Genomic DNA, 223,718 nt, shown 5'->3' with positions numbered 1-223,718 from the left:
GCAGCCGGATCCCCTCCCCCTCCTCCCCGTCGACCACCGGCAGCGGCAGCCCGGGCCCGCGCAGCTGCTCCGCGAAGAGCTCGCCGACCTGCCGCACCTCCTGCGGGGAACCCGGGCCGGTACGGATCACCGTGCCCGCGCCGATGGCGTACCCGGCACCGCCCGAAGGCCGCGCGGAGGCCGGCGCGGGCAGGAGCCGTTCGTAGGGGGCGAGGGCGGCGGGGCGGCCGGCGCCGGGTCTGGCCTCGTCGCCCCGGGCCGCGGTGCAGGAGACGGCGGCGCAGAGGACCAGGAGGGCGGCGAGCGTGCGACACGGGGCTCTCATGCGCCCAGGTATAGGCCAAACGGCCCCCTCTGGGGCCCCACATCGCGGTGGGAGAATCACCGGATGGCGGAAATCATCCAGAAGGACGGTACTTGGACCTTCGACGGGGACACGGTGCGCATCGTGCCGGGCCGCGACAAGGGGGTGGGGCTGCTCCGGCAGCACCTGGGCGAGGTGGTCGTGCCGCTGCGCGCGATCGGGGGGATCAGCCACGAGCCGGGGCGCAAGGCGGGCCGGCTGCGGCTGCGGCTGCGGGACGGGGCGGACCCGCTGGTGCAGGTGACGGGCGGGCGGCTGCCGGAGGCTTCGGACCCGTACCGGCTGTCGGTGGAGTCGGACCGCAGCGGCGTCGCGGAGTACTTCGTGGACGAGGTGCGCAACGCCCTGCTGCTGGACCAGGTGGATCCGGGGCCGTGCGACGCGTACCTGATGCCGGGGCCGCCGGTGCCGCTCTCGTTCGGCGCGGGCGACGGCACGGCGTCCTTCGACGGCGACCGGGTGGTGCTGGACTGGAACTGGACCACCGAGGAGGCCAAGCGCTCGGGGGGTCCGTGCGAGTTCCGGGTCGCCGACGTGCGGGCGGTGGACTGGTCCCCGTCGAAGGGCCTGGACAACGGCTGGCTGCGCTTCACGCTGGAGGGCGCCCCGCCGGCGTCCGCGCCCAAGTACGACCGCTGCGCGGTGGAGCTCTTCGGCTTCAAGAAGGACCCGCTGATGGCGCTGGTCGCGGCGGCCGTGGCGGTGCGGATGCCCCATCCGGCGGCTCCCGCGCCCGAGCCGGAACGGCCGGTGCCGCTGCCGCTCGCGGATTCGGCCCCGGCGCTGGCGGGCGAGGCCGCGGACCACGACACCCTGCTGCGGCGGCTGCGCGAGGTGGGCGAGCTGCACCAGTCGGGGATCCTCACCGCCGATGAGTTCTCGGCGGCGAAGGCGGCGATTTTGGGTCGATTCTGACCAAGGAGTACCGGAATCCACCCTTCCCTGGTCCAGACCAGCGAGATCCTGCCCGATATCGGGCAGGATCTTTGCGTTTCACTCCTTGGACAGTCAATATCTACTGGTGCTCGACCGCCGCCCGTCGCATGACGACCTCGTCGACCACCTGGTGCGCAGCACCGCGCTGCAGCGCGGGGAAGCCGCCCGGGTGGTGCTGGACGTGCTCGCGTACTTCAACGAGACGACGGAGGAGTTCGTCCGCCGCCGCCACCGGGAGCTGCAATCCGGGGGAGCGGTCAACGCGGAGATCTTCGAGCGGATCGCGGCCGAGCTGCCGCACCGCGCCGTGGCGCCCCCGGAGCTCTCGCTCCGGCAACTGCGCCGCATCGTCTACGGCTGACAGGGGCCGGACCGCCGGGCGCGGACGAGCAGGACACCGAACTTCAGGAGGGGCAAGACCGTATGTGCGGAATCGTCGGTTACATCGGCAAGCGTGACGTGGCACCGCTGCTGCTCGAAGGGCTGGCACGGCTGGAATACCGCGGGTACGACTCCGCGGGCATCGTCGTCAACAGCCCGAAGGCCGCCGCGCTGAAGATGGTCAAGGCGAAGGGCCGCGTCCGCGACCTGGAGGCCCGCGTCCCCAAGCGCTTCGCCGGCACCACCGGCATCGCCCACACCCGCTGGGCCACGCACGGCGCCCCGAGCGACACCAACTCGCACCCGCACCTGGACCCCGAGAACAAGGTCGCGGTCGTCCACAACGGCATCGTCGACAACGCCGCCGAGCTGCGCGTCAAGCTGGAGGCCGAGGGCGTCGTCTTCGCGTCCGAGACCGACACCGAGGTGATCACCCACCTGATCGCCCGCTCCCAGGCCGACAGCCTGGAGGAGAAGGTCCGCGAGGCGCTCAAGGTCATCGAGGGCACCTACGGCATCGCCGTGATGCACGCCGACTTCGCCGACCGCATCGTCGTCGCCCGCAACGGCTCCCCGGTCATCCTCGGCATCGGCGAGAAGGAGATGCTCGTCGCCTCCGACGTGGCCGCCCTGATCGCGCACACCCGCCAGGTCGTCACCCTCAACGACGGCGAGATGGCCACCCTCAAGGCCGACGACTTCCGCACCTACACCACCAGCGGTACGACGACGACCGCCACCCCGGAGACCGTGGAGTGGGAGGCCGCCTCCTATGACATGGGCGGCCACGACACCTACATGCACAAGGAGATCTCCGAGCAGCCCGACGCGGTCGACCGCGTGCTGCGCGGCCGGATCGACGACCGCTTCAACACCGTCCACCTGGGCGGCCTGAACCTGGACCCGCGCGAGGCCCGCGGCATCCGCCGGGTCAAGATCCTGGGCTGCGGCACCTCGTACCACGCGGGCCTGATCGGCGCCGGGCTGATCGAGAGCCTGGCCCGGATCCCCGCCGACGCCGAGCCGGCCTCCGAGTTCCGCTACCGCAACCCGGTCGTGGACCCCGACACCCTCTACATCGCCGTCTCCCAGTCGGGTGAGACGTACGACGTCCTCGCGGCCGTCCAGGAGCTCAAGCGCAAGGGCGCCCGCGTCCTCGGCGTGGTCAACGTGGTCGGCTCCGCGATCGCCCGCGAGGCCGACGGCGGCGTGTACGTGCACGCCGGCCCCGAGGTCTGCGTCGTCTCCACCAAGTGCTTCACCAACACGGTGGTCGCCTTCGCGCTGCTCGCCGTGCACCTGGGCCGGATCCGGGACCTGTCGGTCACCGACGGCAAGCGGATCATCGAGGGCCTGCGCAAGCTCCCGGCGCAGATCGAGGAGATCCTCAAGGGCGAGGAGGACATCAAGCGCCTCGCCGCCGAGTACGCCGACGCCAAGTCGATGATGTTCATCGGCCGCGTCCGCGGCTACCCGGTCGCCCTGGAGGCCTCCCTCAAGCTGAAGGAGATCTCCTACATCCACGCCGAGGCCTACCCGGCCTCCGAGCTGAAGCACGGCCCGCTCGCCCTCATCGAGCCGGCGATGCCGACGGTCGCGATCGTCCCGGACGACGACCTGCTGGAGAAGAACCGCGCGGCGCTGGAGGAGATCAAGGCCCGCAGCGGCCGGATCCTGGCCGTCGCCCACCGGGAGCAGGAGAAGGCCGACCACACCCTCCTCGTGCCCAAGAACGAGGACGAGCTGGACCCGATCCTGATGGGCATCCCGCTCCAGCTGCTGGCGTACCACACCGCCCTGGCCCTGGGCCGGGACATCGACAAGCCGCGCAACCTGGCGAAGTCCGTCACGGTCGAGTAGTCACCACCGCGCGCGAACGCGCCGCACGCGAGCGCACCGCACGCGGAAGGGGTGCCACCGGAACTCCGGTGGCACCCCTTCGCGTTGCCCCGCGATCCGGGCCCGTCAGCCCGCGGCGACCGCCCGTCCGGAGGTCCTGCCCAGCGCCATCGGCCAGTTGGCCAGCGCGGCCGTGGCCCCGTACCAGGCCAGCAGCCCGGACACGGCCGCGACCCAGCCGCCCGCCTTCGCCAGACCGGCGCTGTCCGCGAAGGCGGCTACGGCCAGCAGGAGGAGGGCGAGGGTCAGCAGGGCGTAGACGCCCTGGCCGAAGAGCCCGCTCGACGCGGCGAGCGTCAGGGTCAGCGCGAGCATCGCGAAGAGGACCAGAAACGTTCCGGCTGCCTCGTCGGAGACCGAGGCCCCCGCGCCCTTGGCCCAGGTGAACCAGAAGATGCCGAGGCCCGCGAAGGCGGTGCCGTTGAATCCGTTGCCGCCGCGGTATTCGAGGAGGCCGAGGAGGAAGAGGGCCGCGCCGCCGACGTACATCGCGAGCGACACGGAGTTGGCGGCGGTCACACCGGAGAGGACACCCGTGTGGCCGATACCGAACGCGAGAAGGGTGAGACCCAGGGCGATGTTCCCCAGGGTCGAAGTCGAGGCCGTGCTTCCCGCAGAGACACCATTGTCCACGGCGGGCTCCCTTCGATCTGCAGTTGTTTGCTGCGTCCCAGCAGCATTTATCTACCCTTTACAAGGGGGTTCACAACCGCACAACCGGCGCACAACGGGTTACGGAATGACAACAACGGGTCGCTGCGCCCGCTTCGCCAGCCGCCCCGCGACCGAGCCGAAGATCCGGCCGACGATCCCGTGAGTGGAACCCACCACGATGGCGTCCGCCGAGTACTCCCGGCCGACCTCCTCCAGTTCGTGGCAGATGTCACCCCCGCGCTCGACGAGGATCCACGGCACCTCGGACAGGTAGTCCGCGCAGGCCAGCTCCAGGCCCAGCACCTCGGTGCGGTGATCGGGCACGTCCACGAAGACGGGCGGCTCGCAGCCGGCCCACACCGTGGTGGGCAGCCGGTTCGCCACGTGGACGATGATCAGACCGGAACCGGAGCGCCGGGCCATGCCGATCGCGTAGGCCAGGGCGCGCTCACTGGACGTGGAGCCGTCGAAGCCCACCACCACGCCGTGGCGGAAGGCCGGGTCGCAGGGGTGACGTGTCTGTTCCACCGCGCGCAGGTCGCTCGATACGGAATCGGCGAGGTGCTTGCGCTTGCGGTCCGCGGGTTCGGAGAATTCGTGACCGGCCATGGATGTCTCGGGGAAGAGTCCTCGGGGGAAGCGACAGGGACGGTTTCGGCGACTCGGATCTTCTGACGACGGGGACCCTGGCCGCGAGCGTTTTCGACGACGCAGCGTGACCGGGCTCTGTCCTGGAAGCATCTTTCCAAGCCCTTACCCACCAGGGTACGGCGACACTCCTGTCCTGCACAGGGCATGCCGCCCTTGGAGAGCGTCCCAGGGAGCATGCCGGAGCGCGAGCGCCTTGGCAATGGCAGCTGCCCCCTACAGCCAGTGACGAGAGACCCTTGCGCCACCCGTGCGCGCAGTGACCGAGGCCCGTACCGGGGCGTTGGACAAGGGTCCGACCGTCCAGGAAGAGCCCGCAGGGAGTACGCCGTGCCCGGTCATCCGGTTCACCCCGTCCAGCCCGTCCAGCCCGCTCCGATGACGCGGTCCGCCCGGTCCGCCCGCTCCGCGCCGTCCTCCGGGCGCGCTCCGCTTCACCCGTCCGTGCAGTCCGCCGGACGGGTCCACGACGACCCGGCGGGTGACGTGGTGCGCTGGGCCGCCTTCAGCTGCCTGCTCGTACCCGTGGTCCTGGTGGTCTACGGGACCTCGTACGGCGGGGCCGCCGTGGCGACCCTGGGGCTGGCCGCCGTCACGGCCGCCTGCCGGGTGCTGCTGCGGTACTCGGAGAAGACGGAGCGGGCCGCGGCCCGCGTGCTGTCGGAGGATCCGCTTCCGTCCGGCCACCGCGGCCGGCACTCCCGTACCGGGGCCGGTTCGCACCGCGGCTGCCACGGTTCCGGCGGCACGTCCCCTCACGACTGACCGATTCGCACGTACACACCCGGCTGTTTTCAGCCAACTTCCGGACGCTGTGCTTCCCTTGCCGGAATGTCCCCCCGTCCCCCCCACCACCAGCGACTACGGGCGACAGGGGACGATTCGACCCCATGAGTACTGGCCACGGCCGGATCGCGGGGTTCCCCGTCGGGTAGCGGAGTGGAACGCTTCCTGATCGAATGCTTTTCGCCAAGTTGCCAAGTCGACATAGCGCTGCGTGCTGAACTTGTCACGCCGACACCACGGGACGCAGTAGATTCGATCATGTATTTACGGCGGGGGATCCACGTGCAAGGCCGAGGGGAAACGTGCAGGTGCGACCAGACCAAGGAGTCGCGACACCCAAGGGGGGCTTAGCGCCATGAGCCAGGATTCCACCGCCGCTGTCGTCGCAGACGCGGGCCGGAAGCTCGCGGGGCGTCGCCGCAGGGAGATCGTCGCCGTGCTGCTGTTCAGCGGCGGGCCGATCTTCGAGAGCTCAATTCCGCTGTCCGTGTTCGGAATCGACCGGCAGGACGCGGGAGTTCCACGCTACCGACTGCTCGTGTGCGCCGGGGAGGACGGTCCGCTGCGGACCACCGGCGGACTCGAACTGACCGCGCCGTACGGGTTGGAGGCGATCGCCCGGGCAGGCACGGTCGTCGTGCCCGCCTGGCGCTCCATCACCTCTCCTCCGCCGCCGGAAGCGCTCGACGCGCTGCGCCTGGCGCACGAGGAGGGCGCCCGGATCGTCGGCCTGTGCACGGGAGCCTTCGTGCTCGCCGCCGCCGGGCTGCTGGACGGCCGGCCCGCGACGACGCACTGGATGTACGCGCCGACGCTGGCCAAGCGCTACCCGTCCGTCCACGTCGACCCGCGCGAGCTGTTCGTCGACGACGGCGACGTGCTGACGTCCGCGGGCACCGCGGCCGGAATCGACCTGTGCCTGCACATCGTGCGGACGGACCACGGCAGCGAGGCGGCCGGGGCACTGGCCCGCCGGCTCGTCGTCCCGCCGCGCCGCACCGGGGGCCAGGAGCGCTACCTCGACCGGTCGCTGCCCGAGGAGATCGGCGCCGACCCGCTCGCCGAGGTCGTCGCCTGGGCACTGGAACACCTCCACGAGCAGTTCGACGTGGAGACGCTGGCCGCCCGCGCCTACATGAGCAGGCGCACCTTCGACCGGCGGTTCCGCTCGCTCACCGGCAGCGCGCCGCTCCAGTGGCTGATCACCCAGCGGGTGCTCCAGGCACAGCGGCTCCTGGAGACCTCCGACTACTCGGTCGACGAGGTCGCCGGACGCTGCGGCTTCCGCTCGCCGGTCGCCCTGCGCGGCCACTTCCGGCGGCAGCTGGGGTCCTCCCCGGCCGCCTACCGCTCCGCATACCGCGCGCGCCGGCCGCAGACCGACGTGACGCCGGTCTCGGAGATGCAGGGCTCGCCGGTGCCGCACCAGCGCACCCCGCAGCCCCAGCGGGCCGCGGCGGCCCTGGCCGCCTCCGGTCCGAGCGTGACCGAGCTGTACGCCCCGAGCCGGGTGCTGCGCGAGCACGCGTAGCCTTCCCCGCACGAGCGAAGAGGTCCCCCGCACCGGTAGAGCACCGGTGCGGGGGGACCTTCGGCATAAGGTGGGGCGCATGAACGATCGCATGGTGTGGATCGACTGCGAGATGACCGGGCTCTCGCTGACGGACGACGCACTTATCGAGGTGGCCGCACTGGTCACCGACTCGGAGCTCAACGTGCTCGGCGAAGGCGTGGACATCGTGATCCGCCCGCCGGACGCGGCCCTGGAGACCATGCCGGACGTGGTGCGCGAGATGCACACCGCCTCCGGCCTGCTCGACGAGCTGGCCGCCGGCACGACCCTCGCCGACGCCGAGGCGCAGGTCCTGGCGTACGTGCGGGAACACGTGAAGGAGCCGCGCAAGGCCCCGCTGTGCGGAAACTCGGTCGGCACCGACCGCGGGTTCCTCTCGCGTGACATGCCCGCGCTGGAGGGCCACCTGCACTACCGGATCGTGGACGTGTCCTCGGTGAAGGAGCTGGCGCGCCGCTGGTACCCGCGCGCCTACTTCAACAGCCCGCCGAAGAACGGCAACCACCGGGCGCTCGCGGACATCAAGGAGTCCATCGCCGAGCTGCGCTACTACCGGGAGGCGGTCTTCGTGCCGCAGCCCGGACCCGACTCCGACACCGCCCGCACCATCGCCGCCAAGCACGTGGTGGCCGGCGAGTAGACCCTCCGGAGGGGGGCGCGGGGAAAAGGTGGAGCGAGCACCCTCCAAAACCCTGTACCCTTTTCTTCGGCCGGTCGTTCTGCGACCGGACATGGTGGGTGTAGCTCAGCTGGTAGAGCACCTGGTTGTGGTCCAGGTGGCCGCGGGTTCAAGTCCCGTCACTCACCCTGTGGGAAGGCCCCGGTACGCGAAAGCGGACCGGGGCCTTCCGCGTTCCCGCGGTCCGCCCGCGGCTTCCACGGTGCTACGTCGACCCGCGGACGATCAGCTCCGTCGGCAGGACGACCTCCTCCCGCTCGCGGGAGCCGCCACCCGAGATCCGGGCCAGCAGCAGCCGCGCCATGGTCCGGCCCAGCTCCTCCGCCGGCGGCCGCACGCTGGTCAGCGGCGGGTCCAGGTGGCGGGCCAGCGCCGAGTCCCCGAAGCCCACCAGCGCCACGTCCTGAGGCACCCGCCGCCCGGCCGCGCGCAGCTCCCGCCGGGCGCCCGCCGCCAGCAGGTCGGAAGCGGCGAAGACGGCGTCCAGGGCGGGCCGGCGCTCCAGCAGCTCGCGCATGGCCCGCCGGCCCCCTTCCTCGCCGGGGCCCCCGGCCGCGACGAGCCGTTCGTCCGGGGGGTGCCCGGCGGCGGCCAGGGCCCGCCGGTAGCCCTCCAGGCGGCGCCGGGCCCCCTCGTCCCCGGGCGGGCCCGCGATGGCGGCTATCGTCCGCCGGCCCCGCCCCAGCAGGTGGCGCACCGCCTCGGCGGCGCCCCCCAGGTGGTCGCAGTCCACGCTCGGCAGCGTCCCGGCACCCGGCCCGCGTCCACCGACCACCGCCGGGATCCCCGGCGGCGGCTCCGCCTCGGCCGCGGCCGGCAGCAGCAGCCCGTCGACCCGGTGCCCGGCCAGCGCCGGCGCACCGCCCCCGAGGGCGAGGACCAGCTCCACCCCGGCCCCGGCCAGCGCCTCGGCGGCCCCGCGCAGCATCCCCGCGAAGCAGGGCTCCGTCAGGAAGGGCGACTGCGGCCCGGGCAGCACCAGGGCGACGGCTCCGGCCCGGTCGGCGGCCAGTGCCCGGGCCGCGCGGTCGGGGACGTACCCGAGCTCGGCGACGGCGGCCTCGACGGCCGCCCGGGTGCGCTCACTGACCCCCGGCGAGCCGTTGACCACCCGGGAGACGGTGCCGCGCCCGACGCCGGCCCGCAGGGCGACCTCTTCCAGGGTCGGCCGTCCCCGCCCGCGCCCGTGACCGTTCATGGCTGCCTCCCGCTGCGAATCTACCGCTTGGGAGGGCCCGGGCGGCCGGGTGCGGGGGCCGGAACAGGGCCGGGAGCGCTCCCGTTCCCGGGGGCTTCCGAAGCGGGCGTTCCACGGCTAGCGTCCGCCGGACGGGCAACGGCGCGCGCCGGAGAAACGGGAGGGTCGGCGTGCGGCTGGAGGTTGCCCCGTGTCCCGTTCCACCGCGTCCCGGCCCACGGCCGGGACGGCCCCCGCAGGGTTCCGCGGGGTGTTCGCCCTCGGCGGCCGCGCCCTGCCCGTCCACGCGTTCCTGGCGCGGCTGCCCGCCGCGCTCTGCCCCATCGGAACGCTGCTGCTCATCAACGACCGCGACGGCATCGGTGACGCCGGCACCGTCGCCGCCGCGCTCTGGCTGGGCCAGGCCCTCGGCGGCCCGGTCATCGGGAGGCTGGCCGACCGGCGCGGCCACCGCCCGGTGCTGCTCGTCGCCTGCGCCGCGAACGCCGCCGTGCTGGGCGCCCTGGTCGCCGCCGTCCTGGCCGGGCTGCCGCTGGGCGCCCGGGTGGCGCTGGCCGTCGCGGCCGGGCTGACCGTCCCGCAGGTCGGCCCGCTGGCGCGGGCCCGCTGGGCGCGGCTGGCCGGGGAGGACCGGGCCCTGCTGGGCTCCGCGCTGTCCTTCGACACCACCCTCGACGAGGTCGGCTTCGTGGTGGGGCCCGCGCTGGCCGGGATCCTCGCCGTGACCGTGCACCCGGCGTCGGCACTGGTGCTGGCGGCGCTCCTGATCCTGGTGTCGGGGACGCTGTTCGCCCTGCACCCGAGCGCGCCCGGGCCGGTCGCGGCGGCGGGCGCGCGGGCCGGCGTACGGCTGTGGTCGCCGGCGCTGGCCCTGCTGATCGCGATGGCCATGCTCCAGGGGGCCGCGTTCAGCGGGGCCAACACGGGCGTCAACGCGCTGGCGGGCTCGCTCGGCGAGGGCGGCGCGGCCGGGCTGGTGTGGGCCGGCATGGCGGTGACCAGTTCCGTCGCCGGGCTGGTGACCGTGGCCCGGCCCGGGAGCGCGGACCTGCCGGTGCGGCTGCGGTGGACGGTCGGGGTCCAGGCGCTGCTCACCCTGCCGCTGCTCGCGGTGTCGGGGCTGTGGGGTGCGGCGGCGGCCGTCGCCGGGATCGGGCTGGCCGTGGCCCCGCACCTGATCGCGCTGTTCGGGCTGGTCGAGCGGACCGGCCCGGCGGAGCGGATGGGCGAGGCCATGACCGTGCTGGGCAGCGGCCTGATCGTCGGTCAGGCCCTCGCCGCGGCGGCTTCCGGGCCGCTGGCCGCCGCGTACGGGTACCGGGCCGCGTTCGCCGTGTCGTGCGGAGCGGTGGCCGCGTCGGCCGTGCTGGGGCTGGCGGCCGCGGGGCGGGTCCGGTTCGGGCCGGCCGGTGCGGCGGCGACCGCCGTCACGAGGACCGCAACGCCCCCAGCGCCTTCGCCAGGTCCTCCGCGGTCATGACCGGGCCGACCTCGATCTCGGCGTTGAAGTCGTGGAACAGGTCCCAGGTCAGCGCCGGCATCTGCGTGCTGTCCTGGAGGTCGAAGACGATCCAGCAGGAGCGCACGCCCTCGTGGAGGCCGAAATAGGCCGCCTCCGGCTTGACCTTGTCCATCAGCTTCTTGACCGCCTGGGGCAGGCCCCCCGTCGTGATGCCCTCGTTGGTGGCGGCCGTGTCCATGTGGGCCCTGAGCATGACTCTCATGCGTGGCTCCTTCCGTCACGGCCACCCTCCGTGCGGTGCGGGGGCGCGGCAACATTTGCGCCCCCGTCCGGCGGATCCGGGACTCGCTCAGGCGGAGGGGCCGTCGGCCGCCCGGATGTGGAAGTCGAACTCCGAGTGCCCCGGGGCGCCCATCACGCGCAGCCGCACGGGCAGCAGCGTCTCGGTGCCGCGCGCGGTCTCGGGGAAGCCCACGAGGCCGACCGCCGGGTGGGCCGCCTGCCATTCGGCGTACTCGGCGCGGGCGAGGGTGGCCCCGGGGTCGCGGGTGCCGCTGACGACGTCGTGGCCCAGGGAGAGCAGCCGGGCCGCCACCGTACGGCCGACGACACCGGTGCCGAGAACCGCGTAACGCATGCGGATGTCCCATCGGGAACGGTTCTGCACGTGTGCCGGGCGCGGGGTGCGGCCGCACGGGAACCGGCGTGTACCGGCCCCCAACTGGCCCGATCCGTGCGGTATTCCACGGCTCGGCGGAGCGTCTCGGCTCGTGTCAGGCGCCGCGGCGCTTGCGGCGGCCGCGCCGGCCGCGCGCGCCGCGCTCGCCGCCCCGGGCCCGGTCGTCCAGCGCGATCCACACCCGCACCTCGGTGCCGCCGAGCACCGAGCGGCCGATCCGCACGTCGCCGCCGGTGGACTCGGCGACCCGCCGCACGATGTCCAGGCCCAGCCCGGTCGAGCCGTCCCGGGCGCCGTCGTTGCCGCGCCGCAGGGCGGCGTCCGGGTCGGCGATGCCGGGGCCCCCGTCCGAGACGAGGACGATGACGGCGCCCCCGGCGTCGTGCACGTCCACCGCGAAGGGGGTGGCCTCCGGGGTGTGCCGGAAGACGTTGCCGAGCATGGCGTCGAGCGCGGCCGCCAGCTCGGGGCGGGCCACCGGGATGCGCACGGTGCGGTCCACGCCCGCGAGCCGGACCTCGCGGCCCTCGTCCTCGGCCAGCGCCGACCAGAAGGCCATCCGGTCGCGGATGACCTCGGAGGCGTCGCAGCCCGCGGTGGCCGTGCTGGCGGGCGGGCGCTGCTCTCGGGCGGTACGGATGATCGTGTCGACCTCCCGTTCCAGCTGCTCGACCGCCGTCCGGGTGTGCTCGGCGGCCGGACCGTCCCCGAGGGAGGCCGCGTTGAGCCGCAGCACGGTCAGGGGCGTGCGCAGCCGGTGGGAGAGGTCGGCTGCGAGCTCCCGCTCGTTGGCGAGGAGTTCCACGACCTGGTCCGCCATCGAGTTGAACGCGACGGCCGCCGAGCGGAGTTCCTTGGGGCCGTCCTCCGGCACCCGCGCCCCGAGCTTGCCCTCCCCCAGCTGGTGCGCGGCGTCCGCGAGCCGTTCGGCGGGGCGCACCAGGCGGGCGCCGAGCCGGTCCGCGACGGCCACCGAGCCGATGACGAGGGCGAGTCCGACGCCGCCGAGGACCAGCCAGGCGGTGGTGACCCCGTTGCTGACCTCGCTCTCCGGGACGTAGATCTCGATGACCGCGATGTCCCCGGAGCCGAGGGCGATGGGCTGGAGCAGTGCCGAACCCCCGCCGGGGACGCGGGCGGTGGTGGCCCGCCCCAGGGAGCGGGTCTCGGCGACCGCGTGGGCCCCGGCACGGCCGTCGCCGATGTCCACGGCGGCGGCGCCGCCGATCGCGGGGACGTGCACGGCCATCCGTCCGGCGGCGCCCATCTCGGTGGACTCCACGGCCCGGTGCAGCTGCGCGGGGTCGGTGGTGATGGACAGGGTCGGCCCCATGGTGGCGGCCTGCCGCTCGGCGTTGGAGAAGGCCCGGTCGCTGGCCATCTCCCGCACCACCATCGCCAGCGGCACCGCGAAGGCCAGGACCACCATGGTCGTGACCGCGAGGCACACCTTGACCAGCGCCCATCTCACAGCGGCGGCTCCAGCTTCACGCCGACTCCGCGCAGGGTGTGCAGGTAGCGGGGCCGGGCGGCGGTCTCGCCGAGTTTGCGGCGCAGCCAGGACAGGTGCACGTCTATGGTCTGGTCGTCGCCGTAGGACTGCTGCCAGACCTCGGCGAGCAGCTCCCGCCGGGCCACGACCACCCCGGGCCGGCCGGCGAGGAAGGCCAGCAGGTCGAATTCCCGCCGGGTGAGGTCGAGTACGGCGCCGTCGAGCTCGGCCTGGCGGCGCAGCGGGTCGATGGCCAGCCCTCCGACGCGCAGGACGCGGGAGGGCGGTTCGGCGCCGGCGGCGGCGCGGGCGCGGCGCAGGACGGCGGCCATCCGCGCGGAGAGGTGCTCGACGGAGAAAGGTTTGGTCAGGTAGTCGTCGGCACCGTCGTTGAGCAGCCGGACGATCTCGGCCTCGTCGTCGCGGGCGGTGGCGATGATGACCGGTACGTCGGTGATGCCGCGCAGCATCTTGAGGGCCTCGGAGCCGTCCAGGTCGGGCAGGCCGAGGTCGAGGATGACCACGTCGAAGCGGTTGTGGGCGACTTCGCGCAGGGCCTCCAGGGCCGTGCCGACGCTCCGCACGGTGTGGGAGGCCTCGGTCAGGTGCCGGATGAGGGCGGAACGTACGAACTGGTCGTCCTCGACCACGAGCACACTAGCCATGGGCGCACCGTAGTCCATCCGGGGGACCCGGGGAGGGGCCGGGACGACCTTGTGGCGTGTGGTGCAGTATGTGCCCTGATGCGACGAGGACCTGTACATGCCATGGCCTGGGTGCTGGCGACCGCTGCCGCCGTGACCCTGACGTGGTGGGGTGTGCACACCGTCATGTCCGGGACGGCCTACGATCCCCCGCGCGCGGTTCCCTTGACGGCCAGGGCGCCGGACGCCGCGCCGCCGCCCTCCTCCACCCGGGGGCCGGATCCGACGCCGACGCCCTCGGACTCCCCGTCCGCCCCGTCGTCCGCGTCCCCGTCGGCGTCCGGGGCGGCCGGTGCCGCCGCGTCCCCGCCGGCGAAGCCGAAGCAGGCGGCGCCGCCCGGCCGGCGCCCGTACCCGGAGGGCGGCCAGGACGGCGGGTCCGGCACCGTGAAGAGCTACTCGGTGTCGGGCGGCCGGGTCGTCTTCGACCTCGGGACCTCCTCGGCCGGGCTGGTCTCGGCGACCCCCGAGGCGGGCTGGCGGATGCAGGTGTGGAAGCAGGACTTCTGGATCCGGGTCACCTTCACCCAGGGCAGCCGCGAGGTGTCGGTGTTCTGCACCTGGCACGACCACCCGCCGGTGGTGGAGACCGTCGACCCGTGAGGCCCTGACCGGCTCAGCGGAAGACGGAGGGCGGCGGCTGCGGGGAGGCCACGGCGGTGGCGTCCGCCACCGGGGCGGCGCCGCCGGTGAAGTCGGCCAGGGCCCGGCCGTGTTCGACCCGGCCGGGGTGCGGGTCGCTCGCCACGCGGCGCGTGAACTCCGCGACGGGCAGCTCCCGGTCGGAGGCGACGAGCACCGCATTGCCGAAACGTTTCCCCCGCCAGACGACGGGATCCGCCGCCAGCGCCAGCTCCGCGAAGCGCGAGGCGGCGGTGGCGACCTGGCCCCGCAGGTGCGCCAGCGGCGGGCCGTCCGCCAGGTTGGCCACGTACCAGCCGGTGGGCGCGAGCGCCCGGCGCACCTCGTCCAGGAACTCCGCGCTGGTCAGGTGGGCCGGGGTGCGCGCCCCGCTGAACACGTCCGCTATGACCAGGTCCGCCCAGCCGTCCGGCACCTTGGCGAGACCCGCCCGCGCGTCCACGGCCCGTACACGGATCCGCGCCTGCGGGTCCAGCGGCAGGTGTTCCCGTACGAAGGCCACCAGGGCCCCGTCCACCTCCACCACCTGCTGCGTGGAGCGGGGGCGCGCGGCGGCCGTGTAGCGGGCCAGGGTGAAGGCGCCGCCGCCCAGGTGCACCACGTTCAGGGGCTGCCGGGCGGGCGCCATCAGGTCGATCAGGTGGCCGATCCGGCGCTGGTAGGCGAAGTCCAGGTACCCGGGGTCGTCCAGGTCCACGTGGGACTGCGGGGCGCCTTCGATCAGCAGGGTCCAGGCGCGCGAACGCTCGCGGTCCGGCGCCAGCTCCGCCAGACCGCCGCCCACCTGCCCGGCGACCGGTCCGGCGGCCGGTATCGCGCCGCCCCTGCTGCCCTTGCCCTTGCCCTTGCCTGCCACGCCCCCATTATCGCTGGCCAGGGCATCACCGACAGTTGTCGGCCGCCTCGATCAGCCGGGCCGCCTCGCCCAGCGCGGCGCGCAGCACCTCGGGGTCGGTGACCGGCCCCACCGCCTCGGGGGGCAGCAGCCAGCCCGTACCGCCCGCGGTGGGCGAGACCGCGTCGCCGAAGCGCACGCCGCGCCCGTTGGTCTGCGTACAGGCACTGCCGGGCAGGTCCCAGGCGTCGGCGGTGCCGGGCGGGACGAGGAAGCCGAGGGTGTCGCCGGAGCCGTCGTGCAGGACCGGGCCGACGCCGGGGGCGGCCCGGCCCGCCGAGCGGCGGATGATGTCCACCGCCTCCAGGCCCTGCCGGGTGGGCACGGTCACCAGGTCCGGGGCGGGGGAGGTCGCGCCGGCTCCGGGCGCGGTGTTCGTTCCGATGCTGTCCATGCCGGCCTCCGCCAAGGGGAACCCCTCCTCGATCCGTATCCGCATGGGTTCAACGCGCGGAAGCGTCAACGGGTGCGGCGGCAAGACGCCGCAAAGGATGGCAGTTCATGGCGGATCGCGGGTGAGATATCCGTTTTGTAGCCAAACACCGCATGAAGCACCCGCCGCTGGCGGTACGTTCATGCGCGCCGGAGCCCTGACTCCGGAGCGAGATCGACAGGGATCGTCAGGGGTCCTGCGGGGCACCTGGGATCGTCCAGAGAGGCACACGTCCATGGCGGCGTCCCCCCACTCACCCAACTCCTCCTTCCGCCGGCTGCGCGGACAGCACTCCCCCGCCGAATTCGCGGCCATGGTCCGCCGCGCGGCCCGGGAGATCGGCGAAACGGTTTCCTGCGACGCCCGCTACATCGGCCGGGTCGAGTCGGGCGAGATCCGCTGCCCCAACTACGCCTACGAGCGGGTCTTCCTCCAGATGTTCCCCGGCCGCACCCTGGCCGACCTCGGCTTCTCCCCGCGCGAGGCGGTGCGCGGCCGGGGGGCGCAGCGCGCGCTGCCGACGCCGCCGGTCTTCACCCGCCTCGTCCGGCGTTCCAAGGAGAGCGACGTGCTGCGTCGCGCGTTCATGACCGGCGGTTCCGCGACCGTGGCGGCCGCGACGCTCAGCCTCACCCTCCTCGGCGACGGCCGCCGGATCCCCTCCCGCGCCGGGGAGGCCGAGGCCGCCGCGGTCGAGGACGCGGTGCGCCAGATCCGGCTGCTGGACGACCGGCACGGCGCCGACGCCCTCTACCGGCGGGCGGCGCAGCCCCTGAAGACGGCGTACGCGCTGCTCGACGCGGGGGCCACCCGGCAGTCCACCGAGGACCGGCTGCACGCGGGGGCCGGGGAGCTGGCCGTCTCGGTGGGCTGGCTGGCGCACGACTCGGGCCGTTTCGAGGACGCCCGCTCGCACTACGCGGAGGCACTGGCCACCGCCCGGGTCTCGGGCAACGCCGCGCTGGAGGCGCACGCCTTCAGCAACATGGCCTTCCTGGCCCGGGACCGCGGCCGCCACCGCGAGTCGGTACGGGCGGCCCAGGCGGGCCGGCGCGCGGCCCGCTCGCTGGGCTCGCCCCGGCTGCTGGCGCTGCTGGCACTGCGGGAGGCGGGCGGCTGGGCGGGGCTCGGGGACCGCCGGGCGTGCGAGGAGTCCCTGGCCCGGGCGCACGCGGACTTCGCGCGGGGCGCGTCGGCCGACGACCCGGAGTGGATGTCCTTCTTCGGCGAGGCGGAGCTGGAGTCGCTGGAGTCCCGCTGCTGGGCCGCCCTCGGGGAGCACGCCCGCGCGGCCCGCCACGCCCGTCGCGCGGCCGACCTCCAGGACCCGCACTTCGCGCGGAACGTCGCCCTCTACACGGCGGAGCTCGCCGACTACCTGGCCCGGGCGGGCGCGCCCGACGAGGCGGCCTGGGCGGGCGGCCGGGTGCTGGACCTGCTGGCCGAGGTGCGCTCGACCCGGATCCGGTCGATGCTGGCCGGCACGGCCCGCACCCTGGTCCCGCACCAGCGCTCCCCGCGCGTCGGCGCCTTCCTGGGCCGGCACGCGGAAGCCTAGCGCTCCGCGCGTGGGCCGGATCGCCGTGCGGGCCGGGCGCACCGGCCGGCACGGCCGGGGCGCTCCGCGGGAGGCGCTGGTCCTTCGGCTGCGGGCCGGCCGTGGCCGGTCGCGCGGTTCCCCGCGCCCCTGGCGGGGCGGGGCCCGGGCGGCGTGCGGACCCCGGCGGGGCGGGTCCCGGTGAGGGGCCGACGTACTCGAAGACCCCGCCGTCCGGGTGGCGCAGTACGGCACGGCGCCCGTCGGGGGTGCCGACGGGCGCGGCGATCACCTCGGCCCCGGCCCCGGCAGCCTTCGCCACCGCGGCGTCCAGGTCGGCCACGGCCAGCGTGGCCGCCACGGCGGCGAGCCGCCCGGCGGGCTCGTCGGGTCCGCTGACCAGCAGGACGGCCCGGTGCTCGCCGGCTCCAGGCCGGCGAAGGCGAACCGGGCGACCGGCTCGCCCGTGAGCTTCGCGTGGAAGCCCACGGCGTCTTCGAGGTCCGTCACGCGCCGCCGCAGCACCACGGATGAGACCGTCATACCGGCATCATCCCAACTTGGCCCGACATCCCAACCTGGCCCGACCGCAACGGAGTTGGGTTCAGCCTTCCAGGTGGCCCGTGTCGTTCCAGCGTTCCAGGGCCGGGGCTCCGTAGGCCCAGCCGAGGACCGACAGGGAGGTGGGGTCCAGGCGGACGCGGGCGCCGAAGGAGGCCTCGAAGCCGAGCCAGCGGGCGGCCAGGGTGCGCAGGACGTGGCCGTGGGCGAACACGAGGACGTCGCGCTCCGCCGAGCGGGCCCAGGCCACGACCTCGTCGGCGCGCGCCGCGACGTCCGCGACGGACTCACCGCCGGGAACCCCGTCGCGCCAGATCAGCCAGCCCGGCCGGACCGCCTGGATCTCGGCCGGGGTCATGCCCTCGTAGTCGCCGTAGTCCCACTCCATGAGGGTGTCCCAGGGGTCGGCCTGGGCACCGAAGCCGGCCAGGTCGCAGCTCTCGCTCGCGCGGACCAGCGGGCTGGTGCGCACCTCCAGGCCGCGCAGGCTCGCCCAGGGTTCGCGGGCCAGGCGCTCGCCGAGCCGCTTCGCCCCCAGCCTGCCCTCCTCCAGCAGCGGCACATCCGTGCGGCCCGTGTGCTTGCCGAGCAGGGACCATGCCGTCTGGCCGTGGCGGGCCAGCAGGATGCGGGGGGCCATCTGTGTTTCTCCCGGTCCGTGGGGGTTCACCGTCCGTCCATCATCGCCGACGCGGCAGGAAGGGGGGACCGGACCGTTTCCGCCGTATGACCACGATTGTCAGTGGCGGATGGGACACTTCCGCCCGTGAGCTCCTACCCGCCCGACGGCCCGCCCCAGACGACACTGCGGCAGCGGCTCGCCGACCTGCGCGGCCCCGCCGTGCCGCCCCGCCCGCTCGACGCGCGGGCGCTCGCCGCCCTCGCCGCCAACCCCGGCTGCGGCAGACGGGCCCTGCTCGACGGCGCCGGGGTGGACAAGACCGCGCTCGCGGCCGCCCTGGGCTCCCCCGCCGCCTTCGGGCAGTCGCAGTTCGCGATCGTCCGCGGCAACTCCTTCGAGGCCCGGGTCAAGGGCGACGGCGGAGCGGAACTGCTGCGACTGACGCACGCCCGGCTGGGCGGCGGGGCCGAACCGCCCGGGCCGGACTCCCGGGTGCCGGACCTCACCGCCGCCGGGCCCGAGGGGCGTGCCGCGCGGACGGCGCTGGCCCTGCGGGAGGCCACCGCCGCGCGGACGTGGACGCTGCTGGACCATCCGATGCTGGCCCTGGAGGTGGCGGGGACCCCCGCGTACCTGGAGCCCGACGCCGTCGTGGTGCACCCCGACGGCCGCTGGACCGTGGTGGAGATCAAGTCGTTCCCGATGATCGACGGGGCCGCCGACGCCGCGAAGGTGGGGGCCGCCGCACGGCAGGCCGCCGTGTACGTGCTGGCCCTGGAGCAGACCGCCGGCAAGCTGGAGGGCGCCGAGGTCGGCCACCAGGTACTGCTCGTCTGCCCGAAGGACTTCTCCAACCTGCCCGCCGCCGCGCTCGTGGACGTACGCCGGGAGCGGTCGGTGACCCGCCGCCAGCTGGAGCGGCTGACCCGGGTGGAGGAGCTGGCCGAGGGGCTCCCGCAGGGGCTGTGCTTCGACCCCGCCCGGCCCTCCGCCGAGCTGACCGAGGCCGTCTCCGCGGTCTCCGCCGCCTACGCCCCCGAGTGCCTCGCCGCCTGCGAGCTGGCCTTCCACTGCCGGGAGCGGGCCCGCGACGCCGGGGAGCCGGCCGCGCTGGGCCGTTCCGTACGGGGGGAGCTGGGCGGCCTGAGCACCGTCGAGGCCGCCCTCGCCGCGGCCGCCGGAGCCGGAGCCGGCCCCGACGGATCGGACGGCTCCGGCGACGACCCCACCGCGGCCGCGCTGCGCCAGGCCGCCCGGCTGCGCGCCGAGGCGCTGGCGCTGGCCGCCGACCGACCCCCGTACCAGGCCCCGGAGACCCCCGAATGCCCCTGCTGAGCACCCTGGCCCGGCTGGAGGCGGTCCGCGCGGGCCGCGCCCAGCCCCTCGCGACCGTGCGGCACCGCCACCTGGGCGCGCAGCCGCTGGTCTTCGTACCGCTGACCACAGCCGGTGAGGCGGGGGCCCCGCTCGGCGCGATGCTGGGCACCGACCGGCACGAGCCGCGGATCTTCGTCATACCGCAGCCGCGCGACCGGGACCTGCGCTGGCGGTTCCTGGCCGACCTGGCCGTGCACGTGATGGCGTACGTGGACTCGTACGCGGACGTCGTCGAGCCGGCCGAGCGCACCGAGACCGACCCCGAGACCGGCAAGAAGGTCAAGGTCGAGGCCGAACTGTGCGTGGACGCGCCGCAGATCCTCGTGCCCAGCCGGGCGGGCGTCGAGTACGTGCGCCTGCTGGGCCGGTCCATGCGGTTCCGCCGGACCGCCGAGGAGGACCCGGAGAACCCGTACCCGGCGCCCACCCAGGTGCCGCTGCTGGGCCGCTGGTTCACGCACCTCGCCGAACGCTCCCGTGTCCCCGGCTCCTCGATGCTGCTGTCCGCCACCGAGCTGCTGGGCAGGCACTGGGCCACGGGCCAGAGCAACCTGGAGGACCAGCACCTCGGAGCACTGCTCGGCTGGATCGACCCGCCGGAGGGCGTCTCGGGGGCGGAGTTCGCGCTGCGCGTGGAGCTCGCGCGGGACGCGGACGGCCAGCTGGCGGTCCCGCCGGCGGGCCCGGCCACCGACCCGGCCTTCGACAACAAGCTGCTGGCGCCGGCGATCGCGAAGTTCGACGCGGCGCGGGCGGCCGGCGAGCCGCAGGGCCGTCAGGCAGACACAGACACCGCGCGGCTCGCCGAGCGGGCGATCCGGCGCCTCGTCCTGAGCCAGATGGAGACCGCCTGGTGGCAGACCTGGGCGGCCGTCGACCTGATGCGCACCCTGCCGCCCGGTGAGCGGACCGAGGAGCGCTGGACCCGCGACCGCTGGTCCTTCACCGGCCACCGCGACCGGGTCCGCGCGGGCGAGCCTCCGCAGCCGCGCCGCGACGACGCGGTGACGGCGGCCCAGAAACTGGCCACCCGGGAGACCGAGCAGGTGCGCCTCGACGCCCAGGAGGCGCTCGACGACCCGCTCGTCATGGCCGGGCGGCGGTTCGCGGGCGAGGCCTTCGCCGGCGAGGTCACCGAGGTCCTGATGGAGTGGACGGAGGGCAAGCGCCCCCGGCCGCGCCCGCTGGTGACGGTGGCCACCGAGGACCTGCCGCAGCTGGCGGAAGGGGGCGGCGGGAAGGTGTTCCGCTCCCTCGACGGGCGCCAGCAGGCCTTCGAGTTCGTGCGGTACGAGGAGGACGGGCAGCTGGTGCTGCGCGTGCTCGACAAGATGGGCGCGGGCCGGGAGCCGGTGGCGGGCTCCGTGCCGGAGAAGGGCGACCGGGAGTGCTGGACCCTCTTCGAGCACGACGCTCGGGGCGGCCCGAAGCTGCCCGACCCGGAGCACACCCCGTGGACGCACGGCGGCCCGCCGGGCTCCGCGACCTCCCCCGCCCCCGCCCTGGACGCCGTGACCGACGAGGACCTCCTTTGACCACCGCCTTCGACCCGGGCGCGGCCGCCGACCGGGCCACCGCCGCCATCCTCCACGACACCCTGCACGGCACCGAGCGGGGCGTGGTGGTGGACTCCCCGCCGGGGGCCGGCAAGTCGACGCTCGTGGTGCGGGCGGCCCGGGAGCTGGCCGCCGCGGGGCGCCGGCTGATGGTGGTCGCGCAGACCAACGCGCAGGTGGACGACCTGGTGCTGCGGCTCGCCGAGAAGGATCCGGAGCTGAAGGTGGGCCGGCTGCACAGCAGCGACGGCGACGCCTACGACCCGGCGCTGCGCGGACTCCCCTCGGTCACCCTGTCCGCCAAGCCGGCGGACCTGGCGGAACTGCCGGTCACCATCTCCACGGCCGCGAAGTGGGCGTACGTGAAGGCCGACGCGCCCTGGGAGCACGCGATCGTCGACGAGGCGTACCAGATGCGCTCGGACGCGCTGCTGGCCGTGGCCGGGCTGTTCGAGCGGGCGCTGTTCGTGGGCGACCCGGGGCAGTTGGACCCGTTCAGCGTGGTCGGCGCGGAGCAGTGGGCCGGGCTGTCGTACGACCCTTCGGCGTCGGCGGTCTCCACCCTCCTCGCGCACAACCCGCAGCTGCCGCAGCACAGGCTGCCCGTGTCGTGGCGGCTCCCGGCGACGGCCGCGCCGCTGGTGTCGCGCGCCTTCTACCCCTACTCGCAGTTCCGCAGCGGCACCGGCCCCGGCGAGCGCCGTCTCGCCTACGGGGTCGCGGGCGACGGCTCGGGCCCGGACCGGGTGCTGGACGAGGCCGCCGCGTCGGGCTGGGGGCTGCTGGAACTGCCCGCGCGGCACACCCCGCGCACGGACCCGGAGGCGGTGGGGGCGGTGGCCCTGGTGGTGCGCCGGGCGCTGGACCGGGGAGCGGTCACGGCGGACGAACGCTCCCCGGCCCCCTCGCCCCTGTCCCCGGACCGCATCGCCGTCGGCACCGCCCACCGCGACCAGGCGGCGGCCGTCCGCGCGGCGCTGGCCGCGCTGGGCGTCACGGGGGTCACGGTGGACACGGCGAACCGGCTCCAGGGCCGCGAGTACGACCTCACGGTGGTGCTGCACCCCCTGTCGGGCCGCCCCGACGCGACGGCGTTCCACCTGGAGACGGGCCGCCTGTGCGTGCTGGCCTCCCGGCACCGGCATGCCTGCGTGGTGGTGGCCCGGGCGGGGATAGCTGAGCTGCTGGACGACCACCCGTCGACGGAGCCGGTACAGCTGGGCGTGACGGTCAAGTTCCCGGACGGTTGGGAGGCCAACCACTCGGTCCTGGCCCACCTGGCCGAACACCGCGTGCCCTGGCGGCCGTAGGGGCCGCGCACGGCCGGCGCGTGCTGCCGGCCGGCCGCTCGGGGTGGCTACTGCTCCCCGAACGCCATCCACTTGTCCGGCGTCGCGAGCGGGGCGAAGCCGGCGCGGGCGTACACGCCGTGCGCGTCGGCGGTGGCCAGCATGATGCGGCGCAGGCCGTACGGGGCCAGGTGGGTCTTCACCGCCTCGACGAGGGCGCCGCCGAGGCCCTTGCCGCGCGCGCCGGGGTCCACGTACACGTCGCAGAGCCAGGCGAAGGTCGCCAGGTCGGTGACGATCCGCGCGTAGCCGACCTGGGTGCCCGAAACGCTGTCGTACGCGCCGAAGTTCAGGGAGGACCCGACGGCCCGGTCGTGGCTCTCGCGGCTGCGGCCGAGGGCCCAGTAGGCGTCCTGGGACAGCCAGCGGTGGACCCGCTCGTCGTCGAGCCGGTCGGGGTCGGTGGAGATCTCGTAGCCGTCCATCGCGCCATCCAACAGCGTCCGCCGCGGCTGGGCCAGCGGATATGCCGGCCGGGCAGCGAGCGGGCGCCTCCTAGGGGGTGTGGTCCTTGCGGGCGATGCCGAAGTGGCGGCGGAGGGTTTCGCCCGCGTCGGCGAGGGCGTGCGGCTGCTGCGGGGTGAGGACGTCGATGGCTCGGCATGCTCCCCGCCGAGCGTTCGGTGGCCGTCCCCGGCATCAACGGGCTGCTCGGGGTCGAGGGCTTCGAGGCGCCCGAGGGACCGGCCGGCGAACTCGCGGGCGTACTGGACGGGGTCGCGGCGCTGGTGAGAGTGCCCGCGGCGGCCTGAGGCCCGCACCCTTGCGCGACGCTGGACAATGGAGGGTGGCCCAGGATCCGGAGCGCAGCAGGAGGACACGCATGGCAGAGCCCGAGCGGACCGAGCGGAGGCAGCGGCCGGCGCCGCTGCTCTTCGAGCCCTCGGAGGCCGCCACGGACCCGGAGCACTTCTTCGACCTGGAGTCGATCGAGGACCCGCGGGAGCTGCTGGCCCGGGCCACCGAGCTGACGCTGGCGTTCCGGGCCGCGCAGGACCGGGCGGTGGAGTTCCAGGCCCTGGCGGCGGCCCAGCTGGCGGACCCCCGGCGCTTCGACCGGCTCCCGCCGGAGGCCATCGCGGCGATCGCGGAGTGGACCGAGGACTACGCCCGCAAGATGATCGAGTTCGGTGAGGACCTCCAGCGCGGCGCCACCCCCGACACGGTCTAGCCGCCCGGAAGCCGGGACGGGACGGGGTGGAGCGGCCTCGGGGAGCCGGCGGGGCACGGTGCGGCGCGGTGGCATATGCGCGGCGCAACATACCCCAGGACCGCCCGCCCTGTCCCGGTTTTCGGTAACTCCGCGGAACCGCTGCGCTACGCCGGGTACACCTGGCATATGACGACCCCGACGACGGCCGCCGGCTGCCCCGCCCTCGACGGCCCCGACGCACGCATCGCGCCCGCGACCCAGGTCACCCCGCAGGGCGCCGCATGGCTGGCCTCCGCTTCGGCACACCCGCACGAGGCCCTCGCCGCCTGGGAGGCGCGGCCCGCCTCGCCCGCCGCGCTGCCCTGCGGGACCGCGTTCGACGTCGTCAACGTTCCGCTCGTGCTGGGCCGCCGAATGCTCGACCTGCTCTGGGAGCGGGGGCCCGGCTCGGGGCCGGCCGCCGTCCACCGCGGCCGGATGCTGCTCTTCGCCGCGCCCGGCACCGCCCAGCGGCTCCCGGCACTGCTCGCGTGGGAGGAGTGGGGCCCGGCCGCCCCGGCCCCGCTGTGCCACGGACACGGGGACGCCGTCACGGTGCCGCCGCTGGCCGCCGTCCCGGGCCCGTCTCGGTGGCTGGTGGCCCCGGACACCCGGCTGCCCTGGCTCCCGGGGCCGGACTCCCTGCTCTGGGCGTTCCTGAACGCCGCCCGCGGCCCGGTATCGATTTTTGGTTCGGCCGAAACGCCTGCTAATGTCTACGACGTCAGCAGGCGCCGCTAGCTCAGTTGGTTAGAGCAGCTGACTCTTAATCAGCGGGTCCGGGGTTCGAGTCCCTGGCGGCGCACAGACGGGAGAAGGCCCCCGCTCTTCGGAGCGGGGGCCTTCTTCGTGTCCGGAAACCGCCCCTCAGGTCGTGATCTTCACCGTGTAGGCGCCCGACTGGGTGCGGTCCGCCACCTCGATCGTGATCCGCTCCCCCGGCACCGTGAAGGTCTCCCCGACCTCCAGCGGCGCGTCCGCCAGCGGCGGGTACACGGAGCGGTCCCAGCAGGCCTCCGTGCGGGGGTGGCCGTCGAGCACCTCGATCGGCCCGCCGCCCGAGGCCGCCTCGTTGCGGACCCGGTAGACCAGGACCCCTTCCGTGCAGGTGTCCCCGTCATTCCCGGCGGAGCCGCGCGCCTCGACCGCGACGGCGCTGCCGGGGCCCGTACGGATCACCGCGAGCCGGGTGCCGCCGGTGCCGCCCGGCGGCGGGGCCTGCGACAGCGGCTGAAGGGTGTGCAGCGAGGTGCCGGACCGTACGCAGTCCACCTGGGCGGGGTCCAGCCAGCCCAGCTTCCACTTGTGCCAGGCGAACAGGTCCGGGGACATCCCGAACTGGCTGCCCATGACGTCCCAGTCGCCGACGTAGGTGTCCCAGTCGCCCTTGCCGTCCGTCGGGCGGTGGTAGAGGTCGGGCAGGTCGAAGACGTGCCCGGTCTCGTGCGCCAGCACGTTGCGGTCGGGCGGGTGCTGCTCGAAGACGGTCACGATCCGCCGCAGCTCGGCGCCGTCCGCCACGATCGGGCGGTCGAAGTTGACGACCTTGGTGGCGTCGGAGTCCACGCCGGGGGCACCCGGGTCGGCGACGAAGTACACGACGTCGTACGCGCTGAAGTCCACCAGCGGATCGGCGGCCGCGACCGCGTCCCGCAGGTAGGCCGCGCGGTCCTCGGGGGCCCAGTCGCGCTGTATCCCGTACGCCGTCGCCGGGCGGGGCATCCGGATCCACCGCTCCTGCGGGTGCGGGACCAGCCGGAACCGCCCGTAGGAGGCCCGCTCGAAGAAGTCGCTGGTCGCCGGGAAGTAGTCGGCCGTCAGCTCCCGGGGCGTCACGGCAGCGCGGTGGCCGGGGAAGGAGAGGAAGACCATGACGGCGTGGAGGCTGCGCTCGGGCTTGGGGTAGGCGCCGTTCCAGGTGTCCACCCCGAGGGAGTGGTGGGCGGCCGTCCGCGTCAGCGCACAGGGTCCCGCGGTGGCGGTGTCGGCCACCGCCGGCCCCGCGACGAGCGACATGGCGGCGAGCGCCGTCATCGAGGTGAGGGCGGCGGCCGTACTGCGCATGCGGGAGCGGTCCACTCCCCCGGGTGTCTGCTCTCGCCGCACGTCGACCTCCCGGTGGTGGATTCGTCCCGTCCCATCCACCTTGAGGCGATTGTCTGACTAATGTCCTGTTCCGGTGCCCCACATGAGTGAGCGATACGGCAAGCCGGTGACCCCCGGGGTTCACGCCCGACGCTACGGAACGTCACGATCGATCACGTGAGGACAGTCACCGTCACCAGGCGTTCACAGGTGTGCGCAAACGGTCGCCCGACCGCTGCCCGACACCCCGTCAGCACCTCCCCCCGGAAGCGTCAGCATGGCGACGGACCGGGCCCCGCACGGCGACGCCGCTGGATAGGGCCTCCCGGCAGCCTCTATGATCGGCACACTTTCCTGCGCGGACACTCACGAACACAGCGGGAGCGAACGGTGAGCGGAACCTCAGAGGAGACCGGTTCGGCGGCCGAGAGCATCCGACCGACCCTTACGGAGCGTCACCCGGCAGTGCCTGCCGTGCCCGAACCCCGCGACTACCGCGCCGCCTTCGACGCGGCGCACCTCGCCATGGCCGTCGTCGGCCGGAGCGGCGAGGTGGTCGCCGCCAACCGGGCCCTGGCCGCCCTCCTGGGCGCGGAGCCGCACGCCCTCGCCGGGCAGTGCGCCGCCGACCTGGTGGACCTGGCGGCGGAGGCCCGTACCTGGCAGGCCTACCAGGAGGTGCTGCGCGGCCGGCAGGCCCGGCTGCGGTGCACCCGCCGCCTCAAGCACCCCGACGGGCACTCGCTGTGGACCGAGGTCACCCTGGGCCCGGTGGCCGGCACCCAGGACGTCCTGCTGTCCGTCGCCGACATCAGCGACCGGCGCGACCTCCAGGCCCGGCTGCGGCACCTCCAGATGCACGACCCGGTCACCCGGCTGCCCAACCGGGCGCTGTTCTTCGAGCGGCTCTCGGCCGCCCTGGAGGCCTCCGCCTACGGCACGGGCGGCACCGGCCGGATCGGCCTGTGCTACCTGGACCTCGACGGCTTCAAGGCGGTCAACGACACCCTGGGCCACCGGGTCGGCGACCGGCTGCTGACCGCCGTGGCGGCCCGGCTCACCCAGTGCGCCGACCAGTCCGGCTACGGCCGCTCGGGCGGGCACCTCGTCGCCCGGCTCGGCGGCGACGAGTTCGCGCTGCTGGTCGAGGACTCCACCGGCACCGAGCAGCTCGCGGACCTGGCGCGCAGCGTACTGGCCGCCGTACAGGAGCCCTTCGACCTGGCCGGGCAGCGGCTGTCGGTGTCCGCGTCGATCGGCGTGGTCGAGCGGGACGCGGCCGGCACTTCGGCGACGGGGCTGATGCAGGCCGCGGACACCACGCTGTACTGGGCGAAGGCGGACGGCAAGGCGCGCTGGACCCTCTTCGACCCCGAGCGCAACGCGCACCGGATGACCCGGCAGTCGCTCTCGTCCAGCCTGCGCCCGGCCGTGGAGCGCGGGGAGTTCGAGCTGGAGTACCAGCCGCTGGTGGATCTGGAGAGCGGGGTGGTGCGCGGGGTGGAGGCCCTGGTCCGCTGGAACCACCCCCAGTTCGGGATGCTGACGCCGAATCGGTTCATCGGCATCGCCGAGGAGGACGGCTCGATCGTGCAGCTGGGGCAGTGGGTGCTGCGCACGGCGTGCCGGCAGGCGCGGCGCTGGCAGATCGAACAGCCCAGCGACTCGCCGGTGTTCGTCTCGGTGAACGTGGCGGTGCGCCAGGTGTGGGACTCGGACCTGGTGGGGGACGTCGCGGAGATCCTCGCCGAGACCGGTCTCGCCCCGCAGCTGCTCCAGCTGGAGCTGACGGAGTCCGCGGTGATGGGGTCGGCGGGCCGGCCGCTGCAGGCCCTCCAGGCGCTCAGCGACATGGGCGTGCGGATCGCCATCGACGACTTCGGGACCGGCTACTCGAACCTGGCCTACCTGAGCCGGCTGCCCGTGTCGGTGCTGAAGCTGGACGGCTCCTTCGTGCGCGGCTTCCGCTACGAGGAGGGCACCCACCCGAACCCGGCCGACGAGACCATCGTGGAGGCCTTGGTGCAGCTCGCGCACCGGCTCGGCCTGACCGTCACCGCCGAGTGCGTGGAGACGGCGGGGCAGGCGGCCCGGCTGCGGCGGGTCGGTTGCGACACCGGGCAGGGCTGGCTGTACTCCCGTGCGGTGGCCCCGGAGCTGATCGCGGAGATGATCGCCCCGCCGCCGGGGGCCCGGTTCGCCACGGGGACTCCGGAGGCCTGAGGCCTGTCCGGCCCTGATCCGCCGGACAGGTCCTGAGCGCGGCGCGGGAACCGGGACCGCCCCGCCCCTCGGGAGGAGGGGCGGGGCGGTCCGGCGCTCGGCGCGGGGTGGGGGGAGATCAGCAGGCGCCGAGGTCCTTCCAGACACCCCATTCACCGGTGGTGCCGGGCACCTCGTTCTGCGTCCACCACTGGGCCTTGTACTTGCGGCCGTTGTGCGACACCTCGTTGCCGGCGGTGTAGACCGTGCCCTGGACGTAGGCCGGGACGTTGCCGCAGCCGGTGGTCGGGGGCGTCGTCGGCGGGGTCGTCGGCGGCGTGGTCGGCGGCGTGGTCGGCGGGGTGGTCGGCGGGGTGGTCGGCGGGGTGGTCGGCGGCACCGTGGTCCCGCCGAGGGCGTCCGAGATCTGGTTCAGCAGCGTGGTGTTGTTGTCCAGGCCGAGCAGGGAGTACATCATCGCGCCGGCCAGGCCGCGCTGCTTGCCGTAGTCGACCCGGGCCTGGATCGACTTCTGGTTCAGGCCGGTGAAGAACTCGCCGTCCTTGTAGAAGTAGGAGGCCTTGGCCTGGTCGTCCCAGTAGGTCGTCGCCGGGTTGTCGACGATCCCGCCGAGCTCCTTGTAGTTGGCGATGCCGGCCTGCTGGCTGGTGGGCCGGGCGCCGGAGGCGCCGGTGGCGGGCTGGGCGAGGCCGCCGGCCGCGCCGGCCGGGACGCCCTTCCAGCCGCGGTAGTAGAACTCGTAGCCCAGGGTCAGCTTGCTGGCGGGGAAGCCGCCGGTGATGCCGTAGGCCGGGTTGCCGTCGATCCAGGAGTCGATGGCGTTGTCGATGCTGTACTTCTGGGCGCCCGGGGCGATCGGGTCGGTCGGGTCGTTGGTGCCGGAGTACAGCGGGGACTGGTGGTACGTCGGCCCGTCGCCGTCCCAGGCGCCGTGCATGTCGTACGTCATGATGTTCGCGTAGTCGAGGTACGCGCCGATCTTGTCCGTCTCGATGTACTTGATCTTGTCCTGGCCGGCCGGGAGGGCCGAGGTCAGCAGGTACTTCTTGCCGCCGTTGGCCTGGCCGTAGGCGTCGAGCTGCTCGCGGAACTCCTTGAGCAGGAGGGTGAAGTTCTGCTTGTCCTCGGGGGCGTAGTGGTTGCCGAGGTGGCCGCCGGACGAGCCCGGGTACTCCCAGTCGATGTCGATGCCGTCGAAGATCCCGGCCGCCGTGCCGGGGCCGCCGTAGCCGTCGGCCTTGGGCAGGTTGCCCTTGATGTACTGGTCGATGCAGGAGGAGACGAGCTTCTTGCGGGAGGCGTCGGTCTTGGCCGCGTCGCTGAAGTACTTCGAGTACGTCCAGCCGCCCAGCGAAATGTTGATCTTCAGGTGGGGGTACTTGGCCTTCAGCTGCTTGAACTGGTTGAAGACGCCCACGATCGGCTGGTCCCACTTGTCCGCGACGCCGCTGACGCTGTCGGCCGCGCTGAAGGACTTCTGGTAGTCGGCGTACGAGTCGCCCGCGCCGTCACCGGCGTTGGGGTTGTTGTCGTCGCCCGCCGCCTTGTTCGCCTCGAAACAGGTGAGGTCGGTGGGGTGGATGTTGCCGAACGAGTAGTTGATGACGTCCAGCTTCCCCGCTATGCCCCGGGTGTCGAGGTGCTTGGGGTAGAACGCGTTGCCGTAGACGCTCCACTGGTCGTAATAGGCGATCCGCACGCCGCCGGCCGCGGCGGTGCCGGAGGCGTCCGCGGCCTGTGCGGTGCCGAGTCCCGCGAAGGTGGCCAGCGCTCCGGCTGCAAGCGCGGCCGTGGCGGCGGCCGCGATGAGGGGTTTACGGATGTGCATGAACTGCCTCCGTGGGGGTGGGAGGGGAGGGCATCAGCTGTAGGTGAGAGAAGTGATAGCGATCACCCGCCGCCCCAGTCAATGGTTTGGACCAAAGAAGGACTAGACCACTGAACACCCAAACGCCCTCGTCAGAGACCTGAGCGCACATCAAAAACCGCCCGCCACCCCGGGTGACGAGCGGTTTAAGGCTCCCTTAGGCCATGCTCCGGCAAGCTTTCGGCAACAAACCAGCCAAATGCCGTTCTTCCCCGCCCCGGCCCCGGTCAGTTCACCGTCAAGGGCTCCACGGGCATCCCGTACGCATTGGCAACGAGCCCGTACGAGCGGATCCGGGCGGCTCCGCCGTGGGCGTTGGCGGTCAGCATCAGCTCGTCCGCGCCCGTCCGCGCGACCAGGGCGTCGAGCCCGGCGCGGACCTCGTCGGCGGTGCCGTGGACGACGTTGGAGAGCCAGCCGTCCACGAACTCCCGCTCCAGCGGCGAGAAGCCGTACGCCGCCGCCTCCTCGGGCGTCGGCACCAGCCCGGGCCGCCCGCTGCGCAGCCGGAGCATCGACAGCGCGCCGGTGAGCACCTGCGCGCGGGCCTCCGCGGCGGTGTCGGCGGCCAGCGCCGAGACCCCGATGAGGGCGTACGGGGCGTCCAGCACCGCCGAGGGGCGGAAGCTCTCGCGGTACAGCTCCAGCGCGGGCAGGGTGCCGGCGGCGGAGAAGTGGTGGGCGTACGCGAAGGGCAGGCCCAGCTCCCCCGCGAGCCGGGCGCTGAAGCCGGAGGAACCCAGCAGCCAGAGCGGCGGGCGCCCGGCGGGCCCCTGCACCGGCCCGGGCACGGCGTGCACCCGGGCGTACGGGTGCCCGTCGGGGAAGTCGTCGTCGAGGAACCGGGTCAGCTCCGCGAGCCGCCGGGGGAACTCGTCCGCCGCCTCGTCCAGCCGCCCGGGCCCGCGCAGCGCGGCCGCCGTACGGGGGTCGGTGCCCGGCGCCCGGCCGAGCCCGAGGTCGATCCGGCCCGGGGCCAGCGCCTCCAGGGTGCCGAACTGCTCGGCCACGGCCAGCGGGGCGTGGTTGGGCAGCATGACCCCGCCCGACCCGAGGCGGATGCCGGAGGTGTGGGCGGCGAGGTGGGCCAGGATCACGGCCGGGGAGGAGCTGGCGACCCCGGGCATGGAGTGGTGCTCGGCGACCCAGTGGCGGTGGTAGCCGCGGGACTCGGCCTGCCGGGCGATCTTCACGCTGGTGCGCAGGGACTCGTGGGCGGTGGAGCCGCTGCCGACGGTGACCAGGTCGAGCACCGACAGCGGCACGGGCGCCTCGCCGCGGGCGGTCCCGCGGATCGGGTCCCGGGCCGGACCCCCTTGCGGAGGGGCACCTTCCGGCTGCGCATCCGTGTGTCGGCCCGCGTCCCCGGTGTCGCTCATCGTCGCTCCCGTCCCGTCCCGCTCGTGCGCCCGAGGCGCCCCGTACGCCTCGTACGGCGTTCGTACGAAGAAGTCGAACGGGAAGTGCTCGCCGGGCATTCCCGGCAGACCGGGGCATGCACGTGCCTGTGGCATATGCCATTCGAGTAGGCCCAGGCAGGGGGGCTTGATTAAGCCATCAATCTCATCAACAGACGCTCCACGTGGGCCTCTTGATGGCTATCGTGGTAGAGCAAGCGGTAACAACCTGGTAGGGGGAAACCGTGGCGCTGAAGCCCGAGCCGACCGCGCCGTTCCACTCGGTGCAGTACGCCCTGCGCGTACTCGAAACGATCTCGCGGCACACCGGCGGTGTGACCGACGTGCAGATCGCGCGCGAGACCGGCCTGCCCGCGGTCCATCTCGCCCCGATGCTCCTCATGCTGCGGCGCGAAGGGTACGTCCTCCAGGTCTCCGACGGCGCCTACGCCATAGGGGACTCCCTCGTCCTGCTCGGCTCCGGCATGGACCGGCAGCAGGCCCTCCAGGAGAAGCTCCAGGACACCCTCGACAAGCTGCGGGACTCGGTCGGCGCGGCCGTCTACATCAGCCGCTACGTGGACGGCGAGGTGCGCATCACCCAGTTCGCGGACAGCCCGCGCACGCCCAAGGTGCACGAGTGGGTCGACTTCCGCTCCGCGGCCCACGCCAGCGCGGTCGGCAAGTGCCTGCTGACCCAGCTCGACCTGAACGGGCGGCGCGACCACCTGTCCCGGCACAAGATCGCCCGGCTCACCTCCAAGACGATCGTGAACGAGCGGATCCTGTTCTCCAAGCTGGACGCCCAGCCGGCCACCGTCCCCGTCCTGGACCTCCAGGAGTACGCGGTCGGCACCGTCTGCGCGGCCGTCCCGATCACCGCCGGCGCCGCCGTGGGCTGCCTGGCCCTGTCCATGCCCGTCGAGCACGCCCACCGGCTGCGCGCCGCGGCCGACACCCTGAACCGCAAGGCCGCACCGCTGCTGCTGTCGCTCACGCTCTGAGGGCCGGGGGCCGCGCGCTCCGAGAGGCTCTGGGGACGGATCCGTCCCCGAAAACACTTCGGGCGGTTCCCGGTGAACCGGAAACCGCCCGAAGGACAGGTGCGCCGCCAGGGACTCGAACCCCGGACCCGCTGATTAAGAGTCAGCTGCTCTAACCAACTGAGCTAGCGGCGCCTGCTGACAGAGAAAATACTACCTGGTCCCCCAGGGTGCTCCAAACCCATACCCCGGGCGCCGCCCGCGGCCCCTCAGCGGTCCAGCAGCTCCCTGCGGCCCTGGGCCTCGTACGCCGACAGCAGCGCGGCCAGCCCCTCCGCGTCGAGCGGGCGGTACGCGCCCCCGGTCCGGTGCCAGACGGCGCCGGGGCCGAGGAAGCCGGCCCGGCGCAGGGCGACCCGGTGGATCTTGTTCGTGGCCGTGACGGGCAGCGCGTCGAGGATCCGTACGTAGCGCGGGGCCGTCTTCGTCCCGAGGTCCGGCTGCGCCGCCAGGAAGGCGGCGAAGGCATCCGGGTCGAAGGCGGTGTCCCCGCGCAGGGCCACCGCGGCCATCACCTGGTCCCCCGAGACCTCGTCCGGGACCGCGTACACGGCGACGGCGGCCGCCGCCTCCCAGCGGGCCAGGATGTTCTCGATCACCGCGGCGGCCAGGTTCTCGCTGTCGACCCGCAGCCGGTCGTCGGTGCGGCCGGCGAAGTAGAGGAAGCCCCCGGGGTCCCGGAAGAAGAGGTCGCCGGTCCAGTACCAGCCGTTCCGGGTGCGGGCCGCCTCGGCGTCGGGGTTGCGCCAGTAGCCCTCGAAGAGGCTGCGGCCCCGGTTGACGAGCTCGCCGATGGCCTCGTCCCCGTTGAGGAGCCTGCCCCGCGCGTCCAGGACCGCGGGCGGGCACTCGCGGCCCGTCTCCGGGTCGACCACGGCCAGGTCCTCCCCCGGCGCCGCCCGGCCCAGAGCCCCCGCCGGGGTGCCGGGGCCGCGCTGGACGGAGGCGCCGCCCTCGGTGGCCCCGTACCCCTCGACCAGCCGGACCCCGAACCGGTCGGCGAAGCGGGCCGCGTCCACCGCCCCCGCCTCGGTGCCGAAGCCGAGGCGCAGCCGGTGCTCGCGGTCGTCGGGGCGGGGCTCGGTGGCCAGCAGGTACTGGACGGCCCGGCCGACGTAGGTGAAGTACGTCGCCCCGTAGGCCCGGACGTCGTCCAGGAACGCGGAGGCCGAGAAGCGGCGGCGCAGCGCGACCGGGGCGCCCGCGGCGAGCGCGGGCAGCCAGTCCGCGATGACGGCGTTGCCGTGGAAGAGCGGCATGCAGATGTAGTGCACGTCGTCCGGGGTGACCGAGAAGTGGCGGGCGAGCGATCCCCCGGCGGCGGCGAGGCGACCCTGACTGCAGACGGCGGCCTTGGGGGCGCCGGTGGAGCCGGAGGTGAAGTAGAGCAGCAGCCGGGTGTCAGGCCGGGGCCCGCCGGGGCGGACGCGGGCCTCGCCGGGCTTCGCGGCGGCGTACGGGGCGAGCAGGGCCGCGTACTCCTCGGTGCCGGTCACCAGGAGGCGTACGCCGGGCAGGTCGAGGCCGCGCAGCAGCGGGAGGCGGGCGGGCTCGGTGACCAGGATCCGGCAGTCGGTGTGCAGGATGTCGCGGGCCAGCTCGGGGCCGCGCCGGGTGGGGTTGATCCCGGCGACGGCGGCCCCCGCGAGAGCCGCCGCGCCGAGCCAGAAGGGGAACTCGGGGGTGTTGTCGAGCAGCACCGCCACGTGCGGCTCGGCGCCCGGCGGCAGCAGGTCGGCGAGGAGCGCGGCGCGGGCGGCGGCCTCCTGGGCGGTCCGGTGGCGGCTGAGGACGGTGGGCCCGGCGCTGTCGGCCGCGCCGGCCCCGTACATCAGCCCGGGCCGGTGGTCGCCCCACTGGCGCGAGACGAGTTCCGCGACGGTCTCGGCGGCATCGGGTGCTGTCGTGGTCCGCATGCCGCCGGAGATTAGCTGACGTTCCGTCAGAATTGAACGTCGGAGCAGGCGTAGAAGGCCATCGGGGTGTCGTTGACGGTCCAGACGGCCAGGATCATGTGCCGCCCCGTCTTGCCGGCCGGCATGGAGCCGCGGTGGATGGTGGTCATGTCCGGGCGGCCGCCGTTGTAGGGGACGACGAGGAAGGGCTGGGGGTCGAGGGAGGCGCGGGTGAGGGGCTTGGCCGGGTCCCAGCCGTTCTTGGTGACGTAGTACTTGAAGTCGGTGGTGGAGTGGTTGGCGGTGAACTGCCAGCGGAAGTCGAAGGGCTGGCCGGAGTTCACCCTGGTCGCGGGCCAGTTGCCGCCGCGCGGGTCGTCGAGCTGGGCGAACTCGGAGTGCCCGCCGGCGCATATCCGCCCGTCGGCGGGACCGGCCGCGGGGAAGCCCTTGTAGCCCTCGACACTCTGCGGCTCCCACTGGATGGGTCCGCAGTCGGAGACCGTCCTGTTGGCGCAGAGCTTCTGCCGGCTGATCGGGGTGTCGGTGTAGCCGTGACCGCTGGCACTGGGGGCGCCGAGCAGGGTGGCGCCGGCGAGGAGGCCGAGACCGATCGTCGCGGCCGCGCCGACGCGCGCGGGGCGGGAGGCGCGGGAGTCGCGGAAGGGGCGCGAGGGCCATGAGGGCATGCGGAAGGGACGCATGGTGCTCCTTGGGCGTGGGGGGAGGGGACTCTGGCGGGGCGTGCGCGCGCGTGGGGATCGACCCTGGCGGATCGGTGGGGTTGCGGCTCCGGACGGCCGGTACTAGGTCTAGACCAAGTCCCACAGTATTGACGGGAGTTGGCCATGTCTATACCAATGCGCCAACGGGTGGTCCGGTCATTACCGGCCACCCGTCGGCGCGTGGAACTCCCGTGACCGCTGCTACTGGTCGGACCGCCCGGTGTAGAAGGCGACGGTGAGGTCCTTCACCAGGGCCTTGCGCTCGTAGTCGTCCAGCTCCACGATCCCGCGCGAGGTCAGCCGGTGGACCGTGTCGTCCACGGCGTCGACCACCGAGGTCAGGACCGTGTCCCGGTGCTTGGCGTCGATCGCGGCGACCCGGCGGCGGCGCATGGCCTCCGCGACCTCCGGGGCGTACTCGATCCGGGTCGGCTGGGCGGAGAACACCTCGATCCCCACCGCCTCGGTTTCGGCCGCCACCATCCGGGTCAGCGCGTCGCCGACCGCCTCGGCGTCGCGCAGGGTCGGGGCGTCCTCGTGGAAGGCGTCGGCGGGCAGCTGGGACAGCACCCGGGCCATGGCCGACTCGACCTGCTCGGCCAGGTAGTCGATGTGGTCGTCGACGGCGAGGGTGGCCCTGGCCGTGTCCTTGACCTGCCAGACGACCTGCACGACCACCTGGAGGGCCAGGCCCCCGGAGTCGACGGCGGCCATCGGCTCGCTGCGCCAGTGCCGCAGCCGTACGTCGACCCGCTGGCGCAGCAGGAGTGGGCTGATCCAGGTCAGGCCGGTACGCCGGACCGTGCCGCGGTAGCGGCCGAACAGGGTGAGCACCCAGGCGTGGCCCGCCTTGGCCCGGCCGAGGCCGCCGAGCGCGAGGAGGGTGACGATGCCGAGGAAGGCCAGCGGGGGCCAGTGCGCGGCGCGCAGCCCCTGGTAGGCGCGGGGCGAGGCCCCGAAGGCGGCGAGCACGGTGGCGGGGACCACCCCGGCCCGCCACAGCACGGCCACGCAGCCGAGGACGGCGAGGCAGCCGACGGCCACCGCGATCCAGCCGGGCAGCACGGGCCCGCGGTGCTCCCGGAGCCGGTCGTCGCCCCGGGGGACGCGGCGGCCGGCGGGCGGCTTCTTCGGGGTGCGGGCGGCAGTGGGGGCGGCGGCCGGGGCGGGGGCGGCGGGGGCCTGCGGCCGGGGGCGGAACGGGATGTGGAGCGGGACCTCCGTGACGGCGGTGCCGGTGCCGCCGCCGCTGCCGCGCGGGCCGGGGTCCTCGGTGCGCATCCCGCGCGCGACGGCCCGGGCGGCGATCTCGGCGGGCCCGGGGCCGGGCACGCCGGCCGGGGGCTCGGGGGTGGGGTGCGGGATCCCCTGGCTCCGCGCGGCGGGCACGTCACCCCGGGCGGGTTCCGGTTCGGAAGCGGCGGCCTCCGGCTCCGGCACCCGGGCGGGGGCCGGTACGGGCACGGCCGGGTCCGGGGCGTCGGCCGGGTACGCCGACCCCCCGGGCGGCGCCGGCTCCGCCGCCGGGGCCGCCGGGGCCGCCGGGGCCGCTGCGGGGGCGGCGGGGTGCGCCGGGGCGCCCACGGGGGCCGAGGTCGCGTCGGTCCGCTCGGCGGCGCGGGGGGCGGGGGCGCAGACGGCGGCGGCCGCCGGCTCCGGCCGGGCCGGGAGGGCGGCGGCGACCCCCGCCCCGAACCGGGTGGCTCCGAACGGCTGGGCCGCCGCCTCGCCGGAGCGCCCCGCCCGCACGGCGTCGGCAGGGTGCCCGGCGGGGACAGCGTCCGGTACGGGGGCCACCGCCCGGGCCGGCGGCTGCGGGTCCTGCGCCGGGTGCCCGGCGGGGACGGTCGCGCGGGCGGACTCCGGGGCCGGGGCCGGGGCCGGGGCCGGGGCGGGTCCAGGGGCCGCCACCCAGGCCGCAGCCCGCTGATCCGGCGCGGGGTGGCCGGAGGGGGCCGACTCCGGCGCCCACGCCCGACCGGACCCGGCGTCCGGTGACGCCTCCCGAACCGCAGCCGGCAGCTGCGGGTCCGGCGCGGGGTGGCCGGAGGGGGTGGTCGCGCGGGCGGGCTCGGGGGCCACCGGGGTGGCGGATGCGGCCCGGCCGGTCGGTGCGGGGGCCGGGTGCCCAGCCGCCCAGGGGGCCGCGACCGGTTCCGGGTGTGCCGCCCGGGCGGTGGGGGCCGGCTGCGCCTGCGGTCCGGAGTCGGCCGGGTGCGGGACCGGCCACGCCGGGGCGGCCGGTTCCGGAACCGCCACGCGGGCGACGTGCGGGGGCACTGCGGCCGGCCCGGGGGCATCGGCCCGCGCGTGCGCCCGCCCCCCGGCGGCCGCCGGGGCCGGAACGGGGCCGGCCGGAACCTGGGCGGCAGGACCTGGAGCCGCCGGGAGCTGGGCGGCGGCAACCGGGACGGCCGGGACCGGAGCGGCGGCAGGCGGTGCCGCCGGGACCTGGGCCGCCGGGACCGGAGCGGCGACAGGCGGGTGGGCCGGGGCCGCCGGGACCGGAGCGGCGGCCGCCGGGGCCGATACCGGAGCCGCCGGAACCGGGCCGGCCGGGGCCGAAGCGGCAGCCGGAACCGGGCCGGCCGGGCCGGCCGGGGCGGCGGCCGCCGGGGCCCACGTGCCGCGGTGTACCGCGACCGGGTCCGGGAGCGTCGCCGCAGGCGGGGAGGCGGGGAGCCGGAAGGTGCCCGTGGTGAAGGTGGTGCGGGTGGGGTACATCGTTGCCTCCGTCATGCGAACAGCCGGCGCCAGGTTTCCGGGCCCGGGTAGCCGTCGGCCGAGGCACCGCGCCAGCCCTGGGCGCGCTGGAAGGCCTCGACGTTGCGGCGGTCGGCCTCGCTCCAGCGGGGGCCCGGGCCGGACGTGTAGTACTTGCCGAAGCCCTTCTGCGCCAGCCGGCGGCCGAGGGCGAGTACGGCCGGATGGGACTGCCCCGGGCGGAAGACCCGCAGCCCGGGGTAGGCGGGCACGCCGGCGGAACCCGGCAGAGCCACCGGCGGAGCCGTCGGCGGCTTGGGCGTGCCCGGCCCCGTCCGCCCCGTCGGCGGGATGTCCTTGCCCTGGCGCTGGACCAGCAGCCGCCAGGTGTGCTCGCCGGGGATGCCGTCGGCGTCGGCGCCCGTCCAGCCCTGCGCCTGCTGGAAGGCCTGCGTGGCCTGCCGGTCGGCGTCGCTCCACTTCGAGCTCGGCCCCTTGGGGTAGAACCGCAGCGCGCCCCGCCCGATCAGCATCTTGGCCAGCTCGGTGACGTGCTCGTTGTCCGCGCCCGGCCCGAACTTCGCCGCGCCGGGGAAGACGGCCGTGCCCGCCGCCGGGGCGCCCGGCACCGGCACGTCCGGGAGGACCCCGGTGGGCACGCCGTTGTACCGGTACGGGACGTACTTCTCCGAGTTCTTCCAGTACCCGTACGGCGTGGCCAGCTTCCGCGTGTACGGGCGGGTCTGCTCGTACGCGACGTAGTGCGTGCGCGTCTCGTCGGCCCAGCCGCCGAAGATGACGACGTGCGAACCGTTGTTGGGGTCCGCCGGGTTGTGGAACAGCAGCATGTCCCCCGGCAGCAGCTCCTCCTTCGTGATCTTCGTGGCGAAGGTGTCGAGGCTGCCGGTCCACTCGTTCGTCCCGAGGTTCCAGACCATGGAGACGTACCCCGAGCAGTCCTGCCGGTAGCCGTCCGACCAGTACTCGGACATGCTGTAGGGGACCTGGGCGTCCAGCCAGATCTTCGCCCGGTTGATGATCGTGGCCCGGTCGATGGCCCGCACGGCGGGCGGCGCGCCCGGCCGGCCCGCCGCCGAGGACGGCGGACGCGGCCCCGTGGCCGGGGCCGGGCGTCCGTGCAGCGGGGCCCGGTCGCCCTGCGGGCTGCCCGGACCGTCCGAACCGTTCCGGTCGTCCAGCGCCACCGGCCCCGGGCCCGGCACCGGCCCGGCCGCGGCGAGCGCCGCCGACCCGCCGCCGCCCAGCACCACACCGGCCGCCGTCGCCAGCACCAGCGCCCGGCGGGCACCGCGCGCGGCCGGGTGTCCGCCGTCCCGCAGCGCTATGGCCCGCCCGCGTGCGAGGGTGCGGCGCCGCTGCGCGCACCCGAGGCACACGCAGTCGCCGGCGGGCTCGTACTCCTCGAAGACCGGCAACGTCATCGGCGTCGGCATCTGCACATGCACCGGAGGCTGCATCGTCATGCGGTTCCGTCCACTCCCCTGCTCGTCCACTGGTCGGCCGGGCACGCATCTGTCGGGGCGTCAGATTCGGCTCGACCAGACATATCGTGCACGATAAACCCCCTAAACATGGGTTAATCGGACAACACGGGCGCGGCTGGTCACGAGCACCGGGGCAGGTGGGGTAGAGTTTTCCCTGTCAGCAAGCGCCGCTAGCTCAGTTGGTTAGAGCAGCTGACTCTTAATCAGCGGGTCCGGGGTTCGAGTCCCTGGCGGCGCACAGACGAGAAGAAGACCCCCGCAGCGGAAGCTGCGGGGGTCTTCTTCGTTCCCGGCCTAGGCCGCCGTCGTGCCCGACCCCGCGCCGGTCAGATAGGCGGAGACCACCACGTTCGCCGAGTACTGCCCGGCCGCCTTGTCGTAGTTCCCGCCGCAGGTCACGAGCCGGAGTTCGGCCCGGCCCGCCACCCGGGGCCCGTACGCCCCGTGCGGGTCGAAGCCCGCCCGCTCGTAGACGCGTACGTCCTCCACGGTGAACTCGGCGACCGTCGCGTCCGCCCGCGCCACGCGGATCTTCTGGCCCGGCTTGAGCGAGCTCAGGCCGTAGAACACGGCCGGCTTGGACTTCGTGTCCACGTGCCCCACCATCAGCGCGGCCCCCGCGGCACCGGGCGCGGGCCCCGCCCCCCACCAGCCCACCGTGCCCGGCAGCTCGTACGGCGGCGGATCGACCGCCCCCTGCGCGTCCAGGCCGCGGGCGATCACCGGCGCCCGGACTCCCAGGGCCGGTACGTCGACCCGCGCGGGCATCGCCCCGGACAGCGGGGCCCGCGCGGCCGGGAGGGCCGGCCCCAGCTGCCCGGCCTGCCCGGCGGGCGGAGCGGGCGGAACCCCGGTGATCTCCTTGCCCCACAGCCACAGGCCCGTCACCAGCACCGTCCAGGCGGCGAAGGTCAGCAGTCGGCCGCCGGCGGAGGCCCTGGGCTCGCTCATCCGCCGTTGCGGCGGCGGCGCAGGGTGATGGCCCGGCCCGCGACCGCCAGGGTGGCGGCGGCGGCGAGGACGGCGCCGATCACGGTGTGGGGCAGCCCGGGGCCGTCGCCGCCGTGGCTCTTCTTCGCGGCCGCCGCCAACCGGGTCGTCTCGGCGACCTCGGCGGACATCGCGCCGCCGCCCGCGTGGACCGGCCAGACCGGAGAGCGGTGCGGGTCGGGGCGGTGGTGGTCGCGGTGGCGGATCTCGATGGAGCCGCGCAGGCCGTCGGCGCCCTCGCACTTGATCCGGATCTCGTGCCAGCCCGGGTCGGCGTGCGGGCGGACGGTGGCCTCGCCGTGAAGGGTCCGGCCGTCGCCGTGGCCCGAGGAGAGCCGGGCGTCCGACACGAAGACGGGGGAACGGGCCACCCCCCGGTCGCCGTCACAGCCCCGGACGCGGATCTTGACGTGCGCTCCCGGTCCGGCCGGGTTCGGTTCCGCCGAGACGCCGCCGCGGTCCCACTCGTTCGCGAGGGCGGCGGGGGCGGTCACGGCGGTGAACGCCGTCAGGGCGACGGCGGCCCCTGCGACACGGAGAGCGATCAGAGAACAGCGCATGGTGAACCTCCTCAACAAGGAGATTCACGCGCGGCGCGCCGCTCCGCATCCGGAGCGGCGCTCTCTTGGCCCGTACGTGTCAGCCGTTCGCGCTAACGCGCGCCGGACTTCCCTAGACCAGGTCGACCAGGTCCGCGATCGAGTCGACCGTCTTGGTGGGCCGGTAGGGGAACTTCTCGGTGTCCCGGGCCGTGGTCAGGCCGGTCAGCACGAGGAAGGTCTGCATGCCCGCCTCCAGGCCCGCCAGCACGTCGGTGTCCATGCGGTCGCCGATCATCGCGCTGGTCTCGGAGTGGGCGCCGATGGCGTTGAGGCCCGTGCGCATCATCAGCGGGTTGGGCTTGCCGGCGAAGTACGGCTTCTTGCCGGTCGCCTTGGTGATCAGCGCGGCGACCGCGCCGGTCGCCGGGAGCGGGCCCTCGGTCGAGGGGCCGGTCTCGTCCGGGTTGGTGCAGATGAACCGGGCACCGCCGTTGATCAGCCGGACGGCCTTGGTCATGGCCTCGAACGAGTAGGTCCGCGTCTCGCCCAGGACCACGTAGTCGGGCTCGTGGTCGGTCAGGACGTAGCCGATGTCGTGCAGGGCGGTGGTCAGGCCCGCCTCGCCGATGACGTACGCGGTGCCGCCCGGGCGCTGGTCGTCGAGGAACTTCGCGGTGGCGAGCGCCGAGGTCCAGATGTTCTCGACGGGCACGTCCAGGCCCATCCGGCTCAGCCGGGCCTGGAGGTCGCGCGGGGTGTAGATGGAGTTGTTGGTCAGCACCAGGAAGGGCTTGCCGGACTCGCGCAGCCGCTTGATGAAGGCGTCCGCGCCGGGAATCGGGGTGCCCTCGTGGATGAGGACCCCGTCCATGTCGGTGAGCCAGGATTCGATCGGCTTGCGCTCCGCCACTGACTTCTCTCCGCTCTGGTGGCCGCTGACCTGTGGGTCTGTGGTCTGTACCACCACCCTAGCGGGCGCGGGCCGTGGACGGCGGGGCCGTCCACGGCCCGGACGGCCTAGCCGAGGCGTACGTCGTCGACGGCCCAGTACCAGTTGTTGCTGCCGCTGTAGCGGAAGCGGACCTGGACGTCGGTGGCGCCCGCCGGGATCTGGAGCTGGAGGGACTCCGCCTTGGCGACGGCGTCGGCGGTGTACGTCTTGACCACCGCCGGGGCGCCGCCGTTGTACGAGACGAGGACCTGCGCGGTCTGGCCGGCCTCGTGGCGGTAGTGCGTCCGGAAGTCCAGGGTGCGCGTGGTGCCGCCGGTGACCGCCCACTCGGGGGTGATCAGGGTGGAGTCGAAGGTGCCGGTGTGGGCCTTGTCGTCCCACTCGTCGGAGTCGGCGACGGCGAACACGTCACGGGATCGGACGTTCAGCTCGCGCCACTGGTCGCGCTGCGCCTGGGTCCAGAACTCGTCGGTGGCGAAGGCCCATCCGGCCCATTCGGTGACTCCGCCGGTGCCCATCTTCGAATTGTCGACGGACCAGCCGGCGGGCGGGGTGTGCGTGAAGCCCTTGGTGGCGGCGGGGATCCCGGTCTCGTCGACGCGGGCCTGGAGGTTGGGGCGCAGGGTGTCGAAGGGGTCGCTGTCGGGGGTGTCCAGCGGTACGCCGTCCAGTGCGGCCGTGGTGACGCCGACCTGGGCGAGCGCGGTCGCGGCGACGTCGACGAGGCGTACGTCCTCGCGTACGGAGCCGGCCGGGATGCCCGCGCCCTTGGCGATGACGAAGGTGCCGCGCTCCTGGATGGTGGAGCCGCCGTGGCCGCCGCCGTCGGTGTGGCCGTGGTCGGTGGTGACCAGGATCTTCCAGTTCTCCTGGGCGTACGCGGGGCGGGCCTTGACGGCGGTGAGGAGCTGGCCGACCAGGGTGTCGACGCGGCCGATGGCGTCCAGGTACTGCCGGCTGGCGGCCCCGTAGGAGTGGCCGGCGGAGTCGACCTGGCCGAGGTAGACGAAGGCGGCGTCCGGGTTCTGGTCGCGGAGTTCGGCGGCGGCCGCGGCGGCGATCTTCGGGTCCTCGTTGCCGTAGCCGTCGCGGTCGCCCTTGAGGGAGAGCCGCTTGTCGACCTTGGCGGAGAAGATCGGGCCGTTCTGGTCGGTGGAGGTGATGGGCTCCCAGTCGGCGGCCGCGTAGGTGTTGAGGGACGGCTTGGCGTTCTCGGCGCGGGTCAGGAAGTCGGGGTGGGCGCCGTAGTTCTTGCCGGTGAAGGAGTTGTCCTTCACGCCGTGCTTGTCGGGCCAGACGCCGGTGGCGATGGTGGACCAGCCGGGGCCGGAGGAGGTGGCGGCCATCGGGTTCGCGTAGAGGGTGCTGCGGGCGGTGAGGCCTTCGGCCATCAGGCCGTTGAGGTTGGGGGCGTCGGCGGCCTTGATCCGGTCGAGGACCACGCCGTCGAGGCCGATGACGAGGACCTTGTCGGTGGTGGCCCGCGCCGTCGCGGGGGCGGAGGCGGCGGCCTTGGCGGCGGCCTCCGCCGCTGCCCTGGCCGGGTCGGTGGGGTTGGGGGCGGCGGCGGCCGTGGTGCCGAGGCCGAGGGTGGTGGCGAGCAGGGCCGTGGCGGTGGCGGCCACGGCGAGGGTGCGTCCGGACGGGACAGAGGACACGTGCTCCTCCAGGAGCGTCGGGGAAGGCGCGGCGGATCGAGCGGGGAACGTGCGGGGACGTGCGGGGACGTGCGGGGACGTGCGGCAGGCCCGGACCGGAGGGAGCGGGCACCGGTCCAGACCTGTTATCCACTGGTGACTGTCGCGGCCGTGGGTGGCCGCCGGGTTACGCCTCAGCTGCCGGTCGCGGACTTCCATGCGTCGACGTGGGCGGTGAGGTTCTCGTCGATGTCGGCCCAGTCCGGCTGGAAGACCTCGACCCCGGTCATCAGCTTGGTGAGTTCGATGGCGTTGGCGTCGGTCGGCTTGACGTCGGCGCGCGCCGGGAAGCCGCCGCCGATCTCGCTGACCTGCTTCTGGGCCTCCTCGCCGAGCATGAAGTCGAGGAGCTTCTTCCCGTTGTCGGCGTGCGGGGCCTTGGCGACCAGGCCGGCGGCGTAGGGCAGGGCGAAGGTGGTGGGCTTGCCTCCCTCCTTGGCCGGGAACCAGATGCCGAGGTTGGGCATGGACTTGGACTGGGCGAAGTTCATCTGGACGTCGCCGTTGGCGACGAGCAGCTCGCCCTTGTCGGTCTTCGGGGCGAGCTTGCTGGTGGAGGAGGAGGGGCCGACGTTGTTGGCCTGGAGCTTCTTGAGGTATTCCATCGCCGGCTCCTTGCCGCCGAAGTCGTGCATCGACTTGATGAGGACGGCCGTGCCGTCGCCCGCGACTCCGGGGGTGGAGTACTGGAGCTTGCCCTTGTACTTGGCGTCGAGGAGCTCCTCCCAGGTCCTGGGGGCCTGGCCGAGCTCCTTCTTGTTGTAGACGAAGCCGAAGTAGTTGTTGGCGACGGAGGTCCACTTGCCGTCGGCGGCCTTGTCGGCCCCGTTGACCTTGTCGGAGCCCTGCGGGGCGTAGGCCTGGAGCAGCCCCTTGCCGTCGGCCTGCTGGATGAAGGGGGGCAGCGTGATCAGTACGTCGGCCTGGGTGTTGGTCTTCTCGCGGACGGCGCGCTGCACCATCTCGCCGGAGCCGCCCTCCACGTACTCGACCTCGATGCCGGTCTTCTCGGTGAACTCGGCGAAGACCTTGTCGTACCAGCCGTCGCCCTTGTCGCTCTTGAGGCCGTCGGCGCTGTAGACGGTGACCACCTTGTCGCCGCCGCCTTCCTTGTCGTCGGCGGCCGTGGTGGAGCCGCCGCAGGCGGTGAGGGAGGCGGCGAGGGCGAGGCTGCCGGTGAGGGCGGCGGCGGTACGGAACCGGACCTTGCTGGGCATGGAACTTCCTTACGGGGAAAGGGAGTCTGCGGAGGACGGGGAGCAGTGGAGGGGGCTCAGCGGTAGGACGCGCGGGTGCGGACGCGGGAAACGGCCAGCAGCACCAGCAGGGTGGCGGCCATCAGGACCACGGCGACGGCGGAGCCCGCGAAGAGCGAACCGCGGTCGGTGGCGGTGAAGATCCGGACCGGGAGGGGCGTCCAGTCCGGGGGGTAGAGCATCATCGTGGCGCTCAGCTCGCCCATGGACAGGGCGAAGCAGAGTCCGGCCGCCGCGGTGAGGGACGGCAGCAGGAGCGGGAGGCGGACCCGCCACAGCACGTAGCCGGGACGGGCCCCGAGGGAGGCCGCGGCCTGCTCGTACGCGGGGTCGAGACGGACGATGGCGGCGGAGACCGACTGGTAGGCGAACGCGGTGACGAGCACCGTGTGCGCCAGGACGACGATGGAACCGGTGCCGTTGAGGAGGACGGGAGGCCGGCTGAAGGCGACGAGCACGGCGAGGCCGACGACCACGGACGGCACGGCGACCGGCAGCACGAACAGGGCGTCCATGCACCGCTTCCCGCGCCTGCCGAGGGACGCGGCGGCCAGCGCGGCCCAGGTGCCGACGGTCAGCGCGAGCAGGCTCGCGGCCAGGGCGGTGACCAGGGAGGTGGTCAGGGCCTGGAGGGACTCCCCGCGGACGGCGGCGGCGTAGTTCCCGGTGGTCGGGGCGGAGGGGAAGGCGCCGGACCAGTGGGTGGCGAAGGAGGCGGCCACCACCACGAGGAGGGGCAGGGCGAAGAGGGGCAGGAAGAGGACGCCGAACAGGCCCCAGGCGGCCCAGCGGCCGCCCTTGCTATGCACCAGCACGCTTGCCCACCACCCGGTAGAGGCCGAACAGGCCGACGGATATCGCGATGTTGACGACGGCGACCACGCAGGCGGCCGCGTAGTCGGATTCGAGGATCGCCTTGCCGTAGACGAGCATCGGCAGGGTCGTGACGTCCTTGGCGCCGGTGAACAGGACGATCCCGAACTCGTTGAGGCACATGACGAGAACGAGGCTGCCGCCGGCCGCCAGGGCTGGCAGGGCCTCGGGGAGGATCACCTGCCGCACGATCCGGGCGGGGCGGGCGCCGAGGCCCGCGGCGACCTCCAGCTGAGCGGTGTCCAGCTGGGAGAAGGCGGCGAGCAGCGGGCGGATCACGAAGGGGGTGAAGTACGTGATCTCCGCGAGGAGGACGCCCCAGGGAGTGGTGAGGAAGCGGAAGGGGCCGTCGGCGACGCCGAGGACGTCGGTCCAGACGCCGTTGGCCATGCCGACCGAGCCGTAGATGAAGAGCAGGGCGAGGGTGATGAGGAAGGAGGGGAAGGAGAGGAAGACGTCGATGAACTTGGCGACCGCCCTGGCTCCGGGGAACGGTACGAAGGCGATGACCAGGGCGAGGGCGAAGCCGAGGAGCAGGCAGCCGGCGGTGGCGCCGACGGCCAGCCAGACGGTGGTGCCGAGGGCCTCGCGGAAGGCGTTCGAGGCGAAGACGGCGGAGTAGGCGCCGAGGGGGCCGCCGCCGTTCTCCGGGGTGAAGGACTGCCGGACGACCAGCGCGAGGGGGTAGAGGAACACCAGCGCGAGCACCGCCACCGGGGGCAGCGCCCACACCGCGCGCGGCGGGCGCCGGGCCCCCCGCGGGATCGCGGGCCCGGGGGCGGCCGGGGCCGGGGGGTGTGCGGCCGCGCGCACCGGGGTGTCCAGGAGTGGCGGGGCCGCCTCAGGCATCGGCCACCCCCGCCGCCAGGAGCACCGCGTCACGGGGCTCGAAGTGCAGGGTCACCTCGTCGCCCAGCGCCGGGGTCTCCCTCAGCTCGGGCAGGTCCGCCTTCACGCGGCGCCCGCCCACGTCCACGTACAGCCGGTGCGTCGAGCCGCGCCACTGCACCTCGGTGATCGTGCCGCGCAGGGCGTTCGGCCCCTCGCCGAGCCGGAGCAGGTGCGGGCGTACGCACAGGGTGGCGCCGGCGCCCGGCGCCGCGCCCGCCGCGCCCGCGGCGTCCACGGCCAGCGGGCGGCCCGCGAAGACCGCGCCGCCTTCGGCCACCGTCACCGGCAGCAGGTTGGCGTTGCCGACGAAGGAGGCCGTGAACTCGGTGCGCGGCGCCCGGTACAGCTGCTGCGGGGTGCCGCAGTCCTGGAGGCGGGCCCGGTCCATGACGGCGATCCGGTCGGCCAGGGTCAGCGCCTCGACCTGGTCGTGGGTGACGTACAGGATGGAGACCTCGGGCAGTTCGCGGTGCAGCCGGGCCAGTTCCGCCAGCATCCCGGAGCGCAGCTGGGCGTCGAGGGCGGAGAGGGGCTCGTCCAGGAGGAGGACGCCGGGGCGGATGGCGAGCGCCCGGGCGATGGCCACGCGCTGCTGCTGGCCGCCCGACAGTTCGCGGGGGTAGCGGCGGGCGTAGGCGGCCATCCCCGTCATCTCCAGCGCCTCGGCGACGCGGGCGGGGACCTCGGCCTTGGGGGCCTTCCGAGCCCTGAGCCCGAAGGCGACGTTGTCCTCGACGCGCATGTGCGGGAAGAGGGCGTACTGCTGGACGACCATCCCGATGCCGCGCTTGTGCGGCGGGAGCGCGGTGACGTCCCGGCCGCCGATCAGCACCCGCCCGGAGGCGGGCCGGACGAAGCCGGCGACCGCGCGCAGCGCCGTGGTCTTGCCGGAGCCGGAGGGGCCCAGCAGGGCCATGACCTCGCCGGGTTCGACGGTCAGGTCGAGGCGGTCCAGGACGGTGGTGCCGTGGTAGGCGACCGAGACGGAGTCGAAGCGGATGCCGCTCACGACGACCCCGCGAGGAGGGAGGGGAGTTCGGCGACGGAGCCGAGGACGTGGGTCGCGCCGTGGCCGGTCAGCGTGGCGCGGTCGTGGGCGCCGGTGAGGACCCCGGCGACGGTGCCGGCGCCGGCGCGGCGGCCGCTGAGCATGTCGTACGCGGTGTCTCCGGCGACGACCGTCTCGCGTACGTCGGCCACGGCGCCGGTGCGCAGGAACGCCGCCAGCACCATGTCCGGGTAGGGGCGGCCGCGGCCGCCCGCGTCGGCGGGGCACAGGGTGAGGTCGGCGAGGTCCCGCCAGCCGAGGGCGTCGAGGATGGCGTCCTGGGTGACGCGGGCGAAGCCGGTGGTCAGGGCGACGGTGTGGCCGGCGGCGCGGAGCTCCTCGATGGCGGCGCGGGCTCCGGGGAGCGGGGCGACGAGGCCGCCGTCGACGAGTTCCGCGTACGCCTCCTCGAAGGCGGAGTTGGCGAGCCGGGCGCGGTCCTCCGTGCGGAAGAGGTGGCGGAAGACGGAGATCTTCGACTCGCCCATGGTGTCGCGGACGTACTGGAGCTTCTCGGCGTGGGCGGGGCTGCCCGGTTCGACGCCGAGGCGTGCGGCGGCGTGCTCGAAGGCGCGCTCGACGAGGCCGCCGTCGGCGACGGTGGTGCCGGCCATGTCGAGGACGACCAGCCTGCGGTCCGTGCGGGTGGGGGTGTTCGCCGTGGTGGCGTTCGTGTCGGCGGGGGTTTCGGTCATGCGGCTCACCAGCCCAGTTCGTTCGCGGTGGTCTCGGCTATGGCGGGCGAGCAGGTCATGCCGCGGCCGCCGGGTCCGGTCACCAGCCAGACGCCGTCGGCCACCTGCTGGCGGTGGACGACGCGGGTGGTGTCGGTGCACTGCGCGTACACGCCCGCCCAGCGGTGCCTGATCTTCGGCAGGGGGCGGCCCAGGAAGGACTCGACGACCTGGGTGAGGTGGTCGTAGGGGTCTTCGAGGGTGTCGAACGCGAAGGGGTGCTCGTACTCGTGGGTGTCGCCGATGGTCAGTCCGCCGTCCTGGCGCTGGACCATCAGCAGCTGCATCTTGTGCGCGGCGGCGACGGGGCCCTGTGCCTGGGCGGCGTTCAGCTCGTCCAGGGCGGCGCTCGCGTAGGCGGGGTAGTAGCGGAAGCTGTCGGCGTCGGCGACGGAGGTGGTGAGCGGCTCGCCGAGCGGGGCGGTCTGCATCATCTGGAGCCTGACGCGGCGTACGGGCAGTCCGGGGGCGAGTTCACGGACCAGGCCGGACAGCCAGGCGCCGGTGGCGAGGACGACGGCGTCGCCGCGGTGGACGTCGCCGTGGTCGTCGCGGACGGCGCCGGGGCCGGCCAGGTCGCGGACCTCGCGTCCGGGGACGAAGGTGTAGCGGCCGGAGGCGCGGAGGGCCTCGCGGAGGTGGAGCTGGGCGGTGCGCGGTTCGACGGCCGCGTCGCGCTCGCACCACAGGGCGGCCTCGAAGGCGCCGCGCAGGGCCGGGTTGAGCTTGCGGGCCCGGGCGGCGGTGACCAGTTCGTAGCCGCGGGCGGCGGCGTCGGGGCGGGCGGCGGCCGCCTCGGCGACCGCGTACTCGCGGGCGTTGCGTAGGGGGGTGAGGGAGCCGATGGCGCGGAAGCCCAGGCCGGGCACCTCCGCGCCGATCCGCTCCCAGAGCTCGCGGGCGCGCAGGGCGGTGTCGAGCTCCTCGCCCCCGGCCCGGCCGCTGACCCAGATCTGGCCGAAATTGCGCAGTGAGGCACCGCGCGCCTCGGCCTCGCGCTCGATCTGGACGACCTCGTGGCCGCGTTGAACTGCTTGCCAGGCGTGCATGGTGCCGACCACGCCGCCTCCGACGACTATGACTCTCACGGCGTCCACGGTCGGCGCGGTCCGTGACCCGGAGGGATCGCGGGGGCGACGGGGCAGTGAACAGCCCCCGACTCTTGGACTAGACCCGTTACCCTACTGTGATCCGAGTGGGTTCCGGTCTGCCCCTTTGGCGGTGTTTCGACCGGAAGTCCTGGGGACTATTCGGGCCGCAGGTGAGTCGTGAAGCTGAACCGGTCTCCACGGTAGAGCGAACGCACCCGTTCGAGCGGCCGACCGTCCCGGTCCCGCGAGAAACGGTGGATGAGCAGCATCGGAAGCGCGGGCGGGGTGCCGATCAGCAGGGCCTCGCGGGGGGTGGCGAGGACGGTCTCCAGCTTCTCGTCCGCGTCCCCGAAGGAGATGCCGAGGCTGTCGTGGAGGTAGCCGTAGAAGGAGGAGTCCGGCTGGAAATCGACGTCGAGGCGAGGGACCCGGGCCACCCGGATGTACGTGCTCTCCAGCCCGACGCGCTCGTCGTCGGCGAGCAGCACCCGCTCCAGGTGCCAGACGGGCTCGCCGGCCTCGGCGCCGATGCCGGGCGCGAGGTCGGGCGGGCAGGGGAAGCGCTCCAGGCCGATGAGGTTGCGGCCGGGGCGGCGGCCCTGACGGCGCACCCCCTCGGTGTAGCTGGCGAGGGAGAGGGGCTGCTCCAGCTTGGGGCCGGCGACCACGGTGCCGCGTCCGGAGCGGCGCAGCCGGCCTTCGAGCAACAGCTCGCGCAGGGCTTGGCGCACGGTCTCGCGGGCCACCCCGTACCGCTCGGCGAGATCCCGCTCGGTGGGCAGCAGGCCGCCTTCGCCGAGCTCGTCGAGGAGGTCGGCGATGCGGGCCTTGACGGCGTAGTACTTGGGGATGCGGCCGTGCTCGGGGATACCGGAGCGGACGGGCGAGCCGGGGCGGTGGGGCGGCTGCGGGTTCTGGTCTTCCACGCTCGGACTGTACGCGGGGCAGGTGTACGGGCTACGCGGACGCCCGGACCCTGCGGGCTCCGAGCAGCAGGCCGCCCCCGGCGGCGAGGGCGGCGACGGCCCCGCCGCCGTAGGCCCACTCGCGGGGGCCGGTGTGCGCGAGCGAGCCCGCCTCGGCCGGGTCCTGCGGCCCCTGCACCGAGAAGCGGTAGCCGCCGGCCTCGCCGACCCACTCCCCGTCGTCGGCCTTGCGCTGGACCAGCGCGGCATCGGCGACGACCTCGCCGAGGGGGGCGTCGGGGGCGAAGGCCAGCCGCACCTTGACGGTGGCCGAACCCCCGGCCGGGACGGAGAAGCCGGAGAACCGGCTCCCGCCGTCGAACACGGCGATGATCTCGTCGCGGTCGGAGCGCTCCAGGGTGACGGGGTAGGGGCCGCCCGGCGCCTCGAACTCCATCCGGAGGTGGGCCGGGCGCAGGGCCCGGGCGGCGTCGGTGAGGACGACCACGGGGTGGATGGCCGTACACGTGCCGCTCGTGGTGTTGGTCAGGTCCAGCAGCCACGTCTGCGGCCCGGCGCCGGCCCGGTAGACCGCCGGCCCGCCCCGGATCCGCGCCCCGATGGGGAACGCGGTGGCCTTGCCGTCACCGCAGGTGGCGTGCGCGCGGGAGGGCAGCGCGGGGGCGGGGCGGGCGCCGCCGCCGTTGCCGATGTCGGCGGTGGCGGTGACGGCGGTGGTGGCGCCGAGGGCGAGCAGGAGGGCGGTGAGGGCGAGGGCGTTGCGGGCGTTGCGCAGTCGCATGGAAGACCCTTTGCTGCTCGCCGGACGGAACGATGTACGAGGCGATGATCGGACGAGGCGACAATCACCCCGCCGCCCCGTGCCCGCACCCTGCCACGACCCCCCACCCCCGGGCCCGCACCCCACGCCCGAGCCCTGCCGGTTTACGCCCAAACGGCGGCCGGGGTCAAACCGGGGTGGTCAGGGCTTCAGGGCATCGGGCCGGTCCGCGATCTCCATGGCCCAGGCCCGGAAGGCCGCCCGCTCCTGCGGCCGTGCGCGCAGCGCCTCGGGTACGAGACCCCCAACCCCGCCGCACCGCGCCGGCCCGCGCCCCGGCACCCCACCGGCCCCGCCCCGCCCAGCCCCGCAGCCCCGGTCCCGGCCCCGGCCCCGGAAGGGGAACCCCGCCCAAACCCACCCCGCCCGGCCAGGGCAAAGTCACGCCCAGCCGAACACCCGCCCCCGCACCAGCGCCGCCGCCCCCTCCGCGACCCCGGCCGGGGAGCGTGTGACCGACGGCGGGCGCTCCAGCAGGACGCGGGACGCCAGCGCCGAGCGGACCCCGGCCACGAAGGGCTCCGGGTCCGCGTCCACCACCCGCCCACCGAGCAGGATCCGGTCCACGTCCAGCAGCGCGGCCAGGTTCGCCGCCCCCTCCCCCAGGATCCGCGCCGCCTCCGCCAGGTCACCCCGGGCCACCGCCGCCAGGCAGAGCACCTCCAGGCAGCCGTGCCCCCCGCACCGGCACGCCGGGCCGTCCAGCCGGAGCACCTGGTGGCCGAACTCCCCCGCCGCCGAGCGCGCCCCCCGGTGCACCGCCCCGTCGAGCCGCAGCCCGGCCCCGAGTCCGGTGCCGACGTGGAGGTACACCGTGGTGCCCGAGCCGGGCCCGCCCGGAGCCCCCGCCGCGACCCCGGCGTTGGTGTCCTTGTCCAGCACCACCGGCAACCCCAGCCGCCCCGCCAGCACCTCCCGCAACGGGTACCCCGCCCAGTCCGGGAACCCCGTCACCCTCCCGAGCACCCCGCTGCGCCAGTCCAGCGGGCCCGGCGCGGCGGCGCCCACCCCGAGCAGCGGCGCCCCCGCCCCCGCTTCGGCGGACACCCGCGCGACCGCTCGTACAACCGACTCCACCACCGGTTCGGGGCCGGCCCCGAAGTCCAGCGGCCCGCTCCACCGCGCGACCACGCCGCCCGCCAGGTCGACGCGGACGGCGCTCAGCTCGTCGCGGTCCAGGTGCACCCCGACCGCGTGCCGGGCCCCGGGCACCAGCCGCAGCAGCGTGCGCGGCTTGCCGCCGGTGGAGGCGCCGCGGCCGGCCTCGGCCACCAGGCCCTCCGCCGCCAGCCTGGCGGTGATCTTGCTGACGGCCTGCGGGGTGAGCCCCGTACGGGCGGCGAGTTCCGCGCGCCCCAGCCCCGGCGCGCCCGCGGCGCGCAGCAGGTCCAGCAGCAGCGCCTCGTTGTGGCCGCGCAGCGCCGGCAGGTTCACCCCGCCGCGCCCGCCCCGCCCGCCGCCGCCCTCGCCGTCCCCGTTGCCCCTGTTCACCAGCCCATTGTCCACCCTCCTTGCACTTACGCAACGCTGTTGCCAAAGTGGTCTCATGAACGCCTCCCCCGCCACCGCCGCCCCCCTGCGCGTCGCCCTCATCGGCTACGGACTCGCCGGCTCCGTCTTCCACGCCCCGCTCGTGTCCGCCACCGAGGGCCTCGTCCTCGACACCGTGGTCACCTCCGACCCCGGCCGGCAGGCCCAGGCCCGCGAGGCGTACCCCGACGTCCGCGTCGCCGCCTCCGCCGACGAGCTGTGGCAGCGGCCGGACGCCCCCGACCTGGTCGTCGTCGCCTCCCCCAACAAGACCCACGTCCCCTTCGCCACCGCCGCCCTCACCGCCGGCGTCCCCGTGGTCGTGGACAAGCCGCTGGCCGCCACCGCCGCCGAGGCGCACGGACTGGCCGCGCTCGCCGAGCGCACCGGGACCTTCCTCTCCGTCTTCCAGAACCGCCGCTGGGACAACGACTTCCTCACCCTGCGCCGCCTCCTCTCCGACGGCGAGCTCGGCGAGGTGCAGCGCTTCGAGTCCCGCTACGAGCGCTGGCGTCCGCAGCTCAAGGGCGGCTGGCGGGAGTCCGGAGCCCCGGAGGAGATCGGCGGCCTGCTCTACGACCTCGGCAGCCACGTCGTGGACCAGGCGCTGGTGCTCTTCGGCCCGGCGGTGCGCGTCTACGCGGAGACCGACGTACGCCGTCCGGCCGCCGAGGCCGACGACGACACGTTCATCGCGATCACGCATGCGAACGGTGTCCGCTCCCACCTCTACGTCAGCGCGACCGCGGCCCAGCTCGGCCCGCGGTTCCGTGTGCTCGGCTCGCGCGCCGGCTACGTCAAGTACGGCCTGGACCCCCAGGAGGCCGCCCTGCGCGAGGGCCTGCGCCCGGGCGGTCCCGACGGCCAGCCGTGGGGCGAGGAGCCCGAGCACCTGTGGGGCCGGCTGGGCTCCGGCGAATCCCCGCTGACGGGCGGCGGCATTCCGGTACCCACGGCCCCCGGCGACTACCCCGCGTACTACGCCGCCGTCGCGGAGGCCCTGCGTACGGGCGGCCCCGCACCGGTCACGGCCGAGGAGGCGGCGCGCTGCCTGGCGGTGCTGGAGGCGGCCCGCAGGTCCTCCCGCGACGGGGTGGCCGTGGAGATGTGATCCGCCCGATGTGATCGCCCTTGGCGGAAAATCGATGCATTACGCACCGAATTGCGATCTATCATGCACAGGCTGCCGATCATCACACGTGTGAAGAATGGAAACCCTGCCTGTGAAGCTGCCCCGGATCGCGTCCGTCGTGGCCACCGCCGCGATCGCCCCGGCTGTCCTGCTCTCCTCGCCCGCGTTCGCGGCTGACGCCGCGCCGGCGGCCCCGTCGTCGCGGACCGCGCCCGACCAGGACCCGCAGGGCGGCGCGAAGCCCGCGGAGCCCCCGGCGAAGACCCCGGCCGAGGACCAGGCCGCCAAGGACCGGGCCGAGATCCAGCAGATCCTGAACGACCCGGCGAGCGGTCCCGGCGTCCGCGCGGCCGCCGCGAAGGCACTCACGGGAACGGCCGCCGAAATGCGTACCTTCCTGACGGTCGGGCAGGCAGTGGAGCAGCACACCGACGACTACGTCCGGATCTCGCAGATCATCAACTTCGGCGGGAAGGCCGTGAAGGCCGCGGGCAAGGAGGCCCTGCGCAAGGACACCAAGGAAGCCTTCGCCGCGTTCCTGAAGGAGGGCCAGCACGTGGCCCGCCTGGAGGACGACCGCGTCGAGATGATGCGCATGCTGAACGGCGCCGGCCGGGGCATCACCCAGCGCGTCAACGACCTGATGAGCAACGGCACGCGCGAGCAGATCCGCGAGTTCGTCGCCACCGAGCAGCACAAGATCCGCGCCACGGACGACCGGGTCGCCCTCTTCTCGATGCTGAACGGCGCCGGACCGGGTCTGAAGGAGGGGATCATCAAGCTCCTGGCGGGCAACGCGACCCCCGAGCAGCTGCGCGAGTTCATGCAGAACGGCCAGCACGTGCTGCGCGACGAAGACAACCAGGTCGACATCTCGCGGATGGTCAACGGTGCCGGCCCGGAGCTGAAGAAGGCCGCCCTCGCCGCCCTCAAGGGCACCCCCGAGGACCGCGCCGCGTTCCTGAAGACCGGCCAGCACGTGGCGCGGGCCAAGGACCAGGCCGGCGGCCGCACCGGCGGCACGGGCAACACCGCCACGGGCAACACCGGCACCGGCACCGGCAACACCGGCACCGGCACGGGCACGGGCGTGGTCCAGCCGGCCGCCGCCAAGGGCACGACCGGCAACGCCAACGTCACCCCGGCCGGCGGCTCCGGCTCCGGCCCGCTCGCCAGCACGGGCGCCGGCTCCGAGACGTGGATCGCCGGCACCGGCGCCGCCGCGCTCGCCGCGGGCGCCGGCCTGGTGGTCGCCAACCGCCGCCGCCGCGCCTCGGCCGAAGGCTGACCGGCACCGTCACGCACGGGGGGAGGGGCGGGCCGCCACCGGCAGCCCGCCCCTCCCGCACCCACGCCCTGCGCGCAGGCGCTACGCGCTCTTGAACTCCTGCCGCTGCCGGCCGAGCTTCTCGATCTCCAGCTCCACCACGTCGCCCGCCCGCAGGTACGGCTTCGGCTCCGGCTGGCCCATGGCCACACCGGCCGGGGTGCCGGTGACGATGACGTCACCCGGGTAGAGGGTCATGAACTGGCTCAGGTACCGCACGACCTCGCCGACCGGGAAGATCTGGTCGGCGGTGTTGCCGTCCTGCTTCAGCTCGCCGTTGACCCACAGCTTGACGTCCAGGACCTGCGGGTCCGGGATCTCGTCGGCCGTGACCAGCCACGGGCCGAGCGGGGTGAAGGTCTCGCAGTTCTTGCCCTTGTCCCAGGTGCCGCCGCGCTCGATCTGGAACTCGCGCTCCGATACGTCGTTGACCAGCGTGTAGCCGCCGACGTGCGCGAGGCCCTCCTCGGCGGAGCCCAGGTAGCGGGCCGTGCTGCCGATGACGACTCCGAGCTCGGCCTCCCAGTCGGTCTTCACGCTGCCGCGCGGGATGAGCACGGTGTCGTCGGGGCCCACCACGGTGTCCGCGGCCTTCAGGAACAGGATCGGCTCGGCCGGCGGCTCGGCACCGATCTCGGCCGCGTGCCCGAAGTAGTTCAGCCCGATGCCCACGACCTTGCCGATCCGGCCGACCGCGCAGCCGATCCGCAGCCCTTCGGCGTCCAGCACCGGCAGCTCGCCGCCCGCCGCGGCCTCCCGTACCCGGGACAGCACGGACTCGTCGGACAGCAGGGCGCCGTCCACATCCGTGATCAGGCCGGACAGGTCCCGCAGGGTCCCGTCCTGGTCGAGCAGCGCGGGGCGCTCCGACCCTACGGGTCCGACACGCAGCAGCTTCATGGGCATTCTCCCGTGGTCGTGGGTGGTCGGCCCATGGGCGTGCCGGTGGAACGGGCACGGCACGGGCCGGCCGATGGGTTGCGGCCATCGGAGGATTGGCTGATCCTCCAAGATGTCCGACCAATCCGCAAGACCCTGTTCACAGACTGGAACGCGCTGCTCCGTCCTTGCGGTACTGGAGCCACGCCCGCTCCCCGACCGACCAGGCGGTGGTGGTCAGCAGGTACAGCCCGGCAGCCAGCGGGACCACGGCCGCCGTGACCAGCGTTCCGAACGACAGCAGGGGCAGTACGCCGCCCACCTTGCGCATCGCCGCCACCTGCTCGGCACTCAGCGCGGGCGGAGCCCCCTTCGCGGCACCCTTGGCCGCACCCTTCGCCACACCCTTCGCCGCACCCTTCCCAGCGACCGGCACCGGCACGGGCGCGGGCACCGGCGCGGCCGCCGCCGCACGCCGCCCCCGCACCGCACTCCAGGCGGCCACCACCGCGATCGCCGCGAACAGCCCGAGGAACACCAGCCCCTGCGCCCCGAACGGGCCGCCCTCCTCCAGCGCCCCCGTCCAGCGGGCGCCGAGCGGCGCGGCGAACAGCCGGTGCCCCAGCAGCTCACCGCCCGAGGAGAAGGACTGGTACATCAGGAAGAACACCGGCAGCTGCAACAGCATGGGCAGGCAGCCGGCGGCCGGGGTCGCCGCACGGAACGCGGCACGCCCCAGCGGGTACAGCGCCAGCCGTACCAGAACGGTGAACAGCACGATCGCGGCAGCGGTCGCGGACTCGGCCAGCACCGGCTCCAGAAGCCGGCCCAGCTCGACAACAAGATCAGTGAAAACGGACACGCGGGCCCTCCAGGGGTCTCGTCGAACGTCGAAGGAAATGCGCTTCGGCGTGACGACCCGCGAGGGGCGACAACAGCGATGGATCAGCAGAAGGCAGGAGGCACTGCGCGCCCCTACGCGGCCGTCATGACCAGACGGCCGGGTGCCCTGGGCCGCGACCGGCCCGAGGCGTCGGGATCGCGCTGCGGCAGGAACGCCGTGCGCTGCTCGCGATCACGGATCGCGGTACGTATTCGGTGCGGCGGCACGGGCCGTACGAGGCACGCGGCCAGCACGGCGGCCCCGACGGCGACGGCGGCGGCCAGGACGACCACACCGGCGGCCAGCCCCGCCTCCCCGGACACCAGCCCGAGGAACCCGCCGAGCAGGAGCAGGGCGACGAGCAGCTGCGCCACCCGCACGGAAGGCCACGCACGAACGAGCCGCGACACCACCGTCCCCACCCCCTCGAACTCACCGACCCGGAGAACTGACAACTGACAATCGATACTAACGCTGCGCACTGACAACGGTCTTGAGGGTCCCCCACACCACCAGCCGGTACTTGGAGCTGTACTCGGGCGTGCACGTGGTCAACGTGATGTACGACCCCACCGCCTCGTACCCGTACCCGGGCTTCACCCCGCTCCGCGGCACCGGCGCGATGACCCCCACGTCCCCCGGGCTCGTCTCCGCCAGCACCTTCCCCACCACGTACACGTACCGCCGCCCCCGCACGTCGACGAACACCTCGTCCCCGTCCCGCAGCCGGCTCAGGTACCGGAACGGCTCCCCGTGCGTGTTCCGGTGCCCGGCGAGCGCGAAGTTCCCCTCCGCACCCGGCTGCGCGCTCCCCGGGTAGTGGCCGGCGTACCCCTTGTCCAGCACGGCCCGCTTGTCGACCCCCTCCGCGACGGGCACGGCGAGCCCGAGCCGCGGTACGCGCAGCACGGCGTACGCCTCGTCCCGCGCCGGAGCCCTCGTCGGACCGGGCTTCCGAGGGGCCGGCGAAGCCGCCCGCTCCGGCACCGGAGCACGCGGCGCCGGAGGCCCACTGGAACCCCCCTCGACAACCACCGGATCCCCACCCCCACCCGCGTCCCCGCCCACCGGGACCGCGGCCCCGCCCCCGGCCTCGGGCGGGACCGAGGCCCCGGCCCCAACCCGAACCCACCCCTCCTCCAAGGCCTGGACCTGCTCCTGCGCGGCGGCCGCGGCCTGCCGGTTGGTCCACCACACCTGGTGCACGACCAGCAGCGCCACCACCACACCCAGCGTGGTGAGCACCTCGGCGCCCACCCACAACAGCCGCGCGAAGCCCGCCCGCCCCACCGGCCGGCCGCCCCCCTGCACCACCACCCGCACGCGATCCCGCACGCCGGGCACCCTAAGACCTCCCCCCTCAACTGACCAGCAGCAGTACGGTGTGAACCATGCGCCCCGACACGCCTGCCGAGCACATCGCCGAAGCCGAGCGCCTGATCCGCACGGCGACCCGCTACCCCGAGGACCAGGAGCCCTTGCTCCTCCAGGCCGCGGCCCACCTCGAACTGGCCGACTCCCGGGAGCGCGCGAGCGCCCTCTACGACCAACTCCTCTCCGCCTCCCCCGCCAACCCCCAACTGATCAAGGCCCGCCAGGCCGCGAACCTGTGGGAGTACGGCCACGAGGCCGAGGCCCGCGCCCTGATCTCCGGCATCCGCGCGGCGGCCCCCACGGACCCGGCCCCCTGGGAAGTCATCGCAGAAGCCCTGGAAGCACACGACGAACTGGAAGCCTCACACGAGTGCTTCACCGAGGCGGCGACCCTCCTCACCTCGGAGGACACCCCCCTCACCCACGCCACCACAGCGCTCCTGACGGGCCGCCACCGCGTCCGCCGGCTCCTCGCCCTCCCCCACGACGACTGGGACATGGTGGCCGACACCCGCCACATCGGCCCGATCCCGCTGGACGAACTCCACGACCCGAAGCGCATCTGGGCCCTGGGCTCCAACGACCCGGCCGAACTCCGCGCCGAGATCGCCCGCCTGCGCGCCGAACTCGGCGACCGCCGCGCCGCCCTGTCCCGCCCCTTCCCGGTGGCGATCCTCCACTGGCCGGCCCGCGAACTGGCGGAGCTCCTCACGAGCTACCCCACCCTCTCGACGGAGTACCCCTCCCACGACGCCCACCTCAGGGCGGTGGAATCCTCCCTCCGCGCCCTGGCCGCCTCGGGCACCACGAACCTCGGCATCGTGACGGGCAGCGTCCCCTCGTACGAAGCCTTCGCGGCCTCTGAGAAGACCTCCCCGGCCTCCCCGGCCCTCCTCCCGGAATACGCCACCACCCTGGCCGCCCGAGGCAAAGCCACCCCCTGGCCCCCCACCCCCACCTCCCCCTGCTGGTGCACCTCAACGAAGCCGTACGCGGAGTGCCACGGGCTCATCGACGCCTGACTCGGCCGTCGACGATCCCGATCGTCCGTGGACCTGCCGCAGGGGACATTCGCGGATTAGGCTCGTCCTCGATTCAACGATCCCCAAGGCAGGCAATGAGCGACGACTGGCAGTTCGAAGTCCCCACCACGGGCAGCAAGCACCTCCCTCCCGACGCCCGCTACATGGAGGCGCTGAGCAGCCAGGGATACGGGTTCGAAGTGGCCATCGCCGACCTCGTCGACAATTCCATCGACGCCGGAGCACGGGACGTCGTCATCCATTTCCTGCGGGACGAGGACCGCCTCGTCAGCCTTCTCGTCATCGATGACGGCAAGGGGATGACCGAGGAGGAACTCGACGTCGCCATGACCGTCGGGGGTCGGCGCGACTACGCCTCCCAGGCCCTGGGAATGTTCGGCACCGGCTTGAAGTCCGCGTCACTGAGCCATGCGTCCGCAGTGACCGTCGTAAGCAAGACCCGCCGGACCAGGGCCGTGGGTCGCCGATGGCTCATGGAGCGGGCGGTCACCGGATACCAGTGCGACATCGTGGCTGCCGACTACGCGCAATCGCTCATCGACCGCTACGCCCAGCGCCCCATCACTTGGCAGGGCACCGTCATCCGCTGGGACGGCGTGAAGAACTTTCCCCGAAACGGCGGGGGCGGCCAGACCGACCGCTATCTGCACAGGACCATCAATCGACTCGGCCTGCAGCTCGGCCTGTATCTGCACAGGTTCCTCGCCAGGGACGACTTCAACATCACGATCGCCGTCGAGGACGTGAACACGGGAACGGAGTACATGAACTTCGGAGTCGAGCCTCTCGACCCGTTCGGATACCCGGTCCCCGGGCACGGCGAGTATCCTCGGCGCTTCACTCTGGATCTCGCCTCCGACCTCAACGTCTCCCTCGATGCCCATGTCTGGCCCGCCAAGTCGACCCTCGACGGATACAAGGCGGTCGGCTCCGTCCTCGAGCGTCAGGGTTTCTATTTCTATCGACACAATCGTCTCGTGCAGGCAGGAGGGTGGAACAATTTCCGCCAGCCCGATCAGCACCTCTCGCTTTCCCGTGTCGCGATCGACATCCCACCGAACGGAAACGACGTCTTCCGGCTGACGGTGAAGAAGGAGGGGGTGGAGGTCTCCCCCGAGTTCGTCAACGCCCTGGAGGAGGCTCGGGACACCGACGGCCGCCGTTTCGTCGACTACGTCGCGGATGCGGAGGCCGTCTATCGCGAGGCGCGCAAGCGGTCCGGAACCACTCGGAAGGCCGTCGTCGGGCCGGGCAAGGGGTTCGATCCCACCGTGCGGGAGGCGATCGAGGACGAGCTGCCCCTGCTGCCGGGCGAAGACCCCATCGCCATCCGCTGGCAGGCGCTCGACAACAGCCTGTTCTTCGACGTCGACAGGGAGAACCGCACCATCGTCCTCAACCACCACTACCGATCGGCGATCCTCGGCGGAAGGCGAGGCGGGCTGAACGACGCTCCGACACTGAAATCCCTCATGTACCTCCTGCTCCACCAAGTGTTCGAGAAGGAGTACAGCGGCAGCCGAGAAAAGGACAACCTCCAGTTGTGGCAGTCCATCCTCGTGGCTGCCGCGCGCACCGAGCTGGAACGCGTGGGCGACGATGACTGAATCCGGCGGATATCCGGAACTCCCCTGGTCCACGGTTGAGCATTATCTTGGGGAACGGCAGGCAGCCAGCTACCTGCTCTCCGCCCCGGGTGCCAACCGGGCCGTCTGGTACGAGATCGGCGACGGTGGGGAACAGATCTCACTGCAGGTGGAACTGGATCGCCACCAACAGCCACCGCGTTCGTCGCTGCCGGCCGTGACCATCGACCAGGTGCGACGCGACGGCACCCGGATGGCACGCATCCACACCTCCCACGTGGCGTTGATGCGCGATTTCCACGACCTGCTCATTGCCGTCGCGGATCGCATCGTCACCGGCGAGCGCGACCTCGAACGGGCCTTCGAGGAGACCGTCCACGCCTGGAGCCGCCTCCTGGACCAACCCCGCGGTCTCGGGGTGGAGCGTCGGATCGGCCTGCACGGCGAACTGGCGGTGTTGCGCGCTCTGGCCCGTTCCCATGGCTGGGCGCAGGCGGTCGAGGCCTGGACCGGCCCCAAAGCGGAGGAGCACGACTTCGGGCTGGCCGACTCCGACCTGGAGGTGAAGACCACCGCCTCCGACAGACGCCGCCACACCGTTCACGGAATACACCAGCTAACGGAGAGTTCCGGGCGGCCCTTGTGGTTCGCCTCGCTCCAGCTGACGCGCGGCGGCCTCGCCGGTCGTTCCCTGGGCGACTCGGTGACCTCCGTGGTCCGCGATGCCCGTGCCGCCCACCGCATCGCGTCCGTGCGCCTGGAGAGCGCTCTCGCGGCCGCCGGTTGGAGTGAGAACGATCCCGACGACGAACGTTGGGCCCTGCGCTCGGCGCCCATGCTGGTCCCGGCCGAGCAACTGCCGAGGCTGACCGAGTCGATGATTCCCCTCTCCGTTCGAGAGCACGTTTCGTCGATCGACTACCGCATGGACGTGACCCATTTGAGCTCGGCACCCGGCTCGCCGGTCGACCTCACCGACTTCCGTCTTCCGTGACCGACGAGGATCCCGAATTGACAAGCACCGAAACCCTTCGGCTCGAACTTCACAGTGCCGTGCTCTCCGATCTCGACGGCAGCAAGCCGAAGAATCTGGCCCGGGCCCTGGCCTACCAGGCCGAGGACATGGTCCCGGAGGCTGCTTCCCATGCCGACGAGGCCGACTTCCAGGCAGCGTTGAAGGGCGCCCGATCGACCCATCAGCTGGTCGAGCTCTGGCGAAGGCAACTCACGCGCTGGGACTACGCCGACCAGCCGGCCTGGACCGACACTCCTCCCCGCACGGAAGAGAGGAGGGCCGCGGTCCACGGCCTGCTGAAGCTCGAGGAGGCCACGCGCGCGCTGCTCGACGGGCTGATTCCCGTGTCGAAGGCGGCGGTCTCCGTGGTGATCAGCCCGGAGCACAAGCCCTGGTACACGCCCCAGTCCCAACTGAGCCGACCGCACTACTGGCCCGCCTATCGGAACCTGCTCGCCGCCAAGGGTTGGCCGGCCGAGGCCGTGGCCGCGTTGGACGTGGCCACGGACCAGGTGGTCGAGCGACTGGCGGACCCGACCGACTCGGAGATGTACCAATCCAAGGGTCTCGTGGTCGGCTACGTGCAGTCGGGGAAGACCGCGAACTTCACGGGTGTCATGGCCAAGGCCGTGGACGCGGGCTACCGCCTGGTGATCGTCCTCGGGGGAACGCTCAACATGCTGAGGGCCCAGACCCAGCGGCGCCTGGACATGGAACTCGTCGGCAGGGAGAACATCCTGCGTGGGGCGGACGAGTTTGAGTCGGACTACGCAGACGACCCGGCTTGGACAGCCGGAAAGTTCGTCTCCTTCGGCAGTCTGCCCTCCGCGCTCGGAGCATTCGACATCGTGCGGATGACGACACGTGACGACGACTACAAGAGTCTGCTGCAGGGGATCACAGCTCTGGAGTTCGAGAAGCGGGAGCCGGCCCTTCCGCTGTACGACCGGGAGAACCTGCACCGCTCGTCGGCGCGCCTGATGGTGGTGAAGAAGAACAAGACCGTGCTCGCCAAGCTCGTCAAGGACCTGGGGAAGATCAAGACCCCGCTGGCGGAGATCCCCGTCCTGATCATCGACGACGAATCGGACGAGGCCTCGGTCAACACCTCCAAGCCGGACGTCCAGCGCAGCGCGATCAACGAACAGATCTCGAAGCTGCTGAACATGCTGCCGCGGGCCCAGTACGTGGGCTACACGGCGACCCCCTTCGCCAACGTCTTCGTGGACCCGAGCGACACCGAGGACATCTTCCCCAAGGACTTCCTCATCTCGCTGCCCCGCCCCGAGGGATACATGGGGGCGCGGGACTTCCACGACCTCGAGACCGAAGTGGATGAGCACGAGCGAACGGTCGCCAACTCCAACGAGAAGGCGCACGTCCGCGACATCGTCGACGACGCGGAGGACGACACCTGCCTGCAGCAGGCCATGGACATGTTCGTGCTGACGGCCGCCATGAAGTTGTACCGGGAGGAGGCGGGCGGTCTCGGCGACGGCTACTTCGCTCACCACACGATGCTCATTCACGAGTCGGTGCGCACCGGGGTCCACCGGGAACTGCACGACCGGGTGCTGAGCCTGTGGCACAACGCGGGCTACACCGGCCCCCGAGGGCACGAGAGGCTGCGGAGACTCTTCGAGACGGACGTCGCGCCGGTGTCGGAGGTCCGCGCCGACGGACAGGCGGTTCCCGCCTCCTACGACGAGTTGATGCGCTATGTCGGACCGGCGAGCGTACGCATCGGCGGTGACGGCCGGCCGATCATCGTCGTGAACGGCGACAAGGACCTGGAGACGGGCGAGGCCGACTTCGACAAGCGCCCGATCTGGAAGATCCTCATCGGAGGCCAGAAGCTGGCCCGCGGATTCACCGTCGAGGGGCTGACCGTGTCGTTCTTCCGCCGTCGCGCGGGAAACGCTTCCACGCTCATGCAGATGGGGCGCTGGTTCGGGTTCCGCAAGGGATATCGCGATCTGGTTCGGCTCTACCTCGGCCGGAGGGAGACCATGGGGCGGACCGAGGTGGATCTGTACGACGCGTTCCAAGCCATCTGCCTCGACGAGGAGGCGTTCCGTTCGGAGCTTCAGCGATATTCCGTGATGGTGGACGGCCGCCCGCAGATCACCCCCGCGCAGATCCCTCCGCTGGTCTCGCAGCACCTGCCGTGGCTCAAGCCGACCAGCCCGAACAAGATGTACAACGCCAGGCTGGAACTCGTACGGTCGGCCGGGCGCTGGGAAGAGCCCACCGCCTACCCACAGAAGGGCGAAGACCTCCGGCGCAATACGGAGCTGTGGCTTCCGTACCTCGAAGCGCTCGGAACGCGCCCGAACACGTACGGGTACCACTTCTCGGACAAGGGAATCGTCCATCGCTTCGGCGCCCTGAGCGGAACCTTCCCCGCGGCGGCGGTCCTCGACACGTTCGCCAAACTGCGCTGGGAGGTTCCCGAGCAGTTCCCCCCGCACCTGCGGTACATCTCCGAAATCACCGAAGCGGGCAAGGTCGACGATTGGGTCGTGCTCGCCCCGCAGCACGCTTCGGCCTCGGCCGCCAAAACCGTCGCCCTCGGCTCGGCAGGTCGGTCCTACTCATGGTTCTCCCGGGATCGGCGAGCGGACCGCGGACCGCTCTTCGGCGCGATCAGCGACAAGAAGCACCGTGGCGTGGCCCACCGGATCGCAGGCGCCCTGGGAGCCTCGGGGGACCCTGCCACGGAGGGGCTGGTGGCCGAGCGTCGTGGCGCGATCGTCCTGTATCCGATCATCGAAACGGCCCATCAAGGTCCCGTCGACGCGGATGGACACGTCGATTCGGACAAGATCGTCATGGCGTTCACCTTCGTGGCTCCGGCCTCGGCCCACAGCGCGAACGGACAGGTCGTCCAATTCACGACGATCTCCTCCAAGCCCAATGCGATCATCGACATCGCGGAGATCGACAGGAGTTGATCTCCCGGCACGTCGACGGCGGTGGTGAGGCGGCAAATCACCTCACCCCCGCCGCGCGCACGACGACTCGGGGGAGAAATGATCACAGGCACGACGGGGCGGCTTCGATCCCTGGACATCTGCTCGGGCGCCGGCGGGCTGGCGCTGGGTCTGGAACAGTCCGGCTTCGACCCCGTCCTCCTGCTCGACAACCGCGACGTCGCGTGCCGCACTCTGCGCGCCAACCGTCCGTCCTGGAACGTCCTCGAGACGAACCTCCTCGACTTCGACCCGTCCGAGCACACCGAGACCTACGACGTGGACCTGCTGTCGGCCGGCCTGCCTCGGGTGAAGGCGACGGCCACCGTGACGCGCCGCGACAGCGCGGCCGAAATCGAACTGCTCCGGGCCACGATGCTGCTGCTCCACGGCGTACAGCCCAGGGCGCTCCTCGTCGAGAACGTACCCGACCTGGTGACGAAGCCGGATTACGAGGCGGTTCGCTCCTACGTCGCGGAAGAACTGGCACACCTGGGGTATCGGCACACCTGGTTCGTGGTGAACGCGGCGGATTTCGGAGTGCCGCAAACTCGCCGCCAGGGAATTCTGGTGGCTTTCAAGGACGACATCATCAACGCCTTCGCCCAGCCGACCCCGACGACCGATACACCCAGAACGGTCGGAGCGGCCCTGCTGGAATCGATGGCCGCGGGCGGCTGGGCCGGGGCACACGAATGGGCCGAGCAGGCCGACCAGCCCGCCCCCACCCTCGTCGGAGGTTCATGGGAGCGCGGTGGTGCGGACCTGGGGCCGACCGGGTCCAAGCGGGCCTGGGCTCGCATGGGAGTCGACGGAGGGACGGTGGCAGACGCCGTACCGGACGCCGACTTCCAGTGGAATCCGGATCTCGGTCGACCGGGGATGATGCCGCTGACCGTGGCCCAGGCCGCGCTCCTCCAGGGGTTCCCTCCCTCGTGGCGGATCGAGGGCCGCAAAACCGCGATGTACCGGCAGGTGGGCCACGCCTCACCGCCGCCGGTGGGACGCGCGCTGGGCGCGGCAATCGCCGCCGCTCTGCGGGCCTGACGGACCGGGAAGGGCGCGATGGGCCTTTGGCTCGGTGACTACACTTGACCCCCATGACCAGAAAGCAGCCTCAGCCGTCTCAACCCGAGCAGATCCGCGTGATGGATCTGTTCGCCGGGGCTGGGGGCTTCTCCTCCGGGTTCAGCCGGTACACCCCCGGCGGGGTGGCCGGCCCGTTCGCCTCGGTTGCCGCCGTCGAGTTCGACCGGGCCGCGGCGGCGACGTATGCGGCCAATTTCGGCGGTGCACACGTCTTCGCCGGTGACATCGCCAAGTTCGATCCCACCCCCTTCAAGGGCCAGGTGGACGTGATCATGGGCGGTCCGCCCTGTCAGGGCTTCTCCGGGCTCGGCAAGGAGGATCCGACGGATCCCCGGAACGAACTCTGGCAGGAGTACGTGCGGGTGGTGGCCAAGGTCCACCCCAAGCTGTTCGTCATCGAGAACGTCGACCGCTTCCTGAAGTCGCCGCAGTACTCGGAGCTCCTCACGGCTTCCGAGACCCCCGGGCACCCGCTCCACGACTACACAGTCGTGCCTGCCGTGATGAATGCGGCCGACTACGGCGTTCCTCAGGCGCGCCGGCGTGTGATCGTCATCTGCACCCACAAGGACTTCGCCGAGCCCTTGCGACACCCGGCGCCGACACACCACAAAAAGGGTTACGTGTCGGACAAAGCGCAGGACGCCCTCTTCGACTCCCTTCCCGGCGGGCAGACCCTGCCGCGCTGGGTGCCGGTTTCGAAGGTCTTCGAGGTGTCGGCCAGGCGTCCGATCCTGGAACGCATGCCCGATCCCCGTGACGACGCGAATTCAGGCGGTGCCGTTCCCGGGCACTACCTCACGACGGACCTCCATTTCGGCCGGAACCCGGAGGATCTGTCCCGTGCGCGATACATGGCGATTCCCGAGAACGGAAACCGGAAGGATCTCCGCGGGGTCAGTTACCGCCTCGACCGAGCGGGACGTATTCGCCTCTCCACGGACAAGGACTACGGCCGACTGAAGGGGCAGGAGTTCTACCTCTCCACCGAGAGCTGGGACAAGCACAATTCCGGATCTGGTGACGTCATGGGACGCATGCGGAAAAACGCTCCTTCGGTGACGATCCGAACGGAGTTCTACAAGCCGGAGAAGGGGCGCTACCTGCACCCGACGGAGCACCGCCCGATCACCCACTACGAGGCCGCTCTCATCCAGGGATTCCCCGAGACCTTCAAGTGGTACGGGACCAAGATCGAGATCGCCCGTCAGATCGGCAACGCGGTACCCGTCGGCCTCGGCAGGACCCTGGCGGAGGCCATCCACACGTTCCTGGCGCCCCACAGCTGACCCGGCAGGCGGCCCACCTCGTCAAAGACGGGCCGCCGGCTTGCTCAGGCTCACACCCGTCGGCACCCGCGGCTCGGGAACACCCTTCTTCCCCGCCGAACGGTTCCGAAGCGGAGACTCGGCCAACAGCTGCTCGAAGATCGGGACCAAGGCAGCGACCGAGGCCCGGTTCACCTCCCCGTCCTGAGGGCCTTCCGGCAGCCGGTCCCACGGCGCCGCCGGAGCGTCCTCCGCCTCGTCGATCCAGTCTTGGAGCGCGTCGGTGTCGGCAGGGCGGTCCGGCGCCAGCACGTCGTAGACCAAGGTGCTGCCGGCGGCATTCACCGCCGCGGAGAGAGAGTTGGCCTGGTCCCCGAGACGGGATCCGCCTGCGGCAAGTCGACTTTCGAGAACGTTCAGGATCGCCTGCGCGGTCGGACGGTGGTCGATCACGTCCAGGCGCATCGTCGTCTGCAATACGTCCTGCACCCGGCAGGCTGTCTCGACCGGGCCGTAGTCGGGACCGTCCCGGAACAACTCGGCGGCCCACCACAGCCGAGAGAAGGCCTGCGTGTAATGCGGTCCGCAGAAACGGGCCGCCGTCGCCACCCCCGGCCCGCCGTCCGTGTCCGAGCCCCGATGGCGCCACACCACGTAGTCCGGGGCTACGACCATGGCGAGGAAGTTCCACAGCCGCCCGTCCGCGGCTTCGGCCCTCGTCATGCGCAGGGTCGCATGCAAGCGAGGGGCGAACCAGCCGTCCGCGGCCGTACGACGGTCCTCGAACCGGCGCATCGTCTCGTCCACCAGAACGCGCACCGGTTCGGTCCGCCAACGGTGGGCGGAACCCAGCTCTTCGGCCGCCCTCCGAAGCGCCACCTGAGGCGGCCGCTCCTGCCCACTCTGCACGGCCCGCCCGATGTACTTGGCCACGGCGGCATCCGCCAGCAGGCCCAGGACCGGCGGGAGTTCCCCAACGCTCGAACGGCTCATCGCGTACCACCGACCCCTTCGAGGTTCTGGACGGAACGCACCGCATTGGTCAGGTTCCTGGTTGCCCGGCTTCGTCGCCCGGCGGCGAACTGCACGCCGGTCTGGACTTCCGCCCAGCCGTAGCCCTTGGTTCGCCGTTCCACGATCTCGTAGAGTGCATCGGTCGGTTGGCGGCCCGGCAACACGTCCGGAAGCATGGACCGCAGCACGGACTCCCGCCACCCCTTCGGGAGCATCGGAGTTCCGTCCTCGTCCGTGTCGAGATCGCTGACGGCGGTGTGGAACATCGCGGTCCAGGCATCCTGGGCGATCTGGGTGGCCGTGAGGTCACGCAGCATCCGCTCCGCCGGACTGCCTCCGGACCCACCCAGCGCCGCCATCAGGCCCTCAACGGCGCCGGTGTTGAGGTACACCGTCGGAACCTCCCCCGTGGTCTCGACGATCCAAGCAGCCTCCTTGAAGGGCCGCAGCCACTCGTGCTCGCCCTCCTTGAAATCGACCTCCACGATCTCGATCTCCTGCTGGCGCGCCGGTGTCGAGGTCTTCAGATCGACATACCAGTCCTGCGTGGCGGACCCCACGAGCCGGCCCGCAACGCCCTCCACCGTCGCCACCACCAGGACGCCCAGCGTCGCGCGGCGCAGGTACGCCACGCTGTCCAGCTCGATGGTTCCCTGCATCGTCCCGTCCCCCGCCCTGGACAGAACCGCAGTCGTACGGGCATTGGTCGCCTTCTCCGAGAGGACGGCAAGGAACAGCACGTCGGACCACGGACCCGATCGGATCTCCGCTTCCGGGAAGGTCACAGAAAGCCGAAGCCGTGCCCGCTCCCACGCGCCCCGCCCCGTCTCGTGCAGGGCAACCGCGCGGTCCGTCGAGGAGATCATCGAGTAGGGCAGTTCCCGGTTGTCCACCGAGACGGACACGACCCTCAGCTCCACGTCCCCGATGAGCGTCGGATAGGGGTAAACCGCCGTCACACCGAACCTCCACGAGCCTTCTGAACGTCCACAACCAGCCGGGCGTACTCACTGCGCACCGGGTGCGTGGCAGGATCCGTGAGACCGCGGAAGACCACCCTGCGCACGCCGGGCTCCACGACGAGATCACCGTTCTCGACTCGGCAGTCCTCCTCGGCTTCCAGGGCCTCCCATCCGACCACCGGCCGACCCCCGGAACGCACGTCGAACTTCGCCACCGGCGTCAGCCGCCACGGATCCTCGGCGAGTGGGAGCCGGAGCTCAACGGTCACGCTCCAGGCACCCGACTCCACCACACCTGCCGTCACACCCCGGACCGTGGGGAAAGACTGGGTCCGCCGTGCCGGCGCGGTGGAGGCGTCCCAGGTCAGCAGCTCACGCAGCGCCGCGGGACCACCCGCCCGCTTCGTCTCGCGCCTGCCCACCAGAGCACGCACGGCCTTGTCGACATCGCCGCGGAACTCCTTCAGACGGCTGACGGCACCACGCTCGTACAGCGAAGTGAGCTCCTCCGTCCGATCCCAGCGGTCGTGCTCGGGCGGCTCCGAGGCACGCAGGAACTCCTCGGCCAATGCCACGTCCTCGGTGTCCCTGTCGGTCGCGTAACCGGCAAGCAGCACAGCCTGGAACGGCATCGTGCCCAGGGGCAGTTCACGCGGCCGGTGCGCCGTGATGGTCATGCGATTACCACGCATGCAAACCACCTGACTGTGCCTTTCGTCCCTATCGGCGGCAGGAGTGAGCAAGAGGACCGCCAGGTGCTCACGCCCCTTGTCCCGCGCCCTGCCTCGACCTTTCAGAGGCGTCACGATCAGCGGCACCTCAGCCCGCGCCACCTGGTCCTCCGCAGTGAGGCTGTCGACCGTGTTGCCGTCGAAATAGGCCTGGAGAGCACGGCTCAAGGCCGGGTGCCGGGTGTAGGGATCGACCCGCTCCTCGGGGACGACCACCTCTCCGTCTCGGAGGGTGGAGACGCGCGCCTCCAACAGAGGGCCGGCCGCAGCACCTCCGATCATCGCCGCCCAGAAACCGTCGGCCAGGGATCGCACGAGCTTGTCGTGGAGGTCGTTCAACCCCTCGGAGTCGCCCGACGCGTCATGGGCGCCGACCACCAGGAAGGACGTACCCGGTTCGCCGGTGTGGCGCTCGAGGTGCAGGCTCCGGGCCGTCTCCTCGTCGGCCCACCACGACCTCGACACGTCCTTGTGCGCGGGATCCGTGTCCGGCTCGCCGAACCATGCCGGTCCCGCGAAGGCCTCACCGTCGACCTGACGCCACGGCAGGTCGAGCCGTCCGATGACACGCCGTTCGGTCCTGCCCTCGTGCGGTTGGGAGAGCGTGGAGTTGATGAGGACGAGGCCGAAGCGACTGGCGGCCCACAGCGTTGCCTTGCCCAGCCCGTACGAGCCGCCCGCACGGCCTCCGGACTGCTTGTGGCTGTCGAGCTGGCGCCTGACCACGGCGGCGAATCGCCCGTCCTGGTACTCCGGCCCTGTGAGGCCGTTGGCATTGAAGTCGTCCACCCGCAGCAGGACCAGGGAGTCCTTCGACTCCAGTTCGTCCAACGCCGCACGCAGGCTCCTCGACACCTTCTGCTCCGCGGAGGCCGCCCGATCGTAATGCGGGCGCAGCTCGTCCCACTGGAGCGCGGCAAGGAACGACGATAGGTGCTCGCCGGTCAGCTCGTGCAGGGTGTAGTGCACCCGGACCGGCGAGCCGGTGTCGAAGCGTTCGTCCAGCGCGTTCTGGGTGGCCTCCCTGGCCAGTACAGCCATGTCGGCGTCGAAGGCGAAAGCCGCGGCATTGCCGTATTCACGTCCCCCATCGGCATGGGCGGTGCGGTGGTGCCACCGCAGCGGTCGGTTAAGGGACACATCGCTCGTCCGGCTGTCGACCAGGTCGGGATTGGCGCCGAACACCTCGGCGAGCGCCCGCTTGGTCTCCTCCCTCGGTTCGGCCCGACCGTTCACCCAGGCGGAAACGGCCGCACGGGTCAAGCCGAGTCGGGCCGCCAGCTCGGACTGGGACAGGTCCATTCGGTTCAACTGCCGTGTGAGCCAAGGGCCGAATTCCTCACCAGGGTGCTCCACGCAACGCCCTCCGTCCGACTCGCCACGGCGTGCTTCTTGATCACCCTAACAGGGCTCATTTGACAGGGCGGATGTTGTCAAATATCCGAGAGGCGGCTCTGCGTTCGGCCCCTGGGGCGGGATTCGGATCGGCGGTTCGCGACGACGGCCAACACGCGCGCCGCCGCCTCGTCCGCCTGCTCGTGCTCCCAGACGCGCACGGCCAGCCAACCCGCCTCGGCCAGCCGGGCGTCGGTGTCGAGGTCCCTCCGCCGGTTCCCTTCGATCTTCGCGCGCCAGAATTCGGCGTTGTTCTTCGGCCACGTGGCGTGCACGGGGCAGCCGTGCCAGAAGCAACCGTCGACGAACACCGCGACACGGGTGGGACCGAACACGATGTCGGCTTCCCGCCGCACGCCCTTCACCGGCTTGCGATGGATCCGGTACCGAGCCCCCTTGGCGTGCAGTGCCTTGCGCAGGGCGACTTCGACGCCCGTGTCGCGGCTCTTCTGGCGGCTCATTCGGGTACGCACGGTCGCCGTCGTCGGCAGTTTCTCCACCCCACCATTGTGAACCGTCCGATCACCCGCCGGCCTGGAACGGAAGCGTGAGCTGCTGGTGGCCCCTGGCCAGGGCCGTCGGTGGGGTGGGGCGGGGGGTGGTCAGGGTCAGGAGGGTGCGGAGGGCGGCGATCACCTCCGTCGGGGTGTCGCGGATCATCGACGGGGTCGCGCTGACCACCAGGATGCCGTGGGACTCCAGGCGCAGGCGGCGGCGGAGGGTGGCATGCCAGGCGTCGCGCGTGTAGTGGTACTCCGCCGAGTCGACCTCCAGGGCCACGCCCTCGTCGGGCCAGTAGGCGTCCGGGCTGGCCAGGAAGGTGCCGTCCGGGGTGTAGAGGCGGGCGTTCCACAGCGGGGTCGGGAGGTCGGTGCCGGTGAGGGCGTCGCGGGCCCGGGCCTCGGCCACCGAGCGGACGCCGGCCAGGAGTTCCGCCGCCGCGGCGCGGACGGCGGGGCGGGCCAGGAGGCGGGAGGCGCGGAGTTCGGCGTGGAGGTCGTGCGGGTGGCACCAGGCGGCCTGGACGACCTGGGCCAGGACCGAGCGGATCCGGTCGGGGTGCGCCTCGGGTCCCGGACGGGCGGCGAAGTCGGCGGCGGCGCGGACCGGGCGGGCGCTGGGGACGCCCGCGACGGTGATGGTCCGCGGCCAGCGGGAGGTGGTCAGGGGCCGGACCTCCGGGGTTCCGGCGAGCCGGCGCGGGGCGCGGATCAGTACGTCGGCGGGGGCGGGCGGGGTGTCGCGGATGCCGAGGAGCGAGAGGGCCGCGGCGCCGGTGAGGGCGGCGGTCTCGCCGGAGAGCGGGTCCGCGGCCGGTTCGGCGGCGGACAGGACCGCGGCCAGGGCCCGTTGGCGGTGGTCGGGCGGCCCGGTCTGGAGGAGGTGGACGCGGGGCAGCAGGCGTTGCCAGGGGCCGCCGGGGCGGGTGCGGGAGGTGACGGTGCCGCCGGGGACCCCGGCGGTGGCGGTGAGCTGGTGGCGGGTGGCGAGGCCGAGCTGGCGGCGGGCCACTTTGGCGGTTCCGGGCGTGATCATGGCCCGGGTATGCCCGCTGCGCGTGCGGTCTAGCTGGGGCGGCCCGGGTGGTCCGGGGAGAGGAAGACGACGACGCCCGTCTGGGTGCCGGGCAGGGCCTGGACCTCGTACCAGCCCAGGCGGCGGTACGTGGCCACCGTGTCCGTGGCCAGACGGGACGTGAGGAGCCAGGCACGGCGCTGCGGGGCGTCCTCGGTGATCTCCGCGAGCAGGGCCCGGCCGGTGCCGTGGCCGCGCGCGTAGGCCCGTACGGCGAGCTCGTCGATCTCCAACGCCCCGACGAGCAGCTCCCGTACCCGGTCGGGTCCGAGCTGGGCGGCGACCTGGGGGTACGCGCGGTGCTGGGGGAAGGGCGCGGGGGTCAGCCAGGCGGTGGCGAAGCCGTCCACGCCGGCCTCGGACTGGGCGAAGGCCATACGGAACCCCGGGCGCCGAACGTCCGTCTGGAGGCGGGTGGAGAACTGGCGAATGGTTTCTTCGCATTCGTTCCAGGGCGCGGCGGAAAAGACGTCGGCGTAGGCGTCGACCAGTTCGTGCTCGAGGTCCAGGACGGTGCGTCCATAGGAGATCACTGTGTCGACTCCTGGGGTGATTGGGCTGTTTCCTGCTGGAAGACCGAATTTACGCCCACCGGGTTCCCGCACCCGGTGATGCGCAGAAGCGGCGAGTGTGCGACAAATCGCCTCCGCGTCGTCCGTGTCGCGGACCGGGGTGGGGCGTTGAGCAACCCGTGAACACGGACAGACTGCTGCGGGTGGCGGGGCGGTGCGCGCTCGCCTTCCTCCTCGTCCTCGGGGTCGTCGCGCTGTTGCCGCGCGCGGTACGGGAGGCGGTGCCGGACGCCGTGGTGGGCGGGGCGGTGCTCGTGCTCGGGGCGGTGGGGGCCCGGCGGGCGTCGAGGCGCCCGCGTTAGGTTTGACGGAGTGGGTGCGGGGCCGGCGCCGCGATCGGTGCCGGCCGTGTGCAGGGCAGTTCATCGGAAGACACGACGTGTGAGGGAGTTCGAGATGGCTCGGGTACCGAGTTCCGCGGTGGCGGCGGCAGGGCTGGTCGGCGGTTACGCCGTGGCCCGCTGGACCAAGAAGCGGCCGCTGGGCGGTGTCGTGCTCGGCGCCGCCGGGCTCGTGGCCGGGCGGGAGTGGCACAAGCGCGGCGGCGTGCCGGCGGCGGCCGGGCTGGGAGCCCTGTACCTCGCCGGCTTCGCGGGGGCGCATCCGCTGGCGAAGAAGGTCGGGGCGTGGCCGGCCGTCGTCGGGGCCGCCGGTGTCGTCGCCGCGACCGCCTGGGCCGTCGCGGACCGGTCCCGCCGGGGGTGACCGTTCCCCTGGCCGGGACCGTTCCCCTGGCCGGGACCGTTCCCCTGGCCGGGGCTGTGGGTGGGGCCGCTGCGCGGAGCTGTCCCCTACCCGCCCTTCCGCCGTTCCCCGGGCGCTGCCCGGACCCGCGCCTCAAACGCCGGCGGGGCTGAAAGACCCTGGGGGCTCCGCCCCCAGACCCCCGCGCCTCAAACGCCGGCGAGGCTGGAATTGCCGGCCGGGCGCGGCGGGTGGGCCGCCGGACGCCGAACCAGAAGAAGCGTGTAGCGGGCTGAGCACGACGAGGCCTGGGAGCGCGCGGCGATCTGCTGCGCCTGGGTGTTCCGCAGGAGCGCTGTTCGACATTTGGCGCGGGTATCAGCTCCAGGCGGGCGCCGGACGCCAAGCCGGCAGGAGCACGTAGCGATCTGACGCACCCGGGTGCTCCGCAGAGCGCACTGCTCGTCCTCTGGCGCGGGTATCAGCCCCAAGCGGGCGCCGGACGCCAACGAAAGAGAAGCGCGTAGCGATCTGACGCGCCCGGGTGCTCCGCAGAGCGCACTGCTCGTCCTCTGGTGCGGGTATCAGCCCCGGACGGGCGCCGGACGCCGAGAAAGAGGAGCGCGTAGCGATCTGACGCGCCCGGGTGCTCCGCAGGGGGCTCTGCTCAACCTCTCGTGCCGGTAGCCGCGCCCCGGCCCGGGATTTCGGCTGCTGAGGGCCCAACGGGCCGACCCCCGGCCCCTCGTCTCATCCCTGACACGGCCGCCCCTCCGGCCATGGACCGTGCCGTTCTTTTGGGGGTTTCCCGGCAGTCTTTCGGCTTTCCGGGGCGGGACGGTCGGTCAAGGGTGGAGCGAAGCGACATCGCGTAGCGACGCGACGAAGGAGCGCCCTTGAGGGACCGGCCCGAACCGGAAGGACGATGGGACTGACGGGAAACCCCCAAACCGGCTCTGAGGCCGCCCCGCCGGCACCCCGCTCCCCACCCCCCGGCCAGCCCCCAGGGAGGCGGGGGGCAGCCGCCGCCCGCCCCCCGGGGGGGCGAGGGGGAGATAGCGGGCCCGCACCCCGAACCGACGACCGCACCCCGGCCTTCACGGCCCCCCGGCCCCACGGCCATGCACGAGACCGCGTCCCGCACCGCCAGCCCGCACCCGGGCCGCAGCCGAAAGGGCGAGCCCACCCCTCCCCCTACCCCCCCAACACCCGCGACACCGTGTAGATCAGCAGCCCCGCCAGGGCGCCCACCACCGTGCCGTTGATGCGGATGAACTGGAGGTCGCGGCCGATGTGGGCCTCGATCTTGCGGGAGGTGTGTTCGGCGTCCCAGGCCGCCACCGTGTCCGTGATCAGGGAGGTGATCTCCCTGCGGTACGTGGTGACCACGTACACCACCGCGCCCTCGATCCAGCCCTCCACCTTCTCCTGAAGGCGGCCGTCCGTGGCGAGCCGGGCGCCCAGGGACATCAGCGAGGACCGGACCCGCAGCCGCAGTTCGCTCTGCTCGTCCTCCGCCGCCGAGATGATCATCGTGCGGATCGCGGACCACGCCGAGGCGATCACGTCCTGGATCTCGTCCCGCGCCAGGATCTCGGACTTCAGCCGCTCCACCCGCGCCCGCGTCTCCGTGTCCGACTGGAGGTCCGACGCGAAGTCGCGCAGGAAACGGTCCACCGCCCCGCGCGCCGGGTGGCCCGGCATGTCGCGCATCTCCGTGACGAACCGCAGCAGCTCCTTGTACACCCGGTCGCCGATCTTGCGGTCGACGAAGCGCGGGGTCCAGCCCGGGGCTCCACCCTGGACGGCGTCCATGACCGAGTCCCCGTGGGTGACCAGCCAGTCGTGGGCCTTCGCGCACACCAGGTCCACGGCGCGGTGGTGGCCCCCGTCGGCGACGACCCGCTCCAGGGTCTTGCCGATGCCCGGGGCGATCTCCGCCGCCTCGGCCCGGCGCGTGATCGCCTCGCCGACCACGGCCTGTACGTCGGAGTCCCGCAGTACGGTCAGGGCTCCGCGCAGCGCGGTGGCCAGCTCCGCCGTGACCCGGTCGGCGTGCGCGGGCTCGGCCAGCCAGGCACCGAGCCGGCCGCCGATGCCCAGGGAGTGCAGCCGTGCGCGCACCACGTCCGCCGACAGGAAGTTCTCACCGACGAACTCCCCGAGGGAGATTCCCAGCTGGTCCTTCTTCGTCGGGATGATCGCGGTGTGCGGGATGGGCAGGCCCAGCGGCCGCCGGAAGAGGGCCGTCACCGCGAACCAGTCGGCCAGTGCGCCGACCATTCCGGCCTCCGCCGCCGCGGCGACGTACCCGGCCCAGGCGCTGGCGCCCCAGGCGTTCTGCGCGCACTTGGCCAGTACGTAGACCAGCGCGACCAGGATCAGCAGCCCCGTCGCGGTCGCCTTCATCCGGCGGACGCCGCGCTGCCGCTCCTCGTCCGCCGCGTTGAAGACGAACCCTCCCCGTGGCGGGGCCGACGGGCCCCTCGTACGCTCACCCGTGCTGCTGTTCACGTGCCGCTCCTGCCCTTCCCCCGATGGCCGGTTTTGTCTGCATAGCATCCGACTCCCGGGAGGTCCGGGGAGTTCCCGGCACGCCGCGGCAGCTCTAGAGCTCCTTGCGGGGCTCGCCGCCCAGCCCGTCCGGTCCCTTGGCCCCCTTCGGCCCCTTCGGCTGCTTGACCTTGACCGCGACCCCGCCCCAGAAGGCGAGGCCGTTCACGATGACGCGCGGGGCGCCCGGCTCCGGCCGGTTGTCCTGGGACTTGCCCTGGTCGAAGGCGCCCATGATGCCGATGCCGCGCACGTCGACCTCGACGCCCGGCGGGACGGTGATCTCGATGCCGCCCATGACGGCGACGCAGGTGATGACGACCTCGCGCTCCGCGAAGTCCGCCTCGCGCAGGTCCAGCTCGCCGCCGCCCCAGATCGCCACGGCGTTGAAGCGGGCGGGCACGGTCCAGCGGCCCTTGCGCTGGAAGCCCGACATGACGGCCACGGCCGTGGCGGAGGTCCCCGTACCGCCGATCCGCTCCGGCCAGGAGGAGGAGGAGGGAGCCTGAGCAGAGGGAACGGGAGAGGGAGAGGACCCGGTCGCCGGCAGGTCGCGGGTCAGGGGTTCCAGCTCCGCGTACGTACGGGACTTGTACGCCGCATCCAGCCGCTCTTCGAACTCGTCCATGTCGAGGCGCCCCTCGGCGACGGCGTCGCGCAGCCGGTCCACGACCCGCTCGCGGTCGGCGTCCGAAGCCCTCAGCGCGGGCGGCTCGGCCGCGGCCTTCTCCAGAGAGGTCTTCTCCAAAGCGGTCTTCTCCGGCAACGGCTTCTCCGGCCGCTCGTCACTCATGTGGCCCACCCTATGCAGAGACGGCGCCCACCACCCCGGCCCCGACCCTGATTTCCCCCCTACCTCAAACCCCTACCTCAAACCGCCACCCCTCACCCCCACCCCTCACCCCCTCCCCGCGTACATCCGCGCGATCACGTCCTCGATGTCCGGGTCCCGCACCGACAGGTCCAGCAGCGGGTACCGGGCCGCCACCGCCGCCACCAGCGGCGCCGCCGACTCCCCCGCCGGGAACGCCAGCCACTGCCGCGGACCCTCCACCCGCACCACCCGGGCCCCCGCCACCTCCACCGGCGGGAGCTCCCGCTCCAGGTCGACCACCAGCGTCCGCTCGCTGCCCTCCCCCAGGGCGTGCAGTCCGCCGAGCGCCCCGTCGTACACCAGCCGGCCGTGGTCGATCACCATCACCCGCTCGCACAGCTGCTCGATGTCCTGGAGGTCGTGGGTGGTGAGCAGCACCGTCGTCCCGAGTTCCTCGTTCAACTGCCGCAGGAAGCCCCGTACCTTCGCCTTGCTCACCACGTCCAGCCCGATCGTCGGCTCGTCCAGGTAGAGCACCTCCGGATCGTGCAGCAGTGCCGCCGCGATGTCCCCGCGCATCCGCTGCCCCAGCGACAGCTGCCGTACGGGTACGTCGAGCAGCTCGCCCAGGTCCAGCCGTTCGACGCACCTCTCCAGGTTCTCCGCGAAGCGCGCGGCCGGGATCCGGTACATCCTGCGCATCAGCCAGTACGAGTCCTTCAGCGGCAGGTCCCACCACAGCGTCGTGCGCTGCCCGAACACCACCCCGATCCGGTGCGCGAGCCGCATCCGTTCCCGCGCCGGGTCGATGCCCGCGACGCGCACCCGGCCGCCGCTCGGGGTGAGGATGCCGGTCAGCATCTTGATGGTGGTGGACTTCCCGGCCCCGTTGGGCCCGATGTAGCCGACCACCTCGCCGCGCGCCACCTCGAAGCTGATCCCGTCCACGGCCCTGACCTGCCGTTTCTCCCGGCGCATCAGGCCCACCCGTCGCCGCACGTCGAAGACCTTCTCGACCCCGTCCAAAGAAATGAGCGCATCCGGCACTGTCAGCTCCCCGTACTCCGGTACGAACGCACACCCGCGCGCCACGCCAGCGACGCGGGCAGGAACACCGCGAAGGCCACCAGCGGGCTCAGGAACGCCACCCACCCCGGCAGCCCCAGCGGATCGGGCCGGCCCAGCACGTACAGCGCGGGCAGCCAGTTGACGAAGGCCAGCGGGACGACGAAGGTCACCCCGCGCAGCAGCTCCTTCGCGAACACCGTCGGCGGGTACTGGAGCATGGTGCAGCCCCCGTACGTGAAGGAGTTCTGCACCTCCGCCGCGTCGCCGGCGAGGAACTGGAAGGCCGCGCCTGCCACCAGCACCCCGCCGAAGATCCCCGCCCCGGCCACCACCATGACGGGTACCAGCAGCACCTTCCCCGGGGTCCAGTGCACGTCCAGCACCGAGACCGCCCAGCCCAGCACCCCCAGCCCCTGCGCGATCCGCCCCAGTCGGCGCAGCGCGAACCGGTCCGCGGCGACCTGGGCGAGCAGCGGTACGGGGCGCACCAGCATGGTGTCGAGGGAGCCGTCGCGGACCCGGGCGCCGACCCGGTCGGTGTTGCCGAGGAGCAGGTCGGCGAGGCCCAGGGAGGCCGAGCAGGCCCCGTACAGCAGGGCGATCTCGGGCAGGCCGAAGCCGCCCAGGGCGTCCACGTGGGAGAACATGACGGCGATCGCGACGAAGTCGAGGGCCGTGATCGCCGCGTTCCCGAAGGTGGCCAGCAGGAACGACATGCGGTACGTCATCGTCGAGCGGGTCCACATCCCCGCGATCAGCCCGTAGCCGCGCAGCCCTTCCCGGAGCCGTCCGCCGGGCCCCTCCTCCCGCGCCTCCCCCACCCCTCGCGCTTCCCGCGCATCCCACGCCTCCCGTGAACCCTCCCGCGCGTCCCCCACCGCCCGCGAACCCTCCCCCACCGCCCGCGAACCCTCCCCCACCGCCCGCGAGCCGTCCCCCGCCCCCCGGCCCGCCGTCGTCGCCTCAGCCACCCTGGACCACCACCTTCCGCGTCGCCGCCGACTGGACCAATCGCCCCGCGCCCAGCAGGGCCAGCGCCCACGCGGCCTGGAAGGCCAGCGCCCGTACGGCTCCCCCGGCCCCGGTGTGGGTGCCGAGCAGCACGTCCAGCGGGACCTGGAGCATCGCCGCCCACGGCAGCAGCCGCACCAGCTCGCCGAGGCCGCCCGGGAAGACGGTCAGCGGCAGCAGCATGCCGGAGCAGAAGACGGTCACGACGGTGGCCATCAGGTTGACGCCGGCGCCGTCCAGCAGCCAGAACGCCGCCAGCCCCAGCAGGTACCGCACCCCGAACCCGACGACCAGCCCGAGGCAGACCGACACCAGGAACAGCAGCCAGCGCAGCGGATCGGAGGGCAGCGCGAGGGTGAAGGCGCAGGCCCCGGCAACCAGGGGCAGCACCCCGCGCCCCAGCAGCTGGAAGCCCGCCCGGCCGAGGTCGGCCGCGAGCCACCACGCCTGGAGGTCGGCCGGGCGGTACAGGTCGACGGCGATGTCGCCCGTACGGATGCGCTCCTGGAGCTCCTCCTGGAAGCCTCCGCCGATGAGCGAGCCGGCGGCGAGCAGGGACTGGCTGACCCAGACGAAGGTGAGGGCCTGGGCCTGGTCGTAACCGCCGAGGTGGGGGCGCTCGTCCCACAGGGCGACGTACGTGTACGCGACGATGAAGCCGAAGACGGTGTTGGTGAACACCCCGGCGGCCGTCGCCGTCCCGTACGTCGCGTAGCGCCGGAATCCGCCGGCCGCGACGGCCATGTACAGACGCACCGCATCCCTCCGTTTCCCACGTCGTTCCCAGGTCGGCCAGGGCCATCGGGCCTACGTCGGCCAAAGCGCGCGAGCTTAGTGCGGAGGGGCGAGCCACGCGACCGTTTTATGCCCGTCCGGAGCCAAATCACCGGCCATCGGGTAGACACCATGAGGTACGGATGTGGATATTTCAGACGGCCCCGAGGAGCCCCGGCGATGAGCGACCAGTCACCACCACCGGGCTGGACCCCTCGTGACCCGGACACCCCGAACCAGCCCCCCGCCAGGACCGAGGGCGGCAAGGGCAAGGGCCCCAACGCCGGGCCCAGACCCCGGCGCACCGGGTGGCGCCGCTTCCTGCCCACCTGGCGCATGGTCGTCGGCACCCTCCTGACGGTCGCCCTGCTGATCGGCGGCGCGCTCGTCGCCGGCTACCTGCTGGTCGACATCCCGCCGGCCAACGCAGCCGCCACCGCCCAGTCCAACGTGTACCTCTACGCCGACGGCTCCCAGCTCGCCCGCGACGGCGAGGTCAACCGCGTCAACGTCCCGCTGTCGCAGGTCCCCCGGGGCGTCCAGGAAGCCGTACTGGCCGCCGAGGACCGGGACTTCTACTCCGAACGGGCGGTGGACCCCAAGGCGATGGTCCGCGCCGCCTGGAACACGGCGACCGGCAAGGGCACCCAGTCCGGTTCGACCATCACCCAGCAGTACGTCAAGAACTACTACCTGGGCCAGGAGCAGACGATCAAACGGAAGGTCAAGGAGTTCTTCATCGCGATCAAACTCGGTCGCGAGAAGTCGAAGGACTACATCCTGGAGGGGTACCTGAACACCAGTTACTTCGGCCGCAACGCCTACGGCATCCAGGCCGCCTCCCAGGCCTACTACGGCAAGGACGTCAACAAGCTGACCACCGCCGAGGGCGCCTACCTCGCCACCCTCCTCAACTCCCCCAGCGCCTTCGACGTCGTCTCCCACCCCCAGAGCCGCGACCGCGCCGTCGCCCGCTGGAACTACGTCCTCGACGGCATGGTCAAGAAGAAGTGGATGACGCCCGGGGAGCGCGCCGCCGCGCAGTTCCCCGAGCCCGGCAAGGTCCGCGCGGCCGCCGGACTGTCCGGGCAGCGCGGCTACCTCGTCGAAGCCGTCAAGGACTACATCGCCGAACACAAGATCCTCGACGACAAGACCCTCGCCGAAGGCGGCTACCGGATCACCACCACCATCGACAAGCGCCGCCAGACCGCCTTCGTCGACGCCGTCCAGAAGCAGCTGATGGACAAGCTCGACCCCCAGGCCCGCCCGGCGGACCGCGTGGTGCGGGCCGGCGGCGCCTCCATCGACCCGGCCACCGGCAAGGTCGTCGCCCTCTACGGCGGCATCGACTACACCAAGCAGTACGTCAACAACGCGACCCGGCACGACTACCAGGTCGCCTCCACCTTCAAGCCGTTCGTCTTCGCCTCCGCCGTCCAGAACGACTCCCGCACCCAGGACGGCCGCCGGATCACCCCGAACACCATCTACAACGGCGACAACAAGCGCCGCGTCGTCGGCACCCGGATCCCCTACGCCCCGGAGAACGAGGGCCAGCAGTCGTACGGGGACATCACCGTCAACACCGCCACCGACCTCTCCGTCAACACCGTCTTCGCCCAGATGGTCGTCGACGTCGGCACCGAGAAGGTCAAGCGCACCGCCGTCGACCTCGGCATCCCCGAGAACACCCCGAACTTCGTCGTCGGCCCCGCCATGGCCCTCGGCACCATGCAGGCCAGCGTCGTGGACATGACCCAGGCCTACGCCACCCTCGCCGACCACGGCCGCTACACCCCGTACACCTTCCTGGAGAAGATCTCCAAGGACGGCGACGACGTCCACCTCCCCGACCGCACCCCGCGCCAGGCCGTCCCCCGCGAGGCCGCCGACACCACCACGTCCATGCTGGTCAGCGTCGTCGACAACGGCACCGGTACCGAGGCCCTGGCCGCCGGCCACCCCGCCGCCGGCAAGACGGGCACCGCCGAACTGGACCGCGCCGCCTGGTTCGCGGCGTACACCCCCGACCTCGTCACGGTGGTCTCGGTGATGGGCCAGGACCCCGACACCGGCACCCTCCAGTCCCTGTACGGGGCGCTCGGCGAGGCCCGCCTCGGCGGCGGCGGCTACCCCGCCAGGATCTGGGCGGCCTACACGAAGACGGCCCTGGAGGCCACGGACCCGGAGGACTTCGACCTGGAACTCCAGCCCGGCGCGGCCCAGCTCCCGCCGCCCCCGCCGGTCCAGCCCACCACCCCGCAGCAGCCCGAGGGCAGCCGCCCGCCGTGGCAGCGCCCCGACCGGCCCACCCCGCCGGGACCGCCCACCCCGCCGACCCCGCCGAACGGCGGCCAGACCAACGGGGGCCAGACCGACGGGGGCGAGACGACGGGCGGCCAGACCAACGGAGGCCAGACCACGGGCGGCGAAACGAACGGCGGCCAGACCACCGGGGGCCAGACGAACGGCGGCCAGACCACCGGAGGCGAGACGACGGGCGGCCAGACCAACGGAGGCGAGACCACCGGCGGCCAGACGGACGGCGGCGCCACCCAGGGCCGCCGTCGCCCGCCGGCGCACTTCCTCGAATGACCCCGTCGATCAGTGCCCGGAGGTGGCCTTCAGCCCCACCACCGCGACCAGCAGCAGACAGATGAAGAAGATCCGGGCGGCGGTGACGGGCTCCCCCAGCACCGCCATCCCGAGCACGGCCGCCCCGGCCGCGCCGATGCCCACCCACACGCCGTACGCCGTACCGATGGGCAGGGTCTTGGCCGCGTACGACAGCAGCACCATGCTGGCGACGATGCCGGCACCGGTGAACACGGACGGCCAGAGCCGGGTGAAGCCCTCCGTGAACTTCATGCCGATCGACCAGCCGACCTCGAGCAGACCTGCGACGAGAAGAAGAACCCAGGCCATGACAGGCACCTCCGGGACGAGACGGAAACGGGGGTGCGTCGTCTTTGCGTCCTGCTACCCGGTACGGCGCGTCTCGTCGGGGGTTCCGCCCCACCGTAGCAAAGGGCACGCGGAAGGGCCGGTGACGACGGTCACCGGCCCTTCCGCGGATCCGAATCCCAGAGGTTCAGAGGTACAGCCCGGTGGAGTCCTTGGACCCCTCCAGCCGCTCCGCGGCCACGGCGTGCAGGTCCCGCTCGCGCATCAGCACGTACGTCGCCCCGCGCACCTCTACCTCGGCACGGTCCTCGGGGTCGTACAGCACGCGGTCGCCGGGCTCGACGCTGCGCACGTTCTGCCCGACCGCGACCACCTCGGCCCAGGCGAGCCGCTTGCCCACCGCGGCGGTCGCCGGGATCAGGATGCCGCCGCCGGAGCGCCGCTCTCCCTCGGGCGTGTCGGACTTCACGAGCACGCGGTCGTGGAGCATGCGGATGGGCAGCTTGTCGTGGGTGGTGTTCTCGCTCACGACCCGAACCTACCTGCCGCCGCCCGCCCTGTAAGCCGGAGGGTCGTCAAAGCCCTGGTCACCGCTTGCGGCGCGCGGAGGCCACGAGCAGCCCCACCACGCCGACCGCGAGGAGCGCGACCGGCACGATCCGCTCGAAGCGCGGGGCGCCGTCCTCGTGGCGCAGACCGTCCTTCACGTCGGTGACGAGCCGGTTCACGGCGACGAAGGCGCGGCCGGCGGTGTGGTCCACCGCCGAGGCGACCCGGGCCTTCGCGTCCCCGATGATCGTCTGCGGGTGCATGCGCACGCCGATCTCGTCGAGCGTCTCGGCGAGCTGCTCGCGGCGGCGGACGATGTCCGCCTCGATCTGTGCGGGGGTCCTGGCTTCCGGCACCGCGCTGCCTCCGTCGTCGTTTCGTCGTCTGTGGGCTTGATCCGTCATGGACAGTCTGTCAGCTAAGTCAGCTTAGGCTCATGCCGTACCGATCCCCTCCCGAGGAGAGCACTGACATGAGCGAGCGACTCCAGCCGGGCGACATCGCCCCCGCCTTCACCCTGCCCGACGCGGACGGCAACGAGGTCTCGCTGGCCGACCACAAGGGCCGCAAGGTGATCGTGTACTTCTACCCGGCGGCCCTGACGCCGGGCTGCACCAAGCAGGCCTGCGACTTCACGGACAACCTGGATGCCCTGGCCACGGCCGGCTACGACGTCATCGGCGTCTCCCCGGACAAGCCGGAGAAGCTCGCGAAGTTCCGCGAGCAGGAGCACCTGAAGGTCACCCTGGTCGGGGACCCGGAGAAGGAGACCCTGACGGCGTACGGCGCCTTCGGCGAGAAGAAGCTGTACGGCAAGACGGTCACCGGGGTCATCCGCTCCACGGTGGTCGTGGACGGGGAGGGCAAGGTCGAGCACGCCTTCTACAACGTCAAGGCCACCGGTCACGTTGCGAAGATCATCAAGGACCTGGGCATCTGACCCCGTCCGGCCCCGCACCCCTGAGAGTCCCGCACCAGAAGTGGTGCGGGACTTTCCGTTTATCGCACGTAACCTCCCGTGATGCTGATCGGTTAACCCGTACGGGGCCGCGCGGACGCGGGGCCGGAAACGGGGGGCGCGATGCCGGTCAGTCCATACACGAAGGAACGCCTGGCAGAGGCAGCGGGCGCATCGCGCACGCTGACGGAGGCGCTGGAAAGGCTGGGGGTGGACCCGAAAAGCCCGTCACGGCGCTACCTGCTGGACCGCATGCGGAAGTTGGGCGTGACCGTCTCACACTTCGAGCGAGAGGGGGTGAAGTGGACGAAGGAGGTACTCGCAGAAGCCGTCGCCGCCTCGACCACCATGTGCGAGGTCCTCCGACGTCTCGGCCTCGATGTCGTGGGCGGCCACCACACGCACATCAGCCGCAAGGTGAAGGGCTTCGGAATCGACACCTCGCACTTCAGGCTCCCTTCCCCGGCCGGCCGTCCCAAGGCCCGGCGGACTGCGGAATCGATCCTCGCCCAACAGGACGAGCCGCACGCCCGCCGCGCACAGAGCGGACACCTCAAACGCGCACTCACGTCACTGGGCGTCGAGGAGAAGTGCGGCATGTGCGGCATCGACCCGATCTGGCAGGGCTACGCACCGCCCTTGGAGGTCGATCACATCGACGGCGACTGGCGCAACAACGAGCCGGCCAACCTCCGGCTCCTCTGCCCCAACTGTCACTCCACCACGGACACCTATCGCGGTCGAGCGAAGAGCCGCCGATGAGCTCCGTCAGCCGTTACACGAGGGACGTCCTGGCAGAGGCCGCCGCGATGTGCGGGGACATGGACGAGGTCATCGCCCACCTCGGCACCAAGCCCTACGACCAACTCGATCGATACCTCTTGAAGCGGTTCCACGAGTACGGCATCGACACGGCGCACCTCAAGCGCCGACGCCGCGATTACACACGGCGCACCAAGCCCGATGCCGATGCCCTGCGCGAGGCCGTCGCCGCCTCGCGATCGCTCGCCCAGACCCTGCGCCACCTCGGTCTGCCCTCCAACGGCAGCCTGAACGCGGCCCTCAAGGAGTGGATCTGCGAAGACGGCCTGTCCACGGCGCCCTTCCTCGGGCAGGCCCACCAGCGTGGCAAGCGGGGTCGCAGCACTGCACAGCCGGCCGAGCAGGTCCTCGTCCGGCACGATGGAAAGCGACGCACCCGCACCAAGGTCTTGCGGCGCGCACTGCACGAGATCGGCGTCGAGGACCGCTGCGACATGTGCGGGACTCCTCCCGCCTGGCTGGGGAACCCCATGACCTTGGAGGTGGACCACATCAACGGTGACTGGAGCGATGACCGCCGCGAGAACCTGCGACTGTTGTGCCCGAACTGCCATGCGGTCACCAGCACCTGGTGCAGGGGCGGCCGACGCACCTCCTAGACCACCGGAAACAGCTCCCCGTACAGCGCGCTCCGCAGTAGAGTGTTCTTGGCTTGCGCCCGTACGCCATCTGGTTGAGCGGCGATCTTTAGGTGGTCGTGTATGTCGGTTCGAATCCGATCGGGCGTACCAAGCAGATGAGGCCTGACCTCCCGTCTTTCGGGAGGTCAGGCCTCTGCCGTTCAGCCCAGCAGTTCCCGCAAAACCGGGATCAGGCCGCGGAAGGCCTGGCCGCGGTGGGAGATGGCGTTCTTCTCGTCCGCCGTCAGTTCCGCGCAGGTGCGGGTCTCACCCAGGGGCTGGAGGATCGGGTCGTAGCCGAAGCCGCCGCCGCCCGCCGGGGTGTGGCGGAGGGTGCCCAGGAGGCGGCCCTCGACGACGCGTTCGGTGCCGTCCGGGAGGGCCAGGGCGGCCGCGCAGAAGAAGTGGGCGCCGCGGTGCTCGTCGGCGATGTCGCCCAGCTGGGCCAGCAGGAGGTCCAGGTTGGCACGGTCGTCGCCGTGGGCGCCGGCCCAGCGGGCGGAGAAGATGCCGGGGGCGCCGTTCAGGACGTCGACGCACAGGCCGGAGTCGTCCGCGATGGCGGGGTGGCCGGTGGCCTGCGCGAGGGCGTGGGCCTTCAGGAGGGCGTTCTCGGCGAAGGTGACGCCGGTTTCCTTGACGTCGGGGATCTCGGGGTACGCGTCCGCGCCGACCAGTTCGTGCGGCAGGCCGGCGGCGGACAGGATGGCGCGGAGCTCGGTGACTTTGCCCGCGTTGCGGGTCGCGAGGATCAGGCGGGTCATGCTCCCCATTATCCCGGGGTGCAGACCTTGGAGATCTCCGCGGCGGCGTCGGCGACCGGCTTGACGTCGGGGGTGGTGTCGCCGTTGTCGACGGCGGTGCGGACGTTCTTGACGGCCGTGCTCATGGAGTCGACGGCCTTGCCGAGGTCGGCGTTGCCCGTCGTGTCCTTGATCTTCTTGAGGTTGGTGTCGATCTGGTCGAGCGCGTTCTGGGTGTCCTGGATGCTGTTGCCCGCGTTGGACACGGCCTGCTGGAGGTCGCCCACGCTGTCCGCTATGGCGACGGCGGTGTTGGCGCAGTCCATGGCCGTGGAGATGGCGTCGCAGGCGGTCAGCGCCGGGACGGTGAGGGCGGCCGCCAGGGCCACGGCGGCGATGCGGAGTTTCGGCTTCATTCGGGTCCCCCCAAGCTCGGATGCGTGGACGGGCGCACGGTGGTGACACCGTGCGCCCGTATCCGAGTAGACGCGCGCCCGCGCCCAACGGTTGCCGGAGAGCCCTACGGGACCTGGAGGTCCAGGGCGCCGAGCTGGAGGGCTTCCAGGTCGGCGCAGCCGCCGGCGGCGAGGTCGAGGAGGGCGTTGAGTTCCTTGCGGTCGAAGGGCTCGCCCTCGGCGGTGCCCTGGACCTCGACGAAACGGCCGTCGCCGGTGCAGACGACGTTCATGTCGGTCTCCGCGCGGACGTCCTCCTCGTAGCAGAGGTCGAGGAGCGGGACGCCGTCGACGATGCCGACGCTGACGGCGGCGACGGTGCCGGTGAGGGGCTTGCGGCCGGCCTTGATGAGCTTCTTCTGCTGGCCCCAGGCGACGGCGTCGGCGAGGGCGACGTAGGCGCCGGTGATGGCGGCGGTGCGGGTGCCGCCGTCGGCCTGGAGGACGTCGCAGTCCAGGACGATGGTGTTCTCGCCGAGGGCCTTGTAGTCGATGACGGCGCGCAGCGAGCGGCCGATGAGGCGGGAGATCTCGTGGGTGCGGCCGCCGATCTTGCCGCGGACGGATTCGCGGTCGCCGCGGGTGTTGGTGGAGCGGGGCAGCATCGAGTATTCGGAGGTGACCCAGCCTTCGCCGCTGCCCTTGCGCCAGCGCGGGACGCCTTCGGTGAAGGAGGCGGTGCAGAAGACCTTGGTGTCTCCGAAGGAGATGAGGACGGAGCCCTCGGCGTGCTTGCTCCATCCGCGTTCGATGGTGACCGGGCGGAGCTGTTCGGGCGTGCGGCCGTCGATGCGAGACATGGCTGTGAGCCTAGTCGGTGCGGGGGTACGCGTGGACCCCGTCCGGTGTGCCCGGTACGGGGTCCTCGTACTGCCTGCCGAGCCCGGGGCTCAGCTCACATCATGTCTTCGATCTCGCCGGCGATCGGGTCGGCGTCGGTGCCGATGACGACCTGGATGGCGGTGCCCATCTTGACGACGCCGTGGGCGCCGGCGGCCTTGAGGGCGGCTTCGTCGACGAGGGAGGGGTCGGCGACCTCGGTGCGCAGGCGGGTGATGCAGCCCTCGACCTCTTCGATGTTGTCGATGCCGCCGAGCCCGGCGACGATCTTCTCAGCCTTGGTGGCCATGTGTTTCTCCCTGAGTGGTTCGAAGAACGGGTCTCTGCGGCCGTGCCCGGCTACCCGCTGCGTCCGCTTTGTCACGGTAGCTCACGTCGCTCACGGTTGGCCTATCTGCGCGAGCGCGAGCCCGGCCCCTGCCGAAGGATGACGATCAGCAGCAGCCTGCCCACAACTGGTCTACACCAGTGTGCCGCACGTACTGCGACTGCCAAAAACGGGCCGGCCGAGGAGGACGCGGATGAGCGCGAGCAGCGCAGCGGAGGTGCCGCGCAGGCAGTGGTGGAACGGGCTGTTCCAGGCGTTGCAGAAGATGGGGCGCAGTCTCCAGCTGCCGATCGCGGTGCTGCCGGCGGCGGGCATCCTGAACCGGCTCGGGCAGCCGGACGTGTTCGGCAAGGACGGTCTGGACTGGAGTGCGGTCGCGAAGGTGATGGCCGGCGCGGGCGGGGCGCTGCTGGACGCGGACCTCGGCCTGCCGCTGCTGTTCTGCGTGGGCGTCGCGATCGGCATGGCGAAGAAGGCGGACGGTTCGACGGCGCTGGCCGCGGTGGCGGGGTTCCTCGTGTACCGGGGGGTGCTGCACGCGTTCCCGAAGCCGTGTCCGTCGGGGACGAAGGACGTCGGGGGCGGCTGCCTGACTCCGACGGACACGTTCGCCGGGTACGCCTACCAGAACCCGGGGGTGTTCGGCGGCATCGTGATGGGGTTGCTGGCGGCGTGGTTCTGGCAGCGCTACCACCGGGTGAAGCTGGTGGACTGGCTGGGCTTCTTCAACGGGCGGCGGCTGGTGCCGATCATCATGTCGTTCGTGGCGATCGCGTTCGCGGCGCTGTGCCTGTGGGTCTGGCCCCCGGTCGGTGACGCGCTGGAGAGCTTCTCGGACTGGCTGGTGGGGCTGGGTGCCTGGGGTGCCGGCATCTTCGGCGTCGCGAACCGGGCGCTGCTGGTGATCGGTCTGCACCAGTTCCTGAACGTGCCGGTGTGGTTCCAGTTCGGCAGCTACACCAAGCCGGACGGGGTGACGGTGCACGGTGACATCAACATGTTCCTGGCGGGCGACCCGAACGCGGGACTGTTCCTCTCCGGGTTCTTCCCCATCATGATGTTCGCCCTGCCGGCGGCGGCGCTGGCGATCACGCACTGTGCGAAGCCCCAGCGGCGCAAGGAGGTGGGCGGGCTGATGCTGTCGGTGGGCCTGACCTCGTTCGTCACGGGGATCACGGAACCGCTGGAGTACTCGTTCCTCTTCGTGGCGCCGACGCTGTACGTGATCCACGCGGTGCTGACGGGCGTGTCGATGGCGGTGACGTGGGCGCTGGGGGTGCACGACGGGTTCAGTTTCTCGGCGGGTCTGATCGACTACGTCATCAACTGGGGGCTGGCGACCAAGCCGTGGCTGATCATCCCGATCGGGCTGGGGTTCGCGGTCGTCTACTACGCGGTGTTCCGTTTCGCGATCACCAGGTGGAACATCCCGACGCCGGGGCGGGAGTCGGACGAGGAGATCGCCGCGATGCAGGTGGAGAACACCAAGGCGTAGCGCCCCTTGTCGCGCAAGGTCAGGGCCTTCGGATCCAGCGATCCGGAGGCCCTTCGTCCTGTGGCGTAGGCCACACAAAATCGAAGGTTCCTTATCTAACCCCGACCGTGCTACAACTGGTCTACACCACCTAATGGTGTAGACCATGCAGCTGCCGAGCAGCCAGTGGTCCCCCTTTTCCGAGACGCCGCCACCCCCATTTTCCCATGTCCCCAGGCAGCGCCTTGTCCTCTGGAGGAACCCATGTCCACAGCGACCGCTGCGGAGAAGAAGAAGGGCGCTGGCGTGATGGCCGTCATGCAGCGCATCGGCCGGAGCCTCATGCTCCCCGTTGCCGTGCTGCCCGCCGGCGCTCTGCTCATCCGCCTCGGCCAGGACGACATGCTCGGCAAGGCGTCGCTGCCGGACTTCATCAACAAGATCGCCACCTACATGGCGGCCGGTGGTGACGCGATCATCGGCAACATGGCGCTGCTGTTCGCCGTCGGCATCGCGATCGGCTTCGCCAAGAAGTCCGACGGCTCGACGGCCCTGGCCGCCGTCACCGGTTACCTGGTCTTCCAGAAGGTGCTCGCCACCTTCACCGACCCGAGCCTGCCCAAGGTCGCCAAGGTGGTCGACGGCAAGATCGCCATGGTCGAGGCGCCCGTGGACGCCAAGGTCCTCGGCGGTGTCGTGATGGGCATCGTCGTCGCGCTGCTCTACCAGAAGTTCTACCGGACCAAGCTGCCGGACTGGGCGGGCTTCTTCGGCGGCCGCCGCCTGGTCCCGATCCTCTCCGCCTTCGCGGGTCTGTTCATCGGCATCGTCTTCGGTCTGATCTGGCCGGTGCTCGGCAAGGGCATCCACGGCTTCGGTGAGTGGCTGGTCGGCTCCGGCGCCGTCGGCGCGGGCATCTTCGGTGTCGCCAACCGCGCGCTGATCCCGGTCGGCATGCACCACCTGCTGAACTCCTTCCCGTGGTTCCAGGCGGGCGAGTACAACGGCAAGAGCGGCGACATCGGCCGCTTCCTCGCCGGCGACCCGAGCGCCGGACAGTTCATGACCGGCTTCTTCCCGATCATGATGTTCGCCCTCCCGGCGGCCTGCCTCGCGATCGTCCACTGCGCCCGCCCCGAGCGCCGCAAGGTCGTCGGCGGCATGATGTTCTCCCTCGCGCTCACCGCGTTCGTCACCGGTGTCACCGAGCCGATCGAGTTCACCTTCATGTTCATCGCCCCGGTGCTGTACGCGGTCCACGCGGTCCTGACCGGTGTGTCCATGGCCCTGACCTGGGCGCTCGGCATGAAGGACGGCTTCGGCTTCTCCGCCGGCGCGATCGACTTCTTCCTCAACCTCGGCATCGCGACCAAGCCGTGGATGCTCGTCCTGGTGGGCCTGTGCTTCGCGGCCGTCTACTACGCGATCTTCCGCTTCGCGATCATCAAGTGGAACCTCCCCACCCCGGGCCGCGAGTCCGACGAGGAGCTCGCCGAGCTGGCGAAGGCCGAGGCCAAGTAGCACCCCGCCGGTCCGCCGGCCCCGCAGTTTCGTAGGCGGCAACCACGCGACGGAGCCCCCGCTCTCCCGGAAGGGAGGGCGGGGGCTCCGTCGTCGTGCCCGAGGGAACCCGCAATGTCAGACCTCGTACACGGCTCCCGCGTGCGCGAGGTCGACCCGGCCGTCGTAGACCGCGCGGGCGTCCGCCAGGTTCTGCGCGGCGTCCGTCCACGGCGGGATGTGCGTCAGCACCAGCCGGCCGACCCGGCCGTCGCGCGCGTACTCGCCCGCCTCGCGGCCGTTGAGGTGGAGGTCCGGGATGTCCTCCTTGCCGTGCGTGAAGGAGGCCTCGCACAGGAACAGGTCGGCGCCCTCCGCCAGCATCCCCAGCTCGGGGCAGACCCCGGTGTCGCCGGAGTACGCGAGCACGCGCCCGCCGTGCTCGACGCGGATGCCGTACGACTCGACGGGGTGGCAGACCTTCTCCGTGCGGACGGTGAACGGGCCGATCTCGAACACGGCGGACTTCAGGGTCCGGAAGTCGAAGACCTCGCTCATCGAGCGCTCGTCCGGGACGTCCTCGTACGCCGTGGTCAGGCGCTGCTCGGTGCCCTCGGGACCGTAGACGGGGATGGTTCCGCAGCGGCCGCCCTCGTGCCGGTAGTAGCGGGCGACGAAGTACGCGCACATGTCGATGCAGTGGTCGGCGTGCAGGTGGCTCAGGAAGATCGCGTCGAGGTCGTAGAGACCGCAGTGGCGCTGGAGCGCACCGAGGGAGCCGTTGCCCATGTCGAGGAGCAGCCGGAAGCCGTCGGCCTCGACGAGATAGCTCGAACATGCCGAATCCGCGGCCGGGAAGGACCCCGAACAGCCGACGACGGTGAGCTTCATGGAGCGTGAACCTCCGGGGACGGTCCGTGGACGGAATGCGGGCCGTGCGTGGGTCGAGCGTAAGGCGCGAAACCTCCGGTCGCTCCTCCGCGGCGGGCCGTTGTGGGGGGAATCACCTGTGCTGTCACCCAGGGGAGCGACGGGGGGCACGGGCGTTGCCGCGCCGGGGGCCGTGTGCGCGGCTACGGTCGGAATATGGACACGTCGTGGTGGCCCGCCGTACTGGCGGCGGTCGCCGTGGCGGTGGTGGTGCTGCTCCCCCGGCGGGCCACGGCTGTGGCGGTGGCGCCCCCGCCCCACGGGTCGGCGCCGCCGCCGCGCGTGCGGCCGGGTGAGCTGTGGCGGCTGGCGGACGGCCGGACCTGCCTGGTGCTGGCGGTACGGGCGCACCGGGAGCAGCGGGCGCGGGTGGCGTGGATCGCCGGGAAGTACGACGACCGGCGGCCCGGGGTGATCCCGCTGCCGCCGGGGATGGCCGGGTGGCACGGGCGGGGCGGTTTCCTGGAGGCGGACCGGCCCGAGGAGGTGTCGCTGTGGGAGTTCCGCGCGCCGGTGGGAACACTGGACCCGGTGTTGTGGGACGAGGCCAAGGGGCTGGGAGGCGGTGCGGAGTGATCCGGCTGCGGCGTGTCTACGATCCCCCCGAGCCTGCGGCGGACGGCGTACGGGTCCTGGTGGACCGGCTGTGGCCGCGGGGGCTGTCGAAGGAGGCGGCCGCGGTGGACGAGTGGCCGCGGGCGGTGACGCCGTCGACGGAGCTGCGGAAGTGGTTCCACGCGGGCGGCTCGCCCGAGGAGTTCCGGCAGCGGTACGAGGCGGAGCTGGCGGCTCCCGGGGCGCGGGAGGACCTGGTCCGGCTGCGGGAGCTGGCGGCGGCGGGCCCGCTGACCCTGCTGACGGCGGTCAAGGACCCGGACCACAGCCATGCGGCGGTGATCGCGGAGCTGCTGGGCGGCGGCGGTTGACCCGGCCGCCCGCGCACCGCCGCGCCCGGCGGCGTACGACGGGCGCGGCGGTGCGCGGCGGCGGCCGGGGGCGCGGCGGTCAGACCACCGTCTCGGTGCGGTCGTCGGTGCACAGGGCCCAGATGATGAAGACGCCGAAGGCGATCGAGATGAGTGCCCACAGCGGCTGATAGGGCAGCCAGAGGAAGTGCGCGAGGACCGAGACGGCGGCCACGATCACGCCGGCGACGCGGCCCCAGTGGAGGCCCTTGAGGATCGCGACACCGACGAGGAAGACGATCACGCCGATGATGATGTGGATCACGCCCCACGAGGTGAGGTTGAACTTGAAGGTGTAGTCGCCGACGGGGAGGTAGACGTCGTCCTTGGCGAGGGCGGCGATGCCCTCGAGGACGCTGACGACGCCGCCGACGGCCATCAGGACGCCGGCGAAGATGACGCCCCCGCCGGCCCACGCGTTGGAGGAGCCTTGGCCCCGGCCACGTGCACCGGCAGGCGCCGAGGGGGTGTTTCCGCCCGGGGTGGTGGTCATGTCGACGACCTTCCTGCTGCTGGGGAACCGGTCGGTACCGAGCGTGCGCGCGCGGGGCGGGGCGGGCGACCCCGAGGGGGCCGAACGGGTGAACCGTCGAACGCCGACGCCGCCGGACCCGCGTGCGGCGGGTCCGGCGGCGTCCGGTGCGTTCCGTGCGTGCCGTGCGTACGGGCCTCAGGCCCAGAGCTGCCCCTGGAGGACCTCGATGGCCTCTTCGGTCGTCGCCGCCGTGTAGACGCCGGTCGACAGGTACTTCCAGCCGCCGTCGGCCACGACGAAGACGATGTCGGCGGACTCGCCGGCGGCGACCGCCTTGCGGCCCACGCCGATCGCCGCGTGCAGCGCGGCTCCGGTGGAGACGCCCGCGAAGATGCCCTCCTGCTGGAGGAGTTCACGGGTACGGGTCACCGCGTCGGCCGAGCCCACCGAGAAGCGGGTGGTGAGCACCGAGGCGTCGTACAGCTCGGGGACGAAGCCCTCGTCGAGGTTGCGCAGGCCGTAGACGAGGTCGTCGTAGCGCGGCTCGGCGGCGACGATCTTCACTCCGGGCACGTTCTCGCGGAGGTAGCGGCCGACGCCCATGAGGGTGCCGGTCGTGCCCAGGCCCGCCACGAAGTGGGTGATGGACGGGAGGTCGGCGAGGATCTCCGGGCCGGTGGTGGCGTAGTGGGCGCCGGCGTTGTCCGGGTTGCCGTACTGGTAGAGCATCACCCAGGAGGGGTTCTGCTCCGCCAGTTCCTTCGCCACCCGCACCGCGGTGTTCGAACCGCCCGCGGCCGGCGACGAGATGATCTCGGCTCCCCACATCGCGAGAAGGTCGCGGCGCTCCTGCGAGGTGTTCTCCGGCATCACGCACACGATCCGGTAGCCCTTGAGCTTCGCGGCCATCGCGAGCGAGATGCCCGTGTTGCCGGAAGTGGGCTCCAGGATGGTGCAGCCGGGGTACAGGCGGCCGTCCTTCTCCGCCTGCTCGACCATGTGGAGCGCCGGGCGGTCCTTGATCGAGCCGGTCGGGTTGCGGTCCTCCAGCTTGGCCCAGATCCGGACGTCCTCCGAGGGGGACAGCCGCGGCAGGCGCACGAGCGGGGTGTTGCCGACCGCCGCGAGCGGGGAGTCGTAGCGCATTACTTCGAGCCGCCGGCCACGGCCGGGAGGATGGTGACGCTGTCGCCGTCCTTGAGGGCGGTGGAGATGCCGTCGATGAAGCGGACGTCCTCGTCGTTGAGGTAGACGTTCACGAAGCGGCGCAGCTTGCCGTCCTCCACGATGCGCGCCTCGATGCCCTGGTGGCGGGTGTCCAGGTCCGCGAACAGCTCGGAGAGGGTGGCGCCCTCGCCGTTCACGGCCTTCTCGCCGTCGGTGTAGGTGCGGAGGATGGTCGGGATGCGGACCTCGATGGCCATGGCGGGCTCCAGTGTCGTGAAGGGGGCGGAGAAGTGTGCGGGCGCGCGTTGGTGCGGCCCCCGCGCGGAAGGGGCCCGGTGCTCAGGCGGCAGGACAGATGGCGCTGGCGAGGCGGCACAGGTCGACGTGCAGCCGCGCCACGAGCAGCAGCCTGCCGGGCGTCTCGATGCTCACGTCGTGGGAAACCATGCGGTCATGTTAACGATTCCCGGTCCCGTGTTTGGAGTGTGATCCCGCATCGTGGACGTTGGCTGCTCACATAGTGGTCAGTAGGCGGCCACGACCTGCACTTCTTCCTCCGTGATCACGCCGTCGACGATCCGGTAGGAGCGGAACTGGAACTCGCCGAGGCCGTCCTGGTCGGCCGTGGAGACGAGGACGTAGTGCGCGCCGGGCTCGTTCGCGTACGTGACGTCCGTGCGCGAGGGGTAGGCCTCGGTGGCGGTGTGCGAGTGGTAGACGATCACGGGCTCCTCGTCCCGGTCGTCGAGCTCGCGGTAGAGCTTGAGCAGATCCTTCGAGTCGAACTCGTAGAACGTGGGCGAGCGGGCCGCGTTGAGCATCGGGATGAACCGCTCGGGGCGGCCGGTGCCCGCCGGGCCGGCCACGACGCCGCACGCCTCGTCCGGGTGGTCCTTGCGGGCGTGCTCGACGATCTGGTCGTACAGGGCCTGGGTGAGGGTCAGCATGAGCCACAGGATAAGCAGACGGGCCCTCCCGTACCGAGGAGTGGTACAGGAGGGCCCGAATGGTGGACACAGCGCCCTGGGCGCGGGCCCGGGGCCGTGGTTCCCGGCCGCGGCAGGCGGCCGGGAACCGGGTTCAGCCGGTCAGCGGGTGACCTTGTTGAAGGCGGCGCCCTGCGGGTTGCGGGCCTTCAGGACCAGGTACGAGACGCCCAGGATCAGGCCCCACAGCGGGGCGCAGTACAGCGAGACGCGGGAGTCCTTGTCGACGCCCATCATCACGATGACCATGCCGATGAACAGCAGGGCGAACCAGCTGCTCCACGGGGCGCCGGGGGCGCGGAAGGCGGACTTGGGCAGCTCGCCGCGGTCGGCCTTGGCGCGGTAGCGGATCTGGCAGACCAGGATCATGATCCAGGCCCACATGCCGGAGATGGTGGCGAAGGAGACGACGTAGTCGAAGGCCTTGCCCGGGGCGACGTAGTTGATCCAGACGCCCACCAGCATCAGCGCGGCGGAGAAGGTGGTGCCGGCGAGCGGGGTGCCGTTCTTGGTGAGCTTGGTGAAGAACTTCGGGCCCTGGCCGTTGAGCGCGAGGTCGCGCAGCATGCGGCCGGTGGAGTACATGCCCGAGTTGCAGGAGGAGAGGGCGGCGGTCAGCACGACGAAGTTGACGATCGCGGCGCCGATGCCGAGGCCCATCTTCTCGAAGGCGAGGACGAAGGGGCTCTCGCCGGCCTTGAAGTTGGACCACGGGATGACCGACATGATCATGATGAGCGCGCCGACGTAGAAGACGGCGATGCGCCACGGCACGGTGTTGATGGCCTTGGGCAGGGTCTTCGCGGGGTCCTTGGACTCGCCGGCGGTGACGCCGACCAGCTCGACCGCGAGGAAGGCGAACATCACGATCTGGAGGGTCATCAGCGTCTCGCCGATGCCGTTGGGGAAGAAGCCGCGGTCGTTCCACAGGTTGGAGACGGAGGCGGTCGCGGCGGCGTCGGAGAAGCCGATGGTGAGGATGCCGGCGCAGATCAGGATCATGCCGACGATGGCGGTGACCTTGACCATGGAGAACCAGAACTCCAGCTCGCCGAAGAGCTTCACGGAGATCAGGTTGGCGGCGTAGAGGATCACGGTGAAGATCAGCGCGTACGCCCACTGCGGGAAGCTGTCGTTCGTCCAGTACGACATGTACTTCGCGGCGGCGGTGACCTCGGTGATGCCGGTGACCACCCAGAACAGCCAGTAGGTCCAGCCGGTCGCGTAACCCCAGAACGGGCCCAGGAACTCGCGGGCGTAGTCCGAGAAGGAGCCCGAGACGGGCCGGTACATGAGCAGTTCGCCCAGGGCCCGCATGATGAAGAAGATGACGAGTCCGGCGATGGCGTAGGCCAGGATCAGGCTCGGTCCGGCCTTGGAGATCGCCTTGCCGGCCCCCAGGAAGAGGCCGGTGCCGATGGCTCCGCCGATCGCGATCATCTGGATCTGGCGGGCTCCGAGCGCCCGGTGGTAACCCTCCCCGTCGCCCTCGCCCTGACCGCCCTCGCCGGGCGTCCTGTCGTGCTGCTCGACCTGCACAGAGGTCATGTTCTGGTGCGCCTTTCTCCACGCCGACCCGCGCCTCGAACGGCTGCGGATCGGGTTCCTCGATCCCCCCGGATACGGATGGAGTTGCACGCCGGCGGTCAGCCGGTTCAAGCGGGCCGGGGGACATGGGTGGCGTCCCGTCGGCGGTCGTGAAGATCTATCACGTGCTCGCGGGCGGGAGAAGGGCGGAAAAGTGGCGCAGGGCACGGCAATATCAGGACATGGCGGCGGAAATGCATCAGATCACCGCATGGCGGTGATCTGATCGTTATCCGGATTTGAGCGTCCGCTGAGCGAACACTCACCTGCCCTTGACGTCCACCGGGCGCCCCGGGGGCGCCCGCGGGGCGGACGAACCCCCTCAGAGGGTCTCGATGAGCGTCTCCTGGAGGCCGCCCAGCCACAGGTACGCCATCACCATCGGCTTGCGCGGGTCGTCGTCCGGGAGCCGGAACAGCACCGCGCTCTCGTCGTCCTCGGTGATGTCGAGCCGGGCCGCGATGGTCAGCCGGAGGTCGTTGAGCGCGCCGAGCCAGCGCAGCGGCAGCTCGCCGGTCAGCTCCAGCACGGCCGCGCCGTCGCCGGCCGGGGCGAGGGAGTCGAGGCTGCGCACGACGGCCAGCGCGTCCTCCCGCTTGCGGCTGCGCAGGTCGTTCTCGGTGAAGCGGCGGAACTCCGCCGAGCGGGCCCGCAGCTCCTCGGGGTCCTCCCCCGAGCCCGGGCCGCCGGGGGCCCCGTAGGCGTCGGGGAAGAGCCGGGCCAGCGCCGGGTCCGACGGGGGCTCGGTGGGACCGTCGGAGGCGAACAGCACGGCGAGGGGGTCGGCGTCCGCGGCGGGCTCCGGCTCGCCGGGGCCGATCAGCTCCAGCAGCTGCACGGCCAGCGAGCGCAGGATGGAGATCTCGATCTCGTCCAGGGCCACCGCGGCCCCGCCGCCCTTCAGGGGCTCGAACACGCCGCCCATCAGTTGCGGTCCTGCGAGAGGGTCGCCCAGAGCCCGTAGCCGTGCATGGCCTGCACGTCGCGCTCCATCTCCTCGCGGGTGCCGCTGGAGACGACCGCCCTGCCCTTGTTGTGGACGTCGAGCATCAGCCTGGTCGCCTTGTCCTTGGGGTATCCGAAGTACGCCTGGAACACGTACGTCACGTAGCTCATGAGGTTGACCGGGTCGTTGTGCACCAGGGTCACCCACGGGACGTCGGGTTCGGGGACCGCGTAGGTCTCCTCGGCCGATTCGGTGCGTTCGATCTCAATAGGAGCAACACTCACTCGTCCCATGCTGCCACTGCGGAGGGCCGGTCGCACAAACGGGGCCCCACATCTCGTCACTTTGACGAGATGTGCGCTAGCATCCGTGACATGAACCCTGCGGACCTGGGCCTGCCGGTGGACGTACCGTCGACGGCGCTCTTCACGGATCACTACGAGCTGACGATGCTGCAGGCCGCCCTGGCGAACGGCACCGCCGAACGCCGCTCGGTCTTCGAGGTCTTCACCCGGCGGCTGCCCGAGGGGCGGCGCTACGGGGTGGTGGCCGGTACCGGGCGCGTCCTGGACGCCGTGGAGAACTTCCGGTTCGACGGCGCGGTACTGGAGTTCCTGCGGGAGCGGGCCGTCGTCGACATGCGGACGCTGGACTGGCTGGCGTCGTACCGCTTCTCGGGTGACATCTGGGGCTACCCGGAGGGGGAGGTCTACTTCCCCGGATCGCCGGTCCTGCGGGTCGAGGGCAGCTTCGCCGAGTGCGTGCTCCTGGAGACCGTGGTCCTCTCGATCCTGAACCACGACTCCGCGATCGCGGCGGCCGCCTCCCGGATGGCCTCGGCCGCCGGCGACCGCCCGCTGATCGAGATGGGGGCGCGCCGGACGCACGAGCTGGCGGCGGTCGCGGCCTCGCGGGCCGCCTACGTGGGCGGCTTCACCTCCACCTCCGACCTCGCGGCCGGCTTCCGGTACGGGATCCCGACGGTCGGGACCAGCGCGCACGCCTTCACCCTCGTCCACGACAGCGAGCGGGACGCCTTCACCGCGCAGGTGGCCTCGCTGGGCAGCGGGACCACCCTGCTCGTGGACACGTACGACGTGGCGGAGGCCGTACGGACGGCCGTCGAGGTCGCCGGGACGGACTTGGGCGCGGTGCGCATCGACTCCGGCGACCTGCTGCTGGTCGCGCACCGGGTGCGGCAGCAGCTGGACGAGCTGGGCGCGACGGGCACCCGGATCGTGGTCACCTCCGACCTGGACGAGTACGCCATCGCCTCGCTGGCGGCTGCACCGGTGGACGCGTACGGGGTCGGCACCCAGCTGGTGACCGGCAGCGGCCACCCGACCTGCTCGATGGTCTACAAGCTGGTCGCGCGGGCGGCCTCGGCGGACCCGAAGGCGCCGCTGGTGCCGGTGGCGAAGAAGTCCTCGGGCGGCAAGACCTCCGTCGGCGGCCGCAAGTGGGCGGCGCGCCGGCTGGACTCCGAGGGGGTCGCGGAGGCCGAGGTCGTCGGCACCGGGCCGGTGCCGGCCGCGCTGGCCGACTCGCAGCTGCTGGTGCAGCTGGTGAAGGCGGGCGAGGTGGTGGCCCGCGAGCCGCTGGAGGCCGCGCGCGACCGCCACCGGGCGGCCCGGGCCGGGCTGCCCCTCTCGGCGACCCAGCTGTCCCGCGGCGAGGCCGTGCTCCCGACGGAGCTCCTCTCCTAGACGCGCCGCGCCGGACTCCGTCCGTCGGCTGCGGGGCGGGGCCGGTAGGGGGGCTCCGCCCCCGCGCCCCCGCGCCTCAGACACCGGCGGGGCCGGATACGGCGGCTGGGAGCCCCAGGTTCGGGAAGGGGCGGGGTGGGGGAAGAGCACCCGCAGGGCCCGCCGCACCGCACCGCACGACCACCCACACCGACCCGAAGGACACGCGACATGCACCGCGCACTGATCGTCGTCGACGTACAGAACGACTTCTGCGAAGGCGGCAGCCTCGCGGTCACCGGCGGGGCCGACGTCGCCGCCGCGATCACGGAGCTGATCGGGCAGACCACGCCCGGCTACCGGCACGTCGTGGCGACGCGGGACCACCACGTCGACCCGGGGTCGCACTTCGCGCGGCCCCCGGCCGAGCCGGACTACGAGACGTCCTGGCCGGTGCACTGCGTCGCCGGGACCGAGGGCGTCGGGTTCCACCCGAACTTCGCCCCCGCCGTCGCCTCCGGGGCGGTCGCCGCCGTCTTCGACAAGGGCGCCTACGAGGCCGCGTACAGCGGTTTCGAGGGCACCGACGAGAACGGCCAGGGCCTCGCCCAGTGGCTGCGCGAGCGGCACGTGAGCGAGGTCGACGTGGTGGGCATCGCCACCGACCACTGCGTGAAGGCCACCGCCGTCGACGCCGCCCGCGCCGGCTTCACCACCCGCGTGCTGCTGGACCTGACGGCCGCCGTGGCCCCCCACACCACCGAGAAGGCGCTGGAGGAGCTCCGGGCGGCCGGAGTGACCCTGGTCGGCGGCCCGAACAGGGCCTAGAGGCCCCTCAGCGGCCCAGCAGGGCGCGGATCGGGTGCCAGAGTTCCTGTTCGACGTCCGGGGCCCCGCGCCACAGGAGGCCGTCGGGGTGGTGGAGGACGGCGGTGACCTCGTCCGGGGTCGGGGGCTGTGCGTTGCCCCTCAGGTACACGGCCCGCATCCCGAGGTTCCGCAGCCTGGTCAGGGCACGGGCCCGGTTCACGGCGTGCACCAGCACGCGTACGTCGCCGCCGTCGCCGGACGGCCTCGGCAGCGTGAGCGCGACCACCACGCTGCCGCCTGGCAATCTGACGAAACCTCCACCGGGCATGATCTTCAGCTCCCCCGTCAATAAGAACAGTCGCCCCCGCATCTAAACGCGATCGGCCGCCGCCCGCTAGAGGGCGACGGCCGATCATGTTTTGACCTGCGGCTTTACCGAATTACTTGGCGGCGGGGCCGACCTCGATCGTCATCTGGAGACCGTCGTAGGTCTCCTTCGCGATCTTGATCTTGGTGTTGGTGTCAGTGACCTTCACCGAGCCGGTCGGGTTCTCGTCGTAGTAGTACTTGCCCTTGTGGTCGTCGAAGACCAGGTTCGCGGGCTTCGGCTTGACGAAGAGCGACTCGCCCTTGTTGTGCAGGGTGAACGCGTCCGTGGAGTACGCGCTGAACGTCGCGTCGTACGGCTGGATCTTGTTCCGCAGCAGGCTGCCGTCCGACCACTTCATCGGCTTGGCGTTGGCGTCGATCGGCAGGATCAGGCCCTGGCCCGGGTGCTGGCTGGTGTTGTTGTCCTTCTGGGACTTGTCCCACAGCCAGATCAGCAGGCCGTCCTGGTACGGGTAGTGCTCGACCCAGCCCGGCTTGGTGTTGGCCCAGCCGAAGTTGTACGGGCCCACCTTGAGGGTGGAGTCGTACGAGACGTAGCGGCGGTTCTCCGCGATGTAGTACTGCGCGTACTCCTTGGTGAAGCCCGCGCCGATCCGCTCGAAGCCCTTGCCGGTCCAGCCGTTGTCGCCGTTCTCGGCGCCGTCGGTGAACAGCGCGGCGCCGTCCGCGGTCAGGGTGACGGCGTCGGCCGTGAAGCCCTTGCCGCCCGCGCCGCCGTCCGTCTGGTAGCGGAAGCGGAGGTCGACCTTCTTGCCCGCGTAGGCGTCCAGCGGGAAGCTCAGGGACTTCCAGGCGCCGGAGGCACCGGTCAGCGACGGGCTGCCGGAGGCGTCGGCCGGGATGGCCGCACCGTCGGCGGTGCCGGCCAGCGCGGTCCAGGTGGCGCCGCCGTCCGTGGACACCTCGGTGTAGAGGAAGTCGTAGTCGGCCTCGATGTCCCACCAGCCCTTGAGGGAGAGGGCGGCGGACTTCTTGCCGGTCAGGTCGACCGTGCGGGTCAGGGTGTTCTTGAGGTCGTCACCCATCTGGCTCCACCACTGCGAGGAGCCCTCGGCGGGAGCGACGATGTCGGTCTTGACCTGCTTCTTCGGCAGCTCGACGACCAGCGCCTGCTTGTCCTTGGTGTTGTACTCCGAAACGCCCAGCTTGTGCGTCGACTTGGTCGCCGCCTTGGCCTGGTCGTAGTTCAGCCAGCCCAGCTGGAGCTTGTCCCAGGCGGTCATGTCGCCCGGGAGGTCGCCTATGGAGTCCTTGCCGTTGCCGAGCCAGGAGCCCGCGGACATCAGGGACCAGAAGCCGACCGAGTTCTCGCCGCCACCGGAGGTGTCGTAGAGGTCCGGCAGACCGAGGTCGTGGCCGTACTCGTGCGCGAAGACGCCGAGGCCGCCGTTCTCCGGCTGCATCGTGTAGTCGCCGACCCAGATGCCGGTGTCGCCGATCTGGGTACCGCCGGCCTTGTTGTTGGCCGGGCCGGTCTTGCCGACGTCGGTGCCGTACGCGTACCAGCGGTGCGCCCACAGCGCCGTCTTGCCCTGCACGCCGCCGCCGGCCGACTCGTCCTCGCCCGCGTGGACGATCTGGAAGTGGTCGATGTAGCCGTCGGGCTCGTTGAAGTTGCCGTCGCCGTCGAAGTCGTTGCGGTCCCACTGGTCGTACTGCGCCAGCTGGGCCTTGATCTGGGCGTCGGTCTTGCCGGCCTTCTTCTGGGCCTCCGTCCACGCGGTGACGCCGTCGCGGACGGTGTCCCACACGTTGGAGCAGTTGGTCTGGCCGCAGAAGTTCGAGCCGTAACGGGCCTCGTTGTACGGGACCTTGACCCAGTCGGCGACCTCGCCGTCGACCGAGTAGCGGCCCGAGGAGGTCTTCTCGTAGTAGGTCTTCAGCGAGTTCTTGCCCTGGCCCGTACCGAAGTACAGGTCCTGGAAGTAGTCGCGGCTGAAGTCCTTGCGCCAGGCCGTGCTGTTGTTGGTCGCGCGGTCGGGCTGCTGGATCGTGTTGTGCAGCGGACCCGGGGTGCCGCCGTACTTCGGCTCGGCCGGCTTCGGACCCTCGGGGCCGTCCGGGTCGAACATGGTCGTGCTGTCGACCTGGTCGCCGAACTCGACGAGGATCGTGAAGATCTTGTCGGTCTTCTCGCGGCCCAGCTCGACGTACTTCTTGTCGTCGAGCTTGACGACCTTCGAGGCGCCGCGCTGCTCGACGTTCTTCTTGCCCGCCAGCACCTGGTCAAGGGCAGCTTCACGCGCCTGCGCGTTCTGCTTGCTGAACGGGGTCTCCAGGTTGTGCTGGACCTGCTCCTTCGCGGGGGAGCTCGGGTCCTGCTTGTCCGCGGCCGGGGCGTTGCCCCAAGCGGTGGTGGCCTGGGCCGTGGTGAAGAAGGCGCCCGAGGCCGCGGTCGCGGCCATGGTCACGCCGACGGCGGCGGCGCGCAGCGCGCGACGCCTGGTGGAGTTTCCGGTCACTTGATGTCGTTCCCCTCCCGCGGCCGCGACGTAGGTCGGAACATCTCCGTAGGAGTGGGGGGTTCCGCGCGGCGCGCGTCTCAAGTGACGACATTTGACCGGAGAGTCTAAAGAAAAGACAGACCTTGACTTCTTCCTTACAACTGCACTATGCGGTCAGCGAGTTCCGCTATTCGGACGTTACGTCGCCATACGGGCTCATCCGGGGCGAAGGCCTCCGGTTGCCGGCTCCGTCCCGCGACCGGGCGTGCGACGTCGTGCGCCCCTCCGTGCCCCGACACCGTGGGTAAGGTCACGCTTACCTGTTGCTCCGTCCGGGCATCCCCTACGGGAGTCACTTGACGCGTGCGCGATCTGTCGATGCGACTCCCCCCTCCACGCCTTGAGGACGGAAAACGCCATGCCGCGTCCGACTGCCGCACAGCTCGCCTACGGCTCCGCCACCGTCGTCGTGTCGACCATCGCCATGCTGCTGCTCTCGCAGACGAGCACGGGGATCGGGGTCGCCGTCATCTCCGCCGCCGCGCTCGCCCTCGGGCTGCTGGTCGCGCTCACCGTGCCGATCCCGCGGCGGCGTGGCCGGCACGCGGCGCGGCGGGGCGGGGCGCAGGCGCCCGCCGTTGAGCCCGGCGGGGGTACGGGCGGGGGTTCCGCCGCGCGGGGCGGGTCGGCGGCGGGGGCGGCCGGCTCCCGGGTGCCCGAGCCCCGGACGGCCTCCGCGGACCACCCCGTCCACCACTGACGGACAGCGGCGCGGGCGGCCGACCCCCACCGGGGTCGGCCGCCCGCGCGTGCCCTCGTACGACTCCGGCTCAGGTCGAGGTGACCACCACCGTCTTGGCCACCTTGTCGTGCAGCCCCTGCCGGTACGGCTTGTCGACGAGCATCGACACGATCAGCGCGAGCGGCCACAGGCAGAAGCAGCACACCAGCGTCGGCACCCAGAGCACGGCGCCGCGGCCGAGCGCGGGGCCGGAGGGCGGCACGCTGCCGTCGTTGAGCATCGCGACGCGCAGGCCCATGGCCTTCTTGCCGACCGTCTGGCCGCTCTTCTGCGTGAACCACCAGTCGTAGCCGACGTACGCGACGATCGCGATGAGCGTCCACACCAGGCCCGTACCGCCGTACGACTTCGTGATGACCTCGGTGACGTCCTCGCCCTTGTCGGTGTCCACGACGTACCGCCGGGTGCCGAAGGGCAGTTGGATGAGGAACAGCGGTACGCCGACGATCAGCGTGTCGATCACGCGCGCGGCGAGCCGCTTGCCGAAGTCGGCGAGCGGGGGCATCCCGGCGAGCGGGTCGGGCATGCCGTAGCCGCCACCTCCGCCGTACGGGTCCCCGGGCCCGCCGCCGTACGGGGGCGGCGGCGGAGGGTAGCCGCCGCCGCCGGGGGGCGGGGGCGGCGGCGGGGGGTAGCCGCCGCCGCCGGGGGGCGGCGAGCCGTACGGCGAACCGCCCGACGGGGGCGTCGGATCGTGGGGCTTCTTGAGGAACGGGTCGTCCTCGGGGGGCTGGCCCGGCGGCGGCTGGTCGGTGCTCATGGCCCGAGTCGAACCCGGCTCCGCCCGCCCCGCAACGCGGCCGCGTCCGTCCGGGGCACGGGCCGCCGCAGCGGCGCACGCGGGCCGGCCGGGGGCCGGTCAGCGGGCCGGTCAGCGGGTCACGAAGGTCCCGGCCGCGCGGTCGTGCCAGGCCCGCCGGCGGGGGCGGTCCACCAGGCACCACAGGCTGCCCGGCAGCCCCAGGAAGGCGTACACGAGCCAGCGGCGCAGGGCCGCACCGAAGGTGGGCGGGCGCAGGGTGGCGGTGGCCAGCACGCGGACGCCGAGCAGCTTCTTGCCCGGGGTGCGGCCCCAACGGGCGGTGGGCAGTGCCTCGTAGAGGACGCCGAACAGCAGGACGGCACCGAGTACGGCACCCAGGTGCGCGGCGGTGGTCACGTCGAGCAGGTACACGGTGGTGGTGCGTCCGCTCGCCCGGGCGGCGTCGACCTTCGCCTCCAGGTGGGCCGTCACCCTGGGTACGACGGGCAGCGCCACGGCCGCGGCGACGGCGGCGTGCACGAGGGAGTCCAGCAGCCGTGCCGCCCCCCGCCGCCCGAGCCCGGCGGGCCGCACGGCCCGCTCCGCCATCCGCTCGAAGACGGCCCGGCTGTCCTCCCGGACGGCGCCCGGTACCGGTGCCGGTGCCGGTGCCTCCGGCGGGGATGCGGGGGCGGCCGCGCGGGACCGGGAGGACGCGGGTGCCTCCGGCGGGGCTGCGGGGGCGAGGTGCTCCGGCACGGGGGCCCGGCGCACCGGGTCCGGGGACCGGTGCGCCCGCTCGGCGGCCCGGCGCTCCGACCCGGGGGCCTTGCGCTCCGGGTCGGGAGTCCGGCGCTCCGGGTCGGGAGTCCGGCGCTCCGGGTCGGGAGTCCGGCGCTCCGGACCGGGAGTCCGTGCCGGCTCGGGGGCCCAGCGCTCCGGCTCCGCGGCCCGGCGCTCCGAGGCCGGGGACCGGCGTGCCGGTTCGGCGGTCCAGGGCTCCGGCTCGGGGGCCCGGCGGGCCGGCTCGGGCTGCGGCCGCCGTGGCGGGGCTTCCGGGGCGGCCTCCGGCCAGCTGGAGGTGAGGCCCGACGCGCCGGCGCCCGGGGCGTCGGGCCAGGCCGGCGGGCGGGCCGACAGGATCCCGACGCTCTCGGCGGCGGCCTGTGCCGGGAGCCGCTGCGCGGTGGCGGCGGCCGCGGGCCGGGCCAAGGAGATCCCGGCGGGCCGGGCCGGCTCGGACTCCGCCGGATCGCCCCAGGAGACCCGCGCGTCGCGGGGTCCGCCGAAGCCGGCCTGGTGGACGGGATCGACCTGCCACCCGCCCTGCCCCCGCCCCTCCTCGGCTCCCTGCCCGCCGCCCGGGCCGGCCCCGGCCGGCCGGCCACGGCCCCCGTCCCCCGCCTCGGCCCCGTGTCCGCCGTCCGGCGTGCGGCCCGCGTCCGGGCCGGGGCTCCAGTCCCCGGCCCGGCCGTAGTCCGGTTCCGGGCCGCCGGCCCCGCGCCCGGGCTCCCGGGCCGCGCCGGAGGCCCACTCCCGGGCAGGGGCGGCGCCCGCCTCCGCCCCGGAACCCCGGTCCCGGACCGGGGCGTGGTCCGGCTCCCGGCCGCCGCCCGCCCGCGGGGCGGAGCCGAACGGCGTCGGGCCCGGGTCCCGGAGGGCCTCCGTCATCGAGGTCTCGTCCAGGAACACCGGCCCCGTCTCCTCCACCCGAACGGCAGTGGGAACGGCGGGACGGCTCGTACCCGGGACCCAGGACGCGCCGTTCCAGTACCGGACGTACCCGGGAATGGACGGGTCGGGGTAGTAGCCCTCGCGGGCCGCGTGCTCTCCGTCACCAGGGGAGGCCGTCAATGTCCCCAACTCCGATCGTGGCTTGAGGCTTGTGCAGGGGAGGACCCAAGGGGAGGACCATAGCCAAGAACCCCCTCCCGGCAGGTCCGGTAACGGGAGATTCCAAGCGTTCGGGCGAACCTCGCCCCACCCCCACCCCAGCCGACGGAATCCGGTCAGCCGACAAGTTTCGGCCAACCTGACATTCGGTGCGGAAACCCGCGTCATACCCGGGCACGAGGGGGCTCTCTCCTCATACGGGGCGAGAACCGCCCCTCGTCCGCAGACGAACGCACCGAAGTGAGGCCGCGATGCACCACCCCGTCATCGAGCGCGAACTCGAACTGAAGCTGGTCCTGTCCCCCGAGCGGAGCATCCCCGTCCCCGCGAAGCTGCTGTACCTCACCGACGACCCCTACGCCGTCCACGTCACCTTCCACACCGGCTCCAGCACCCCGGTCAACTGGACCTTCGCCCGCGAGCTGCTCGTCGAGGGGGTCTTCCGCCCGTGCGGCCACGGAGACGTCCGGATCTGGCCCACGAAGATCGACAACCAGTCCGTCCTGTGCATGGCACTGAGCTCCCCCGACGGCGACGCCCTCCTGGAGGCCCCGGCCGGCTCGGTGTCGGCCTGGCTGGAGCGCACCCTGCGCGTGGTCCCGCCGGGGACGGAGGCGGACCGGCTCGGCCTGGACGACGCCCTGGCCGCGCTGCTCACGCCCACCCCCGCCGACGAGCTGTGGATGCGCGACCCGTGGCCCTCGGACGAGTCCGCGGACGGCGACCTGTGACCTGGACCGGGACCGGCGCCCCGTACGGAGGGACCTCAGAAGAGCTTGCCGGGGTTCAGCAGCCCGAGCGGGTCGAACGCCTGCTTGACGGTGCGCTGCACCTCCAGCCCGACCGGCCCGAGTTCACGGGCCAGCCACTCCTTCTTCAGCACCCCCACCCCGTGCTCCCCGGTGATCGTCCCGCCCAGGGACAGCCCCAGGGCCATGATCTCGTCGAAGGACTCCCGGGCCCGCCGCGTCTCGTCCTCGTCGGCGGGATCGAAGCAGACCACCGGGTGGGTGTTGCCGTCGCCGGCGTGCGCGCAGACGCCGATGAGGAGGTCGTACGCCTCGGCGATGGCGGCCGTCCCGTCCAGCATCTCGGCGAGCCGCGACCGCGGCACGCACACGTCGTCGATCATCGTCGCCGGGCGGAGCGCCTCCAGGGCGGTGAGGGACATCCGGCGGGCCTGGAGCAGCAGTTCCGACTCCGCCTCGTCCTCGGCGGGTACGACGGCGGCCGCCCCGGCGGCGGCGCACAGCCGGCCGACGGCCTCCAGGTCGGCGGGGGCGTCCGGGGTGTCGAAGGCGGCGAGCAGCAGTGCCTCCGTGCTCTCGGGCAGGCCCATCTTCCCGAGGGCGTTGACGGCGCGGACGGTCGTACGGTCCATCAGTTCCAGCAGCGAGGGCGTCAGGCCCGCCTCCATGACGGCGCAGACGGCCTCGCAGGCGGCCGCGACGGAGGGGAACTCGGCGGCGAGCGCCAGCTGCCGGGGCGGCGCCGGCCGCAGCGCGAGGACGGCCCCGACCACCACCCCGAGCGTGCCCTCGGAGCCGACGAACAGCCGCGTCAGGTCGTACCCGGCGACGCCCTTGGCGGTGCGCCGGCCCGTGCGCAGCAGCCGCCCGTCGGCCAGGACCACGTCCAGCCCGAGCACGTACTCGGCGGTGACCCCGTACTTCACGCAGCACAGCCCGCCGGACGCGGTGCCGATGTTGCCGCCGATGGTGCACCGCTCCCAGCTGGAGGGGTCGGGCGGGTAGGAGAGGCCCCGTTCGGCGACGGCCCGCGAGAGGACCGCGTTGACCACGCCCGGCTCGACGACGGCGATCCGGTCGACGGTGGAGACCTCCAGGATCCGGTCCATCTTGACGAGGGACAGCACTATGCAGCCGTCGGAGGCGTTGGCGGCCCCGGAGAGGCCCGTACGGGCGCCCTGCGGGACCACGGGGACCCGTAGGGCGGTCGCGGTCCGCATGACGTGCCGGACCTGCTCCACCGTCCGCGGCAGGACGACGACGGCGGGGGTGCCGGCGGCGCAGAAGCCTGCCGTGTCGCGGGCGTAGGAGGCGGTCACCTGAGGGTCGGTCAGCAGCGCCTCGGGCGGGAGTCCTTCGCCGAGTCGCACGATGAGATCGTCAGCCATGGGGCCACAGTGGCAGCCGGGGCCATCGGTGTGAACACGGCCGCGACCGGCTTCGGACACCTCGGCGGGCTCTTCATATTGACGCACAGTGAGCGCATGCACGGTTTCGACGAGCAATCCCAGCAGCCCGCGCCGCCCGTGACCTTCACCGGACGCAAGACGGTCGTGGCGGCCGCGGTCGCGGTGGTCCTGATCGCCGGGGCCCTGCTGATCCGCCCGGCCCGTACCGGCGACGACGCGCGCCCGCCGGGGCCGAGCGAACGTGCCGCGTCGGCGGTGGGCATGGGTGCCCCGGCGGCGGCGGTGGACCTGACGGCGCTGGTGGCGGACCGGGAGAAGTGGGTCGCCACGCACGCCGACGACGACGCTTCGTGGGCGGTGCTCGGCTCGGCGTATCTGGAACAGGCCCGGCGGACGGCCGATTCCGCCTGGTACCCGAAGGCGGAGAAGGCGCTCAAGCGGTCGCTGGAGGTCCGCCCCGCCGAGAAGGGCAACTTCGACGCGATGACGGGCATGGGCGCGCTGGCCGCCGCCCGGCGGGACTTCGCGACGGCCCGTAAGTGGGGCGAGCTGGTGCGGGCGCAGGCGCCGCGGCGCTGGACGGCGTACCCGGTCCTCGTGGACGCGTACACGGGCCTGGGGGACTACAAGGCCGCGCAGCGGGCGATGGACCGGCTGGTGGAGCTCCGGCCCGGCCTGCCCGCGCACCTGAGGGCGGCCCAGGTGTACCGCGACCGGGGCTGGCGCGAGGACGCGGTGGTGGCGCTGGAGGCGGCGGGCGGGGACGCGAAGTCCCCGGCGGAGAAGGCCTACGTGCTGTTCCGGCTCGGGGAGCTGGCGTGGGAGCGCGGCGACCCGGCCGAGGCGCTGCGCCAGTACGAGGCCGCGCTGCGCACCGACCCGGCGCAGGGCGAGGCGCTGGGCGGCCGGGCCAGGGCGCTGGCCGCGCTGGGGCGGGGCGGGGAGGCGGTGCGGGACTACCGGCTGGCGCTGGGCCGCACGCCGGTGCCGCGGCTGGCGCTGGAGCTGGGCGAGCTGCTGGACTCGCTGGGGCGGCCGGAGGAGGCGCGGGCGCAGTACCGGTCCCTTGCCGTACTGGCGGCGGCGGGCGGTGCGAACGGGGTCAACGAGGAGGTCGTCCTCGGCCTGTACGAGGCGGACCACGGTGATCCGGCGCAGGCGGTACGCCGCCTGTCGGCGGAGTGGACGCGGCACAAGAGCGTGCAGGTGGCCGATGCCCTGGGGTGGGCGCTGCACAGGGGCGGTGAGGACGCGCAGGCGCTGGAGTACGCGAAGAAGGCGACGGACCTCGGGCTGCGGAGCGCGGAGTTCTCCTACCACCGGGCGGTGATCGAGCGCGGGCTGGGCGACGAGGCGGCGGCCCGCCGGAGCCTGCAGACGGCGCTGCGCACGAACCCGGTGTTCTCCCCGGTGCGGGGTCCGCTGGCGAAGGAGGCCCTGGCGTCGATCGGGCAGCCTCCGGCGGGCGGCCCGGAGAACATGCAGCCGCGCACTCCGTGGGTGGCGCCGGAGCTCCCGAAGCCGAGGCCTGCGGCGCCGAAGCCGGCGGCGGCCCCGAAGCCGGTGCCTGCGGCGCCGAAGCCGAAGCCGAAGTCCCCCGCCGCCGGCACGTAGCCGGCCCGCTGCGCGGGGCCGGTCCCCTGCCCGCCCTTCACCCTCCCCCAGACTCCGTCCGGGGGGACCCCCAGCCCTCGATCGCCGGGCGCGGCTGCGGACACGGCGCTGCCGCGCCCGCGCCTCAGGCGCCGGCGGGGCCGAATTTCGGCCCCGCCGGCGCCTGAGCCGAGACCTACAGGTTGCCCCGCTTGTCCTGCTCCCGCTCGATCGCCTCGAACAGCGCCTTGAAGTTGCCCTTGCCGAAGCCCATCGACCCGTGCCGCTCGATGATCTCGAAGAACACCGTCGGACGGTCCTGCACCGGCTTGGTGAAGATCTGGAGCAGGTATCCGTCCTCGTCCCGGTCCGCGAGGATCTTCAGCTCGCGCAGCTCGTCGATCGGCACGCGCGTGTCGCCGACCCACTCGCCGAGGGTGTCGTAGTAGGCGTCCGGGACGGACAGGAACTCCACGCCCGCGGCCCGCATCGTGCGCACCGTGGCGACGATGTCGTTCGAGGCCAGCGCGATGTGCTGGACGCCGGGGCCGTTGTAGAACTCCAGGTACTCGTCGATCTGCGACTTCTTCTTCGCGATCGCCGGCTCGTTGATCGGGAACTTCACCTTCTTGGTGCCGTCCGCGACGACCTTCGACATCAGCGCCGAGTACTCGGTCGCGATGTCGTCGCCCACGAACTCCTTCATGTTCGTGAAGCCCATGACCTTGTTGTAGAACGCGACCCACTCGTTCATGCGGCCCAGCTCGACGTTGCCGACGCAGTGGTCGATCGCCTGGAAGGTGCGCTTGGCCGGCGGGGCCACCATCGGCTCGACGGCCGTGTAGCCGGGCAGGTAGGGGCCGGTGTAGTCGACGCGCTCGACGAGGGTGTGGCGGGTCTGGCCGTAGGTGGCGATCGCGGCGAGCACGACGGTGCCGTTCTCGTCCTTGACCTCGTACGGCTCGTCCAGGCCGCGCGCGCCCTGCTCGACGGCGTAGGCGTAGGCGGCGCGGACGTCCGGGACCTCGATGGCGAGGTCGATGACGCCGTCGCCGTGCTCGGCGACGTGCTCGGCGAGGAAGCGGCCGCGGTCGGTGGTCGCCTTGATGACCGAGGTCAGGACGAACCGCGCGGAGCCGTTGGTGAGGACGTAGCTGGCGGTCTCGCGGCTGCCGGTCTCCGGTCCGGAGTAGGCCACGAGCTTCATGCCGAAGGCGGTCGAGTAGTAGTGCGCGGCCTGCTTGGCGTTGCCGACGGCGAAGACGACCGCGTCCATCCCCTTCACCGGGAAGGGGTCTGCCTCACGCGCGGTCTGCGGGGTGGTGTCCAGGGTCTCAGTCATGAGCGCAGAGTCCCGCTCTTCCACAAGCTGCGCAATAGTTTCCGTTTCTGCTGTACAGAATGACCTGTGTAGCCGGACTATGACTGAGAGATCTGTGCAGTATGACCAGCAATACGGCCGGCCGGTCGGCCGAGGGAGGGTTTCCATGGGCATCGACGAACTGGACGGCCGCTTGATCGTCCTGCTGGCGCGCGAACCCCGCATAGGGGTACTGGAGGCCTCGCGCCGGCTGGGGGTGGCGCGCGGCACGGTGCAGGCGCGGCTGGACCGGCTCCAGTCGAACGGGGTCATCCGCGGGTTCGGTCCGCAGGTCGACCCGACGGCGCTCGGGTATCCGGTGATGGCGTTCGCCACGCTGGAGATCAAGCAGGGGCAGGGGGCGGACGTACGGGCCCACCTGGCGGGCGTCCCGGAGGTGCTGGAGCTGCACACGACGACCGGACACGGGGACATGCTGTGCCGGCTGGTGGCGCGGTCGAACGCCGATCTCCAGCGGGTGATCGACCGGGTGGTGGGGTTCAAGGGGATCGTGCGGGCCTCGACGGCGATCGTCATGGAGAACCCGGTCCCGCTGCGGATCATCCCGCTGGTGGAGCAGGCGGCCGCGGACGACTGACCCCGACTCCGAGTTCCAAAGAAAAGCTTGCAAAGAAATCCTTGCATAGAACTCTTTGCAAGCTTACGGTTGAGCCATGCCCGACAACGCCGAAACCCCTTCGGGGTCGCCGCAGCCCACGGTCCGGACGCTCGACGCCCGCTCCCTGCGCGGCCTCGCCCACCCCCTGCGCATGCGCATGCTCGCCGCCCTGCGCCACGACGGTCCCGCCACCGCCTCCCAGCTGGCGGAGCGGCTCGGCGAGTCCAGCGGCTCGACCAGTTACCACCTGCGCCAGCTCGCCGCGCACGGCTTCGTCGAGGACGCGCCCGGGCACGGCAAGGGCCGCGAGCGCTGGTGGAAGGCCGCCCATGACGGTACGGCCTTCGACGAGTCGCTGATGTTCGACGAGAGCGACCCGGAGACCCGCGGCGCCGCCGACGCGTTCCTCCACGAGATCGCGACGATCCACACCCAGGAGATCAACACCTGGCTGGGTGACGCCCACAACTGGCCCAAGGAGTGGCGGGGTTCGTCGGACCTCAGCGACTTCACGCTGCGCCTGACGCCCACCCAGAGCCACGAGCTGATCCACAAGGTGCACGAGCTGGTCAACAGCTACCGCGACCTGCCGCGGGCCGAGGACGCCCAGACGGTCCGCTTCCACACGCACGCCTTCCCGCGCCGCGGCAACGCCTGACCCCCACCCCTCGCGTTCACCCAGAAGGAGTCCTGCCATGCACGCCTTCACCCACGCCCGGATCCACGCCGCCCGCACCGCCGAACTCGCCGCCGAGGCCGCCGCCCGGCAACTCGCCCAGGAGGCGGCCGGCACCACCCCCACCCTGCGCAACCGGCTCGGCGAGACCCTGGTCGCCGCCGGCACCCGACTGCTCCAGCCCGCCCCCGCCCATGCCCGCGTCCGGCACCACGCCGCATGAGCCGGCGCCCCTTCACCGCGGTCCTCGCGGCCAACACCATTTCCATAGCGGGGAGTTCGCTCACCCTCATCGGCGTCCCGTGGTTCGTGCTCCATACCACGGGGAGCGCCGGCCGGGCGGGGGTCGTCGCCTTCTGCGCCACGCTCCCGGTCGTCGTCGCGGCCCTGGTCGGCGGCCCGGTCATCGACCGGATCGGCCGCCGCCGGGTCTCCGCCGCCTCCGACGTGATCTGCGGCCTGGCGGTCGGCGCGATCCCCCTCCTCCACCACGCGGGGCTCCTCGACTTCTGGATGCTGTGCGCCCTGATGGCCGTCGGCGGTCTCGTGCACACCCCGGGCCTCACCGCCCGCTACGTCCTGCTGCCCAGCCTCGCCGAGCACGCCGGCACCACCGTCGCCCGGGCGGCGAGCCTGTACGACGCCGTCTCGCGCGGGGCCCGGATGGTCGGGGCCGCGGTGGCGGGCGTACTGGTCACGCTCTTCGGCGCCGAGACCGTCCTCCTCCTGGACGCGGCCACCTTCGCCGCGTCCGCCCTCCTGGTCTCCGCCTTCCTGCGCGGGGTCCCCGCCGCGGAACCCCAACGCACCGCGGAGAAGCCGTCGTTGGCCGCGTACCGCACCCAACTGGGCGAAGGCTGGCGGTTCCTGACCCGGTCCCGGCTCCTGCTGGGCATCACCCTCATGGTGATGGTGACCAACGGCCTGGACCAGGGCTGGTCCTCCGTGCTCCTCCCGGTCCACGGCCGCGAGGACCTCGGCGGCGCCACCACCCTCGGCCTGATGATCTCCCTCTTCGGCGGCTTCGCCCTCCTCGGGGCGCTGCTCTACGGGGCCTGGGGCGAGCGCTTCCCCCGCCGGGCGGTCTTCGCGGGCGCCTTCCTCGCCTCGGGGGCCACCCGCTACGTGGTCGCCGCCGTCACCGACACCCCGCTGCCCCTCGCGGTGACCATGGCCCTGGCCGGCCTGGGCGCGGGCGTCCTCAACCCGATCCTGACCACCGTCATCTCCGAGCTCGTACCGGAGGACCTGCGCAGCCGGGTCTCCAGCGTGAGCATGGCGGGCAGCGAGCTGGCCATGCCGATGGGCGGCCTCGCGGCGGGCCTGCTGGTCGACGGCTTCGGCGTGACCCGGGCCCTCCTCGCCTTCGCCGCCGTCTACCTCCTGGCGACGCTGATCCCGCTGGTCTTCCCGTCCTGGCGCGGCCTGGACGGGAAGCCCTCCCTCAGCAGGACGGAACGTCCTCGTTCCGGTTCAGCGCCCGCAGGGAGTTCACCGCGTCCGTCAGCGAAGTGACGGGGACCAGCCGGAGTCCCTCGGGGAGGTCGGACTTCGCGTCCGAGCACTCCGCCTTCGGCACGAGGAACACGGTCGCCCCGTCGCGGCGCGCGGCCTGCGTCTTCAGGCCCACTCCGCCGACCGCGCCGACCGCTCCGTCGGCGCTGATGGTTCCGGTGCCGGCGATGCTGCGGCCGCCGGTGAGTTCGCCGCCGCTGCCGTCGCCGTCGATCTTGTCGACGATGCCGAGGGTGAAGAGGAGTCCGGCGCTCGGGCCGCCGACGTCGGCGAGGTTGAGCCGGACCTTGATGTCCTTCGGGTCCTTCTTGAGGTAGCCGAGGGCGGCGGCCGCGGCGGCCGACTGCGACTGGGCCATTTCCTCCAGGTTGTGCTCCTCGATCTGCTTGTCGCTCCCGCCCGAGGGATACACCGACTCCCGGGGCATGACCGCCTGGTCGGTCTTGAACCAGTGGCCGATCAGCTCGGACAGCTTCATCGTCGAGGAGGGCCCGGTCGCCCGGATGGTGGTCATGCGGAGCTGGCCCTTGGTGTCCCGCACCGGGGCGCCGGTGACGGTGATCACCGGCTTGCCCTGGTCGGAGCCCAGTACGTCGGCCGTGGGACCCGGCACGGCCACCACGAAGGGCAGCGGTGCGAGGGCCGCGACGGCGAACAGCCCGAGGACGGGCGCGGCGCAGACGGCCAGGGCGGCGGGACGCGGCAGACGTGTGAGGCGAGAGAGCACCCGGCCAATCTACCGACCGGGCCGCCCGGCCCGCGCCGTCCGTGTCCGCGCCGCTCAGCGCAGGGCGTCGGCGACCTCGCGGGCGGCGTCGACCACGCGGGGCCCGACCCGCTCCGGCACGGCGTCGGCCAGCATCACGACGCCGACGCTGCCCTCCAGTCCGGTGATGCCGACGAGCGGTGCGGCGGCGCCGCTGGCGCCCGCCTCCAGCTCGCCGTGGGTCAGGGTGTAGCCGGGCTCGATGAGCGAGCCCTGACGGGCGGCCAGGATGGCCCGGCCGGCCGCGCCGCGGTCCAGCGGGTGGCGGAAACCGGCCCGGTAGGCGACGTGGTAGTCGGTCCAGGTGGGCTCCACGACGGCCACGGCAAGGGCCTCGGTGCCGTCGACGAGGGTCAGGTGCGCGGTGGCCCCTATGTCCTCGGCGAGGGAGCGCAGCGCGGGCAGGGCCGCCTCGCGCACGAGCGGGTGGACCTGCCGGCCCAGGCGCAGCACGCCGAGCCCGACGCGGGCCCGGCCGCCGAGGTCGCGGCGGACCAGGGCGTGCTGCTCCAGCGTGGCGAGCAGGCGGTAGACCACGGTGCGGTTGACACCGAGGCGGTTGGAGAGCTCGGTGACGGTCAGACCGTGGTCGGTGTCGGCGAGCAGCTTGAGGACTCTGAGTCCTCGGTCGAGTGTCTGGGAGGTTTCCGCGGTCACGACGCCTCTCCCTCTGTATTAGGTGGGCGGCGGTGACTCCCACGCGGTGCAGCGCTGCCGGTCCCTCGGCGACGCACGGAGAGGCCGCCGGTAGCGGCCAAGGCACCGGCTGCGCTCCCGCGGCGGCGCTGCCACGGGGCGTTCGATGCGGGGACAGTAGCGAGCGAGTCCGCTGAGCGAAAGGCCTCGTCCAGAATCCGGGCGCCTACTGCCGGTTTAAGCCCTTTTCTGAACGGGACTGTATCGATTCGTAATGTTCCGTGGCCGAAAATCGGTTTACACGGCCATTACTCTGATCGTGTTCAAAAAGATGTTGGGGGGGCGGGGCGCAACGTGCCCCGGACGCATACCAAGGGGAGAGAAGCAACAGTGAAGCTGAAGCGCATGGCCGTCGTGGCCGCCGCCGCTGTCGTCGGTCCGACGGTCCTCATGGCCACGCCCGCCATGGCGGACGAGGCCCAGACCCCGGCCGTCACGACGCCGGACGCGGCTCCGAAGGACGACGCCGCGCCCGCCGCCGAGACCCCGGCGAAGGACGCGCAGCCGGCCGCCGAGACCCCGGCGAAGGTGGCTCCGGCCCCGGCTCCGGCCCCGGCCAAGCCCGCCGCCGAGACCGCGGCCAAGCCGGCCCCGGCCCCCGCGCCGCAGGTCGAGGACGAGGACGAGGACCTGGTCGCCACCGGTCCGGTCCTCGGCGTCAACGGTGTCCCGAGCGCCTTCAAGGCGGGCGGTGACTGGACCAACCTGACCTACACCGTCGACAACTCGAAGGGCAAGGCGCAGGAGAGCTACGTGCTCGTCCTGGCCGTCGCCGACCAGGCCGGCGCGCTGGACGCCTCCAACGTCAAGGTCCAGGTCTTCTTCCAGGGCGCCTGGCACGACGTGGACGTCATCGGCGAGGACGGCGCCGCCGTCGCGCTGCTGACCGACGACATCGCGCTCTCGGCCAAGAAGACGAGCCTCCAGGTCCGCGTCAAGTTCACCGCGGGTGCCCCGGCCGGCGAGATCGTCGTCATCGCCGCGGGCGGCAGCAACGTGGACGAGGACGTCTTCTCCGACACGGCCTTCGTCGAGTCGAAGATCGTCAAGGGTTCCTCCAACGGTGGCAACACCGGCGGGAACAGCGGCCACAACAACGGTGGCAACACCGGCGGCAACAACAACACCAAGCCGAACGGCGGCGGCACCACCACGCCGATCGTCGACACCAACACCGGCTCCGGCAACACCGGCGGCGGCACCAACACCGGCGGCGAGCTCGCCGAGACCGGTACCGACGCCGCCACCAGCTGGGCGCTCGGCGCCGGCGGTGTGGCGCTCGCCATGGGTGCGGCCCTGGTCGCCGGCACCGGCAAGCGTCGCCGCCAGACCGTCTGAGCGGTAAGGCACCACGAGAACGGGGTCCGTGCGCACCGCGCACGGACCCCGTTCCGCTTCCACGCTCGGCAGCGGCGGCTCACCGCATCCGGGTGGCCCACTCCTGCACCTTCTTGATCCGCTCCTTCAGCTGCCCCGCCGTCGCCTCCGCGCTCGGCGGCCCGCCGCACACCCGGCGCAGCTCCGTGTGGATCACCCCGTGCGGCTTCCCGCTCTGGTGGACGTACGCGCCCACCATCGTGTTCAGCGACTTCCGCAGCTCCAGCAGCTCCTTGTGCGAGACCACCGGCCGCCGGTCGGCCGGCAGCTCCAGCAGGTCCGCCTCGGAGTCGGGCTTGCGGCGGCTGTGCGCGATCTGCCGCGACTGCCGCTTCTGCAGCAGCAGCTGCACCTGGTCCGGCTCCAGCAGCCCCGGGATGCCGAGGTAGTCCTGTTCCTCCTCGCTGCCCGGGTGCGCCTGCATGCCGAACTCGGCGCCGTCGTACAGCACCCGGTCGAAGACGGCGTCGGATTCGAGGGCCTCGAAGGACATCTGCTCGTCCTCGCCGGTGTCCTCGTCCTCCTGCCGGTTCGCCTCCTCCATCTCCTTCTCGGACTCGGCGTACGGGTCGTCGTCCTCGCCCGCCTTCTTCGGCCGGTCGAGGACGTGGTCGCGCTCGACCTCCATCTCGTTCGCGAAGCCGAGGAGGTAGGGGATCGTCGGAAGGAACACGGACGCCGTCTCGCCGCGCCTGCGCGATCGCACGAAGCGGCCGACGGCCTGCGCGAAGAACAGCGGGGTCGAGATCGTCGTCGCGTACACGCCCACCGCGAGGCGCGGTACGTCGACGCCCTCGGACACCATGCGGACCGCGACCATCCAGCGGTCGTCGTTCGCGCTGAACGTGTCGATGTTCTTCGAGGCGCCGGTGTCGTCGGACAGCACGACCGTCGGCTTGGTCCCGGTGATCTCCCGGATCAGCTTCGCGTACGCGCGCGCCGCGTCCTGATCGGCGGCGATGACGAGCCCGCCGGCGTCCGGGATGCCCTTCCGGACCTCCGTGAGGCGCTGGTCGGCCGCGCGCAGCACGTTCGGCATCCAGTCGCCGCGCGGGTCCAGGGCCGTGCGCCAGGCCTGCGAGATGGCGTCCTTGGTCATCGGCTCGCCGAGGCGGGCCTCGATCTCGTCGCCGGCCTTGGTGCGCCAGCGCATGTTGCCGCTGTAGGACAGGAAGATCACGGGCCGGACGACGCCGTCGCCGAGGGCGTTGCCGTAGCCGTAGGTGTAGTCGGCGGAGGACCGCCGGATCCCGTCGTTCCCCTCCTCGTACGTGACGAAGGGGATCGGGTTGGTGTCGGACCGGAAGGGCGTACCGGTCAGGGCCAGCCGGCGGGTCGCCGGGTCGAAGGCCTCCAGGCAGGCCTCGCCCCAGGACTTCGAGTCGCCGGCGTGGTGGATCTCGTCGAGGATCACCAGGGTCTTGCGCTGCTCGCAGCGGTTGCGGTGCAGCATCGGGCGTACGCCGACGCCCGCGTAGGTGACGGCGACCCCGTGGTAGTCCTTGCTCAGCGGTCCGGCCGAATACTCCGGGTCGAGCCGGATGCCTATCCGGGCGGCCGCTTCGGCCCACTGCTTCTTCAGGTGCTCGGTCGGCGCGACCACGGTCACCTGCTGGACCACGTGGTGGTGCAGCAGCCAGGAGGCGAGGGTGAGCGCGAAGGTGGTCTTGCCGGCGCCGGGGGTGGCGACCGCGAGGAAGTCCCGCGGCTGGGTCTGGACGTACTTGTCGAGCGCCCCCTGCTGCCAGGCTCGCAGCTTGCTGGCGGTACCCCAGGGGGCACGGCCGGGGAAGGCGGGTGAGAGGTGGTGGGAGGCGGTAGTAGTCACGGTCTCCGGTTCGTTGCTCTCGGCGGTCGTGGCAGTCGTGGCCGTCCTCGCCGACGTGGTCGTAGGTAGGACAACCGGGCCACCTTACCGGCGCGGGCCCGCCCCTCGCGGAGGGACAGGCCCGTGACCTCGGCGGGTGCGGCGAGCGTCACACCGCGAGCAACTCCCGCAGCCCGTCGGCGATCACCGGGACCTCGGTCTCGGCCCCGGAGGCCACGGCGACGACCAGGTCGTACGCGGCGTCCTGGTCCACGGCCGCGGGATCGATCCCGTTCACGGCGAGGAAGGTCGCCGCGGCGAGCCAGGCCGTGCGCTTGTTCCCGTCGACGAGGGGATGGTTCGTCGCGATGCCGTGCAGCAGCGCCGCGGCCTGCTCGTACGGGTCCTCGTAGGCCGGCGTCCCGAACATGCGGGCCCTCGGCCTGTGCACCGCCGACTCCAGCAGCCCGGGGGCGCGCAGCTCCACGGGCTGGTCCTGGGCCAGGCAGGCGTGCCGGGCGAGGTCGAGGACCTCGGCGAGGGTCAGGTGCCGGACCCGGGCTCCGGCGCTCACTGCCCGAGCCGCTTCAGCAGTCCGGCGTGCCGCTCCGCCAGCCGTGCGGCCTCCGCCCCGACGCGCTCGCGCTCCCGGCGCAGGTGCGCCCGTACGGCTTCCAGCGCGTGGGCCTCGGGGGTGGAGCCGGTGGCGTCGGCGAGGTCGGCCAGCTCGGCGCGCTCGGCGTCGGGGATCCGCAGGGTCAGCTCGTTCGTGGTCGCGTTCACGAGCGGAGCGTAGCCAGCGGGGGCGGTCCGCCCACACCCTTTTCCGGCCCCTCCGGGTCCCCGGGCCCTCCCGGCCCCCGGTGCGGCCTCAGGCCCCGGCGGGCTCGGCCTGCTCCGGCACCGGGTCCGGCACCGGGTCCAGCCGGGTCGCCACCCACGCCCCCACGAGGGCCACGCAGGCCATCGGCAGGAACACCACCAGGAACGCCGCCGGGTGCGAGGCGGCCCCGTCCGCCGAGGCGGCCGCGTGCCCCGCGCCCACCGCGCCCCCGCCCAGCGCGGCGAACGCCGCGCCCCCGGCCGCGAGCAGCACCACGTTCGCCAGGGCGTCCGAGATCTGCAGCGCGGCGGAGTTCGCGCCCGCCTCCTCCGGCGCGGACAGCTTCAGCAGCAGCACGCTGGTCGAGCCGATCACCAGCCCCATCCCGAGCGAGCCCACCGCCCAGGCCAGCGCCAGCGTCCACACGGGCACCTCCTCGACCAGCACCGCCGGCGCCGCCGCGATGGCCACGGCCACCATCACCATCCCGGCGACCATCAGCCGCTCCCGGTAGGGCGCCGTCCGACCCTGGGACTGCACCCAGGACCCCAGGGCCCACGTCACCCCGCCCAGGGCCAGCGAGAAGCCGGCCCACGTCGGGCTCAGGCCGCGCTGGGTCACCAGCATCAGCGGCACGAAGCTCTCCGCCCCGATGAACGCCCCCGCCGCCACCCCGCGCAGCAGCACCACCGACGGCAGCCCGCGCCGCGCCCGGTACGTCCCGCGCGGCAGCAACCCCAGCACCGCCGGCACCAGCAGGGCCACGCCCGCGACACCGGGCAGCAGCGACAGCCACCGCAGGTCCTGGGCGGCGTACTGGAGCAGCCCGGCGCCCAGCGAGATCCCCAGGGCCAGCCGGATCCGCCGCCGGTCGAACGCGACGGGCGAGGCGGGGTCCACCGGCCCGGAGGCGGTGCGCCGGATCGCGGGCAGCGCCACCATGAGCGGTACGACGACCAGCGCGGGGATCCCGAGGAACACCCACCGCCAGCCCAGGTGCTCGGTCACCGTTCCCGCGGCCAGCGGGCCCACGATCGACGGCACCACCCAGCTCGCGGCGAAGGCGGCCATGATCGCGGGCCTCAGCCGCTCCTCGTAGGCCCGGCTGACCACCACGTACAGGGCGACGATCACCAGTCCGCCCCCGAACCCCTGCACCGCCCGCCCGAGGACGAACACTCCCATCAGCTGCGCGGTCCCGGAACACACCAGCCCGGCGGCGAAGGCCCCGATCCCCACCGTCAGCGGCCTCAGCGGCCCCTGCCGGTCGGCCCACTGGCCGGACAGCACCATGGCGAAGAGGCTGGTGGTGAAGTACGCGGAGAACCCGAAGGCGTAGAGCCCGATCCCGTCCAGCTCCCGCGCGGCGACGGGCATGGCCGTCCCGACGGCGGTGGCCTCGAAGGCGATCAGGAAGATCACGGAGATGATCCCGACGCTGAGCGTCCGGTACACCGGCCCGAGAATGCCGCCCTGCGGAGGCGGGGCGGCAGCGGTGGTCTCGGTTATCCCGGGTTCAAGGGCGCTCATCGCCCCAGAGTAAGGCCCATAGCCCACTCTCGCCCCTGTCATTTCGACCGATCCCGCCTGGGCCGCGCGACCTAGGTCCGCCGGCCCTTGTGAACGCGGCATGGCAGTCGCGTTGCAGCCCCGCCGCGCCCCTTCCCGACCCCCGCGGACCCCCGTACGTTCGTACTCGTCACCACAACCCAGCCGTGTGCCCGAGTGGTTGAGGGACTCGCCTGCAAAGCGGGTTACGCCGGTTCGATTCCGGTCACGGCTTCTACCTGCCCCGACCAGGCAGAACGACAGGGCGGCACCCCTCCGGGGCTGCCGCCCTTTTCGCTGCCCGTCTCAGTTCCCGTCTCAGTTGGCCCGTACGAGGGCGCCAGCCGGTCCGTCGTCGTCATCGGGCCGGTCCGTCTCGGCCTTCCAGATCAGACCGTCCACCTGCCTCGCGATGTCCGTCCGGACCGCGTCCACCATGTGCTGGTACCGGGCGGCCATGGCGGTGGTCGACCACCCCATGAGCCCCATGACGGCGCGCTCGGGAACCCCGAGGATCAACAGCACCGTGGCGGCCGTGTGCCGGGCGTCGTGCAGGCGGCCGTCCCGGACCTTCGCCTCAGCCAGCAGATCCTTCCACTCGGCCCAGTCCCGGCGGTGCGACGGACTGCGACCGTGCTCGTCGGGGAACACCAGCCGGTTCTCCTGCCACCGCTTGGCCGCCGCCTGCTCCTTCTCCTGCGCCTTCAGGTGGTCACGGAGCAGGTCGACAAGCTGGTCGGGCAGACCAACGGCGCGGCGGCCCGCGCGGGACTTCGTGGTGGACAGCTCCGGGTTCGTGCGCCGCCGCTGCGGGCAGTAGCCGGCCGCCTTCCGCCCGCACGGCTCGGCGCACCCGTGGGCGTACTGCGGCCGATGGCGGCTGCGGCGGACGACGAGGAACCCGCCCTCCAGGTCGACGTCCTCCCATGTCAGTCCCAGCACTTCCCCCTGCCGCAGCCCGAGGGCGAGTGCGACCGCCCACCGCGCCGAGTTGCGCTGCCTCTCAGCGGCGCCCAGCAGCCGCTGCACTTCCTGCACGGTGTAGGGCTCCACCTCGTAGTCCCCCGTCTTCGGAGCCTTGGCCAACTGAACCGGGTTCTGGCCGAGATGACCGCGCCGTACGGCTTCGTTGAGGGCGGTGCGGAAGGTCCGGTGCACCTGGTGCGCGGTGGCCGACTTGCTGCCGTTGGCCTGCATCTTGGCGTAGAAGATCTCGATGTGTTCGGGCTTGAGCCGGTCGAGCCGGTGGGCCCCCAGGCCGGGGATCAGGTGCTTTCGCACAGCGACGCGGTACCCGACCATCGTGTTGTCGTTGACCGCCAGGGGCGCCACGTTCTCCACCCAGTGCGTCAGCCACGTCCTGACCGTCCAGGCCTTTCCCGGCTTGCGGACCGTCTTCGCGTCGCGCTGCTTCTCCAGCTCCCGGACAGCAGCAGTCACCTCGGCGCGGGTCTTGCGCTCGACGTGGCGCCGGTCCGGCGTGCCGTCGTCACGGATGCCGACGGTTACCCGGCCGTGCCATTTGCCGTCGCTGCCCTGGTAGATGGAACTGCGGCCGTTGGGCTGTCGAGTGCGCTTCTTCTCCTCCGCCACAGGCGGACTCCTTCGGTTCGGGAGGGGTGGAAACGGCCGGTGCGCTGCCCGTAGTGGGCAGCGCACCGGTGGTGGATGGGTCAGACGGCCTGCCGCTCAGCGCGGCGACGGGCGAGGTATGCGGCCGGCGCATCGGCGGGAACCCGCCTCAGCCCGCCGACCAACAGGGACTCCAGCTCTCCACTGCCGATGAGGGCGAAGCAGGTGGTCCGCCCGATCCGGAGGCAGCGTGCGGCCTCTTCGACGGTCAGGAGAACCGGGGCGGGGTCGTTGCCCCGGGCGGTTCTGGCGTCGTCCAGGTGAGTGATGCTCATGTAGGCACTCCTGTGGGGCAGTCCTTCGGGCCTGTACCGGGGATGCGCGTGTGTCCGAGGCTGGGATTTCTGCGTCACCGCGTCGCCTGTGTCACTTACCGGTCTGACCTGCGGTTTTCGGTGACACAGCGGGATGGCGTGTGTCACCGGCCTGTGTCACCCGCGTCATCGGGTGACGTGGACTGGTGACGCGGGTGACGTGTGGTGACGCAGCCGTTGGCCGTCTGCGTCACCCCTGTGTGCGCAGGTCACGAACGGTTTGTGGGCTTGCGGTGACGTGGGTGACGCAACATCTCTCTTCTTAGGAAAAAGAGAGGGGTGGTGTCTGTTGTGGTACGTGCCTTCAGGCGTGAAGAAGGAGCCGCACAGCGGCACGTCCCTTGAGCCGGCGTTCCGCCGGAAGGGCAAGAAGAGCACCCGCCTGCCCGGGGGACGGGTGCTCTTCTTGCCTGTGCCTGGCGGTCCCCGACCGGTCCGGTCAGAACATTGGGGCGGGCTGGGCTGGCGCAGGTGCGGCCGGGCGGGTCATCTCGATGTAGCGCGCGGTTTTGGTGCGGCCCCAGTCCACGAGGACGCCGCGCGCCGCCAAGGTGGGCTGAAGCCGCTTGAGACGGTCGGAGAGGACCTTGCCGGTGGTGGGCCAGCCCTTGGGCAGGGTGCGGAAGTCGTCTCCGGTGTAGAGCTGGGTGAGGGCGTGCAGCCACTCGGTCGAGGCCATCCGCACTTCCTCGCCCGGGTCGAGGCCGGCGGCATGCTTGAGGACGGTCTGGGCGAGGAGGTCGCCTTCGATGACGTCGTCGTTGAGGTCGTCGAGGCTGGCCCGGTAGGCGGTCAGCGAGCCGAGGCCGGTGGCCGCGTCGAGCTGGGCACAGAGGTGGGCGAAGTCGGCCATCCGCAGGTCGGTGGGAATGTCGGCGTCGGTGGCCCGCACCTTCACGGTGAGGTCCAGCAGTGATCCGAGGATGACGGGCAGGACCTGCGCGTACTCCGCCCACAGCTCCGCTTCCGTCCTCCGCACCCGGGGCCGCTCCAGCCGCAGCGGGAGGAGGCGTTCGGCGAGGTCGGGGCGGATGACGCCCACGTCGATGCCGGTCAGCAGGAGGGGGCGGCGGTAGCGGGAACGGTGGACGTCGCCGTCGCTGAACAGGGCGCGCTTGATGCTCTCGGCGCCGGTGACGATGCAGCACATCAGGTCGGACAGGTCCGGGGGCAGGTGGGAGAGGTTGTCCAGGGCGGTGACCCATCCGGCCGCGACGGCCGTGATCAGGTTCTCCTCATCCTTCGGCGCCCGCCGCAGGTCACCGGTCATGCCCTCGATGATCCGCACCAGCATCCGGCCGCCGGTGGACTTGCCCGCGCCCTGGGGCCCGGTGAGGAACGGAGCGGGGACGGGCACGGACGGCTCCAGGCAGCCGATCAGCCACGCGACGGCCAGGCACTCGCTCTCGGCGTTGGCGAAGTTGCACAGCCTCAGCAGCAGGTCGATGCCCTTGCCGTCGGTCTCCTTCTCGGGGAGGGGGAGTTCGCCGGTGAGCTGGGTGCGCCGCCAGCACACCTCTCGCGGGTCAGGGATGCTGATGTCCCACCCGGTGGGATGGATGCGGACCGACTTGCCGTCGTCGCGGCCCAGGTCCAGCCACGTCGCACCGTCGAATCCCGGGGCCACCCGGATGTGGGTCGCCTGCACGTCCTGGCTGAGCGCGAGCGCTTCGATCAAGTCCAACGCTTCCTTCAGCGCGGTGCCGTTGAACACGCCGAGCCCGTCGTTGAACAGGCCGACCATGAGTTCCTGCCGGTGGCTTCCGGCCGTGCCCTGGGAGCGGATCGGCCGGGCCACGGGGTGGCCGTTGCGCTGCGCGTACACGGTGCCCTCGGTCGTGCGGAAGTACCGGAAGTGCTGCTGCGCGTAGTCGGTGATGATCTCGCGGGCCGGGGTCTTCTCCTCGTCGGACATCTACAGTCCCAACTTTGTACGGGCGTTGTCCCAGGCCACCTCGCAGTGCCGGGGCGACTCCCCCTTGCCCTGGGCGGCGATGAACAGGCGGCCGATGTGCCCCTCGGTGAGGCAGCCGCACCGGCCGTGCGCGGAGAGCACGGCGAGGAACGTCCGGTACACCGTGCGGTGGATGATGCTGTCGGCGGCGGTGATGCGCTGCTCCGCCATGGCGATGCCGCGTTCCAGGTAGGCGGGCGAGCGGTGCGGGCACTCCCCGCCCCCGGCCGGCGAGGGCCCGGTGACGGTGCCCGGCACTGTGCGGGCCGGGCCGGGGTGCTTCACGACGAGCGCGCGCACGGCGTCCGGCAGCGCCGTCATCGGGCCGGTGCCGGGGCTGATCCACCGGGCGTAGACCATCGTGGACTTCACGTCGACCGCCTCGCGGACGCCGTTGGCGGACTGCATGGCGCCCCGGTAGATCCAGTGCTCGCCCCGGGTGGTCGCCACGGTCTTGGTCGCGGGGAGGTTCTGGCGGGCCCACGCGACCGCGTCCGGGCTGTCGAGGTCCACAACGGTGAGGCCCGCGCCGCCGGGGTGGTAGGCGACGGCTGCGGCCTGCCGCCAGGCCTTCGCCCAGGCCGGGGAGGCGAGGACGTCCGTGTCGTTGGTGGCGGCGGCCCAGGCGTGGCAGGGGGCGGGGCACTGGCAGGGACCGGCGGCTTTCATGTTCGGCCGGTCCCCGCACGCCGAGCGGGTGCAGGAGCGGCAGTTCCCGAAGGGGAGCTTGCCCTCCCGCAGCGGCAGCACCGGGAGGCCGATCTCCGCCAGCCAGAGCGCGGTACGCAGGTGTCCGGTCGCGGTCCTCATGCGGCTTCCCTCGTCTCATGGGTGAGGTGCTGGGTGGCGATCCAGTGGCTGTAGGCCGGGGGTACGGCCTGGCGGGCTTCGGTCTTGCTCATCCAGGTGCAGCCCATGGCGTCGGCGTAGGCACGCTCTCCCTTGTGCGCGAACGCGAGGAGTCCCTTGTGGTGCCAGCACGGGGGCAGGAGGTCTCCGCCGCCGCCCCAGGAGGTTTCGAAGGTGCGGTGCCGGCGGACGTTCAGCCCGAACTGCGACCCGCACAGCAGGTAGTCCGGCCGCAGGGGCGCTTCGGGGACGTTCTCGATGACCCAGGGGATGCCGGATTCCTGAAGCCGTTGGCGGCCGGGGGTGAGGAGGTCGGGGTGCTGTTCGCGGTCGCCGCGCCAGGCGGTGACGCGGGCGAAGTGCTGGCAGGGCCAGGAGGCGTGGATGAGGTCGTAGCCGTCGAGGGGGAAGGTGAGGGCGTCGGCCTGGTGGAAGGTGAAGGGGTAGTTGGGCTGGGGGTTGATGTCGACGCCGGTGACGTCGAACCCGGCGAGGTGGTAGCCCATGGACAGGCCGCCGGCGCCGCAGCACAGGTCCAGGACCCGCAGCCCGTTCGGACGCCGCAGCGGTAAGACCGTCGTGTTCACGCGGCCACCGCCGACGCGCCGAGCTGGGCGAGGGCCTGGGCGCCGATGTGCTGGGTGTAGGCCGGGGGGATGCACTCGCGGATCCCGTCGCGGTTCATCCACGGCACGCCCATGACCTGGCGGGCCAGGCCGACGCCGGAGAAGTTCCCGACGAACTGCCCGTACCAGCCCTCGGGGATGGGGCGGCCCATCTTGGCCTGCGGCACCGTGTGGGCGGGGTGCGGGGGCGGGGTCAGGGTGAAGCCGCCGCCGGTCTCGAAGTACCGGTGCCGGTACGTCTGGAGCCCGAACATGGCCCCACACAGCATCACGGGCTCGCGCAGCTTGTGGGCGGCCCCGCGCACGTTCTCCATGACCCACGGCCGACCGGTGGCGTTCAGGGCCTCGCGGGTGGGGGCGATGAGGTCGGGGTGGGTGTTGCCCTGGATGCGCTGGCAGTCGGTGTCGTGCTGGCAGGGCGGGGAGGCGTGGATGAAGTCGAAGCCGGCGCCGAACTTCAGGATGAAGCTGATGGCGTCGTCCTGGTGGAAGCCGAGGGGGTAGCGGGGCTGGGCGTCCTTGTCGACGCCGGTCACGTCGGCACCGGCTAGGCGGTAGCCCCACCCGGCGCCGCCCTGGCAGCAGTACGTGTCCAGGAACCGCAGCGTGCGCTCTCGCCGGATGTGGGTGGGTTGGGTCATGCTGGGTGTCTCCAGTTCTTGTGGGTTCTGGATGAAGGCGGCCCGGACTTTGGCGAGAGCGGGCCGCCTTCGTGCTGCTAGAACGGGGGTTCGTCGCTGTAGCCGTTGGCCCACAGGTCCCGGCGCGCGGAGGTCCGGCGGCGGGGCATGTGCGGGAGCGGGATGAGGACCCAGCGGCGGTCCTCGCTCCAGCAGGCGCAGGACTCCCATTCGGTGCCGGCGTACTCGCCGGTCTCGTAGTCGCCGTAGTCGTGGTTGTGGCCGCCCTCGCCCCTGCAGTCGGGGCAGTTCGGGTTCGGGGTGCCGGTCAGGATCAGGGCCCGGTGGGACCAGTTGCGGAGCTGGATTCGGTAGCGGGGCATCGGCGTCTCCTCGCTCATACGGATGGGGTGCTGGGGCGGTGCGGGAGGGAGGCCGGGGGCAGCCCGGGAGGGCCCCTCAGGGGCTTTCGAGGGGGTGTTCCGGGGCCGCCTCCCTGCCTCCCTATTCGGGTGTTTGTGCTGATCAAGGGCAGGGACGGGGGCCAGGGAGGCGGGTAGGGAGTTCTCCCTGCCTCCCTGACGGCTCCCTGCTACTCGGCGCGGCGCTCGTCGTCCTGGTCGCGCTCGGCGAGGGCGGCGGTGACACGGTCGCGGTCGACGACCATGCGGCCGCCGGTCTTGCGGGGTTCGGCCCCGGCGGCCTCCAGGACCTGCTTCAGGTCGCCGAAGGTCCACTCCCGGTACTCGCCCGGGTTGAGCGCGGCCAGGCGCCGCAGCACTTCCTGCGTGAGGACGCGCCGCTCCTCGCCGATGACGGTGGCGATGTCCGCGATGACGTCGACCGCACCGGCGGTCGGCTCGGTCGTGGTCGTGGTCTCGACCGTGCCGCGCAGCTTCTTGGCCCGGTCGGCGATCAGGGCGGCGGTGTCGGTGTCGATGTAGTGGGTTCGGACCGTGATGGAGGCCTGCCCGGCGGGAATCTTGATGCCGTCTGAGGCGACGACGACGGTCCCCTTGTCGAGGCCCTGCCGCAGCAGGTGCGGGGCCGCGCCGCCGTCGACGGCCTTGTCGCCGAGCGCCATCCGGGCCTGCGACTCAGTGCCCAGGGCCAGGGAGATGCGGGTGTGGGCGCCCTCGCGGACCAGCTTGGGAAGGTTCTGGTCGGTGGGGTCCTGCGTGCCCTCCCACAGGAGCACGTCCACGGCCCGCCCCTGGTTGTGGATCTTCCGGGCGGCCATGAAGTACCGGGAGGTGGCCTTGGATCCGCCGTAGGGCCGCTTGTCGGCGCCGACGGCCGGGCACATGAACGCGACCTGGGCTTCGTCCACGACCAGGATCAGGGGAGGAAACACGGTTCCGGGCGGGGCCTGGATCCGGCGCTCCATCTCCGCGACGCCGGCTTCGAGCATCTCGGTCGCCTCGATGACGTGCTCGTCGGTCGGCCCCTGGATCAGGGTGGTGGCCAGCCCGTCGAACATGTCCCAGTCACCGACGCCCTTCAGGTCGGCGATCCGGAACTCCACCGTCTTGTCCAGGGCCAGCCACAGGGCAAGCGCCCGCAGCGCGGCGGTCTTCCCCTGGTTGGACAGGCCCGTGATCAGCAGCATGCGCTGATACAGGCTGATCAGGGCCTTGTCGCCCCGCAGGTCCTGACCCCACGGCGCCTTGCCGGTCTTGTAGTTCGCCGTCATCGTCTGGTCGGCGGTCAGCGGGGAGGGGCCGATCGGCTCGTCGAGGGCGCCGGAGTCGGCGATCCACAGCCGCACCGTCCGCGCGGCGGTCGGCAGGGTGATGAACACCTCGTGCTCGTGCCGGGCGAGGTTCTCGGCGAGCTTGCGCCGGCGGCCCTGCACTTCGGCGGTGGAGACGCCGGAGGGCAGGGTGACATCGACCTCGACGCCGCATCCGGCGATCCGGATCGGCCCGAGCATCGCCGCGCCCGAGTCGCCCATCTCCTTGATGGCGTTCCGCAGCGGCGCGATACCCAGGTCCCGCAGGGCGGTGACCACGACCGAGGGGGTAATCGGCGCCCCGGCGTCGTCGCGCTGCTGGGCCGGGAGCATCCACTGCGGCGCGGTCTGCTGCCGCTTGCCGACACCCCACAGGGCGAGAAGCGCCAGCCACGGCCCGACCACCAGCGCGGGCCCCCACACGACGCTGGCGACGGCGACGGTCCAGCGGATCGCCTCGATCACGGCCGCGATCGGGGCAATCGTCCAGGTGATGTCCTTGTTGCCTATGGCCAGCACGATGCCCAGCGCCAGCAGCCCGCCCACCGTCAGGCCGGTGCCGTAGAGGGTGCTCTTGGCGAGGTCGGGCATCGAGCGCAGGAGTTCCATGCGCCGGTGATGGCGGCCCGTGCGGAACCGGGTGAGGCGGTCTTCCCACTCCTTGGCCTCGTCCAGATTCCCCGCGGCTTCGGCGGCCCGGATCATCCGCTCGTAGCGGGAGGCGGTCCTCCCGTCCCACGTCCGCTTGGCCGCGATGCGGGTGCCGCCGGCCACATACATGCCGTGGCGGGCCACCAGCCGCACCGCCTTTCGGGTGCGCTCGTCGGCGACCGCCCGACGGACGCCCCGGGCGGTGCGCTTCCACACCCGCGCCGGCCGCACCCGGGCGGGCGCCGGTGCAGCCTCGGGGGTGTCGCCGGGGAGGGTGTAGACGCCGCTTGTGGGGTCTTTGAACAGGGGGACGACGTTGTCGGTCATGCTGGGGGTCCTGTCTGTGCAAGCGGGCAGGGATGAGACCCGGGGGCGGCCCGATTCCTTGGCCGGGACGGCCGCCCCAGGGGCACAGCTACTTGCGGTTCTTGGCGCGCGCCTTCATCGCGGCCTTGTCGGCGGCGGCCTGCTCGGCGGCCTCGCGCTCCTCGCGCTCACGGGCACCGTCGATGATGCGGTCGATCTTGCGGGTCAGGTCGCCGATGTAGACGGTCTCGCTGGCGATACCGCGCTTGGCCGCCCGGGCCGTGTACCAGCCGATCTTCGCGATCTCGCCGGCGGTGAACTTCGGGTCCTTCGCCATCACGGGACTCCTTCCGGCGCCGGTCTGTCCGGCTCCCCTCACCACCCGGGCCCACACGGGGCCGGGCGGATTGGGCAGCCGTCAGCGGCGGGGCAGGAGCAAGAACCGGATGACGAGTGCGGTTTCGACGGCGAGGAAGGCGGTCCATCCGATCTGGTGGCCCCAGGTGCGGGACACCCACAGCAGGGCCGTCCCCAGGGCGAACCCGATGAGGACGACGAGCACGTACCGGCTGATGGTCGTGAGCATGCGAGCACTCCTCAGGGAGAGGTCGGGAGGGTCAGCCGCGCTTGCCGCGGGTGGTGGCCTTGCGCACGTTCTTGGCGGCCTGCGTGCCCTCGGGCCCGCCGATCGACTTCACGACGGTGTGGACGGTCCAGCCCAGGACCAGGGCGAGGAAGGCGAGGAACGCGATGTTCGCGGCCATGGCGGTCAGCGCGCCGATCAGCAGGGGGCCGAAGTAGACCCCGGCCGCGACCGCGCCGGCGCCGACGCCGGAGCCGAGCGCGATCCGCTGGATCGTGCGGTCGGGCGGGGCCTGGTGGATGTGCTGGTGCACGACCTGCGGCCCGGTGAACTGGGCGGGCAGCTGGTCGGCGTAGACGTGGGTCCCGTCCGGGAGCTGGACCACATGGGTCTGGCGGACGGGTTCGGGCAAGTGGTTCACGGTCGCTCCCAGGTCGTGGTGGGTCAGAGGTCCGTGAGGGCGTCGGTGGGGATCTCGTAGATGTCGGTCACCGAGTCGACGTCGCGCCAGCGGCCGGGGCCGGTGTGGACGTGGGCGACGTGGATGCTGCTGCCGTCGCGGCTGGTCGTCTGGTGGATCTGCACCACGTCGCGGCTCCGGCGGGCCCGGCGCAGGCACTGCCGGGCGGTGTCGATGCTGATCGGCTCCGGGCGCCAGCGGGCGATGGCGGGCTTGCCGGTGTACTGGACGAGGGTGGTCACCGTGGCAGGACGCATGGGTAGTACTCCTTCGAGGTCAGACGGCGAGGAAGAGCGCGGCCAGGGTCAGCGCGAGGACGTGTGCGGTCTGGTCGACGTGGGCGGCGCCGCCGTGCGCGGCCCAGCCCTGCTGCCGAGCGATCCGCATCCACGCCGCGATCGGCCAGCGGCGGTCGATGAACCCGTGGCTGACGCCGATCCACAGCAGGGCACCGGCGGCGGGCAGGAGCGGCAGGTGCCACCCCAGCGCGACCGACCCGAGGGCGAGCATCGCGGCGCAGGTGAGCAGGTGGGTAGCGGCGTGGGTGATGTTGGCGGTCCAGCCCTGGCGGCCACATCCGGCCTTGTGGGCGGCCTGGTGGTCGGTCTGGAACGGGTAGTCGGCCAGCAGGTGCCCGACGTAGAGGAGGAACGCGATCTCGGCGAACACGGGTGATTCCCTTCCGGGCAGGTCAGGCAGCGAGTTCGTTCGTGTCGGGGTAGGCGCAGGGCACGCACATGCCGAGCTGGGCCGGGATGACGTATCCGGCATCCCGGCAGCAGGCGGGGCAGGTGCGGCGGGCGGTGTTCGCCTTCGCCAGCGCGGCCGTCTTGCCCGGGGTCATCGGCCGGACGGGCAGGGCCCGGTCCACCCGGTACAGGAAGGCCGTCAGCGGGCCGCGTCGGAAGCGGGGCCGCAGGATCTGCCCGGCGATGTCCTGGCCGCCGGGGCGCAGGCCCAGGGCGCGGAGCTGTCGGCGGGTAGCCAGGCCTTCGGGGGCGAGCCGCCACGGGAAGGTCGGTATCCCGTGGCGTCCGCCGGACGGGTCGAAGCACTCCGAGTAGGTGGCGGTCATCCGGCGACCGCCTCAGCCGCCGCGTCCGCGCGCCGTTCGGTCTTCAGGGTCTCGCGCAGGACCCGGGCCTTGGCCGGGGACGTGCGCAGGGCCTTGCGGATCGCCTCACCGGTCAGGTCCTCGACCGGCCACGACTCCGTAATGCTCCGGGCCTCCGCGAGGAGCTCCTCCGGGCTGCGGACCGGCCGTGCCGATCGGGCAGCTTCCGGGACTCGACCGGTCGCCCGACGGGGCCGCGTCACGTCAGCCGCAGCGACCGGCACCCGAACCTCGACCGGGGCGGCCGGCGGCTCGATCGGATCGACCGGGGCCACCTCCAGCTCGGGCGCCGGGGCGGGCGGGGTGGTGGTCTCTTCGACCACCGGTTCGCCCAGCTCAGCACTCGACCGAATTACATCGATCCGTACCGATTCATGTGCGGTCGGGTCGATCGGGTGGTGGTGGAGAACTTTGGCGACGAGGTCGGAGCCGAAGTAGATCGACCCGACCGGGAGCGACGTCGCCAGCAGGACGAGCCCATAGTGGGCGGGATCCCAGTCGGCCAGTCGGGTCCAGTCGATCGACTCGGCGTGCAGCTGCGGCAGAAGCCCGTGCACGTAGTTCAGGACCAGCGACGCGATCGTGTACCCCGCGAGGACCTTAAGGGCGAACTTGCGGGACTCGTCGGTCAGGACGAGCGCGGCGACGAGGGCGAGAGCCATCAGCCCGTCGACCACGAACGGGTACAGCGTCGCCGCCGTCCCGTCCGCGCCGATCGCCCGCGCCACGTCCCGCAGCGCGTTCCACGACACCCTGAACGCCATCCCGACCACAACCACCAGGGCCACCACCAGGAGGACCCTGGCCGTGCGACTCACCGGTCGTCCCCGCCCGTGGCCGTGCGCACGGTGAGGGACGCGGTGAACTCGACGCCGCCGGTGAAGGCGTTGTCGCGCTCCTCCCACTCCCACTTCCCGGTGTCGGCCGGCTCGTAGCCGAGCGCGGCCAGGGCCGCCGCCCGCTCGGCCTGCGTCGGGGCCGGGGAGGTCCGACCGAACTCGTGCATCGGCCAGTCCTTCACGGGGGCGTCGGTGACGACGTACAGCTCCCACTCGCCCAGGCACGCGTTGGTCAGTCGCGCTCGGGTCGTCGTCATGCCGCACCGCCCGGCAGGGCGGCAATGGCCTGGTTGGTCAGCGCCCGCCGGGCGGCGAGCATCTTGCGGCGGGCCCGGCGGATCCGCCGCTCGTCCAGTTCGGACGGCGTCCGGTCCAGGACGCTGATCTCGACGTCGAGGAGGTCGCGCTCCGCCAGGATCAGCGGCAGCTCCCACTCGATGGCCTCCAGCTCCGCGCCCGTCGGCTCCAGGTCGACGGGAAGCGGGGTAACGAGGGTGTGACGTGCAACGATGGGCTTCATTGGGTCGTGCTCCTCTCAGACAGGAACGGGGCCCGAACGAAGCCCCCGGTGTTCGAGCACCGGGGGCTTCACTTCGTCAGGCAGATACGCCGGCGCACCAGCGGGTCAGTCGTCGTTGCCCAACTCGTCGGGGTTCACGTGGCGGTCCAGGTCGTAGTGCAGGCTGTCGGCCGCCTTCGTGATCCACTCACCGAGGAAAGCCACCCGCCGGTACTGCGCGAGCCGCAGCTCCTCGGTCAGCACCGGGGCGATCAGCTCGTCGGCGACGCCGGCCAGGTCTCGCAGGATCCGGCCCAGCTCGCCGGCGGACACGGTGCTCGCGTTGGGAAGGTCCTCCCCGTCACGGATGCTCATGGGTACTCCCACGTCAGAAGGGGTGGAGCAGGAATCCGGCTCCCCTCAACCCCGCCCGTACGACGCCGAAGCGCCGGACGGGCGGAGGAGGCAACCGGCCGCAGCACTGCGACAGATGGGGTAGTGCAATGTCTCCTTCAGGGCTGCGGCTCCCGTATGAGGTAGAGCCGCCATGCCTGGCGAAGGCGTATGGAGACGTGACCTTTCGGTCCAAGCCCTCCGGAATGACCAGGGTCCGGCGCGCCCTCGGCCCGCTCTGTCCCGGGCCCCTTGACCTCGAACGGCCCATGACTGAAGGCACATTGAGATCCCGCCCCCTCCGTCCGGCGAACCGTCCGGCGGGGACATCCCTAAGGTTCCCTAGGGTTCCCTGCGGTGTCAAGCGGTAAGCTAGGGAACCCCAGGGAAGTCGTCGCGGAGGAGCGGACAACATGGCAGGCCAGGCCGACAATCGGGCGCCTTACGCGAGGATTGCCGCCCACTACTCGGAGCTGATCACGTCCGGTCAGCTGCAGCCGGGGACCCTCTTGCCGAGCATCAAGAACATGTCGGAAGAGTGGAAAGTGAGCACGGCGACAGCGGAGAAGGCGCTGCGCAAGCTGCGCAACGAGGGGCTTGTCCGTGGCATCCACGGCATTGGGACCGAAGTGCTGGACCAGCCGGCTCCCATGTCGTCGGGGTCCCAGCGACAGGATCGGGGACGCCGTACAGGGTCCAGCTGGGGGGCAGGCGAGCGGTCCGACTCGCACCAGGCAGCCGTGGTACCTGCGCCCGAGGACGTAGCGCAAGCTCTGGACATCCAGCCCGGCTCAGACGTGGTTCGCCGTAGCCGGGTGTACCGCGACCGACACGGCATCGTGGCTCACAGCACGTCGTGGATTCCGGCTCGGTACGGGAAGCTGATCCCCCAGCTTGCAGAGAGCGCGCGACTGACAGGGGGAACGTCGCTTCAGCTCATTGCCCAGGCGACCGGCCACCCGATCAGCCACCGGATCGACACCGCTTCAGCCCGCCCGCTGACGCCGGAGTACGCAGAACTCCTGGAGCTGGACCCTGCCAATCCGCCGACGGACCCGGTGGTCGTCATGACGGCCAAGTTCGTGGACAGCGAAGGCAACATCGTTGAGTACGGTGTGGACCTCGGGGGCCCGGGTCGGACATGGCGAACGGAATCAGAGGTGACCGCGTGACGGTCTGCGTCCTAATGGCGGGCCTTCCCGGCTCTGGGAAGACAACGCTCTCCCGCACTCTCACTGCCCGAGGCTTCGTGCGGCTGTGCCCAGACGAAGAGATGTTCCGCCGGCACGGCGTATACGGCGTGGACTTCCCCCGGGGCGTCTTCCCCACCCTTGAGCGCCCCGTCCTTGAAGACGTGGCTGCCGACCTGAGGGAGCACATCAAAGCCGGACATGACGTCGTTGTGGATCACGGTTTCTGGACGCCGGCGGACCGGACGAAATGGCGCTCGATCGCCTCGGATGCCGGAGCAACATCCCTACTCGTTTACCTTGCCGCCAACCATGACGAACTGTGGGCGAGGGTCAGCAAGCGCAACGAGTTCCACGCCAACGATCCCAACTCGATCTACTTCTCTGAGAGCGATCTACAGCGGTACCGCACACGGTTCTTCCCCCCATCAGACGATGAACCACATGTGTTGTACGAGGGTGATCCCGCAGCCGTGATCGCGGCTCTGAACGACGTTCGCTCCTGAGACCAGCCGGGCTTCGGACCTACGGCGCCGTGGGGTGGCAAGCACTCGCAGCCCGCAGCAGTGGGGGAAAACCGACAAGCGCCTGACCTGTGCCGTGTGTTTCGTCAGACTTCCAGCATGGACGCAGGGTTGGCAGCGGTACTCGGGGCAGCGGTGGGCGCAGCAGGTACGGGAGGCGCAGCCGTCATTGCGGCGTTTCTGACACGTTCACAGGCGCTTCTTCAGGTCCACGCCGAGCATCAGCGGAGCATCCGAGAGCCGCGGAAGGCCACTTACGTGGCCTTCGCTGAGGCCTGGTACAAGCAGTACAGCTTGATAACTGAAGCGTGGGCCAAGCTGGAAGTCGCTAGGCGCCTGCGGGGAACGCCTGCCTACGAGGGAGCCACAGCGGCTGTCGAACGCCTCCGCGATCAGGCGGAAGAGGCGAGCGGAGAGATCCGCCATCTCGGGAGTGCAGTGCAGATCGAAGGACCTCGATGGGTCACGTTCGCTGCGCTTAAGGCTCAAGTCGAACAGTTGGAGCACCTCAGCCTTCTTGAAAATGGCATCACTACTCTCCGCTCCGGCGCCGCCCTCGACCTGCGACCGCTGGAAGCTGCCGGACTGAAGGCTGCCGCCAGCTACGAGGGCTTCCTAACCGCTGTATCTGAATCCCTAGGTGATCCCGTGGGCCGCCGTAGGCGGTGACGCAAGGTTCACCTCGACAGGGTGTGACCAGTCGCCACAGCCCGTCTCAGTTTCCGTCTCATTCAGCCCCGTCCGAAGCCGTTCACAGCGGTTCGCGTACGGGTCAGAGGCAAGGAGACGAACGAGGTTGAACGACAACGACCCGTCCGTCGGTCAGCACGGACAAACCTGCAAAGCGGGTTACGCCGGTTCGATTCCGGTCACGGCTTCCATCCGGTCCGACCAGGCCGAACGACAGGGCGGCACCCATCCCGGGGCGCCGCCCTGCCGGCCTTCCGACCGGACTCTCCCGGCTGCGTCGTGGGGTTCAGTCGACCTGCTCGCCGTCGTAGGTACCGCCCTTGCAGTAGTTGCCGTCCTCGTTGATCGCGGGCGTTCCGCCGCCCTGCCTGCACTCGGAAGGAGTGACGACTGACGGGGCGCTCTGTGCGGTGTCCATGGCGGCCGATGCGGTGGCGGCGCCTGTGAGGCCGAGTCCGGCGAGGGCTGCCGTGGCGATGACGGCGGCGGAGATTCGTCGAATGCGCATGTGGTTCCCCTTTCACGGATTGCCTCGGTCGGGGCACTGGTCAGGGTGGGGGGGTGCGGGATACGGGCGCGGTGACGCGACCCGTCGGGCAGGCCCTGCGTCGCTGGGCCTGCGCTCGCCATTCCACGCTAGCAATTCCCGCAAATGGGCGCATTCCGGCACCGGTTCCGGTCACGGCTTTCCCGTGTCGCCGTTTCCCGTGCCGTCGTTTCCCGTGCCGTCGTCGCCCTTGGGCTGCGCCTGGTGGCCCTGCTGCTGCGCGATGGCGCTGCCGCTCAGGTACCCGACGCGCATCTCCTGGATGCAGTCGTTGCGGAAGCGGCTGTTGTGCTCGACGCCGTGGCGGTCCAGGAACGCCCTCATCGGCGCCTCGGCGCTGTGCTCACCCGCCTTGAACATCGCCTTGGTGACCCCGTGCGCCTCGGCCTTGGTCTTGTCCTGGTGCTCCTCCTTGGCCTCGTCCGACCACTCGCCGATGACCTGCGAGGCCGCCTGCTCGACGGCACCGCTGCCGGTGTCCACCGCCAGCGGGACGACGACCGCCGCCGCGCCCGCCGCGGCGGCCGTGGCGGGCAGGAAGGCCACACCGGCCGCGATGGCCGCCGTGGTGCCGAACCCGACCCACGTGGACCTCTCCTCGTGCGCCTTCTCGTACTCCTCGTGCTTCAGCGCGCCGACCGCCCTGACCTGGTCCGCCCTGGACTCGTCGAGAATGCCCTGCACCTCGGCACCGGTACGGATCACCGGCCGGACCCTGCCCTCGTCGATCGAGCCGCCGGGCCCCACCTGGCCCTCCAGTACGCTCGCGGAGTAGACGCGTTCGGCGGCGGACACGGTGGCGTAGGCACCGGGGTGCTGCCCGAGGGCGGCGAGGAGATCGCGGGCCCCGTCCCGGTCGAGCACCGCGTGGGCCTGCCCGTCACCGCCGTGCGGGGCGAAGACGCTGTGCGCGCCGTTCCCTTCGAGCGCCCGGTTGACGTCGTCGACGTACCCGGCCGTCATCCGGCCCAGGCTGTCCGCGAGGACCTCCTGGTTCCTGAGCAGGGCCGCATCACCACCGTACTTCGCCGCGGCCGCCGCCATGACCCGCGCCCCGGACTCGGTCCGGTGCAGCTCCGGCGCCGGGTCGTCCCAGGCGTGGCCGAGGGTGGCCGCCTCCAGCGCGTGCCCGAGGGCGTCCGGCATGTGCCGGCGCACCTCGCCCATGTCGTCGAAGTTCGTCCCCTCCATGTCGAGGGTGTGGCGGTACCCGGTGTTGCCGAAGAAGTCGAGGTACGTGGTGACCGGCCGGCCCGTCGCGTCCTTGCCGAGGTCGGGAGCGCCGGACTTCGCCGTACCGTCGGCGCCGTAGGCGTGGGGGGAACGCGCCGGGTCGAAGAACTCGGCCGCGGCCGCCGGGCTGTGGCCCATCGCCTCCAGGAAGCCGACCACCGGGTCGTAGCCGGCACCGTTGACCCCGGAGGGGTTCAGCACGTTCCTGCCGTAGCCGGCGCCCAGCTGCCGGCCCCGGCTGAAGAAGTCCGGGTCCTTGGCGTGGATCTGCGTCGCGTGTTCGGCGATGGGCACCAGGAACCTGGGGTCGTAGTTCCCGTAACGCATGATCCCGCCGAGCAGCTGGTAGCCGAACGGCGGGTTCTGCTCGTACCGCCCGAGGGGGATCTGCTGGGTGCCGAGCCGGCGCAGCTCCTGGGCGTAGCTGTCGGGCAGGTGCGGTTCGGCCGTGGAGCGGGTGGCGGTGGCCAGGTTGAGGCCCAGGTTCTTCTGGAGCTCCTGGACGTCCGTCAGGCGCTGCTCGTCGAGCTTGCCGTACGCGTACGCGTCGGTCGCCATCTGCCCGAAGAACCGGAGCGCGCCCTTGGGGCCGAGGTTCCCGTAGAAGGCTGTCGAGAACTCCGCCTTGCCGGCGTTGTCGGCCAGCAGCTCGTTCAGCTCGACCAGCTCGGCGTGCGAGAGGTTGCGGCCCTTGCGGGCGAGGCCGGTAGCGCGGCCGGCCTGCTCGGCGGTGAGGCCGGCGTACTTGGGGGCGGCGAAGTCGTGGCCGTCGGCGACGTTCGCGCCGAGGAGGCGGGCGAGGGACCGGTCCACGTCGTCGCAGGCGTCGACGGCGGCGTCCACCTTCGCCTGCCAGCGCGGGCGGTTGACGCGGAGGGACTCCTGGTAGTCGGGGTCGTGGCGCGCCGCCTGCCGGTCGGCGTCGGTCGCCAGGGGCAACGCCTCGACCTTCCCCTTCCCGTCGACCCGGAAGCCCGCGGCGGGGGCCTCCACCTCGGCGATCTTCCTGAGCCGCTCGCGGGAGGACCTGAACGTGTCGTGGCCCTGGGCGAGGGCCCGGTGGATGCCCTTGGCCTCCTTGGCCGCGTCCTCGAACTCCTTGGCCGTCTTGCCCACGAACGGCCGCCCCACCCCGGCCGTGACCCCGCTCCATTCGGCCTTGTCGGCCTTGGCCTTCATGCCGTTGCGGGCGGCCTCGGCCAGCGCCTCCAGCTTGGCGGCCATGGCCTGCCAGTCGCGGACGGCGGTGGCGAGCTTGTCGATCGGGGCGTTCAGCACGTTCTCGTACGTCACCACGACGGCTACTTGAGGTACGTGTCGAGCTTGGAGGAGGTGAACTCCGCGTAGAGGCACTGCTCGTCCCTGCGGTGGGAGGAGAGCGAGTAGTTCAGCCCGTTGGAGATCTGCGCGCAGGCGGCGACGAGGGTCTTGACCTGGGATTCCCACCGGGCGTTCGCCGTGGCGAGCGCGGCCCCGCTGCCGAAGCCCTCGCGCGACAGCGCCGCGGCGGCCTCGGAGGACGCGGTGGCGGCGTGCCGGCCGTCGGCCTGGAGGCGGGCGTGCAGCTCGTACGCCTCGCTGCCGATGGCGCCGATGTGGTCCTGGTTGAGGGCCAGGTCCGTGCCGGTGGCTCCGCCGGCGGCCGTCGCCTGGTTGAGGCGCATCGAGATGCCGGCTACGGCGGCGGCGCGTGCGGCCGACCATTCCTCTTCGAAGGACATCTCGCGTACTCCCCAGTCCGTGTCCGCGTCAGCGCCCCGCCCGCCGTACGACGACTGCGGCGACGGCCCCGCCGATGAGGACGCAGGCCCCCAGCCCGAGGGCGATCCAGGGCGGGTCGCCACCGTCACCTTTGTCTACCGCAGGCCCGGCCTGGGCCGGGGTGCTCGGGGTGATCTTTCCCCCGGTCGAGGGAACGGGAGGCCCCGATGCTGCCGCCGTGGCCGCCGCGGCCGCCGCGAGGTCGGGCAACGGGTACACGTCCGCCGGGCCGGGATCCCCGGGGGCGGGGAGGGCGACGCGGGGGCGGACTACGCCGTAGCCGATGTGATCGTTGCGCTCGGCGCCGTCTACGGGCTTGCCGGCGGTGTTGAGGAGGACGCGGAGGATCTGGTTGTTGGTCCAGGTGGGATGGGCGGACCAGAGGAGGGCGGCGGAGGCCGAGGCTAGGGCGGTGGCGTCGCTCGTGCCGTGGCTGGTGCACAGCCCCGTCTTTCGCGCACACGCTGTAACGATGTCGATGCCAGGTGCCGACATGTCTACCTGTGTGCCATGCTCCGACTCCTGCGTGGCCTGACCTTCGGAGTCCACCGCGGCAACGCCAACCACCCCCGGCGTCGCTGCTGGGTAGTTGATCCGGTTGAGGGTATCCCCCTCATTCCCAACAGCAGCGAAGATCAATTTCCCCTTCGCCAGTGCATACTTCACCGCTTCGGCTCGCGCTCGATCATCCTCCGGCTTGCCTTCCCGGCCCTGGGAAATATTGATGATCTGGGCTTCCGAGTCCGCAGCAAATCGGATGGCTTCCACCCACGATGGAGTAGAAGCCGCCTCCAGAAGGTTGGGCACCCTGATTGGAAGGATCTTGGCTCCGGGCGCAAGGCCGTAGGCGCCATCTCCGCTCGGGTGCCTACCGGTACCGGCAATGATGGCCGCCATGCTCGTGCCGTGGCCATCGTAGTCGTCGCGTGGTTCAGTATTTCCATCGCCTGCGGGAAAAGCCTTACCCAGCAAGACCTGGCCTTCGAGCTCTGGAATTCGATCGACGCCCGTATCGATGACCGCAACCGTTACGCCTTTACCAGTGCTGATCTTCCAGATGTCATCGGCCTTCATGGCATCGAGATGCCACTGCTGCTCTCGGATGGTCTGCGCATGCGCCGGGGTCACCGCGACTCCAACCAGCAGGAGACCTACCAGGGCCGAAGTCGCCTTCCGTGTACGCATCCCGTGCAATGTCCGTTTCGCTCAGTCGATCACCGGTGGGACAACACGACGGTTGCCCTGCCAGGTTTCTTCATCCTCGGCCAAGTAGTTGGGCCGGTCGCCCACCTGGTCTCCACGTCGCCTACTCGCCGCCGGGGAAGCGGTACCACCGTGGCCAACAGCCCCAACACCCGACCCACGCACGAGGCCCACCCCGCCCTGAGTGAACGCCTGGCCGCCAGTTACAGCCTGGCGTCCACCGACAACACCTCCCGGCTCCATGGCCAGTCGACGACCAGTCGATGGGCCACCTGGAGTGCCATGCGGACCGCTGAAGCCGCCGCCCATCATTCCGGGCATTGCACGACCGCCAGCATGCGAACCATCCCCGCCAATGACCGTGCCTCGGGGGATACCCGCGCTCGGCCCGCCGGTGGCAATCGGCCGACCGCCCACGATTCCTGTGTCCCGGGGAGGCGGCATAGGAATACCGCCAACCTTCCCGCCAATGCCCACAGGAGACCGCCCAACCGGGAACGAGCCGCCGCCCAGCCCTGGTGTCCCAACCACCGAAGGTAGCGACACCGATGGTACTGGGGGACCGGGATTGCCACCGCCACCCATGCCAACCGGCCCCGTTGTTGGAGGCAGCGACATGTCCGGGAGCGTTGCAACGTGGTCGATATCGACGTTCACGTCACGGGCCGGCATGACCGGCAACGGGGATAACGTCTGCCCCTCCGCCGGAAGCGCCGGGTGAACCACCGAGGATTGGTTGGGCGATGGCTGGTCGAATCCCCGCGGCACTTCTCCCGATCCGCCGACAGAGGCATACGAAGGCCCGCCACCTACGCCGCCCGAAGCAGCTCCCGGGCGTTCGCGAACCGCCTCGCTTCCGTAGCCGGTCGGTTCAAAAGCGCCCGGCGGCGGCGGAAACGTCGGAGCCTCCGCCTTGTTCATCTGCGCCGACGACTGCTCGTACGACTGCGCCAGCTTCGTCAGTTGCTGCACCGCGTGCTGGTGGTCCGTGGTCAGTTTTGCGTGGGCGGTCCGGCCCATCTGCTGCGCGTCCGGGTCGTTGTGGAACTTGCGGGCCGACTCGAGGTTCTCCGCCGCCGCCGTGTCGTACTTCGGGGTGTTGGCCTTCACCTCGATCATCGTCTGCGCGGCCTGCGTCATCCATTCGCTGCCCGCCGCGCTGTAGTCGCCCAGCAGCAGCGTCGCGTTGCCCGTGCGGCTCACCCAGTCCTGGAAGGCGTGGGCGGCTTCGCCCTCCCAGCCCTTGACCTGGTGCTTCTTGAGGCTGCTGCCGATCTCCTTGATCGCGGCCGCCGCCTCCGCCAGCTGCGTCGCCCGCGCCTTGACCGTCTCCGGGTTGACGGACGCGATCATCGCGAGCAGCTGCTCGTGCGAGTAGCCCTCGAAGTTCGTCGTCGCCATCAGATCGTGCCCCTGCCCTGCTGCCGGGCTTCGTGTTCCTGGCGGGCCAGGGGGTCGCGGTCCGGGACGTAGGCCTCCTTCGAGGCCTTGATCAGGGCCCGCATCCGGGCCTGCGTCTCCTCGTCCACGCCGCCGTAGCCCTTGCCCGCCGTCAGGACGGCGATGCCCAGCGCCTCGATCTGGCCCGCCAGGCCCTGGGAGAGCTTCTGCAGCTCGGCGTGGACCGTCGCGTACGCCTTGAACAGGGCGTCCGCCTCCGTGAAGCCGGAGCCGAGCGTGCCCGTCGGCAGGGTGCCGTGGGCCAGCTTCCCGGCGTCCGCTTCCGAGCCGTCGAGGGTCTTCAGCAGCGCGTCGACCCGGTTCTTGTAGTCGGTCAGCGAGTCGTACTCGACTTCGAGGGCCTTCGCCTGGGCCATCACCGCGTCCGCGAGGCCGCCGGCGACGGTCACCCCCGGCATCCCCGGACCCGCGTTGTCCAACGCCACGAAGCCCTCCCCCGCTCCCCGTCCCCGTTCGCACCCGCTCTCGCGCCACTCTAACGACCGGCGCCGACAGGCCCCAAGCGGCTAGGAGTTGGGCGCCGCCGACGCCGGCGCCGCGACCGCCGCAGATGGCCGGATCGGGATCCTGTTCACGGGGCGGCCCGTCGCCGCGCGGACCGCCGAGGCCACCGCCGCCGGGGTGGTCACCACCGGGACCGCGCTCGCCGCCTTCGCGCCGAAGGGGGCCACCACGTCCCGCTCCTCCACCAGCCGGACGATCCGCACCGCCGGGGCGTCCAGGGACGTCGGCAGGGCGTAGCCCGTCAGGTCGGGGTGGCGGACCAGGCCTGCGACCGAGCGGAGGTTCTCCGTCAGGGCCGCGCCGACGCCCTGGGTGACGCCCGCTTCGATACGGGCCTCCAGCTGGCGGGGGTTGAGGACGCGGCCGACGTCCTGGGCCACGGCGAGTTCCACGACCCGGACCGAGCCCAGCTCGATGTCCACGTCGACGACCGCGCGGATCGCGCAGAAGGCCAGGCCCACGAAGGCGTCGCCCTGGCCGTGCTCGTCGAGCGGTTCGGTGGGGTGCGGGCGGCACTGGGCCGTCGCCCAGAGCTCCTTGCCCTCTATGGCCTCCGTGACCGTCATCGAGAAGGCCCCGTCGTACGACGTGATCCGGCCGTCCTGGATCTGGAGGAGCTCCGTCGACATGCCGAGCTTGTGGGCCATGGGCTGGAGGAGCTGCGTACGGACCATCTTCGCGGCCCGCTCGACGGCTCCGCCCGAGACCCAGGTGTGGCGGCCGTGGGCGGAGGGGCCGGCCGGGGGCTGGTCGGTGTCGACGGGGGCGCAGGCCACCTCGTCGATGCCGAGGACCTCCTGGACGATCTGGCGGGCGAGGGTGGCGAAGCCCTGGCCGGTGTCGACGGCCGCGCAGATGACGGTGGCCGTCCCGTTCACCACCTTGACCGTGGCGGTCGAGACCTCGTCCGCGCCCTCGGCGCCGAGCATGTGGACCATGCCCACGCCGTAGCCGACGCCGCGCCGCACCGCGCCCGGTTCGCCCGCGCCCTCGGGGCCGCCGGGCAGCAGCCACTCCTCCTCCGGGGTGTCCTTGGGGAGGGCGGGGAGGGGGAAGTCGCGTACCGAGCGGAGGAGTTCGGCGACGGGGGCCGGGCAGGTGACGGTCTGGCCGGTGGGGAGCAGGTCGCCGGTGGCCAGGACGTTGCGCATGCGCAGCTCCGCGCCGTCGATGCCGAGGGCGGCGGCGAGCTTGTCCATCTGGCCCTCGTACGCGGCGCAGACCTGCATGGCGCCCTCGCCCCGGACGTGGCCGGAGGGCGGGTTGTTCGTACGGACCGCCCAGCCCTCGACGAAGGCGTGCGGGACGACGTACGGGCCGCAGGCGAAGGCCACGGCCGCCGCGAGGGACTCGGCGGAGGCGTCGGCGTAGGCGCCGGCGTCCATCAGGATCTGCGCCTCGACCTTGACGAGCCGGCCCTCGGCATCCGCGTGGTGGCGGTAGCGCAGCAGGGTCGGGTGCCGGTGGGCGTGGCCGAGGAAGGACTCCTCGCGGGTGGCGGCCAGCTTCACCGGGCAGCCCGTGCGCAGGGCCAGCAGGCCCAGCGGGAGCTGGAAGGCGGCGTCCTCGCGGTCGGCGGTCGCGCCGGGGACACCCGTGACGACCACCCGTACCCGGTCCGGTTCCAGGCCGAAGCAGGCGGCGGCGAGGTCGCGGTCGGTGTGCGGGTCGGTGGAGGCGGTGTAGATCTCCACGCCGCCGTCGGGGCGGGGCACGGCGAGGCCGGCCTCGGCGCCGATGGGCGCGGGGTCCTGGCGGCCGATCCGGTACAGGCCCTCGACGACGACGTCGCCGGTCGCCTCGGGGTCGCCGTAGCGCAGCGGGATGTGCCGGATCAGGTTGCCGTCCGGGTGCAGCGGGGCCGCGCCGAAGGACTGCTCGGGGTCGGTGACGGCGTCGAGGAGTTCGTACTCGACGATGATGGCGGCGGCGGCGAGGCGGGCCGTGTCGGGGTGGTCGGCGGCCACGGCGGCGATGGGCTCGCCGTGGTGGCGTACGACGTCGTGGGCGAAGACCGGCCGGTCGGCGATGCGCCGGCCGTGGGTGGTCGCGCCGGGGACGTCGGCGTGGGTGATGACGGTGCGCACGCCGGGCATCTCGGCGGCGGCCGAGGTGTCGATGGAGCGGATGCGGGCGTGGGCGTGCGGGGAGCGCAGCACGGCGGCCCACAGCAGGCCCTCGGCCCAGAGGTCGGCGGCGTAGGGGAAGGTGCCCTCGGCCTTGGCGCGGGCGTCCCCGGAGGGGACGGAAACGCCGATTCCGCGCAGGGGGCGCGGCTGTTCGGTGTCGCCGTCGGTGCCGAGGCTCACCGTCGCCATGGTGGTGGTCGTGGTGGTGCCGGCCGTCGCCGTGGCCGCGTCCTGCCCGCTCACGCGATGCCTCCGTTGTGCTGGTCCCCGCCGAATCCGTTCAGACCGCCGAGTCCGTCGGGTCCGTTCGGGCCGAGTCCGTCGGGTCCGTCGGGTCCGTTCGGGCCGAGTCCGTCGGGTCCGTCGGGGCCGTTCGGGCCGGGGAGGCCGGGGAGGCCGATCGGGCCGCCCCTGCCGTCGGTTCCGTTCGAGCCCGCCTGGCCGTCGAAGCCGGGCTGGCCGTCGAAGCCCGCCTGGCCGTCGAAGCCCGCCTGGCCGTTGAAGCCCGCCTGGCCGTCGAAGCCCGGCTGGCCGCCGTCGAACACGCCGGATCCCGGGTTCGCGCCGAAGGGGTCGAAGCCGTCCGTCCCGTGTGCCGCCGGGTGGGCGGGGTGGATCCCGCCCTCACCGGGCTGCGCCTGGTGAGGGATGAGCGCCTCCGCCTCGGCCGCGCTCGCCTCGCGCTCGGCGACGACCTCGCGGACCGCCTCGATGACGCCCTTGTAGCCCGAGCAGCGGCAGAGGTTGCCGCACAGCGCCTGGCGGGTCTCCAGGTCGCTGGGGGCGTGGTTGCCCTCCAGCAGGTCATGGATGGTCATGGCCATGCCGGGCACGCAGAACCCGCACTGCACCCCTCCCGACCTGCACAACGCCTGCTGCACGTCCGAGAGTTCCCCGCCGCTCGCGAGGCCCTCGACGGTGCGCACCTCGCTGCCGGCCGCCGTCGCCGCCGGGACCAGGCACGACGCGACGAGCCGCCCGTCGACCTGGACCGCGCAGGCTCCGCACTCGCCCTGCGAGCAGCCGTCCTTGGCGCCGGCCAGGCCGAGGCGCTCGCGCAGCACGTACAGCAGGGACTCGCCGATCCACGCCCCGGTGACGGGCCGGTCGGCGCCGTTGACCCGCAGGACGTAGGACGCCGCCGGGTGCTCGTGATGGGCGACGGCGGGGACCCGCTCTTCCTCGTACGCCGTCTCCTGCACCGGGAAGGCCCCGGTGTCGCCCTCGGCCGGGGGCGTGACACCGCTGTCGGCACCGCCGTCACCCGGCACGGGCGCGGCCTCCGCTTCGGCCGGAGCCGCCGCCGGGGGCTCCGCGAAGCCGTGTCCGGCGGTCCCGGCGCCCTCCGCGCCGGCGTCGGCCTCCACCGGACGCGGCCGCTCGCCCTCGACGGGCATCTCGGCCGGGCCGTGGGAGGCCTCGATGTCCGGAGCGGCCGCGGGCACGGCCTCGGGCTCCGGCCCGGCCTGGAGGTAGCCCTCGGGCAGCGGGGTGCCCACGCCGGGGCCGCCCAGCACCCTCGGACCGCGTCCCGCCGACGGCGAGCCCGCGGGCGCGCCGGCGGCGCCGCCCGGGAGCACCCCGGAGCTCAGCAGCACCCCGGCAGCCGCCTCGGGTGCCGCGGGCGCGTCCCAGGGGGCGGAGGCCCCGCCGGACGGCACCGCCGGGGCCGCCTGGCCCCAGCCGCCGTCCAGGGCGTGGTCACCCGTGCCGCCGGGCAGCGTCCACTGCCCCGTGGCCATCGCGTCCTCCGGGCGGTGCACCGCCTCGGGGAACTGCCACTCGGCGGTCGCGCCGGGATCCGGGTCGGCGTGGGCGTCGGCGTAGGGGTCGGCGTGCGGGCCGACGTGCAGCCCGCCGCCCAGCGTCCCGTGCGGCCCGCCGCCGGGCGACTCCGCGTGCAGCGCACCGCCGTGCGAACCGCCGTGCGGCGCGCCCTGCGGTTCCGCGTGCAGGGCACCGCCCGCAAGGTCCGCGTGCGGCGCACCGCCCGACGGGTCGAAGTGCAGTCCGCCGCCCAGCGTGCCGTGCGGCCCGCCGCCGGCCGGCTCCGCGTGCGGGGCGCCGCCCTGCGGGTCGGCCTCCGCCTCCCCCGCGGGCGCCGCCGCGAAGGCGGCCGCGACCGACGCCGGGAGCGGGATCGATGCCGGGATCGGCGCGCGGGCGGCCGCCTGCGCGGCGGCCTCGGCGGCCGGGCCGGCGCCCGCCCCGGGAGCCGTCCCCGAGCCGGCGTCCGGCCACTGCACCGGCATCGTCCAGGTACCGGTGGCGGAGGGGTCCGTACTGCCCGACCCCAGCGGCAGGATCATCGGCGGCGGCACGAAGCCGTGCCCGGGCGCCGCGAGCGGCTCCCCGCGATCGAGCGCGTCCAGCATCTCCTGCGGCAGCTGCACGAAGGCCGTGGCCTCGTTGTCGTACTCGCCGCCCTGCGGGACCGGCTCCCAGCCCCAGCCGTCGCCGGCTCCGGCAGCCTGCCCCGCGTTCCCCGTAGTTCCGCTCACGTTCTCGTTCTCGCTCATGAGGTCAGCGCCCTCCCCAGGGCCCTGCGCGCCAGCACGGCCACCGTCCGCCGCAGGTGGAGTACCGCCGAGGACACCTGCTCCCCCTGGTCGGGCACGCAGGCGGCCGCGACGTACTCGCCGAACGCCTCCAGCGCCTCTGGGGCCAGGCTGCGGTCCCCGTCCCAGTCGATCAGCGAGGCCACCCACTGCTCGGCCTCCAGCGGCCGCAGCGGCATCGGGGCCACCGCGCCGATCGCACACCGCACCCCGCGGCGTGCGGGGTCCAGCACGAGCCCCACGGACGCCACCGCGCGCCCCGGGCCGGTACGGCCCGTGGCCTTCAGGAACACCTGGGGGGCGTGCAGCAGCGGCACCCGCACGAAGCCGATCAGTTCGCCCGGCCGCAGCATGTCGCGGCCGGCCAGCAGGTGGGAGACGGGGATCTCGCGCCGCGAGCTTCCCGTGTCACCGAGGCTGCCGGGGCCGACGATCACCAGCTCCGCCTCCAGCGCGGCCAGCACCGGAAGGGCGTCACCGGTCGGCGCGGCCGAGGCGATGTTGCCGCCGAGGGTGCCGGCGTTGCGGATCTGCGGCGGGCCCGCGGCCCGGGCGGCGGCGGCCAGCGCCGGGATCAGAGCGGCGAAATCCGGCCGACCCATCCGGGCGTGCGTCAGTCCGGCGCCGAGCAGCGCGTGCCCGTCCTGGTACTGCCAGCCGCGGATCTCGTTGATCCGGCCGAGGCCGACCAGGGCGGCGGGGCGCAGCAGCCCGGCGTTGACGGCGGCCATGAGGTCGGTGCCGCCCGCCACGGGCACGGCCGCGGGCATGGCGGCGAGTGCCGCGACGGCCTCGTCGAGCGAGGCCGGCAGCATCACGGACTGCGCCCGCTCCGCCTGCGGCCCGAGAGCCGAGTGCGGTGCGTGCGGCCCCTGAGCCGAATGCGGTGTGTGCGGTGCGTGCGTGGTCAACCCGGCTGCCCCTTCCCGATGTCCCGGTCCCGGCGCTCACGCCTGTCCGCCGTACGGTACGTGCTCACCGCCGGGACGTGGCAACTCTGGCACATCTTCGGGACCGCCCGGCGCGAGGGTCGCCCGCGCACCGGGTGCCGGTCCGCGCTCCGGCGGCGCCGGCGGGCGGCCGGGGCGGGGGGTGCGGGCGGGGCCGGACAGCGCCCGCGCAGGGTGCGTCCCACCTCTGCCCGAACGTCCGTTTTCCCCCGGATCGGCCTTGTTTGAGCGAGAGTTCCAAAGGTTCCCGAAGAGTTCCGCTTCCGGATGGGCGGCGCCGGAGCGCCCCCCGCGCCCCCGGGTCACACGATCGGGGGCGCGCCTTCGCGCGGGCGTCCCGACACCCCCGGCCGCCGCTGCCACGGCAACGGTCCGGCCGGTGGCCGATAGTCGACCCCGAGGGCGTCCAGGCGCGCCAGATGGGCGCTCGCGCGCCTCTCGAACCCGGCCCAGTCACGGGATTCCGGTTCCGGCAGCCGCGACCACACCGTCTCGGCGAAGGCGGCCAGCCGGGGGAACACCTGGTAGTCGACGCGGGCCTGGTTCTCCATCACCTCGGTCCACACGTTGGCCTGGGCGCCCAGTACGTGCGCGGCGGCCTCCGGCGACAGCTTCGGCGGCACGGGCTCGAAGCGGTACACGTCCTCCAGGGTGCGCACGTACCCGATGGGCATCGGCTCGTCGGGGCCATCCGCCTGACGGTGGTCCAGGTACACCTGCTGCTCGGGGCACATCACCACGTCGTGCCCGGCCTCGGCGGCGGCGACGCCGCCCGCGTAGCCGCGCCAGGAGGACACGGCGGCGCCGTCGGCGAGTCCGCCCTCCAGGATCTCGTCCCAGCCGATGAGCCGGCGGCCGCGGTCGGCGAGCCAGCCGTCGAAGTGGCGGATGAACCAGGACTGCAGCCCGTCCTCCCCGTCCACGCCCAGTTCGCGGACGCGTGCCTGCGCGGCGGGCGAGGCCCGCCACTGCTCCTTGGGGCACTCGTCGCCGCCGACGTGGACGAACGGCGAGACCTCGGCCGGGAAGAGCTCCAGCAGCTCCTCGAAGACCCCTTCGTAGAAGCGCAGTACCTCCTCGGTCGGCGCGAGGACGTTCTCGCTGATGCCCCAGTCGTCCCACACGCCCAGGGCCGCGGTGTCCACGACGTCCGTGTTGCCCAGCCGGGGATAGGCGGCGATGGCGGCCTGGGAGTGACCGGGGACGTCGATCTCGGGGACGACCCGGACGTGCCGCTCGGCGGCGTACGCGACGATCTCGCGGATGTCGTCCTGGGTGTAGAAGCCGCCGTGCGGGGTCTCGTTCCACAGCGGGGAGGCGCGGTGGCCCCACCGGCTGCGGGCCCGCCAGGCGCCCACCTCGGTGAGCCGGGGGTGGCGCCTGATCTCGATCCGCCAGCCCTGGTCGTCCGTCAGGTGCAGGTGGAGCACGTTCAGCTTGTGGGCGGCGAGCAGGTCGATGTGGCGCAGCACCCCGTCCTTGGGCGTGAAGTGCCGGGCGGTGTCGAGCATCATGCCGCGCCATCCGAAGCGCGGGCTGTCGGTGACGGCCGCGTAGGGCAGGCTCCAGGCCCGTCCGGGCCGCAGCGGCGCCCGCCGGTACGCGTCGGGGCCGAGCAGCTGACGCAGCGTCTGGGCGCCCCAGAACAGCCCGGCGGCGTCTCCGCCGGTCAGGTCGACGCCGTCGGCGCCGATGTCGAGGCGGTACGCCTCGGGCCGGAGCCCGTCCGCTCCCCCGGCCTCGATCCGCAGCCGTACGTCGCCCCGCGCGCCGGCGGGGGGCGCGGGCAGCGTCCATCCGGTGGCGGCGCCCACCTCCCGGCGCAGCCAGCGCGCGACGCCCCCGGTCCCGGGCCCGGCGTCGAGCACGGGCTCGGGCCCGAACGCGTAACGGCGTCCCTCCGGGTCGGGAACGGCACTCTCGGGTAGCGGGATCAGGTCCATGCGTCAGCCCTCCGCGGAAGCCGGCCGGTCGCCCCCGCGGAGGCGGCGGCAGCCGTCCGCGGCGTCCCGCACGGCACCCGTCCCGCGGGGCGACGCTCGTCGCGCCGACCCTAACCCGCCCCGCGCACACGGCGAAGGCCCCCGGACGCGCTCACGCGCATCGGGGGCCTTCGGCGGCGGAAGTCAGGACCCTGCTACTTGTCCTTGCCGCCCTTGTCCTTGTCGCCGCCGGCGCCCATGGACTCGTAGATCTCCTTGCACATGGGGCAGACGGGGTACTTCTTCGGGTCGCGGCCCGGGACCCAGACCTTGCCGCAGAGCGCCACGACGGGGGTGCCGTCGAGCGCGCTCGCCATGATCTTGTCCTTCTGGACGTAGTGGGCGAAGCGCTCGTGGTCGCCGTCGCCGTGGGACACCTGCGGCGTCGGTTCTACGAGGGTCCCCGTACCAGTCCCGCGCTCGGGCTCAAGAGTGCTCATAAAACCAGGGTACTGAACCCCGCCGGGCTCAGTTCAGCGACGGGTCGTCCAGATAGGTGGCGACCATCGCGAGCTCGCTGCGCTGGCGGCGCAGCACCGCCCGCCACAGCCGTTCGGGGTCGGGGTGGGAGACGTCGCCGGGTTCGGAGTCGACGACGTACCAGGCGCCGCCGCCCAGCTCGTCCTCCAACTGGCCGGGGCCCCATCCGGAGTACCCGGCGAAGATGCGCAGGGCGCCCAGGGCGGCGGCGAGGAGTTCGGGCGGTGCCTCCAGGTCGACGAGGCCGATCGCCCCGTGCACCCGGCGCCAGCCGATCGGGCCCTCCTCCCCGGGTATCACCGCGACGCCCAGGGCCGAGTCCAGTGCGACGGGGCCGCCCTGGAACACCACCCCCGGATCGCCGGCCAGCGGGGCCCAGGGGAGCAGGATGTCGCGGACGTCCACGGGGGTGGGCCGGTTGAGGACCACGCCGAGCGAGCCCTGCTCGTCGTGGTCGAGCAACAGCACCACCGCGCGGTCGAAATTCGGGTCCGCGAGGGCGGGGGTGGCCACGAGCAGCCGCCCTGTGAGGGAGGACACCTCGGTCATGGGCACATGATCTCGCACAATCGCCCTTCGGGGGGAGCGGGCGGCGGTATCGGATCAAGCGCAGCTCAGGGCGCACGGCGGCAGAGAGGAGCGCGCGCCGTCCCGGGCGCCGGAACGCAACACTCCGCTACCTGGCGGACACCGAGGGTGCCGTGCCGTATTCATGACAGTCCTACGGCCCCGTCACCCATACAAACATGGGGGTGGTGGCCCTTACCCTTACGTCTGGTCCCCTGCCCATCCACTCCGGAACGCGAGATCCATGACCGGCAACGATGTCCTGCTTGTCCACGGCGGAACCCCGCTCGAGGGCGAGATCCGTGTCCGCGGTGCGAAGAACCTCGTGCCGAAGGCCATGGTGGCCGCCCTGCTCGGCAGCGAGCCGAGCCGACTGCGCAATGTTCCCGACATCCGTGACGTGCGGGTCGTGCGCGGTCTGCTCCAGCTGCACGGCGTGACCGTGCGCCCCGGCGAAGAGCCGGGCGAGCTGATCCTCGACCCGACCTACGTCGAGAGTGCGAACGTCGCCGACATCGACGCGCACGCGGGCTCCTCCCGCATCCCGATCCTCTTCTGCGGCCCGCTGCTGCACCGCCTCGGCCACGCCTTCATCCCGGGCCTGGGCGGCTGTGACATCGGCGGCCGTCCGATCGACTTCCACTTCGACGTGCTCCGCCAGTTCGGCGCGACCATCGAGAAGCGCGAGGGCGGCCAGTACCTGGAGGCCCCGCAGCGCCTCCGCGGGTGCAAGATCCGCCTGCCCTACCCCTCGGTCGGCTCGACCGAGCAGGTCCTGCTGACGGCCGTCCTGGCCGAGGGCGTGACCGAGCTCAGCAACGCCGCCGTGGAACCGGAGATCGAGGACCTCATCTGCGTACTGCAGAAGATGGGCGCGATCATCTCCGTGGACACCGACCGGACCATCCGGATCACCGGTGTCGACCGCCTGAGCGGCTACAACCACAAGGCGCTCCCGGACCGCCTGGAGGCCGCGTCCTGGGCTTCCGCGGCCCTGGCGACCGGCGGCAACATCTACGTGCGCGGCGCCCAGCAGCGCTCGATGATGACCTTCCTCAACACGTACCGGAAGGTCGGCGGCGCCTTCGAGATCGACGACGAGGGCATCCGCTTCTGGCACCCGGGCGGCCCGCTGAAGGCCATCGCGCTGGAGACGGACGTGCACCCCGGCTTCCAGACCGACTGGCAGCAGCCGCTGGTCGTCGCCCTGACGCAGGCCACGGGCCTGTCGATCGTCCACGAGACGGTGTACGAGTCCCGGCTGGGCTTCACCTCGGCGCTCAACCAGATGGGTGCTCACATCCAGCTGTACCGCGAGTGCCTGGGCGGCAGCGCCTGCCGCTTCGGCCAGCGCAACTTCCTGCACTCGGCGGTCGTCTCCGGCCCGACCAAGCTGCAGGGCGCCGACCTGGTCATCCCCGACCTGCGCGGCGGGTTCTCGTACCTGATCGCGGCGCTGGCGGCCGAGGGCACCTCGCGCGTCCACGGCATCGACCTGATCAACCGCGGCTACGAGAACTTCATGGAGAAGCTCCAGGAGCTCGGAGCCAAGGTCGAGCTGCCCAACGGCGACCTGGTCTGATCTTCCCCCCGCGGGGGCCCTCCGGGGCCCCTGCCGGGCCCCTGCGGGGCCCTGGAAAGGCCTGAGGGCGGCCACCCCCTGCGGGGTGGCCGCCCTCGGCCGTTCTACGTACCACTGCCGTCCCGAGGGCCTGTGCGGCCCTCGGCACAAGGGCGGTACTACTTGCCCTTGGCGGCTTCCTTGAGCTTGGAGCCCGCGGAGACCTTCACGCTGTAGCCGGCCGGGATCTGGATGGGGTCGCCGGTCTGCGGGTTGCGCGCGGTGCGAGCGGCACGGTGGGTGCGCTCGAAGGTCAGGAAGCCGGGGATGGTGACCTTCTCGTCGCCCTTGGCGACGATCTCGCCGACGGTCTCGGCGAGCGCGGCCAGAACGGCGTCGGCGTCCTTGCGGGTCACCTCGGCGCGCTCGGACAGAGCGGCCACCAGCTCACTGCGGTTCATGTTGTACTCCCGTGTTCAACTTGCCTTAGAGGCGTGAGATCGAAGCCGATGCTGCCAGGGCCCTAGGACAGTCCCCGGACCCGGGTCTGAACGTCAGACCCTCTCGCCCGGTTACGCATCCTGCCCCCACCAGCGGCGGGAAAGCCAATCCGGCACCCGCCAGGGTCACACGAAAAGCGCCACAGTCACGCCTCGGTGACGCTCCGTCCGCACCGGGGGCTCCGGTGGATGCGGACCGCGGGCCACGCGGGCATCCCCGCAACCCTATGGGCGCCCCGGCGGGCCCGCATCCCGCGACGCGCCGGGATCAGACCGTGGGCCCCGTCACAGCGGGGGCCTGGGCGGCCTGCGCGGCCTTGCGGACGGCACCCGCGACGGCTCCGGCGACCTTGTCGTTGAAGACGGACGGGATGATGTAGTTCGCGTTCAGCTCGTCCTGGCCGACGACGTCGGCGAGGGCGGCCGCGGCGGCCAGCATCATGTCGGTGTTCACGGTCCGCGACTGGGCGTCCAGCAGGCCGCGGAAGACGCCCGGGAAGACCAGCACGTTGTTGATCTGGTTCGGGAAGTCCGAGCGGCCGGTGGCCACGACGGCGGCCGTCTGACGCGCGACGGCCGGGTCGACCTCCGGGTCCGGGTTCGCGAGCGCGAACACGATGGCACCCTCGGCCATGGCGGCGACGTCCTCGCCGGAGAGCACGTTCGGGGCGGAGACGCCGATGAAGACGTCGGCGCCGACCACGGCCTCCTTGAGGGTGCCGGTGTAGCCCTCGGGGTTGGTGTTGTCGGCGATCCAGCGCAGCGGGGAGTCCGGCGCGGCGTCGACCAGGTCGGGGCGGCCGGCGTGCACGACACCGTGGATGTCGGCGCTGACGGCGTTCTTGACGCCCGCCGCGAGGAGCAGCTTGAGGATGGCCGTACCGGCGGCGCCGGCACCCGACATGACCACCTTGACGTCCTCAACTGCCTTGCCCACCACGCGAAGTGCGTTGGTCAGGGCGGCGAGGACGACGATGGCGGTGCCGTGCTGGTCGTCGTGGAAGACAGGGATGTCGAGGGCCTCGCGCAGGCGGGCCTCGATCTCGAAGCAGCGCGGCGCGGAGATGTCCTCCAGGTTGATGCCGGCGAAGCCCGGGGCGATGGCCTTGACGATGGCGACGATCTCGTCGGCGTCCTGGGTGTCGAGGCAGATCGGCCAGGCGTCGATGCCGGCGAAGCGCTTGAAGAGGGCCGCCTTGCCCTCCATGACGGGCAGCGCGGCCATCGGGCCGATGTTGCCGAGGCCCAGGACGGCGGAGCCGTCGGTCACGACTGCGACGGAGTTGCGCTTGATGGTGAGGCGGCGCGCGTCCTCGGGGTTCTCGGCGATGGCCATGCACACGCGGGCGACGCCCGGGGTGTAGATCATCGAGAGGTCGTCTCGGTTGCGGATGGGGTGCTTGGACGACATCTCGATCTTGCCGCCGAGGTGCATCAGGAAGGTTCGGTCGGAGACCTTGCCGAGGCTGACGCCCTCGATGCCGCGGAGCTTCTCGACGATCTCGTCGGCGTGCGCGGTGGAGGTGGCGGCGATGGTGACGTCGATGCGGAGCTTCTCGTGCCCGGAGGCGGTGACGTCGAGGCCGGTGACCGACCCTCCGGAAGACTCCACGGCGGTGGTGAGCTGGGAGACCGCGGTTCCGCTCGCGGGCACTTCCAGGCGGACCGTCATCGAATACGAGACGCTGGGCGCCGTTGCCATGGCCGTGTTTCCTCTTCTGTCCCTGGTTTCGCTGTACACGGATCCGGCCCGACTCCGTCCGGCGATGGGCGGGTGGGCAGGACCTGTTGTCCGATCGTCCCACCTACCAGCCGGTACAAGGTAACCAGCTACAAATTTCGGAAAGACTCTTCCACCATACGAGAGAACTGTGACGCCCGGAATGGTGGGTTAATACAAAACAGGTCCGCGCCCCCCACTCGGTGGAGGGCGCGGACCTGGTGTCAGGACTAAAGACACCGACCCGCCATGCTCGCCTCGCGGCAAGTGGTCGCTCTAAGCGACGAAGGTTGGGCCCGGGGGCTTGGATCGAGCCGGTGTCGTACCCAGGCTAACAAAGGATCGCCGGAAGCGATCCCCCCTCCCGCGAGTTGGACACACCGGATCACGCGCCTGGCCGCGGGCCGTCCGGGGACGGCCCGCGGCAGTCCTGGCGGGCGTCACGCACGGTCAGGGGCCCGGCGCGGCGACGGCGTGCCGGGGCGGCCCCGGCGGAACTCCGCCACGGCTCCGGCGGAGCTGTGGCGGCCGCCTACGGGGCGGGCGGTCCCCCTGCCGGGGCTATGCCGGCCGCTGCCGGGGCGGACGGGCCCCCGGCCGGGGCGGGCCGGTCACGGCCGGGGCGGACGGGCCCCCGGCCGGGGCGGGCCGGTCACGGCCGGGGCGGACGGGCCCCCGGCCGGGGCGGGCCGGTCACGGCCGGGGCGGGCCGGTCACGGCCGGGGCGGGCGCCGGTCACGGCCGGGCGGGCCGGTCACGGCCGCAGCAGCTCCGGGACCCCGTCCGCGCCCGGCCTGTCGCCCTCCGCCGAGACCACCGTCAGCTGCTGCGTCGCGCGCGTCAGCGCCACGTACAGCACCCGCAGGCCCGCCGGGGACTCCTGCGCGATCTCCGCCGGGGAGACCACCACCGTGGCGTCGTACTCCAGGCCCTTGGCCTCCAGGCTGCCCAGCGCCACCGCCCGCTCGCCCAGGTCCGCCAACCAGCCCGCCGCCTGCGCGCGCCGGTCCATGGCCACGACCACGCCGACCGTGCCGTCCACCTGCTCCAGCAACCGCCGGGTCTCCTCCCGCACCGAGGCGCCCAGGTCCTCCCCGGCCGCCGTGAAGCGGGGCTCCAGGCCCGTCGAACGCACCGCCGTCGGCGGCTCCATGCCCGGCATCGCCAGCTCCAGCACCCGCGCGGCCACCTCCGCGACCTCGGCCGGGTTGCGGTAGTTCACGGTCAGCGTGAACCGCCTGCGCGGCCGGGAGCCGAGCGCCTCGTCCCGCGCGGCAGCCGCCTCGTCCGGGTCCGTCCACGAGGACTGCGCCGGGTCCCCGACGACCGTCCAGGTACCCGTACGGCCCCGCCGGCCCACCATCCGCCACTGCATCGGCGTCAGGTCCTGCGCCTCGTCCACGATCACGTGCGCGTACTCGGTCCGCTCGGCCGCGATCCGCTCCGCCCGCTCCCACTGGGTCTCCTCGCGGGTCGGCATCAGCTCCTCCAGCCCGCTGAGCTGGTCCAGCGGATCCAGCTCCCGCTTCCGCTTCGGGCGGGCCGGCGCGCCGAGGAGCTGGCCCAGCTCGTCCAGCAGCGCCACGTCGTGCACCGAGAGCGGGCCGGAGCCGTCCGCGCCGACCCGGCGCAGCGAACGCGCCAGCTGCCGGGTCTCGCGCGGGTTCAGGTCCCGGCGCGACCAGCGGCCCAGGCGGCGCTCGTCGGCCATCGCGGCCAGCACCCGGCGCGGGGTCAGCTCCGGCCACCAGGCGTTCAGGAAGCCGAGGAAGTCGTCCTCGGTGGAGATGTCCTCGTCGAACGCGCTGCGCAGCTCGGCGGCCAGCTCCGGATCACTGTGCCGGCCGGACGCGCCCGTCTTCGCGTACAGGGCGTCCAGGAGGAGCTTGCGGGCGCGCGGGCGCAGCAGGTTCACGGGGGCGGTGCCGCCGAGCACGTTCTGCCGGATCCGGTTCAGCTCCGGCGCCTCCAGCTCCACGCGGCGGCCGAAGGCCACCACGCGCAGCCGCTCGGGCGCGTCGCCCAGCTCCAAGGCGCCCCGGACGGCCTTCCGGAGCACCTTCAGCATCCGCGAGGAGCCCTTGATCCGGGCGACGGGCGGCTCGTCGTACGTGCTCGCCTCGGCCCCGTCGACGAGCGAGCCGAGCGCCCGGATGGCGACCTGGCCCTCCTCGCCGAGCGAGGGCAGCACGCCCTCGGTGTACGCGACGAGGAGGGGGGTCGGGGAGACGATCAGGATGCCGCCGGAGTAGCGGCGGCGGTCCTGGTAGAGGAGGTACGCGGCACGGTGCAGGGCGACGGCCGTCTTCCCGGTGCCCGGCCCGCCGGCCACCTCCGCGACGGAGGCGGCGGGGGCCCGGATGACCATGTCCTGCTCGGCCTGGATGGAGGAGACGATGTCCCGCATGGTGTGCGTACGGGCCCGCCCGAGTGCGGCCATCAGCGCGCCGTCCCCGATGGCGGGCAGCTCCCGGCCGTCGAGGGAGGCGGTGACCTCCGGGCGCATCAGGTCGTCCTCGACGCCGAGCACCTTGCGGCCCTTGGAGCGGATCACGCGGCGGCGGATGACCCGGCCGGGGTCCTTGGGGGTCGAGCGGTAGAACGGCGCGGCCGCGGGGGCGCGCCAGTCGATCACGAGGGGCGAGTAGTCGGAGTCGAGCACGCCGATGCGGCCGATGTGCAGGGTCTCCGCGATGTCGGCGGTGAGGTCGGCGCGGATCGCGTCGTCGGCGGGCTGGATGGAGGTGTAGGCCCCGTCCGGGCCGCGCTCCCCGTCCTTGCCGAGGACGAGGTCGATCCGGCCGAAGAGGAAGTCCTCGAACTCGTTGTTGAGCCGGTTGAGGTGGATCCCGGCGCGGAACACCTGCGCGTCCCGCTCGGCGAGCGCCCCGGGCGTGCCGACCTGGCCGCGCTGGGCGGCGTCGTTCATGAGGAACTCGGCCTCGTGGATCTTCTCCTCAAGGCGTCGGTACACCTGATCGAGATGCGTCTGCTCGACCGCGATCTCCCGATCGCGGACGGAATCCGCCGTGCTGTCGACAGCGGCATTCTGCGCGGCCACCAAGGCCCCCTTCTGACGTGCATGGGCGACCGTCAACCGTACGCGAATCCAGGCCGTCTCCGCACGCCGGTCTTGGGGGGCGGGCGGTTTGAGGGTACGTGGGGGGTGGGTCGGTGGGGGCGGGGGTCGGCTGGGCGGTGTCAGGGCTGGTTTGGGGGTTTCCCGTCAGTCCCATCGTCCTTCCGTGTCGTCCCGGTCCCTCAAGGGCGCTCACTGCGTTCGCGTCGCTACGCGATGGCCTTCGGCCACCCTTGACCGACCGACCCGCCCCGGAAAGCCGAAAGACTGCCGGGAAACCCCCAAAAGAACGGTCACCGGGCAGGAGGAGGGGAGCGGCCGCGTCAGCGATGAGGCGAGGGGCCGGGGCTCGCCCTGCCGGGCATCCGGGCCCTCAACAGTCGCGATTCCGGGCGAGGGCGCGGCTACCCGCACGAGAGGTTGACCAGAGCGGCCTACGGAGCACCCGGGCGCACCGGATCGCTACGCGCTCCTGTCGGCTCGGCGTCCGGCGACCGTCCGGGGCTGATACCCGCACCAGAGGTTGATCAGAGCGCTGTCGGGCGTCGCAGGCTCCCCTGGTCGGGTGGGGAGCCTGCGGACCGGTCAGGCCTTGAGGGCGCCGACGAGGTGGGCGCGCTCGCGGAGGTCTCGTACTGCCCGGACGGTGCCGTGGGGGCGGAGGCGGAGCTTCATCACCTCGAAGTGTTCGTCGCCCCGGGCGGAGGACAGGGCCTCGTACTCGTCCAGGAAGCGCCCCCACGATTCGCACGCGGCCTCGACGTGGCCGATGGACAGCTGGCGCTGGGCGAGGACCCCGTACGCGTGCAGGCGGCCCTGCCGCTCGTTGGCGGGCTGCAGCCGGATCGATTCGCGCAGGGTCCGTACCGAGCCCGGTACGTCCTTCGTCTCGTTCAGGACGTGGGCGACGTGGAAGAGGTAGGCGGTCCGGTCGTAGCCGCCGATCGACTCCCGCCGGTCGTCCGCCCGGGCGAGCGCCTCCTCGGCTTCCCGCAGCCGGACGAAGGCCCTGCCGCCTGTCGCCGACCATGGCCGCGCCGTGCGCCTGCTGCCCGCGCAGGAACGCCACCAGGCGCGGACCGGCGGAGGGTGCCGCTTCCGCCGCCGAGTCGGCGAGTTCGAGGGCGCGCCTGCCGTAGCCGAGGTTGGAGGCCTGGAGCGACATGCCGCGCAGGGTCCGGCAGTAGGTGACGTGCTCCTCCGCCTCCCCGGCCAGCTTCAGCGCGGACACGTAGTAGTCCTGCCGCGATCACGCGGCGTCGGGACGGATCCATGTCGGCCCTTCCGAGGTCTACGAGTTCCCGCACAGTGTCCGCCTCCGCCGCCCCGCCGGGGGGCGTGAGCCCTGCCTCGGCGTAGGTGACCGGCCGTGCCAGTTTCCGTTCGAACGCCTCGATGATCAGCGCCCTGACCTGCGGCCTCGGCTGGTGTCCCGCCACCCACTGGGACACGGCGGGCTGACCGTACTTGAGCAGGAGCCCGGCCTCCGCGCCGATGCGGTTCACGATCGAGGCGAACTGGCTTCTTGACCATCCGGCCTGCTCAAGGAGCGTCGACAGACCGGTGTTGGGTGTGCGTGAGCGTCGCGCCATGAGCAACTCCCCACAGGTGCATGGCTTGCATGCTTCTCCGACGCTCCAACGGTACTCGCGCGGGGGCTCCGCGCGGTTGCCTCGTCACACCGACCGGTGACCCCTGAAGCAAGGAGCGACCCATGAGCCAGGAGTACGTCCCCCACCGGCTTCTCCGTCAGCACGTGCGCGACATCGCCTCCGGCGCCGAGGGCGTGCTGATGGCCGTGGTCAAGGAGAACGTCTCGGACACCGGCATCGAGCACTGGATGGAACTGGCCTACATCCGTGGTGCGTCCGGCCGCGAGTTCACCACCGCGATCGCCAACGTCGAACCCGCGACGTGATCAGACCAGACGGCGGGCCAGGACCTGCCCCGGCCATTCGCCGGACAGGAAGCTGTCGGTGGAGGTGAAGCCGTTGCGCTCGTAGAAGGCGACCAGCTCGCCCCCGCCGCCCGCCCAGCAGTCCACGCGCAGGAGCTCCAGGCCGGCCCGGCGCGTCTCGTCGGCGGCGTGCGCCAGCAGGGCCGCGCCGATGCCCAGACCCTGCCGCGCCCGGTCGGAGACGAGCAGCCGCACGTACAGCTCAGGCTCCTCAGTCGGCTTGATCGGCATCTGGGGACTGGGACCGGAGTCCAACACCATGGCCCCGACCGGGACACCGTCCAGCTCGGCGATCCACGGCGTGTTCTCGGTCAGGTACCGCTCGACCCGCTCCACCCCGCCGGGCTTCTGCGAGTACGGGGTGGTGCCCCACTGATCGGTGTTGCCACGGGAGTTCATCCACGCGACCGCGCCGTCGAGCATGTCGAGCACGGCCGGAGCGTCCGCGAGGACACCGGGTCGGATACGTATGCCAGCTGTCGTGTCGTTCACCCTTGAAGCCTAGCCAGCGCCTGTCCGACCAATCTCGCGACCGTCTTCCGACGGCTGGAACGCGGGGAAGCAGGCCCGTTCTGACCCGAACAGGTGGAGCCGGGGTGACGCGCCAGAACGGGTGATCCAGCGGATCGATTCATCACCTGACACCTCTCCTATGGTCGGGCTCGCACCTCCCCTTCGTGCGCTTTCGATCACTTCCGGAAGGGATTTCCCTCTGATGAAGCTCCGCAGCACCCTCGGCGCCTGTCTCGGCGCCCTCACGCTTGTCCTGTCGATGTCCGGCTCGGCCCAGGCCGCCCAGGGCAACTTCCACTACAAGTACGTGGACGGCCACGGCCAGGAGCAGTACGCCACGCTGCACGACCCGCACAGTGGCAAGTGCATCAACCTCTACCCTGTCGGCGACGACGACGAGCTGCCCGCCTACGGCCCGCACAACCAGACCGACACCGCCGTGACCGTCTACCTCAACGCGAGCTGCGAAGGCTCTCAGTGGCGGCTGCGGGCCAATGGCGCGCCGGCCAAGGACACCCTGGAGGTCCGCTCCGTCCGCTTCGACGCCCCGTAGGACGGGGAATACCCGAAGGTGCAGGCCGTCCACGCGGCCCGCATCGGGAGTGCACACCAGGCCGTCCGGTCGTGCTCGTCGATGCCTCTCGGTCCGTCGTCCACAACCACAACTGCGGCACCAGCCTCAGACGGTCGTCCGACGCCGAAATCCGCGAAGTCGCGTGGGGATCTGACGCGCCCACCGGCTCCTGGGCCGCTCTGGTCGGCATGTGGTCCGGGTATCAGCCCCGGACGGTCGCCGGACGCCGAGCCGACAGGAGCGCGTAGCGATCTGGTGCGTCTGAGGGTCCCGTGGGCCGCTCTGATCGACCTCTCGTGCGGGTAGTCGCGCCCCTGGTCCGGAATCGTGACTGTTGAGGGCCCGGATGCCCGGTCGGCCATGGCCCGGTCCCGTCGCCTCATCGCTGACGGACCCGTCCCTTCCCTCTCGACCGTGCCGTTCTTTTGGGGGTTTCCCGGCAGTCTTTCGGCTTTCCGGGGCGGGACGGTCGGTCAAGGGTGGCCGAAGGCCATCGCGAAGCGACGCGACGAAGGAGCGCCCTTGAGGGACCGGCACGAACCGGAAGGACGATGGGACTGACGGGAAACCCCCAAACCGACTGCGACACCGCCCCAGGGACTACCGCTCCCCACCCCACCGGCCCGCATCCAGGGAGGCGGGTGGGCAACCACCGCCCGACCCCAGGGGGTCGAGGGGGAGATAGCCCGCCCGCGCGACAAACCACGTACCCCGCTACCCCTCCACCCCCGCCACCTCCCGCACCCGCCGCCGGTGGCGGGCCACGCGTTCCCTGTTGCCGCACAGTTCGCTCGAGCACCACCGCCGGCGGTGGCCGCGGGAGGTGTCCAGGTAGAGGCGGGCGCAGCCGTCGCCCTCGCAGGACCGGGTCAGGGCCAGGTCGCCGGGGTCGGTGAGGAGCTCCACCGCGTCCCGGGCCACCGCGGCCAGCATTCCGGCGCACTCCACCCCGCCGCAGAGTTCCCGGACGAGGTGGCCCTCCTGGTCCCGTACCGCGCACACGCCCGGGGGCGGTCCCGCGGCGGCCGCGTTCACCCGGGCCAGGGCGTCCTCCTCCGGGCCGGTGCCGGCGAGTTCGGCCCGTACGAGGGTGCCCACGTCGTGGCGCAGCGCGCGGAAGGCCTCCACCCAGTCGGGCCCGAGCCGTCCGAGCGGGGTCCGGTCGGGGACCAGGCCGGCGCCGACGAGCCACAGCCGCAGCTCGTCGCCGTCGCGGAGCCCCTCGGTGTCCGTGCACCCGGTGGCCAGCAGGTCCAGACAGACCCGCCCGGAGTCGAACCACATGCCCGTCCACATGCCCGTCCGCATGCCCGTCACCGCCTCGTCGCCGCCTCATCGCCGTGGGACTGGGACGCCCCCAGAGTGCCGCTGACGGCCCTGAAGCGGAAGCCCCCGCGCGGTCAGGCGCTCGGCGCTTCGTCGTGCAGCACCCGCTGGAAGAGGCGGTGGTCGCGCCAGGCTCCGTTGATGTGGAGGTACTTGGGGGCGAGTCCGATCTCGGTGAAGCCGTTCTTGGCCAGGACCCGCATGGAGGCGTAGTTGTCCACCATCGTCTGGGCCTCCACCCGGTGGAGCCCGAGCTCCTCGCGGGCAGCCCGGAGGACCTCCGCGAGCCCGGCGGTGGCCAGCCCCTTGCCGTGCCAGGCCCGGTCGATCCAGTAGCCGACGCCGCCGCCGCACAGCGGCCCGAGCGCGATGCTGCCGAGGTTCATCGCCCCGAGGACGGCGCCACTGGCCGCCTCGACGAACACGTACGGCACGAGCCGTCCCCCGTCGCGGTCGTCGAGCATCCCCTCGATGCGCTCCAGCTGTCCGGCCTCGGTGTAGAACTTCTCGGTGCGCAGGGGCTCGTACGGCCTCATGGCCTCCCGGTTGCGCGTCAGTACGTCGGCCAGCCCGGCGGCGTGTTCGACCGCCAGGCCCTTCATCTCCACCCCGTTGATGATCATGCGGGCACGTTAACGGAGACCCGCCCCCGCGCTCCAGCCCTCGCCCTCCCCCGCGTCCAGCGACAGCCGGTACCCCCGCTTGACCACCGTCTGGACCAGCCGCGGCGCCCCCAGGGCCGCCCGCAGCCGGGCCATCGCCGTCTCGACGGCGTGCTCGTCGGTGCCCGCCCCCGGCAGCGTCCTCAGCAGTTCCGCCCGGGACACCACCCAGCCGGGCCGCCGGGCGAGCGCGGCCAGCAGGGCCATCCCGGCGGGCGGGACGGGGCGCAGCCCGTCGTCGACGAGCACCGCGTGCCCCCGGATCTCCAGCCGGTGTCCGGCGACGGGCAGCACCCGCGCCCGGCCGGGGAGTTCGCGGCACAGCGTCTGCACGAGCGGCCCGAGCCGGAACCGCTCCGGCTGGACGGTCTCCACCCCTTCGGCCTGGAGCGGCAGCGCGGTGACCGGCCCCACGCACGCCGCGAGCACGGGCCCGCGCAGGGCCTCCAGCGCCGCCTCGCGCAGCCCCCGCCCGGCGGCCCGGGACAGCAGGGAGGCGGCGGCCGGCGCCGAGGTGAAGGCGACGGCGTCCACCGTCCCGACGGCGATCGCGTCCAGCAGCCGGTCCAGCGGTGCGAGGTCTTCGGGCGGCATCCACCGGTAGACCGGTACGGGCACCACCTCGGCCCCGCCCTCGCGCAGGGCCTCCACGAACCCGGGGAGGGGCTCCCCGTGCAGCTGGAGCGCGATGCGCCGCCCGGCGACGCCGCCGGCGAGCAGCCGGTCCAGCACCTCGGCCAGCGATTCCGACTGCGGGGACCAGGCCTCCACCAGCCCGGCGGCCCGTACGGCGCCCTTGACCTTGGGGCCGCGCGCCAGCAGTTCGGTGGTGCGCAGCCGTTCCAGCAGCTGTTCGCCGATGCCCCAGCCGTCGGCGGCTTCGATCCAGCCGCGGAATCCGATGGCGGTGGTGGCGACGACGGCGTCGGGCGGGTTGTCGACGAGTTCCTTGGTGGCGGCCATCAGCTCGCTGTCGTCGGCGAGCGGCACGATCCGCAGGGCGGGGGCGTGGATGACGGCGGCTCCGCGCCTGCGCAGCAGGGCGATGAGTTCGTCCGCCCTCCGGGCGGCGGTGACTCCGACGGTGAATCCGGCCAGGGGGCCGTGCGTAGCGTCGTCCATCGTGGTGACCTGCCTTGCCCTGAGGGTTTCCTGCGTCGGGGATGTTCCGAGCCTGCCAAGGCGGCGTGTCAGGCTCGGTTCCACCGTATTTCGGGCCAGTTAACCGGCCGGCAACCGGCCCGGTGACATCTCACACGGCGGTGAGCTGCGCCTTCCTGTCCCCCTGCCCGTCGGCTGCGGGGGCCGGGGCGGCGGCGGGCCGGCGAAGGTATACCGCCCAGGTGACGGCGCAGCACGCCGCGTAGAAGCCGAGGAAGGTGGTGAAGGCGGCCGTTCCGGAGCCGGATTCCAGGAACGCCGACCGGAAGACGAGGTTGATGGCGAGTCCGCCGAGTGCGCCGACGGCTCCGATGATTCCCATGGCGGCGCCGGACAGCCGCCTGCCGTGGGCCGCGGCTTCTTCGCCGTCGAGGCCGCGGGCGAGGGCCTTCGCGGCGAAGATGCCGGGGATCATCTTGTAGGTGGAGCCGTTGCCGAGCCCGCTGAGCGCGAACAGGGCCACGAATCCGACGAGGAACACCGGCAGGGACGCGCGGACGGAGGCCAGCAGGACCACTCCGGTGGCGGCGGCCATGGCGACGAAGGTGGCCAGGGTGATCCGGGCCCCGCCGAAGCGGTCGGCGAGCGCCCCGCCGACGGGCCGGACGAGCGAGCCGAGGAGCGGGCCGATGAAGGTCAGGGAGGCGGCCTGGAGCGGTGTGCGTCCGAACTGGGTCTGGAGGACGAGCCCGAAGGCGAAGCTGTAGCCGATGAAGGAACCGAAGGTGCCGATGTAGAGGAAGGCCATGATCCAGGTGTGGGCGTCCCGGGCGGCCTCGCGGACGGCGCCGCCGTCGCTGCGTACCGGCGCCAGGTTGTCCATGCGTACGAGGGCCAGTGCGGCGGCGAGGACGATCAGCGGGAGGTAGGTCCAGAGCAGCAGCCGGGGGTGTCCGGCTCCGGCGGTGCCGATGACGAGCAGGGCGACGAGCTGGACGACGGGGACGCCGATGTTGCCGCCGCCGGCGTTGAGGCCGAGCGCCCAGCCCTTCTTGCGGAGCGGGAAGAAGGCGTTGATGTTCGTCATGGAGGAGGCGAAGTTGCCGCCGCCGACGCCGGTGAGCGCGGCCACGGCGACGAAGGTGCCGTAGGAGGTTCCGGGTTCCATGACGACGAGGGCGGCGATCGTCGGCGCGAGGAGGAGCAGGGCGCTGACGACGGTCCAGTTGCGGCCGCCGAAGCGGGCGACGGCGAAGGTGTAGGGGATGCGGACGAGGGCTCCGACGACGGTGGCGGTGGCGATGAGGAAGAACTTGCCGGCCGGGTCGATGCCGTACTGGGGTCCCATGAAGAGCACCATCACGGACCACAGCGACCAGATCGAGAAGCCGATGTGCTCGGAGAGCACGGAGTAGAGGAGGTTGCGGCGGGCGATCCGCTCCCCGCCCTCCCGCCAGAACGTCTCGTCCTCGGGGTCCCACCGCTCGATCCAGCGGCCTCCCCTGCGCGGTGCGGTCGTACTTCCGGTCATCACACGCCTCCACCCTCCACAGCTGCTGTCGTGTCCGTGACGAGGAGGCTAGGAAGGGCGCGTTTCGGCCCCGGTCCCCGCCGGATGACCGGTGGGAAACCTTGCACTCACCCGCCGTCCGGGCCGGGTGTGAGCGCTGCCGGGAGCCAGCCGTCCGGTGGGACTTCCAGCCAGCCGCCGGCGTTCTGGAGTTCGGTGGCGGCGCGGTGGAGGGCGTCGAGGCCGGGGTGGTCGAAGCCCTTGCGCCACACCATCGACAGCGGCGACAGCGGTACGGGGTCGACGAGGGGGCGTTTGACGCAGCCGGGCATGTCGAGGAAGCCGACGGCGGCCAGGACGGGGTTGCGGGTCTTGGCCATGACCCTTGCGAACTCTTCCTTGCCCATCGCCACGGGGGCGGGCGGGGCGACGGCGATGCCCCGGCCGGCGAAGAGCTCGCGGGCCAGCCCGGTCCACTCCAGGGTCCGCGGGTTCCCGGCTCCGGCGTACACGGACTCCCCGGCGAGCGCGGCGAGCGGTACGCGGTCCAGGACGGCCAGCGGGTGGTCCTCGGGGAGCAGTACGGCGAGGGGTTCGTAGCGTACGGGGCGGTGGTCGAGCCGGGCGCGGAGGACGGGTTCGAGGCCGGCCGCGTAGCCGAAGGAGACGTCGAGGCGGCCGGCGGCGATCTCGGTGGCGGCGTGGGTGAGGCCGCTTTCGAAACGGGCCATCAGTTCGCAGCCGGGGGCGAGTTCACGGGCGCGTTCCAGGACCCGGCGGCCGGTGCTGGGGCCGTCGGTGTTCATGTCGACGAGCAGGGCGCGGGGCGGTCCGGCGAAGGCGGCGGCGAGTTCCTCGTGGGCGCGGAGCACGTCTCGGGCGTGGGGCAGCAGCCGTTCGCCGTCGGCGGTGAGCTCGACGGCGCGGGTGGTGCGCAGGAACAGCGGGGTGCCGAGGGCCTGTTCGAGGCGGCGGACGTCGCGGCTGAGGGCCTGCTGGGCGACGTAGAGGCGGGCGGCGGCGCGGGAGAAGTGCAGTTCCTCGGCGACCGCGAGGAAGCCGCGCAGCAGGCGGGGGTCGACGTCACGGGCGGTCATCCCCGGAGATTAACAACGGGAGCGCGTGAATGCCCCCGGAACAGGTGTTGGACCGGGCCCGGGGGTGGGCCGCAGGCTCGTGGCATGCCGCAAGAATCCCCGCTCATGGCCGTGACCGGCAGCACCCTGGTCCTGGCCGCGCCGTCCCCCGCAACGTCCCCCGCACCGTCTCCCGCGCCCGTCCCGCCCCCGCCGTCGGCCCGCGCCCTCGGCCCGTACGCCCGGCTCTTCACCCGCCCCGGCACGCGCGGGTTCACCGCCGGGAACCTGCTGGCCCGGCTCCCCATGGGCATGTTCGGGATCAGCGCGGTGATGATGATCGCCGGGCAGCGCGGCTCGTACGCCCTGGCCGGCGCGGTCACCGCCACCGGGCTCGCCGCCACCGCCCTCGTCGCGCCCTGGACGGCCCGGCTGATCGACCGCCACGGGCAGGCCCGGATCGCCGTACCGGCCACCGTGATCGCCGTCCTCGGCTCGCTCTCCCTGATCCTGTGCGTCCGTACGCAGGCCCCCGCGTGGACCCTCTTCGCCTCCTACGCGGCCACCGCGACGACCCCCAACATCGGCGGCATGTCCCGGGCCCGCTGGACCCACCTGCTGCCCCCGTCGGAGCACCACACCGCGATGTCCTTCGAACAGGCCGCGGACGAGCTGTGCTTCATGCTCGGACCGGTCCTCGCGGCGTTCCTGTGCACCGCCGCCTTCCCGGAGGCGGGCACCCTGGCCGGGGCGGCGCTGCTGCTCACCGGCATGCTGGTCTTCACCGCGCACCGGGCCACCGAGCCCCCGGCGACCGGAGCGCCGGCCGCCGCACTGGGCCCGTCGCCGCTGCGCGCCCTGCTCCCGCTGCTCGGCCTGCTCATCTCCGCCGGTGCGGTGTTCGGCTCGATGGAGGTCGCCTCCATCGCCCACCTCGCCGCCCTGGGTCTCGGCGGCACCTCGGGCCCGGTGCTGGCGCTCCAGGCGGCGGGCTCCTGCGCCGCCGGGCTGTTCTACGGCACGCGCCGCCCGCGGAGCCTGCGCACCTGCCTGGTGGTGCTGGCCGGGGCGATGGCCCTGCCCTGGGCGGCCGCCGCCACCGGCTCGCTACCGCCGCTGGCGCTTGCGCTGCTGCTGGCCGGGATGGCCACGGCGCCGGTGATGGTGGGCGCGATGGCCCTGGTGCAGCGGGCCACTCCGCCCGGCCGCCTCAACGAGGGCATGAGCCTCGCCGTCACCGCGATCATGGCCGGGATCGCCGCCGGCGCCGCCACCGCGGGCCAGGCCGTCGACCGGCTGGGCTCCACCGCGGCCTACGCCCTCCCGGCCGCCGCGGCGCTGCTCGCACTGATCCTCTCGACTGCAACATCCCGATTTATCCGTATTGTTCCGGCGGGCGAGTGACGCACCCGCGTGGTACGCACCACTCCTCCGCGCGTTGCCGCATAACTGGGGGTGCTTTCCCCCAGCGCCCTTTCCTTCGCGGAGGAACTCCCCTTGCCTGCTTCCCGCTCCGTCTCCTCGGCCCTCGTCGTCGCGGCCGTCACCGCGTCCTGCCTGGTGCCGGCCGTACCGGCCCTGGCCGACGCGTCCCAGATCCGGTTCTCCCAGCCGTACGTCCCCTCCATCGCCCCCGGCAAGACGGGCCGCGTCGTCATCGCGGCCGTGAACGGCCAGGACCCGGTACGCAGCAGCACCTTCCGGATCACCGCCCCGGAGCGGACCACCTTCCCGGAGGCCCGCTTCTACTGGAACGGCCAACGGGCGGCCGGCTCGTGCACCCGCTCGGCGAACGCACGCCTGCTGACCTGCGACGCCGGGACCCGCGCGGGCTTCGCCTTCCCGGCGGACACGCAGACGCGGCTGGCGGTGACCCTGAAGGTGGACCCGAAGGCCCCGCAGGGCACGACGCTGGACGGCGGCGAGTGGTCCAACGGCATGGACGCCCCGGCCCTGTTCGCCGTGGCCACCCCGGTGACGGGCCCGAAGGGCGACGACGGCCGCCCGGGCCACCACGGCAAGCCGGGGCTCCCGGGGCTCCCGGGCCTCAGGGGCGAGAAGGGCGACCCAGGAGAGAAGGGTGAGAAGGGCGACAAGGGCGACAAGGGCGACCGCGGCCACGACGGCAAGCCCGGCCCCCGAGGCCACGACGGCAAGAAGGGCGCGGACGGCAAGAACGGCCACCAGGGCACCCAAGGCATCCCCGGCCCCAAGGGCGATCCCGGGCCGGCCGGAGGCCCGAAGGGCGACAAGGGCGACCGCGGCCACGACGGCAAGCCCGGCCCCCGGGGCCACGACGGCAAGAAGGGCGCGGACGGCAAGAAGGGCGCCAACGGCGCCACCGGCCCGCAGGGCCCCCAGGGCATCCCCGGCCCCAAGGGCGACCCCGGGCCGGCCGGAGGCCCGAAGGGCGACAAGGGCGACAAGGGCGACCGCGGCCACGACGGCAAGCCCGGCCCCCGGGGCCACGACGGCAAGAAGGGCGCGGACGGCAAGAACGGGTCGAACGGCGCCACCGGCCCGCAGGGCCCCCAGGGCATCCCCGGCCCGAGGGGCGAGAAGGGCGAGAAGGGCGACCCCGGCAAGGACGGCAAGCCCGGCGGCACCTGCAAGAAGTGCGGCGGCCACCACGGCAAGGACGACCACCACGGCAAGGGCGGCAAGGGCGACCACAAGGCCACCCCGAAGGCCCGCATCGTCGCCTCCGGCCACGGCCTCGGCATCCGCTCCGGCCCCGGCACGGGCTACCCGAAGACCGGCAAGATCCCGACCAACACGGTCGTGGCGGTCCAGTGCAAGGTCAACGGCCAGACCGTCGGCGACAACCCGATCTGGTACAAGCTCGCCGACGGCCGCGGCTGGATCGCCGCCCGCTACGCCCTGAACCTCAACAAGGTCCCGTACTGCTGACGCGACCACCCCACCCGGCATGACGAAGGCCCCGCAGCCGACCGGCTGCGGGGCCTTCGCCCATCCTCGGTACCCGAACCCGGTACGAGAGCGGTACCGTATTCGGGTACCGGTAAGAAAGGGAGAGCAGCCATGCCCATAAGCGCCAGCGAAGCCCGCAAGACCTTGTTCCCCTTGATCGAGCGCGTCAACAACGACCACATCCCGGTGCGCATCAGCTCCAAGAACGGCGACGCCGTCCTGATGTCGGCCGAGGACTACGACTCCTGGCAGGAGACCGTCTACCTGCTGCGCTCGCCCGCGAACGCCCGCCGCCTCATGGAGGCCGTCGCGCGCGACCGTGAGGGCGGAGCCACCGTCGCGAAGAGCATGGAAGAGCTGAACGCCCTGGCGGGTGAGGAGTGAGGAGCGTCCATTTCGATCCGGACGCCTGGGAGGACTTCCTCTACTGGCTCGCCGCGGACCGGAGGATGGCCAAGCGCATCACCCGCCTGACCGGCGAGGTCCAGCGGGCGCCGTTCGAAGGCATCGGAAAGCCCGAACCGCTCAAGGGGGACCTGTCCGGTTACTGGTCCCGCCGGATCGACGACGAGCACCGGCTCGTCTACCGGGCCGACGACAAGGAAGTGAAGATCCTCAAGGCCCGGTACCACTACTCCGATTGACCGCCGGCATGACGAAGGCCCCGCAGCCGACCGGCTGCGGGGCCTTCGCCCACATGGGATGAGTGGAGATGGCGGGAATCGAACCCGCGTCCAACGGTGCAGAAGCAGGGCTTCTCCGAGCGCAGTCCGCTGCGATTTTCTCGGCCCCGGAGATCACACGGACAAGTCTCCGACGGGCTCAGTCACTGTTTGGTTTCCCTCCAACCCCCGTGACCGGGGCTAGAGGTTTAGATCCCTAGTTGACGCCAGGATCCGGACCGGGACCACTTCCGGGCTGACGCTCCTCACAGAGGCTTCAGCTCACTGTTATTAGGCAGCGAGGGTGAAGCGGGAGTTATCGCTCTTGGAGTTGGCGATTATTTTTTGCGACATGTGGTTAGCGAGATCATTGCCGCTTCCTCGGCTCGCTTCCCCTGCATCGACAGCCGCTGTCGAAACCGATCATCCCCATGTTGACCACTATTGAGTTGGATACTGCTCAAGGTGCGCCGCCCCCGAGGGGTTGGTGCTGACGCCATGGTACGCGAAGTGGACCACCGCGTGCCAGGAGATTAAACCGTGCCCCGCTGCTTGCGGCGGACCGCGGAGATCGCCCGCTGCGTCTCGCGCGTGTCCTGCTTCTCGCGCAGGGTCTGGCGCTTGTCGTACTCCTTCTTGCCCTTCGCCAGCGCGATCTCCACCTTCGCGCGGCCGTCCTTGAAGTACAGGGACAGCGGGACGACCGTGTGGCCCGACTCCTCGGCCTTGCGCTCCAGCTTGTCGATCTCCTCGCGGTGCATGAGGAGCTTGCGCTTGCGGCGGGCGCTGTGGTTGGTCCAGGTGCCCTGGCTGTACTCCGGCACGTGCACGTTGTACATCCAGACCTCGCGGCCCTCGACCGACACGAAGCCGTCCACCAGTGAGGCCCGGCCCTGGCGCAGGGACTTGACCTCGGTGCCGGTCAGGACGATCCCGCACTCGTAGGTGTCGACGATCGCGTAGTCGTGCCGCGCCTTCTTGTTCTGGGCGATCAGCTTGCGCCCTTTTTCCTTAGCCATAGTGCGGTCATTTTCGCACTACGACCCCACCCCGAGGCCACCCAATACCGTGCGCGCCCGTTCCTCCGCCCCGTCGCCGGCCGCCAGGTCCGGGGTGATGCCCCCGCCGTCGAGGCTGCGGCCCGCCGGGGTGCGGTACGTGCCCACCGTCAGCTCCGCCACCGCGCCGCCCGGGAGCTCCGTCGGCATCTGCACCGAGCCCTTGCCGAAGGTGCGGGTGCCCACCGTCACCGCGCGGCCCCGGTCCTGGAGGGCGCCGGTGACCAGCTCGGCCGCGCTCATCGTGCCGCCGTCGACCAGCGCCACCAAGGGGCGGGCGGTGTCCCCGCCCGGGTCGGCGTACAGGGCGTGCTCGGAGCCGCGTACGTCGTACGTCGCCACGAGCCCGCCGTCCAGGAACGCGGAGGCCGCGGCCACCGCCTCGGTGACCAGCCCGCCCGGGTTGCCGCGCAGGTCCAGCATCACCCCGCCGCCGGGCGGGGCCTCGCGCACGGCCGTCCTGACGCGCTCCCCCGAGCCCCGGGTGAAGGAGGCCACCTTGATCACGGTGATGCCGCCCGCGAGGCGGCGTACGGTCACCGGCTCGGTACGCAGCTGCGCGCGCCGGACGGTCACGGTGAGGTCGGCGCCGTCCCGGCTGAGGCCGAGGACCACCGGAGTGCCGGCCTCCCCGCGCAGCAGTGCCACCACGTCGGCCACCGCCAGCCCGGTCACGCCCCGGGCGTCCACGCTCAGCAGCCGGTCCCCGGCGCGCAGGCCGGCCCGGTCGGCGGGGCTGTCCGGCTGGACCCGGTCGACCTCGATGCGGCCGTCGCGGCGGCGTCCGGCCCAGAGCCCGACCCCGGTCCAGCGGCCGTCGAGTTCCTCGGCGAAGGCGGCGTACTCGCCCCGGTCGTAGACGGTGCCCCAGCGGTCGCCGCTGCGGCTGACGACCTCCTGGGCGGCCTTCTTGCCCGACTTGCCCTCGGCGACGGCCTCGGCGGCGGCCCGGGCGACGGCCTCCCGGTCGGCGGTCCCGGAGCCGGGACCAGGGGGCGGGTCCGGTTCGTTCACCCCCGCCATGAAGGCCGTACTCGTCCCGTCCGTGTCGTCCGGGGACCAGCAGCCCGTGGCCGCGGCGGTGCCCACGCAGGCCAGGAAGACCAGCGTTAAGACGGCCCCGCGACGCAGGTCGCGGGGCCGGAGAGAGAGGGCGGGCAGACCCGGCATGTCGCCGAGTCTAGGACAAGCCCCGCCGCGGCAAGCCGGGTTGACCACAGAGCGCAGGAGGCGCTCGTCATACCTTCAGGTACTTGCGCAGCGCGACGAACGCGGCCAGCGAGGGCATCAGCAGGCCGATGACCAGCACCAGCGGCAGTTTGCCGAGGACCGCGTCCCAGCCGATGAAGTTGATCAGCTGGAGCTTGTCGCGGAGCGCGATGCCGTGGTCGATCACGAAGTACTGGCCGGTGCCGAGCATCCCGCAGGCGAAGACGGCGCCGATGAGGCCGGCCACGGCCGCCTCCATGATGAACGGCACCTGGATGTAGAAGCCGGAGGCCCCCACCAGCCGCATGATGCCGGTCTCCCGCCGACGGCTGAACGCCGAGACGCGCACCGTGTTGACGATCAGCAGCAGCGCCACGATCAGCATGACCAGCATGATGCCGAGGGCCGCCCAGTTGAGGGTGCCGAGCAGGGCGAAGAGGTTGTCGAGCTCGGTGGACTGGTCGGCGACCGACTGGACGCCGTCGCGCCCGGCGAAGGCGGAGGTGATGACCTCGTACTTCTCCGGGTTCTTCAGCTTGACCCGGAAGGAGTCGGGCATCTGGTCGGGGGTGACGACGGAGGCCAGGGCCGTGTGGCCGAAGCGCTCCTTGTAGTGCTTGTAGGCCTCGTCGGAGGACTCGTACATGACGGTCTGGACGAGGTCCATCTTCTTCAGCTCGGACTCGATGCCCTGCTTCTGCTCGGGGGTGACCGCGCCCTTGGAGCAGGGCCGGCCGCTGCCCGCGGAGGCTGCCGGTGCCCCGGCGGCCGCGCCCGGGGCGGCGGCGCCGGCCGCGTCCAGGGCGTCGTTCTTCGTACAGAGGTAGACGGTCACGTTGACCTTGTCGTACCAGTACCCCTTCATGGCGCTGACCTGGTCGCGCATGAGCAGGGAGCCGCCGAACAGGGCCAGGGACAGGGCCACGGAGATGATGACCGCGAAGGTCATGGTGAGATTGCGGCGGAGGCCGACGCCGATCTCCGACATGACGAACTGGGCGCGCATGACGTCTCAGGGGCCTTTCAGTGCTGGTAGCCGTAGACGCCGCGCGACTGGTCGCGCACGAGCCGGCCCTGTTCGAGTTCGATGACGCGCTTGCGCATCTGGTCCACGATCTGCTGGTCGTGCGTGGCCATGATGACGGTGGTGCCGGTCCGGTTGATCCGGTCCAGGAGCTTCATGATGCCGACGGAGGTCTGCGGGTCGAGGTTGCCGGTCGGCTCGTCGGCGATCAGCAGGGCGGGGCGGTTGACGAAGGCGCGGGCGATGGCGACGCGCTGCTGTTCGCCGCCGGACAGCTCGCCCGGCATCCGGCCCTCCTTGCCGCCCAGGCCCACCAGCTCGAGGACCTGCGGTACGGCCTTGCGGATCTCGCCGCGCGGTTTGCCGATGACCTCCTGGGCGAAGGCGACGTTCTCGGCGACCGTCTTGTTGGGGAGCAGCCGGAAGTCCTGGAAGACGGTCCCCAGCTGGCGCCGCATGTGCGGGACCTTCCAGTTGGAGAGCTTCGCGAGGTCCTTGCCGAGGACGTGCACCTGGCCGTGGGTCGCCCGTTCCTCGCGCAGGACGAGCCGCAGGAAGGTGGACTTGCCGGAGCCGGAGGAGCCGACCAGGAAGACGAACTCGCCCTTGGCGATGTCGAGGGAGACATCTCTGAGTGCGGGCCGGTTCTGCTTCGGGTAGGACTTGGAGACGTTGTCGAATCGGATCACGGGAGCACCACGGTCGCCGGGAGTAGGTGACCGTGACCATACGCGACCGGACGCCGGGTGGGGACCCGGCAACCGGAGTTGCCCGATATATCCCCGGGTGCAGGAGGAGCCGGACCGTGATTGCCCGGACGGGCCGCGCCGAATGTCGGCGGAGCTGGCACAGTGGTAGGGGGAACGGACTGCGTCCCCGTGCCGTTGACCATGACGAGGGGACGAGAGGAGGAGCGCATGACATATGACCGGCTCGTGTGCGCGAACTGCGCCGCACCCGTCAGCCAGGGCCGCTGTCCGGTGTGCCGGGCGAACCGGGAGCGCCTCCAGCAGGAGGGCCCCTTCGCCGGGCTGAATCCGGCGACGCTCATCGCGCTTCTGGTGGTGCTGGTGGCCGCCCTGGCGCTGGTGGCAAGGACCGCGTAGGCCGCGTCGCGTCCCGATCAGCAGGCATCACCGTGTGACCGCGTGGATCACACGTAATGGGGAAGGGCCCGGACACCAGCTGGTGTCCGGGCCCTTCCTCGTGCTCACGTGCGCACGCGTTACGCGGTCTGCTCCTGCTGCTTGCGCCAGCGGATGCCGGCCTCCAGGAAGCCGTCGATCTCGCCGTCGAGGACCGCCTGCGGGTTGCCGACCTCGAACTCCGTCCGCAGGTCCTTGACCATCTGGTACGGGTGCAGGACGTAGGAGCGCATCTGGTTGCCCCAGGAGCTGCCGCCGTCCTTGAGGGCGTCCATCTTGGCCTGCTCCTCCTGGCGGCGCCGCTCCAGCAGCTTGGCCTGGAGCACGTTCATCGCGCTGGCCTTGTTCTGGATCTGCGAGCGCTCGTTCTGGCAGGAGACGACGATGCCGGTCGGGATGTGCGTGATGCGCACGGCCGAGTCGGTCGTGTTGACGCCCTGGCCGCCGGGGCCGGAGGCGCGGTACACGTCGACGCGCAGCTCGGTCTCGTCGATCTCGACGTGGTCGCTGGTCTCGACGACGGGGAGCACCTCGACACCCGCGAAGGAGGTCTGGCGGCGGCCCTGGTTGTCGAAGGGGGAGATGCGCACGAGGCGGTGGGTGCCCTGCTCGACGGAGAGGGTGCCGTAGGCGTACGGGGCCTTGACGACGAAGGTGGTCGACTTGATGCCGGCCTCTTCCGCGTACGAGGTCTCGTAGATCTCCGTCGGGTAGCCGTGGCGCTCGGCCCAGCGCAGGTACATGCGCTGGAGGCGCTCGGCGAAGTCGGAGGCGTCGACGCCGCCGGCCTCGGCGCGGATGTTGACCAGGGCCTCGCGCTCGGCGTACTCGCCGGAGAGCAGGGTCCGGACCTCCATCTCGTCCAGCGCCTTGCGCACGGACACCAGCTCGGTCTCGGCCTCGGCGAGGGTGTCCGCGTCGTCCATCTCCTGGGCGAGCTCGAACAGCACCGCGAGGTCGTCGATGCGGCCGCGCAGGGTCTCGGCCTTGCGGACCTCGGCCTGGAGGTGCGAAAGCTTGCTCGTGATCTTCTGGGCGGCGTCCGGGTCGTCCCACAGGGACGGCGCGGCGGCCTGCTCCTCGAGCACGGCGATATCTGCCCTCAGCTTGTCGAGGTCCAGGACGGCCTCGATCGACCCCATGGTCGAGGAGAGGGACTTCAGCTCTTCGGAAACATCGACGACTGCCACGGGTCAAGCCTAGCCGGTCCTCGGACGGCACTGTCCGGGCAGGCCGGATCGGACCGTACAGGGGAGCGTCGATACGGGCGTACGCTCCTCGTATGACCGTTCTACTCGTGAAGCGCCGCCATGTGGACCACATGCGTGTGACCACGACGAGCTGTCTGCCGCCGGACCAAGCACAAGCCTGATCAACCCCGATCCGACTTCGGTCCTGCACGCGGCTACGCGGTCCCGGCGCCATCCCTGCCGGCGGACCGCTCCATCCGCTCGCCCCGCCATCTCTGGGGCACAGGACCCTGTGACATCCGAAACGGAGCCGTCATGCCGTCCGCGCACCCCTCTTCCTCTTCCTCCGTCTCCACCTCCTCCGCCACGGCCGCGTCCGCGCCCGCCCTCGCCGTCATCGACCTCTCACGGGCCGACGACCCCGCCGAGCGCCCCGACTTCCTGAAGCAGCTGCACGCCGCGGCCCGGGACACCGGGTTCCTGTACCTGACCGGACACGGCATAACCGAGGCCGAGACCGCCCGCATCCTGGAACTGACCAGGGCCTTCTTCGCGCTCCCGGAGGCCGACCGGCTGTCCGTGAGCAACCTGAACTCCCCGCACTTCCGGGGCTACACCCGCATCGGCCACGAGCTGACCGGCGGGTCCTCCGACTGGCGGGACCAGCTGGATGTGGGTGCGGAGCGGCCGGCGCCGGCGCTGGGGCCGGAGGACCCCGCCTACCTGTGGCTGGAGGGCCCGAACCAGTGGCCGGCGGCGCTGCCGGAGCTGAGGGAGGCGGTCCTGGGCTGGCAGGAGCGCCTGGCGGGGGTGGCGCACCGGCTGCTCCAGGAGCTGCTGGCCTCGATCGGCGCTCCCCCGGACTTCTTCGACGCGGCCTTCGCGGACCGCCCCCACCTGCACACGAAGCTGATCCGCTACCCCGGGTCCGCGCCGTCGGGCGCCGACCAGGGCGTCGGCGCGCACAAGGACTACGGCTTCCTGACGCTGCTGCTCCAGGACTCGGTGGGCGGGCTCCAGGTCGTGCGGGACGGCGGCTACGTCGACATCGCGCCACGGCCGGGGGCGTTCGTGGTGAACCTGGGCGAGCTGCTGGAGATCGCCACCGAGGGGTACCTGCGGGCCACCGACCACCGGGTGGTCAGCCCTCCGGGGGCGGTGGAGCGGTTCTCGGTGCCGTTCTTCTACAACCCGAGGCTGGACGCGGTGGTGGAGACCGTCCCCGGGGACTACCTGCGCTCGGCGCCGGGCGTGGCGCACGACGCGTCGAACCCGCTGCACGCCGAGTACGGCCGCAACGAGCTCAAGGGCTGGGTCCGCGCCCACCCGGAGGTCGCCCGCCGCTGGCACCCGGACCTCACCGCGGTGTAGTCCGGGGCCTCCCCGGGCCCGGGGCTACCTGGGCTGGGCCGGGGCCGACTGCCTGCCCTTGCCGTCGCGCGGCGGGGGCGCCGGGTCCTCGCCGGAGACGGCGATCCAGCTGCCCAGGCCCACCGCCGCCACCAGGGCCAGTGCCGACGCGGAGAGCACGAGGCGCCGCTTGCGCACGGCCTCGGCCCGGTGCCGGGCGGAGCCGGGCCGGTACCCGCCCGCGGGGCGGGGGACGCGGGCGGTGCCCAGTGCGCCGCCCGCCAGCTCGTCCGGGCCCGGGACCCGCATGGAGGTGTGGGTGTCCCGGTTGGAGTCCGTGGCGGAGCCGGGCACCAGCGGGACCACGCCCCGCCTGCGCACCGGGTCGGCGGCGTCGGGCTCCCGCTCCGGCTCGGGCTCGGGGTCGGCGTCGTCCGGCTCGTCCACGTCGAGCGGCGGCATCCCGGCCAGCAGCGGCAGCAGGTCCCGCAGCCGGGCCGACAGCTCGGAGGCGCGCAGCCGCGAGGCGGGGGCCTTGGCCAGGCACTGGACCATCAGCTGCCACAGCTCGTCGGGGATGCCCGGCAGCGGTACCACGGTCTCGGTGACGTGCCGGCGCAGCACCGCGCCCGGGTGGCCGCCGCCGAAGGGGGTGAAGCCTGCCAGCAGCTCGTACAGCACCGTGGCCAGGGCGTATATGTCGACGGCCGCCCGCGGGGGCAGGCCCTCCACTATCTCCGGGGCCAGGTAGTCGGGGGTCCCGATGATCCGGGTCGTGGGGGCGGCGCTGCGGCCGCCGGCGGCGCGGCGCGGGGAGTCGATGAGTTTGGCGACGCCGAAGTCGGTGAGCAGCGCGGGGTGCGCGCCGCCGGGGCCGAGCGGTCCCTGCATGTCGAGCAGGACGTTCTCCGGCTTGACGTCCCGGTGGACGACGCCCGCCGCGTGGGCGGCGGCCAGCGCGTCGGCGACGTCCGCGACGATGGCCACGGCCGCCTCGGGGGCGAGCCTGCGCTCGCGGTCGAGGCGGGTGCGCAGGTCCGTACCGCGTACGAGGTCCATGACGAGGGCGAGGTCGTTGCCGTCGACGACGAGGTCGCGCACGGAGACGACGTGCGGGTGCTCCAGTCCGAGGAGCGCGCTGCGCTCCTGGACGAAGCGTCCGACCAGTTCCTGGTCGGAGGCGAGGTCCTCGCGCAGGAGTTTGACGGCGACGGGGCCGTCCGGGCCTTCGCCGAGCCACACCGTGCCCGCGCTGCCGCGGCCCAGGATCTGGTGGGCGGTGTACCGGCTGCCGATCTTCCGTGCCACGACTGCTCCCTCAGCGGCTGGCGTAACGGACCAAAGCTACGCGGCCGAATGGGGGTTGAGGTCGCCGGATCGCGGCGACCTTCACTTCTGCGGGCGAAATCACGTCCTGGATGTCGACAAATCCACAAGGTCGGCGCTACGGGAGGCTCCGGAGGGTCCTTCGGGGGACCCTCCGGCGGACGTTCAGGAGCCGCTGCCGCCGCTGCCGGCGGCGTCCCCGATGGAGCCGACGAAGTCGACGATGTCGGTGCCCCAGCTCCAGACCTGGTCCCACCAGCCCTTGCCGGTGCCGATCCACTCCTGGAGCGGGGTGAGCTCCCAGACCAGCCAGCCGCCCACGAAGAGCAGCAGGATCAGCACCAGGCAGCCCTTGAGGCAGCCGAGGCCCGGGATCCGGACCGGGTTGGCGCTGCGGCGGCGCGGCTCGCGCGGCGGCCGGGGCTCGCGCGGGGCCTGCTGCTGCGGCCGGCGCTGCTGCCGCGCGGGAGGCGGCTGCGGCGGCTGCTGCTGGGGCGGAGGCTGGGGCTGGCGGTACTGCGGCTGCTGCTGGGGCGGCTGCGGCTGCTGGTACTGCTGGGGCTGGTAGTGCTGCGGCGGCTGCTGCGCGTACTGCTGCGGCGGAGGCTGCGGCTGGTACTGCTGCTGCGGCTGGTGCTGCGGCGGCGCCTGGCGGTACTGCTGCTGCCGGGGCGGCTGCTGCGGGGGCGGCGGCACCTGCGGGGCCTGGCGCTGGGGGCGGCGGCGCAGCGGGTCCTCGGCGGGGTCGAGGTAGTGCATCTGCGTCTGCTCGTTGCGGTCGCGCGCGGCCCGCATCTGCGACTGCCAGGGGTGCGCCGCGTCGGGCTGCTGCACCGGGGGCATCACGGAGGTCGGGTCGGGCGCACCGCCGGGGGCGCCGGTCGTGGCCGGCAGCACGGTGGTGGCGTCGGCGCCGCCGACGGGCGGGAGCACGCTCGTCATGGCGTTCGGGTCGTACGCGTTCGGGTCGTACGCCTCGGCCTGCGCGGTGGCGGCGGAGCCGGGGGCGACCGGGGCGCCGGGGACCGGGGCGGGCGAGGGGTCGGGCGCGAGGAGGGCGGCGACGCCGAGGGCGGCCTCGACCTCGTCGGGCGAGGAGTGCACGCGGATGCCGGAGGCGACCACGCGCAGGCCGCGGGCCAGGGACTCGGCGCTGGGGCGCTCCCCGGGCTCCTTGCGCAGGCAGTGCTCGATGACGATCCACAGCGCCTCGGGCACGGAGGGGGGCCGCTGCGGCTCCTCGCTGAGGTGGCGGTGGAGGACTTCGAGCGCGGTGCCGCCGGCGAACGGCGGGCGGCCGGTGACCAGCTCGTAGAGGAGGATGCCGGCGCCGTAGATGTCGACGGCGGAGGTCTGCGGGCGCCCCTCGGCGGACTCGGGGGCCACGTAGGCGGGGGTGCCGACGAACTCGTGGGTGCGGGTCAGGCCCGGGGAGTCTGCCAGGCGCGCGATGCCGAAGTCGGTGAGCATCGGCTTCATCTGGCCGTTGGTCTCGTCGAGCAGCACGTTGGCGGGCTTCAGGTCGCGGTGGACCACTCCGTCGGCGTGGCTGGCGGCGAGCGCGTCCGCGATCTGGGCTGTCAGCAGGCTCGCGGCGACCGGGCTGAAGGGGCCGTTCTGCCGGATGTACTTGTGCAGGTCCGGGCCGTCGATGAGGTCCATGACCAGGGCGAGCAGGTCGCCCTCGACGACGAGGTCGCGGGTGCGCACGATGTTGGGGTGCGTCAGGCGGAGCAGGACGGAGCGCTCGCGCAGGAAGCGCATGACGATGTCCGCGTCCTGGGCCAGCTCCTCCTTGAGGACCTTGATGGCCACGGTCTCGCCGGGCTGGCCGGCGACGGCGGCCTCCGCGCCGGCGGTCTCCCGCTGGCGGGCGCGCCAGACGGTGCCCGTGGCGCCGCGTCCGAGCGGCTCCTCGAGCAGGTACTTGCTGCCGACTGGCCGCACGTCTCGCGCTCCCTGCTGTCGTCTTTCCGGCTGATTCCGCCGAGTGGGTTTCCGGCCCAACTCTAGGGGGTGTCCCGGTGGAAGACGCGGGTCGGCGGAGGTTGGTTGCCGCACATATGTGCGAAGGGTGAGTTTTGTGGGGTATGCCGGGGGCTCATTTCCCCGGTTTTCCCCCGACGGGGTGGCCGCATTCGTACCGGTGGGTGAACCGCGCCACCCGAATCCAAGATCATTTATTGGCGGGTGCCGGGCGTGTTGCGGGCGACAGGTGCGAGGATGCACCCGTACGGAACGGCCGGGACGGGAGCCCTGCCTTCCGGCAGACCTGAACGGACGAGGCGTCCGTGCCGGGCGGGGGGTCGATCGGGCGGGGCAGCTGCCGCCGTCCCCCTGCGGGCGCACGCACGCACCGCGCACTGCGCTCCGCGCAGAAGGGACCGCTGACGGCGATGCAGATCCGGCTGACCGTCCTCGGGTCGCGCAGCGGCCACCAGGCCGCCACCGCGCCCGCCGGCTGTGACGTGCTCGTCACCGCGCCCGCCGGGACCGCGCTCGCCGCGGTGGCCTCCGGACTCGCCGCGGCCGCGGGCGGCCCCGACACCGGAGGCACGGTCGTCCTGTACGCCGGTTCGCGCCGCCTCGACCCCCAGCGCGCCGTACTCGGCGAACCGCCCCTGGTGGACGGCGCGGTGCTGCACCTGCACGTCCCCGGACCGGACACCGCCGCCGTCCCGTCCGCCGACGGCCCCGGCACCCCGCAGCTGCACGTGGTGGCCGGACCCGACGCGGGCGGCGTCCACCTGCTGCACGCCGGGTCCGTGCGGATCGGGCGCTCGGCGGACGCCGACGTGCCGCTCGACGACCCGGACGTGTCACGGCTGCACTGCGCGGTGACCGTGCTGGCGGACGGCCGGGTCACCGTCGCCGACCTCGGCTCGACGAACGGCACCGTCCTGGACGGCGCCGACGTCGGCGCCGCGTCGGTCCCGCTGGCGCCGGGCGCGCTGCTGCGGATCGGCGAGTCCACGCTCCGGCTCGCCCCGGCGGGCGGCGAGCCCGCGCTGGTGGTCGTCCCGGACCTGGAGGGCCACCTCGGCCTGCCGGGCGCCTCCGGCGGCGGCGCGGGGGCCGACGGCGCCCCCGGCGGAACGCAACCGGACGCGGGCCCGCACGCCCCCGGCGGCCGTACGGGCCCGGAGGCCCCGGCCGCCCCGCGGGGTCCTTCGCCCCACCCCGCCCCGGGGCCCCGCCCCGACGCCGCCGGGCCCGAGGCCGACCCCGGTACCGACCCGGACGGCGGCGCCAGGCCGCGCCGGCGCGGCGGTATCGGCGCCTGGGCCCGCAAGTGGGTGCGCGGCGACGAGGACGCCCCCGGGCAGCCGGCCGAACCCGAGGCGCCCGCGCAGGCCGCTCCCGACGAGGACGACCCGGCGGCGGTGCTGCTGGCGGCGCTCGGGCCCACCGGGCGGCTGTGGTCGCGCGGGGCCGGGGACCCCCGGTTCCTGGAGGCGGGGCTCGGCGCGGGCAGCCGGGTGTCGTTCCCCGAGTGCGGCTCGCTCGGCGTCGCCGGGCCCCGGGCGCGGCTCACGGGGGTGGCCCGTTCGGTGGTCGCCCAGCTCGCCGGACTGCACTCGCCGGCCCGGCTGGAGATCGTCCTGCTGGCCGCCGACCGCGCCCGGCCCGTGGCGGAGCGCCGCCGCGACTGGGGCTGGCTCGGCTGGCTGCCCCACGTACGGCCGGCGCACGGCCAGGACTGCCGGCTGCTGCTCGCGTACGACCGCGACCAGGCGTCCGCCCGCACCGCCGAGCTGACCCGGCGGCTGGAGGACGGCCCGCTCGGCACCGGCTGGGCCGCCGCCGACCCCGCGGCGCTGCGGCAGGCCGCCGCCGCGTACGAGGGCCCGCGCACGCTCGTCGTCCTGGACGGCGACCCGGGCAGCGCGGCCCTGCGCGACCTCACCGGACGGCTCGCCTCGCACGGCACCGCGGCCGGCGTCCACCTCCTCGTGCTCGCGGAGACCCCGGCCGCCACCGCCGCCTCCCCGGTCGCGGCGACCTACGAGACGGCCTGCGCCGCCACCCCGGCGTTCCGCGACTGCGGCCGGTTCGCCCTGCTCAGCGGCGACGTGGCCACGGCCGTACGCAGCTTCGCGGTCAGCGGCGGCCGCCCCGCCGCGGCGGGCCGCACGGCGGTGGCCGACGGGGTCTCGGCGGCCTGGGCGGAGCGGTTCGCCCGGGCCCTGGCCCCGCTCCGCGCGGAGGGCGCCCAGCCCGGCGGCGGCGCGTCCCGCCCGGCCGCGGCCACCCTCCCGGCGGCGTCGCGGCTGCTGGACGAACTGGGCCTGGCCCGTGCCACCCCGGCCTCCCTGATGGCCCGCTGGGCGGAAGCCACCGACCAGGGGCAGGGCGTCGGCGGCCTGGCGGAGATCGTCCTCGGCACCGGCCGGCGCGGGCCGGTCGGAGCCGAGCTGGTCCACGACGGCCCGCACCTGCTCGTGGAGGGTCCGGCCGGGAGCGGCCGGACGGAGCTGCTGCGCTCCATCGCCGCCTCCCTGGCCGCCGCGGCCCGCCCCGACCGCCTCGGCCTGCTCCTCCTCGACGGCGCCGGCGGCGAGCGCGGCGACGGCCTCCTGCCGTGCACGGAACTCCCGCACGTGTCGGCCCACCTCGTGGCCTCGGACCCGCTGCGCATGCGGGAGTTCGCGCAGGCCCTCGGGGCCGAGCTCAAGCGCCGCCACGAGCTGCTGGACGGCGTCCCCTTCACCGAGTGGCACGCCCGCCGCGAGCTCTCCGACCGGATGGTCTCGCCCCGCCGGCCGGCCCCCGGCGAGCTGAACGGGGACATCGACTCGCCGCGCACCGGAACCCTGCGGCTGCGCGCGGCCGCCACCCGCACCGAGCCGGCGGCGGGGCCGACCCCGCTGCCCCGGCTGGTGCTGCTGGTCGACGACTTCGACGCGCTGGTGGCCCCGGCGCTGGGCAGCCCGGGCCGGCCGGCCGCCGGTTCGGTGGTGCGGATCCTGGAGGGGGTGGCCCGGGAGGGCACCCGGCTGGGCGTGCACCTGGTCGTGGCCAGCGCCCGCCCGGAGCGGACCGCCGAGACCGAGGCGGCCCGGCTGGCGACGCTGCGGGTGGAGCTGGACGCGCCCGACCGGCCGGGGCCGGGCCGGGGACGGCTGCTGTACGCCGACGGGCGTGCGGTGCCCTTCCAGGCGGGCCGGGTCACCGGCCGGATCCCGCGCACCGCGACCCTGAGGCCGACCGTGGTTCCGGTGGAGTGGGAGCGGATGGGCGACCCGCCGGCCCGCCGGCCGGTGCGCGAGCTGGGCAACGGGCCCACCGACCTCGCGCTGCTGGCCAGTGCCCTCGACCGGGCCTCCCACCTGGTCTCGGCGATACCGGTGCCGTTCCCCCAGGCCCCCTGACCCGCCCCGGACCGCCGCCGCGCGCTATTGCGGGGGTGCGCTGGTCGGCGTAGACCTTGTGGCACGCGGCACACCACGGGCACGACGGCATCGGGGGCGAGACCATGCGGGCACAGCACGGAACCGGCCACACGAAACGCACGGCGGCAAGAGTCTGGGCGGCACTGGCCGCGGCGGGCGCGCTCGCGCTCACCGCCTGCGGCGGCGGGGGCGGTGACGGCGGCGGTACGGGCGGGTCCACACCGTCCGGGCAGCAGAGCGCGCACACCGTCGAATTACCGAAGCTGCCCGGCGAGAAGCTGGAGGTCGCGGCGGTCTGGACGGGAGCCGAGCAGGCGAACTTCACGAAGGTGCTGAAGGAGTTCGAGAAGCGGACGGGGGCGAGCGTCACCTTCGTCCCGGCACAGGACCCGATCGTCACCTTCCTCGGCACGAAGATCGCGGGCGGTCAGCCGCCGGACGTCGCGCTGCTCCCCCAGGTCGGGGCGCTGGCGGCGGCGGTGCAGAACAAGTGGGCGCAGCCGGTGGGCCCGGAGGCGGCGGCGCAGCTGGAGAAGAACTACTCGCCGGGCTGGCGGAAGCTGGGCGCGGTGGACGGCACCCAGTACGGCGTCTACTACAAGGCGGCCAACAAGTCGCTGGTCTGGTACAACGCGAAGGCCTTCGAGGCGGCGGGCGTGAAGCCCCCGGCGACCTGGAAGGACTTCCTCTCGGTCGCCGACACGCTCTCGGCGTCGGGCACCGCGCCGGTGTCGGTGGCGGGCGCGGACGGCTGGACCCTCACGGACTGGTTCGAGAACGTCTACCTCTCGCAGGCGGGTCCGGAGAAGTACGACCGGCTGGCCCGGCACGAGATCAAGTGGACGGACGACAGCGTCAAGCAGGCGCTGACCGCCCTGGGGCAGCTGTTCGCCCGCAAGGACTTCCTGGCGGGAGGTCCGGGCGGGGCGCTGGCGACGGAGTTCCCGAAGTCGGTGACGCAGACCTTCACGGGCGGGGACCGGCCGGCGGCGGCGATGGTCTTCGAGGGTGACTTCGTGGCCGTGAACATCGCGCAGACGAAGGCGAAGGTGGGTGAGGACGCGCTGGTCTTCCCCTTCCCGGCGGTCGGTGCGAAGGCTCCGGTGGTGTCGGGCGGTGACGTGGCGGTGGCGCTGAAGCCGGGGAAGGGCGCGCAGGCGCTGCTGACGTTCCTGGCGTCGGCGGACGCGGCGGCGATCCAGGCCCGGGAGGGCGGGTTCGTCTCGCCGAACAAGGCGGTGGACTTCGCCGCGTACCCGAACGACATCCAGCGGGGCATCGCGAAGGCGCTGATCGCGGCGGGCGACGACTTCCGCTTCGACATGTCGGACCAGGCTCCGGCGACCTTCGGCGGGACGCCGGGCACCGGCGAGTGGAAGGCCCTCCAGGACTTCCTGGCGAACCCGTCGGACGTGGCGGGGACCCAGGAGAGGCTGGAGGCGGAAGCGGCCAAGGCATGGGGGCACCTCCCACCGGTAGGTGGGGGAGGGAACTAGCCGTGGCGGCGCAGGCCAGGGCCGGGGCCCGGCCCCGGGCGCACCGCAAGGACGTGACGCGCCGGCGGCTGGTCGCGGCGGCGTTCCTGCTGCCCGCCCTGGTGCTGCTGGGGGCGCTCGTGGTGCAGCCCATCGGCTACTCCCTCTACCGCAGCCTCTTCGACCGCTCCGGCGACACCTTCGTCGGGGCGGGCAACTACCGGGAGATCCTGAGCGACCCGGTGATCCGCACGGCCCTGCGGAACACGGCCGTGTGGGTGGTGTTCGCCCCGGCGACGGCGACCGCGCTGGGGCTGGTCTTCGCGGTGCTGACGGAGCGGGTGCGCTGGGGGACGGCGTTCAAGCTGCTGGTGTTCATGCCCATGGCGATCTCGATGCTGGCGGCGGGCATCATCTTCCGGCTCGTGTACGACCACGACCCGCAGCGGGGCGTGGCCAACGCGGTGTGGGTCGGGGTGCACGACACCTTCGCGGAGTCCTCCGCCTTCCCGGGGGCCCGTCCCGGCCGGGACTCCCCGCTGGAGCCCGCAGCCGGCGGCGCCCTGGTGACGCGGGGCACGGTACGGGCGGGCGAGCCGGTGCTGCTCCCGCTGGTCGGGGTGGCGCCGGAGGCCCTGCCCGCGGGGACGCGTACGGCGGGCGGCGCCGGGCCGGTGCCGGGGAAGGTGACCGGCACCGTCTGGCAGGACTTCACCCGGGGCGGCGGCGGGCTGCCGAACGTGGTCGACGCGGCGGAGTCGGGCCTGTCCGGGATGCGGGTGGAGGCGGTGAAGGACGGCCGGGTGGTGGCTTCGGCGACGGCCGGCCCGGACGGCACCTTCACGCTGCCCGGCGAGGCGGACGGGGCGCGGCTGCGGCTTCCGGCGTCGAACTTCCGGGCGGCGTACGCGGGGGTGGAGTGGCTCGGTCCGGTGCTGGTGACCCCGGCGGTGATCGGGGCGTACGTGTGGATGTGGGCCGGGTTCTCGATGGTGCTGATCGGGGCGGGGCTGGCGGCGGTGCCGCGCGAGCTGCTGGAGGCGGCGCGGGTGGACGGGGCCGGGGAGTGGCAGGTGTTCCGCCGGATCACGGTGCCGCTGCTGGCGCCGGTGCTGGTGGTGGTCCTGGTGACGCTGGTCATCAACGTGATGAAGGTGTTCGACCTGGTGTTCGTGATCGCGCCGGGCGCGGTGCAGGACGACGCGAACGTGCTCGCGCTCCAGCTGTACCGGACGTCCTTCGGGACGGACGCCGATCCGGGGCTCGGCAGCGCCATCGCGGTGCTGCTGCTGGTGCTGGTGGTGCCGGTGATGCTGCTGAACATCCGCCGGATGCGGAAGGAGGCCTCCCGATGAGCGCCCGACCGAGCACCCCGGCGGGCAGTCGGCCGAGCAGCCGGACGAGCACCGCGGCGAACGTCGTGCGGCGGCTGGCGGGGAGCGTGCTGCTGCGCGTCTTCCTCGTCCTGGCCGGGCTGTTCTGGCTGCTGCCCACGCTCGGGCTGCTGGTGTCCTCCCTCCTCTCCCCGGACGACCTGAACCGCGGCGGATGGTGGCGGGCGCTGACCGAGCCCTCGCGGCTGACCGCGTCCAACTACGCGCGCCTGCTGGAGAACGACACCATCACCGGCTCGCTGCTGAACACGGTGGCGATCGCCGTCCCGGCGACGCTGCTCGTCCTCACCCTCGGCGCGTTCGCCGGCTACGCCTTCGCGTGGCTGGAGTTCCCGGGCCGGGACTGGCTGTTCCTGGTCGTGGTGGGGCTGCTGGTGGTCCCGGTGCAGGTGGCACTGATCCCGGTGTCGGAACTCTTCGGCTCCATCGGCCTGTTCGAGACCACGGCGGGGGTGGTGCTGTTCCACACCGCGTTCGGGCTGCCGTTCGCGGTGTTCCTGCTGCGGAACTTCTTCGCGGAGATCCCGCGCGAGCTGCTGGAGGCGGCCCGGCTCGACGGGGCGGGCGAACTGCGGCTGTTCGCTCGGGTGGTGCTGCCGCTGGGCGGTCCGGCGATCGCCTCGCTCGGCATCTTCCAGTTCCTGTGGGTGTGGAACGACATGCTGGTCGCGCTGGTCTTCGCCGACTCGGCGCACCCGCCGGTCACGGTGGCGCTCCAGCAGCAGGTGCGGCAGTTCGGGAACAACATCGACGTGCTGGCGCCCGGCGCGTTCCTGTCGATGGTGGTGCCGCTGCTGGTCTTCTTCGCCTTCCAGCGGCAGTTCGCGACGGGGGTGATGGCCGGCGCCGTCAAGTAACCCACGGCCACCGGGACGGCCGCGTCCGACATGGGGTGTTGACGCTGCGTAACCCGAATGCCGCACGCAGCGTAACCCGATCGCCGCGCGCGTGGTTCCTGGGCAATATGCCCGCGCCGACCCCTGGATGTGCCGTGCCCCGGTTCAGCGTCATCGTGCCCGCGTACAAGGTTCAGGCGTACCTCCAGGAGAGCCTGGACTCGGTCCTGTCCCAGTCCTACCCGGATCTGGAACTGATCGCGGTCGACGACGCCTCCCCGGACGCCTGCGGTTCGATCATCGACGAGTACGCGGCCCGCGACCCCCGGGTCACGGCGGTGCACCTGGCGCACAACCTGGGCCTGGGCCCGGCCCGCAACGCGGGTCTGGCCCGGGCCACCGGCGACTACCTGCTCTTCCTCGACGGCGACGACACCCTCGCCCCCGGCGCCCTCCAGGCCGTCACCGACCGGCTCAAGGCCACCGGCTCCCCCGACGTCCTGGTCTACGACTACGCGCGCACCTTCTGGACCGGCGAGACCGTCCGCAACCGCCTGGCCCACCGGCTGTCCGAGGAGGGACCCGCCAGCTTCCGCCTCGCCGACCGCCCGGCCCTGCTCGGCATGCTGATGGTGGTGTGGAACAAGGCGTACCGCCGCGAGTACGTGGAGCGGGAGGGCCTGGAGTTTCCGCCCGGCTTCTACGAGGACACCCCCTGGACCTATCCGGCGCTGCTGGCCGCCGAGTCCGTGGCCGTCCTGGACCGGGTCTGCGTCCACTACCGCCAGCGCCGGACCGGTTCGATCCTGACCACCACCAGCCGGCGCCACCTCGACATCTTCGACCAGTACGACCGGGTCTTCGGCCACCTCGCCGCCCGCCCCGAGCTGGACCGCTGGCGCCCCGCGGTGCACCGGCGGATGGCCGAGCACTTCTGCGCCGTGTACGCGGACCCGCGCCGCCTCCCGCGCGCCGCCCGCGCCGAGTTCTTCGCGCGGGCCTCGGCCCTGCTGCGCCGCCACCGCGTCCCGGGCGGCCCCGCGTCCCTGCCGCTGTCGCTGTCCCGCACCGACCGGCTCCGGCACGCCCTGATGCGGCTGGGCGTCCGGCGCGCGTACGGGCTGGCCTCGGCCGTCCGCTCGGGGGCCCTGGCCGCGGGCCGCGCCGGGTCGGCGCTGTGGCGGGGGCTGCGCGAGAGCGCCCTGCGGCTGCACTACCGCGTCCAGCGGCTGCTCCCGCTGCGGCCCGAGCTGGCGGTGTTCTCCGCGTACTGGCACGGCGGCTACGCCTGCAACCCGGCGGCGATCGAGGCGAAGCTGCGCGAGCTGGCCCCGCGCATGCGCACGGCGTGGATCTGCGACCCCCGCCACGCCCCGACCCTGCCGCCCGAGACGACGCTGCTGCGGCCGGGCTCGGCCGCGTACTGGAGCGCCCTGGCGCGGGCCGGGTACCTGACCACGAACGTCAACTTCGACCGCGCCCTGGTCAAGCGGCCCGGCCAGATCCTGCTCCAGACGCAGCACGGCACCCCGCTCAAGAGGGTCGGCCTCGACCTCCAGGACCGTCCGGCGGCCGCCCCGACCACGGACTTCGAGGGGCTGCTGCGCGGCGCCGACCAGTGGGACTACCTGCTCTCCTCCAACCGCCACTCCACCCTGGTGTGGGAGAAGGCCGTGCCCGCCTCCTACACGACACTGGAGTACGGCTACCCCCGCAACGACCCCTTCCACCGGGCCGGCCAGGAGGAGGTGCTGGCCCTGCGCGAGCGCCTGGGCATCGCCCCCGGCACCACCGCGATCCTGTACGCCCCGACCCACCGCGACTACCGGCGCAGCCGGCCCGAGCACCTGGACTTCGAGCGGGTCCTGCGGGACCTGGGCCCGCGCTTCACGATCCTCACCCGCGCCCACCTGACGTACGCGGACACCCCCTCCGCCCGCGACCCGCACCCGAGGCTCCTGGACGTCTCCGCCCATCCGTCGGTGGAGGAGCTGTGCCTCGCCTCGGACGCGCTGGTCACGGACTACTCGTCCCTGATGTTCGACTACGCGGCGCTGGACCGGCCGATCGTGATCCACGCCGACGACTGGGAGGCGTACGAGGCCGCCCGCGGCACCTACTTCGACCTGCGCTCCTGTCCCCCGGGCGCGATCGCCCGCACCGAGGACGAGCTCGTGGACATCTTCGCCACCGGCCACTGGCAGGGCTCCCGCTCGGCGCAGCTGCGCGCCGCGTTCCGCTCGCGCTTCTGCTCGTACGACGACGGGCACGCGGCGGAGCGCGTGGTCCGCCGCGTCTTCCTGGGCCAGCCCGCCCCGGTCCCGGCGATCACCCCGCTGGAGGACCGCCGTCCCGCCCCCGCGGCCTCGGCCCCGGACCTGACCCCCCTGTCCGCCGGCCTCTGGCCGTAGACCCCGCGCACCGGCACCCCGACCGGCGGCCGGCCGGCTAGCCGGCCCGCAGTCCCGCCACCACCGAGCGGGCGAGCCCGTCCAGATAGCCCGCCGGCACGGCATCCCGCACGACCACCTGCCGCCAGTACAGCGGCCCGATCGCCAGGTCGAGGGCCCGCTCGGGGGACGCGGACTCCGGCAGCTCCCCCCGGGCGACGGCCTCCGACACGATGCCCTCGGCGAGCCGCCGCTGCCCCTCCAGCAACGCCCCCCGGACCGCTTCGGCGATCTCCGGGTTCCGGGCGGCCTCCACCAGCAGGTCGGGGATGACCGCCGAGGCCACGGGGTGCCGCAGCACGTGTGACATGACCTCCAGGAGGGCGCGTACGTCCCCGTAGAGGGACCCGGTCGCCGGCACCGGGATGCCGTCGGCGGCGACCGCGCCGATCAGGTCGAGCACCAGGTGCAGCTTCGACTTCCAGCGCCGGTACACGGCGGTCTTGCCGACCCCGGCGCGGCGCGCGATGCCCTCGATCGACATCCGGACGAAGCCCACGGCGGCCAGCTCCTCCACCACCGCGGCGCGGATCGCCTCGGTCACGTCCTCGCGCAGGACGGCGGCGCCGGCGGGGGCGCGGCGGGCGGCGGGAGCGGCGGCGGGGTCGTTGGTCATGCACCGAGCATAACGGCGACGACGTCACCCACCCGTCGCGACGATACGGTTGCGTTCCGACGCGGCACGCCCTACTGTCGCCGTAACGACGATACGGACCCGTCCTGTCGTCCGGCGACGCCCGGCCCCTGTCGGGGCGACCCCCGTCGAAAGCGATCCCGTGACCACCGTGACCACCGCGACCCCCGCGCCGCCCTCCCCCGCGGAGCTGGCGGCAGCCCACGGCCTCACCGTCAGCGGCGCCCGCCCCTCCCTGCCCCGCTACGTCGCGCAGCTGTGGAACCGGCGCCATTTCGTGACGGCGTACGCGACCGCCCGGATGCAGGCCACGTACAGCACGGCCAAGCTCGGCCAGGTCTGGCACCTGATGACCCCGCTGCTCAACGCGGCCGTCTACTACTTCGTCTTCGGCATCGTGATGCGCGCCAGCCACGACGTCCCCGACTACGTGCCGTTCCTGATCACCGGCGTCTTCGTCTGGGACTTCATCGGCAGCTCCGTCAACGCCGGCACCCGCGCCGTCCACGGCAACCTCGGCCTGGTCCGCGCCCTGCACTTCCCCCGCGCCAGCCTGCCCATCTCCTCCGTGGTCCAGCTCTTCCAGCAGCTGCTCGTCACCATGGCGGCCCTGGTGGTCCTGCTGCTGGCCTTCGGGCAGACCCCCTCCCCCTCCTGGCTGATCGCGGTCCCGGCGCTCTTCCTGATGGCCGTCTTCTGCGCCGGCTGCGCGATGGTCATGGCCCGCATCGGCAGCAAGAACCCGGACGTCAGCCAGCTGATGCCGTTCGTGCTCCGCACCTGGATGTACTCCTCGGGCGTGATGTGGTCCATCGACACCATGCTCAAGACGGACCACCTGCCGCAGTGGGTCTCGCTGATGCTCAAGACCAACCCGGCGGCCGTCTACATCGACCTGATGCGGTTCGCCCTCATCGACAGTTTCAAGGCGGGCTCGCTCCCGCACCACGTGTGGCCGATCGCCATCGGCTGGGCGCTGCTCGCCGGGGTCGGCGGCTTCGTCTGGTTCTGGAAGGCAGAGGAGGAGTACGGCCGTGGCTGACACCGACAACACCGGCACCCGTGTCCCGACCGTCATCGCGGACGAGGTCCACGTCGTCTACAAGGTGCACGGCGGCGGCCGCAAGGGCGGCGCCACCGCCGCTCTCAGCCGGATCTTCTCCCGCAAGCCCACCCCCGGCGTCCGCGAGGTCCACGCCGTCAAGGGCGTCAGCTTCACCGCCCACAAGGGCGAGGCGATCGGCCTGATCGGCTCCAACGGCTCGGGCAAGTCCACCCTCCTCAAGGCCATCGCCGGCCTCCAGCCGGTGGCCCGGGGCGCGGTCTACTCCCACGGCCAGCCGTCCCTCCTCGGAGTGAACGCCGCCCTGATGAACGACCTCACCGGCGAGCGCAACGTGGTCCTCGGCGGGCTGGCGATGGGCATGACCAGGCAGCAGGTCCGCGAGCGCTACCAGGACATCGTCGACTTCTCCGGCATCAACGAGAAGGGCGACTTCATCTCCCTGCCCATGCGCACGTACTCCTCCGGCATGGGCGCCCGGCTGCGGTTCTCCATCGCCGCCGCCAAGGACCACGACGTCCTGATGATCGACGAGGCCCTCGCCACCGGCGACGCCGCCTTCCAGCGCCGCAGCCAGGCCCGCATCGAGGAACTCCGCGCCCGGGCCGGCACCGTCTTCCTCGTCAGCCACTCCATCGGCACGGTCCGCGAGACCTGCGACCGGGCGATCTGGCTGGAGACGGGCGTCCTGCGCATGGACGGCCCCTCCAAGGAAGTCTGCGACGCCTACGAGGCCTTCACCTCGGGCAACCCTTAGCCCCGCCGACCCAACCAACCCGACGGCCCGACCAGCCCCGCCGGCGTTTGAGGCGCGGGGGTCCGGGGGCAGAGCCCCCGGCAACGCCGCCGCACCCGACGACGCGTACGGGCCGGGCCCGGAACCCCGAGGGGTTCCGGGCCCGGCCCGTACCAGTCACCGGTCGCGCGAGCGACTACGCGTGCGCGCGCAGCAGCGAACGCATCGTCCGCATCGCCACCGACAGGTTCGCCAGGTCGAAGTCGTCCGAACCCCGGATCTCGTCCAGGGTCGTCCGCGCCCGGCCGATGATCGCCGCGTTCTTCTCCTCCCACGCCTTGAAGCGCTCCTCGGGAGTGGAAGAGCCGTTGCCCACGGCCAGCACGTCGGCCGTCAGCGCCGCGTGCGCCGCGAACAGGTCCTCGCGGATCGACGCGCGGGCCATCGACTGCCAGCGGTCGGACCGCGGCAGCTCGATGATGCGGTCCATCAGCTGCGTGATGTCCAGGCGGTCGGCCAGGTCGTAGTACACCTCGGCGACGGACAGCGGGTCCACGCCCGTCCGGTCCGCGATGGCGACGATGTCCAGCGTCGGGAACGCCGACGAGAAGCCGGCCACCTTCGCCGCGAGCTCCTCCGGCACGCCCTCGCCGGTCAGCTCGTCCAGGATCGACTGGTACCACTCCAGGTCCGCGCCGCGCACCAGCTTCGGCAGCTCCGACCAGACCTCCGCCACCCGGGCCCCGAAGAGCTCGATGGTCTCGGTGATCTGGAGCGGCTGCGGCCGGTTGTTCAGCAGCCAGCGCGTACCGCGCTCCACCAGGCGCCGCGAGTGCAACCGCACCCGGGTCTGGACGTCGGCCGGGACCTTGTTGTCCAGCGCCTCGACCGCGTCCCACACCTCGGCCAGGCCGAAGATCTCGCGGGCTGCGAGCTGCGCCCGGACGATCTCCTCCATGGAGGCGCCGGTCTCCTCCCGCAGACGGTGCAGGAAGGTCGAACCACCGGTGTTGACGGTGTCGTTGACCAGCAGGGTGGTGATGATCTCCCGGCGCAGCGCGTGCCCGTCGATCTGCTCCGGGAACTTCGCGCGCAGGGCGCCCGGGAAGTACGCGTGCAGCAGGCGGCGCAGGTACGGGTCGTCCGGCAGCTCGGTGTGGACGAGCTCGTCCGCCACCGTGATCTTGGTGTAGGCGAAGAGGACGGCCAGCTCCGGCTGGGTCAGGCCCCTGCCGGTGTTGAGCAGCTCGCGGATCTGCCGGTCGTTGGGCAGGAACTCCAGCTGGCGGTCCAGCAGCCCGTCCCGGCCCAGGCGGCGCATGAAGCGCTGCTGGGCGTGGAGCAGGCTCGGGGCCTGGGCGGAGCCGTTGGCCAGGGCCGTGTTCTGCGCGTAGTTGTTGCGCAGCACCAGGGAGCCGACCTCGTCGGTCATCTCGGCGAGCAGCTTGTTGCGCTGCTTGACGGTCATGTCGCCGTCCGCGACCACCGCGTTCAGCAGGATCTTGATGTTCACCTCGTGGTCGGAGGTGTCCACGCCCGCGCTGTTGTCGATGGCGTCGGTGTTGACCTTGCCGCCCTCGCCGCCTGCGCCGGTACGGGCGAACTCGATGCGGCCCAGCTGGGTCAGGCCCAGGTTGCCGCCCTCGCCGATGACCTTGGCGCGGACGTCGGAGCCGTTGACGCGGATCGCGTCGTTGGCCTTGTCGCCGACGTCGGCGTGCGTCTCGGCGGTCGCCTTGACGTACGTGCCGATGCCGCCGTTCCACAGCAGGTCCACGGGGGACTGCAGGATGGCCTGCATCAGCTCGGCCGGGGTCATCTTGGTGACGCCCGCCTCGATGCCGAGGGCCGCGCGCATCTGCGCGTTGACCGGGATGCTCTTGGCGCTGCGCGGGTGGATCCCGCCGCCCGCCGACAGCAGCGCGGTGTCGTAGTCCGCCCACGAGGACCGCGGCAGCTCGAACAGGCGCCGGCGCTCCGCGTACGAGGTCGCCGCGTCCGGGGCCGGGTCGATGAAGATGTGCCGGTGGTCGAAGGCGGCGACCAGGCGGATGTGCTCGGACAGCAGCATGCCGTTGCCGAAGACGTCGCCGGACATGTCGCCGACGCCGACGACCGTGAAGTCCTGCGTCTGGGTGTCGTGGCCCAGCTCGCGGAAGTGCCGCTTGACGGACTCCCAGGCGCCGCGGGCGGTGATGCCCATGCCCTTGTGGTCGTAGCCGGCCGAGCCGCCCGACGCGAACGCGTCGCCCAGCCAGAAGCCGTACGACTCCGCGACGCCGTTGGCGATGTCGGAGAAGGTCGCGGTGCCCTTGTCGGCGGCGACGACGAGGTAGGTGTCGTCCTCGTCGTGGCGGACCACGCCCTTCGGCGGCACGACCTCGCCGCCGACCATGTTGTCGGTGATGTCGAGCAGCGCCGAGATGAAGATCTTGTACGAGGCGATGCCCTCGGCGAGCCACGCGTCACGGTCCACCGACGGGTCCGGCAGGTTCTTCGCGACGAAGCCGCCCTTGGCGCCGACCGGCACGATCACCGTGTTCTTGACCATCTGCGCCTTGACCAGGCCGAGCACCTCCGTACGGAAGTCCTCGCGCCGGTCGGACCAGCGCAGCCCGCCCCGGGCGACCTTGCCGAAGCGCAGGTGCACGCCCTCGACGCGCGGGGAGTACACCCAGATCTCGAACGCGGGGCGCGGGGCCGGCAGGTCCGGGATGGCCTGCGGGTCGAACTTCATCGACACGTACGAGTGCTGCTCGCCCGCCTCGTCGAGCTGGAAGAAGTTCGTCCGCAGGGTCGCCTTGATCAGCGTCAGGAAGGAGCGCAGGATGCGGTCCTCGTCGAGCGAGGCGACCTGGTCCAGGGCCCCGTCCAGCTCCTCCAGCATGGCGTCGATCAGCTCGGTGCCGGCGGCCTGGCGGCCCGGCGACATCCGCGCCTCGAAGAGCGAGACCAGCAGGCGCGTGGTGTGGACGTTGTTGCGGAGGGTGTCCTCCATGTAGTCCTGGCTGAAGGTGGAGCCGGCCTGGCGCATGTACTTGGCGTACGCGCGCAGCACGACGGCCTGGCGCCAGGTGAGGCCGGCGCCCAGGACGAGGGTGTTGAAGTTGTCGTTCTCGGCGTCGCCGGTCCACACGGCCGCGAAGGCCTCCTGGAACCGCTCGCGCGCGTCGTCGCCGAGGTAGGCGTCCCCGTTGCCCGTGGACAGCGGCATCCGCAGACCGAAGTCGTAGATCCAGGCGCTGACCCGGTCGCTGCGGCGCAGCTCGTACGGCCGCTCGTCGGTGACCTCGACGCCCAGGCGCTGGAGGACCGGCAGGACCGCGGAGAGGGAGACCTGCTCACCCGTGCGGTAGATCTTGAAGCGGCGCTCGCCGGGGCCCGCGCCGACGGGCTCGTACAGCGACAGCGCGAAGGGGCGCTCGCTGGCGGAGAGCTTCTCCAGGTGGCACAGGTCGGCCACGGCCGCACGCGGCGAGTGGTCGGCCTTGTAGCCCTCGGGGAAGGAGGTGCCGTACTTGCGGCTCAGCTCGGCCGCGCGCTCCTCGCCCAGCTCGGCCGTCAGCGCCTCGCCGAAGCCGTCGGCCCACGAACGGGCCGCCTCGACCAGGCGGGCCTCGACGCGCTCGACGTCGGCGTCGGTCAGCAGGGGCAGCTCGGTGCCCTGCGGGACGCGGACGACGAAGTGGATGCGGGAGAGGATCGACTCGGTGTTCCAGGCGGTGAAGTCGACGCTGGTGCCGCCGAGCTCCTCCTTCAGGATGTCCATCAGGCGCAGCCGGACACCGGTGGTGAAGCGGTCGCGCGGCAGGTACACGAGCGCCGAGTAGTAGCGGCCGTACTCGTCCTGGCGCAGGTACAGCCGCAGCCGGCGGCGCTCCTGGAGGTACAGCACGGACGTGGCGATCTCGCGGAGCTTGTCGACCGGGGTCTGGAACAGCTCGTCGCGCGGGTAGGTCTCCAGGATCTGGAGCAGGTCGCGGCCGTCGTGGCTGGACGGCGAGAAGCCGGCGCCCTCCAGGACCTCGGACACCTTGCGGCGGATCACCGGGACGCGGCGCACCGACTCGGTGTACGCGGCGGAGGAGAACAGGCCGAGGAAGCGGCGCTCGCCGACGACGTTGCCGTCGGCGTCGAACTTCTTCACGCCCACGTAGTCGAGGTACGAGGGGCGGTGCACGGTGGCGCGGCTGTTGGCCTTGGTCAGCACCAGCAGGCGGTGCTCGCGGGCCTTGGCGCGGGCGTCGGCGGGCAGCCGGTTGAAGGACGGCGAGACGGGGTGCGCGTCCTCCTGCCCGTGGTGGACCGGGTCGGAGCGCAGGATGCCGAGGCCGGTGCCGGGCACGGCGGACAGGGCGTCGCCGTCGACGAGGTCGTACTCGCGGAAGCCGAGGAAGGTGAAGTGGTCGTCGGCCAGCCAGCGCAGCAGCTCGCGGGCCTCTTCGAGCTCGTACTCGCGCAGGTCCGGCGCGGTGGGCTCGTTCAGCAGGTCGTCGGCGATGCGCAGCGCGGCGTCGCGCATCTTCTCCCAGTCCTCGACGGCCTCGCGGACGTCGGACAGGACGCGCAGCAGGTCTCCGGTGATCTGCTTGAGGTCGGCCTTGTCGGTCTCGCGGTCGATCTCGACGTGGATCCAGGACTCGACGAGGGAGTCGTGGGGGCGCGCGGTCTTGGGACCGTGGGCGTCGCAGTCGGGGCCGAGGATCTCGATCAGCTTGCCGGTGACGTCACGGCGCACGACGACCTGCGGGTGGATCACGACGTGGATGCCGCGGCCCTGGCGGGACAGCTCGTTCGTCACGGAGTCCACGAGGAACGGCATGTCGTCCGTCACGACCTCGACGACCGAGTGGCTGGAGGTCCAGCCGTTCTCCTCGACCGTGGGGGTGTGGACCCGGACGTTCGCGGTGCCCTGCGGCCGGATCTCGGCGAGCCGGTAGTGGGAGAGCGCCGCGCCGAACACGTCGACCGGGTCCCGGTCGGCGAGGTCCTCGGGGGCGGTGTGCAGGTAGTAGCGCTGGAGGTAGGAGAGCGTCGTGCCCTGATCGGGGCGCTCACCGTGCTCGGACCCAGTCGGAAGTAGCCCCCCGGCCGGGCTGTTCTCAGCTACCCGTGCCGCCCGCGCGAGCAGCTCGGCCTTTGCTTCGTCCAGCTTGGTCTGCATGTCCTCTGGCTCCTGTCGCGCGCCATTGCGTGACGTAGGTGGTGAAGGAAGGAATGACAAAGCGCCGCGATGAGGCGGGATGTCCGTCCGGATCGGTTTTCGACGCCGCGGCGTCGGGAGAGCCGCCGGGGAAGGCTTCGACCGTGATCGACAGGTCCCGGCGGCGGGGATCAGCGAAGGCCCGGCCGCGGAGACGCGCCGGGCGCGGGTCGGGGGCGTCAGTGCCCCCGATGACTATCGCGCTGATCACGGGTACAAGGCTATCTCGCCCCACCCCCCGGTCGTCATTCACTGCATCTGTACAAAACGGGGGCAAAACCTGGACAGTCTGGCCAGAGGCTTGGCCGGAACGGTCCGTTACCGGCCTATCCAGCCAGCTCACGGGCCATGGCGACGGCCTCGGTGAGGCTGTCCACGACCGGGACCCCGGCGGACTCCAGGCTGGCGCGGCTGTGCGACCCGCCCGTGTACAGAACGGCGTGTGCCCCTACGTGCCGCGCGGCCGTCGCATCGTCCACGGCGTCCCCCACCAGGACCGTACGGAGGGCGGTCACACCGGCTGCCTCCAGTGCGGCCATATGGCGTACGAGGTGCCCCGCCTTGGAGGTGTGCGAGGGCCCGGTGCGCCCGTCGACGCGCAGGAAGTGCCCCTCGATGCCGTACTCGCGGACCAGCGGCACGAGCTTGTCGTGGGGCGCGAGGGACAGCAGGGACTGGGTGAGCCCGTCCGCCTGCCAGCCCCGCAGCAGCTCCCGCGCCCCCTCGGCGAGCCCGGCGTCCTCGGCGGCGGCCCAGTAGTGGCGGTGGAAGGCCTCGTCCATCACGACCCATTCGGCGTCCGTGGGCAGGCGGCCCATCAGCCGCTCGTAGAACCTCGGCACCGGTACGACGTACAGCTCGCGGTACCGCTCCAGCGTGATCGGGTCGAGGCCCAGCTCGGCGAAGGAGGCGTTGGTCGCGGTTATGACGGCGTCGATGTCGTGGAGCAGGGTGCCGTTCCAGTCCCACACGATGTGGGCTCCACCGGTCTTCGTCCCGGTGTTCATCCCAGCAGCCCCGGGATCTCCTGGACCCCGAACCACAGCAGCTCGTGGTCGTCGGCGCCGTCCACGGTGAACTGCGCGTCGTCGTCCCCGGCGTCGGCGGCCGCGAGGGCCCCGGCGGCGGCCGCGACGTCGGCCTCGGCGTCATCGGCGTCGGCGTGCACGGCGGCGGCCACCTTCAGCCGCACGGCGGCCGCGAGGGTGACCTGCCCGAGCGTGGCCTCGTCCAGCCCGGGCACGGCGGTGGCGGCCTTGTCGTCGACGTCGACCGCGACGACGACCCGCCTGCGCGGGGCTGCCGCGTCGGCGGCCAGCAGGCGCAGCGAGGCGAGGGCGGCCCGGCTGAGGGCGGCGTACTCCAGCTCCTCGATGTCGTCCGACACGTACCACTCGCGCAGCCCGGGCGTGACGGCGTACGCAAGGAGCGGGGCGGGCCCCAACTCCCCCGCCTTGTGCACCTCGGCGAGCCCGGGAAGGGTCAGGGGGACGTACACGCGCATGGCCGGCTGCTTTCGGTAGTCGGAAACGCCCTCAGGATACGACCCGGCCCCGGAACGGGACCTACGGCCTCGGGCCCCGCACCTCCACCGCCGCGCACCGCCAGCGCCGGTCGGGGCCCTGCTCCAGCCGGAACGCCATCGCCGAGACCCGGTCCCCCGTCGCGATGCGGGCGAAGGCCTCGATCACCCCGGGGCCGGGGTGGAAACGGCCGCAGTGGCGCAGCACCGGGCGCAGCCGGTTGCGCAGCGGCCCGGTGGGGGCGAGGGTGACCAGCTGCTCGTACGCCTCCCCCACGGTGAGGCCGAGCAGCGAGTGGACGGGGCGCTGGCCGCTCAGCACCGCCAGCAGGCGCTCCGCGAACCAGTCGTGGGGGGCCGGCCGGCGCACCTGCCGCGGCGCCCCCGCCGGCCGCCGCTGGTCCCGCCGCCCGGCGGGCCGGCTCCGGCCGGCCCCGCCGGGCCTGCTGCGACTGCCCTCGCCGCCAACCGTGCCGCGCGTGGTGGTGTCCATGGCGATTCCCCCGATCAGACCGAGCCCGGCGGTACCAGGCGGTACCAGGCGGTAACTTGATGCGGGTTTTCTACGACCGCCGAACACGCTCCGCAACCGCCGCAGGCCCTCGCAGCCCACCCCGCCGAGGTTCACCTATCCGTGTGGCAACCCCCCACCCCAGAGCCCCCGAGCGCCCCCGCAACGCGCCTCAGGTGGACGCCTGGACCCCCGCCACGAAGAGCTCGATGGAGTACCTCCGAATCACCCTCCCGGCCCCACTCCGCCCCGCGTCGGCGGGGGTGCGCCGGTCACTCTCCGCAGGCGTGGCACTCGCGGTGGAGGCTCGGCGGCGGGCAGACGGGGGAGGCGGCTGCCCACCGGCCTCCCCGTCTGCGGGCCGGTGGGGTGGGGGGGGCGGTACCCCCTCGGGCGGCCTCACAGCCGGTTTGGGGGTTTCCCGTCAGTCCCATCGTCCTTCCGTGTCGTGCCGGTCCCTCAAGGGCGCTCCTTCGTCGCGTCGCTGCGCGATGTCGCTTCGCTCCACCCTTGACCGACCGACCCGCCCCGGAAAGCCGAAAGACTGACGGGAAACCCCCAAAAGAACGGCACGGTCCACGGCCGGAGGGGCGGCCGTTTCAGAGATCAGGCGAGGGGCCGGGCGTCGGCCGGCCGGGCATCCGGGCCCTCAAGAGCCGAGATTCCGGGCCGGGGCGCGACTATGCGCACGACAGGCTGATGAGAGCGACCTGCGGAGCCCCCAAGCGCATCAGATCGCTACGCGCTCCTCATATCTCAGCGTCCGCCGACCGCCCGTGGCCGATACCCGCACCAGAGGACGAACAGAACAGCCCAGGAGGCGCACGGGCGCGTCAGATCGCTACGCGCTTCTCCCGTCTCGGCGGCCGACTGCCGTCCGGGGCTGGTCGTAGGCGGGTTCGACGTTGGCGACCGCGGTGGTGAACTCACGGCCGGAGGCGCCCCGGATGTAGGCCAGCTCCATCCAGCGCTCGATGCCGGTGTCGGAGACGTTCTCGTTGATCACCGCCATCAGGACGCCTTCGACGCCGGACGCGATGTCGCGCACGCGTCGGCGGAGGAGCCGGTGCGGCACGTACTCGTAGCACTCACTCATCGGACGCCGCCTCGAAGGAGGCGAGGAAGCGTGCCCAGCCGGCCTGTGCGCGGTTGAGTAGTTCCGAGCTCGGCTCGATTGCCGCGACGGGCCTCACCGGGAGGGTGTCGTCGTCGGTGCTGGTGAGGCAGGACGCTGCCCGACGGACGGGAATCTGGCACACGATGGCCACTCCTCTAAAGAGGCTAAACTCCTCCACTCATGTACATGAGTGACATGAAGAAGAATGGCCCGACTCCTATACATGAGTCAACCCGCTGTGAAGTTCAAGTCACAGCGGGTTGTGGGCGGTGGTGGCTGTCAGTCGGTTGCCGGGATGCGGAACTCGAAAACGAACTGGTCAGCTGCCATGAGTGTGTCGCAGACCTCCACGACGCGACCTGCGTCCGTGACCGCGTTCCTCAGCAGGTGCACCACCGTGGCGCCGGGACTCAAGGCCAGCTCCGACGCCTCGGCCTTCGCGGCAGGCCGCGCCTGGAGCGTCTCCACGAACTCGGCGAAGATGTGGCCGTGTTCTTCGAGGCGGGCGTAGATGCCGCCGCCTCCGGGGTTCTCGGCGAAGAGTTCCGGGATGTCGCGCACCACGTCCCACGGCAGGTAGGACGTCGCGGTTTCCACAGGAGTGCCGTTGCGGAAGTACAAGCGGCGGCGCGCCAGCACCTGCGTTCCCACGTCCACGCCGAGACGCTCAGCGATCGTCTCCGGGGCCTCGACCGGCCCGATGTAGACGATGCTGACCTTCGCGGCGGCCCCGGACCGCTCCGACTCGGCAAGGTAGGCGGCCTTGCCGCCTTGCCGGAGCGAGCGGCGGAAACGATCCGATGACCGGTGGCGCACCGGCGGCCGGTCCTTCACGTAGGAACCCTTGCCGTGCCGGGTGTCCACGAGGCCGCTGGCGCGGATCTCCAGCATTGCCTTGCGGACGGTCCCGCCCGAGACGCCGTAACGCTCGACCATCTCGGCCTCACTGGGCACCTGGTCTCCCGGTTTCAGGACGCCGGCGCGAACCTGCCGGACGATGTCCTCGGCGACCTGCAAGTACCGGGGGACGGCCTTGCCTCCTCCTGCAGCTGCTCCCATGGTCCTTCGCTTCCTCCTATGCTCATGTACATGAGTAACAGCGTTCCGTCGGACAGGTCAACGCCACGTCATTCCGTGTCGGTTGCCGGGGTGGTGGTGCGTGATGACGGCCGACTGCTGGCCATCCGCCGAGCCGACAACGGGACGTGGGAGCCTCCGGGCGGAGTGCTGGAGCTGGCGGAAGCCCCTGAAGACGGCGTGCGGCGGGAAGTGCTGGAGGAAACCGGCATCCTCGTCGAGGTGGACCGGCTGACCGGCGTGTATAAGAACGTCACGGCGGGAGTCGTGGCATTGGTCTTCCGTTGCAAGCCTTCCGGCGGCACAGAACGCCTCTCCGGCGAAAGCACGGCAGTCCAGTGGCTCACACCCGACGAGGCGGCCGCGCGGATGTCCGAGGTCTACGCCATCCGACTCCTGGACGCCCTCGACGACAACAGCCCCCACGTGCGGAGCCATGACGGACGTCAACTGCTCACAGACCAGCCCCGGACGGCAGTCGGCCGCCGAGACGGGAGAAGCGCGTAGCGATCTGACGCGCCCGTGCGCCTCCTGGGCTGTTCTGTTCGTCCTCTGGTGCGGGTATCGGCCACGGGCGGTCGGCGGACGCTGAGATATGAGGAGCGCGTAGCGATCTGATGCGCTTGGGGGCTCCGCAGGTCGCTCTCATCAGCCTGTCGTGCGCATAGTCGCGCCCCGGCCCGGAATCTCGGCTCTTGAGGGCCCGGATGCCCGGCCGGCCGACGCCCGGCCCCTCGCCTGATCTCTGAAACGGCCGCCCCTCCGGCCGTGGACCGTGCCGTTCTTTTGGGGGTTTCCCGGCAGTCTTTCGGCTTTCCGGGGCGGGTCGGTCGGTCAAGGGTGGAGCGAAGCGACATCGCGCAGCGACGCGACGAAGGAGCGCCCTTGAGGGACCGGCACGACACCGAAGGACGATGGGACTGACGGGAAACCCCCAAACCAGCCCTGATCCCGCCCAGGGAGACACCGCCCCCGGCCCCCCGGCCCGCAGACGAGGAGGCGGGTGGGCAACCACCGACCCGCCCCGACCCGTCGAGGGGGAGATGGCGGGCCCGCGCCGCAAACCACGTACAGCAGCCGGGGCCGGACACCCCTCGGTGTCCGGCCCCGGCCGCGTGTCGCTGCGTATCGCCGCGTTACTTCTTGCGGCGCCGGCCGCCCGAGGCCTTCTGGGCCTTGCGGCGCTCCGCGCGCGTCATGCCGTCGCCGACGGCGTCGGAGTCGAAGTCGCCCTCGACAACGCCGCCCTCACCGTCGACCGTCGGGGCCGAGAAGTGCAGCCGGTCCGGGCGCTGCGGGGCGTCCAGGCCCTTGGCGCGGATCTCGGGGCGGGCCGACGGGACCGGCTCCTTCACCATGGACGGGGCCGCGTCCTGCACCGGGAGCTCCTCGACCTGCTGCTCGACCTGGACCTCCAGGTTGAACAGGTAGCCGACCGACTCCTCCTTGATGCCCTCCATCATGGCGTTGAACATGTCGAAGCCCTCGCGCTGGTACTCGACCAGCGGGTCCTTCTGGGCCATCGCCCGCAGGCCGATGCCCTCCTGGAGGTAGTCCATCTCGTAGAGGTGCTCGCGCCACTTGCGGTCCAGCACCGAGAGGACCACGCGGCGCTCCAGCTCGCGCATGACCTCGGAGCCGAGGGCCTTCTCGCGCGCCCCGTACTGCTCGTGGATGTCGTCCTTGACGGACTCGGCGATGAACTCGGCGGTGATGCCCGCGCGGTCGCCGGCGGCCTCCTCCAGCTCCTCGACCGTGACCTTGATCGGGTAGAGCTGCCGGAAGGCGCCCCACAGCCGGTCGAGGTCCCACTCCTCGGCGAAGCCCTCGACGGTCTCGGCCGAGATGTAGGCGTCGATGGTGTCGTCCATGAAGAAGCGCACCTGCTCGTGCAGGTCCTCGCCCTCCAGGACGCGGCGGCGCTCGCCGTAGATGACCTCGCGCTGGCTGTTGAGGACCTCGTCGTACTTCAGGACGTTCTTGCGGGTCTCGAAGTTCTGGGTCTCGACCTGCGACTGCGCGGACGCGATCGCGCGGGTCACCATCTTGTTCTCGATCGGGACGTCGTCCGGCACGTTGGCCATGGCCATGACGCGCTCGACCATCTGGGCCTTGAACAGGCGCATCAGGTCGTCGCCCAGCGAGAGGTAGAAGCGGGACTCGCCCGGGTCGCCCTGGCGGCCGGAGCGGCCGCGGAGCTGGTTGTCGATGCGGCGCGACTCGTGGCGCTCGGTGCCCAGCACGTACAGGCCGCCGAGCTCCTTGACCTCTTCGAACTCGGCCTTGACGGCCGCCTCGGCCCGGGCGAGCGCCTCGGGCAGGGCGTGCGCCCACTCCTCGATGTGCTCTTCGGGGTCGAGGCCGCGCTGGCGCAGCTCCGCCTCGGCGAGGTCGTCGGGGTTGCCGCCGAGCTTGATGTCGGTACCGCGGCCGGCCATGTTCGTGGCGACGGTGACGGCGCCGCGGCGGCCGGCCTGGGCGACGATCGTGGCCTCGCGCTCGTGCTGCTTGGCGTTGAGGACCTCGTGCGGGATGCCGCGCTTGGAGAGCTGCTGCGAGAGGTACTCGGACTTCTCGACCGAGGTGGTGCCGACGAGGATCGGCTGGCCCTTCTCGTGCTTCTCCGCGATGTCGTCGACGACGGCGGCGAACTTGGCGACCTCGGTCCGGTAGATGAGGTCGGCCTGGTCCTTGCGCTGCATGCCCCGGTTGGTGGGGATGGGGACGACGCCGAGCTTGTAGATCTGGTGGAACTCGGCGGCCTCGGTCATGGCCGTACCGGTCATGCCGGACAGCTTCGAGTAGAGGCGGAAGAAGTTCTGCAGGGTGATCGTGGCGAGGGTCTGGTTCTCGTCCTTGATGTCCACCCCTTCCTTCGCCTCGATCGCCTGGTGCATGCCCTCGTTGTAGCGGCGGCCGGCGAGGATACGGCCGGTGTGCTCGTCGACGATCATGACTTCGCCGTCGATGACGACGTAGTCCTTGTCGATCTTGAAGAGTTCCTTGGCCTTGATCGCGTTGTTGAGGTAGCCGACGAGCGGGGTGTTCACCGACTCGTAGAGGTTGTCGATGCCGAGCCAGTCCTCGACCTTGGCGACACCGGCCTCGTGGATGCCGACGGTGCGCTTCTTCTCGTCGACCTCGTAGTCGCCGGTCTCTTCGATGCCCTTGAGCGGGTTGCCGGCCTCGCCCTTGGTCAGGCGGGTGACCAGCTTGGCGAAGTCGGCGTACCACTTGGTCGCCTGGTCGGCCGGGCCGGAGATGATCAGCGGGGTGCGGGCCTCGTCGACGAGGATCGAGTCGACCTCGTCGACCACGGCGAAGTTGTGGCCGCGCTGCACCAGCTCGTCCTGCGACCACGCCATGTTGTCGCGCAGGTAGTCGAAGCCGAACTCGTTGTTGGTGCCGTACGTGATGTCGCAGTCGTACTGCTCGCGGCGCTGGGCCGGCGACATGTTGGCCAGGATGCAGCCGATGGACAGGCCCAGGAACTTGTGGACGCGGCCCATCATCTCGGAGTCGCGCTCGGCGAGGTAGTCGTTCACCGTGATCAGGTGGACGCCCTTGCCCGAGAGCGCGTTCAGGTACGCGGGGAGCGTGCCGACGAGGGTCTTGCCCTCACCGGTCTTCATCTCGGCGACGTAGCCGAGGTGCAGCGCGGCGCCACCCATGATCTGCACGTCGTAGTGCCGCTGGCCGAGGACGCGCTTGGCGGCCTCGCGGACGGTGGCGAAGGCCTCCGGCAGCAGGTCGTCCAGGCTCTCGCCGTCCTGGTAGCGCTGCTTGTACTCGTCCGTGAGCGCGCGCAACTCGGCGTCGGAGAGGTTGACGAAGTCCTCTTCGATGGAGTTGACCTGGTCCGCGATGCGGTGCAGTTTGCGCAGGATCTTGCCTTCGCCTGCACGCATGAGCTTGTTGAAGACGGACACTGAGGCTGGTCTCCTTGCCGGTCGGGCCTGGGCACTTTACGTACACGGGCACGGCAGGTGGGCCCCACCGCAACGGCCATCGTAAGCGAGGACGTGGTCGCGTCGGGAGGTCCGCCGTGTCCGCAGGGCACGGGCGCCCGGAATGAGAACGTACGGGGGACGGATTCGGTGCCGGTGTGGACGAAAACCCCTCGCCCGGGTTACCCGGCGCGGCAACAATCCGTTCATGGAACCCGTCACGCTGACCACCGGGCGCCTCCTGCTGCGCCCCTTCGCCCCCTCGGACGCCGAGGAGGTGTACGCCGCCTGCCAGGACCCCGAGATCCAGCGCTGGACGATGGTGCCGACCCCGTACGAGCGGGAGCACGCCGAGGCCTGGGTCACGCACGTCTCCCGGAGCGCCTGGCTGGAGGACCGCGAGTACGGCTTCGCGGTGCGGCTCGGGGCGGAGGGCGCCGAGGGGCCGCTGGTGGCCGCCGTCGGGGTGCACGTGCGCGGCCCCCAGGGCTACGAGATCGGCTACTGGGCCGCCGAGGAGCACCGGGGCAACGGCTACGTCGGCGAGGCCGTCACCGGGGTCGCCCGGTGGCTGTTCACCGAGGTCGGCGCCGGCCGGCTGGAGTGGCGCGCCGCCGTGGGCAACACGGCCTCCCGGGCCGCCGCGGAGAAGGCCGGCTTCCGGTTCGAGGGCACCCTGCGCGGCGCGCTCGACCACCGCGGCACCCTGCGCGACTGCTGGGTCGCCGGCCTGCTGCCCTCGGACCTCGGCCTGGCCTCCCGGCTGCCGTACCCGCCGGCGCGATGAAGGCACTGGCTCCGACCGGCGCACACGGTGATCATGCTGCAATGGAACCGATCACCCTGACCACCGACCGCCTGGTCCTGCGCCCGCACACCCCCGCCGACCTGGAGGAGACCTTCGCCGCCTGCCAGGACCCCGAGATCCAGCGCTGGATCTCGGTCCCGGTGCCTTACCGGCGCTCGGACGCGGAACGGTACGTCACGGAGAGCGCCCCGGCGGCCTGGCGGGAGGGCACCGGCTTCGACTTCGCGGTGCGGCTCGGCGCCGACGGCCCCCTGGTGGCCACCCTGGGCATCCACAAGAGCGGCGAGAACGCCCACGAGATCGGCTTCTGGACGGTGGCCGGCCACCGCGGCAAGGGCTACATGACCGAGGCGGTGCCGGCCGCCGCCCGCTGGGCCTTCACCGAGCTGGGCTGCGTACGGCTGATCTGGCGCGCCGGGGACGGCAACACGGGCTCCCGCATCGTGGCGAAGAAGGCGGGTTTCGTGATCGAGGGCCTCCAGCGTTCCGCCATGGAGCACCGGGGCGTCCTCCGGGACTGCTGGGTCGGCGCCCTGCTCCCCACCGACCTCGGGCTGCCGTCCCGGCTGCCGCACGAGAGCGCGGCCGTGAGCACCGGATCGGCCGGGGCCGCCGGGCGGGGGAAGCCGCTGTCAGTGCCCGGGTCTAGGGTGCGGACATGACGAGCCTGCCGCCGCCCACCGTGTCCCTCTCCGCCGACGAGGCCCGCCGACTGGCCCTGCGCGCGCAGGGGTTCCTCGGGGCGCCCGACCGCCGGGGCGGGGTCCGGGGGGTGCTGCGGCACCTGGGCGCCGTGCAGCTGGACACCATCTCGGTCCTGGCCCGCTCGCACGAGCTGATCCCGTACGCGCGTCTGGGCGCCGTGGGCCGGGAGGCGGTGGAGAGGGCGTACTGGAGCGACAGCCACGCCTTCGAGTACTGGTCGCACGCGGCGTGCATCCTGCCGATCGAGGAGTGGCCGCACTTCGCCTTCCGCCGCCGGGCCAACCGGGCGCGCGGCCACCGCTGGCACATCCTGGAGGACAAGCAGCACTCGACGCGGGCGGTCCTGGACCGGCTGAGGGCCGACGGCCCGCTGACCTCGACCGAGCTGGGCGGCGCGAAGAACGGCGGCGAGTGGTTCGAGTGGTCCGAGACCAAGATCGCGGTGGAGTGGCTGCTCGACACCGGTGAGGTGGTCTGCACGGAGCGGCGCGGCTGGAAGCGGGTCTACGACCTGGCCGAGCGGGCCGTCCCGGACGCGCTGCTCCATGACGACCTGGACGACCGCGAGTGCCTGCGCCGCCTGGTCGCGCTGGCCGGGCAGTCGCTGGGGGTCGGTACGCGCGCCGACATCGCCGACTACCACCGCCTCAAGGGCGACCAGGTCGACGCGGTGATCGCGGACTCCGGGCTGGTGCCGGTGGAGGTCGAGGGCTGGGGGAAGCCCGCCTGGGCGGACCCCGCCGCGCTGGCCGCCGTTCCGCGCGGCCGCCACCGCACGACCCTGCTGTCCCCGTTCGACTCGCTGGTCTGGGACCGGCCGCGCACGGAGCGGGTCTTCGGCTTCACGCACCGCCTGGAGGCGTACGTGCCCAAGCCGCAGCGGATACACGGGTACTTCGCGATGCCGCTGCTGGCCGGCGGGCGGCTCCGGGGGCGGGTCGACCCGGCCCGCGAGGGCCGCACGCTGGTGGCCCGCCAAGTCTCGCTGACGACGCCGAAGGCGGCGGGTGCGATGGCGGAGGCCCTGCGGGAGGCGGCGCTGTGGGTGGGCTGCGACGCGGTCCGCGTCGAGCGCGCGCAGTCGCCGGCGGAGGCGGCCGCGATCACGGCGGAGCTGGCGGCGCTGGGCGCCTGACGGCGGCGCTCAGCGGATCTCCAGGATCTTCTCCCGCATCGCGTAGACGACGGCTTCCATCCGGGAGTGCAGCTGGAGCTTCTCCAGGATGTTGCGCACGTGGTTCTTCACGGTGTTCTCGGAGATGAACAGCTGTTTGGCGATGTCCCGGTTGTTCATGCCCGTGGCCACCAGCTTGAGGACTTCGAGTTCCCGGTCCGTCAGCCTCGGTGCCGGGACCAGCCGCCGCTCGTCGGTGCGCTGGATCATCGACTTGAACTCGGTGAGGAGCTTCGACGCCATCGACGGGCTGATCTGCGACTGGCCGTCCGCGACCGCGCGGATCGCCGTCGCGACCTCGTCCGTCGAGATCTCCTTGAGGAGGTACCCGGTGGCGCCGGCCTTGATCGCGTCGTAGAGGTCCGCCTCCTCGTCGCTGATCGTCAGCATGATGATCTTCGCGGAGGGGGCCACCTCCTTGATCGAGGTGCACGCCTCGATGCCGCCGCGCCGGGGCATCCGCACGTCCATCAGCACGATGTCGGGCAGCAGGTCGGCGGCCTTGTCCACGGCCTCCGCCCCGTCCCCGGCCTCACCGACGACCTGGATGTCCTCCTCCTGGGCGAGGACGATCTCCAGTCCGCGCCGGAAGAGGGCGTGGTCGTCGACCACGAGCACCCGGATCGGCTCCCCGGCCGGGTCCTGCGCCCCATGACAGTCGGCGCCGTCGTCGTCGCGCGCCGGCCCGAAGCCGTCCGCCATCGTTCCTCCCCCTGCATGTGCTGAGCTGCTGGTCCAACCCGACGGGGTCGGCCGCCGGTTGACTGCCCGACATGATTCCATGCCCGCGCTACGGGACGGGTTTCCGGCGGAATCCATGTGGCTCATACGAGTCATACAGGTGCCCCTGCGGAACGCCGCGCGTTCCGCAGGGGCAATGGTTGAATTTCAGCCTCCGAGCGCGCCGCCCGCGCCCGCTCCCGAGGGCTCCGAGCTGGACGCCCCGTCGGGGTCCACGTGGATGACGCCGTAGTCGTAGGCGTGGCGCCGGTAGACGACGCTGGGCATCTTGGTCTCGGAGTCGACGAACAGGTAGAAGTCGTGGCCGACCAGTTCCATTTCGTACAGAGCCTGATCGAGCGACATCGGCCGGGCCGAGTGGGTCTTCTCGCGGACGATGAGCGGGCCTTCGCCCTGCACCTCCAGGGATCCGATCCGCTTGACCGGAACCCCTTCCTCCATGTCCTCGTAGACCGGCTCGCCGTTGCTGTTGAGGGTTGCGACGCCCGGCACACGGTCGGCGACCTCGGCCGCCGAGAGCCGTCCGGTGCCACGGCGGGTGAAGCGCTTGTCGTGCTGCTTGCGCAGCCGGGCCTCCAGCTTGTCCTGTGCCAGGTCGAGCGCCGCGTACGGGTCGGCGGCGGCGGCCTCGGCCCGGATCACCGGGCCCCGCGAGTGCAGGGTGATCTCCACGCGGTCGGAACGGTCGGCCTGGCGCGGGTTGTGCTCCTTGGACACCTCGACGTCCAAGCTGATCACCTTGGCGTCGAGCTTCTGGATCCGCTCCGGATTCAGCTTCTCGGCCACGTGCTTGCGGAACCGCTCTGGCACCTCGGTCTTGCGGCCCTTGACGACGATGTCCACGCAGAACTCCGTTCCCGGAGACCCCCGCCACCAACGGCGGAGCGCCTCCCTTTCGCACCAGGCTCCGGTGAACACCGGAGCCTCGGACTTGGCGACTTTCACCTCCTCCTCCCCCATCGGCAAGATCTACATCCCACCGACTTCGGAGTAGAGAGAGCCCCCCTCACAGGTACTGCACACGAAGATTCCAATAAACAGACGGACTGCTGCTCCGATACCCGGGGCCGAAGGTTCGCCAGTTCCTCACAACCGAACATATCTCTCAAAGCCGGTTGTCGGCACCCGCTACCGAAACGTACCTCCGATCGGGTGGGTCTTCCCTCTTACTACCTGCAACGATGCGCATTCCCCAGTGGTTCCAAATCTATTCACAAGATTTTTGCCCTGTCCGGGTTGCCGCCGTTCGCCGTGTCGCCGTGAAGGAACCCGCCGGAGCGGCCACCACGGCAGCAGCTTCCGCCCGCAGGCCCGCCTCGCGCAATGCCCTCGCCGCCTCCGCCAGCGTGGCTCCGGTGGTGATCACGTCGTCCACCAGCACGATCCGAGCTCCCGCCGTCAGCGCGGCCCCGCCCGGACGCACCTCCAGGGCCCCCGCGAGGTTCTCCTGCCGCTCCCGCGCCCCCAGGCCCGCCTGGTCCGCGACGGCCCGCCGCAGCCGCAGCACGGGCGCCACGCGCGCGGCCGCACCGCCCCCGCGCAGCCGCCGCGACGCGGCCAGGGCGATCCGGCGCGCCGGGTCGTGCCCGCGCGCCCGCACCGCCCGCCGCGCGGAGGGCACCGGGACCAGCACGAGCTCCGCCCCGCCCGCGGCCCCGCCGCCGCCCGCACGGGCCACCGCCGCCGCGAGGGCGACCCCGAGCGGGCCGGCCAGGGGCAGCGCCCCGCGTTCCTTGTGGGCCAGCACGACCGCCCGTACGGCCTCCTCGTACCGCGCCCCCGCGTACACCTCGGGCAGCCCCGCCGGACCCGCCCGCCGCGCCACGGGACGCACCCGGCCCGCGCCCGCGCCGCTCAGGGCGCCCCGCCACGCCCCGCACAGCACCACGCGGGCGGCCCCGCAGCCGGCACAGTCCGCCGGCAGGACCAGCCCGGCCAGCTCCCGCCACCACTCCCGCACGCATCCACCCTGCCGCGCCGGGCGCGGGCCCGCGACCCCTGTGGAAAACCGGCGCCGGGAGGGGGGCGCTCAGCCCGGGTAGACCGGCAGCCGGCCGCCCGCCGCCACCGTGCGCCACTGCGCGCCCGACGGCAGCCACACGATGCCGTCCTCGCCGAACCCCACCACCGGCTTGCCCTCGTCCTCCGAGGCCGCGATGGCGCTCAGCCCCGTCGCGCCGGGCAGGCTCGCCGCGACCATCGACCCGTCGGACAGCATGTAACGGGCCTGGTCCACGCCGCCGCTCTCCCGGCCCACCACCAGCAGCCGGCCGCGCGGCGCCCAGCTCATCGCCGTCACCTCCGCCATCTGCGGGGCCGCCGGGCGCAGCTCGCGCACCGAGATCCGGGGTGAGTCGCCCCTGCCCTCGGGCCGTTCGATCCGCCCGATGAAGAGGTTCTTGCGGCTGCCCTCCTTCTCCACGAGGAGCGCGATGCGCACCCCGTCCGAGGAGGCCTTCAGCCCGCTGATCTTCCCGCCGTCGAGCCCCGCGACGTCCACCTTCTGCGGGGTGCCGGTACCGCCGGGCACCCGCCACAGGCCCTGGGTCTGCGGGTCGAGGTCGGCGATCCACAGGTCGCCCTGCGCGTCCCAGCTGGGCGCGGTGAACTTCCCGGACTTGCTGGTCATCAGCGGCTGCTGCGGCATGGGGCCCGCCGTGGTCAGCGTCACCACGAAGAGGTTGTGCCCGTCCTCGGAGACGACCGCGGCACGCTTCTCGTCGTACGTCACGGCCGCCGAACCCACCTTGAAACCGGCGGCGGTGGCCAGCGGGCCGGGGGCCGGCTCCGGCTTGTCCTGCTGCTGCTCCTCGCTGTTGGCGTCGAGCATCATCCGGACGAGCCTGGCGTCCTTGTCCACGTAGTACTGGTGCTCGGGCGACGGCGGCCGGTTGGCGATGGCCGCCGCGGTCGAGCCGGTGACCCAGCACAGCGACGACTTGCCGTCGGGCTTCAGCAGTTCGACCCGGTCCAGCTTGGAGGTCGTCAGGTCCCGGACGGTGTAGAGGAGTTGGGTGGCCATCTTCTGGCACTGCGGCTGCGCGACGTTCACGGCGATGCCGTTGAGCGGGACGCGCAGGGTGTTCTGGCCGTCGTACGAGAGGGACTTGGTGCCCTCGCGCAGTTCGCTGCCGGTGGGGAACGCGGTGGAGGCGACCGGGCCGAGCCACTTGGACGGGCCGGCCAGCAGGGACTGCACGGTCTGCGTGGTCGGGTCCATGCGCGAGTCGGGGTCGGTGCGCTGACGCACGTAAACCGGGTCGGCGACGAGGGTGTTGCCCGCGAAGTAGTACTTGTTGACGGGCTTGTAGATGCGCTGGAAGTCGGACTCGCTCAGGACGAGGCTGCTGGGCGGGGTCGCGATCCGCCACTGCTTGTCGACCTGGACCAGCTGGAGGTACTCCTCGTAGCGGCCGCCGCCGGTCTCCGGCTGGTAGGCGCTGCGCTCGTCCACGGTCGCGAGCTTCTTGCCGTAGATCTTCCAGCGCGGTTCCTCGGCCTCCCTCTCCTTGTCGCCCGGTGCGGAGACCCGGCTGAGGCCGGCGGAGAGGACGGTGACGGCCGAGCCGGGCCGCCAGTTCTTCGCGGCGTCCTCGGTGAGGTACTTGCGGGCGGTCGCCAGCTGCGGGTCGTCGCTGGTCATCGCTTCGAGGAAGCCGTCGACGATGTCGGCCGGGCTGGCCCTGTCGGCCGGCGGCACGCCGAAGACGCGGACCTGCGAGTCGACGCCCTGCGAGGCCTCCACCCGGCGGATCTCGCCGCGGTCGGGCATGGAGGCGCAGCCGCCGACCAGCAGGCCGACGGCTCCCAGGGCCAGCGCCACCAGGGTGCCGCGGTGCCGTCCGGCCGCCCGGGTCCGTTCGCTCCGTCCGCCCCGGCCGCCTGCCGGCGCGCGGTCAGCGTCGTCCACCGGATCCATCCTCCTGTGCTGCGCTCTGGTCGGCGGGCCTGGCCACGACGCGGGAGCCGTTGCCGGGCAGCGCCGTGGGGTCGGCGGGCACCGGCTGGGCGGTGGTGACCGCCGGCCTGGGCGGTATCGGGTCGCGGTCGGGGCGCTCGGTGCGCCCGTCGGTCTGGGTGCCGGGTCCGCCGGCGGTGCCCGCGCGCCCGGCGGCCTCGGCGGCGGCCTTGGCCCGGTTGCCGCGGGAGTCCTCGGGCTCCAGCGGGATCGGGGATCCGCGCAGGGGCTCGTCGGCGGTGCGGGGCAGGGTGAGGCGGAACTGGGAGCCGCCGCCGGGCTCGCCCCAGGCCTGGAGCCAGCCGCCGTGCAGGCGGGCGTCCTCGACGGCGATGGACAGGCCGAGGCCGGTACCGCCGGTGGTGCGCGCCCGCGCGGGGTCGGCCCGCCAGAAGCGGTTGAAGACGCGGGTGGCCTCGCCGGGCTTGAGCCCGACGCCGTAGTCGCGGACGGCGACGGCGACGGCCCCGCCGGCCGAGGCGAGGCGGACCACCACGTCGCGGCCCTCGCCGTGCTCGACGGCGTTGACGACGAGGTTGCGCAGCACCCGCTCCACGCGGCGGGCGTCGGCCTCGGCTATGACGGGCTGGGTGTCGCCGAGGACCCTGATCCGGGTGCCCTTGTGCTCCGCGAGCGGTTCGGCGCCGTCGATGACGCGGCGTACGACGTCCCGCAGGTCGATGGGCTCGGCCTGGAGGTCGGCGGCGCCCGCGTCGAAGCGGCTGATCTCCAGCAGGTCGGAGAGGAGCGATTCGAAGCGGTCGAGCTGTCCGGCGAGCAGCTCGGCGGAGCGCGCGGTGACGGGGTCGAAGTCGACGCGGGCGTCGTGGATGACGTCGGCGGCCATGCGTACGGTCGTCAGCGGGGTGCGCAGCTCGTGCGAGACGTCCGAGACGAACCGGCGCTGCATCCGGGACAGGTCCTCCAGCTGCTGGATCTTGTTCTGGAGGTTCTGGGCCATCTTGTTGAACGCTTCGCCCAGGCGGGCGATGTCGTCCTCGCCGGTGACCTTCATCCGCTCCTGGAGCCGCCCGGCCGAGAGCCGCTCGGCGATCCCGGCGGCCATCCGCACGGGCGTCACGACCTGTCGTACGACGAGCCAGGCGATCGCGCCGAGCAGCACGACCACGAACACGCCCGCGGTGGCGATGGTGACCTTGATGAGGTTGAGGGACTCCTCCTCCTGCGTGAGCGGGAAGAGGTAGTACAGGTCGTACGGGTCCCCGTTGATGTCGGTGAGCCGCTTGCCGATGACCAGCGCGGGCTCCGGGGGCTTCTCCCCCGCCCCGGCGGTGTACCGGATCTGCCAGAAGGTCTTGAAGGTGCCGGTGGCGTGGTTGACGGACCGGCGCAGCGTGAGCGGGACGCTCGCGGTGGGGTCGACGTTGCCCGAGGCGCGGGCGCCCTTGACGCCCTGGGCGCCGGGGGCGGTCTGCTCGCCGGTGCCGGTGCCGGCGCCGAGGGCGACCACCTCGAAGGCGGTCTGGCCGCCGCTGGCGAGCTGCTTGACGAGCGAGTTCATCCAGGTGCTGGCGTCCCGGCCGACCTTGTTGTCGGTGGCGTCGGGGCCGTCGACGGCGAAGGGGGTGTTGGCCTTCTCCTGTGCGACCGCGAACCCTCCGGCGGCCTGGCTCTGGGCGGCCTCCTCCTTGGCGTCGAGGAGGCCCTTGGAGACCTGGGCGATCACGACGAAGCCGAGTGCGAGGACCACGGCGAGCGACATCAGCAGGGTGGCGGCGACCACCCGGAGCTGGATGTTGCGCCGCCAGATCCGGACAGCCGGAAGCAGCGGCCGGCGTACGAGGCGTACGAACAGCCGCAGGAGGGGGCCGCCGGGTGCTCCGTCCTGGAGCAGCCGGCCGCCCCGCAGGACTCCCCGCCGGGAGCCGCCCCGGGCCTTGCCGGGCTGCACGTCAGCTGGGTCCGGCCTTGTAGCCGACACCGCGCACCGTCACTACGATCTCGGGGCGCTCCGGGTCCTTCTCGACCTTGGAGCGGAGCCGCTGCACGTGCACGTTGACCAGGCGGGTGTCCGCCGCGTGCCGGTAGCCCCAGACCTGCTCCAGCAGCACCTCGCGGGTGAAGACCTGCCAGGGCTTGCGGGCGAGCGCGACCAGCAGGTCGAACTCCAGCGGGGTGAGTGCGATGGAGGCGCCGTCGCGCTTGACCGAGTGGCCGGCGACGTCGATGACCAGGTCACCGATGACGAGCTGCTCGGGTGCGGGCTCCTCCGACCGGCGCAGGCGGGCCCGGATGCGGGCCACCAGCTCCTTCGGCTTGAACGGCTTGACGATGTAGTCGTCGGCGCCGGACTCCAGGCCCACCACGACGTCCACGGTGTCACTCTTGGCGGTGAGCATGACAATAGGCACGCCCGATTCGGCGCGGATCAGCCTGCACACCTCTATGCCGTCCCGTCCGGGCAGCATGAGGTCGAGCAGCACGAGGTCCGGCTTCGCCTCCCGGAAGGCAGCCAGTGCCTTGTCACCGTCCGCTACGAACGACGGCTCAAAACCTTCTCCACGCAGCACAATGCCGAGCATCTCGGCCAGCGCGGTGTCGTCGTCGACGACGAGGACGCGTCCCTTCATGGTTGACATCATCCCATTAGCTAATCGTTACCTGGCGGTGAGCTGTCCCACAGCCAAAAGGGCTGGAAATCGCCCCTCGGACCTGCGTGGAGATCAGGACGACCAGTCTGCCCCGGATCCGCGCGACAATTGAAGGGCGAGCGGCACGGGATCCGGGGGACGGCCGGTGATCCGGGGGACGGCCCGTCCCATCCGGGCGCCCCCATGGCACGATGGCAGCCGACCAGCGCGCCCGCCACGGCAGGTGCACGTGAAGGAGCGACGATGACTGACTCTCCGGGCTGGGCCGCGCCCGGATCCCCGTCCGACGGCCAGGGCTCCGACCCCGACCGGCCGGCCGCTCAGCCGGCCGGCACCACCCCCGGCGAGGGCACCGCACCCGCGGACTCCCCGGGCGCCCCCTCCGCCGGCGGCAAGTGGTCCGCCGCCCAGCCGCCGCCCGGCCAGTGGTCCAGCCCCACCGGCGGCCAGACCCCGCAGCCCGCCGCGCAGCCCGCACAGCCTGCGCAGCAGCCGCAGGCCGCCGGCTGGGGAACCCGCCCCGGCAGCCCGTACCAGTACCCCGGCGGCTGGGGCAGCACGCCGCCCGCCGCCAAGCCCGGCGTGATCCCCCTGCGCCCCCTGGGCCTCGGCGAGATCCTCGACGGCGCCGTCGGCACCCTGCGCGGCCACTGGCGCCCCGTGCTCACCGTCAGCCTCGTCGTCGCCGCCCTCACCCAGGTCACCCTGCTCCTCCTCCAGCGCGCCTGGATCGACGGCCTCCCCGTCGCCGACGAGAACCTCAGCCGGTCCCAGGCCGTGAACGTCATGGGCAACACCGCCCTCTTCTACGCCTTCCAGTACTTCCTGGAAATCCTCGGGCTGCTCCTCGTCACCGCCCTCCTCGCACCCGTCGTCAGCCGCGCCGTCCTCGGCCAGGCATCCACCGTCGGCGGCACCCTGAAGGCCGTACGCCCCCTCGCACCGCGCATGCTCGCCCTCATCGGCATGCTGCTCGCGGGCTCCGTCGCCGCCCTCATGCTCCCGACGCTCCCCGGCATCCTCGCGGGCAGCGCCGTCCTGGCCGCCCTCGGCATCCCCTTCGGCTTCGTGCTCCTGGCCTGGTTCTACGTGACCTTCGCGCTGGCCCCGCCCGCGCTGATGCTGGAACGCGGCTCGGCCGTCGCCGCCCTCAAGCGTTCCGTGAAACTGGTCAAGGGCGCCTGGTGGCGGATCTTCGGCATCAGCCTGCTCACCTGGCTGATCCGCACCATCACCGCCATGGTGATCGTGATGCCCTTCGCGGGCCTCGCCCTCATCGCCGCCCCCGAAGGCATGACCAGCCTCTTCAACGGCTCCGCCACCCCCAGCTGGACCTTCCTGATCATCACCGCGATCGGCGGCGTCGTCGGCGCCACCGTCACCCTGCCGATGCAGACCGGCGTCACCACCCTCCTCTACATCGACCAGCGCATCCGCCGCGAAGCCCTCGACCTGGAGCTCGCCCGAGCCGCCGGCCTGGACGGCTACGGCACCCCGAGCCCCGCAGAACGGCCCGGAGGCTGACGCACCGATGAGCACGGGGGGACGCGGACTCATCACCATCGCCGACGGCGACACACCGCCGCTGACCACGGGGCGCGACGCCGCCCGCGAGGCGGCCGAACGCGAGCTGGCCAAGCCCGCCTACCACCAGGACGAGCCCGGGCTGCTCCAGCGCGCCCTGGACCGCTTCTGGGAGTGGCTCGGGGACTTCTTCGACCGCGCCTCCGGAGCCACCCCCGGCGGCTGGGCGGGCCTCCTCACCATCGCCGTACTGGTCCTCCTCGTCATCGCCGCCCTCTGGTGGCGGCTCGGCACCCCCCGCCGCACCGCCACCACCACCGGCACCCTCTTCGACGAAGGCCCCCGCAGCGCCGCCGACCACCGCGCCGCAGCCGACGCCCACGCCGCCGCGGGCCACTGGAACGAAGCCGTCCAGGAACGCATGCGCGCCGTCGTCCGCTCCCTGGAGGAACGCACCCTCCTCGACCCCCGCCCCGGCCGCACCGCCGACGAGGCAGCCGCCGAAGCCGCGCTCTCCCTCCCCGCGCACGCCGCCGCCCTCCACGCCGCCGCCCGCGCCTTCGACGACGTCACCTACGGCGGCCGCACCGCCGACCCCGACACCTACGCCCGCCTGCGCACCCTCGACCTCACCCTGGAACGCGCCAAGCCGCTCCTGACGGGACCCACCGCATGACCGGCCCCACACCGCCCGTCCAGAGCGCCCCCGGGCCGACCTCCACCGCCCCCAGCGGCGCCCAGCGCTGGGCCCGGGCCCGCGGACTCCTCCTCGCACTCGGCATCCTCCTCGCCACCGCCGTCACCCTCGCCGGACTCCAGTCCGGAGACCACCACGGCCGCCTCGACCCCCGCTCCGCCGACCGCGACGGCAGCCGCGCCATCGCCCAGCTCCTCAAGGAACGCGGCGTCACCACCCGCGTGGTCACCAGCGCCGAGGAAGCCGCCTCCGCGGCCGGCCCCCGCACCACCCTCCTCGTCACCGACCCCGACCTGCTCGGCGAACCCCAGCGACGCGCCCTCCGCTCCGCCATCGACCTCTCCGGCGGCCGCACCGTCCTCATCGCCCCCAGCAGCCTCAGCCTCCCCGACCTGGCCCCCACCACCCACACGAAGTCCTTCGCCCACCGCGACGACCTCGACCCCGGCTGCGCCCTGCCCGCCGCCACCACCGCCGGCCGCGCCGGCACCGGCGACGGCCTCCGCTACACCACCACCCACCCCGGAGCCACCGCCTGCTACCCCAGCGACGGCCACCCCACCGTCCTCGTGCTCCCCAGCACCACCAAGGGCGGCGACACCGTCCTCCTCGGCTCCGAACGCCCCCTGCTCAACCAGCACCTCGCCCAGCAGGGCAACGCCTCCCTCGCCCTCCAGCTCCTCGGCTCCCGCCCCGACCTCGTCTGGTACCTCCCCACCCTCGCGGACATGCCCGCCGACGGCCCCGCCGAGGAGAAGAGCCTCCTCGACCTCGTCCCCTCCGGCTGGCTCTGGGCCCTGCTCCAGCTGTTCGCCGCCGCCGCCCTCGCAGCCCTCTGGCGCGCCCGCCGGCTCGGCCCCCTCGTCACCGAGAACCTGCCCGTCGCCATCCGCGCCTCCGAGACCACGGAGGGCCGCGCCCGCCTCTACCGCAAGGCCTCCGCCCGCGACCGCGCCGCCACCGTGCTGCGCGCCGCCGCCCGCGAACGCCTCGCCGCACTGGTCGGCGTACCGCCCGCCCGGGCCCACGACCCCGCCACCCTGGTACCCGCCGTCGCCGCCCGCCTGCCCCAGGCGGCCGGATCCGACACGGCCACCACCCTCTTCGGCACCACCCCCGCCGACGACGCGGCACTCGTCGCGCTCGCCGACCACCTCGACGCCCTCGAAAGAGAGGTCCGCACCTCATGACGGCCACCACGGACAGCGCCCGCTCCTCCCTGGAAGCGCTCCGCACCGAAATCTCCAAGGCCGTGGTCGGCCAGGACTCCGCCGTCACCGGACTCGTCGTCGCGCTCCTGTGCCGCGGCCACGTACTCCTCGAAGGCGTCCCCGGCGTCGCCAAGACCCTCCTCGTCCGCGCCCTCGCGGCCTCCCTCGCACTCGACACCAAGCGCGTCCAGTTCACCCCCGACCTGATGCCGAGCGACGTCACCGGCTCCCTCGTCTACGACGCCCGCACCGCCGAGTTCTCCTTCCAGGACGGCCCCGTCTTCACCAACCTCCTCCTCGCCGACGAGATCAACCGCACGCCCCCCAAGACCCAGTCCTCCCTCCTGGAGGCCATGGAGGAGCGCCAGGTCACCGTCGACGGCACCCCGCGCCGGCTCCCGGACCCCTTCCTCGTCGCCGCCACCATGAACCCGGTCGAGTACGAGGGCACCTACCCCCTCCCCGAAGCCCAGCTGGACCGCTTCCTCCTCAAACTGACCGTCCCCCTGCCCTCCCGCGAGGACGAGATCGGCGTCCTCACCCGGCACGCCGCCGGCTTCGACCCCCGCGACCTGCACGCCGCCGGCATCCGCCCCGTCGCAGGCGCCCGGGAACTGGAAGCCGCCCGCAAGGCCGTCGAGGACACCACCGTCTCCCCCGAGATCGCCGCCTACGTCGTCGACCTCTGCCGCGCCACCCGAGAATCGCCCTCCCTCACCCTCGGCGTCTCCCCGCGCGGCGCGACCGCCCTCCTCGCCACCTCCCGCGCCTGGGCCTGGCTCACCGGCCGCGACTACGTCACCCCCGACGACGTCAAAGCCCTCGCCCTGCCCACCCTGCGCCACCGCGTGCAGCTGCGCCCCGAAGCCGAGATGGAGGGCGTCACCGCCGACTCGGTCATCTCCGCGATCCTCGCCCACGTCCCCGTCCCCCGCTGATGGCCCTCACCGGACGCGCCGCCCTGCTCGCGGCCCTCGGCAGCCTCCCCGTCGGCCTCCTCGAACCGAGCTGGACGGGCCTCCTCGCCGTCAACGGCACCATCGGCCTCGCCTGCGCCGTCGACTACGCCCTCGCCGCCCCCGTACGCGGCCTGCGGCTCACCCGAACGGGTGCCACCACGGTCCGTCTCGGCGACACCGCCGACGTCCACCTCACCCTCACCAACCCCGGCACCCGCACCCTGCGGGCCCGCCTCCGCGACGCATGGCCCCCCAGCAGCTGGCACCCCGGCACCGAAACGGACGCCTCCCGCCACGCCCTGACCGTCCCCGCCGGTGAACGCCGCCGCCTCACGACCCGCCTGCGCCCCACCCGGCGCGGCGACCGCAAGGCCGCCCTCGTCACCATCCGCTCGTACGGACCGCTCGGCCTGTGCGCCCGCCAGGGCTCCCACGACGTCCCCTGGACCGTCCGCGTCCTGCCGCCCTTCACCAGCCGCAAGCACCTCCCGTCCCGCCTCGCCCGCCTGCGCGAACTCGACGGCCGCACCAGCCTGCTGACCCGCGGCGAGGGCACCGAGTTCGACAGCCTCCGCGACTACGTACCCGGCGACGACACCCGCTCCATCGACTGGCGCGCCACCGCCCGCCAGCAGAAGGTCGCCGTCCGCACCTGGCGGCCCGAACGCGACCGCCACATCCTGATCTGCCTCGACACCGGCCGCACCTCGGCGGGACGCGTCGGCGACGCCCCCCGCCTGGACTCCGCCATGGACGCGGCCCTCCTCCTGACCGCCCTGGCCACCCGGGCCGGCGACCGCGTGGACCTCCTGGCCCACGACCGCCGCCCCCGCGCCCAGGTCCAGGCCCGCTCGGCCGCCGACACCCTCCCGGCCTTCGTCAACGCCATGGCCGGCCTCGAACCCGAACTGGTCGAGACCGACGCCCGCACCCTCGTCTCCACCATCCTGCGCAGCGCCCCGCGCCGCTCCCTGGTGGTCCTCCTGACGAGCCTGGACGCGGCCCCCGTCGAAGAGGGCCTCCTCCCGCTCCTCCCCCGGCTCACACAGCGCCACACGGTCATCCTGGCCTCCGTGGCCGACCCCCACATCGCCGCGATGGCCGCGTCCCGCGGCTCCCTGGACTCCGTATACGAGGCCGCCGCGGCCACCCAGACCCAGTCCCAGCGCCGCCGCACGGCGGAACAGCTCTCCCGCCACGGCGTCCACGTCGTCGACGCCACCCCCGACACCCTGGCCCCCGCCCTGGCGGACACCTACCTGGCCCTGAAGGCGGCGGGCCGCCTGTAGCCGCTGGATAGGCTGGTCGGGCATCCCGTCAGGAGGACACCATGGCCGACCTCACCCCGGAGCAGATGCGCCGCCTGCACGACTTCGCGGAGCACCTCTCGGAGCTGGCCGAACACCAGGAAGACCAGTGGAAGGTGCAGACCACCGACGGTCAGATCTTCCTCACGATGATGAGCCCCACGGCACCCCACGGCCTGAACGTGGTGAGGCTCCGCCGCCAGATCGAGGCCCAGACACCCGAGGTCATGGCCCTCAACGACACGAACATGGGCGATCCGGTGACCGGCTTGACGAAGGTCCCGGACCTCATGGTCATCGCGGAGGAGGACACCGACGACACCGCCAAAGTCGTCAACTCCCGCGACGTCCTGATGGTGGTGGAAGTCGTATCCCGTACGAACTCGCTGACCGACATCCGCGACAAGCTGCACGACTACCCGAGGATGGGGGTCCCGCTGTACGTCGTCGTGGACCCCCGGAAGGACAAGAGGGCCGTGACGGTGCACAGCGACCCCTCGGAAGGCCCCGACGGCATCCGCTACCGCAAGAAGGTCCCGCACGCTTTCGGCGACACCGTCACCGCCGGCCGCTGGACGCTCGACACGAGCAGCCTGAAGGCCTACCCCGCCGACTGGTGATCCGAGTGGGGCCGTTTCCGGCCCGAACGACCCCTGAACGCAGAAAAGCCCCGCACCAGAAGGTGCGGGGCTTTCCCACAATGATTGTTCGGCGGCGTCCTACTCTCCCACAGGGTCCCCCCTGCAGTAC

The 223,718-nt window shown here is 72.5% G+C and carries 211 protein-coding genes, 6 tRNA genes, 1 other RNA gene, 1 pseudogene and 1 riboswitch (1 of these 220 running past the window's edge); of the genes and pseudogenes, 79 read left to right on the top strand and 140 right to left on the bottom strand.

The genetic code is table 11. The features are described from left to right. On the bottom strand, positions 1–325 hold the 5' portion of the coding sequence (locus ACZ597_RS23320) for a beta-N-acetylhexosaminidase (RefSeq protein ID WP_471333242.1). Its footprint begins 1,256 nt before the window's first position; the window shows 325 of its 1,581 coding nt (coding positions 1–325); the start codon lies at positions 323–325; its stop codon lies beyond the left edge, outside the window. 63 nt (positions 326–388) lie between these two features. Between ACZ597_RS23320 and ACZ597_RS23315 the strand changes: the two genes are divergently transcribed. From ACZ597_RS23315 to glmS, 3 genes are all read left to right on the top strand, one after another. Beyond that, positions 389–1,279, top strand: coding sequence for a DUF4429 domain-containing protein (locus ACZ597_RS23315; protein WP_471333239.1), 891 nt, complete (start codon positions 389–391; stop codon positions 1,277–1,279). A 106-nt stretch (positions 1,280–1,385) separates the two neighbouring features. Further along, positions 1,386–1,661: a hypothetical protein gene (locus ACZ597_RS23310; RefSeq protein WP_007264192.1), complete on the top strand. Its 276-nt coding sequence runs from the start codon at positions 1,386–1,388 to the stop codon at positions 1,659–1,661. Positions 1,662–1,723: 62 nt separating this feature from the next. Continuing rightward, positions 1,724–3,541 (top strand): glutamine--fructose-6-phosphate transaminase (isomerizing), encoded by a 1,818-nt coding sequence (gene glmS, locus ACZ597_RS23305; protein ID WP_471333236.1) that lies wholly within the window; start codon positions 1,724–1,726, stop codon positions 3,539–3,541. A gap of 105 nt (positions 3,542–3,646) precedes the next feature. Here glmS and ACZ597_RS23300 read toward each other — a convergent pair whose 3' ends face one another. Both ACZ597_RS23300 and ACZ597_RS23295 read right to left on the bottom strand, forming a co-directional pair. Then, entirely contained in the window at positions 3,647–4,213 is a 567-nt protein-coding gene (locus tag ACZ597_RS23300) for an acetate uptake transporter (protein WP_471333233.1), read from the bottom strand. A gap of 99 nt (positions 4,214–4,312) precedes the next feature. Continuing rightward, on the bottom strand, positions 4,313–4,843 hold the full coding sequence (locus ACZ597_RS23295) for a universal stress protein (RefSeq protein ID WP_362461766.1): 531 nt from the start codon (positions 4,841–4,843) through the stop codon (positions 4,313–4,315). A gap of 417 nt (positions 4,844–5,260) precedes the next feature. Between ACZ597_RS23295 and ACZ597_RS23290 the strand changes: the two genes are divergently transcribed. From ACZ597_RS23290 to ACZ597_RS23275, 4 genes are all read left to right on the top strand, one after another. Next, complete coding sequence (locus ACZ597_RS23290) at positions 5,261–5,647, top strand: hypothetical protein (protein ID WP_471333230.1); 387 nt, start codon at positions 5,261–5,263, stop codon at positions 5,645–5,647. Positions 5,648–6,023: 376 nt separating this feature from the next. Then, entirely contained in the window at positions 6,024–7,199 is a 1,176-nt protein-coding gene (locus ACZ597_RS23285) for a helix-turn-helix domain-containing protein (protein WP_471333226.1), read from the top strand. A 79-nt stretch (positions 7,200–7,278) separates the two neighbouring features. Next, positions 7,279–7,881, top strand: a complete 603-nt coding sequence (gene orn, locus ACZ597_RS23280) for an oligoribonuclease (RefSeq protein WP_471333224.1) — start codon at positions 7,279–7,281, stop codon at positions 7,879–7,881. Positions 7,882–7,975: 94 nt separating this feature from the next. After that, positions 7,976–8,048 (top strand) — tRNA-His (locus tag ACZ597_RS23275). Between the two features lie 77 nt (positions 8,049–8,125). Here ACZ597_RS23275 and ACZ597_RS23270 read toward each other — a convergent pair. After that, positions 8,126–9,118, bottom strand: a complete 993-nt coding sequence (locus tag ACZ597_RS23270; RefSeq protein WP_471333222.1) for a LacI family DNA-binding transcriptional regulator — start codon at positions 9,116–9,118, stop codon at positions 8,126–8,128. Positions 9,119–9,308: 190 nt separating this feature from the next. Between ACZ597_RS23270 and ACZ597_RS23265 the strand changes: the two genes are divergently transcribed. Beyond that, positions 9,309–10,598 (top strand): MFS transporter, encoded by a 1,290-nt coding sequence (locus tag ACZ597_RS23265; RefSeq protein WP_471333219.1) that lies wholly within the window; start codon positions 9,309–9,311, stop codon positions 10,596–10,598. Here the strand turns inward: ACZ597_RS23265 and ACZ597_RS23260 are convergent. The 5 genes from ACZ597_RS23260 to ACZ597_RS23240 all read right to left on the bottom strand — a co-directional run bounded on the left by ACZ597_RS23260 (position 10,546) and on the right by ACZ597_RS23240 (position 13,841). Next, positions 10,546–10,842 carry a DUF3303 family protein gene (locus tag ACZ597_RS23260; RefSeq protein WP_470977786.1) on the bottom strand — a complete coding sequence of 99 codons (297 nt, stop codon included), beginning with the start codon at positions 10,840–10,842 and terminating at the stop codon, positions 10,546–10,548. The two genes, ACZ597_RS23265 and ACZ597_RS23260, sit on opposite strands and share 53 nt — an antisense overlap. 87 nt (positions 10,843–10,929) lie before the next feature. After that, positions 10,930–11,217 carry a hypothetical protein gene (locus ACZ597_RS23255; protein WP_471333216.1) on the bottom strand — a complete coding sequence of 96 codons (288 nt, stop codon included), beginning with the start codon at positions 11,215–11,217 and terminating at the stop codon, positions 10,930–10,932. Positions 11,218–11,353: 136 nt separating this feature from the next. After that, positions 11,354–12,730, bottom strand: coding sequence for a HAMP domain-containing sensor histidine kinase (locus ACZ597_RS23250; protein WP_471333213.1), 1,377 nt, complete (start codon positions 12,728–12,730; stop codon positions 11,354–11,356). After that, complete coding sequence (locus tag ACZ597_RS23245) at positions 12,727–13,416, bottom strand: response regulator transcription factor (protein WP_185899126.1); 690 nt, start codon at positions 13,414–13,416, stop codon at positions 12,727–12,729. The genes ACZ597_RS23250 and ACZ597_RS23245 overlap by 4 nt, the downstream gene beginning before the upstream one ends. A 179-nt stretch (positions 13,417–13,595) precedes the next feature. Beyond that, complete coding sequence (locus tag ACZ597_RS23240; protein WP_471333211.1) at positions 13,596–13,841, bottom strand: hypothetical protein; 246 nt, start codon at positions 13,839–13,841, stop codon at positions 13,596–13,598. A gap of 1 nt (position 13,842) precedes the next feature. Between ACZ597_RS23240 and ACZ597_RS23235 the strand changes: the two genes are divergently transcribed. Continuing rightward, on the top strand, positions 13,843–14,058 hold the full coding sequence (locus ACZ597_RS23235) for a hypothetical protein (RefSeq protein WP_471333208.1): 216 nt from the start codon (positions 13,843–13,845) through the stop codon (positions 14,056–14,058). Between the two features lie 13 nt (positions 14,059–14,071). On the opposite strand, the gene ACZ597_RS23230 is transcribed toward ACZ597_RS23235, so the two are convergent. After that, positions 14,072–14,953 carry a spermidine synthase gene (locus ACZ597_RS23230; protein WP_471333206.1) on the bottom strand — a complete coding sequence of 294 codons (882 nt, stop codon included), beginning with the start codon at positions 14,951–14,953 and terminating at the stop codon, positions 14,072–14,074. 25 nt (positions 14,954–14,978) lie between these two features. Beyond that, positions 14,979–15,386, bottom strand: a complete 408-nt coding sequence (locus ACZ597_RS23225; RefSeq protein ID WP_471333203.1) for a hypothetical protein — start codon at positions 15,384–15,386, stop codon at positions 14,979–14,981. A gap of 274 nt (positions 15,387–15,660) precedes the next feature. Here ACZ597_RS23225 and ACZ597_RS23220 point away from each other — a divergent pair, with 274 nt between their 5' ends. Continuing rightward, the gene (locus ACZ597_RS23220) at positions 15,661–16,983 is read left to right on the top strand and encodes a tetratricopeptide repeat protein (RefSeq protein WP_471333201.1); all 1,323 of its coding nucleotides are present in this window, start codon (positions 15,661–15,663) and stop codon (positions 16,981–16,983) included. Between the two features lie 267 nt (positions 16,984–17,250). Here ACZ597_RS23220 and ACZ597_RS23215 read toward each other — a convergent pair whose 3' ends face one another. Both ACZ597_RS23215 and ACZ597_RS23210 read right to left on the bottom strand, forming a co-directional pair. Beyond that, positions 17,251–17,505, bottom strand: a complete 255-nt coding sequence (locus ACZ597_RS23215) for a hypothetical protein (RefSeq protein ID WP_471333198.1) — start codon at positions 17,503–17,505, stop codon at positions 17,251–17,253. Between the two features lie 61 nt (positions 17,506–17,566). After that, a complete protein-coding gene (locus tag ACZ597_RS23210) occupies positions 17,567–18,163 on the bottom strand; it encodes a histidine phosphatase family protein (protein ID WP_471333195.1) in 597 nt (198 codons plus the stop codon). Between the two features lie 96 nt (positions 18,164–18,259). Here ACZ597_RS23210 and ACZ597_RS23205 point away from each other — a divergent pair, with 96 nt between their 5' ends. From ACZ597_RS23205 to ACZ597_RS23195, 3 genes are read left to right on the top strand one after another with little or no spacing between them, the layout of a single operon-like run. After that, positions 18,260–19,480, top strand: coding sequence for a hypothetical protein (locus ACZ597_RS23205; protein WP_471333192.1), 1,221 nt, complete (start codon positions 18,260–18,262; stop codon positions 19,478–19,480). Further along, complete coding sequence (locus ACZ597_RS23200) at positions 19,468–21,057, top strand: hypothetical protein (RefSeq protein ID WP_471333189.1); 1,590 nt, start codon at positions 19,468–19,470, stop codon at positions 21,055–21,057. Before ACZ597_RS23205 ends, ACZ597_RS23200 begins: the two co-directional genes overlap by 13 nt. Next, on the top strand, positions 21,054–22,388 hold the full coding sequence (locus tag ACZ597_RS23195; protein ID WP_471333186.1) for an AAA domain-containing protein: 1,335 nt from the start codon (positions 21,054–21,056) through the stop codon (positions 22,386–22,388). The genes ACZ597_RS23200 and ACZ597_RS23195 overlap by 4 nt, the downstream gene beginning before the upstream one ends. Before the next feature lie 47 nt (positions 22,389–22,435). Here the strand turns inward: ACZ597_RS23195 and ACZ597_RS23190 are convergent, their stop codons facing one another. Then, entirely contained in the window at positions 22,436–22,852 is a 417-nt protein-coding gene (locus ACZ597_RS23190) for a GNAT family N-acetyltransferase (protein WP_471333183.1), read from the bottom strand. Positions 22,853–23,029: 177 nt separating this feature from the next. Between ACZ597_RS23190 and ACZ597_RS23185 the strand changes: the two genes are divergently transcribed. The 4 genes from ACZ597_RS23185 (at position 23,030) to ACZ597_RS23170 (ending at position 24,424) form a co-directional block, all read left to right on the top strand. Beyond that, entirely contained in the window at positions 23,030–23,179 is a 150-nt protein-coding gene (locus ACZ597_RS23185) for a hypothetical protein (RefSeq protein ID WP_471333180.1), read from the top strand. A gap of 71 nt (positions 23,180–23,250) precedes the next feature. Beyond that, positions 23,251–23,598 carry a hypothetical protein gene (locus ACZ597_RS23180; protein WP_471333177.1) on the top strand — a complete coding sequence of 116 codons (348 nt, stop codon included), beginning with the start codon at positions 23,251–23,253 and terminating at the stop codon, positions 23,596–23,598. 168 nt (positions 23,599–23,766) lie between these two features. Continuing rightward, entirely contained in the window at positions 23,767–24,360 is a 594-nt protein-coding gene (locus ACZ597_RS23175) for a bifunctional DNA primase/polymerase (protein WP_471333174.1), read from the top strand. After that, positions 24,351–24,424: transfer RNA gene (locus ACZ597_RS23170), tRNA-Lys, on the top strand. The genes ACZ597_RS23175 and ACZ597_RS23170 overlap by 10 nt, the downstream gene beginning before the upstream one ends. A gap of 62 nt (positions 24,425–24,486) precedes the next feature. Here the strand turns inward: ACZ597_RS23170 and ACZ597_RS23165 are convergent. Further along, positions 24,487–25,683 (bottom strand): M6 family metalloprotease domain-containing protein, encoded by a 1,197-nt coding sequence (locus tag ACZ597_RS23165; protein ID WP_471333171.1) that lies wholly within the window; start codon positions 25,681–25,683, stop codon positions 24,487–24,489. A gap of 411 nt (positions 25,684–26,094) precedes the next feature. Between ACZ597_RS23165 and ACZ597_RS23160 the strand changes: the two genes are divergently transcribed. Then, entirely contained in the window at positions 26,095–27,927 is a 1,833-nt protein-coding gene (locus ACZ597_RS23160) for a putative bifunctional diguanylate cyclase/phosphodiesterase (protein WP_471333168.1), read from the top strand. 118 nt (positions 27,928–28,045) lie between these two features. Here ACZ597_RS23160 and ACZ597_RS23155 read toward each other — a convergent pair whose 3' ends face one another. Then, positions 28,046–29,755 (bottom strand): glycosyl hydrolase family 18 protein, encoded by a 1,710-nt coding sequence (locus tag ACZ597_RS23155; RefSeq protein ID WP_471333165.1) that lies wholly within the window; start codon positions 29,753–29,755, stop codon positions 28,046–28,048. Positions 29,756–30,021: 266 nt separating this feature from the next. Then, complete coding sequence (locus tag ACZ597_RS23150; RefSeq protein WP_471333162.1) at positions 30,022–31,173, bottom strand: LLM class flavin-dependent oxidoreductase; 1,152 nt, start codon at positions 31,171–31,173, stop codon at positions 30,022–30,024. 263 nt (positions 31,174–31,436) lie between these two features. On the opposite strand from ACZ597_RS23150, the gene ACZ597_RS23145 reads away from it, so the two are divergent. Next, positions 31,437–32,195 (top strand): IclR family transcriptional regulator, encoded by a 759-nt coding sequence (locus tag ACZ597_RS23145; RefSeq protein WP_007264223.1) that lies wholly within the window; start codon positions 31,437–31,439, stop codon positions 32,193–32,195. Between the two features lie 100 nt (positions 32,196–32,295). Here ACZ597_RS23145 and ACZ597_RS23140 read toward each other — a convergent pair. From ACZ597_RS23140 to ACZ597_RS23120, 5 genes are all read right to left on the bottom strand, one after another. Continuing rightward, positions 32,296–32,369, bottom strand: a tRNA-Lys gene (locus ACZ597_RS23140). Between the two features lie 74 nt (positions 32,370–32,443). Then, complete coding sequence (locus ACZ597_RS23135) at positions 32,444–34,150, bottom strand: AMP-binding protein (RefSeq protein WP_471333159.1); 1,707 nt, start codon at positions 34,148–34,150, stop codon at positions 32,444–32,446. A 26-nt stretch (positions 34,151–34,176) separates the two neighbouring features. Next, the gene (locus ACZ597_RS23130; protein ID WP_471333156.1) at positions 34,177–34,818 is read right to left on the bottom strand and encodes a lytic polysaccharide monooxygenase auxiliary activity family 9 protein; all 642 of its coding nucleotides are present in this window, start codon (positions 34,816–34,818) and stop codon (positions 34,177–34,179) included. 237 nt (positions 34,819–35,055) lie between these two features. Continuing rightward, the gene (locus ACZ597_RS23125) at positions 35,056–37,578 is read right to left on the bottom strand and encodes an SPFH domain-containing protein (RefSeq protein ID WP_471333154.1); all 2,523 of its coding nucleotides are present in this window, start codon (positions 37,576–37,578) and stop codon (positions 35,056–35,058) included. Between the two features lie 11 nt (positions 37,579–37,589). Beyond that, complete coding sequence (locus ACZ597_RS23120) at positions 37,590–38,999, bottom strand: peptidoglycan-binding protein (protein WP_471333426.1); 1,410 nt, start codon at positions 38,997–38,999, stop codon at positions 37,590–37,592. Between the two features lie 227 nt (positions 39,000–39,226). Here ACZ597_RS23120 and ACZ597_RS23115 point away from each other — a divergent pair. After that, positions 39,227–39,300: transfer RNA gene (locus ACZ597_RS23115), tRNA-Lys, on the top strand. Positions 39,301–39,356: 56 nt separating this feature from the next. Here the strand turns inward: ACZ597_RS23115 and ACZ597_RS23110 are convergent. The 13 genes from ACZ597_RS23110 to ACZ597_RS23050 all read right to left on the bottom strand — a co-directional run bounded on the left by ACZ597_RS23110 (position 39,357) and on the right by ACZ597_RS23050 (position 52,373). Continuing rightward, positions 39,357–40,013 (bottom strand): class F sortase, encoded by a 657-nt coding sequence (locus ACZ597_RS23110; RefSeq protein WP_471333151.1) that lies wholly within the window; start codon positions 40,011–40,013, stop codon positions 39,357–39,359. Then, positions 40,010–40,612 (bottom strand): hypothetical protein, encoded by a 603-nt coding sequence (locus ACZ597_RS23105; protein WP_471333149.1) that lies wholly within the window; start codon positions 40,610–40,612, stop codon positions 40,010–40,012. The genes ACZ597_RS23110 and ACZ597_RS23105 overlap by 4 nt, the downstream gene beginning before the upstream one ends. 112 nt (positions 40,613–40,724) lie before the next feature. Next, entirely contained in the window at positions 40,725–41,504 is a 780-nt protein-coding gene (locus tag ACZ597_RS23100) for an HAD-IIA family hydrolase (RefSeq protein WP_405980554.1), read from the bottom strand. 107 nt (positions 41,505–41,611) lie between these two features. Then, positions 41,612–43,204 (bottom strand): alkaline phosphatase family protein, encoded by a 1,593-nt coding sequence (locus ACZ597_RS23095; protein ID WP_471333146.1) that lies wholly within the window; start codon positions 43,202–43,204, stop codon positions 41,612–41,614. Between the two features lie 173 nt (positions 43,205–43,377). Next, positions 43,378–44,460 (bottom strand): 2-aminoethylphosphonate ABC transporter substrate-binding protein, encoded by a 1,083-nt coding sequence (locus ACZ597_RS23090; protein ID WP_471333143.1) that lies wholly within the window; start codon positions 44,458–44,460, stop codon positions 43,378–43,380. Positions 44,461–44,516: 56 nt separating this feature from the next. Next, a complete protein-coding gene (locus tag ACZ597_RS23085; RefSeq protein WP_471333139.1) occupies positions 44,517–45,314 on the bottom strand; it encodes an ABC transporter permease in 798 nt (265 codons plus the stop codon). After that, complete coding sequence (locus tag ACZ597_RS23080) at positions 45,301–46,221, bottom strand: 2-aminoethylphosphonate ABC transporter permease subunit (RefSeq protein WP_471333135.1); 921 nt, start codon at positions 46,219–46,221, stop codon at positions 45,301–45,303. Before ACZ597_RS23080 ends, ACZ597_RS23085 begins: the two co-directional genes overlap by 14 nt. Beyond that, entirely contained in the window at positions 46,214–47,272 is a 1,059-nt protein-coding gene (locus ACZ597_RS23075) for an ABC transporter ATP-binding protein (RefSeq protein ID WP_471333133.1), read from the bottom strand. Before ACZ597_RS23075 ends, ACZ597_RS23080 begins: the two co-directional genes overlap by 8 nt. After that, a complete protein-coding gene (locus ACZ597_RS23070; RefSeq protein WP_471333130.1) occupies positions 47,269–48,006 on the bottom strand; it encodes a phosphonatase-like hydrolase in 738 nt (245 codons plus the stop codon). The genes ACZ597_RS23075 and ACZ597_RS23070 overlap by 4 nt, the downstream gene beginning before the upstream one ends. Before the next feature lie 5 nt (positions 48,007–48,011). Then, positions 48,012–49,133, bottom strand: a complete 1,122-nt coding sequence (locus tag ACZ597_RS23065) for a TIGR03364 family FAD-dependent oxidoreductase (RefSeq protein ID WP_471333127.1) — start codon at positions 49,131–49,133, stop codon at positions 48,012–48,014. A gap of 158 nt (positions 49,134–49,291) precedes the next feature. Next, entirely contained in the window at positions 49,292–50,062 is a 771-nt protein-coding gene (locus tag ACZ597_RS23060; RefSeq protein ID WP_471333124.1) for a GntR family transcriptional regulator, read from the bottom strand. Positions 50,063–50,093: 31 nt separating this feature from the next. Then, positions 50,094–50,843 carry a hypothetical protein gene (locus ACZ597_RS23055; RefSeq protein ID WP_471333122.1) on the bottom strand — a complete coding sequence of 250 codons (750 nt, stop codon included), beginning with the start codon at positions 50,841–50,843 and terminating at the stop codon, positions 50,094–50,096. Between the two features lie 420 nt (positions 50,844–51,263). Beyond that, positions 51,264–52,373, bottom strand: coding sequence for an ROK family transcriptional regulator (locus ACZ597_RS23050; protein WP_471333119.1), 1,110 nt, complete (start codon positions 52,371–52,373; stop codon positions 51,264–51,266). A gap of 55 nt (positions 52,374–52,428) precedes the next feature. Between ACZ597_RS23050 and ACZ597_RS23045 the strand changes: the two genes are divergently transcribed. Together ACZ597_RS23045 and ACZ597_RS23040 are read left to right on the top strand one after the other, a co-directional pair. Next, entirely contained in the window at positions 52,429–53,523 is a 1,095-nt protein-coding gene (locus ACZ597_RS23045) for a Gfo/Idh/MocA family oxidoreductase (protein ID WP_471333116.1), read from the top strand. Positions 53,524–53,620: 97 nt separating this feature from the next. Continuing rightward, complete coding sequence (locus tag ACZ597_RS23040; RefSeq protein WP_471333113.1) at positions 53,621–54,832, top strand: ALF repeat-containing protein; 1,212 nt, start codon at positions 53,621–53,623, stop codon at positions 54,830–54,832. 81 nt (positions 54,833–54,913) lie between these two features. Here ACZ597_RS23040 and ACZ597_RS23035 read toward each other — a convergent pair whose 3' ends face one another. The 4 genes from ACZ597_RS23035 to ACZ597_RS23020 form a co-directional block, all read right to left on the bottom strand. After that, complete coding sequence (locus tag ACZ597_RS23035; protein ID WP_471333110.1) at positions 54,914–55,771, bottom strand: fumarylacetoacetate hydrolase family protein; 858 nt, start codon at positions 55,769–55,771, stop codon at positions 54,914–54,916. Positions 55,772–55,910: 139 nt separating this feature from the next. After that, entirely contained in the window at positions 55,911–56,612 is a 702-nt protein-coding gene (locus ACZ597_RS23030) for a YidC/Oxa1 family membrane protein insertase (RefSeq protein WP_471333107.1), read from the bottom strand. A 113-nt stretch (positions 56,613–56,725) separates the two neighbouring features. Further along, positions 56,726–57,007 (bottom strand): DUF6412 domain-containing protein, encoded by a 282-nt coding sequence (locus tag ACZ597_RS23025; protein WP_471333104.1) that lies wholly within the window; start codon positions 57,005–57,007, stop codon positions 56,726–56,728. A 94-nt stretch (positions 57,008–57,101) separates the two neighbouring features. Next, complete coding sequence (locus tag ACZ597_RS23020) at positions 57,102–57,968, bottom strand: class E sortase (RefSeq protein WP_471333101.1); 867 nt, start codon at positions 57,966–57,968, stop codon at positions 57,102–57,104. A gap of 56 nt (positions 57,969–58,024) precedes the next feature. On the opposite strand from ACZ597_RS23020, the gene ACZ597_RS23015 reads away from it, so the two are divergent. The 6 genes from ACZ597_RS23015 (at position 58,025) to ACZ597_RS22990 (ending at position 67,001) form a co-directional block, all read left to right on the top strand. Further along, entirely contained in the window at positions 58,025–59,029 is a 1,005-nt protein-coding gene (locus ACZ597_RS23015) for a hypothetical protein (protein WP_471333098.1), read from the top strand. Between the two features lie 95 nt (positions 59,030–59,124). Further along, a complete protein-coding gene (locus tag ACZ597_RS23010; RefSeq protein WP_471333095.1) occupies positions 59,125–60,657 on the top strand; it encodes an ATP-binding protein in 1,533 nt (510 codons plus the stop codon). After that, complete coding sequence (locus ACZ597_RS23005) at positions 60,650–61,630, top strand: PD-(D/E)XK motif protein (protein ID WP_471333092.1); 981 nt, start codon at positions 60,650–60,652, stop codon at positions 61,628–61,630. Before ACZ597_RS23010 ends, ACZ597_RS23005 begins: the two co-directional genes overlap by 8 nt. Before the next feature lie 17 nt (positions 61,631–61,647). Next, the gene (locus tag ACZ597_RS23000; RefSeq protein WP_471333423.1) at positions 61,648–64,605 is read left to right on the top strand and encodes a Z1 domain-containing protein; all 2,958 of its coding nucleotides are present in this window, start codon (positions 61,648–61,650) and stop codon (positions 64,603–64,605) included. A gap of 78 nt (positions 64,606–64,683) precedes the next feature. After that, on the top strand, positions 64,684–65,670 hold the full coding sequence (locus ACZ597_RS22995; RefSeq protein WP_471333089.1) for a DNA cytosine methyltransferase: 987 nt from the start codon (positions 64,684–64,686) through the stop codon (positions 65,668–65,670). Between the two features lie 53 nt (positions 65,671–65,723). Beyond that, positions 65,724–67,001 (top strand): DNA cytosine methyltransferase, encoded by a 1,278-nt coding sequence (locus ACZ597_RS22990; protein WP_471333086.1) that lies wholly within the window; start codon positions 65,724–65,726, stop codon positions 66,999–67,001. Between the two features lie 21 nt (positions 67,002–67,022). Here ACZ597_RS22990 and ACZ597_RS22985 read toward each other — a convergent pair whose 3' ends face one another. From ACZ597_RS22985 to ACZ597_RS22960, 6 genes are all read right to left on the bottom strand, one after another. Next, complete coding sequence (locus tag ACZ597_RS22985; RefSeq protein ID WP_471333083.1) at positions 67,023–67,913, bottom strand: DUF6339 family protein; 891 nt, start codon at positions 67,911–67,913, stop codon at positions 67,023–67,025. Between the two features lie 56 nt (positions 67,914–67,969). Further along, positions 67,970–68,953: a hypothetical protein gene (locus ACZ597_RS22980; RefSeq protein ID WP_471333080.1), complete on the bottom strand. Its 984-nt coding sequence runs from the start codon at positions 68,951–68,953 to the stop codon at positions 67,970–67,972. Beyond that, a complete protein-coding gene (locus ACZ597_RS22975; protein WP_471333078.1) occupies positions 68,950–70,989 on the bottom strand; it encodes a helix-turn-helix domain-containing protein in 2,040 nt (679 codons plus the stop codon). Before ACZ597_RS22975 ends, ACZ597_RS22980 begins: the two co-directional genes overlap by 4 nt. 131 nt (positions 70,990–71,120) lie before the next feature. Then, complete coding sequence (locus tag ACZ597_RS22970; RefSeq protein WP_471333076.1) at positions 71,121–71,582, bottom strand: very short patch repair endonuclease; 462 nt, start codon at positions 71,580–71,582, stop codon at positions 71,121–71,123. Between the two features lie 22 nt (positions 71,583–71,604). Continuing rightward, positions 71,605–72,618, bottom strand: coding sequence for a hypothetical protein (locus ACZ597_RS22965; protein ID WP_471333073.1), 1,014 nt, complete (start codon positions 72,616–72,618; stop codon positions 71,605–71,607). A 29-nt stretch (positions 72,619–72,647) separates the two neighbouring features. Then, on the bottom strand, positions 72,648–73,190 hold the full coding sequence (locus ACZ597_RS22960) for a GNAT family N-acetyltransferase (RefSeq protein ID WP_471333071.1): 543 nt from the start codon (positions 73,188–73,190) through the stop codon (positions 72,648–72,650). Positions 73,191–73,348: 158 nt separating this feature from the next. Here ACZ597_RS22960 and ACZ597_RS22955 point away from each other — a divergent pair, with 158 nt between their 5' ends. After that, positions 73,349–73,531 (top strand): hypothetical protein, encoded by a 183-nt coding sequence (locus tag ACZ597_RS22955; protein WP_471333068.1) that lies wholly within the window; start codon positions 73,349–73,351, stop codon positions 73,529–73,531. A gap of 94 nt (positions 73,532–73,625) precedes the next feature. Beyond that, positions 73,626–73,934: a hypothetical protein gene (locus ACZ597_RS22950; RefSeq protein WP_471333065.1), complete on the top strand. Its 309-nt coding sequence runs from the start codon at positions 73,626–73,628 to the stop codon at positions 73,932–73,934. A gap of 1,173 nt (positions 73,935–75,107) precedes the next feature. On the opposite strand, the gene ACZ597_RS22945 is transcribed toward ACZ597_RS22950, so the two are convergent. The 5 genes from ACZ597_RS22945 to ACZ597_RS22925 all read right to left on the bottom strand — a co-directional run bounded on the left by ACZ597_RS22945 (position 75,108) and on the right by ACZ597_RS22925 (position 80,103). After that, on the bottom strand, positions 75,108–76,475 hold the full coding sequence (locus ACZ597_RS22945) for a DUF445 domain-containing protein (protein WP_471333064.1): 1,368 nt from the start codon (positions 76,473–76,475) through the stop codon (positions 75,108–75,110). Positions 76,476–76,521: 46 nt separating this feature from the next. Further along, complete coding sequence (locus tag ACZ597_RS22940) at positions 76,522–77,259, bottom strand: DUF1707 SHOCT-like domain-containing protein (protein WP_471333061.1); 738 nt, start codon at positions 77,257–77,259, stop codon at positions 76,522–76,524. Between the two features lie 105 nt (positions 77,260–77,364). After that, positions 77,365–78,327 carry an ABC transporter ATP-binding protein gene (locus ACZ597_RS22935; RefSeq protein ID WP_471333058.1) on the bottom strand — a complete coding sequence of 321 codons (963 nt, stop codon included), beginning with the start codon at positions 78,325–78,327 and terminating at the stop codon, positions 77,365–77,367. 2 nt (positions 78,328–78,329) lie between these two features. Next, positions 78,330–79,169, bottom strand: coding sequence for an ABC transporter permease (locus tag ACZ597_RS22930; RefSeq protein ID WP_471333056.1), 840 nt, complete (start codon positions 79,167–79,169; stop codon positions 78,330–78,332). Between the two features lie 142 nt (positions 79,170–79,311). Next, the gene (locus ACZ597_RS22925; protein WP_471333420.1) at positions 79,312–80,103 is read right to left on the bottom strand and encodes an ABC transporter permease; all 792 of its coding nucleotides are present in this window, start codon (positions 80,101–80,103) and stop codon (positions 79,312–79,314) included. 210 nt (positions 80,104–80,313) lie between these two features. On the opposite strand from ACZ597_RS22925, the gene ACZ597_RS22920 reads away from it, so the two are divergent. Next, positions 80,314–82,731 carry a transglycosylase domain-containing protein gene (locus tag ACZ597_RS22920; RefSeq protein ID WP_471333053.1) on the top strand — a complete coding sequence of 806 codons (2,418 nt, stop codon included), beginning with the start codon at positions 80,314–80,316 and terminating at the stop codon, positions 82,729–82,731. Positions 82,732–82,740: 9 nt separating this feature from the next. Here ACZ597_RS22920 and ACZ597_RS22915 read toward each other — a convergent pair whose 3' ends face one another. The 3 genes from ACZ597_RS22915 to ACZ597_RS22905 form a co-directional block, all read right to left on the bottom strand. Beyond that, positions 82,741–83,061, bottom strand: coding sequence for a DMT family transporter (locus tag ACZ597_RS22915; protein ID WP_030158619.1), 321 nt, complete (start codon positions 83,059–83,061; stop codon positions 82,741–82,743). Between the two features lie 32 nt (positions 83,062–83,093). Further along, positions 83,094–83,173, bottom strand: a riboswitch (guanidine-III (ykkC-III) riboswitch). A 54-nt stretch (positions 83,174–83,227) separates the two neighbouring features. Continuing rightward, entirely contained in the window at positions 83,228–83,569 is a 342-nt protein-coding gene (locus ACZ597_RS22910) for a GroES family chaperonin (RefSeq protein WP_079427293.1), read from the bottom strand. 58 nt (positions 83,570–83,627) lie between these two features. Further along, on the bottom strand, positions 83,628–83,945 hold the full coding sequence (locus ACZ597_RS22905; protein WP_469114343.1) for a DUF3618 domain-containing protein: 318 nt from the start codon (positions 83,943–83,945) through the stop codon (positions 83,628–83,630). Between the two features lie 116 nt (positions 83,946–84,061). Between ACZ597_RS22905 and bcp the strand changes: the two genes are divergently transcribed. From bcp to ACZ597_RS22885, 4 genes are all read left to right on the top strand, one after another. Then, complete coding sequence (gene bcp, locus ACZ597_RS22900; protein WP_471333050.1) at positions 84,062–84,529, top strand: thioredoxin-dependent thiol peroxidase; 468 nt, start codon at positions 84,062–84,064, stop codon at positions 84,527–84,529. Positions 84,530–84,670: 141 nt separating this feature from the next. Then, positions 84,671–85,309, top strand: coding sequence for an HNH endonuclease signature motif containing protein (locus ACZ597_RS22895; RefSeq protein ID WP_471333047.1), 639 nt, complete (start codon positions 84,671–84,673; stop codon positions 85,307–85,309). After that, complete coding sequence (locus ACZ597_RS22890; protein ID WP_471333045.1) at positions 85,306–85,968, top strand: HNH endonuclease; 663 nt, start codon at positions 85,306–85,308, stop codon at positions 85,966–85,968. The genes ACZ597_RS22895 and ACZ597_RS22890 overlap by 4 nt, the downstream gene beginning before the upstream one ends. A gap of 55 nt (positions 85,969–86,023) precedes the next feature. Continuing rightward, a tRNA-Leu gene (locus ACZ597_RS22885) sits at positions 86,024–86,100 on the top strand. Positions 86,101–86,150: 50 nt separating this feature from the next. Here the strand turns inward: ACZ597_RS22885 and rdgB are convergent. The 4 genes from rdgB to ACZ597_RS22865 all read right to left on the bottom strand — a co-directional run bounded on the left by rdgB (position 86,151) and on the right by ACZ597_RS22865 (position 88,391). After that, the gene (rdgB, locus tag ACZ597_RS22880; protein WP_471333042.1) at positions 86,151–86,753 is read right to left on the bottom strand and encodes an RdgB/HAM1 family non-canonical purine NTP pyrophosphatase; all 603 of its coding nucleotides are present in this window, start codon (positions 86,751–86,753) and stop codon (positions 86,151–86,153) included. Between the two features lie 8 nt (positions 86,754–86,761). Beyond that, positions 86,762–87,148, bottom strand: a complete 387-nt coding sequence (locus ACZ597_RS22875; protein ID WP_471333039.1) for a hypothetical protein — start codon at positions 87,146–87,148, stop codon at positions 86,762–86,764. Positions 87,149–87,252: 104 nt separating this feature from the next. Then, positions 87,253–87,987, bottom strand: a complete 735-nt coding sequence (gene rph, locus ACZ597_RS22870) for a ribonuclease PH (protein WP_471333037.1) — start codon at positions 87,985–87,987, stop codon at positions 87,253–87,255. A 95-nt stretch (positions 87,988–88,082) separates the two neighbouring features. Continuing rightward, on the bottom strand, positions 88,083–88,391 hold the full coding sequence (locus ACZ597_RS22865) for a PTS sugar transporter subunit IIB (protein ID WP_471333034.1): 309 nt from the start codon (positions 88,389–88,391) through the stop codon (positions 88,083–88,085). Between the two features lie 157 nt (positions 88,392–88,548). Here ACZ597_RS22865 and ACZ597_RS22860 point away from each other — a divergent pair, with 157 nt between their 5' ends. Together ACZ597_RS22860 and ACZ597_RS22855 are read left to right on the top strand one after the other, a co-directional pair. Next, positions 88,549–89,850, top strand: coding sequence for a PTS transporter subunit EIIC (locus ACZ597_RS22860; RefSeq protein ID WP_471333032.1), 1,302 nt, complete (start codon positions 88,549–88,551; stop codon positions 89,848–89,850). 243 nt (positions 89,851–90,093) lie between these two features. Further along, positions 90,094–91,350 carry a PTS transporter subunit EIIC gene (locus ACZ597_RS22855; RefSeq protein ID WP_471333029.1) on the top strand — a complete coding sequence of 419 codons (1,257 nt, stop codon included), beginning with the start codon at positions 90,094–90,096 and terminating at the stop codon, positions 91,348–91,350. A gap of 117 nt (positions 91,351–91,467) precedes the next feature. Here ACZ597_RS22855 and ACZ597_RS22850 read toward each other — a convergent pair whose 3' ends face one another. Continuing rightward, positions 91,468–92,220, bottom strand: a complete 753-nt coding sequence (locus ACZ597_RS22850; RefSeq protein ID WP_470976378.1) for an MBL fold metallo-hydrolase — start codon at positions 92,218–92,220, stop codon at positions 91,468–91,470. Positions 92,221–92,415: 195 nt separating this feature from the next. Here ACZ597_RS22850 and ACZ597_RS22845 point away from each other — a divergent pair, with 195 nt between their 5' ends. Next, positions 92,416–92,835, top strand: a complete 420-nt coding sequence (locus ACZ597_RS22845; protein WP_471333027.1) for a hypothetical protein — start codon at positions 92,416–92,418, stop codon at positions 92,833–92,835. Further along, positions 92,832–93,185 carry a DUF488 domain-containing protein gene (locus tag ACZ597_RS22840; RefSeq protein ID WP_471333024.1) on the top strand — a complete coding sequence of 118 codons (354 nt, stop codon included), beginning with the start codon at positions 92,832–92,834 and terminating at the stop codon, positions 93,183–93,185. The genes ACZ597_RS22845 and ACZ597_RS22840 overlap by 4 nt, the downstream gene beginning before the upstream one ends. Before the next feature lie 79 nt (positions 93,186–93,264). Here ACZ597_RS22840 and ACZ597_RS22835 read toward each other — a convergent pair whose 3' ends face one another. From ACZ597_RS22835 to clpS, 8 genes are all read right to left on the bottom strand, one after another. Further along, positions 93,265–93,717, bottom strand: a complete 453-nt coding sequence (locus tag ACZ597_RS22835) for a DUF7144 family membrane protein (protein ID WP_471333022.1) — start codon at positions 93,715–93,717, stop codon at positions 93,265–93,267. A 177-nt stretch (positions 93,718–93,894) separates the two neighbouring features. Continuing rightward, a complete protein-coding gene (locus ACZ597_RS22830) occupies positions 93,895–94,845 on the bottom strand; it encodes a PLP-dependent cysteine synthase family protein (RefSeq protein WP_401245883.1) in 951 nt (316 codons plus the stop codon). Beyond that, a complete protein-coding gene (locus tag ACZ597_RS22825; RefSeq protein WP_007264347.1) occupies positions 94,845–95,123 on the bottom strand; it encodes a MoaD/ThiS family protein in 279 nt (92 codons plus the stop codon). The genes ACZ597_RS22830 and ACZ597_RS22825 overlap by 1 nt, the downstream gene beginning before the upstream one ends. An 82-nt stretch (positions 95,124–95,205) precedes the next feature. Then, on the bottom strand, positions 95,206–95,313 hold the full coding sequence (locus ACZ597_RS22820; protein ID WP_311736929.1) for a putative leader peptide: 108 nt from the start codon (positions 95,311–95,313) through the stop codon (positions 95,206–95,208). Between the two features lie 77 nt (positions 95,314–95,390). Beyond that, positions 95,391–95,813 (bottom strand): M67 family metallopeptidase, encoded by a 423-nt coding sequence (locus ACZ597_RS22815; protein WP_007264348.1) that lies wholly within the window; start codon positions 95,811–95,813, stop codon positions 95,391–95,393. A gap of 141 nt (positions 95,814–95,954) precedes the next feature. After that, positions 95,955–97,400 (bottom strand): amino acid permease, encoded by a 1,446-nt coding sequence (locus tag ACZ597_RS22810; RefSeq protein ID WP_471333019.1) that lies wholly within the window; start codon positions 97,398–97,400, stop codon positions 95,955–95,957. A gap of 361 nt (positions 97,401–97,761) precedes the next feature. Further along, positions 97,762–98,364: a DUF2017 domain-containing protein gene (locus ACZ597_RS22805; protein WP_471333016.1), complete on the bottom strand. Its 603-nt coding sequence runs from the start codon at positions 98,362–98,364 to the stop codon at positions 97,762–97,764. Next, the gene (gene clpS, locus ACZ597_RS22800) at positions 98,364–98,678 is read right to left on the bottom strand and encodes an ATP-dependent Clp protease adapter ClpS (protein WP_079427328.1); all 315 of its coding nucleotides are present in this window, start codon (positions 98,676–98,678) and stop codon (positions 98,364–98,366) included. The genes ACZ597_RS22805 and clpS overlap by 1 nt, the downstream gene beginning before the upstream one ends. 81 nt (positions 98,679–98,759) lie before the next feature. Here clpS and ACZ597_RS22795 point away from each other — a divergent pair, with 81 nt between their 5' ends. Together ACZ597_RS22795 and ACZ597_RS22790 are read left to right on the top strand one after the other, a co-directional pair. Beyond that, positions 98,760–100,091, top strand: a complete 1,332-nt coding sequence (locus ACZ597_RS22795) for a nicotinate phosphoribosyltransferase (RefSeq protein ID WP_471333012.1) — start codon at positions 98,760–98,762, stop codon at positions 100,089–100,091. Between the two features lie 210 nt (positions 100,092–100,301). Next, positions 100,302–100,898 (top strand): nicotinamidase, encoded by a 597-nt coding sequence (locus tag ACZ597_RS22790; protein ID WP_471333011.1) that lies wholly within the window; start codon positions 100,302–100,304, stop codon positions 100,896–100,898. A 7-nt stretch (positions 100,899–100,905) separates the two neighbouring features. Here ACZ597_RS22790 and ACZ597_RS22785 read toward each other — a convergent pair whose 3' ends face one another. Continuing rightward, a complete protein-coding gene (locus ACZ597_RS22785) occupies positions 100,906–101,208 on the bottom strand; it encodes a hypothetical protein (protein WP_471333008.1) in 303 nt (100 codons plus the stop codon). Positions 101,209–101,320: 112 nt separating this feature from the next. Continuing rightward, the gene (locus tag ACZ597_RS22780) at positions 101,321–103,675 is read right to left on the bottom strand and encodes an immune inhibitor A domain-containing protein (RefSeq protein WP_471333417.1); all 2,355 of its coding nucleotides are present in this window, start codon (positions 103,673–103,675) and stop codon (positions 101,321–101,323) included. Between the two features lie 457 nt (positions 103,676–104,132). Between ACZ597_RS22780 and ACZ597_RS22775 the strand changes: the two genes are divergently transcribed. Next, complete coding sequence (locus ACZ597_RS22775) at positions 104,133–104,474, top strand: hypothetical protein (RefSeq protein WP_471333005.1); 342 nt, start codon at positions 104,133–104,135, stop codon at positions 104,472–104,474. Positions 104,475–104,544: 70 nt separating this feature from the next. Here ACZ597_RS22775 and ACZ597_RS22770 read toward each other — a convergent pair whose 3' ends face one another. Together ACZ597_RS22770 and ACZ597_RS22765 are read right to left on the bottom strand one after the other, a co-directional pair. Further along, positions 104,545–105,276: an RDD family protein gene (locus ACZ597_RS22770; RefSeq protein WP_471333003.1), complete on the bottom strand. Its 732-nt coding sequence runs from the start codon at positions 105,274–105,276 to the stop codon at positions 104,545–104,547. A gap of 111 nt (positions 105,277–105,387) precedes the next feature. Next, positions 105,388–107,112 (bottom strand): RDD family protein, encoded by a 1,725-nt coding sequence (locus ACZ597_RS22765; RefSeq protein WP_471333000.1) that lies wholly within the window; start codon positions 107,110–107,112, stop codon positions 105,388–105,390. Between the two features lie 290 nt (positions 107,113–107,402). Here ACZ597_RS22765 and ACZ597_RS22760 point away from each other — a divergent pair, with 290 nt between their 5' ends. Then, positions 107,403–107,882 carry an SsgA family sporulation/cell division regulator gene (locus ACZ597_RS22760; protein WP_471332997.1) on the top strand — a complete coding sequence of 160 codons (480 nt, stop codon included), beginning with the start codon at positions 107,403–107,405 and terminating at the stop codon, positions 107,880–107,882. A 35-nt stretch (positions 107,883–107,917) separates the two neighbouring features. On the opposite strand, the gene ACZ597_RS22755 is transcribed toward ACZ597_RS22760, so the two are convergent. Then, entirely contained in the window at positions 107,918–109,288 is a 1,371-nt protein-coding gene (locus tag ACZ597_RS22755; RefSeq protein WP_471332996.1) for an FAD-binding oxidoreductase, read from the bottom strand. 96 nt (positions 109,289–109,384) lie between these two features. Here ACZ597_RS22755 and ACZ597_RS22750 point away from each other — a divergent pair, with 96 nt between their 5' ends. Beyond that, a complete protein-coding gene (locus ACZ597_RS22750; protein ID WP_471332994.1) occupies positions 109,385–110,923 on the top strand; it encodes a tetratricopeptide repeat protein in 1,539 nt (512 codons plus the stop codon). Positions 110,924–111,098: 175 nt separating this feature from the next. Here the strand turns inward: ACZ597_RS22750 and hppD are convergent, their stop codons facing one another. Beyond that, positions 111,099–112,244, bottom strand: a complete 1,146-nt coding sequence (gene hppD, locus ACZ597_RS22745; protein ID WP_471332991.1) for a 4-hydroxyphenylpyruvate dioxygenase — start codon at positions 112,242–112,244, stop codon at positions 111,099–111,101. A gap of 145 nt (positions 112,245–112,389) precedes the next feature. On the opposite strand from hppD, the gene ACZ597_RS22740 reads away from it, so the two are divergent. The 4 genes from ACZ597_RS22740 to ACZ597_RS22725 all read left to right on the top strand — a co-directional run bounded on the left by ACZ597_RS22740 (position 112,390) and on the right by ACZ597_RS22725 (position 115,072). Continuing rightward, a complete protein-coding gene (locus ACZ597_RS22740) occupies positions 112,390–112,860 on the top strand; it encodes an Lrp/AsnC family transcriptional regulator (RefSeq protein ID WP_471332988.1) in 471 nt (156 codons plus the stop codon). Positions 112,861–112,936: 76 nt separating this feature from the next. Beyond that, complete coding sequence (locus tag ACZ597_RS22735) at positions 112,937–113,539, top strand: ArsR/SmtB family transcription factor (RefSeq protein ID WP_471332986.1); 603 nt, start codon at positions 112,937–112,939, stop codon at positions 113,537–113,539. A 37-nt stretch (positions 113,540–113,576) separates the two neighbouring features. Beyond that, positions 113,577–113,780 carry a hypothetical protein gene (locus ACZ597_RS22730; RefSeq protein WP_471332984.1) on the top strand — a complete coding sequence of 68 codons (204 nt, stop codon included), beginning with the start codon at positions 113,577–113,579 and terminating at the stop codon, positions 113,778–113,780. Continuing rightward, on the top strand, positions 113,777–115,072 hold the full coding sequence (locus tag ACZ597_RS22725) for an MFS transporter (RefSeq protein ID WP_471332981.1): 1,296 nt from the start codon (positions 113,777–113,779) through the stop codon (positions 115,070–115,072). The genes ACZ597_RS22730 and ACZ597_RS22725 overlap by 4 nt, the downstream gene beginning before the upstream one ends. On the opposite strand, the gene ACZ597_RS22720 is transcribed toward ACZ597_RS22725, so the two are convergent. Both ACZ597_RS22720 and ACZ597_RS22715 read right to left on the bottom strand, forming a co-directional pair. Continuing rightward, positions 115,002–115,799: a S16 family serine protease gene (locus tag ACZ597_RS22720; RefSeq protein WP_471332978.1), complete on the bottom strand. Its 798-nt coding sequence runs from the start codon at positions 115,797–115,799 to the stop codon at positions 115,002–115,004. The two genes, ACZ597_RS22725 and ACZ597_RS22720, sit on opposite strands and share 71 nt — an antisense overlap. Before the next feature lie 54 nt (positions 115,800–115,853). Next, positions 115,854–116,495 (bottom strand): IclR family transcriptional regulator, encoded by a 642-nt coding sequence (locus ACZ597_RS22715; protein ID WP_007264382.1) that lies wholly within the window; start codon positions 116,493–116,495, stop codon positions 115,854–115,856. Between the two features lie 369 nt (positions 116,496–116,864). Between ACZ597_RS22715 and ACZ597_RS22710 the strand changes: the two genes are divergently transcribed. Beyond that, the gene (locus tag ACZ597_RS22710) at positions 116,865–117,872 is read left to right on the top strand and encodes a hypothetical protein (protein WP_471332976.1); all 1,008 of its coding nucleotides are present in this window, start codon (positions 116,865–116,867) and stop codon (positions 117,870–117,872) included. A 79-nt stretch (positions 117,873–117,951) separates the two neighbouring features. On the opposite strand, the gene ACZ597_RS22705 is transcribed toward ACZ597_RS22710, so the two are convergent. The 4 genes from ACZ597_RS22705 to ACZ597_RS22690 all read right to left on the bottom strand — a co-directional run bounded on the left by ACZ597_RS22705 (position 117,952) and on the right by ACZ597_RS22690 (position 122,071). Beyond that, on the bottom strand, positions 117,952–119,739 hold the full coding sequence (locus tag ACZ597_RS22705; RefSeq protein ID WP_470976453.1) for a DEAD/DEAH box helicase: 1,788 nt from the start codon (positions 119,737–119,739) through the stop codon (positions 117,952–117,954). A 148-nt stretch (positions 119,740–119,887) separates the two neighbouring features. Further along, the gene (locus ACZ597_RS22700) at positions 119,888–120,292 is read right to left on the bottom strand and encodes a type II toxin-antitoxin system death-on-curing family toxin (RefSeq protein ID WP_471332973.1); all 405 of its coding nucleotides are present in this window, start codon (positions 120,290–120,292) and stop codon (positions 119,888–119,890) included. Continuing rightward, the gene (locus ACZ597_RS22695; protein WP_471332970.1) at positions 120,289–120,501 is read right to left on the bottom strand and encodes a hypothetical protein; all 213 of its coding nucleotides are present in this window, start codon (positions 120,499–120,501) and stop codon (positions 120,289–120,291) included. Before ACZ597_RS22695 ends, ACZ597_RS22700 begins: the two co-directional genes overlap by 4 nt. Before the next feature lie 88 nt (positions 120,502–120,589). Continuing rightward, complete coding sequence (locus ACZ597_RS22690; RefSeq protein ID WP_471332967.1) at positions 120,590–122,071, bottom strand: MFS transporter; 1,482 nt, start codon at positions 122,069–122,071, stop codon at positions 120,590–120,592. A 181-nt stretch (positions 122,072–122,252) separates the two neighbouring features. On the opposite strand from ACZ597_RS22690, the gene ACZ597_RS22685 reads away from it, so the two are divergent. Further along, a tRNA-Cys gene (locus ACZ597_RS22685) sits at positions 122,253–122,324 on the top strand. 83 nt (positions 122,325–122,407) lie between these two features. Here the strand turns inward: ACZ597_RS22685 and ACZ597_RS22680 are convergent. The 18 genes from ACZ597_RS22680 to ACZ597_RS22595 all read right to left on the bottom strand — a co-directional run bounded on the left by ACZ597_RS22680 (position 122,408) and on the right by ACZ597_RS22595 (position 134,643). Beyond that, the gene (locus ACZ597_RS22680) at positions 122,408–123,682 is read right to left on the bottom strand and encodes a tyrosine-type recombinase/integrase (protein WP_471332966.1); all 1,275 of its coding nucleotides are present in this window, start codon (positions 123,680–123,682) and stop codon (positions 122,408–122,410) included. A gap of 80 nt (positions 123,683–123,762) precedes the next feature. Continuing rightward, entirely contained in the window at positions 123,763–123,996 is a 234-nt protein-coding gene (locus tag ACZ597_RS22675) for an excisionase family DNA-binding protein (RefSeq protein ID WP_471332963.1), read from the bottom strand. A gap of 478 nt (positions 123,997–124,474) precedes the next feature. Then, the gene (locus ACZ597_RS22670; protein WP_471332960.1) at positions 124,475–125,950 is read right to left on the bottom strand and encodes an ATP-binding protein; all 1,476 of its coding nucleotides are present in this window, start codon (positions 125,948–125,950) and stop codon (positions 124,475–124,477) included. Continuing rightward, a complete protein-coding gene (locus ACZ597_RS22665; protein WP_471332957.1) occupies positions 125,951–126,799 on the bottom strand; it encodes a bifunctional DNA primase/polymerase in 849 nt (282 codons plus the stop codon). Beyond that, positions 126,796–127,425: a methyltransferase domain-containing protein gene (locus tag ACZ597_RS22660; RefSeq protein ID WP_471332954.1), complete on the bottom strand. Its 630-nt coding sequence runs from the start codon at positions 127,423–127,425 to the stop codon at positions 126,796–126,798. Before ACZ597_RS22660 ends, ACZ597_RS22665 begins: the two co-directional genes overlap by 4 nt. Then, positions 127,422–128,105: a class I SAM-dependent methyltransferase gene (locus ACZ597_RS22655; RefSeq protein ID WP_471332952.1), complete on the bottom strand. Its 684-nt coding sequence runs from the start codon at positions 128,103–128,105 to the stop codon at positions 127,422–127,424. The genes ACZ597_RS22660 and ACZ597_RS22655 overlap by 4 nt, the downstream gene beginning before the upstream one ends. Positions 128,106–128,182: 77 nt before the next feature. Beyond that, positions 128,183–128,467 (bottom strand): hypothetical protein, encoded by a 285-nt coding sequence (locus tag ACZ597_RS22650; protein WP_471332949.1) that lies wholly within the window; start codon positions 128,465–128,467, stop codon positions 128,183–128,185. Positions 128,468–128,676: 209 nt separating this feature from the next. Then, a complete protein-coding gene (locus ACZ597_RS22645; RefSeq protein WP_471332946.1) occupies positions 128,677–130,794 on the bottom strand; it encodes an ATP-binding protein in 2,118 nt (705 codons plus the stop codon). Positions 130,795–130,882: 88 nt separating this feature from the next. Further along, positions 130,883–131,110 (bottom strand): DUF6257 family protein, encoded by a 228-nt coding sequence (locus tag ACZ597_RS22640; protein WP_471332943.1) that lies wholly within the window; start codon positions 131,108–131,110, stop codon positions 130,883–130,885. A gap of 81 nt (positions 131,111–131,191) precedes the next feature. Beyond that, positions 131,192–131,359: a hypothetical protein gene (locus ACZ597_RS22635; protein WP_471332940.1), complete on the bottom strand. Its 168-nt coding sequence runs from the start codon at positions 131,357–131,359 to the stop codon at positions 131,192–131,194. 31 nt (positions 131,360–131,390) lie between these two features. Further along, positions 131,391–131,777, bottom strand: coding sequence for a DUF6251 family protein (locus ACZ597_RS22630; protein ID WP_471332937.1), 387 nt, complete (start codon positions 131,775–131,777; stop codon positions 131,391–131,393). 23 nt (positions 131,778–131,800) lie between these two features. Next, positions 131,801–132,073: a hypothetical protein gene (locus ACZ597_RS22625; RefSeq protein ID WP_471332935.1), complete on the bottom strand. Its 273-nt coding sequence runs from the start codon at positions 132,071–132,073 to the stop codon at positions 131,801–131,803. A gap of 19 nt (positions 132,074–132,092) precedes the next feature. After that, a complete protein-coding gene (locus tag ACZ597_RS22620) occupies positions 132,093–132,485 on the bottom strand; it encodes a DUF3307 domain-containing protein (protein WP_471332933.1) in 393 nt (130 codons plus the stop codon). A gap of 22 nt (positions 132,486–132,507) precedes the next feature. Continuing rightward, on the bottom strand, positions 132,508–132,891 hold the full coding sequence (locus tag ACZ597_RS22615) for an RRQRL motif-containing zinc-binding protein (protein ID WP_471332930.1): 384 nt from the start codon (positions 132,889–132,891) through the stop codon (positions 132,508–132,510). After that, positions 132,888–133,748 (bottom strand): DUF2637 domain-containing protein, encoded by an 861-nt coding sequence (locus ACZ597_RS22610; RefSeq protein ID WP_471332929.1) that lies wholly within the window; start codon positions 133,746–133,748, stop codon positions 132,888–132,890. Before ACZ597_RS22610 ends, ACZ597_RS22615 begins: the two co-directional genes overlap by 4 nt. Continuing rightward, entirely contained in the window at positions 133,745–134,026 is a 282-nt protein-coding gene (locus ACZ597_RS22605) for a DUF6303 family protein (RefSeq protein ID WP_471332926.1), read from the bottom strand. Before ACZ597_RS22605 ends, ACZ597_RS22610 begins: the two co-directional genes overlap by 4 nt. Next, positions 134,023–134,289 (bottom strand): DUF6284 family protein, encoded by a 267-nt coding sequence (locus ACZ597_RS22600; RefSeq protein WP_471332924.1) that lies wholly within the window; start codon positions 134,287–134,289, stop codon positions 134,023–134,025. The genes ACZ597_RS22605 and ACZ597_RS22600 overlap by 4 nt, the downstream gene beginning before the upstream one ends. Before the next feature lie 105 nt (positions 134,290–134,394). Further along, positions 134,395–134,643 carry a hypothetical protein gene (locus ACZ597_RS22595; RefSeq protein ID WP_471332921.1) on the bottom strand — a complete coding sequence of 83 codons (249 nt, stop codon included), beginning with the start codon at positions 134,641–134,643 and terminating at the stop codon, positions 134,395–134,397. Between the two features lie 431 nt (positions 134,644–135,074). Between ACZ597_RS22595 and ACZ597_RS22590 the strand changes: the two genes are divergently transcribed. The 3 genes from ACZ597_RS22590 (at position 135,075) to ACZ597_RS22580 (ending at position 137,044) form a co-directional block, all read left to right on the top strand. Beyond that, positions 135,075–135,833 (top strand): GntR family transcriptional regulator, encoded by a 759-nt coding sequence (locus tag ACZ597_RS22590; RefSeq protein WP_471332918.1) that lies wholly within the window; start codon positions 135,075–135,077, stop codon positions 135,831–135,833. Then, the gene (locus ACZ597_RS22585; protein ID WP_471332916.1) at positions 135,830–136,357 is read left to right on the top strand and encodes a P-loop nucleotide/nucleoside kinase family protein; all 528 of its coding nucleotides are present in this window, start codon (positions 135,830–135,832) and stop codon (positions 136,355–136,357) included. Before ACZ597_RS22590 ends, ACZ597_RS22585 begins: the two co-directional genes overlap by 4 nt. Positions 136,358–136,474: 117 nt before the next feature. Next, the gene (locus ACZ597_RS22580; RefSeq protein WP_471332913.1) at positions 136,475–137,044 is read left to right on the top strand and encodes a hypothetical protein; all 570 of its coding nucleotides are present in this window, start codon (positions 136,475–136,477) and stop codon (positions 137,042–137,044) included. 307 nt (positions 137,045–137,351) lie between these two features. Here the strand turns inward: ACZ597_RS22580 and ACZ597_RS22575 are convergent, their stop codons facing one another. The 12 genes from ACZ597_RS22575 to ACZ597_RS22520 all read right to left on the bottom strand — a co-directional run bounded on the left by ACZ597_RS22575 (position 137,352) and on the right by ACZ597_RS22520 (position 152,422). Further along, positions 137,352–137,573: a hypothetical protein gene (locus ACZ597_RS22575; protein WP_471332910.1), complete on the bottom strand. Its 222-nt coding sequence runs from the start codon at positions 137,571–137,573 to the stop codon at positions 137,352–137,354. Positions 137,574–137,744: 171 nt separating this feature from the next. Beyond that, positions 137,745–140,138: a hypothetical protein gene (locus ACZ597_RS22570; protein WP_471332907.1), complete on the bottom strand. Its 2,394-nt coding sequence runs from the start codon at positions 140,136–140,138 to the stop codon at positions 137,745–137,747. A gap of 8 nt (positions 140,139–140,146) precedes the next feature. After that, positions 140,147–140,566 (bottom strand): hypothetical protein, encoded by a 420-nt coding sequence (locus ACZ597_RS22565; RefSeq protein ID WP_471332904.1) that lies wholly within the window; start codon positions 140,564–140,566, stop codon positions 140,147–140,149. Between the two features lie 28 nt (positions 140,567–140,594). Next, the gene (gene mycP, locus ACZ597_RS22560; RefSeq protein WP_471332901.1) at positions 140,595–141,791 is read right to left on the bottom strand and encodes a type VII secretion-associated serine protease mycosin; all 1,197 of its coding nucleotides are present in this window, start codon (positions 141,789–141,791) and stop codon (positions 140,595–140,597) included. 21 nt (positions 141,792–141,812) lie between these two features. Continuing rightward, positions 141,813–143,210, bottom strand: a complete 1,398-nt coding sequence (locus tag ACZ597_RS22555) for a WXG100 family type VII secretion target (protein WP_471332898.1) — start codon at positions 143,208–143,210, stop codon at positions 141,813–141,815. Beyond that, positions 143,210–143,695 (bottom strand): DUF2563 family protein, encoded by a 486-nt coding sequence (locus ACZ597_RS22550; RefSeq protein ID WP_471332896.1) that lies wholly within the window; start codon positions 143,693–143,695, stop codon positions 143,210–143,212. Before ACZ597_RS22550 ends, ACZ597_RS22555 begins: the two co-directional genes overlap by 1 nt. A gap of 81 nt (positions 143,696–143,776) precedes the next feature. Further along, positions 143,777–146,092, bottom strand: a complete 2,316-nt coding sequence (locus ACZ597_RS22545; protein WP_471333415.1) for a xanthine dehydrogenase family protein molybdopterin-binding subunit — start codon at positions 146,090–146,092, stop codon at positions 143,777–143,779. A gap of 50 nt (positions 146,093–146,142) precedes the next feature. After that, positions 146,143–148,422: a (2Fe-2S)-binding protein gene (locus ACZ597_RS22540; RefSeq protein WP_471332893.1), complete on the bottom strand. Its 2,280-nt coding sequence runs from the start codon at positions 148,420–148,422 to the stop codon at positions 146,143–146,145. Further along, positions 148,419–149,276 (bottom strand): FAD binding domain-containing protein, encoded by an 858-nt coding sequence (locus ACZ597_RS22535; RefSeq protein WP_471333412.1) that lies wholly within the window; start codon positions 149,274–149,276, stop codon positions 148,419–148,421. Before ACZ597_RS22535 ends, ACZ597_RS22540 begins: the two co-directional genes overlap by 4 nt. A 437-nt stretch (positions 149,277–149,713) precedes the next feature. Then, complete coding sequence (locus ACZ597_RS22530; protein ID WP_471332890.1) at positions 149,714–151,354, bottom strand: beta-N-acetylhexosaminidase; 1,641 nt, start codon at positions 151,352–151,354, stop codon at positions 149,714–149,716. A 194-nt stretch (positions 151,355–151,548) separates the two neighbouring features. Then, positions 151,549–151,833: a DUF3039 domain-containing protein gene (locus tag ACZ597_RS22525; protein WP_007264396.1), complete on the bottom strand. Its 285-nt coding sequence runs from the start codon at positions 151,831–151,833 to the stop codon at positions 151,549–151,551. A 28-nt stretch (positions 151,834–151,861) separates the two neighbouring features. After that, the gene (locus ACZ597_RS22520; protein WP_471332887.1) at positions 151,862–152,422 is read right to left on the bottom strand and encodes a YqgE/AlgH family protein; all 561 of its coding nucleotides are present in this window, start codon (positions 152,420–152,422) and stop codon (positions 151,862–151,864) included. A gap of 262 nt (positions 152,423–152,684) precedes the next feature. Here ACZ597_RS22520 and murA point away from each other — a divergent pair, with 262 nt between their 5' ends. Beyond that, entirely contained in the window at positions 152,685–154,022 is a 1,338-nt protein-coding gene (murA, locus tag ACZ597_RS22515; protein WP_007264398.1) for a UDP-N-acetylglucosamine 1-carboxyvinyltransferase, read from the top strand. A gap of 158 nt (positions 154,023–154,180) precedes the next feature. Here murA and ACZ597_RS22510 read toward each other — a convergent pair whose 3' ends face one another. From ACZ597_RS22510 to ACZ597_RS22495, 4 genes and pseudogenes are all read right to left on the bottom strand, one after another. Next, complete coding sequence (locus ACZ597_RS22510) at positions 154,181–154,462, bottom strand: HU family DNA-binding protein (RefSeq protein ID WP_007264399.1); 282 nt, start codon at positions 154,460–154,462, stop codon at positions 154,181–154,183. A 307-nt stretch (positions 154,463–154,769) separates the two neighbouring features. Then, positions 154,770–156,203 (bottom strand): NAD-dependent malic enzyme, encoded by a 1,434-nt coding sequence (locus ACZ597_RS22505; RefSeq protein WP_471332884.1) that lies wholly within the window; start codon positions 156,201–156,203, stop codon positions 154,770–154,772. A gap of 772 nt (positions 156,204–156,975) precedes the next feature. Continuing rightward, positions 156,976–159,282, bottom strand: coding sequence for a HelD family protein (locus ACZ597_RS22500; protein ID WP_471332881.1), 2,307 nt, complete (start codon positions 159,280–159,282; stop codon positions 156,976–156,978). 603 nt (positions 159,283–159,885) lie between these two features. Beyond that, positions 159,886–160,892: pseudogene (locus ACZ597_RS22495) on the bottom strand (hypothetical protein). A 122-nt stretch (positions 160,893–161,014) separates the two neighbouring features. Here ACZ597_RS22495 and ACZ597_RS22490 point away from each other — a divergent pair. After that, the gene (locus ACZ597_RS22490; protein ID WP_471332879.1) at positions 161,015–161,218 is read left to right on the top strand and encodes a hypothetical protein; all 204 of its coding nucleotides are present in this window, start codon (positions 161,015–161,017) and stop codon (positions 161,216–161,218) included. Here the strand turns inward: ACZ597_RS22490 and ACZ597_RS22485 are convergent, their stop codons facing one another. Then, on the bottom strand, positions 161,219–161,749 hold the full coding sequence (locus ACZ597_RS22485; RefSeq protein ID WP_471332876.1) for a GNAT family N-acetyltransferase: 531 nt from the start codon (positions 161,747–161,749) through the stop codon (positions 161,219–161,221). It abuts the gene before it with no gap. Between the two features lie 223 nt (positions 161,750–161,972). Between ACZ597_RS22485 and ACZ597_RS22480 the strand changes: the two genes are divergently transcribed. Next, the gene (locus ACZ597_RS22480; protein WP_470976502.1) at positions 161,973–162,323 is read left to right on the top strand and encodes a hypothetical protein; all 351 of its coding nucleotides are present in this window, start codon (positions 161,973–161,975) and stop codon (positions 162,321–162,323) included. Positions 162,324–163,058: 735 nt separating this feature from the next. On the opposite strand, the gene ACZ597_RS22475 is transcribed toward ACZ597_RS22480, so the two are convergent. The 5 genes from ACZ597_RS22475 to ACZ597_RS22455 form a co-directional block, all read right to left on the bottom strand. Continuing rightward, positions 163,059–163,652: a CGNR zinc finger domain-containing protein gene (locus ACZ597_RS22475; protein ID WP_471332873.1), complete on the bottom strand. Its 594-nt coding sequence runs from the start codon at positions 163,650–163,652 to the stop codon at positions 163,059–163,061. 92 nt (positions 163,653–163,744) lie between these two features. Next, positions 163,745–164,293: a GNAT family N-acetyltransferase gene (locus tag ACZ597_RS22470; protein WP_471332870.1), complete on the bottom strand. Its 549-nt coding sequence runs from the start codon at positions 164,291–164,293 to the stop codon at positions 163,745–163,747. Positions 164,294–164,302: 9 nt separating this feature from the next. Then, the gene (locus tag ACZ597_RS22465; protein WP_471332867.1) at positions 164,303–165,454 is read right to left on the bottom strand and encodes a uroporphyrinogen-III synthase; all 1,152 of its coding nucleotides are present in this window, start codon (positions 165,452–165,454) and stop codon (positions 164,303–164,305) included. 130 nt (positions 165,455–165,584) lie between these two features. Next, positions 165,585–166,964 carry a nitrate/nitrite transporter gene (locus ACZ597_RS22460; RefSeq protein WP_471332865.1) on the bottom strand — a complete coding sequence of 460 codons (1,380 nt, stop codon included), beginning with the start codon at positions 166,962–166,964 and terminating at the stop codon, positions 165,585–165,587. 107 nt (positions 166,965–167,071) lie between these two features. Beyond that, on the bottom strand, positions 167,072–168,040 hold the full coding sequence (locus ACZ597_RS22455) for a LysR family transcriptional regulator (RefSeq protein ID WP_471332862.1): 969 nt from the start codon (positions 168,038–168,040) through the stop codon (positions 167,072–167,074). An 84-nt stretch (positions 168,041–168,124) separates the two neighbouring features. Between ACZ597_RS22455 and ACZ597_RS22450 the strand changes: the two genes are divergently transcribed. The 4 genes from ACZ597_RS22450 (at position 168,125) to ACZ597_RS22435 (ending at position 171,594) form a co-directional block, all read left to right on the top strand. Next, the gene (locus ACZ597_RS22450; protein WP_471332860.1) at positions 168,125–169,423 is read left to right on the top strand and encodes an MFS transporter; all 1,299 of its coding nucleotides are present in this window, start codon (positions 168,125–168,127) and stop codon (positions 169,421–169,423) included. 93 nt (positions 169,424–169,516) lie between these two features. After that, positions 169,517–170,929: an SH3 domain-containing protein gene (locus ACZ597_RS22445; RefSeq protein WP_471332857.1), complete on the top strand. Its 1,413-nt coding sequence runs from the start codon at positions 169,517–169,519 to the stop codon at positions 170,927–170,929. A gap of 132 nt (positions 170,930–171,061) precedes the next feature. Further along, positions 171,062–171,334 carry a type II toxin-antitoxin system Phd/YefM family antitoxin gene (locus tag ACZ597_RS22440; protein ID WP_471332854.1) on the top strand — a complete coding sequence of 91 codons (273 nt, stop codon included), beginning with the start codon at positions 171,062–171,064 and terminating at the stop codon, positions 171,332–171,334. Beyond that, positions 171,331–171,594, top strand: coding sequence for a Txe/YoeB family addiction module toxin (locus ACZ597_RS22435; RefSeq protein WP_471332851.1), 264 nt, complete (start codon positions 171,331–171,333; stop codon positions 171,592–171,594). Before ACZ597_RS22440 ends, ACZ597_RS22435 begins: the two co-directional genes overlap by 4 nt. A 60-nt stretch (positions 171,595–171,654) precedes the next feature. Here ACZ597_RS22435 and ssrA read toward each other — a convergent pair. The 5 genes from ssrA to ftsE all read right to left on the bottom strand — a co-directional run bounded on the left by ssrA (position 171,655) and on the right by ftsE (position 175,592). Beyond that, positions 171,655–172,043, bottom strand: a transfer-messenger RNA (tmRNA) gene (gene ssrA / locus ACZ597_RS22430). A gap of 102 nt (positions 172,044–172,145) precedes the next feature. Continuing rightward, positions 172,146–172,631 (bottom strand): SsrA-binding protein SmpB, encoded by a 486-nt coding sequence (gene smpB, locus ACZ597_RS22425; RefSeq protein WP_471332848.1) that lies wholly within the window; start codon positions 172,629–172,631, stop codon positions 172,146–172,148. Between the two features lie 18 nt (positions 172,632–172,649). Next, a complete protein-coding gene (locus ACZ597_RS22420; protein WP_471332846.1) occupies positions 172,650–173,840 on the bottom strand; it encodes a S41 family peptidase in 1,191 nt (396 codons plus the stop codon). Between the two features lie 67 nt (positions 173,841–173,907). Then, a complete protein-coding gene (ftsX, locus tag ACZ597_RS22415) occupies positions 173,908–174,885 on the bottom strand; it encodes a permease-like cell division protein FtsX (RefSeq protein WP_471332843.1) in 978 nt (325 codons plus the stop codon). Positions 174,886–174,902: 17 nt separating this feature from the next. Further along, complete coding sequence (gene ftsE / locus ACZ597_RS22410) at positions 174,903–175,592, bottom strand: cell division ATP-binding protein FtsE (RefSeq protein WP_007264414.1); 690 nt, start codon at positions 175,590–175,592, stop codon at positions 174,903–174,905. Positions 175,593–175,820: 228 nt separating this feature from the next. Between ftsE and ACZ597_RS22405 the strand changes: the two genes are divergently transcribed. Beyond that, positions 175,821–176,009, top strand: a complete 189-nt coding sequence (locus tag ACZ597_RS22405) for a hypothetical protein (protein WP_007264415.1) — start codon at positions 175,821–175,823, stop codon at positions 176,007–176,009. 119 nt (positions 176,010–176,128) lie between these two features. Here ACZ597_RS22405 and prfB read toward each other — a convergent pair whose 3' ends face one another. Beyond that, complete coding sequence (gene prfB, locus ACZ597_RS22400; RefSeq protein ID WP_471332841.1) at positions 176,129–177,238, bottom strand: peptide chain release factor 2; 1,110 nt, start codon at positions 177,236–177,238, stop codon at positions 176,129–176,131. A gap of 315 nt (positions 177,239–177,553) precedes the next feature. On the opposite strand from prfB, the gene ACZ597_RS22395 reads away from it, so the two are divergent. Continuing rightward, positions 177,554–178,609, top strand: coding sequence for an isopenicillin N synthase family dioxygenase (locus tag ACZ597_RS22395; RefSeq protein WP_471332838.1), 1,056 nt, complete (start codon positions 177,554–177,556; stop codon positions 178,607–178,609). A gap of 24 nt (positions 178,610–178,633) precedes the next feature. Here the strand turns inward: ACZ597_RS22395 and ACZ597_RS22390 are convergent, their stop codons facing one another. Together ACZ597_RS22390 and ACZ597_RS22385 are read right to left on the bottom strand one after the other, a co-directional pair. After that, positions 178,634–179,896 (bottom strand): serine/threonine-protein kinase, encoded by a 1,263-nt coding sequence (locus ACZ597_RS22390; protein ID WP_471332836.1) that lies wholly within the window; start codon positions 179,894–179,896, stop codon positions 178,634–178,636. A gap of 183 nt (positions 179,897–180,079) precedes the next feature. Continuing rightward, positions 180,080–181,861 carry a serine/threonine-protein kinase gene (locus ACZ597_RS22385; protein WP_471332833.1) on the bottom strand — a complete coding sequence of 594 codons (1,782 nt, stop codon included), beginning with the start codon at positions 181,859–181,861 and terminating at the stop codon, positions 180,080–180,082. Positions 181,862–182,310: 449 nt separating this feature from the next. On the opposite strand from ACZ597_RS22385, the gene ACZ597_RS22380 reads away from it, so the two are divergent. The 5 genes from ACZ597_RS22380 (at position 182,311) to ACZ597_RS22360 (ending at position 191,423) form a co-directional block, all read left to right on the top strand. Beyond that, entirely contained in the window at positions 182,311–185,286 is a 2,976-nt protein-coding gene (locus ACZ597_RS22380) for an FtsK/SpoIIIE domain-containing protein (protein WP_471332831.1), read from the top strand. 104 nt (positions 185,287–185,390) lie between these two features. Further along, entirely contained in the window at positions 185,391–186,803 is a 1,413-nt protein-coding gene (locus ACZ597_RS22375) for an ABC transporter substrate-binding protein (protein WP_471332828.1), read from the top strand. Further along, positions 186,764–188,137, top strand: coding sequence for a carbohydrate ABC transporter permease (locus ACZ597_RS22370; protein ID WP_471332825.1), 1,374 nt, complete (start codon positions 186,764–186,766; stop codon positions 188,135–188,137). Before ACZ597_RS22375 ends, ACZ597_RS22370 begins: the two co-directional genes overlap by 40 nt. Then, positions 188,134–189,033, top strand: coding sequence for a carbohydrate ABC transporter permease (locus ACZ597_RS22365; protein ID WP_471332823.1), 900 nt, complete (start codon positions 188,134–188,136; stop codon positions 189,031–189,033). Before ACZ597_RS22370 ends, ACZ597_RS22365 begins: the two co-directional genes overlap by 4 nt. Before the next feature lie 134 nt (positions 189,034–189,167). Continuing rightward, positions 189,168–191,423 carry a bifunctional glycosyltransferase/CDP-glycerol:glycerophosphate glycerophosphotransferase gene (locus ACZ597_RS22360; RefSeq protein WP_471332820.1) on the top strand — a complete coding sequence of 752 codons (2,256 nt, stop codon included), beginning with the start codon at positions 189,168–189,170 and terminating at the stop codon, positions 191,421–191,423. A 37-nt stretch (positions 191,424–191,460) separates the two neighbouring features. Here the strand turns inward: ACZ597_RS22360 and ACZ597_RS22355 are convergent, their stop codons facing one another. Then, the gene (locus tag ACZ597_RS22355) at positions 191,461–192,078 is read right to left on the bottom strand and encodes a TetR/AcrR family transcriptional regulator (RefSeq protein WP_471332818.1); all 618 of its coding nucleotides are present in this window, start codon (positions 192,076–192,078) and stop codon (positions 191,461–191,463) included. Positions 192,079–192,238: 160 nt separating this feature from the next. On the opposite strand from ACZ597_RS22355, the gene ACZ597_RS22350 reads away from it, so the two are divergent. Both ACZ597_RS22350 and ACZ597_RS22345 read left to right on the top strand, forming a co-directional pair. Then, on the top strand, positions 192,239–193,138 hold the full coding sequence (locus ACZ597_RS22350) for an ABC transporter permease (RefSeq protein WP_471332815.1): 900 nt from the start codon (positions 192,239–192,241) through the stop codon (positions 193,136–193,138). Next, entirely contained in the window at positions 193,131–193,916 is a 786-nt protein-coding gene (locus ACZ597_RS22345) for an ABC transporter ATP-binding protein (protein ID WP_471332812.1), read from the top strand. The genes ACZ597_RS22350 and ACZ597_RS22345 overlap by 8 nt, the downstream gene beginning before the upstream one ends. Before the next feature lie 175 nt (positions 193,917–194,091). On the opposite strand, the gene ACZ597_RS22340 is transcribed toward ACZ597_RS22345, so the two are convergent. From ACZ597_RS22340 to ACZ597_RS22315, 6 genes are all read right to left on the bottom strand, one after another. Continuing rightward, positions 194,092–199,059: an NAD-glutamate dehydrogenase gene (locus tag ACZ597_RS22340; protein ID WP_471332810.1), complete on the bottom strand. Its 4,968-nt coding sequence runs from the start codon at positions 199,057–199,059 to the stop codon at positions 194,092–194,094. Positions 199,060–199,424: 365 nt separating this feature from the next. Next, positions 199,425–200,105, bottom strand: coding sequence for an HAD family hydrolase (locus ACZ597_RS22335; protein WP_471332807.1), 681 nt, complete (start codon positions 200,103–200,105; stop codon positions 199,425–199,427). Beyond that, positions 200,102–200,602, bottom strand: a complete 501-nt coding sequence (locus tag ACZ597_RS22330) for a DUF6912 family protein (protein WP_471332805.1) — start codon at positions 200,600–200,602, stop codon at positions 200,102–200,104. The genes ACZ597_RS22335 and ACZ597_RS22330 overlap by 4 nt, the downstream gene beginning before the upstream one ends. Positions 200,603–200,663: 61 nt before the next feature. Continuing rightward, positions 200,664–201,113, bottom strand: coding sequence for an Rv3235 family protein (locus ACZ597_RS22325; RefSeq protein WP_471332802.1), 450 nt, complete (start codon positions 201,111–201,113; stop codon positions 200,664–200,666). Positions 201,114–201,972: 859 nt separating this feature from the next. Then, positions 201,973–202,227, bottom strand: a complete 255-nt coding sequence (locus tag ACZ597_RS22320; RefSeq protein ID WP_471332799.1) for a hypothetical protein — start codon at positions 202,225–202,227, stop codon at positions 201,973–201,975. 300 nt (positions 202,228–202,527) lie between these two features. Then, complete coding sequence (locus tag ACZ597_RS22315) at positions 202,528–203,307, bottom strand: GntR family transcriptional regulator (RefSeq protein WP_471332797.1); 780 nt, start codon at positions 203,305–203,307, stop codon at positions 202,528–202,530. Positions 203,308–203,325: 18 nt separating this feature from the next. On the opposite strand from ACZ597_RS22315, the gene ACZ597_RS22310 reads away from it, so the two are divergent. Then, entirely contained in the window at positions 203,326–203,832 is a 507-nt protein-coding gene (locus ACZ597_RS22310; protein WP_471332794.1) for an NUDIX hydrolase, read from the top strand. A 629-nt stretch (positions 203,833–204,461) separates the two neighbouring features. Here ACZ597_RS22310 and secA read toward each other — a convergent pair. After that, on the bottom strand, positions 204,462–207,254 hold the full coding sequence (gene secA, locus ACZ597_RS22305) for a preprotein translocase subunit SecA (RefSeq protein ID WP_471332792.1): 2,793 nt from the start codon (positions 207,252–207,254) through the stop codon (positions 204,462–204,464). Positions 207,255–207,480: 226 nt separating this feature from the next. Here secA and ACZ597_RS22300 point away from each other — a divergent pair, with 226 nt between their 5' ends. From ACZ597_RS22300 to ACZ597_RS22290, 3 genes are read left to right on the top strand one after another with little or no spacing between them, the layout of a single operon-like run. After that, the gene (locus ACZ597_RS22300; protein WP_471332789.1) at positions 207,481–208,059 is read left to right on the top strand and encodes a GNAT family N-acetyltransferase; all 579 of its coding nucleotides are present in this window, start codon (positions 207,481–207,483) and stop codon (positions 208,057–208,059) included. A 41-nt stretch (positions 208,060–208,100) separates the two neighbouring features. Further along, the gene (locus tag ACZ597_RS22295) at positions 208,101–208,742 is read left to right on the top strand and encodes a GNAT family N-acetyltransferase (protein ID WP_471332786.1); all 642 of its coding nucleotides are present in this window, start codon (positions 208,101–208,103) and stop codon (positions 208,740–208,742) included. Then, positions 208,739–209,920 (top strand): winged helix-turn-helix domain-containing protein, encoded by a 1,182-nt coding sequence (locus ACZ597_RS22290; RefSeq protein WP_471332783.1) that lies wholly within the window; start codon positions 208,739–208,741, stop codon positions 209,918–209,920. The genes ACZ597_RS22295 and ACZ597_RS22290 overlap by 4 nt, the downstream gene beginning before the upstream one ends. A gap of 9 nt (positions 209,921–209,929) precedes the next feature. Here ACZ597_RS22290 and ACZ597_RS22285 read toward each other — a convergent pair whose 3' ends face one another. From ACZ597_RS22285 to mtrA, 6 genes are all read right to left on the bottom strand, one after another. After that, a complete protein-coding gene (locus ACZ597_RS22285; protein WP_042800977.1) occupies positions 209,930–210,661 on the bottom strand; it encodes a response regulator in 732 nt (243 codons plus the stop codon). A 186-nt stretch (positions 210,662–210,847) separates the two neighbouring features. Further along, positions 210,848–211,543 (bottom strand): ribosome hibernation-promoting factor, HPF/YfiA family, encoded by a 696-nt coding sequence (gene hpf / locus ACZ597_RS22280; protein ID WP_007264438.1) that lies wholly within the window; start codon positions 211,541–211,543, stop codon positions 210,848–210,850. Between the two features lie 364 nt (positions 211,544–211,907). After that, positions 211,908–212,660: a ComF family protein gene (locus tag ACZ597_RS22275; protein WP_471332780.1), complete on the bottom strand. Its 753-nt coding sequence runs from the start codon at positions 212,658–212,660 to the stop codon at positions 211,908–211,910. A 69-nt stretch (positions 212,661–212,729) separates the two neighbouring features. Next, positions 212,730–214,610 (bottom strand): LpqB family beta-propeller domain-containing protein, encoded by a 1,881-nt coding sequence (locus ACZ597_RS22270; RefSeq protein WP_471332778.1) that lies wholly within the window; start codon positions 214,608–214,610, stop codon positions 212,730–212,732. Then, positions 214,597–216,570, bottom strand: coding sequence for an MtrAB system histidine kinase MtrB (gene mtrB / locus ACZ597_RS22265; protein WP_471332776.1), 1,974 nt, complete (start codon positions 216,568–216,570; stop codon positions 214,597–214,599). The genes ACZ597_RS22270 and mtrB overlap by 14 nt, the downstream gene beginning before the upstream one ends. A 1-nt stretch (position 216,571) precedes the next feature. Further along, positions 216,572–217,261 carry a two-component system response regulator MtrA gene (mtrA, locus tag ACZ597_RS22260; RefSeq protein WP_007264442.1) on the bottom strand — a complete coding sequence of 230 codons (690 nt, stop codon included), beginning with the start codon at positions 217,259–217,261 and terminating at the stop codon, positions 216,572–216,574. 252 nt (positions 217,262–217,513) lie between these two features. On the opposite strand from mtrA, the gene ACZ597_RS22255 reads away from it, so the two are divergent. From ACZ597_RS22255 to ACZ597_RS22230, 6 genes are read left to right on the top strand one after another with little or no spacing between them, the layout of a single operon-like run. Continuing rightward, on the top strand, positions 217,514–218,794 hold the full coding sequence (locus tag ACZ597_RS22255) for a hypothetical protein (RefSeq protein WP_471332773.1): 1,281 nt from the start codon (positions 217,514–217,516) through the stop codon (positions 218,792–218,794). Between the two features lie 7 nt (positions 218,795–218,801). Further along, the gene (locus tag ACZ597_RS22250; RefSeq protein ID WP_471332770.1) at positions 218,802–219,470 is read left to right on the top strand and encodes a DUF4129 domain-containing protein; all 669 of its coding nucleotides are present in this window, start codon (positions 218,802–218,804) and stop codon (positions 219,468–219,470) included. After that, entirely contained in the window at positions 219,467–220,681 is a 1,215-nt protein-coding gene (locus tag ACZ597_RS22245) for a DUF4350 domain-containing protein (protein ID WP_471332767.1), read from the top strand. Before ACZ597_RS22250 ends, ACZ597_RS22245 begins: the two co-directional genes overlap by 4 nt. After that, positions 220,678–221,640 carry an AAA family ATPase gene (locus ACZ597_RS22240; RefSeq protein ID WP_471332765.1) on the top strand — a complete coding sequence of 321 codons (963 nt, stop codon included), beginning with the start codon at positions 220,678–220,680 and terminating at the stop codon, positions 221,638–221,640. The genes ACZ597_RS22245 and ACZ597_RS22240 overlap by 4 nt, the downstream gene beginning before the upstream one ends. Next, on the top strand, positions 221,640–222,950 hold the full coding sequence (locus ACZ597_RS22235; RefSeq protein WP_471332762.1) for a DUF58 domain-containing protein: 1,311 nt from the start codon (positions 221,640–221,642) through the stop codon (positions 222,948–222,950). The genes ACZ597_RS22240 and ACZ597_RS22235 overlap by 1 nt, the downstream gene beginning before the upstream one ends. Positions 222,951–222,991: 41 nt before the next feature. Then, positions 222,992–223,588, top strand: a complete 597-nt coding sequence (locus tag ACZ597_RS22230) for a Uma2 family endonuclease (protein ID WP_471283503.1) — start codon at positions 222,992–222,994, stop codon at positions 223,586–223,588. Positions 223,589–223,718 lie beyond the last annotated feature (130 nt).

The sequence above is a fragment of the Streptomyces sp. NPDC040718 genome (assembly GCF_055593565.1).
The sequence above is the reverse complement of the archived record's forward strand: the minus strand, read 5'-3'. Positions and strand labels throughout refer to the sequence as shown.

Coding starts and splice junctions, on each gene's coding strand:
- ACZ597_RS22290 (WP_471332783.1), top strand. CDS start 208,739: ATGACGAGCCTGCCGCCGCCCACCGTGTCCCTCTCCGCCGACGAGGCC.
- ACZ597_RS23035 (WP_471333110.1), bottom strand. CDS start 55,771: ATGAAGCTGCTGCGTGTCGGACCCGTAGGGTCGGAGCGCCCCGCGCTG.
- ACZ597_RS22230 (WP_471283503.1), top strand. CDS start 222,992: ATGGCCGACCTCACCCCGGAGCAGATGCGCCGCCTGCACGACTTCGCG.
- ACZ597_RS22835 (WP_471333022.1), bottom strand. CDS start 93,717: ATGACCACCACCCCGGGCGGAAACACCCCCTCGGCGCCTGCCGGTGCA.
- ACZ597_RS22735 (WP_471332986.1), top strand. CDS start 112,937: ATGCCCGACAACGCCGAAACCCCTTCGGGGTCGCCGCAGCCCACGGTC.
- ACZ597_RS22450 (WP_471332860.1), top strand. CDS start 168,125: ATGCCGCAAGAATCCCCGCTCATGGCCGTGACCGGCAGCACCCTGGTC.
- ACZ597_RS22245 (WP_471332767.1), top strand. CDS start 219,467: ATGACCGGCCCCACACCGCCCGTCCAGAGCGCCCCCGGGCCGACCTCC.
- ACZ597_RS22950 (WP_471333065.1), top strand. CDS start 73,626: ATGGCTCGGGTACCGAGTTCCGCGGTGGCGGCGGCAGGGCTGGTCGGC.
- ACZ597_RS22595 (WP_471332921.1), bottom strand. CDS start 134,643: ATGAGCATCCGTGACGGGGAGGACCTTCCCAACGCGAGCACCGTGTCC.
- ACZ597_RS23015 (WP_471333098.1), top strand. CDS start 58,025: ATGCGCCCCGACACGCCTGCCGAGCACATCGCCGAAGCCGAGCGCCTG.
- ACZ597_RS22465 (WP_471332867.1), bottom strand. CDS start 165,454: ATGGACGACGCTACGCACGGCCCCCTGGCCGGATTCACCGTCGGAGTC.
- ACZ597_RS22650 (WP_471332949.1), bottom strand. CDS start 128,467: ATGCCCCGCTACCGAATCCAGCTCCGCAACTGGTCCCACCGGGCCCTG.
- ACZ597_RS23165 (WP_471333171.1), bottom strand. CDS start 25,683: ATGCGCAGTACGGCCGCCGCCCTCACCTCGATGACGGCGCTCGCCGCC.
- ACZ597_RS22615 (WP_471332930.1), bottom strand. CDS start 132,891: ATGACCGCCACCTACTCGGAGTGCTTCGACCCGTCCGGCGGACGCCAC.
- ACZ597_RS22605 (WP_471332926.1), bottom strand. CDS start 134,026: ATGACGACGACCCGAGCGCGACTGACCAACGCGTGCCTGGGCGAGTGG.
- ACZ597_RS23040 (WP_471333113.1), top strand. CDS start 53,621: ATGGAAACCCTGCCTGTGAAGCTGCCCCGGATCGCGTCCGTCGTGGCC.
- ACZ597_RS22780 (WP_471333417.1), bottom strand. CDS start 103,675: ATGGCCGCGACCGCGGCCTCGGGCGCCTTCTTCACCACGGCCCAGGCC.
- ACZ597_RS22670 (WP_471332960.1), bottom strand. CDS start 125,950: ATGTCCGACGAGGAGAAGACCCCGGCCCGCGAGATCATCACCGACTAC.
- ACZ597_RS22365 (WP_471332823.1), top strand. CDS start 188,134: ATGAGCGCCCGACCGAGCACCCCGGCGGGCAGTCGGCCGAGCAGCCGG.
- ACZ597_RS23295 (WP_362461766.1), bottom strand. CDS start 4,843: ATGGCCGGTCACGAATTCTCCGAACCCGCGGACCGCAAGCGCAAGCAC.
- ACZ597_RS23120 (WP_471333426.1), bottom strand. CDS start 38,999: ATGACGTTGCCGGTCTTCGAGGAGTACGAGCCCGCCGGCGACTGCGTG.
- ACZ597_RS23105 (WP_471333149.1), bottom strand. CDS start 40,612: ATGCGCTGTTCTCTGATCGCTCTCCGTGTCGCAGGGGCCGCCGTCGCC.
- ACZ597_RS23045 (WP_471333116.1), top strand. CDS start 52,429: ATGAACGCCTCCCCCGCCACCGCCGCCCCCCTGCGCGTCGCCCTCATC.
- ACZ597_RS22730 (WP_471332984.1), top strand. CDS start 113,577: ATGCACGCCTTCACCCACGCCCGGATCCACGCCGCCCGCACCGCCGAA.
- ACZ597_RS23005 (WP_471333092.1), top strand. CDS start 60,650: ATGACTGAATCCGGCGGATATCCGGAACTCCCCTGGTCCACGGTTGAG.
- smpB (WP_471332848.1), bottom strand. CDS start 172,631: ATGGCTAAGGAAAAAGGGCGCAAGCTGATCGCCCAGAACAAGAAGGCG.
- ACZ597_RS23190 (WP_471333183.1), bottom strand. CDS start 22,852: ATGGACGGCTACGAGATCTCCACCGACCCCGACCGGCTCGACGACGAG.
- ACZ597_RS22380 (WP_471332831.1), top strand. CDS start 182,311: ATGCAGATCCGGCTGACCGTCCTCGGGTCGCGCAGCGGCCACCAGGCC.
- ACZ597_RS22505 (WP_471332884.1), bottom strand. CDS start 156,203: ATGGCAACGGCGCCCAGCGTCTCGTATTCGATGACGGTCCGCCTGGAA.
- ACZ597_RS22635 (WP_471332940.1), bottom strand. CDS start 131,359: ATGCTCACGACCATCAGCCGGTACGTGCTCGTCGTCCTCATCGGGTTC.
- ACZ597_RS22470 (WP_471332870.1), bottom strand. CDS start 164,293: ATGATCATCAACGGGGTGGAGATGAAGGGCCTGGCGGTCGAACACGCC.
- ACZ597_RS22300 (WP_471332789.1), top strand. CDS start 207,481: ATGGAACCCGTCACGCTGACCACCGGGCGCCTCCTGCTGCGCCCCTTC.
- ACZ597_RS22475 (WP_471332873.1), bottom strand. CDS start 163,652: ATGCGGACGGGCATGTGGACGGGCATGTGGTTCGACTCCGGGCGGGTC.
- ACZ597_RS22875 (WP_471333039.1), bottom strand. CDS start 87,148: ATGAAGCCGAAACTCCGCATCGCCGCCGTGGCCCTGGCGGCCGCCCTC.
- ACZ597_RS22240 (WP_471332765.1), top strand. CDS start 220,678: ATGACGGCCACCACGGACAGCGCCCGCTCCTCCCTGGAAGCGCTCCGC.
- ACZ597_RS22815 (WP_007264348.1), bottom strand. CDS start 95,813: ATGCTGACCCTCACCCAGGCCCTGTACGACCAGATCGTCGAGCACGCC.
- ACZ597_RS22855 (WP_471333029.1), top strand. CDS start 90,094: ATGTCCACAGCGACCGCTGCGGAGAAGAAGAAGGGCGCTGGCGTGATG.
- ACZ597_RS22530 (WP_471332890.1), bottom strand. CDS start 151,354: ATGGACCTGATCCCGCTACCCGAGAGTGCCGTTCCCGACCCGGAGGGA.
- ACZ597_RS22895 (WP_471333047.1), top strand. CDS start 84,671: ATGCCGGTCAGTCCATACACGAAGGAACGCCTGGCAGAGGCAGCGGGC.
- ACZ597_RS23255 (WP_471333216.1), bottom strand. CDS start 11,217: ATGCGTTACGCGGTTCTCGGCACCGGTGTCGTCGGCCGTACGGTGGCG.
- rdgB (WP_471333042.1), bottom strand. CDS start 86,753: ATGACCCGCCTGATCCTCGCGACCCGCAACGCGGGCAAAGTCACCGAG.
- ACZ597_RS22335 (WP_471332807.1), bottom strand. CDS start 200,105: ATGAACACCGGGACGAAGACCGGTGGAGCCCACATCGTGTGGGACTGG.
- ACZ597_RS23270 (WP_471333222.1), bottom strand. CDS start 9,118: ATGAACGGTCACGGGCGCGGGCGGGGACGGCCGACCCTGGAAGAGGTC.
- ACZ597_RS23285 (WP_471333226.1), top strand. CDS start 6,024: ATGAGCCAGGATTCCACCGCCGCTGTCGTCGCAGACGCGGGCCGGAAG.
- ACZ597_RS22665 (WP_471332957.1), bottom strand. CDS start 126,799: ATGAGGACCGCGACCGGACACCTGCGTACCGCGCTCTGGCTGGCGGAG.
- ACZ597_RS22975 (WP_471333078.1), bottom strand. CDS start 70,989: ATGGACCTGTCCCAGTCCGAGCTGGCGGCCCGACTCGGCTTGACCCGT.
- ACZ597_RS22645 (WP_471332946.1), bottom strand. CDS start 130,794: ATGACCGACAACGTCGTCCCCCTGTTCAAAGACCCCACAAGCGGCGTC.
- ACZ597_RS22830 (WP_401245883.1), bottom strand. CDS start 94,845: ATGCGCTACGACTCCCCGCTCGCGGCGGTCGGCAACACCCCGCTCGTG.
- ACZ597_RS22600 (WP_471332924.1), bottom strand. CDS start 134,289: ATGAAGCCCATCGTTGCACGTCACACCCTCGTTACCCCGCTTCCCGTC.
- clpS (WP_079427328.1), bottom strand. CDS start 98,678: ATGGGACGAGTGAGTGTTGCTCCTATTGAGATCGAACGCACCGAATCG.
- ACZ597_RS22825 (WP_007264347.1), bottom strand. CDS start 95,123: ATGGCCATCGAGGTCCGCATCCCGACCATCCTCCGCACCTACACCGAC.
- ACZ597_RS23155 (WP_471333165.1), bottom strand. CDS start 29,755: ATGCACATCCGTAAACCCCTCATCGCGGCCGCCGCCACGGCCGCGCTT.
- ACZ597_RS22295 (WP_471332786.1), top strand. CDS start 208,101: ATGGAACCGATCACCCTGACCACCGACCGCCTGGTCCTGCGCCCGCAC.
- ACZ597_RS23130 (WP_471333156.1), bottom strand. CDS start 34,818: ATGCCCTCATGGCCCTCGCGCCCCTTCCGCGACTCCCGCGCCTCCCGC.
- ACZ597_RS22655 (WP_471332952.1), bottom strand. CDS start 128,105: ATGACCCAACCCACCCACATCCGGCGAGAGCGCACGCTGCGGTTCCTG.
- ACZ597_RS22525 (WP_007264396.1), bottom strand. CDS start 151,833: ATGAGCACTCTTGAGCCCGAGCGCGGGACTGGTACGGGGACCCTCGTA.
- ACZ597_RS22775 (WP_471333005.1), top strand. CDS start 104,133: ATGCCGCGTCCGACTGCCGCACAGCTCGCCTACGGCTCCGCCACCGTC.
- ACZ597_RS22355 (WP_471332818.1), bottom strand. CDS start 192,078: ATGACCAACGACCCCGCCGCCGCTCCCGCCGCCCGCCGCGCCCCCGCC.
- ACZ597_RS23315 (WP_471333239.1), top strand. CDS start 389: ATGGCGGAAATCATCCAGAAGGACGGTACTTGGACCTTCGACGGGGAC.
- ACZ597_RS23245 (WP_185899126.1), bottom strand. CDS start 13,416: ATGGCTAGTGTGCTCGTGGTCGAGGACGACCAGTTCGTACGTTCCGCC.
- ACZ597_RS22920 (WP_471333053.1), top strand. CDS start 80,314: ATGAGCGACCAGTCACCACCACCGGGCTGGACCCCTCGTGACCCGGAC.
- ACZ597_RS22940 (WP_471333061.1), bottom strand. CDS start 77,259: ATGAGTGACGAGCGGCCGGAGAAGCCGTTGCCGGAGAAGACCGCTTTG.
- ACZ597_RS22770 (WP_471333003.1), bottom strand. CDS start 105,276: ATGAGCACCGACCAGCCGCCGCCGGGCCAGCCCCCCGAGGACGACCCG.
- ftsX (WP_471332843.1), bottom strand. CDS start 174,885: ATGCGCGCCCAGTTCGTCATGTCGGAGATCGGCGTCGGCCTCCGCCGC.
- ACZ597_RS22965 (WP_471333073.1), bottom strand. CDS start 72,618: ATGATCACGCCCGGAACCGCCAAAGTGGCCCGCCGCCAGCTCGGCCTC.
- ACZ597_RS22235 (WP_471332762.1), top strand. CDS start 221,640: ATGGCCCTCACCGGACGCGCCGCCCTGCTCGCGGCCCTCGGCAGCCTC.
- ACZ597_RS22805 (WP_471333016.1), bottom strand. CDS start 98,364: ATGGGCGGCGTGTTCGAGCCCCTGAAGGGCGGCGGGGCCGCGGTGGCC.
- ACZ597_RS22545 (WP_471333415.1), bottom strand. CDS start 146,092: ATGGCGACGGTGAGCCTCGGCACCGACGGCGACACCGAACAGCCGCGC.
- ACZ597_RS22755 (WP_471332996.1), bottom strand. CDS start 109,288: ATGGCTGACGATCTCATCGTGCGACTCGGCGAAGGACTCCCGCCCGAG.
- ACZ597_RS22590 (WP_471332918.1), top strand. CDS start 135,075: ATGGCAGGCCAGGCCGACAATCGGGCGCCTTACGCGAGGATTGCCGCC.
- ACZ597_RS22455 (WP_471332862.1), bottom strand. CDS start 168,040: ATGACCGCCCGTGACGTCGACCCCCGCCTGCTGCGCGGCTTCCTCGCG.
- ACZ597_RS22325 (WP_471332802.1), bottom strand. CDS start 201,113: ATGGACACCACCACGCGCGGCACGGTTGGCGGCGAGGGCAGTCGCAGC.
- ACZ597_RS22945 (WP_471333064.1), bottom strand. CDS start 76,475: ATGCTATGCAGACAAAACCGGCCATCGGGGGAAGGGCAGGAGCGGCAC.
- ACZ597_RS23010 (WP_471333095.1), top strand. CDS start 59,125: ATGAGCGACGACTGGCAGTTCGAAGTCCCCACCACGGGCAGCAAGCAC.
- murA (WP_007264398.1), top strand. CDS start 152,685: ATGACCGGCAACGATGTCCTGCTTGTCCACGGCGGAACCCCGCTCGAG.
- ACZ597_RS22405 (WP_007264415.1), top strand. CDS start 175,821: ATGACATATGACCGGCTCGTGTGCGCGAACTGCGCCGCACCCGTCAGC.
- ACZ597_RS23055 (WP_471333122.1), bottom strand. CDS start 50,843: ATGCGACTGCGCAACGCCCGCAACGCCCTCGCCCTCACCGCCCTCCTG.
- ACZ597_RS22480 (WP_470976502.1), top strand. CDS start 161,973: ATGAAGCTCCGCAGCACCCTCGGCGCCTGTCTCGGCGCCCTCACGCTT.
- ACZ597_RS22370 (WP_471332825.1), top strand. CDS start 186,764: ATGGGGGCACCTCCCACCGGTAGGTGGGGGAGGGAACTAGCCGTGGCG.
- ACZ597_RS22440 (WP_471332854.1), top strand. CDS start 171,062: ATGCCCATAAGCGCCAGCGAAGCCCGCAAGACCTTGTTCCCCTTGATC.
- ACZ597_RS23200 (WP_471333189.1), top strand. CDS start 19,468: ATGCCCCTGCTGAGCACCCTGGCCCGGCTGGAGGCGGTCCGCGCGGGC.
- ACZ597_RS22330 (WP_471332805.1), bottom strand. CDS start 200,602: ATGCGCGTGTACGTCCCCCTGACCCTTCCCGGGCTCGCCGAGGTGCAC.
- ACZ597_RS22285 (WP_042800977.1), bottom strand. CDS start 210,661: ATGGCGGACGGCTTCGGGCCGGCGCGCGACGACGACGGCGCCGACTGT.
- ACZ597_RS22520 (WP_471332887.1), bottom strand. CDS start 152,422: ATGACCGAGGTGTCCTCCCTCACAGGGCGGCTGCTCGTGGCCACCCCC.
- ACZ597_RS23175 (WP_471333174.1), top strand. CDS start 23,767: ATGACGACCCCGACGACGGCCGCCGGCTGCCCCGCCCTCGACGGCCCC.
- ACZ597_RS22845 (WP_471333027.1), top strand. CDS start 92,416: ATGGACACGTCGTGGTGGCCCGCCGTACTGGCGGCGGTCGCCGTGGCG.
- ACZ597_RS22580 (WP_471332913.1), top strand. CDS start 136,475: ATGGACGCAGGGTTGGCAGCGGTACTCGGGGCAGCGGTGGGCGCAGCA.
- ACZ597_RS22795 (WP_471333012.1), top strand. CDS start 98,760: ATGAACCCTGCGGACCTGGGCCTGCCGGTGGACGTACCGTCGACGGCG.
- ACZ597_RS22925 (WP_471333420.1), bottom strand. CDS start 80,103: ATGGCCGTCGCGGCCGGCGGATTCCGGCGCTACGCGACGTACGGGACG.
- rph (WP_471333037.1), bottom strand. CDS start 87,987: ATGTCTCGCATCGACGGCCGCACGCCCGAACAGCTCCGCCCGGTCACC.
- ACZ597_RS22990 (WP_471333086.1), top strand. CDS start 65,724: ATGACCAGAAAGCAGCCTCAGCCGTCTCAACCCGAGCAGATCCGCGTG.
- ACZ597_RS22750 (WP_471332994.1), top strand. CDS start 109,385: ATGCACGGTTTCGACGAGCAATCCCAGCAGCCCGCGCCGCCCGTGACC.
- ACZ597_RS22340 (WP_471332810.1), bottom strand. CDS start 199,059: ATGCAGACCAAGCTGGACGAAGCAAAGGCCGAGCTGCTCGCGCGGGCG.
- ACZ597_RS22820 (WP_311736929.1), bottom strand. CDS start 95,313: ATGGTTTCCCACGACGTGAGCATCGAGACGCCCGGCAGGCTGCTGCTC.
- ACZ597_RS23210 (WP_471333195.1), bottom strand. CDS start 18,163: ATGGCCCCCCGCATCCTGCTGGCCCGCCACGGCCAGACGGCATGGTCC.
- hppD (WP_471332991.1), bottom strand. CDS start 112,244: ATGACTGAGACCCTGGACACCACCCCGCAGACCGCGCGTGAGGCAGAC.
- ACZ597_RS22860 (WP_471333032.1), top strand. CDS start 88,549: ATGAGCGCGAGCAGCGCAGCGGAGGTGCCGCGCAGGCAGTGGTGGAAC.
- ACZ597_RS23125 (WP_471333154.1), bottom strand. CDS start 37,578: ATGTACCCCACCCGCACCACCTTCACCACGGGCACCTTCCGGCTCCCC.
- ACZ597_RS23185 (WP_471333180.1), top strand. CDS start 23,030: ATGCTCCCCGCCGAGCGTTCGGTGGCCGTCCCCGGCATCAACGGGCTG.
- ACZ597_RS22250 (WP_471332770.1), top strand. CDS start 218,802: ATGAGCACGGGGGGACGCGGACTCATCACCATCGCCGACGGCGACACA.
- ACZ597_RS23225 (WP_471333203.1), bottom strand. CDS start 15,386: ATGGACAGCATCGGAACGAACACCGCGCCCGGAGCCGGCGCGACCTCC.
- ACZ597_RS22255 (WP_471332773.1), top strand. CDS start 217,514: ATGACTGACTCTCCGGGCTGGGCCGCGCCCGGATCCCCGTCCGACGGC.
- mycP (WP_471332901.1), bottom strand. CDS start 141,791: ATGCGTACACGGAAGGCGACTTCGGCCCTGGTAGGTCTCCTGCTGGTT.
- ACZ597_RS22790 (WP_471333011.1), top strand. CDS start 100,302: ATGCACCGCGCACTGATCGTCGTCGACGTACAGAACGACTTCTGCGAA.
- ACZ597_RS23110 (WP_471333151.1), bottom strand. CDS start 40,013: ATGAGCGAGCCCAGGGCCTCCGCCGGCGGCCGACTGCTGACCTTCGCC.
- ACZ597_RS22690 (WP_471332967.1), bottom strand. CDS start 122,071: ATGAGCGCCCTTGAACCCGGGATAACCGAGACCACCGCTGCCGCCCCG.
- ACZ597_RS22375 (WP_471332828.1), top strand. CDS start 185,391: ATGCGGGCACAGCACGGAACCGGCCACACGAAACGCACGGCGGCAAGA.
- ACZ597_RS22565 (WP_471332904.1), bottom strand. CDS start 140,566: ATGTCCTTCGAAGAGGAATGGTCGGCCGCACGCGCCGCCGCCGTAGCC.
- ACZ597_RS22915 (WP_030158619.1), bottom strand. CDS start 83,061: ATGGCCTGGGTTCTTCTTCTCGTCGCAGGTCTGCTCGAGGTCGGCTGG.
- ACZ597_RS22850 (WP_470976378.1), bottom strand. CDS start 92,220: ATGAAGCTCACCGTCGTCGGCTGTTCGGGGTCCTTCCCGGCCGCGGAT.
- ACZ597_RS23150 (WP_471333162.1), bottom strand. CDS start 31,173: ATGAGCGACACCGGGGACGCGGGCCGACACACGGATGCGCAGCCGGAA.
- bcp (WP_471333050.1), top strand. CDS start 84,062: ATGAGCGAGCGACTCCAGCCGGGCGACATCGCCCCCGCCTTCACCCTG.
- ACZ597_RS22490 (WP_471332879.1), top strand. CDS start 161,015: ATGAGCCAGGAGTACGTCCCCCACCGGCTTCTCCGTCAGCACGTGCGC.
- ACZ597_RS22810 (WP_471333019.1), bottom strand. CDS start 97,400: ATGACCTCTGTGCAGGTCGAGCAGCACGACAGGACGCCCGGCGAGGGC.
- ACZ597_RS22310 (WP_471332794.1), top strand. CDS start 203,326: ATGCTCATGTACATGAGTAACAGCGTTCCGTCGGACAGGTCAACGCCA.
- ACZ597_RS22725 (WP_471332981.1), top strand. CDS start 113,777: ATGAGCCGGCGCCCCTTCACCGCGGTCCTCGCGGCCAACACCATTTCC.
- ACZ597_RS23070 (WP_471333130.1), bottom strand. CDS start 48,006: ATGACCGAAACCCCCGCCGACACGAACGCCACCACGGCGAACACCCCC.
- ACZ597_RS22675 (WP_471332963.1), bottom strand. CDS start 123,996: ATGAGCATCACTCACCTGGACGACGCCAGAACCGCCCGGGGCAACGAC.
- ACZ597_RS22315 (WP_471332797.1), bottom strand. CDS start 203,307: ATGGGAGCAGCTGCAGGAGGAGGCAAGGCCGTCCCCCGGTACTTGCAG.
- ACZ597_RS22395 (WP_471332838.1), top strand. CDS start 177,554: ATGCCGTCCGCGCACCCCTCTTCCTCTTCCTCCGTCTCCACCTCCTCC.
- orn (WP_471333224.1), top strand. CDS start 7,279: ATGAACGATCGCATGGTGTGGATCGACTGCGAGATGACCGGGCTCTCG.
- ACZ597_RS22460 (WP_471332865.1), bottom strand. CDS start 166,964: ATGACCGGAAGTACGACCGCACCGCGCAGGGGAGGCCGCTGGATCGAG.
- ACZ597_RS22320 (WP_471332799.1), bottom strand. CDS start 202,227: ATGAGTGAGTGCTACGAGTACGTGCCGCACCGGCTCCTCCGCCGACGC.
- ACZ597_RS23135 (WP_471333159.1), bottom strand. CDS start 34,150: ATGCGGACCACGACAGCACCCGATGCCGCCGAGACCGTCGCGGAACTC.
- ACZ597_RS23090 (WP_471333143.1), bottom strand. CDS start 44,460: ATGCCCAGCAAGGTCCGGTTCCGTACCGCCGCCGCCCTCACCGGCAGC.
- ACZ597_RS22785 (WP_471333008.1), bottom strand. CDS start 101,208: ATGCCCGGTGGAGGTTTCGTCAGATTGCCAGGCGGCAGCGTGGTGGTC.
- ACZ597_RS23080 (WP_471333135.1), bottom strand. CDS start 46,221: ATGCCTGAGGCGGCCCCGCCACTCCTGGACACCCCGGTGCGCGCGGCC.
- ACZ597_RS22640 (WP_471332943.1), bottom strand. CDS start 131,110: ATGGCGAAGGACCCGAAGTTCACCGCCGGCGAGATCGCGAAGATCGGC.
- ACZ597_RS22890 (WP_471333045.1), top strand. CDS start 85,306: ATGAGCTCCGTCAGCCGTTACACGAGGGACGTCCTGGCAGAGGCCGCC.
- ACZ597_RS23215 (WP_471333198.1), bottom strand. CDS start 17,505: ATGACGGTCTCATCCGTGGTGCTGCGGCGGCGCGTGACGGACCTCGAA.
- ACZ597_RS22540 (WP_471332893.1), bottom strand. CDS start 148,422: ATGAGCGAGAACGAGAACGTGAGCGGAACTACGGGGAACGCGGGGCAG.
- ACZ597_RS23220 (WP_471333201.1), top strand. CDS start 15,661: ATGGCGGCGTCCCCCCACTCACCCAACTCCTCCTTCCGCCGGCTGCGC.
- ACZ597_RS22760 (WP_471332997.1), top strand. CDS start 107,403: ATGCACCACCCCGTCATCGAGCGCGAACTCGAACTGAAGCTGGTCCTG.
- ACZ597_RS22555 (WP_471332898.1), bottom strand. CDS start 143,210: ATGGCGACGACGAACTTCGAGGGCTACTCGCACGAGCAGCTGCTCGCG.
- ACZ597_RS22420 (WP_471332846.1), bottom strand. CDS start 173,840: ATGCCGGGTCTGCCCGCCCTCTCTCTCCGGCCCCGCGACCTGCGTCGC.
- glmS (WP_471333236.1), top strand. CDS start 1,724: ATGTGCGGAATCGTCGGTTACATCGGCAAGCGTGACGTGGCACCGCTG.
- ACZ597_RS22995 (WP_471333089.1), top strand. CDS start 64,684: ATGATCACAGGCACGACGGGGCGGCTTCGATCCCTGGACATCTGCTCG.
- ACZ597_RS22625 (WP_471332935.1), bottom strand. CDS start 132,073: ATGCGTCCTGCCACGGTGACCACCCTCGTCCAGTACACCGGCAAGCCC.
- ACZ597_RS22740 (WP_471332988.1), top strand. CDS start 112,390: ATGGGCATCGACGAACTGGACGGCCGCTTGATCGTCCTGCTGGCGCGC.
- ACZ597_RS23260 (WP_470977786.1), bottom strand. CDS start 10,842: ATGAGAGTCATGCTCAGGGCCCACATGGACACGGCCGCCACCAACGAG.
- ACZ597_RS23180 (WP_471333177.1), top strand. CDS start 23,251: ATGGCAGAGCCCGAGCGGACCGAGCGGAGGCAGCGGCCGGCGCCGCTG.
- ACZ597_RS22535 (WP_471333412.1), bottom strand. CDS start 149,276: ATGCTGCCGGCCTCGCTCGACGAGGCCGTCGCGGCACTCGCCGCCATG.
- ACZ597_RS22510 (WP_007264399.1), bottom strand. CDS start 154,462: ATGAACCGCAGTGAGCTGGTGGCCGCTCTGTCCGAGCGCGCCGAGGTG.
- ACZ597_RS22575 (WP_471332910.1), bottom strand. CDS start 137,573: ATGCGCATTCGACGAATCTCCGCCGCCGTCATCGCCACGGCAGCCCTC.
- ACZ597_RS23290 (WP_471333230.1), top strand. CDS start 5,261: ATGACGCGGTCCGCCCGGTCCGCCCGCTCCGCGCCGTCCTCCGGGCGC.
- mtrA (WP_007264442.1), bottom strand. CDS start 217,261: ATGATGTCAACCATGAAGGGACGCGTCCTCGTCGTCGACGACGACACC.